Origin of the sequence: Demequina lignilytica (assembly GCF_030418375.1) — a bacterium.
GTDB lineage: Bacteria > Actinomycetota > Actinomycetes > Actinomycetales > Demequinaceae > Demequina > Demequina lignilytica.
Genome location: NZ_JAUHPZ010000001.1, coordinates 170,070 through 399,086 on the forward strand (window position 1 = coordinate 170,070; position 229,017 = coordinate 399,086).

205 protein-coding genes and 6 tRNA genes (2 of these 211 running past the window's edge) are annotated in these 229,017 nt (G+C 72.0%); 78 read left to right on the forward strand and 133 right to left on the reverse strand.

Annotated features, from left to right (window positions below; all coding sequences use genetic code 11):
• The 49 genes from QQX13_RS00775 to QQX13_RS01020 all read right to left on the reverse strand — a co-directional run.
• Positions 1-855: the 5' portion of a helix-turn-helix transcriptional regulator gene (locus tag QQX13_RS00775; protein ID WP_301152121.1), read on the reverse strand. It extends 63 nt beyond the left edge of the window; only the first 855 of its 918 coding nucleotides appear in the window; it begins with the start codon at positions 853-855; the stop codon falls past the left edge of the window.
• Entirely contained in the window at positions 848-1,825 is a 978-nt protein-coding gene (locus QQX13_RS00780; protein WP_301152123.1) for a helix-turn-helix transcriptional regulator, read from the reverse strand. Before QQX13_RS00780 ends, QQX13_RS00775 begins: the two co-directional genes overlap by 8 nt.
• A 1-nt stretch (position 1,826) precedes the next feature.
• Positions 1,827-2,669, reverse strand: coding sequence for an ATP phosphoribosyltransferase (gene hisG / locus QQX13_RS00785; RefSeq protein WP_301152125.1), 843 nt, complete (start codon positions 2,667-2,669; stop codon positions 1,827-1,829).
• A 9-nt stretch (positions 2,670-2,678) separates the two neighbouring features.
• Positions 2,679-2,942, reverse strand: a complete 264-nt coding sequence (locus tag QQX13_RS00790; RefSeq protein ID WP_301144262.1) for a phosphoribosyl-ATP diphosphatase — start codon at positions 2,940-2,942, stop codon at positions 2,679-2,681.
• 42 nt (positions 2,943-2,984) lie between these two features.
• Positions 2,985-3,449: a 6,7-dimethyl-8-ribityllumazine synthase gene (ribH, locus tag QQX13_RS00795; RefSeq protein ID WP_301152127.1), complete on the reverse strand. Its 465-nt coding sequence runs from the start codon at positions 3,447-3,449 to the stop codon at positions 2,985-2,987.
• Entirely contained in the window at positions 3,446-4,687 is a 1,242-nt protein-coding gene (gene ribA, locus QQX13_RS00800; protein WP_301144264.1) for a GTP cyclohydrolase II, read from the reverse strand. The genes ribH and ribA overlap by 4 nt, the downstream gene beginning before the upstream one ends.
• Positions 4,684-5,271, reverse strand: a complete 588-nt coding sequence (locus QQX13_RS00805; protein ID WP_301144265.1) for a riboflavin synthase — start codon at positions 5,269-5,271, stop codon at positions 4,684-4,686. Before QQX13_RS00805 ends, ribA begins: the two co-directional genes overlap by 4 nt.
• On the reverse strand, positions 5,272-6,312 hold the full coding sequence (gene ribD / locus QQX13_RS00810) for a bifunctional diaminohydroxyphosphoribosylaminopyrimidine deaminase/5-amino-6-(5-phosphoribosylamino)uracil reductase RibD (protein WP_301144507.1): 1,041 nt from the start codon (positions 6,310-6,312) through the stop codon (positions 5,272-5,274). It lies immediately after the preceding gene.
• Positions 6,302-6,970: a ribulose-phosphate 3-epimerase gene (gene rpe / locus QQX13_RS00815; protein ID WP_301144266.1), complete on the reverse strand. Its 669-nt coding sequence runs from the start codon at positions 6,968-6,970 to the stop codon at positions 6,302-6,304. Before rpe ends, ribD begins: the two co-directional genes overlap by 11 nt.
• 48 nt (positions 6,971-7,018) lie before the next feature.
• Positions 7,019-9,166 (reverse strand): PfkB family carbohydrate kinase, encoded by a 2,148-nt coding sequence (locus QQX13_RS13815; RefSeq protein ID WP_367305447.1) that lies wholly within the window; start codon positions 9,164-9,166, stop codon positions 7,019-7,021.
• A gap of 52 nt (positions 9,167-9,218) precedes the next feature.
• Positions 9,219-10,565 carry an RsmB/NOP family class I SAM-dependent RNA methyltransferase gene (locus tag QQX13_RS00830; RefSeq protein ID WP_301152129.1) on the reverse strand — a complete coding sequence of 449 codons (1,347 nt, stop codon included), beginning with the start codon at positions 10,563-10,565 and terminating at the stop codon, positions 9,219-9,221.
• Positions 10,562-11,497 (reverse strand): methionyl-tRNA formyltransferase, encoded by a 936-nt coding sequence (fmt, locus tag QQX13_RS00835; protein WP_301152131.1) that lies wholly within the window; start codon positions 11,495-11,497, stop codon positions 10,562-10,564. The genes QQX13_RS00830 and fmt overlap by 4 nt, the downstream gene beginning before the upstream one ends.
• Before the next feature lie 61 nt (positions 11,498-11,558).
• Complete coding sequence (locus tag QQX13_RS00840; RefSeq protein WP_301152133.1) at positions 11,559-13,499, reverse strand: primosomal protein N' family DNA-binding protein; 1,941 nt, start codon at positions 13,497-13,499, stop codon at positions 11,559-11,561.
• A 29-nt stretch (positions 13,500-13,528) separates the two neighbouring features.
• Positions 13,529-14,695 carry a methionine adenosyltransferase gene (metK, locus tag QQX13_RS00845; protein ID WP_301144270.1) on the reverse strand — a complete coding sequence of 389 codons (1,167 nt, stop codon included), beginning with the start codon at positions 14,693-14,695 and terminating at the stop codon, positions 13,529-13,531.
• 166 nt (positions 14,696-14,861) lie between these two features.
• Complete coding sequence (gene coaBC, locus QQX13_RS00850) at positions 14,862-16,103, reverse strand: bifunctional phosphopantothenoylcysteine decarboxylase/phosphopantothenate--cysteine ligase CoaBC (RefSeq protein WP_301152135.1); 1,242 nt, start codon at positions 16,101-16,103, stop codon at positions 14,862-14,864.
• A gap of 7 nt (positions 16,104-16,110) precedes the next feature.
• Positions 16,111-16,380 carry a DNA-directed RNA polymerase subunit omega gene (rpoZ, locus tag QQX13_RS00855; protein WP_301144272.1) on the reverse strand — a complete coding sequence of 90 codons (270 nt, stop codon included), beginning with the start codon at positions 16,378-16,380 and terminating at the stop codon, positions 16,111-16,113.
• A gap of 37 nt (positions 16,381-16,417) precedes the next feature.
• Positions 16,418-16,972 (reverse strand): guanylate kinase, encoded by a 555-nt coding sequence (gene gmk / locus QQX13_RS00860; protein ID WP_301144273.1) that lies wholly within the window; start codon positions 16,970-16,972, stop codon positions 16,418-16,420.
• Positions 16,969-17,283: an integration host factor, actinobacterial type gene (mihF, locus tag QQX13_RS00865; RefSeq protein WP_301144274.1), complete on the reverse strand. Its 315-nt coding sequence runs from the start codon at positions 17,281-17,283 to the stop codon at positions 16,969-16,971. Before mihF ends, gmk begins: the two co-directional genes overlap by 4 nt.
• A gap of 40 nt (positions 17,284-17,323) precedes the next feature.
• A complete protein-coding gene (gene pyrF, locus QQX13_RS00870) occupies positions 17,324-18,163 on the reverse strand; it encodes an orotidine-5'-phosphate decarboxylase (RefSeq protein WP_301152136.1) in 840 nt (279 codons plus the stop codon).
• A 120-nt stretch (positions 18,164-18,283) separates the two neighbouring features.
• On the reverse strand, positions 18,284-21,580 hold the full coding sequence (carB, locus tag QQX13_RS00875) for a carbamoyl-phosphate synthase large subunit (protein WP_301152137.1): 3,297 nt from the start codon (positions 21,578-21,580) through the stop codon (positions 18,284-18,286).
• 2 nt (positions 21,581-21,582) lie between these two features.
• Positions 21,583-22,698, reverse strand: coding sequence for a glutamine-hydrolyzing carbamoyl-phosphate synthase small subunit (gene carA, locus QQX13_RS00880; RefSeq protein WP_301152138.1), 1,116 nt, complete (start codon positions 22,696-22,698; stop codon positions 21,583-21,585).
• Positions 22,695-24,011: a dihydroorotase gene (locus tag QQX13_RS00885; protein WP_301152139.1), complete on the reverse strand. Its 1,317-nt coding sequence runs from the start codon at positions 24,009-24,011 to the stop codon at positions 22,695-22,697. Before QQX13_RS00885 ends, carA begins: the two co-directional genes overlap by 4 nt.
• The gene (locus QQX13_RS00890) at positions 24,008-24,967 is read right to left on the reverse strand and encodes an aspartate carbamoyltransferase catalytic subunit (protein ID WP_301152141.1); all 960 of its coding nucleotides are present in this window, start codon (positions 24,965-24,967) and stop codon (positions 24,008-24,010) included. The genes QQX13_RS00885 and QQX13_RS00890 overlap by 4 nt, the downstream gene beginning before the upstream one ends.
• 2 nt (positions 24,968-24,969) lie before the next feature.
• A complete protein-coding gene (gene pyrR, locus QQX13_RS00895) occupies positions 24,970-25,497 on the reverse strand; it encodes a bifunctional pyr operon transcriptional regulator/uracil phosphoribosyltransferase PyrR (protein WP_301144509.1) in 528 nt (175 codons plus the stop codon).
• 110 nt (positions 25,498-25,607) lie between these two features.
• Positions 25,608-27,062: an HNH endonuclease gene (locus tag QQX13_RS00900; protein WP_301152142.1), complete on the reverse strand. Its 1,455-nt coding sequence runs from the start codon at positions 27,060-27,062 to the stop codon at positions 25,608-25,610.
• Positions 27,063-27,179: 117 nt separating this feature from the next.
• Positions 27,180-27,602 carry a transcription antitermination factor NusB gene (gene nusB, locus QQX13_RS00905; protein WP_301152143.1) on the reverse strand — a complete coding sequence of 141 codons (423 nt, stop codon included), beginning with the start codon at positions 27,600-27,602 and terminating at the stop codon, positions 27,180-27,182.
• Positions 27,602-28,165 (reverse strand): elongation factor P, encoded by a 564-nt coding sequence (efp, locus tag QQX13_RS00910; protein ID WP_301152144.1) that lies wholly within the window; start codon positions 28,163-28,165, stop codon positions 27,602-27,604. Before efp ends, nusB begins: the two co-directional genes overlap by 1 nt.
• A 45-nt stretch (positions 28,166-28,210) precedes the next feature.
• On the reverse strand, positions 28,211-28,651 hold the full coding sequence (gene aroQ / locus QQX13_RS00915; RefSeq protein WP_301152145.1) for a type II 3-dehydroquinate dehydratase: 441 nt from the start codon (positions 28,649-28,651) through the stop codon (positions 28,211-28,213).
• 33 nt (positions 28,652-28,684) lie between these two features.
• Complete coding sequence (gene aroB, locus QQX13_RS00920; RefSeq protein WP_301152147.1) at positions 28,685-29,791, reverse strand: 3-dehydroquinate synthase; 1,107 nt, start codon at positions 29,789-29,791, stop codon at positions 28,685-28,687.
• 11 nt (positions 29,792-29,802) lie between these two features.
• Positions 29,803-30,330 carry a shikimate kinase gene (locus QQX13_RS00925; protein WP_301152148.1) on the reverse strand — a complete coding sequence of 176 codons (528 nt, stop codon included), beginning with the start codon at positions 30,328-30,330 and terminating at the stop codon, positions 29,803-29,805.
• Positions 30,330-31,514 (reverse strand): chorismate synthase, encoded by a 1,185-nt coding sequence (gene aroC, locus QQX13_RS00930; RefSeq protein WP_301152149.1) that lies wholly within the window; start codon positions 31,512-31,514, stop codon positions 30,330-30,332. Before aroC ends, QQX13_RS00925 begins: the two co-directional genes overlap by 1 nt.
• A gap of 102 nt (positions 31,515-31,616) precedes the next feature.
• The gene (locus QQX13_RS00935) at positions 31,617-32,465 is read right to left on the reverse strand and encodes a hypothetical protein (RefSeq protein ID WP_301152150.1); all 849 of its coding nucleotides are present in this window, start codon (positions 32,463-32,465) and stop codon (positions 31,617-31,619) included.
• Positions 32,466-32,490: 25 nt separating this feature from the next.
• Positions 32,491-33,276: a PilN domain-containing protein gene (locus QQX13_RS00940; protein WP_301152152.1), complete on the reverse strand. Its 786-nt coding sequence runs from the start codon at positions 33,274-33,276 to the stop codon at positions 32,491-32,493.
• Positions 33,273-34,331 carry a type IV pilus assembly protein PilM gene (pilM, locus tag QQX13_RS00945; RefSeq protein ID WP_301152153.1) on the reverse strand — a complete coding sequence of 353 codons (1,059 nt, stop codon included), beginning with the start codon at positions 34,329-34,331 and terminating at the stop codon, positions 33,273-33,275. Before pilM ends, QQX13_RS00940 begins: the two co-directional genes overlap by 4 nt.
• A gap of 61 nt (positions 34,332-34,392) precedes the next feature.
• Positions 34,393-35,202 (reverse strand): prepilin peptidase, encoded by an 810-nt coding sequence (locus QQX13_RS00950; RefSeq protein WP_301152154.1) that lies wholly within the window; start codon positions 35,200-35,202, stop codon positions 34,393-34,395.
• On the reverse strand, positions 35,186-37,036 hold the full coding sequence (locus QQX13_RS00955; RefSeq protein ID WP_301152156.1) for an autotransporter outer membrane beta-barrel domain-containing protein: 1,851 nt from the start codon (positions 37,034-37,036) through the stop codon (positions 35,186-35,188). Before QQX13_RS00955 ends, QQX13_RS00950 begins: the two co-directional genes overlap by 17 nt.
• Before the next feature lie 10 nt (positions 37,037-37,046).
• On the reverse strand, positions 37,047-37,652 hold the full coding sequence (locus QQX13_RS00960; RefSeq protein ID WP_301152158.1) for a PulJ/GspJ family protein: 606 nt from the start codon (positions 37,650-37,652) through the stop codon (positions 37,047-37,049).
• Positions 37,649-38,077 (reverse strand): type IV pilus modification PilV family protein, encoded by a 429-nt coding sequence (locus QQX13_RS00965; protein ID WP_367305452.1) that lies wholly within the window; start codon positions 38,075-38,077, stop codon positions 37,649-37,651. The genes QQX13_RS00960 and QQX13_RS00965 overlap by 4 nt, the downstream gene beginning before the upstream one ends.
• Positions 38,078-38,181: 104 nt before the next feature.
• A complete protein-coding gene (locus QQX13_RS00970; protein WP_301152160.1) occupies positions 38,182-38,571 on the reverse strand; it encodes a prepilin-type N-terminal cleavage/methylation domain-containing protein in 390 nt (129 codons plus the stop codon).
• Between the two features lie 99 nt (positions 38,572-38,670).
• Complete coding sequence (locus QQX13_RS00975) at positions 38,671-39,906, reverse strand: type II secretion system F family protein (RefSeq protein ID WP_301152162.1); 1,236 nt, start codon at positions 39,904-39,906, stop codon at positions 38,671-38,673.
• A 17-nt stretch (positions 39,907-39,923) separates the two neighbouring features.
• A complete protein-coding gene (locus QQX13_RS00980) occupies positions 39,924-41,624 on the reverse strand; it encodes a type IV pilus twitching motility protein PilT (RefSeq protein WP_301152164.1) in 1,701 nt (566 codons plus the stop codon).
• A gap of 111 nt (positions 41,625-41,735) precedes the next feature.
• Positions 41,736-43,400 (reverse strand): GspE/PulE family protein, encoded by a 1,665-nt coding sequence (locus QQX13_RS00985; protein ID WP_301152166.1) that lies wholly within the window; start codon positions 43,398-43,400, stop codon positions 41,736-41,738.
• Between the two features lie 69 nt (positions 43,401-43,469).
• Positions 43,470-44,315, reverse strand: a complete 846-nt coding sequence (locus QQX13_RS00990) for a shikimate dehydrogenase (RefSeq protein ID WP_301152168.1) — start codon at positions 44,313-44,315, stop codon at positions 43,470-43,472.
• 1 nt (position 44,316) lies between these two features.
• A complete protein-coding gene (gene mltG, locus QQX13_RS00995; protein ID WP_301152170.1) occupies positions 44,317-45,465 on the reverse strand; it encodes an endolytic transglycosylase MltG in 1,149 nt (382 codons plus the stop codon).
• Positions 45,458-45,925, reverse strand: a complete 468-nt coding sequence (gene ruvX, locus QQX13_RS01000; protein ID WP_301152172.1) for a Holliday junction resolvase RuvX — start codon at positions 45,923-45,925, stop codon at positions 45,458-45,460. Before ruvX ends, mltG begins: the two co-directional genes overlap by 8 nt.
• Positions 45,918-48,590, reverse strand: a complete 2,673-nt coding sequence (gene alaS / locus QQX13_RS01005; RefSeq protein WP_301152173.1) for an alanine--tRNA ligase — start codon at positions 48,588-48,590, stop codon at positions 45,918-45,920. Before alaS ends, ruvX begins: the two co-directional genes overlap by 8 nt.
• Positions 48,591-48,736: 146 nt before the next feature.
• Positions 48,737-49,363 carry a 30S ribosomal protein S4 gene (rpsD, locus tag QQX13_RS01010; RefSeq protein ID WP_062464577.1) on the reverse strand — a complete coding sequence of 209 codons (627 nt, stop codon included), beginning with the start codon at positions 49,361-49,363 and terminating at the stop codon, positions 48,737-48,739.
• A gap of 146 nt (positions 49,364-49,509) precedes the next feature.
• Positions 49,510-50,835, reverse strand: coding sequence for a replication-associated recombination protein A (locus QQX13_RS01015; RefSeq protein WP_301152174.1), 1,326 nt, complete (start codon positions 50,833-50,835; stop codon positions 49,510-49,512).
• A 42-nt stretch (positions 50,836-50,877) separates the two neighbouring features.
• Positions 50,878-52,428 carry an S-layer homology domain-containing protein gene (locus tag QQX13_RS01020; RefSeq protein WP_301152176.1) on the reverse strand — a complete coding sequence of 517 codons (1,551 nt, stop codon included), beginning with the start codon at positions 52,426-52,428 and terminating at the stop codon, positions 50,878-50,880.
• Positions 52,429-52,615: 187 nt separating this feature from the next.
• On the opposite strand from QQX13_RS01020, the gene QQX13_RS01025 reads away from it, so the two are divergent.
• Positions 52,616-54,865 (forward strand): MMPL family transporter, encoded by a 2,250-nt coding sequence (locus QQX13_RS01025; protein WP_301152177.1) that lies wholly within the window; start codon positions 52,616-52,618, stop codon positions 54,863-54,865.
• Here the strand turns inward: QQX13_RS01025 and QQX13_RS01030 are convergent.
• Positions 54,849-55,748, reverse strand: coding sequence for a LysR family transcriptional regulator (locus tag QQX13_RS01030; RefSeq protein ID WP_301152179.1), 900 nt, complete (start codon positions 55,746-55,748; stop codon positions 54,849-54,851). The two genes, QQX13_RS01025 and QQX13_RS01030, sit on opposite strands and share 17 nt — an antisense overlap.
• 72 nt (positions 55,749-55,820) lie before the next feature.
• On the opposite strand from QQX13_RS01030, the gene QQX13_RS01035 reads away from it, so the two are divergent.
• Positions 55,821-56,765: an EamA family transporter gene (locus tag QQX13_RS01035; protein ID WP_301152180.1), complete on the forward strand. Its 945-nt coding sequence runs from the start codon at positions 55,821-55,823 to the stop codon at positions 56,763-56,765.
• Positions 56,766-56,776: 11 nt separating this feature from the next.
• On the opposite strand, the gene aspS is transcribed toward QQX13_RS01035, so the two are convergent.
• A complete protein-coding gene (gene aspS, locus QQX13_RS01040) occupies positions 56,777-58,543 on the reverse strand; it encodes an aspartate--tRNA ligase (protein WP_301152182.1) in 1,767 nt (588 codons plus the stop codon).
• Positions 58,544-58,599: 56 nt separating this feature from the next.
• Positions 58,600-59,958 carry a histidine--tRNA ligase gene (hisS, locus tag QQX13_RS01045; RefSeq protein ID WP_301152183.1) on the reverse strand — a complete coding sequence of 453 codons (1,359 nt, stop codon included), beginning with the start codon at positions 59,956-59,958 and terminating at the stop codon, positions 58,600-58,602.
• A 67-nt stretch (positions 59,959-60,025) separates the two neighbouring features.
• Between hisS and QQX13_RS01050 the strand changes: the two genes are divergently transcribed.
• From QQX13_RS01050 to QQX13_RS01060, 3 genes are all read left to right on the forward strand, one after another.
• Complete coding sequence (locus tag QQX13_RS01050; protein ID WP_301152185.1) at positions 60,026-60,853, forward strand: peptidylprolyl isomerase; 828 nt, start codon at positions 60,026-60,028, stop codon at positions 60,851-60,853.
• Complete coding sequence (locus tag QQX13_RS01055; protein ID WP_301152186.1) at positions 60,850-62,406, forward strand: DUF349 domain-containing protein; 1,557 nt, start codon at positions 60,850-60,852, stop codon at positions 62,404-62,406. The genes QQX13_RS01050 and QQX13_RS01055 overlap by 4 nt, the downstream gene beginning before the upstream one ends.
• Positions 62,407-62,519: 113 nt before the next feature.
• Positions 62,520-63,098 (forward strand): hypothetical protein, encoded by a 579-nt coding sequence (locus QQX13_RS01060; protein WP_301152187.1) that lies wholly within the window; start codon positions 62,520-62,522, stop codon positions 63,096-63,098.
• Here QQX13_RS01060 and QQX13_RS01065 read toward each other — a convergent pair.
• The 24 genes from QQX13_RS01065 to QQX13_RS01180 all read right to left on the reverse strand — a co-directional run bounded on the left by QQX13_RS01065 (position 63,056) and on the right by QQX13_RS01180 (position 87,250).
• Positions 63,056-65,308, reverse strand: a complete 2,253-nt coding sequence (locus QQX13_RS01065) for a RelA/SpoT family protein (RefSeq protein WP_301144317.1) — start codon at positions 65,306-65,308, stop codon at positions 63,056-63,058. The genes QQX13_RS01060 and QQX13_RS01065 overlap by 43 nt on opposite strands.
• A 160-nt stretch (positions 65,309-65,468) precedes the next feature.
• Positions 65,469-66,557: a protein translocase subunit SecF gene (gene secF, locus QQX13_RS01070; protein ID WP_301144318.1), complete on the reverse strand. Its 1,089-nt coding sequence runs from the start codon at positions 66,555-66,557 to the stop codon at positions 65,469-65,471.
• Complete coding sequence (gene secD / locus QQX13_RS01075) at positions 66,554-68,401, reverse strand: protein translocase subunit SecD (protein WP_301152188.1); 1,848 nt, start codon at positions 68,399-68,401, stop codon at positions 66,554-66,556. The genes secF and secD overlap by 4 nt, the downstream gene beginning before the upstream one ends.
• Before the next feature lie 137 nt (positions 68,402-68,538).
• A complete protein-coding gene (gene ruvB / locus QQX13_RS01080) occupies positions 68,539-69,582 on the reverse strand; it encodes a Holliday junction branch migration DNA helicase RuvB (protein ID WP_301152189.1) in 1,044 nt (347 codons plus the stop codon).
• Positions 69,575-70,177 carry a Holliday junction branch migration protein RuvA gene (ruvA, locus tag QQX13_RS01085; protein WP_301144321.1) on the reverse strand — a complete coding sequence of 201 codons (603 nt, stop codon included), beginning with the start codon at positions 70,175-70,177 and terminating at the stop codon, positions 69,575-69,577. The genes ruvB and ruvA overlap by 8 nt, the downstream gene beginning before the upstream one ends.
• A 70-nt stretch (positions 70,178-70,247) precedes the next feature.
• On the reverse strand, positions 70,248-70,802 hold the full coding sequence (gene ruvC / locus QQX13_RS01090) for a crossover junction endodeoxyribonuclease RuvC (RefSeq protein WP_301144322.1): 555 nt from the start codon (positions 70,800-70,802) through the stop codon (positions 70,248-70,250).
• A 19-nt stretch (positions 70,803-70,821) separates the two neighbouring features.
• Positions 70,822-71,577, reverse strand: a complete 756-nt coding sequence (locus QQX13_RS01095) for a YebC/PmpR family DNA-binding transcriptional regulator (RefSeq protein WP_301144323.1) — start codon at positions 71,575-71,577, stop codon at positions 70,822-70,824.
• 202 nt (positions 71,578-71,779) lie between these two features.
• Positions 71,780-72,379: a pyridoxal 5'-phosphate synthase glutaminase subunit PdxT gene (gene pdxT / locus QQX13_RS01100; RefSeq protein ID WP_301144324.1), complete on the reverse strand. Its 600-nt coding sequence runs from the start codon at positions 72,377-72,379 to the stop codon at positions 71,780-71,782.
• The gene (locus QQX13_RS01105; RefSeq protein WP_301152190.1) at positions 72,376-72,900 is read right to left on the reverse strand and encodes an NUDIX hydrolase; all 525 of its coding nucleotides are present in this window, start codon (positions 72,898-72,900) and stop codon (positions 72,376-72,378) included. The genes pdxT and QQX13_RS01105 overlap by 4 nt, the downstream gene beginning before the upstream one ends.
• A 7-nt stretch (positions 72,901-72,907) precedes the next feature.
• On the reverse strand, positions 72,908-73,816 hold the full coding sequence (gene pdxS / locus QQX13_RS01110; RefSeq protein ID WP_301144326.1) for a pyridoxal 5'-phosphate synthase lyase subunit PdxS: 909 nt from the start codon (positions 73,814-73,816) through the stop codon (positions 72,908-72,910).
• Entirely contained in the window at positions 73,813-74,964 is a 1,152-nt protein-coding gene (locus tag QQX13_RS01115) for a glycosyltransferase family 4 protein (protein ID WP_301152191.1), read from the reverse strand. The genes pdxS and QQX13_RS01115 overlap by 4 nt, the downstream gene beginning before the upstream one ends.
• Positions 74,961-75,854, reverse strand: a complete 894-nt coding sequence (locus tag QQX13_RS01120) for a phosphatidylinositol mannoside acyltransferase (RefSeq protein WP_301152193.1) — start codon at positions 75,852-75,854, stop codon at positions 74,961-74,963. Before QQX13_RS01120 ends, QQX13_RS01115 begins: the two co-directional genes overlap by 4 nt.
• Entirely contained in the window at positions 75,851-76,510 is a 660-nt protein-coding gene (gene pgsA, locus QQX13_RS01125) for a phosphatidylinositol phosphate synthase (protein WP_301152194.1), read from the reverse strand. Before pgsA ends, QQX13_RS01120 begins: the two co-directional genes overlap by 4 nt.
• A complete protein-coding gene (locus tag QQX13_RS01130; RefSeq protein ID WP_301144510.1) occupies positions 76,511-77,035 on the reverse strand; it encodes an HIT family protein in 525 nt (174 codons plus the stop codon).
• Between the two features lie 28 nt (positions 77,036-77,063).
• Positions 77,064-79,046 carry a threonine--tRNA ligase gene (gene thrS / locus QQX13_RS01135; RefSeq protein ID WP_301152534.1) on the reverse strand — a complete coding sequence of 661 codons (1,983 nt, stop codon included), beginning with the start codon at positions 79,044-79,046 and terminating at the stop codon, positions 77,064-77,066.
• A gap of 98 nt (positions 79,047-79,144) precedes the next feature.
• Positions 79,145-80,689, reverse strand: a complete 1,545-nt coding sequence (locus tag QQX13_RS01140; protein WP_301144330.1) for a deoxyguanosinetriphosphate triphosphohydrolase family protein — start codon at positions 80,687-80,689, stop codon at positions 79,145-79,147.
• Positions 80,686-81,144 carry a CYTH domain-containing protein gene (locus QQX13_RS01145; RefSeq protein WP_301144331.1) on the reverse strand — a complete coding sequence of 153 codons (459 nt, stop codon included), beginning with the start codon at positions 81,142-81,144 and terminating at the stop codon, positions 80,686-80,688. Before QQX13_RS01145 ends, QQX13_RS01140 begins: the two co-directional genes overlap by 4 nt.
• A gap of 58 nt (positions 81,145-81,202) precedes the next feature.
• Entirely contained in the window at positions 81,203-81,712 is a 510-nt protein-coding gene (locus QQX13_RS01150) for a 2'-5' RNA ligase family protein (protein WP_301152196.1), read from the reverse strand.
• 72 nt (positions 81,713-81,784) lie between these two features.
• Positions 81,785-81,937, reverse strand: a complete 153-nt coding sequence (locus QQX13_RS01155) for a hypothetical protein (RefSeq protein ID WP_301144333.1) — start codon at positions 81,935-81,937, stop codon at positions 81,785-81,787.
• 71 nt (positions 81,938-82,008) lie between these two features.
• Positions 82,009-82,605: a thymidine kinase gene (locus tag QQX13_RS01160; protein ID WP_301144334.1), complete on the reverse strand. Its 597-nt coding sequence runs from the start codon at positions 82,603-82,605 to the stop codon at positions 82,009-82,011.
• Between the two features lie 87 nt (positions 82,606-82,692).
• A complete protein-coding gene (locus QQX13_RS01165) occupies positions 82,693-84,855 on the reverse strand; it encodes a DEAD/DEAH box helicase (RefSeq protein WP_301152198.1) in 2,163 nt (720 codons plus the stop codon).
• Positions 84,856-85,183: 328 nt separating this feature from the next.
• Positions 85,184-85,258 (reverse strand) — tRNA-Val (locus QQX13_RS01170).
• 25 nt (positions 85,259-85,283) lie between these two features.
• Positions 85,284-86,153 (reverse strand): aminotransferase class IV, encoded by an 870-nt coding sequence (locus QQX13_RS01175; protein WP_301152199.1) that lies wholly within the window; start codon positions 86,151-86,153, stop codon positions 85,284-85,286.
• The gene (locus QQX13_RS01180) at positions 86,150-87,250 is read right to left on the reverse strand and encodes a chorismate-binding protein (protein WP_301152201.1); all 1,101 of its coding nucleotides are present in this window, start codon (positions 87,248-87,250) and stop codon (positions 86,150-86,152) included. Before QQX13_RS01180 ends, QQX13_RS01175 begins: the two co-directional genes overlap by 4 nt.
• Positions 87,251-87,341: 91 nt before the next feature.
• Here QQX13_RS01180 and QQX13_RS01185 point away from each other — a divergent pair.
• The 7 genes from QQX13_RS01185 to QQX13_RS01215 all read left to right on the forward strand — a co-directional run bounded on the left by QQX13_RS01185 (position 87,342) and on the right by QQX13_RS01215 (position 90,256).
• Positions 87,342-87,414: transfer RNA gene (locus tag QQX13_RS01185), tRNA-Gly, on the forward strand.
• 33 nt (positions 87,415-87,447) lie between these two features.
• Positions 87,448-87,518: transfer RNA gene (locus tag QQX13_RS01190), tRNA-Cys, on the forward strand.
• Positions 87,519-87,523: 5 nt separating this feature from the next.
• Positions 87,524-87,598: transfer RNA gene (locus QQX13_RS01195), tRNA-Val, on the forward strand.
• A 190-nt stretch (positions 87,599-87,788) separates the two neighbouring features.
• A tRNA-Gly gene (locus tag QQX13_RS01200) sits at positions 87,789-87,861 on the forward strand.
• 37 nt (positions 87,862-87,898) lie between these two features.
• Positions 87,899-87,973 (forward strand) — tRNA-Val (locus tag QQX13_RS01205).
• 167 nt (positions 87,974-88,140) lie between these two features.
• On the forward strand, positions 88,141-88,806 hold the full coding sequence (locus QQX13_RS01210; protein ID WP_301144338.1) for a histidine phosphatase family protein: 666 nt from the start codon (positions 88,141-88,143) through the stop codon (positions 88,804-88,806).
• A gap of 64 nt (positions 88,807-88,870) precedes the next feature.
• Complete coding sequence (locus QQX13_RS01215; protein ID WP_301144339.1) at positions 88,871-90,256, forward strand: DUF2252 domain-containing protein; 1,386 nt, start codon at positions 88,871-88,873, stop codon at positions 90,254-90,256.
• 16 nt (positions 90,257-90,272) lie between these two features.
• Here the strand turns inward: QQX13_RS01215 and QQX13_RS01220 are convergent, their stop codons facing one another.
• From QQX13_RS01220 to QQX13_RS01230, 3 genes are all read right to left on the reverse strand, one after another.
• On the reverse strand, positions 90,273-91,628 hold the full coding sequence (locus tag QQX13_RS01220) for a PAS domain-containing protein (RefSeq protein WP_301144340.1): 1,356 nt from the start codon (positions 91,626-91,628) through the stop codon (positions 90,273-90,275).
• A gap of 118 nt (positions 91,629-91,746) precedes the next feature.
• The gene (gene fucO, locus QQX13_RS01225; protein ID WP_301144341.1) at positions 91,747-92,913 is read right to left on the reverse strand and encodes a lactaldehyde reductase; all 1,167 of its coding nucleotides are present in this window, start codon (positions 92,911-92,913) and stop codon (positions 91,747-91,749) included.
• 127 nt (positions 92,914-93,040) lie between these two features.
• Entirely contained in the window at positions 93,041-93,907 is an 867-nt protein-coding gene (locus tag QQX13_RS01230) for a GNAT family N-acetyltransferase (RefSeq protein ID WP_301152202.1), read from the reverse strand.
• Between the two features lie 98 nt (positions 93,908-94,005).
• Here QQX13_RS01230 and QQX13_RS01235 point away from each other — a divergent pair, with 98 nt between their 5' ends.
• Positions 94,006-94,503 (forward strand): hypothetical protein, encoded by a 498-nt coding sequence (locus QQX13_RS01235; protein ID WP_301144343.1) that lies wholly within the window; start codon positions 94,006-94,008, stop codon positions 94,501-94,503.
• Between the two features lie 6 nt (positions 94,504-94,509).
• Here the strand turns inward: QQX13_RS01235 and QQX13_RS01240 are convergent, their stop codons facing one another.
• Positions 94,510-95,106 (reverse strand): TetR/AcrR family transcriptional regulator, encoded by a 597-nt coding sequence (locus QQX13_RS01240; RefSeq protein ID WP_301152203.1) that lies wholly within the window; start codon positions 95,104-95,106, stop codon positions 94,510-94,512.
• 105 nt (positions 95,107-95,211) lie between these two features.
• On the opposite strand from QQX13_RS01240, the gene QQX13_RS01245 reads away from it, so the two are divergent.
• The 4 genes from QQX13_RS01245 (at position 95,212) to QQX13_RS01260 (ending at position 101,534) form a co-directional block, all read left to right on the forward strand.
• Positions 95,212-95,715, forward strand: coding sequence for an organic hydroperoxide resistance protein (locus QQX13_RS01245; RefSeq protein ID WP_301152205.1), 504 nt, complete (start codon positions 95,212-95,214; stop codon positions 95,713-95,715).
• Between the two features lie 75 nt (positions 95,716-95,790).
• The gene (gene treY / locus QQX13_RS01250; RefSeq protein WP_301152207.1) at positions 95,791-98,304 is read left to right on the forward strand and encodes a malto-oligosyltrehalose synthase; all 2,514 of its coding nucleotides are present in this window, start codon (positions 95,791-95,793) and stop codon (positions 98,302-98,304) included.
• A complete protein-coding gene (gene treZ / locus QQX13_RS01255) occupies positions 98,301-100,046 on the forward strand; it encodes a malto-oligosyltrehalose trehalohydrolase (RefSeq protein WP_301152208.1) in 1,746 nt (581 codons plus the stop codon). Before treY ends, treZ begins: the two co-directional genes overlap by 4 nt.
• A 111-nt stretch (positions 100,047-100,157) precedes the next feature.
• The gene (locus QQX13_RS01260) at positions 100,158-101,534 is read left to right on the forward strand and encodes a hypothetical protein (protein WP_301152210.1); all 1,377 of its coding nucleotides are present in this window, start codon (positions 100,158-100,160) and stop codon (positions 101,532-101,534) included.
• Here the strand turns inward: QQX13_RS01260 and QQX13_RS01265 are convergent.
• Positions 101,531-101,719 carry a hypothetical protein gene (locus QQX13_RS01265; protein WP_301144349.1) on the reverse strand — a complete coding sequence of 63 codons (189 nt, stop codon included), beginning with the start codon at positions 101,717-101,719 and terminating at the stop codon, positions 101,531-101,533. The genes QQX13_RS01260 and QQX13_RS01265 overlap by 4 nt on opposite strands.
• Before the next feature lie 102 nt (positions 101,720-101,821).
• Between QQX13_RS01265 and QQX13_RS01270 the strand changes: the two genes are divergently transcribed.
• Together QQX13_RS01270 and QQX13_RS01275 are read left to right on the forward strand one after the other, a co-directional pair.
• Positions 101,822-102,760: a polyphosphate kinase 2 family protein gene (locus QQX13_RS01270; RefSeq protein ID WP_301152211.1), complete on the forward strand. Its 939-nt coding sequence runs from the start codon at positions 101,822-101,824 to the stop codon at positions 102,758-102,760.
• 10 nt (positions 102,761-102,770) lie between these two features.
• Positions 102,771-103,418, forward strand: coding sequence for an IMPACT family protein (locus tag QQX13_RS01275; protein WP_301152212.1), 648 nt, complete (start codon positions 102,771-102,773; stop codon positions 103,416-103,418).
• A 4-nt stretch (positions 103,419-103,422) separates the two neighbouring features.
• On the opposite strand, the gene zapE is transcribed toward QQX13_RS01275, so the two are convergent.
• Positions 103,423-104,418, reverse strand: coding sequence for a cell division protein ZapE (zapE, locus tag QQX13_RS01280; protein WP_301144352.1), 996 nt, complete (start codon positions 104,416-104,418; stop codon positions 103,423-103,425).
• Between the two features lie 49 nt (positions 104,419-104,467).
• Here zapE and QQX13_RS01285 point away from each other — a divergent pair, with 49 nt between their 5' ends.
• Entirely contained in the window at positions 104,468-105,193 is a 726-nt protein-coding gene (locus QQX13_RS01285) for a dihydrofolate reductase family protein (protein WP_301144353.1), read from the forward strand.
• On the opposite strand, the gene gnd is transcribed toward QQX13_RS01285, so the two are convergent.
• Positions 105,194-106,630, reverse strand: a complete 1,437-nt coding sequence (gene gnd, locus QQX13_RS01290) for an NADP-dependent phosphogluconate dehydrogenase (protein WP_301152213.1) — start codon at positions 106,628-106,630, stop codon at positions 105,194-105,196.
• A gap of 106 nt (positions 106,631-106,736) precedes the next feature.
• On the opposite strand from gnd, the gene QQX13_RS01295 reads away from it, so the two are divergent.
• Both QQX13_RS01295 and QQX13_RS01300 read left to right on the forward strand, forming a co-directional pair.
• On the forward strand, positions 106,737-107,297 hold the full coding sequence (locus QQX13_RS01295) for a DUF3000 domain-containing protein (RefSeq protein WP_301144355.1): 561 nt from the start codon (positions 106,737-106,739) through the stop codon (positions 107,295-107,297).
• Entirely contained in the window at positions 107,294-108,553 is a 1,260-nt protein-coding gene (locus tag QQX13_RS01300) for an HRDC domain-containing protein (RefSeq protein WP_301144356.1), read from the forward strand. Before QQX13_RS01295 ends, QQX13_RS01300 begins: the two co-directional genes overlap by 4 nt.
• A gap of 125 nt (positions 108,554-108,678) precedes the next feature.
• On the opposite strand, the gene dxs is transcribed toward QQX13_RS01300, so the two are convergent.
• From dxs to QQX13_RS01320, 4 genes are all read right to left on the reverse strand, one after another.
• Positions 108,679-110,541, reverse strand: a complete 1,863-nt coding sequence (gene dxs, locus QQX13_RS01305) for a 1-deoxy-D-xylulose-5-phosphate synthase (RefSeq protein ID WP_301152214.1) — start codon at positions 110,539-110,541, stop codon at positions 108,679-108,681.
• A gap of 98 nt (positions 110,542-110,639) precedes the next feature.
• Positions 110,640-113,321: an aconitate hydratase AcnA gene (gene acnA, locus QQX13_RS01310; RefSeq protein ID WP_301152215.1), complete on the reverse strand. Its 2,682-nt coding sequence runs from the start codon at positions 113,319-113,321 to the stop codon at positions 110,640-110,642.
• A gap of 150 nt (positions 113,322-113,471) precedes the next feature.
• A complete protein-coding gene (locus tag QQX13_RS01315) occupies positions 113,472-114,671 on the reverse strand; it encodes a class I SAM-dependent RNA methyltransferase (RefSeq protein WP_301152216.1) in 1,200 nt (399 codons plus the stop codon).
• Entirely contained in the window at positions 114,664-116,580 is a 1,917-nt protein-coding gene (locus tag QQX13_RS01320; protein WP_301152217.1) for an APC family permease, read from the reverse strand. Before QQX13_RS01320 ends, QQX13_RS01315 begins: the two co-directional genes overlap by 8 nt.
• Positions 116,581-116,621: 41 nt before the next feature.
• Between QQX13_RS01320 and QQX13_RS01325 the strand changes: the two genes are divergently transcribed.
• On the forward strand, positions 116,622-117,287 hold the full coding sequence (locus QQX13_RS01325) for a potassium channel family protein (protein WP_301152219.1): 666 nt from the start codon (positions 116,622-116,624) through the stop codon (positions 117,285-117,287).
• Positions 117,284-117,970 carry a potassium channel family protein gene (locus QQX13_RS01330; RefSeq protein WP_301144362.1) on the forward strand — a complete coding sequence of 229 codons (687 nt, stop codon included), beginning with the start codon at positions 117,284-117,286 and terminating at the stop codon, positions 117,968-117,970. The genes QQX13_RS01325 and QQX13_RS01330 overlap by 4 nt, the downstream gene beginning before the upstream one ends.
• Here QQX13_RS01330 and QQX13_RS01335 read toward each other — a convergent pair.
• The 5 genes from QQX13_RS01335 to QQX13_RS01355 all read right to left on the reverse strand — a co-directional run bounded on the left by QQX13_RS01335 (position 117,888) and on the right by QQX13_RS01355 (position 120,538).
• Positions 117,888-118,550 (reverse strand): DUF3159 domain-containing protein, encoded by a 663-nt coding sequence (locus QQX13_RS01335; protein ID WP_301144363.1) that lies wholly within the window; start codon positions 118,548-118,550, stop codon positions 117,888-117,890. The two genes, QQX13_RS01330 and QQX13_RS01335, sit on opposite strands and share 83 nt — an antisense overlap.
• Positions 118,547-118,831: a single stranded DNA-binding domain-containing protein gene (locus QQX13_RS01340; protein ID WP_301144364.1), complete on the reverse strand. Its 285-nt coding sequence runs from the start codon at positions 118,829-118,831 to the stop codon at positions 118,547-118,549. Before QQX13_RS01340 ends, QQX13_RS01335 begins: the two co-directional genes overlap by 4 nt.
• Positions 118,828-119,271 carry a dUTP diphosphatase gene (dut, locus tag QQX13_RS01345; protein ID WP_301144365.1) on the reverse strand — a complete coding sequence of 148 codons (444 nt, stop codon included), beginning with the start codon at positions 119,269-119,271 and terminating at the stop codon, positions 118,828-118,830. Before dut ends, QQX13_RS01340 begins: the two co-directional genes overlap by 4 nt.
• Positions 119,272-119,274: 3 nt before the next feature.
• Positions 119,275-119,574 (reverse strand): DUF4193 domain-containing protein, encoded by a 300-nt coding sequence (locus QQX13_RS01350; RefSeq protein WP_301144366.1) that lies wholly within the window; start codon positions 119,572-119,574, stop codon positions 119,275-119,277.
• Between the two features lie 157 nt (positions 119,575-119,731).
• Complete coding sequence (locus QQX13_RS01355; RefSeq protein WP_301144367.1) at positions 119,732-120,538, reverse strand: inositol monophosphatase family protein; 807 nt, start codon at positions 120,536-120,538, stop codon at positions 119,732-119,734.
• 101 nt (positions 120,539-120,639) lie between these two features.
• On the opposite strand from QQX13_RS01355, the gene sepH reads away from it, so the two are divergent.
• The gene (sepH, locus tag QQX13_RS01360; protein ID WP_301152220.1) at positions 120,640-121,683 is read left to right on the forward strand and encodes a septation protein SepH; all 1,044 of its coding nucleotides are present in this window, start codon (positions 120,640-120,642) and stop codon (positions 121,681-121,683) included.
• 21 nt (positions 121,684-121,704) lie between these two features.
• Here sepH and QQX13_RS01365 read toward each other — a convergent pair whose 3' ends face one another.
• Together QQX13_RS01365 and QQX13_RS01370 are read right to left on the reverse strand one after the other, a co-directional pair.
• Positions 121,705-122,868, reverse strand: a complete 1,164-nt coding sequence (locus tag QQX13_RS01365; RefSeq protein ID WP_301152221.1) for an alkaline phosphatase family protein — start codon at positions 122,866-122,868, stop codon at positions 121,705-121,707.
• On the reverse strand, positions 122,865-123,434 hold the full coding sequence (locus QQX13_RS01370; protein ID WP_301144370.1) for a DUF5998 family protein: 570 nt from the start codon (positions 123,432-123,434) through the stop codon (positions 122,865-122,867). The genes QQX13_RS01365 and QQX13_RS01370 overlap by 4 nt, the downstream gene beginning before the upstream one ends.
• 163 nt (positions 123,435-123,597) lie before the next feature.
• On the opposite strand from QQX13_RS01370, the gene QQX13_RS01375 reads away from it, so the two are divergent.
• On the forward strand, positions 123,598-126,033 hold the full coding sequence (locus QQX13_RS01375; protein ID WP_301152223.1) for a DNA gyrase/topoisomerase IV subunit A: 2,436 nt from the start codon (positions 123,598-123,600) through the stop codon (positions 126,031-126,033).
• Between the two features lie 22 nt (positions 126,034-126,055).
• Here the strand turns inward: QQX13_RS01375 and QQX13_RS01380 are convergent, their stop codons facing one another.
• The 4 genes from QQX13_RS01380 to QQX13_RS01395 form a co-directional block, all read right to left on the reverse strand.
• Positions 126,056-126,883 carry a hypothetical protein gene (locus QQX13_RS01380; RefSeq protein ID WP_301152224.1) on the reverse strand — a complete coding sequence of 276 codons (828 nt, stop codon included), beginning with the start codon at positions 126,881-126,883 and terminating at the stop codon, positions 126,056-126,058.
• A 76-nt stretch (positions 126,884-126,959) separates the two neighbouring features.
• Positions 126,960-128,246: a threonine/serine exporter family protein gene (locus QQX13_RS01385; protein ID WP_301144373.1), complete on the reverse strand. Its 1,287-nt coding sequence runs from the start codon at positions 128,244-128,246 to the stop codon at positions 126,960-126,962.
• Between the two features lie 99 nt (positions 128,247-128,345).
• Positions 128,346-128,789 carry a hypothetical protein gene (locus QQX13_RS01390; protein ID WP_301152225.1) on the reverse strand — a complete coding sequence of 148 codons (444 nt, stop codon included), beginning with the start codon at positions 128,787-128,789 and terminating at the stop codon, positions 128,346-128,348.
• Positions 128,786-130,882 (reverse strand): DNA gyrase/topoisomerase IV subunit B, encoded by a 2,097-nt coding sequence (locus QQX13_RS01395; protein ID WP_301144375.1) that lies wholly within the window; start codon positions 130,880-130,882, stop codon positions 128,786-128,788. The genes QQX13_RS01390 and QQX13_RS01395 overlap by 4 nt, the downstream gene beginning before the upstream one ends.
• A 220-nt stretch (positions 130,883-131,102) precedes the next feature.
• Here QQX13_RS01395 and QQX13_RS01400 point away from each other — a divergent pair, with 220 nt between their 5' ends.
• Both QQX13_RS01400 and QQX13_RS01405 read left to right on the forward strand, forming a co-directional pair.
• Positions 131,103-131,456: a hypothetical protein gene (locus QQX13_RS01400; protein ID WP_301144376.1), complete on the forward strand. Its 354-nt coding sequence runs from the start codon at positions 131,103-131,105 to the stop codon at positions 131,454-131,456.
• Positions 131,457-131,579: 123 nt separating this feature from the next.
• Complete coding sequence (locus QQX13_RS01405) at positions 131,580-132,419, forward strand: TspO-related membrane protein (RefSeq protein WP_301152226.1); 840 nt, start codon at positions 131,580-131,582, stop codon at positions 132,417-132,419.
• 4 nt (positions 132,420-132,423) lie between these two features.
• On the opposite strand, the gene QQX13_RS01410 is transcribed toward QQX13_RS01405, so the two are convergent.
• Complete coding sequence (locus tag QQX13_RS01410) at positions 132,424-132,894, reverse strand: GNAT family N-acetyltransferase (protein WP_301144378.1); 471 nt, start codon at positions 132,892-132,894, stop codon at positions 132,424-132,426.
• A 1-nt stretch (position 132,895) separates the two neighbouring features.
• Positions 132,896-133,237, reverse strand: a complete 342-nt coding sequence (locus QQX13_RS01415; protein ID WP_301152227.1) for a hypothetical protein — start codon at positions 133,235-133,237, stop codon at positions 132,896-132,898.
• 78 nt (positions 133,238-133,315) lie between these two features.
• Between QQX13_RS01415 and QQX13_RS01420 the strand changes: the two genes are divergently transcribed.
• The 6 genes from QQX13_RS01420 (at position 133,316) to QQX13_RS01445 (ending at position 144,119) form a co-directional block, all read left to right on the forward strand.
• Positions 133,316-134,275, forward strand: a complete 960-nt coding sequence (locus tag QQX13_RS01420; RefSeq protein ID WP_301152228.1) for an EamA family transporter — start codon at positions 133,316-133,318, stop codon at positions 134,273-134,275.
• A 116-nt stretch (positions 134,276-134,391) separates the two neighbouring features.
• Positions 134,392-134,592 carry a hypothetical protein gene (locus QQX13_RS01425; RefSeq protein WP_301152229.1) on the forward strand — a complete coding sequence of 67 codons (201 nt, stop codon included), beginning with the start codon at positions 134,392-134,394 and terminating at the stop codon, positions 134,590-134,592.
• Between the two features lie 160 nt (positions 134,593-134,752).
• Positions 134,753-137,647 carry a helix-turn-helix transcriptional regulator gene (locus tag QQX13_RS01430; protein WP_301152231.1) on the forward strand — a complete coding sequence of 965 codons (2,895 nt, stop codon included), beginning with the start codon at positions 134,753-134,755 and terminating at the stop codon, positions 137,645-137,647.
• Positions 137,648-137,802: 155 nt separating this feature from the next.
• On the forward strand, positions 137,803-138,063 hold the full coding sequence (locus QQX13_RS01435) for a hypothetical protein (RefSeq protein WP_301144383.1): 261 nt from the start codon (positions 137,803-137,805) through the stop codon (positions 138,061-138,063).
• Between the two features lie 2 nt (positions 138,064-138,065).
• Positions 138,066-141,002 (forward strand): helix-turn-helix transcriptional regulator, encoded by a 2,937-nt coding sequence (locus tag QQX13_RS01440; RefSeq protein WP_301144384.1) that lies wholly within the window; start codon positions 138,066-138,068, stop codon positions 141,000-141,002.
• 201 nt (positions 141,003-141,203) lie between these two features.
• Positions 141,204-144,119: a helix-turn-helix transcriptional regulator gene (locus QQX13_RS01445; RefSeq protein ID WP_301144385.1), complete on the forward strand. Its 2,916-nt coding sequence runs from the start codon at positions 141,204-141,206 to the stop codon at positions 144,117-144,119.
• A 51-nt stretch (positions 144,120-144,170) separates the two neighbouring features.
• Here the strand turns inward: QQX13_RS01445 and QQX13_RS01450 are convergent, their stop codons facing one another.
• Both QQX13_RS01450 and QQX13_RS01455 read right to left on the reverse strand, forming a co-directional pair.
• Positions 144,171-145,640, reverse strand: a complete 1,470-nt coding sequence (locus QQX13_RS01450) for an RNA polymerase sigma factor (protein WP_301144386.1) — start codon at positions 145,638-145,640, stop codon at positions 144,171-144,173.
• 125 nt (positions 145,641-145,765) lie between these two features.
• Positions 145,766-146,764, reverse strand: coding sequence for a DUF4192 family protein (locus tag QQX13_RS01455; protein WP_301144387.1), 999 nt, complete (start codon positions 146,762-146,764; stop codon positions 145,766-145,768).
• Between the two features lie 108 nt (positions 146,765-146,872).
• Between QQX13_RS01455 and QQX13_RS01460 the strand changes: the two genes are divergently transcribed.
• On the forward strand, positions 146,873-147,913 hold the full coding sequence (locus tag QQX13_RS01460; protein WP_301144388.1) for a polyprenyl synthetase family protein: 1,041 nt from the start codon (positions 146,873-146,875) through the stop codon (positions 147,911-147,913).
• 12 nt (positions 147,914-147,925) lie between these two features.
• Here the strand turns inward: QQX13_RS01460 and QQX13_RS01465 are convergent, their stop codons facing one another.
• A complete protein-coding gene (locus QQX13_RS01465; protein ID WP_301144389.1) occupies positions 147,926-148,276 on the reverse strand; it encodes an Rv2175c family DNA-binding protein in 351 nt (116 codons plus the stop codon).
• Between the two features lie 117 nt (positions 148,277-148,393).
• On the opposite strand from QQX13_RS01465, the gene QQX13_RS01470 reads away from it, so the two are divergent.
• Positions 148,394-149,542: a LysM peptidoglycan-binding domain-containing protein gene (locus QQX13_RS01470; RefSeq protein ID WP_301144390.1), complete on the forward strand. Its 1,149-nt coding sequence runs from the start codon at positions 148,394-148,396 to the stop codon at positions 149,540-149,542.
• Positions 149,543-149,600: 58 nt separating this feature from the next.
• Positions 149,601-151,562, forward strand: a complete 1,962-nt coding sequence (gene pknB, locus QQX13_RS01475) for a Stk1 family PASTA domain-containing Ser/Thr kinase (protein WP_301144391.1) — start codon at positions 149,601-149,603, stop codon at positions 151,560-151,562.
• Between the two features lie 78 nt (positions 151,563-151,640).
• On the opposite strand, the gene QQX13_RS01480 is transcribed toward pknB, so the two are convergent.
• The 4 genes from QQX13_RS01480 to QQX13_RS01495 all read right to left on the reverse strand — a co-directional run bounded on the left by QQX13_RS01480 (position 151,641) and on the right by QQX13_RS01495 (position 156,008).
• A complete protein-coding gene (locus QQX13_RS01480; RefSeq protein ID WP_301144392.1) occupies positions 151,641-153,026 on the reverse strand; it encodes a class II 3-deoxy-7-phosphoheptulonate synthase in 1,386 nt (461 codons plus the stop codon).
• A gap of 4 nt (positions 153,027-153,030) precedes the next feature.
• Positions 153,031-154,230 (reverse strand): pyrophosphate--fructose-6-phosphate 1-phosphotransferase, encoded by a 1,200-nt coding sequence (locus tag QQX13_RS01485; RefSeq protein WP_301144393.1) that lies wholly within the window; start codon positions 154,228-154,230, stop codon positions 153,031-153,033.
• Positions 154,231-154,312: 82 nt separating this feature from the next.
• On the reverse strand, positions 154,313-155,041 hold the full coding sequence (locus QQX13_RS01490; RefSeq protein WP_301144394.1) for a lysophospholipid acyltransferase family protein: 729 nt from the start codon (positions 155,039-155,041) through the stop codon (positions 154,313-154,315).
• Positions 155,042-155,048: 7 nt separating this feature from the next.
• The gene (locus tag QQX13_RS01495) at positions 155,049-156,008 is read right to left on the reverse strand and encodes an ROK family glucokinase (RefSeq protein ID WP_301144395.1); all 960 of its coding nucleotides are present in this window, start codon (positions 156,006-156,008) and stop codon (positions 155,049-155,051) included.
• An 87-nt stretch (positions 156,009-156,095) separates the two neighbouring features.
• On the opposite strand from QQX13_RS01495, the gene QQX13_RS01500 reads away from it, so the two are divergent.
• The gene (locus QQX13_RS01500; protein WP_301144396.1) at positions 156,096-157,880 is read left to right on the forward strand and encodes an AMP-dependent synthetase/ligase; all 1,785 of its coding nucleotides are present in this window, start codon (positions 156,096-156,098) and stop codon (positions 157,878-157,880) included.
• Between the two features lie 33 nt (positions 157,881-157,913).
• On the opposite strand, the gene QQX13_RS01505 is transcribed toward QQX13_RS01500, so the two are convergent.
• Positions 157,914-158,114, reverse strand: coding sequence for a hypothetical protein (locus tag QQX13_RS01505; protein ID WP_301144397.1), 201 nt, complete (start codon positions 158,112-158,114; stop codon positions 157,914-157,916).
• A 97-nt stretch (positions 158,115-158,211) separates the two neighbouring features.
• Between QQX13_RS01505 and QQX13_RS01510 the strand changes: the two genes are divergently transcribed.
• Positions 158,212-159,939: a DEDD exonuclease domain-containing protein gene (locus QQX13_RS01510; RefSeq protein WP_301144398.1), complete on the forward strand. Its 1,728-nt coding sequence runs from the start codon at positions 158,212-158,214 to the stop codon at positions 159,937-159,939.
• Between the two features lie 43 nt (positions 159,940-159,982).
• On the opposite strand, the gene trpD is transcribed toward QQX13_RS01510, so the two are convergent.
• Together trpD and QQX13_RS01520 are read right to left on the reverse strand one after the other, a co-directional pair.
• Positions 159,983-161,023 carry an anthranilate phosphoribosyltransferase gene (gene trpD / locus QQX13_RS01515; RefSeq protein ID WP_301144399.1) on the reverse strand — a complete coding sequence of 347 codons (1,041 nt, stop codon included), beginning with the start codon at positions 161,021-161,023 and terminating at the stop codon, positions 159,983-159,985.
• Positions 161,024-161,032: 9 nt separating this feature from the next.
• Positions 161,033-161,461, reverse strand: coding sequence for a response regulator (locus QQX13_RS01520; RefSeq protein WP_301144400.1), 429 nt, complete (start codon positions 161,459-161,461; stop codon positions 161,033-161,035).
• 157 nt (positions 161,462-161,618) lie between these two features.
• On the opposite strand from QQX13_RS01520, the gene ctaE reads away from it, so the two are divergent.
• From ctaE to QQX13_RS01550, 6 genes are all read left to right on the forward strand, one after another.
• Positions 161,619-162,248: an aa3-type cytochrome oxidase subunit III gene (ctaE, locus tag QQX13_RS01525; protein ID WP_301144401.1), complete on the forward strand. Its 630-nt coding sequence runs from the start codon at positions 161,619-161,621 to the stop codon at positions 162,246-162,248.
• Between the two features lie 11 nt (positions 162,249-162,259).
• The gene (gene qcrC / locus QQX13_RS01530; RefSeq protein ID WP_301144402.1) at positions 162,260-163,048 is read left to right on the forward strand and encodes a cytochrome bc1 complex diheme cytochrome c subunit; all 789 of its coding nucleotides are present in this window, start codon (positions 162,260-162,262) and stop codon (positions 163,046-163,048) included.
• Complete coding sequence (gene qcrA / locus QQX13_RS01535) at positions 163,045-164,112, forward strand: cytochrome bc1 complex Rieske iron-sulfur subunit (RefSeq protein ID WP_301144403.1); 1,068 nt, start codon at positions 163,045-163,047, stop codon at positions 164,110-164,112. Before qcrC ends, qcrA begins: the two co-directional genes overlap by 4 nt.
• Positions 164,112-165,734, forward strand: a complete 1,623-nt coding sequence (gene qcrB, locus QQX13_RS01540; protein WP_301144404.1) for a cytochrome bc1 complex cytochrome b subunit — start codon at positions 164,112-164,114, stop codon at positions 165,732-165,734. The genes qcrA and qcrB overlap by 1 nt, the downstream gene beginning before the upstream one ends.
• A gap of 246 nt (positions 165,735-165,980) precedes the next feature.
• Positions 165,981-166,601 carry a superoxide dismutase gene (locus QQX13_RS01545; RefSeq protein WP_301144405.1) on the forward strand — a complete coding sequence of 207 codons (621 nt, stop codon included), beginning with the start codon at positions 165,981-165,983 and terminating at the stop codon, positions 166,599-166,601.
• A gap of 104 nt (positions 166,602-166,705) precedes the next feature.
• Positions 166,706-167,443, forward strand: coding sequence for a potassium channel family protein (locus tag QQX13_RS01550; RefSeq protein WP_301144406.1), 738 nt, complete (start codon positions 166,706-166,708; stop codon positions 167,441-167,443).
• A 73-nt stretch (positions 167,444-167,516) separates the two neighbouring features.
• Here QQX13_RS01550 and QQX13_RS01555 read toward each other — a convergent pair whose 3' ends face one another.
• From QQX13_RS01555 to ctaC, 3 genes are read right to left on the reverse strand one after another with little or no spacing between them, the layout of a single operon-like run.
• A complete protein-coding gene (locus QQX13_RS01555; protein ID WP_301144407.1) occupies positions 167,517-167,918 on the reverse strand; it encodes a cytochrome c oxidase subunit 4 in 402 nt (133 codons plus the stop codon).
• A 12-nt stretch (positions 167,919-167,930) separates the two neighbouring features.
• The gene (gene ctaD, locus QQX13_RS01560) at positions 167,931-169,646 is read right to left on the reverse strand and encodes an aa3-type cytochrome oxidase subunit I (protein ID WP_301144408.1); all 1,716 of its coding nucleotides are present in this window, start codon (positions 169,644-169,646) and stop codon (positions 167,931-167,933) included.
• On the reverse strand, positions 169,646-170,521 hold the full coding sequence (gene ctaC / locus QQX13_RS01565; protein WP_301144409.1) for an aa3-type cytochrome oxidase subunit II: 876 nt from the start codon (positions 170,519-170,521) through the stop codon (positions 169,646-169,648). The genes ctaD and ctaC overlap by 1 nt, the downstream gene beginning before the upstream one ends.
• A gap of 47 nt (positions 170,522-170,568) precedes the next feature.
• Here ctaC and QQX13_RS01570 point away from each other — a divergent pair, with 47 nt between their 5' ends.
• Positions 170,569-171,687, forward strand: coding sequence for a cysteine desulfurase family protein (locus tag QQX13_RS01570; RefSeq protein WP_301144512.1), 1,119 nt, complete (start codon positions 170,569-170,571; stop codon positions 171,685-171,687).
• On the forward strand, positions 171,680-171,955 hold the full coding sequence (locus tag QQX13_RS01575) for a sulfurtransferase TusA family protein (RefSeq protein ID WP_301144410.1): 276 nt from the start codon (positions 171,680-171,682) through the stop codon (positions 171,953-171,955). The genes QQX13_RS01570 and QQX13_RS01575 overlap by 8 nt, the downstream gene beginning before the upstream one ends.
• A 42-nt stretch (positions 171,956-171,997) precedes the next feature.
• On the opposite strand, the gene erpA is transcribed toward QQX13_RS01575, so the two are convergent.
• Complete coding sequence (erpA, locus tag QQX13_RS01580; RefSeq protein WP_301144411.1) at positions 171,998-172,351, reverse strand: iron-sulfur cluster insertion protein ErpA; 354 nt, start codon at positions 172,349-172,351, stop codon at positions 171,998-172,000.
• A 111-nt stretch (positions 172,352-172,462) separates the two neighbouring features.
• Positions 172,463-173,443 (reverse strand): glycerate kinase, encoded by a 981-nt coding sequence (locus tag QQX13_RS01585; RefSeq protein WP_301144412.1) that lies wholly within the window; start codon positions 173,441-173,443, stop codon positions 172,463-172,465.
• 40 nt (positions 173,444-173,483) lie between these two features.
• On the opposite strand from QQX13_RS01585, the gene nadA reads away from it, so the two are divergent.
• From nadA to QQX13_RS01600, 3 genes are all read left to right on the forward strand, one after another.
• Positions 173,484-174,686: a quinolinate synthase NadA gene (nadA, locus tag QQX13_RS01590; RefSeq protein ID WP_301144413.1), complete on the forward strand. Its 1,203-nt coding sequence runs from the start codon at positions 173,484-173,486 to the stop codon at positions 174,684-174,686.
• Positions 174,687-174,724: 38 nt separating this feature from the next.
• Entirely contained in the window at positions 174,725-175,306 is a 582-nt protein-coding gene (locus QQX13_RS01595) for a DUF3043 domain-containing protein (RefSeq protein ID WP_301144414.1), read from the forward strand.
• A gap of 106 nt (positions 175,307-175,412) precedes the next feature.
• Positions 175,413-176,420: an aldo/keto reductase family protein gene (locus QQX13_RS01600; protein WP_301144415.1), complete on the forward strand. Its 1,008-nt coding sequence runs from the start codon at positions 175,413-175,415 to the stop codon at positions 176,418-176,420.
• 362 nt (positions 176,421-176,782) lie between these two features.
• Here the strand turns inward: QQX13_RS01600 and QQX13_RS01605 are convergent, their stop codons facing one another.
• Complete coding sequence (locus QQX13_RS01605; protein ID WP_301152234.1) at positions 176,783-177,676, reverse strand: LysR family transcriptional regulator; 894 nt, start codon at positions 177,674-177,676, stop codon at positions 176,783-176,785.
• Positions 177,677-177,763: 87 nt separating this feature from the next.
• On the opposite strand from QQX13_RS01605, the gene QQX13_RS01610 reads away from it, so the two are divergent.
• Positions 177,764-178,876, forward strand: a complete 1,113-nt coding sequence (locus QQX13_RS01610) for a TDT family transporter (protein WP_301152236.1) — start codon at positions 177,764-177,766, stop codon at positions 178,874-178,876.
• Here the strand turns inward: QQX13_RS01610 and QQX13_RS01615 are convergent.
• Positions 178,807-179,823: a quinone-dependent dihydroorotate dehydrogenase gene (locus QQX13_RS01615; RefSeq protein ID WP_301144419.1), complete on the reverse strand. Its 1,017-nt coding sequence runs from the start codon at positions 179,821-179,823 to the stop codon at positions 178,807-178,809. The two genes, QQX13_RS01610 and QQX13_RS01615, sit on opposite strands and share 70 nt — an antisense overlap.
• 32 nt (positions 179,824-179,855) lie before the next feature.
• Here QQX13_RS01615 and QQX13_RS01620 point away from each other — a divergent pair, with 32 nt between their 5' ends.
• Positions 179,856-181,298 carry a leucyl aminopeptidase gene (locus QQX13_RS01620; protein ID WP_301144420.1) on the forward strand — a complete coding sequence of 481 codons (1,443 nt, stop codon included), beginning with the start codon at positions 179,856-179,858 and terminating at the stop codon, positions 181,296-181,298.
• Positions 181,299-181,382: 84 nt separating this feature from the next.
• Here QQX13_RS01620 and QQX13_RS01625 read toward each other — a convergent pair whose 3' ends face one another.
• Entirely contained in the window at positions 181,383-181,715 is a 333-nt protein-coding gene (locus QQX13_RS01625; RefSeq protein WP_301144421.1) for an oxidoreductase, read from the reverse strand.
• Positions 181,716-181,841: 126 nt separating this feature from the next.
• Between QQX13_RS01625 and lpdA the strand changes: the two genes are divergently transcribed.
• The 3 genes from lpdA to QQX13_RS01640 are packed head-to-tail and all read left to right on the forward strand — an operon-like array spanning position 181,842 to position 185,933.
• Complete coding sequence (gene lpdA, locus QQX13_RS01630; protein WP_436968540.1) at positions 181,842-183,227, forward strand: dihydrolipoyl dehydrogenase; 1,386 nt, start codon at positions 181,842-181,844, stop codon at positions 183,225-183,227.
• Between the two features lie 25 nt (positions 183,228-183,252).
• Complete coding sequence (gene sucB / locus QQX13_RS01635) at positions 183,253-185,028, forward strand: 2-oxoglutarate dehydrogenase, E2 component, dihydrolipoamide succinyltransferase (RefSeq protein ID WP_301152237.1); 1,776 nt, start codon at positions 183,253-183,255, stop codon at positions 185,026-185,028.
• Positions 185,029-185,045: 17 nt separating this feature from the next.
• A complete protein-coding gene (locus QQX13_RS01640; protein WP_301152238.1) occupies positions 185,046-185,933 on the forward strand; it encodes a TIGR01777 family oxidoreductase in 888 nt (295 codons plus the stop codon).
• Here the strand turns inward: QQX13_RS01640 and QQX13_RS01645 are convergent.
• Both QQX13_RS01645 and QQX13_RS01650 read right to left on the reverse strand, forming a co-directional pair.
• Positions 185,917-187,146 carry a serine/threonine-protein kinase gene (locus QQX13_RS01645; RefSeq protein ID WP_301144424.1) on the reverse strand — a complete coding sequence of 410 codons (1,230 nt, stop codon included), beginning with the start codon at positions 187,144-187,146 and terminating at the stop codon, positions 185,917-185,919. The genes QQX13_RS01640 and QQX13_RS01645 overlap by 17 nt on opposite strands.
• Before the next feature lie 67 nt (positions 187,147-187,213).
• Positions 187,214-189,400, reverse strand: coding sequence for an MMPL family transporter (locus tag QQX13_RS01650; RefSeq protein ID WP_436968541.1), 2,187 nt, complete (start codon positions 189,398-189,400; stop codon positions 187,214-187,216).
• 72 nt (positions 189,401-189,472) lie between these two features.
• On the opposite strand from QQX13_RS01650, the gene lipB reads away from it, so the two are divergent.
• From lipB to QQX13_RS01665, 3 genes are read left to right on the forward strand one after another with little or no spacing between them, the layout of a single operon-like run.
• Positions 189,473-190,165 carry a lipoyl(octanoyl) transferase LipB gene (gene lipB / locus QQX13_RS01655; RefSeq protein ID WP_301144427.1) on the forward strand — a complete coding sequence of 231 codons (693 nt, stop codon included), beginning with the start codon at positions 189,473-189,475 and terminating at the stop codon, positions 190,163-190,165.
• On the forward strand, positions 190,162-191,181 hold the full coding sequence (gene lipA, locus QQX13_RS01660) for a lipoyl synthase (RefSeq protein WP_301144428.1): 1,020 nt from the start codon (positions 190,162-190,164) through the stop codon (positions 191,179-191,181). The genes lipB and lipA overlap by 4 nt, the downstream gene beginning before the upstream one ends.
• Before the next feature lie 48 nt (positions 191,182-191,229).
• Entirely contained in the window at positions 191,230-191,931 is a 702-nt protein-coding gene (locus tag QQX13_RS01665; protein WP_301144429.1) for a DUF4191 domain-containing protein, read from the forward strand.
• An 81-nt stretch (positions 191,932-192,012) separates the two neighbouring features.
• Here QQX13_RS01665 and QQX13_RS01670 read toward each other — a convergent pair whose 3' ends face one another.
• Both QQX13_RS01670 and QQX13_RS01675 read right to left on the reverse strand, forming a co-directional pair.
• Positions 192,013-192,666, reverse strand: coding sequence for an HAD-IA family hydrolase (locus tag QQX13_RS01670; protein WP_301144430.1), 654 nt, complete (start codon positions 192,664-192,666; stop codon positions 192,013-192,015).
• The gene (locus tag QQX13_RS01675) at positions 192,663-193,091 is read right to left on the reverse strand and encodes an RDD family protein (RefSeq protein WP_301144431.1); all 429 of its coding nucleotides are present in this window, start codon (positions 193,089-193,091) and stop codon (positions 192,663-192,665) included. Before QQX13_RS01675 ends, QQX13_RS01670 begins: the two co-directional genes overlap by 4 nt.
• Positions 193,092-193,256: 165 nt before the next feature.
• Here QQX13_RS01675 and glnA point away from each other — a divergent pair, with 165 nt between their 5' ends.
• The 9 genes from glnA (at position 193,257) to QQX13_RS01720 (ending at position 204,506) form a co-directional block, all read left to right on the forward strand.
• Positions 193,257-194,690, forward strand: a complete 1,434-nt coding sequence (gene glnA, locus QQX13_RS01680) for a type I glutamate--ammonia ligase (protein ID WP_301144432.1) — start codon at positions 193,257-193,259, stop codon at positions 194,688-194,690.
• 166 nt (positions 194,691-194,856) lie between these two features.
• Positions 194,857-195,609, forward strand: a complete 753-nt coding sequence (locus QQX13_RS01685) for an FkbM family methyltransferase (RefSeq protein ID WP_301152241.1) — start codon at positions 194,857-194,859, stop codon at positions 195,607-195,609.
• Between the two features lie 88 nt (positions 195,610-195,697).
• A complete protein-coding gene (locus QQX13_RS01690) occupies positions 195,698-196,072 on the forward strand; it encodes a hypothetical protein (protein ID WP_301152243.1) in 375 nt (124 codons plus the stop codon).
• Between the two features lie 273 nt (positions 196,073-196,345).
• A complete protein-coding gene (locus QQX13_RS01695) occupies positions 196,346-197,845 on the forward strand; it encodes a sugar ABC transporter ATP-binding protein (RefSeq protein ID WP_301152245.1) in 1,500 nt (499 codons plus the stop codon).
• Positions 197,833-198,903, forward strand: coding sequence for an ABC transporter permease (locus QQX13_RS01700; protein WP_301144436.1), 1,071 nt, complete (start codon positions 197,833-197,835; stop codon positions 198,901-198,903). Before QQX13_RS01695 ends, QQX13_RS01700 begins: the two co-directional genes overlap by 13 nt.
• Before the next feature lie 54 nt (positions 198,904-198,957).
• Positions 198,958-200,184: a LacI family DNA-binding transcriptional regulator gene (locus QQX13_RS01705; RefSeq protein ID WP_301144437.1), complete on the forward strand. Its 1,227-nt coding sequence runs from the start codon at positions 198,958-198,960 to the stop codon at positions 200,182-200,184.
• Between the two features lie 46 nt (positions 200,185-200,230).
• Positions 200,231-201,256 carry an ABC transporter permease gene (locus tag QQX13_RS01710; protein WP_301152247.1) on the forward strand — a complete coding sequence of 342 codons (1,026 nt, stop codon included), beginning with the start codon at positions 200,231-200,233 and terminating at the stop codon, positions 201,254-201,256.
• 52 nt (positions 201,257-201,308) lie between these two features.
• Positions 201,309-201,956, forward strand: coding sequence for an HAD family hydrolase (locus tag QQX13_RS01715; RefSeq protein WP_301144439.1), 648 nt, complete (start codon positions 201,309-201,311; stop codon positions 201,954-201,956).
• A 36-nt stretch (positions 201,957-201,992) separates the two neighbouring features.
• Positions 201,993-204,506: a GH39 family glycosyl hydrolase gene (locus QQX13_RS01720; RefSeq protein ID WP_301144440.1), complete on the forward strand. Its 2,514-nt coding sequence runs from the start codon at positions 201,993-201,995 to the stop codon at positions 204,504-204,506.
• A gap of 65 nt (positions 204,507-204,571) precedes the next feature.
• On the opposite strand, the gene QQX13_RS01725 is transcribed toward QQX13_RS01720, so the two are convergent.
• On the reverse strand, positions 204,572-206,137 hold the full coding sequence (locus QQX13_RS01725) for an MFS transporter (protein WP_301144441.1): 1,566 nt from the start codon (positions 206,135-206,137) through the stop codon (positions 204,572-204,574).
• 255 nt (positions 206,138-206,392) lie between these two features.
• Between QQX13_RS01725 and QQX13_RS01730 the strand changes: the two genes are divergently transcribed.
• Positions 206,393-206,956 (forward strand): TetR/AcrR family transcriptional regulator, encoded by a 564-nt coding sequence (locus tag QQX13_RS01730; protein WP_301144442.1) that lies wholly within the window; start codon positions 206,393-206,395, stop codon positions 206,954-206,956.
• A 165-nt stretch (positions 206,957-207,121) separates the two neighbouring features.
• A complete protein-coding gene (locus QQX13_RS01735; RefSeq protein WP_301152248.1) occupies positions 207,122-208,051 on the forward strand; it encodes an endonuclease domain-containing protein in 930 nt (309 codons plus the stop codon).
• Between the two features lie 82 nt (positions 208,052-208,133).
• Here QQX13_RS01735 and QQX13_RS01740 read toward each other — a convergent pair whose 3' ends face one another.
• The 10 genes from QQX13_RS01740 to QQX13_RS01785 are packed head-to-tail and all read right to left on the reverse strand — an operon-like array spanning position 208,134 to position 218,734.
• A complete protein-coding gene (locus QQX13_RS01740) occupies positions 208,134-209,309 on the reverse strand; it encodes a bifunctional 2-methylcitrate synthase/citrate synthase (protein WP_301144444.1) in 1,176 nt (391 codons plus the stop codon).
• A gap of 55 nt (positions 209,310-209,364) precedes the next feature.
• Positions 209,365-210,267, reverse strand: a complete 903-nt coding sequence (gene prpB, locus QQX13_RS01745) for a methylisocitrate lyase (protein WP_301144445.1) — start codon at positions 210,265-210,267, stop codon at positions 209,365-209,367.
• Between the two features lie 11 nt (positions 210,268-210,278).
• Positions 210,279-211,805 (reverse strand): MmgE/PrpD family protein, encoded by a 1,527-nt coding sequence (locus tag QQX13_RS01750; RefSeq protein ID WP_301152535.1) that lies wholly within the window; start codon positions 211,803-211,805, stop codon positions 210,279-210,281.
• A 2-nt stretch (positions 211,806-211,807) separates the two neighbouring features.
• A complete protein-coding gene (locus QQX13_RS01755; protein ID WP_367305449.1) occupies positions 211,808-212,557 on the reverse strand; it encodes a GntR family transcriptional regulator in 750 nt (249 codons plus the stop codon).
• A 17-nt stretch (positions 212,558-212,574) separates the two neighbouring features.
• A complete protein-coding gene (locus QQX13_RS01760) occupies positions 212,575-213,870 on the reverse strand; it encodes a cytochrome b/b6 domain-containing protein (protein ID WP_301152249.1) in 1,296 nt (431 codons plus the stop codon).
• Complete coding sequence (locus QQX13_RS01765; protein WP_301152250.1) at positions 213,867-214,847, reverse strand: electron transfer flavoprotein subunit alpha/FixB family protein; 981 nt, start codon at positions 214,845-214,847, stop codon at positions 213,867-213,869. Before QQX13_RS01765 ends, QQX13_RS01760 begins: the two co-directional genes overlap by 4 nt.
• Before the next feature lie 11 nt (positions 214,848-214,858).
• Positions 214,859-215,635: an electron transfer flavoprotein subunit beta/FixA family protein gene (locus QQX13_RS01770; RefSeq protein ID WP_301152252.1), complete on the reverse strand. Its 777-nt coding sequence runs from the start codon at positions 215,633-215,635 to the stop codon at positions 214,859-214,861.
• The gene (locus tag QQX13_RS01775; protein WP_301152253.1) at positions 215,632-216,714 is read right to left on the reverse strand and encodes a phosphotransferase family protein; all 1,083 of its coding nucleotides are present in this window, start codon (positions 216,712-216,714) and stop codon (positions 215,632-215,634) included. Before QQX13_RS01775 ends, QQX13_RS01770 begins: the two co-directional genes overlap by 4 nt.
• Positions 216,711-217,934: an acyl-CoA dehydrogenase family protein gene (locus QQX13_RS01780; protein WP_301152254.1), complete on the reverse strand. Its 1,224-nt coding sequence runs from the start codon at positions 217,932-217,934 to the stop codon at positions 216,711-216,713. The genes QQX13_RS01775 and QQX13_RS01780 overlap by 4 nt, the downstream gene beginning before the upstream one ends.
• Positions 217,931-218,734 carry an SDR family oxidoreductase gene (locus QQX13_RS01785; RefSeq protein WP_301152255.1) on the reverse strand — a complete coding sequence of 268 codons (804 nt, stop codon included), beginning with the start codon at positions 218,732-218,734 and terminating at the stop codon, positions 217,931-217,933. Before QQX13_RS01785 ends, QQX13_RS01780 begins: the two co-directional genes overlap by 4 nt.
• A 146-nt stretch (positions 218,735-218,880) precedes the next feature.
• Between QQX13_RS01785 and QQX13_RS01790 the strand changes: the two genes are divergently transcribed.
• From QQX13_RS01790 to QQX13_RS01830, 9 genes are all read left to right on the forward strand, one after another.
• Positions 218,881-220,077: an acyl-CoA dehydrogenase family protein gene (locus tag QQX13_RS01790; protein ID WP_301144452.1), complete on the forward strand. Its 1,197-nt coding sequence runs from the start codon at positions 218,881-218,883 to the stop codon at positions 220,075-220,077.
• Positions 220,078-220,103: 26 nt separating this feature from the next.
• A complete protein-coding gene (locus tag QQX13_RS01795; RefSeq protein ID WP_301144453.1) occupies positions 220,104-221,312 on the forward strand; it encodes an acetyl-CoA C-acetyltransferase in 1,209 nt (402 codons plus the stop codon).
• Positions 221,313-221,338: 26 nt separating this feature from the next.
• The gene (locus QQX13_RS01800; protein WP_301152256.1) at positions 221,339-223,528 is read left to right on the forward strand and encodes a 3-hydroxyacyl-CoA dehydrogenase NAD-binding domain-containing protein; all 2,190 of its coding nucleotides are present in this window, start codon (positions 221,339-221,341) and stop codon (positions 223,526-223,528) included.
• Positions 223,529-223,537: 9 nt separating this feature from the next.
• The gene (locus QQX13_RS01805; RefSeq protein WP_301152258.1) at positions 223,538-224,524 is read left to right on the forward strand and encodes an NAD(P)H-dependent flavin oxidoreductase; all 987 of its coding nucleotides are present in this window, start codon (positions 223,538-223,540) and stop codon (positions 224,522-224,524) included.
• Between the two features lie 406 nt (positions 224,525-224,930).
• A complete protein-coding gene (locus QQX13_RS01810; protein ID WP_301152260.1) occupies positions 224,931-226,244 on the forward strand; it encodes an ABC transporter substrate-binding protein in 1,314 nt (437 codons plus the stop codon).
• Positions 226,245-226,317: 73 nt separating this feature from the next.
• Positions 226,318-227,085 carry an ABC transporter ATP-binding protein gene (locus QQX13_RS01815; RefSeq protein ID WP_301152261.1) on the forward strand — a complete coding sequence of 256 codons (768 nt, stop codon included), beginning with the start codon at positions 226,318-226,320 and terminating at the stop codon, positions 227,083-227,085.
• On the forward strand, positions 227,082-227,789 hold the full coding sequence (locus QQX13_RS01820; RefSeq protein ID WP_301152263.1) for an ABC transporter ATP-binding protein: 708 nt from the start codon (positions 227,082-227,084) through the stop codon (positions 227,787-227,789). The genes QQX13_RS01815 and QQX13_RS01820 overlap by 4 nt, the downstream gene beginning before the upstream one ends.
• A gap of 13 nt (positions 227,790-227,802) precedes the next feature.
• Positions 227,803-228,678, forward strand: coding sequence for a branched-chain amino acid ABC transporter permease (locus tag QQX13_RS01825; RefSeq protein ID WP_301152265.1), 876 nt, complete (start codon positions 227,803-227,805; stop codon positions 228,676-228,678).
• Positions 228,675-229,017, forward strand: the 5' portion of a protein-coding gene (locus QQX13_RS01830) for a branched-chain amino acid ABC transporter permease (RefSeq protein WP_301152267.1). It continues 713 nt past the right edge of the window; the window shows 343 of its 1,056 coding nt (coding positions 1-343); it begins with the start codon at positions 228,675-228,677; the stop codon falls past the right edge of the window. Before QQX13_RS01825 ends, QQX13_RS01830 begins: the two co-directional genes overlap by 4 nt.

The following is a 229,017-nucleotide window of genomic DNA, read 5'->3' on the forward strand; positions in this document are numbered from 1 at the left end:
CGGCTCGACCGAGCGCAGCTGCGGGGCCACGGCGAGCAGCCGGCCCGCGACCCACTCGGCATCGGCGGCGTCGAACGTGGCGATCACGTCGTCCTCCGCGTCCTCGACCGTGAGCCCCGGGATGTCCTCGAGGGCCCAGCGTCCCGCGCGACCCAGCCGCACCGTCGCGCGGAAGGCGGGCGTCAGCGAGAAGCCCGCGCTGTCCCCCGGCGGGGTGGACACCGCGGCGTCGAGCACCTCGACCGCCTCGATCCGGTCGAGCCGCAGCGTGCGGTAGTCGTCCGCGCGGCGGCAGAAGCACTCGAGGTAGCCCACGCCGTCGATCACGACGAGGCGGTGCGGGTCCACCTCCCTGGTGGTGCGGCGGTCGAGGGCGTCGACGTACGTCAGCTCGACGCGGCGGTAGCGGCGCAGCGCCTCCATCAGCGGCTCGGAGACGCCCGCGTCGGCGCCGTCGCCCTCCGCGAGGACGATCACCGGCTCGGCGAGCGCCTCGCGGAGCTTGTCGAGCACCGCGTCGACCACCTCGGGAGCGACGCCCGAGGCGGCGAGGGTCGACAGCGACGCGACCAGCGCGACGGCCTCCCGCGAGGACAGACGGACCTGCGCGACGCCCTGGCCGTCGAGCAGCGCGGCGACGTCCCGGTCGAACGCGTCGGCGTCGAAGTCGATCAGGTCGCCGTGCATGTAGCCGGGAAGCCCGGAGGTCCACAGCGTCGAGATGTCCTTGCGGACCTGCGCGGGCGCGACGCCGAAGTGCTCGGCGAGCTCCGCGAACGGCGTGCTGCCGTGGTGGTCGAGGTAGGTGACGATCCCGAGCAGGCGGACCAGCCGGTCGCGTGAGGTCTCAGCCACGGCCCACCTCCAGCGCGGCGGCCGCGTGCCGCTCGACGGCGAGCGCGAGGTGCCGGGGCTTGACGATCCGGGCGGCACCGCCCAGCGCGAGCACCTCGGCCCGGAGGGCGTCGTCGTGGGTGTACTCGATCTCGAGCAGGTCCCAGCCGGGCTCGACGCCGACGGCGCGGCCCCGCCGCCGCAGGGCGTGACCCGACTCGGGGCGGAGCGCCACCGTCGCGGTGTGAGACGTGTGGGCGGCCGCGAGCAGGCCGAGCGGGATCTCCTCGGGGATCGCGTAGGCACCCGGCTCGCCGACGCGTCGCACCGCGCCGCCGATGCGCTGCACGCGGAAGATCCGCGCGTCCTCGCGGTCGCGGTCGTGACCGACGACGTAGGCGACGCCGCCCCGGAAGACCACCTTCCACGGCTCGATGGTGCGCGTGCCGGTCCCGCCGGAGGCGGAGGAGTACTCGAAGCGCACGGCCTGCCGGTCGGCCACCGCCTCGATCAGCGCGGCGACGGCGTCCTGGACGCGCGTGGCCCGGCCGGCGAAGGGCAGCTCGACGCGCGGACCGTGCTCCGCCGACGAGGCGAGCTTCATCACGGCCTGACGCGCGTCGGTGCCGAGCGCGGCGTCCTGCCAGTAGTCGGCGGCGAGCCCCACCACGGCCAGCTCGGCCGCGGTCAGCTCGAGCGGGGGCATCGCAGCCTCCGCCGGGCGGATCCGGTAGCCGATCTCGTCGCCGTGCGCGGGGTCCACGACGGTCTCCAGCGGGATGCCCAGCTCCCGGAGCGCCTTCTTGTCCCGTTCGAACATCCGCTCGAACGCGGAGTCGGCCGCCGCGGCGGTCTCCTCGTCGGCGCCCGACGGCGCGGGCGCGTACCCCTCGATCGAGTCGCGGATCTGCGCCCGGGTGAGCCGGTGCCGCGTGTTGCTGAGCCCGAGGATGAGGTTGAGCAGGCGCTGCTCCGGGGCGATGGCCGTCATGTCAGACACGGACCGCCAGCAGCTCGGTGGTGAGGATCGCGCGGGCCCCCACCGCGTAGAGGCGGTCCATGATCTGGTTCATCTCGACCCGCGGCACCATGACGCGGACGGCGTGCCAGTCGGAGCCGTGCAGCGGCGTGACCGTGGGCGCCTCGAAGCCGGGCGTGACGGCGATCGCGGCGTCGAGCTGGTCGCCGGGCACGTCGTAGTCGACGAGCACGAACTTGCGCGCCGTCAGCACGCCCCGCAGCCGGCCGGTGAGGATCGCGATCTCCTCGACGGGGGCGTCCTGCGCGCGGATGAGGATCGCCTCGGAGGTGAGGATCGGGTCGCCGAAGATCTCGAGACCGGCGGCGCGGAGGGTGGTGCCGGTCGAGACGACGTCCGCGACCACGTCGGCGACGCCGAGGCGCACCGAGGACTCCACGGCGCCGTCGAGGCGGACCACCGTCGCGGTGACGCCGTGGCCGCCGAGGTGCTGCTGCACCAGGAGCGGGTAGCTGGTGGCGACGCGCTTGCCCTGGATGTCCGCGACCGAGGACGCGACGCCCGGCTGCGCGGCGAACCGGAAGGTCGAGCCGCCGAAGCCGAGCTCGAGGTGCTCGACGGCGTCGGCGCCCGAGTCGATCAGCAGGTCGCGGCCGGTGATGCCGGCGTCGACCGTCCCGGCCCCCACGTAGACGGCGACGTCGCGCGGGCGCAGGAAGAAGAACTCGACCTTGTTGCGCTCGTCGACCAGCACCAGCTCGCGGGGGTCGCGGCGCTGCTTGTAGCCGGCCTCCTTGAGCAGCTGGACGGCAGGATCGGACAGCGAGCCCTTGTTGGGCACGGCGATGCGGAGCACTTCTCTCCCCTACAGGTTCTTGTACACGTCGTCGAGCGTGAGGCCCTTGGAGACCATCATCACCTGGGCCCAGTACAGGAGCTGCGACAGCTCCTCGGCCGCCGCCTCCCGCGACTGGAACTCGCAGGCCATCCAGGACTCGGCGGCCTCCTCGACCAGCTTCTTGCCGATCGCATGGACGCCCTTGTCGAGCATGGCCACCGTGCCCGATCCCTCGGGGCGCTCCTCGGCGCGCCGCTGCAGCTCCTCGAACAGGTCCTCGAACGTCTTCACGCGCACCAGCCTATCGGCCCGGCGGGCTCCGCAGGCCGCGGGTCAGAGGCCGCGGAGCACCAGCGCCGTCGCGAGGGCGGCCTCCACGGCCTCGGCGCCCTTGTCCTCCCTCGACCCCGGCAGGCCTGCGCGGTCGAGCGCCTGCTGGTCGTCGTCGGTCGTGAGGATCCCGAACCCCACCGGCGTGGCGTGGGAGCGGGACACGTCGGTGAGCCCGCGGGTGACCGCGTCGCACACGTACTCGAAGTGCGGGGTCCCGCCCCGGACCACGACGCCGAGGCACGCGATCGCGTCCACGCCCGCGCGCGCGAGGGACTCGGCGACCACGGTCAGCTCGAAGGCACCGGGCACCCGCGTCACGCGGTAGGCCGCGCCCGCCTTCTCGGCGGCGCGGATCGCGCCCGCGACCAGGCCGTCCATGACCTCCGTGTGCCACAGGCTCGCGACGATCTCGATGGTGAGGCCGTTCGCGTCGACCTCGACCACCGGCGCTCCGGCTCCGCTCATGCGTTGTCTCCCAGCAGGTGGCCCATCCGCTCCAGCTTGGTGCGGAGGTAGTGCTCGTTCTCGGGGTGTCGGCCCACCAGGTGCGGGATGCGCTCGACGCAGTCGACGCCGGAGGCGCGCAGCCCCTCGACCTTGGCGGGGTTGTTGGTGAGCAGGCGCACCTGCTCGAGGCCCAGCTGGTGCAGGATCGCGGCGGCCGCGCCGTACTCGCGGCGGTCGACCGGCAGCCCGAGGTGCGTGTTCGCGTCGACCGTGTCGAGACCCTGATCCTGCAGCTCGTACGCCTGGATCTTGGAGACGATCCCGATGCCGCGACCCTCCTGGCCCCGCAGGTAGATCACCGCGCCGCCCTCGGCGACCACGCGCTCGATCGCGGCGTCCAGCTGCGGACCGCAGTCGCAGCGGAGCGAGCCGAACGCGTCCCCGGTCAGGCACTCGGAGTGGATGCGCACGATCGGCACGATCCCGTCCTTGGGCGCGACCGTCAGCGCCACGTGCTCGTCGCCGGTGCGGGCGTCGCGGTAGCCCCGCACGGTCACCTCGCCGTGGCGGGTGGGGAGGCGTGCCTCGCCCTGCTCGAGGACACGGTGCGGGCGCGCCTCGGTGGGCGGGGGGACGTCGCCGATCTCGCGGCGGTACTCGATGAGCTCCGCGATCGAGATGAGCACCAGGTCGTCGCGCTCGGCGATCGCGGTCGCGTCGCCCTGGCGCATCATCGTGCCGTCGTCGTTGACCATCTCGCCGATCACGCCGACGGGCTCGAGGCCCGCGAGGCGGCAGAGGTCGACGCACGCCTCGGTGTGGCCGGGACGATGCAGGACGCCGCCGGGCACGGCCCGCAGCGGCAGGATGTGGCCCGGGCGGATGAGGTCGTCGGCCGTGGCCGTCGGGTCCGCGAGCACCCGCAGCGTGTGGTGGCGGTCCACGGCGGAGATGCCCGTCCCGACGCCGGTCGCGGCGTCGACCGACACCGTGTACGCGGTGCGGCGGGGGTCCTGGCTCGACGGCACCATCAGCGGCAGGTTGAGCGAGTCCGCTCGGTCCGAGGGCATGGGCGCGCACAGGTAGCCGCTCGAGTGGCGGATGCCCCACGCGACCCAGTCCGCGGTGGTGGTGCCGGCGGCCATGATGAAGTCGGCCTCGTCCTCGCGGTCGCGCGAGTCGGACACCAGCACCGGCTTGCCCGCCTTCAGGTCCTCGAGCGCGCGCTCGACGAGCGCACGGGTCTCCGGGTTCATGCCTTCACCATCATCTTCTCCACGTACTTCGCGATCACGTCGACCTCGACGTTCGCCTGGTCGCCCACCTGGAAGGAGCCGAACGTGGTCTCCTCCAGCGTGGTCGGGATCAGGGACACGGTCGCCCTGAGCCCGTCGAGCTCCGCCACGGTCAGCGAGACGCCGTTGAGCGCGATCGAGCCCTTGCGGACCACGTAGCGCTCGAGAGCCGCGGGGATCTCGAAGGTCAGATCATCCCACTCGGGCTGGGAGTCGCGCGCCACGAGCGTCGCGACGCCGTCGACATGACCCTGCATGAGATGGCCGCCGAGCCGTCCGTTCGCGGGCATCGCCCGCTCGAGGTTCACGCGATCGCCCGCGGCGATGCCGGCGAGCGCGGTCGTCTCGAGCGTGATGCGCATGACGTCGGCGGTCCACGAGGAGCCCTCGTGCGCCGCGACGGTCAGGCACACGCCGTTGACGGCGATCGACTCGCCGTGGACCAGGTCGGTGAGGCCGGGGGCCTCGATGGTGAGCCGTGACCGGGCACCCGCGTGCTCCACTGCCACGACGGCGCCGAGCGTCTCGACGATGCCGGTGAACATCTAGATCTGTCCTCTCTGGAAGAAGGCGGTGACCAGCGTATCGACGCCGAGGGCGGTCGCGGTCACATCCTGAGCCCTCAACGCCCCGGCCATGGTCCCGATTCCCAGGTCGCCGACGGCCGCGGTGCCCGCCCCGAGCAGGGCCGGGGCGACGTACACGTGGAGCTCGTCGACCAGCCCGGCCCGCAGGAAGGCGGTCGTGACGGTGGCGCCTCCCTCGACCACCACCGTGCGCACCTCTCGCGAGGCGAGCTCCGTCAGGGCCGCGTGGGGGTCATGGGTGGCCAGCTGCACCGCGTGGGAGTCGCGCCAGACCTTGGCGCCGGGAGTGGCGCCGAGCCCCATCACGGCGCGCAGCGGCTGATGGGCGGCGGCGTCGCCCGGCGGGCGGGCCGAGAGCTCGGGGTCGTCGACCCGCACGGTGCCCGTGCCCACCAGGATCGCGTCGACCTGGGCGCGGACGCCGTGCGCGTGCGCGCGGGCCTCCTCCCCCGTGATCCAGAAGCTGGTGCCGTCCGCGGCGGCCGTCCGGCCGTCGAGGGTCTGCGCCCACTTGGCGATGACCCACGGGCGACCGTGCTCGACCGCGCCGAGCCAGCGGCGGTTGACCTGGGCGGCGGGGCCGTAGGGCACGTGCCGGGCATCGATCCCGCGGGCGAGCAGCACCGCTCCCCCGCCCTGCGCCTCCGGGTTCGGGTCCGCCACGGCGTACCGCACCGCAGCCACGCCGGCGCGCGTGAGAGCGTCGGTGCAGGGTCCGGTGCGGCCCGTGTGGGAGCAGGGCTCCAGCGTCACGTAGGCCGTCGCTCCCGCGACCTCGTGGCCCCGCGCGGCCGCGTCGGCGATCGCCGCCGGCTCGGCGTGCGGGGTGCCGGCGCCGCGATGCCAGCCCTCCCCCAGCATCGTCCCGTCCGCCCCGACCAGGACGCAACCGACGCGGGGGTTCGGGCCGTAGGCGGGCCCGTTGACGGACAGCGCGGTGGCGCGCTCGAGCCACGCGGCGTCGACGGACGTCGCGGACGGGTCGCGGTCAGCAGTGATGGCAGGCCTCCTGGCCCAGCTCCCGGAGCGCGCGGATCTCGCCGCCGCGGTCGTCGGCTCCGTAGACGGCCGAGCCCGCCACCAGGACGTCGCCGCCGGACTCGACGACCGTGGCGATCGTCTCCCTTGCCACGCCCCCGTCGGCCTGGATCCACAGGTCGGAGCCCGCGGCCTCGACCGCGGCACGGAGGGTGCGGAACTTGGGCATCATGTCCTCCATGAAGGACTGCCCGCCGAATCCGGGCTCGACGGTCATGATCAGCACCATGTCGAGCGTGTCGATGAGCGGCAGCACATCCTCGACCGGCGTGCCGGGCTTGATCGCGCACGAGGCCCGCGCGCCCAGGCTCCGCAGGTCGGCCGCGATGGTGCGCGGGTCGCGTGCCGCCTCGAGGTGGAACGTCACCGAGGTGGCCCCCACCTCCGCGTAGCGCGGGGCCCACCGGTCGGGATCCTCGATCATGAGGTGCGCGTCGATGGGCAGCGGCGAGACCTGGGCGATCCGCTCCACCACGGGCAGGCCGAGCGTCAGGTTCGGCACGAAGTGCCCGTCCATCACGTCGACGTGCAGCCAGTCGGCCTCGGCCACGGCGACGATGTCGCGCTCGAGGTTCGCGAAGTCGGCCGACAGGATGCTCGGAGCGATCTGGATGGCCATGATCCGAGCCTAGTGCGGCACGCCTGGCACCACCGACGCGGGGCGGGGTCAGGAGCCGTCGAGCTCCGTCAGGGTCGGAGGGTTGGCCCCGGCGCGGGACACGGTGATCGCCGCGGCACGCGCGGCGCGGGAGACGATGTCCTCGACGGTGGCGGAGTCCACGGCGGCCAGCTCCTGGCGTCCCTGGGGTCCGAGCAGGCGTGCCCGCGCGAGGCCGTCCAGCAGCGCCGCCATGTACGAGTCGCCCGCCCCGACGGTGTCGACCACGTCGACGTGGAGCGGCGCGATCGCGATCATGTGGCCGCGCAGGCAGGCCAGCGAGCCCTCGGCGCCGAGCGTGGCGACCACCAGCGCGGGGCCCAGGAGCGACCACGCGCGCACGGCCTCGTCGGTGTCGACGCCCGGGTACAGCCACAGCAGGTCCTCGTCGGACGCCTTCACCACGTCCGACAGCGCCACCAGGTGCTCGGTGCGCGCCACCACCTCGGCGCGGTCCCCCACCAGCGAGGGCCGCACGTTCGGGTCGTAGGAGACGGTCGCGTGCCCCCGCGCCGCCTCGACCATGGCGGTCACGGCAGCCGCCCCGGGGTCGAGGTGGGCGGCGATCGAGCCGGTGTGCAGGTGGCCGGCGTCCAGGTCGAGCCCGCCCGCCTCGAGGGTCCACGCGATGTCGAACTCGTAGGTCGCGGCGCCGTCGGGGCCGATCACGGCGGTCGCGACCGGGGTGCGCACGGACGAGGGCGCGATCACCGTCGCGACGCCGGACGCGTCGAGGTGCGCGCGGATCGGCACGGCCGCGGCGTCGTCGCCGAGCTCGGTCAGGAGGCGCACCTGCTGGCCCAGCCTCGAGAGACCGACGGCCACGTTGGCAGGGCTGCCGCCCGCGTGCGCCGCCTCGGTTCCGTCGGGCATGCGCACCACGTCGAGCACGCATTCGCCGACCGTGAGGATCGCGGTGCCCAGCGGGCCGCCGTCGCGCAGCGCGGTCGCGAAGGACGGCACCAGCGGCAGCTCGGGCAGCAGCGCCGCCTGGTAGGCGTGGTAGAGGTCCGGCTTGCCGGGCCACACGGTGCCGGCGGGGCGGTTGGCGACGTCGAGCTCGTGGTGCCAGGAGCCGCGCGCATGGTCGATCAGGTGCTCGTCGGCGTACCCCCACCACGCGGCGGCGTCGTCGGCGTAGCGGTCGTCCCCGGTCGCGAGGCCGAGGGCCTGCGCGGCGTTGACCGCCTCGGCGAGCACCCAGTGCATGCGCTCCCGCACCACGGGGGTGCCGTCCCAGCCGGTCGTGTACACGAAGCCCGCGGCACCGTCGGCGTCCCAGCCGTCCGACACGGCGCGGTCGTACAGCGCGACGGCGGCCGCGGTGAGGCCGGCCGGGGCGCGTTCGCCGAGCGTCGCATCGGCGTCGACGAGCAGCCGGGCCCATTCCAGCCCGTGGCCGACGGTGGCGCCGTAGGGCCGGAACGGGTGGGCGGGCTCGTCACGGTTGAACTCGAGCATCGGGGACCAGTCGGCGTCGAAGTGCTCGGGGATGCGCCAGTCGTTGGCGGCGGCCCAGGACGCGACGCGGGCGGCGATGCGGCCCGCTCGCTCGTGCCAGACGGCATCGCCGGTGACGTCACCCGCGGCGAGGTAGGCCTCGACGGTGTGCATGTTGGCGTTGATGCCGCGGTAGGCGTCGAGCGTGGTCCAGGCGGCGTCCCACTCCTCGACGGACAGGCCCTCGGCGTCGTCCCAGAACCGCCGCTCGGAGACGGCCAGGGCCTCCGCGAGCAGCGCCTCGGCGCCGGGCACGCCGGCCGCGGTCGCGGACGAGGCGGCGAGCACGACGAAGGCATGGCCGTACGCCTGCTTGGTCGTCACGGTGGGCGCGCCGTCGACGACGGCCGCGAACCAGCCCCCGTGGGCGTCGTCGTGCAGCGGCCCGTCGGCGAGCGCGGCGACGCCGTGGGCGGCGAGCGCGAGGAGCTCGTCGCGGTCCGGGCCGCCGGCGGCGGCGGGCTCGTCGGCCAGCGCGCCCAGGGCCGCCACGTGGGTCATGCGGCAGGTGATCCACAGCTCGACGGGATGCGACGGGTCGATCACGCCCTCCTCGTCGAGCCAGCCGAAGCCTCCGGGCGCCTGGGCGGCGGGAAGGAAGCGCAGCAGGTTCGCGCGCTGGGTGGACAGGTAGGCGGCGTCGCCGGGACGGGTCATGTCTCTCCCTCGAAAGGCCCTACGAGCGAGACTAGCGCGGACATGACAGCGTTCAGACCGCGGGCTTCTCCAGCAGCGCAAGGAACATCGAGTCCGTGCCGTGGACGTGGGTCCAGAGCTGGACGTGCGGGCCCGGACCCCAGAAGCGGGCCGGCGTGCCGGTGACGGCCGCGACGGCCTCGCGGGCGTCGAGCTGGCGCAGCGAGGAGCCGGCGACGATCTCCCGGGTCTCGGCGACCACCGGCGAGCACGTGATGTAGGCGAGCAGCCCGCCGGGCGCCAGCAGACGCTCGGCGTTCGCCAGCAGCCGCCGCTGGAGCCCGACCAGGTCCTCGAGGTCCTCCGGGTGACGTCGCCAGCGCGCCTCGGGGCGGCGCCTCAGCGCGCCCAGGCCGGTGCACGGGGCGTCGAGGACGATGCGGTCGTAGGCCTCGCTCTCGCCCCACGCGGTGCCGTCCGCGGTGTGCACGGTGACGACCTCCTCGGGCACGGCCCGGACGGAGCGGCGCACCAGGTCCGCGCGGTGCGGGTGGAGCTCGACGGCGTCGAGCGTGGCCGCCCCCTCGGCCGCGAGGGCGCCCAGCAGGGCGGACTTCCCCCCGGGGCCCGCACAGAGGTCGAGCCAGCGCTCGCCGGGCTCGACGGGCTGGGCGAGCGCGAGGGCGCCGGCCACGATCTGGCTGCCCTCGTCCTGCACCGCCGCGGTGCCGTCGGCGACGGCCGCGAGGTCCCCGGGCCGCCCGCCCGCCATGACCACGGACCACGGCGAGTACTCGCCCGCCTCGCCCCCGGCGTCGTGGGCGAGGGCGTCACGGTCGACCAGGCCCGGGCGCGCCACCAGCGTCACGCGTGCCGGCGAGTTGTCGGCCTCGAGAAGCGCGACCGTCTCGGCGGCACGGCCGTCGGCGACCAGCGCTCGCGTCAGCTCCTCGACCACCCACTCCGGGTGGGAGTGGCGCACGGCGCGCGAGGCCGGGGTGTCGCCGGGGGCGACCAGGGACAGCCAGGCGTCGGCGCCCCGCTCGGTGACGCGCCGCATCACGGCGTTGGCGAGCTTGGCGGCCCCGGCGCCCCGCTCGCGACGGACCTGGTCCACCGTCTCGTTGACCGCGGCATGCGCCGGCACGCGCATGGCGAGCGCCTGGTGGCAGCCGAGCCAGAGCGCGACACGCAGCTCGGCGTCGAGGTCCTGCGGGTCGCGCCGCGCGGCGTGGGCGATGATCGCGTCGTACAGGCCGCGCATGCGGAGCGCGCCGTACGCGAGCTCGGTGACGAACCCGGCGTCGCGGCCGTCGAGCCCCGCCCGCTCGAGCAGGGTCGGGAGCAGCAGGTTCGCGTAGGCGCCCTCCGTCGAGACCGCCATCACGCAGTCGTAGGCGACGTCCCGGGCGCGGCTCATGCCTCCCCCAGCTGGGCGCCCTCGCCCAGTCGCGCGCCCCGCCACCATGCGGCGGCGTCCATCGGCTTCTTCCCCGCGGGCGCGATCCAGCCCAGCGCGACCGGTTCCGTGCCCGTGCCGACCAGCACCTCGCCGTCCTCCTGGCGGAGCTGGCCCGGCGCCGTGCGTCCGCGCTGCGGGCGGGGCGAGACGGGGCCCAGCTTGGCGACTGTGCCGTCCGGCAGCGTGGTCCACGCCCCGGGGGCGGGCGTGCATCCCCGGATGCGGCGGTCGACCAGGTGCGCCGACAGGTCCCAGCGCACGTAGGCATCGTCGCGCGTGAGCTTGTGCGCGTAGCTGACCCCGTCGTCGTCCTGAGGCTGGGGGCGCGCGGCGCCGCTGTCGAGCGCCTCCAGGGACTGCACCATCAGGGGCGCGCCCACCTCCGCGAGCCGCTCGAGCAGCGTGCCGGCGGTGTCGGTGACGCGGATCCGCTCGGTGAGCACGCCGATGACTGGGCCCGTGTCGAGACCCTTCTCGATCACGAAGGTGCTGGCACCCGTCAGGTCGTCCCCTGCCATGATCGCGCGCTGGACCGGCGCGGCCCCGCGCCAGGCCGGCAGCACGGAGAAGTGCAGGTTCACCCACGCGAGTCGCACCGCGTCGAGCAGCGCCGGACGCAGGATCTGCCCGTAGGCGACCACGGCCGCCGCGTCGATCTCGAGGGCGCGGATCCGCTCGACCACGTCGGGAGCGGATGCCTTCTCCGGGGTCCAGACGTCGAGGCCGCGCTCGAGCGCGTGCGCCTTGACGGGCGACGGGTGCAGGGTCCTCCCCCGCCGTCCGGGGGCGTCGGGCTGGGTGAGCACGACCACCACCTCATGACCGGCGTCCTCCAGGGCCTGCAGCGTCGGGACGGCGATCTCGGGCGTGCCGGCGAAGAGGAGGCGCATGGCTCCAGTTTAGGGGCGGGACGATGCCCGGCCTCCGTCGGCGTCGGAGTCGCCGGGGCCGTCAGCGCACCTCGAGCGGCGCGTCCACACGGATGCGGAGCTCGCCCTCGCCCGACCGTGAGAGCGCCTGCTGGCGCGCCCGCAGCGCGTCGACGACGGCGCCTGCGACCCGCCGGGTCGCCAGCAGCGTGACGCCGTCCGGGGCGGGCAGCACGGTCACGTCGCGATGGCGCTCGATGCGTTCTCCCTCGACGGGGACCGACGTCGCGAGCGTGATGACGGGCGGCTCTCCCCACAGGCGGATCGCGCGGCGGTTCGGCGGCAGGCCCAGGTCGGCGCGCTCGGCGTACGCATCGACCGCGGCCTCACCCGCACCCCATCCCACCAGCGCGCTGCGCACGGCCGGCGGCAGGTCGCCCACGGCGATGACCTCGCCGCCGTCGCCGCGCGGGCGCGCGAGCGCCGCGATGCCGAGCCACCAGCGGAGCGCCTGCAGCTCCGCGCCGAGCGCGCCGCCCGCCGGCGTGTCGGCGCCGACGATCACGATGCACGCGTAGCCGCCGTCGACGGCGGGCAGGGCGGCGGGGGTCGCGACCACGAAGCCCTCGGTGACGGAGCCGTCGGGAAGGGTCCCGACCGCGCCTGCCGAGACCGCGACGGGCGTGTCGCCGGCCATCGCATGCACCTGCTCCGCGATCCGCTCGACCCCCTGGCGCAGCTGCTTGGTCGCCCGGGCGTGGCATTCGGGGCAGTGCCAGTCGGGGTGCTCGGCACCGCAGTCGCCGCAGCGCAACGGAGCGGTCGCCCCGTCCTTGCGAAGCGCTCCGCCGCACGCGGGGCACTCCGCCCACGCGTCGCATCGTGCGCAGGCGGTGGCCCGCACGTAGCCGGCGCGCGGCACGACGATCCCGACGGGACCCCTGTCCAGCGCCGCGCGGGCCCGGCGCCACACCGACCCCGGCATCCAATGCCAGCCGCTCGCGCCCTCGATGGTGCGGCGCTCGCCGTCCATGGGGTCGATCAGCGGCGTGAGCTCGCGCGCGACCCCGCGGTCGGCGACGGCGCGCACGGCCCAGCCATGCGCCACGAGCGCCATCGCGTCGACCGAGGGCGCGTAGCCCGCGATCAGCGTCCCCGCGCCCGTCTCGTCCGCGCGCATGGCGGCGAGGGTGCGGGCGTGCGGGTACGGGGCGTGCGGCTCGTCGTAGATCGGGGCGCCGTCGTCCCACAGGACCACCAGCCCCAGGGCCGGCACCGGCTGCAGGATCGCGGCGCGCGTCCCGATGACGAGCCGCGCCTCGCCGTGCATGGCGGCGAGGTAGCTCGCGTACCGGGTCTGTGCGCCGTCGTCGGCCTGCAGCACCGTGAACTGGCCTCCGGACCGGGTGCTCCAGCGGGAGAGGCCCTGTCGACGGAGCGCCCCGACGGCCGCGGCGACCGCGCGCGCGTCCGGGAGCACCACGATCGCGCTCTGGCCGTCTGCGGCGAGGCGCGTCGCGGGCGCGAGCAGCGCCTCGATCGGCAGGCCGTGCGAGCGGTCCTGGGCGGGGATCGCGTCCCACACCAGGCGAGCGCCGCGGGCGAGCTCGGCCGTCGGCAGCCCGAGCGCGGCGGCGGCGGGCTCGAGGGCGTCGGCCGCGGCGGCGAGCAGCGCATCGTCCGGCGACACGACGCCCCACTCGCGGGACTCCACGGCCGCCACCCGGGGCGGCGCCATGAGCCGGAGCACGTCCCACAGGCTGCCGCCGTACCGGCGCGCGACAGCTCCGGCGAAGGCGATCGCCTGCGGGGTGAAGCTCGCGGTTCCCGCCGACGAGTGGATCGGGGCGAGCGATCCTTCGAAGTCGCTCGAGTCCGACAGCGCGGTCACCACCCCGGAGACCAGCCGGCCCGCGAAGCGCACCCGCACGCGGGACCCCACGGCGACCTTCTCGATCAGCGTGTCGGGCACCGCGTAGTCGAAGGGCCGGTCGAGGTGCGGCAGGGCGCTGTCGACGCACACGTGCGCGACAGTGCGGGGCGGGGAGGCGGCTATACGACGCTCCGGAGCGCGTCGACGCGGTCGAGCCGCTCCCACGTGAACTCCGGCAGCTCGCGCCCGAAGTGGCCGTACGCGGCGGTGGCCCGGTAGATCGGGCGCCTCAGGTCGAGCGCCTCGATGATCGCGCCGGGACGCAGGTCGAACACCTCGCGGATCGCGGCGACGATGCGGTCCTCGGGGACCGTCGACGTGCCGAACGTCTCGACGTAGAGGCCCACGGGGTGCGCGGTGCCGATCGCGTAGGCGACCTGGACCTCGCAGCGGTCGGCGAGGCCCGCGGCGACCACGTTCTTGGCCACCCAGCGCATGGCGTACGCCGCGCTGCGGTCCACCTTCGACGGGTCCTTGCCGGAGAACGCCCCGCCACCGTGGCGTGCCATGCCGCCGTACGTGTCGACGATGATCTTGCGGCCGGTCAGACCGGCGTCGCCCTTGGGGCCGCCGATCTCGAAGCGGCCGGTCGGGTTGATGAGGGACCGATGCGCGGAGGCGTCGAGCTCGTAGCCCGCCAGCACGGGGCCGATCACGACCTCCTCGATGGCCGCTCGCAGATCGGCGGTGGCGATGCGCTCCTCGTGCTGGGTGGACAGCACCACGGTGTCGACGGACACGGCACGGTCGCCGTCGTAGCCGATGGTGACCTGCGCCTTGCCGTCGGGGCGCAGGCCGTCGACCTCGCCGCTGCGGCGCACCTGCGCGAGGCGCTGTGTCAGGGCGTGCGCGAGGTGGATCGGGACGGGCATCAGCTCGGGGGTGTCGCGGCAGGCGTAGCCGAACATCAGGCCCTGGTCGCCGGCGCCGAGCTCGTCGTTCTCCGAGTCCGTCGCGTGGCCGACGCCCATCCAGATGTCGGGCGACTGCTCGCCGATCGACACGGACACGCCGCAGGAGTCGCCGTCGAAGCCGACCCGCGAGGAGGTGTAGCCGATGTCGTTCACCACGCCGCGGATGGTCCCCGGGATGTCGACGTACGCCTCGGTGCTCACCTCGCCGGCCACGTGCACCAGTCCCGTGGTGACCATGGTCTCGACCGCGACGCGCGAGCCCGGGTCCTGGCGGAGCATCTCGTCCAGGATCGCGTCCGAGACCTGGTCGCAGATCTTGTCGGGGTGCCCCTCGGTCACCGACTCGGACGTGAACAGGCGCAGGGAGCTCATGCCGGTCAGCATAGTGGCGGGGCCCGACGCGCTCCCGTCCGCCCTTGTCTCCCCGCCCTCCGCTCACCCCCTGCCGCGCACGGACCGGACGTGCGCCACCAGATCGACACACGGGAGCCCGTCAACCGGGCATAGAAGACGAGATCCGGTGGCGGACGTCCGACCGTCAGGTGCGGACGGCGACGATCGCGTCGAGGACCGCGTGCGCGACCGCGAGCTTGGTGCCGGCGGCCGTGCCGCGCACCTCTCCCCCGGCGTCGAGCATCGTCACCTCGTTGGGGACGTCGCCGAAGCCCCGGCCGGCGCCGACCGGGTTGAACACCAGCAGGTCCGCGCCCTTGCGCCGCGCCTTGGCCTGCGCGTGCTCGAGGGCGGACGCAGCATCGTCGCCCGTCTCCGCCGCGAAGCCCACGACCGTACGGCCGGGGGCGCCCTCCTCGACAAGCGACCGCAGGATGTCCTCGGTCTCCACGAGCGTGAGCGTGAGGGAGCCCGTGCTGTCCTTCTTGATCTTGCTCGCGGACGTCTCCGCGGGCCGGAAGTCGGCGACGGCGGCGGCCATGATCACCACGTCGGCATCGGCGGCGGCGGCGCGCACCGCCTCCGCGAGCTCCGCGGACGTCTCCACGTCGACGCGGGCGACGCCCTCCGACAGCGGCAGCGTCACGTTCGCGGCGACCACCGTGACGAGCGCGCCGCGCTCGCGGGCCGCCTCGGCCAGCGCGAAGCCCTGGTGTCCCGAGGACCGGTTGCCCAGGAAGCGGACGGCGTCGAGCGGCTCGCGCGTGCCGCCGGCGGAGATGACGATGCGGACGCCGGTCAGGTCGCCCCAGCCGCCGCCGGGCTCGCGGTCGACGGGTCGCATGCGCCCGGCTCCGACGGCGCCGTCCGCGACGGCGTACAGCTCGGCGACGATCGCCTCGGGCTCGGGCAGGCGTCCGGGTCCCGAGTCGGGCCCGGTGAGGCGCCCCACCGCAGGGTCGAGCACGTGGATCCCGCGCTCGCGCAGGGTCGCGACGTTGGCCTGCGTCGAGGGCTTCTCCCACATCTCCGTGTGCATCGCCGGGGCGAGCATCACCGGGGCGCGGGTCGCGAGGAGCGCGTTGCCCAGCAGGTCCCGCGCCTCGCCGTGGGCGACCTGCGCGAGGAAGTCGGCGGTCGCCGGGGCGACCAGCACCACGTCGGCCTGCTGGCCGAGCCGCACATGCTCGACCGCGGGGACGTTGTCGAACGTCTCGGAGGTCGCGGGCAGGCCCGACAGGGCCTCCCACGTGGCGCGTCCGACGAACTCGAGCGCGGCCCGCGTGGGGACCACCCGAACCGTGTGGCCGTCCTCCTTGAGCCGCCTGAGGACGATGGCGACCTTGTAGGCCGCCACGCCCCCGGTGACGCCCAGGAGGACGCGCACGTCGGTCCTACTCGGCGGCGGAGTCGCCGAGGACGAGCAGGTCGCCCTCGCCCAGCTCGCGCAGCGCGACCGAGAGCGGCTTGTCCGTCGAGTCGGCCTCGACGAGCGGGCCGACGTTCTCGAAGTGACCCTCGCCGAGGGCCTCGTAGTACGAGTTGATCTGACGCGCACGCTTCGAGGCGTAGATCACCAGGGCGTACTTCGACTCGACCTGCGTGAGCAGCTTGTCGATCGGCGGGTTGGTGATGCCCTCGGGGTTGGCGATGGTTCCGGCCACGTTCACTCCTTATACGTACGCAAAGACTCGCAGTAGTCTACCCGCTCGCGCGCACCACGCCGAGGAGCTCGGTCGCGGCGCGCTCGACGGTGTCGTTGACGATGGTCTGGTCGAACTCGCTCTCGGCGGCCAGCTCGACCCGCGCGGTGGCGAGGCGGCGCTCGCGCTCCTCCTCGGACTCGGTGCCGCGACCGACCAGGCGGTCGACCAGCTCCTCCCACGACGGGGGCGCGAGGAACACGAAGTGGGCCTCCGGCATCGTCTCCTTGACCTGGCGCGCGCCCTGGAGGTCGATCTCCAGGAGCACGCTCTGGCCGTGCGCGAGCCGCTCGTCGACGGGACCCCGGAGGGTCCCGTAGCGGTTGACCCCGTGCACCACGGCCCACTCGAGGAACTCCCCCGCCTCCACGCGGCGGTCGAAGTCCTCCGGGGAGATGAAGTGGTAATGGACGCCGTCGATCTCGCCCGGACGCGGATCGCGCGTCGTGGCCGAGACCGAGATGTAGACGTCGGGATCGAGATCCCGCAGGGCGCGTACGACCGTCCCCTTGCCGACCGCCGTCGGGCCGGCAAGGACGACGAGTCGACTCATCGGCGCTCGCGTTCGAGCAGGGCGTCGACCTGGTGCTGCCCCAGTCCGCGGATGCGGCGGGCCAGCGAGATCCCGATCTCCTCCATCACGATCTGGGCGCGCTTGGGCCCGATCCCGGGGAGGCACTGCAGCAGGTCCTTGACGCGGATGCCGGCGAGGGCGTCGTCCGCCTTCGCCTTGCGGATGGCCTCACCGAGGCTCATCTCCCCACGCGCGAGCTCCTCCTTGAACACGCGACGCGCGGACCGGACCGCGGTGGCCTTCACGAGCGCGGCGGCGCGCTGCTCGTCGGTCAGTTCCGGAGTGGCCATGGCCTCTCCCTTCCTTGCTCGACCCGGCTGAGGGGGACCTTCAGCGCAGGATGCTGGCGGCTGCGGCGGACGCGTCCAGGACGGCCGTCCGCAACCTCTCGACGTCGGGGCCCGCGGACAGCACGCCCCTCGACTGATTGACGAGCACGCGAGCCTTCGCGTTCCCGAAGACCAGGGACAACTCCGCTGGTCCGGCCCCCTGCGCACCCACACCGGGCGACAGGAGCGGACCGTTGACCCGGTCGAGATCGATGCCCAGACGGTGCACGGCGTCGCCGACGGTGGCGCCCACCACGAGCCCGATGTCACCCATGGGCTCTGCTCCGCTGTTGATCGCGGCCGCCTCGTCGGCGACCACGGCCGCGACGGCTCTGCCGTCCGGCGCGATGGCGTGCTGGACCGATGCGCCCTCGGGGTTCGAGGTGAGGGCGAGCACGAAGACGCCCTTGCCGTGCTCGGCGGCAAGGTCGAGGGCCGGCTTCAGGGACCCGAAGCCCAGGTACGGGGAGACGGTCACGGAGTCCGCCTCGAGGGGCGCGCCGGGCGCCAGGTAGGACTCGGCGTAGCCCTGCATGGTCGAGCCGATGTCGCCGCGCTTAGCGTCGAGGACGGTGAGGAGCCCGAGCTCCCGGGACCGGCCGAGCACGTGCTCGAGCACGGCGACGCCCGCGGATCCGTGACGCTCGTAGAAGGCTGCGTTCGGCTTCACGGCCGCGCAGCCACCGGCGGCGGCGTCGAGCACGGCGTCCGAGAACGCGCGCAGGCCGTCGGCGGTGTCGGGCAGGCCCCACGCCGCCAGGAGGCCCGCGTGGGGGTCGATGCCGACGCACAGGGGACCGTGCCGGTCCATCGCTGCCGCGAGCTGGGCGCCGAACGCCATCTGGAACCTCCCTGACGCGGCCCGGGGCCGCTCATCAATCACTCTACCTGCGAATTTGAACATGCGCAGGGGACGCGCCACGCGGGTGCGAACCCGCCCGGCGCGTCCCCGGGTGCCGCATCAGCCGGCGGCGGCGTCCTGCAGGCTGAGGACGTCGAAGGGGCCGGCCTGCAGCGCCTCGATGGCGAGCACCGCCGCCGAGAGCTGCTGCGTGGTGGTGACCATCGCGATGTCGGCAGCGGTCGCCGCGGCGCGGATCTCGTAGCCGTCGGCGCGCGCGCCCTGGCCCGAGGGGGTGTTGACGATCAGGTCGACGCCGCCCTCGTGGATGAGGTCGACGATGGTCGGCTCGCCATGGGGGCCACGGCCCTCCGAGTTCTTCCGGACCACGGTCGAGGGGATGCCCATGCGCTGGAGGACCTGCGCGGTGCCGGCGGTCGCGAGGATCTCGAAGCCGAGCTGGCGCAGACGCGCCACCGGGAAGGTGATCGAGCGCTTGTCGCGGTCGGAGATCGAGATGAACGCCTTGCCGCCCGTGGGCAGCCCGCCGAAGGCGGCGGCCTGCGACTTCGCGAACGCGAGCGGGAAGGTCTCGTCGAAGCCCATCACCTCGCCGGTCGAGCGCATCTCGGGGCCGAGCACGGAGTCGACCGCGATCCCCTCGTGGGTGCGGAAGCGCTTGAAGGGCAGCACGGCCTCCTTCACGGCGACGCGCTGGGCCATGTCGACCGTGGCCGCGTCGTGCTCGGGCAGCATGCCGGAGGCGCGCAGCTCGGCGATGGTCGCGCCGGCCATGACCTCCGAGGCCGCCTTCGCGAGCGGGATCCCGGTGGCCTTGGCGACGAACGGCACGGTGCGCGACGCGCGCGGGTTCGCCTCGAGGACGTAGAGCACGTCGGACACGAGCGCGTACTGGACGTTCATGAGGCCGCGCACGCCGATGCCCTTGGCGAGAGCCTCGGTGGACACGCGGATGCGGTCGAGCTCCGCCTTCGACAGCGAGAACGGCGGCAGCACGCAGGCGGAGTCGCCGGAGTGGATGCCGGCCTCCTCGATGTGCTCCATGACGCCGCCGAGGAACATCTCCTCGCCGTCGTACAGGGCGTCGACGTCGATCTCGATCGCGTCGTCGAGGAAGCGGTCCACCAGCAGAGGCGCGTCCGTGGCGTGGTCGCCGATCGAGTCCATGCGGGTGCCGTAGTCCTCGAGCTGGGCCCGGTCGTAGACGATCTCCATGCCGCGGCCGCCGAGCACGTACGAGGGGCGCACCAGCACCGGGTAGCCGATGGACTCGGCGATCTCGACGGCCTGGTCGATGCCGTGGGCCGTGCCGTAGGCGGGGGCGGGCAGCTCGGCGGCGTCGAGCACGCGGCCGAAGGCGGCGCGGTCCTCGGCGTTGTCGATCGCCTCGGGGCTGGTGCCCAGGATGGGCACGCCCGCGTCGGCGAGGCGCTGCGCGAGGGACAGCGGGGTCTGACCGCCCAGCTGGACGAACATGCCCTTCACCGGGCCCACGGCCTTCTCCGCCTCGTAGATCGCCATGACGTCCTCGAACGTCAGCGGCTCGAAGTAGAGGCGGTTCGCGGTGTCGTAGTCGGTGGAGACGGTCTCGGGGTTGCAGTTGACCATGATGGTCTCGTAGCGGTCCTTGAGCGTCAGAGCGGCGTGGACGCACGAGTAGTCGAACTCGATGCCCTGCCCGATACGGTTCGGACCCGAGCCCAGGATGATCACGGCCTCGCGGTCGCGGGGCTGCACCTCGGTCTCGGCGTCGTACGAGCTGTAGTGGTACGGCGTGCGGGCCTCGAACTCGGCGGCGCACGTGTCCACGGTCTTGAACACGGGGGTCACGCCCAGGGCCTTGCGGATCTGGAACACCTCGTTGACCTTGAGGCCGCGGAGGTCCGCGATCTGCTGGTCGGACAGGCCGTGCGACTTGGCCTCGCGCAGCACCTTGGCGTCGAGCGCCGTCGCGGTCGCCACGCGGGTCGCGACCTCGTTCATCAACAGCATCTGGTCGAGGAACCAGGGGTCGATGCGGCAGGCGTCGAAGACGTCCTCGAGGGCGATGGTGCCGGCCTCGACGGCGCGCAGGCACTGCTGCACCTGGATGAAGCGCTTCTCCGTGGGGACCGTGATGGCCTCGATCAGCTCGGCGAGGTCGTCGCCCGCGGGCGCCGGGCCGTCCCAGTGGAAGTTCATGCCCTTCTTGTCGATCGAGCGGAGCGCCTTGCCGAGCGCCTCGGTGAAGGAGCGTCCCAGGGACATGGCCTCGCCCACCGACTTCATGGTGGTCGTGAGCACCGGGTCGGCGGCCGGGAACTTCTCGAACGCGAAGCGGGGCACCTTGACCACGATGTAGTCGAGGGTGGGCTCGAAGCTCGCCGGCGTGGAGCCGGTGATGTCGTTCGGGATCTCGTCGAGCGCGTAGCCGATCGCGAGGCGGGCCGCGATCTTGGCGATCGGGAAGCCGGTCGCCTTCGACGCCAGCGCCGAGGAGCGCGACACGCGCGGGTTCATCTCGATCACGATCAGGCGGCCCGTGTCGGGCTCGACGGCGAACTGCACGTTGCAGCCGCCGGTGTCGACGCCCACCTCGCGGATGATCGCGATGCCGACGTCGCGCATGCGCTGGTACTCGCGGTCCGTCAGGGTCAGCGCGGGAGCCACGGTGACGGAGTCTCCGGTGTGGACGCCCACGGGGTCGACGTTCTCGATCGAGCAGACCACCACGACGTTGTCGTGCTTGTCGCGCATGAGCTCGAGCTCGTACTCCTTCCAGCCGAGGATGGACTCCTCGAGGAGCACCTCGGTGGTCGGCGAGTAGTGCAGCCCGGCGCCGGCGATGCGGCGGAGGTCGGCCTCGTCGTACGCGAAGCCCGAGCCCAGGCCGCCCATCGTGAAGGAGGGACGGACCACCACGGGGTAGTTGAGCTCCTCGGCTGCGGCGAGGCACTCGTCCATGGTGTGGCAGATGACGGACTTCGCGGAGTCGGCGCCGCAGCGCTCGACCACGCCCTTGAACAGCTCGCGGTTCTCACCCAGGTTGATGGCCTCGAGGTTGGCGCCGATCAGCTCGACGTCGTACTTCTCGAGGATGCCCGCCTCCGCGACGGCGATGGCGGCGTTGAGGGCGGTCTGACCGCCGAGGGTCGGGAGGAGCGCGTCGGGGCGCTCCTTCTCGATGATCCGCTCGATGCACTCGGTGGTGATGGGCTCGACGTAGGTGGCGTCGGCGAACTCCGGGTCGGTCATGATCGTGGCCGGGTTGGAGTTGATGAGGATCACGCGGACGCCCTCGGACTTGAGGACGCGGCAGGCCTGGGTGCCGGAGTAGTCGAACTCGCAGGCCTGACCGATGACGATCGGCCCGGAGCCGATGACGAGGACGGAGTTGATGTCGTCGCGCTTGGGCATGCTCAGCGCTCACCCTTCATGAGGTCGAGGAAGCGGTCGAAGAGGTACGAGGCGTCGTGCGGACCGGCCGCGGCCTCCGGGTGGTACTGGACGGAGAATGCCGGGATGTCGAGGCATTCGAGGCCCTCGACCACGTCGTCGTTCAGGCACACGTGGCTGACCTTGACGCGGCCGTAGCCGGACGGCGACTGCGAGTCGCCCTCGAGCGGCGCGTCGACGGCGAACCCGTGGTTGTGCGCGGTGATCTCCACCTTGCCGGTGGTGCGGTCCATGACGGGCTGGTTGATGCCGCGGTGGCCGAACTGCAGCTTGTAGGTGCCGTAGCCGAGCGCGCGGCCCAGGATCTGGTTGCCGAAGCAGATGCCGAAGAACGGCACCTTGGCGTCGAGCACCTCGCGCAGGGTGGCGACGGCGCGCTCGGCGGCGGCCGGGTCGCCGGGGCCGTTCGAGAAGAAGACGCCGTCCGGGTTCATCGCCAGGATGGACGATGCGGTGGTCGCCGAGGGCACCACCGTCACCTTGATGCCGCGCTGGGCCATCTGCTCGGGGGTCATCGCCTTGATGCCCAGGTCGACCGCGACCACGTGGGCCTTGTGCTCCCCCACCGGCTCGACCACATAGGGCTCGGCGACGCTGACCTCGTCCGCGAGGTGGGCGCCCTTCATCTCGGCGGCGCCGCGCACCTTGGAGAGGAGCGCATCGTCCGACTCCAGCGCGTCTCCGGAGAAGATGCCGGCGCGCATCACGCCCGCGGTGCGGAGCACGCGGGTGAGCTGGCGGGTGTCGATGCCGGAGATCCCGACGATCCCCTGGGCGACCAGGTCCTCGTCAAGGCTGCGCTGGGCGCGCCAGTTGGAGGGGCGGCGGGCGGGGTCGCGGACCACATAGCCGGCGACCCAGTACTGGCGGGACTCGTCGTCCTCGTCGTTGACGCCGGTGTTGCCGATGTGGGGCGCCGTCATCACGACGATCTGCTTGTGGTAGCTCGGGTCGGTGAGGGTCTCCTGGTACCCCGTCATGCCGGTGTTGAAGACGATCTCCCCGAGGGTCTCGCCGGTCGCGCCGTACGCGCGACCCTCGAACGTCTGGCCGTCCTCCAGGACGAGCACTGCCCTCATGCGAAGGCTCCTTCCAGCTGCGTGTCGAGATGGGTGGGGACGCCGCGCAGGAACGTGGCCACTGCGCGGCCCGGCAGCTCGATGCCACCGTACGGGGTGTTGCGGGCACGCGACGCCAGCTGGGCGGCGTCGACGGTCCAGGCGGCGTTCGGGTCGACCAGCGTGATGTTGGCGGGCTCGCCGGCGGCGAGCGGGCGGCCGTGACGGTCGTCGACCAGGCCGATGCGGGCCGGGGTCTCGGACATGAGGCGGGCGACGTCGCGCCAGGTCGCGGCGCCGGTGTCGACCAGCACCTTCTGGATGACGCCGAGCGCGGTCTCGAGACCCAGCATGCCGAACGAAGCGGCGGCCCACTCGCAGTCCTTGTCCTCGCTCGCGTGCGGGGCGTGGTCGGTGGCGATGATGTCGATGGTGCCGTCGGCCACGGCGGCGCGGAGGGCGTCGACGTCGGCCTGGGTGCGCAGGGGCGGGTTGACCTTGAACAGCGGGTCGTAGGTGCGAGCGGACTCGTCGGTCAGCAGCAGGTGGTGCGGCGTGGCCTCGGCGGTGACGTTGATGCCGCGGGCCTTCGCCCAGCGGATGATCTCGACCGAGCCGGCGGTGCTGAGGTGCTGGACGTGGACGCGGGAGCCGACGTGCTCGGCGAGCAGCGCGTCGCGGGCGACGATCGACTCCTCGGCGACGGCGGGCCAGCCCGCCAGCCCGAGCTCGGCGCTGACGACGCCCTCGTGCATCTGGGAGCCCTCGGTCAGGCGCAGGTCCTGGGCGTGCTGCACCACGGCGCCGTCGAACGCCTTCACGTACTCGAGCGCGCGACGCATGATGACGGGGTCGTAGACGCAGACGCCGTCGTCGGAGAACAGGCGGACGCGCGCCTTCGAGTTCGCCATGGCGCCCATCTCGGACAGGTGCTCGCCCTTGAGGCCCACGGTGACGGCACCCACCGGGAACACGTCCACGAGGCCGATCTCCTGGCCCCGGCTGTAGACCTGCTCGACCACGCCGGCGGTGTCGGCGACGGGATTGGTGTTGGCCATCGCGTGGACCGCGGTCCAGCCGCCTCGAGCCGCGGCGCGCGAGCCGGTCTCGATGGTCTCGGCGTCCTCGCGGCCGGGCTCGCGCAGGTGGGTGTGAAGGTCCACCAGGCCCGGAAGGGCCACGAGGCCCTCCGCCTCGATGACCACCGCATCGTCCGGCGCCGCGACATCGGCAGCGTCCTGGGCGACCGCGGTGATGACGCCGTCCTCGATCAGGAGGGTGGCGGGGGTGTCGCCGTACAGCGACGCGTTCTTGATGACGATGGGGCGGCTCACTGCGCGCCCTCCTCTCCGGCAAGCAGCAGGTACAGGGCGGCCATGCGGACGGCGACGCCGTTCGCGACCTGCTCCACGATCACGGAGCGGGGCGAGTCCGCGGCCTCGGCCGAGATCTCGAGGCCCCGGTTCATGGGGCCGGGGTGCATGACGATGGCGTGGTCCGGCAGGCGGTTCATGCGGTCGGCGTCGAGGCCGTAGATGCGCGAGTACTCGGCGGGGCTGGGGAAGAAGGCGTCTCCCCCGCCGCTCATCCGCTCGCGCTGGACGCGCAGCATCATGAGCGCGTCGATGTCGTACGTCTCGATCGCCTGGTCGAGGGTGTGGACCACGGTGCAGGGCCAGGGCTCGATGCCGACGGGGACCAGCGTGGGCGGGGCGACCAGGACCACGCGCGCGCCCAGCGTGTTCAGCAGGTGCACGTTCGAGCGGGCGACGCGGCTGTGGAGCACGTCTCCGACGATCGCGACCGTGAGCCCGTCGAGTCCCTGGCCGGTCGGGTCGGCGACCAGGTGCCGGCGGGCGGTGAAGGCGTCGAGCAGGGCCTGGGTGGGGTGCTGGTGGGTGCCGTCGCCGGCGTTGAGGACGCTGCCGTGGAGCCAGCCGCCGTGGGCGAGCTGGTAGGCGGCGCCCGAGGCCCAGTGGCGCACCACGACGGCGTCGGCGCCCATCGCCTGCAGCGTGAGGGCGGTGTCCTTGAGGGACTCGCCCTTGGACACGGAGCTGCCCTTGGCGGAGAAGTTGATGACGTCCGCGCTGAGGCGCTTGGCGGCGGCCTCGAAGGAGATGCGGGTGCGGGTCGAGTCCTCGAAGAACAGGTTGACCACGGTCTTGCCGCGCAGCGTCGGGAGCTTGCGGACCTCGCGCTCCTGGGTGGCGGCCATCTGGGCGGCGGTGTCGAGCAGGAGGATCGCGTTCTCGCGGCTCAGGTCGGTGGTGCCGAGGAGGTGGCGCATGGTCACGCCCCCTTGGTCAGCAGGACGGCGTCCTCGCCGTCGAGCTCCTCGAGGTGCACGTTGACGCGCTCCGAGCGGGCGGTGGGGATGTTCTTGCCCACGAAGTCGGCGCGGATCGGGAGCTCGCGGTGGCCTCTGTCCACCAGGGCGGCGAGCTGGACGGCCCGCGGGCGGCCGATGTCGCGGATCGCGTCGAGCGCGGCGCGGATGGTGCGTCCGGTGTGGAAGACGTCGTCGACCAGGACCACCACCGCATCGTCGATCCCGGCGTCCGGCACCGAGGTGGTGCCGATGGTGCGGGTAGGGTTCTTGAAGAGGTCGTCCCGGTACATGGTGATGTCGAGGGCGCCGCAGGCGGTCTCGGCGTCGAAGCCGGGATCGATGTCCGCGATGCGGGCGGCGAGACGATGCGCGAGCGGAAGGCCGCGCGTGGGGATCCCCATGAGGACCACGTCGGCGGCGCCGTCGTTGCGCTCCACGATCTCGTGGGCGATGCGTGTCAGGGCGCGGGAGATGTCCGCTGCCCCCATGATGGTGCCAGTCACCTGGCGACCTCCTTCCCCGCCTCTCTGGACGGTCCTTAAAGGATGTCTGGGTTGCGGGGACAGCCTACCCGACGCGGCCTGGTCGCACGGCTCGTTCACGCCACGTCCGCCAGCGCTGCCGCGACATCCTCGTCGCTCACGGTCGAGGCATGCCTCCCGCCGGGCCGCGGTCGCCGTGCCGGGTCGACGTCGGCGGGCGGGATGAACCAGGGTCTGCCGTCGACCATCCGGATCTGCCACCCGTCTCGATGGATCCAGGTGTGGCAACCGACGCAGAGCATGATCCCGTTGTCCAGGTCCGTCCGACCACCGTTGCGCCAGTAGGTGAGATGGTGCGCGTCGCAGAAGTCGGGAGGCGCCTGACACCAGGCGCATCCGCCGTCCCTCTCGATCAGCGCCCGGCGCTGCGGCCGCGTGAACGGCCGCTCCGCGGTGCCGTGGTCGAGGATCTCGGACCGCCCGCCCAGGACCGTCGGGATCGCGCAGGCATCGGCGGCCTCTCGACGCAGGACGGCGGCAGGGATCGGGCGTGAGACCCCGTCCACGGTGCCGTGTCCCGTGGCACGTTGCAGCTCCTCGAGGGTCATGCGGATGTTGACGGTGGTCTTGATGCCGTCGTGCGGCGCGCGGCAGGACGTGGCATGGCGGCCGAGCCACCCGAGCGCGTCGGCGCGCATCTGCTCGGGGGTGCGGTCGTCGCCGCCACGGTCGTCCTGGTTCCGCTTCATGGCGCCCTTGACGTAGCCGCGCATCGACGCGAGCAGCGGCGCGGCGGTGAGCGGGTCGAGCAGCGCGTTGATCTGCACCATGCCGTCGCGATCCTCCCGCACCGTGACGAATCGGCGACGCCGAAGCTCCTCGTAGTCCCGCTCGGCTTCAGGCGGGGGCGTGAGATCCGCCTCGAGCCGGGTGATCAGGCTCCGCACGGACCGCAGCGGCAGGCCTGCGCACTTGTCGACCGTCGCCCGCTCCACCGCGGCGAGGGGCAGCTTGCCGAGCCGGGTCTGCCTCACCGCAGGGTCGACTTTCATACCCGACGCCTCGCGCGCCTCGGGGTGCCGGAGCAGCAGCGAGCGGATCAGCGCGGCCGCGTCGGGACCCACTCGACGGTCGCGAACGGCCTCCCCGAGGTGGGGGAAGGACGGGCCCGCAGTCTTCTGCTTCGACGAGAACTGCTCCTGTCCCTCGTTCTGGGCGCCCGCATCGTCCGGCTTCCCGCCGTGCTTCTCCCCCGCATCGTCCCCGTCCTGGGCGGCGAGCAGGACCTCGCCCATGTCCTCGAGGCGCTGCGCCTCCGCGACCGTGCCGCCGATCTTGGCGGCGGTCATCTGGGCGCTGGTCTGGAAGCCACGCCGACGCGCCGCACCGGAACGTGCGGCTGAACGCTTCTTCACATGGCATGCGAGGAGCGCGAGAATCACGTCGACCTCGCGTCGGTGATCGACCATGCGCTCCATGAACGCCTCGATCTCGGGATCTGTCAGTCCATCGGCTGACTCGGCCCGGGCGCGAAGCTGCGCGAGGGTCTCGGTGCCGGTGGTCTGTGCCATGAGAACAGTCAACCGGAGGGGTCTGACATCGAAACGGACAAATCGGAGACCGTCCACAGAAAGAGTGAAGGGGCCCGTGCCGATCGGCACAGGCCCCTCCTCACACAGGATGCGGCGCTAGTCGGCAGACTTGAGCGCCGGCGCCTCGCGCGCCACGGTGCCGAGCACGCCGTTGATGAAGGACGGCGAGTCGTCGGTGGACAGGTCCGCCGCGAGCTTCACGGCCTCGTCGATCGCGGTGCCGATGCCCACCTCGTCGTTGCAGAGGATCTCCCACGCGCCGATGCGCAGCAGCGCCCGGTCCACGGCGGGCATGCGCGGCAGCGTCCACTCGGGCGAGGCCTGCTGGATGATCGAGTTGAGCTCGACCCACCAGTGCACGACGCCGCGGACGATCTCCTCGGAGTACGGCGGGAGCGGGGTCTCGCGGCCCGAGTCGCGGAGGCGATCCTCGAGCACCGCGAGGACGTTCGAGCCCTTCTGGTCGGCCTCGAAGAGGATGTCGAGCGCGCGCTTGCGCGCCTTGGTGCGAGCGGCCACTAGTCGTTGACGCGCGACTGGTACTCGCCGGTCGAGGTGTTGACCTTGACCTTGGTGCCGACCTCGAGGAACAGCGGGACCTGGATCTCCTTGCCGGTCTGCAGCGTCGCGGGCTTGGTGCCGCCCGACGAGCGGTCGCCCTGGAGGCCCGGCTCGGTGTAGGTGACCTCGAGGACCACGGAGCCCGGGAGCTCGAGGAAGATCGGGTTGCCGTTGTTGGAGCCGATCACCGCGGACTCGTTCTCGAGCAGGTAGTCGGTCGCGTCGCCCATGACGGCCTCGGAGACCGGGATCTGGTCGAAGGTCTGCGGGTCCATGAAGATGTAGGACGTGCCGTCGAAGTACAGGTACTGCATGTCGCGACGGTCGACGGTCTCGAACTCGACCTTGGCGCCGGCGTTGTAGGTCTTGTCGACCACCTTGCCCGTGAGCACGTTCTTCAGCTTGGTGCGGACGAAGGCGCCGCCCTTGCCGGGCTTCACGTGCTGGAACTCGATGACGGACCAGAGGTTGCCGTCGATGTTGAGCACGGAGCCGTTCTTGATGTCGTTCGAAGTCGCCACAGGGGTGTCCTTACAGAAGTTTCTGGGATTAGTCCGCAGACGATTCTAGCCGACGCGCCGCGCGACGGCCTCGAGGGCGAGCCGGTACGAGTCGATCCCGAAGCCCGCGATGGTGCCCGACGCCACGCCCGAGATCACGCTCGTGTGGCGGAAGGTCTCGCGGGCGTGCGGGTTGGTGAGGTGCACCTCCACGAGCGCCAGCCCCGCGGAGCTCACCAGCGCACAGGCGTCGCGCAGGGCGTACGAGTAGTGCGTGAACGCCGCCGGGTTGAGGATCACGTGGGTGCCGGCATCGACGCTCTCGTGCATCCAGTGGACCAGGTCCGCCTCGTCGTCGGACTGGCGGACCTCGACGTCGAGGCCGAGGTCGGCGCCCCATTGGGTGACGAGCACGGCGAGCTCGTCGTGCGTGGTGGTGCCGTACTTCTCCGGCTCGCGCGTGCCGAGGCGGCGGAGGTTGGGACCGTTGACGACCAGGACGTTCATGCCGTCAGCGTAGCGGGACGATGCGCGGCGGCCTCAGGCCGACACGGCCGCGTAGGCCCCCTGGAGGATGGCGGGGTCCGGACCCTCGAGGCGGACGGGGTTCTGGAGCCCGTTGAGGATGACGAACCGCAGGAGGTCGCCGCGCGTCTTCTTGTCCCGGCGCATGGCCGTGAGCAGCGCGTCCCAACGGTGCCCCGGGTAGGTGGTCGGTAGCCCCAGCCCGGAGAGGATCACGCGGTGGCGGTCCACCTCCTCCTCGGTGAGCTTGCCCGCGAGGTGGGCGAGCTCGGCGACGAAGACCATGCCGACGGACACCGCCGCGCCGTGGCGCCACTGGTACCGCTCGGTGTACTCGATCGCGTGGGCGAACGTGTGGCCGTAGTTGAGGATCTCGCGGAGGTAGGACTCCTTGAGGTCCGCCGAGACCACGTCGGCCTTGACCTGGATCGCGCGCGTGATGAGCTCGACGAGGACGGCTCGCGTCGCCTCGTCCAGCCCGCCGCCGCGGCCCTCGCCCCGCAGCATCGTCAGGTTCTCCTCGACGATCGTCAGGATCCTGGGATCGCGGATGAAGCCGCACTTCACCACCTCGGCCATGCCCGCGACCAGGTCGTGCTGCGGGAGCGTGTCGAGGGCACGCACGTCGCACCACACGCTCAGCGGCTCGTGGAACGCGCCCACGAGATTCTTGCCCTCGGCCGTGTTGATGCCGGTCTTGCCGCCGACCGCCGCGTCGACCATCGCCAGCAGCGTGGTGGGGACCTGGATGACGCCCACCCCGCGCAGCCAGGTGGCAGCCACGAACCCGGCGAGGTCGGTCACCGCTCCCCCGCCGAATCCGATGACGACGTCGCTGCGGGTGAAGTCCGACTTGCCGAGCACGCCCCAGCAGAACGCCAGCACCTCCGCCGACTTGCCTTCCTCGGCATCGGGCACCTCGGCGATCACCACGGTGAGGCCCCGCGCGTCTAGCAGCGCCTTGAGGTTGTCGACGTGGCGGCGAAGCGGAGCTGCGGTGACCACGAGCACGCGCATCGCGGACTCGGGGACGGCGTTGGCGACGTCCTGCAGCAGGTTCTCGCCGACGGTGACGTCGTACGGTGCGGACGTCGCCACGTGGACGATGCGGTGGGCGGGCATGCGGGCTCCGTTCAGTGAGCCTGGCGGTCGATCGCGTCGGCGATCTCGCGCGCGACCTGGGCCGGGGTGAGCTTGTCGGTGAGGACGGTGACGGTGGCGAGGCGCTCGTAGATCGGTCGGCGGGCCTCCATGAGGTCCATCCACTGGCGTCGGGGATTGCCCACCAGCAGAGGGCGGGCGTTGTTCAGGCCGACGCGTGGGGCTGCCGCGCTGAGGGTGACGTCGAGGAAGACCACCGCTCCCCCGTGGGCCGCGTATGCCGCGAGGAGTGCCTGCGTCGCATCGTCCAGGATCGCTCCCCCGCCAAGGCTCAGGATCCCGTCGTGCTCGGCGAGCGCGGTCGCGACAGCCTCACGCTCGAGCGTGCGGAAGGCCGCCTCACCGTCGTCGACGAAGATCTCCGAGATCTCCTTGCCGGCGGTGGCCTCGACGTCCGCGTCGGTGTCGCGGCGCTCGACCTCCCACAGGCGCGCCAGGGCCTTGGCGACCGTCGACTTGCCCGAGCCGGGCGGGCCGACCAGGACCGCGCGAGGTGCCATCAGCGCAGGTGCTCCGGGATGGAGGCGACATAGGACTCGATGTTGCGGCGGACCTCCCCGACCGAGTCGCCACCGAACTTCTCAAGCAGCGAGTCCGCGAGGGTCAGCGCGACCATCGCCTGGGCGACCACGGCCGCCGGGGCGACCGCGCAGACGTCGGAGCGCTGGTGGATCGCCTTCGCGGCCTCGCCGGTCGCGGTGTCGATCGTGTCGAGAGCGCGGGGAACGGTGCTGATGGGCTTCATCGCGGCGCGGACGCGAAGCGGCTCGCCGTTGGTCATGCCGCCCTCGACACCGCCCGCACGGTTGGTGCGGCGCTGGACGCCATCCGCGCCGTACTCGATCTCGTCGTGGGCCTGCGAACCCCGGCGCGCCGCGGTGCGGAAGCCGTCGCCGACCTCGACACCCTTGATGGCCTGGATGCCCATGACCGCGGCCGCGAGGCGCGCGTCGAGACGGCGGTCCCAGTGCACGTGGCTGCCGAGTCCGACCGGCACGCCGTAGGCCACCACCTCGACCACGCCACCGAGCGTGTCGCCGGCCTTCTGGCAGTCGTCGATCTCGGCGAGCATCGCCGCAGAGGCCTCGGCGTGGAAGCACCGAATGGGGTCCTCGTCCAGCGCGGGCGTGGCGTCGGCCGGCGGCAGCGGGGCGTCCTCCGGGACGGCGATCGGGCCCACCTGGACGGTGTGCGCGACCAGGCGGATGCCGGCGGCCTGCTCGAGGAAGTTCTCGGCGACCTGGCCCAGCGCGACCCTCGCCGCGGTCTCGCGGGCGGACGCGCGCTCCAGCACGGGTCGCGCATCGTCGAAGTTGTACTTCGTCATGCCCACCAGGTCCGCGTGGCCGGGGCGGGGACGCGTGAGCGCGGCGCCGCGGGCGCCGCCGAGCTCCTCCGGGTCCACCGGGTCGGCCGACATGACGGTCTCCCACTTGGGCCACTCGGTGTTGCCGACCATGACGGCCACGGGGCCGCCCTGGCTGAGGCCGTGGCGGACGCCGCCGAGGATGGTGACCTGGTCCTGCTCGAACTTCATGCGCGCACCGCGGCCGGCGCCGAGCCGGCGGCGTGCGAGCGCGGCCTGGATCTCGGCGCTGGTGATCTCGACGCCGGACGGAAGGCCCTCGAGCGTGCCGACCAGGGCCGGGCCGTGCGATTCTCCTGCGGTGAGCCATCTGAGCATGGTCGACATTCTTCCACGGGTGGGACGGGCGTCCGGATGATGAGACGGCCGAGCCCCCGTCCCTGGTGGGACGGGGGCTCGGCTCTCGCGGGGCTCCCGGTTTCAGCCGTTCGGCTGCGTGTCGCCGCCGTCGATCTCGATGAAGCCCTCTCCGTTCGGCGACACCGTCTCGAGCTCGCCCTCGTCGACGGGGAAGACGTCGGGGTCCAGCACGAAGAGATCGCCGGTGATCGTGGTGATCACGTCACCGTCCTCGGCGTCCTCGACACCGGTCAGGGCAGACGCATCGGCCTGCCGCGCCTCCTGCTCCACCTCATAGATCTGGAAAAGCTGATCACCCGTGGCAGCCATCGCCTCGAAGAATTCGAAGGTCTCCTGCGGACTTCCCGCGACGGAAATCGTCACCGCCACCCGAGCCAGGTTGCCGTCGATCAGACTGGTGCCGGAGAACGGCGAGACCACTGGCGACCAGCCTCCCGTGTTCGCGCTCGCCACTGTCTCACCTGCGTCAGAGGTAGCGGCCGGCTGGGGCACAGCCGTGTCGCTGGTGGTCGACACGGGCCCGGTCTGAAACAGAGCCGCCACCTGGTTCGAGGTGAGCGAACTAGGCTCGACGACCCAGCCGTCCACGAGATCCGAATCCGCCATCTCGTACTCCACGATGTTGACACCGGCCTCGTCGACAGCCGCCCACATCCTCAAGCGGAACGCGTCGCGGTCGAGCCGCGAAGGCGCGTTCGCCGCGATGAGATCCGGCACGTCGGACTCCTGCGCGAGCAACGCCTCGTACTGGTCGAGCTTGTCGGACGCGAGAATGATCTGATCGGTGTTGGCCCGGACCTCATCGGCGGTCGAGGCCAACTCGGCGGCCTTCGAGATCTGGGGGCTGATCGCGATGAACCACCCGAGCGCGGCCACGACGATCACAGCCAGGACGGTCAGAGCGACCACGGGAGCGTAGCGAGAGTTCAACATGTCAGTTCTCCTCTGCTGCGGACGGGGACACTGAGGGCTCCGGGGTCGCGCTCGGCGCCTCCAACGAGGTGCCTTCCTGGGACTCCTGCGACTCGACGACCGTCACAGCGTCGACGCCGGAGAACCCCTCCTGCGGCACCAGACGCAGGGTGAGCCACTTCGCGGTGATCGAACCGGTACCTGAGACCTCCCAGTAGTCGACGGCGTCGTCGGTTGCGAACGACTCGGCGACGCCCCTCACGTTCGCGATGCCAGGGAGCTCTTCGAGCCTTCGGAGAAGGGCTGATGCGGAATTCTGCGATTCCGCGCGGGCAACGAACTCGAAGGTTCCGACGGAGGCACCATAGATGTCGTCGCGTGGACCGCTGCCGAGAGAATCCGCCGTAGGGCCGTGGTAGTAGATCGAATCGAAGCTGGCGGTGTCCGACCGCGTGGACTGGATCTGTGCCGTGAGCTGGGCGTAGTCGATCTCGCCGAAGCCGATCTGCGCCAGCGTGTACTCCTCGCGCTCGCGCTGGAGCGCGTCCGTGTACACCTGCGCCTTGCCGTCACGCTCGGCGATCGCCACCTCCTGGTCGTTGGACGCGTTATCGAGGTCGAGCTGGGCAACGCCGCGCGCTGCGAGTGCCAGCAGGAATGCGACCACGACGGCCCCAACCGCGATGAGGACCACGAAGATCGCGGTGGTGCGCACCGCCCTCATCTTCTTGCGCTCGGCGATGTCCGCCGGAATCAGATTGACCCCGGCAAGCGTCGGCGCTCCGTATTTCTGGGCTGCGGGGTTCACTTCGCGCTCCTCATCGCCAGTCCGACCACGGTTGCGAGTTCGAACTCACGCCCCTGGATGGCTCTCAGATCCGCCTTCTTCCCAAGCCTCAGCCCGGCGAGCGGCTCGGCGATTACCACCGGGAGACGGGTGGCGCTGGCGAGCGCCTGCCCGAGTCCGCGCATGTGCGCGCCGCCGCCGGAGAGAACGATGCGTTCGGCGCCTCCGCCCGGGTTGGAGCTGGCGAAGTAGACCATCGTGTTGCGGACCGCCTCGACGAGCGAGCTCATGACATGCGCCGACGCCTCCGCGATCGCTCGCCTGTCCGGCCCGACGCTCATGTCCATGCCAACCTCGCGCTTCAGTGCCTCGGCATCGAGCGCCGAACCCTTGACGATGTTCGCCACGCCCTTGGTCGCGTCGTTGCCGCCCTGCGGCAGGGCCCGGATCAATCGGGGCATCCCCGCCTGAGAGATCACCACGGTGGTGGTGTCGGCACCGATATCGACGAACGCGACGTTCGTCTGCATGAGCGGTCCTCGGCAGCCCGAGCGCCAGAGCCCGAAGGCACTGTGATCGACGGCGGTGACGTGCGCTCCACCCTTCTCAACGATGGACAGCGCGTCTCGCACCACCTCTCGCGGAGAGGCGACGAGAAGCCCTCGAAGCGTCATGCCTGCCGAAGCCTCGATCTCCATCGTCGGGTAGAAATCGAGGATCGCCTCATCCGCCGGCATGGGCAGCTGGTCCTGCACATGGAAAGCGAGCGACTGCCGCACCTTGTCCATCGGCTGCGCCGGGATGTCGACCTCTCGCACGACGATGCTCGAGAGTCCGATGCCAACCGTGACGTTCTTGGTCGAGGTCTTCACCGAGGAGAGCGCGCCTTGGATGATCTGCGACAGGGCGGTCGGCTCCTGCGCCACGCCGTCACGAATGATCCCGGCGGGCACCGGCGCCTCGGCATACGCGTGGAGGGTCGCTCCGTCGCGTCCGTCGGGGCCCGAGCCGAGCTCGACCTCCGCCACGCGTACGGTCGACGCTCCCACGTCGATCGCTACTGTTCTGGTGCCCACGAGTGATCCCTCCTCATCCTTGCGTTCGAACTATCGGCATCCGAGGCGCTCTGCTCAAGCCTCACAAACCGACCATTTCCAGGTACCACCCGCTCACCGCGGGTCCGATCAAGATCCCCGTGACCGCTCCTGCGAACATCCACGGGCCGAACGGGATCGCGACGCCGCGTCCGCGCCTGGCACGCGCCATCGCCACCACCCCGGCGATCGCGCCCCACAGGAAGGCGGCGAAGCCCCCGACGACGAGCGCGGGCCACCCGATCAGTCCGAGCAGCGCTCCGAGCGAGGGCGCGAGCTTCACGTCGCCGAAGCCCATGCCCCGCGGATAGACGATGAATGCGATCAGGTAGAGCCCGCCGAGGGCTGCCGCGCCGATCAGGGCCCGCAGCGCGCCGGACCAGTCCCCGGTACCGATCGACACCGTCAGGATCCCTACACCGACCGAGATCCCGAACGCCAACGTCAACGGATCGGGCAGGCGACGCTGCTCGAGATCGATCACCGTGAGGACGATGCCGAAGTACACGAGCGCAAGCAGGAGCGGCAGCGTCCAGTCGAGTCCGTTCCACCACGCCGTCGCGGCGAACGCGAGCCCGGTTCCAAGTTCCACCAACGGATAGCGCCAAGAGATCGGCTCACTGCAGTCAGCGCAGCGGCCTCGGAGCACCAGCCATCCGAGGACGGGAACGTTGTGACGAGCCTTGATACGCGAACCGCACGAGGGGCAGGCACTGGGCGGCGACACGATCGAAAGACCCTGTGGGATGCGATGGATCAGCACGTTGGCGAACGAACCGAGCAGCAGTCCGAGCACGAACGCACCGACAACCCCCAGCGCTGTCATCGCGACGCCGTCACCCACGCTCGTCATAGCGAGCGACGATGGTGAGATTTGCGGGCAAGGTCAGGTCAGGAACCTCCTCGACCACGGACGGCACATCGATACGAGCCATCTGCAGCTTGAACGCACCAGAGCCGGGGAAAGCGGATCCCGCGTAGATCTGCCCCTCCCACGGGTCGGACGCGCTGTTCACCGACGTCTTGTAGTCGAAGTCGCACGGCGTGTAGGCGAACACCTTCACGTCGTGCATCTTGAACGCTCCGACACGGATGTCGTACAGCTCCGAGCTCGCCGGGCACGCCGGCTGATCCGTCGCGGTCGACCAGTTCTTGCCATCCTGGGCGGGAGTGATCATGTAAAGCGTAGGATCCGCTCCTCCGGTACCGCTCGTGATGTTGGAGGCGTTCTGGTTGGTGAAGCCGGTCCACGAGATCAGCGCGATGCTGGTCGAGAGCGTGACGTCCTTGGTGATGATCTCGACGGGGGCACTGCACCCGTCGAACACCAGGACCCGGCCCGCCCCGACGGAAAGCCCGCCGTTGATCAGCGGATCGATCTGATCCGCTGTGCACACGCCCGAGTAGCGCTCGACCGTGAAGCCTGCGGCCGACCACAACGCGAGATCCTCGTCAGTCATGGTGACCTTGGGAAGGTCCTCACGCGCGGGCGCGACGATCGTGCCCGGATACCCGGGGTCCTGGTCGCCGAAGTCGAAGGCGGGCTCGGCGGGGTCAGGCCACGCCCCCGTGGGCGAGAGCTCGGTAGTCGTTCCCGCCACCTTCTTGATGCCGGTGATGGTGAGCGCTGCGGTCGCGTCACGCCCGATCTCGGTCTTGTTGTTGTTGTCTCCGGTGATCGCACCAAGCGCCGCGATCGCGTCGGTCCCGACGCCGGCCTGCTTGAGGTCGATGTTCAGATTCGCGTAGATGCTGCCGCCGACATCAACCTGGTCGAGCCACACCGACCCGCCGGAGGTGTACGCGTTGCCCGTGATCGCCTTCGATCCCGACAGGAGCACGTCACCATTGGTCAGCAGGCTCCCGGTTACTTCGGAGTTGTTGCCCGAGAGCGAGATTGCGTATCCGGCGGGCGCGAGGACGTTGCTCGCCGCCCAGACGTCACCATCGACCTTGGCGCCGTTGCCGATGGTCACCTTGCCCGAGGCCCACATCGTGTTGCTGATCACACAACCGGACCCGAGGGAGACGTTGCCCTGAGCTGCGTACACCGTACCGCCCGCGACCGTGTTCGACGAGCACGTCACGCTGCCGTTCGAGTACACGTGCGCGTCGGGCTCAGTGGCGCCGTCGCTCGCCTGCAGCACCGTGTTCGACACGAGGTTCACGGAGGAGTTGGAGAAGATCGCCTTATCGAGCGCGACCTGCGGAGGAACCGGAATCAGTTCGGCGACCGCGGTGCGCTCAAGCGGCCCATCCTCGGCGAGCAGCCCAGGAACGGTCGCAGTGGCGTAGAGCGTCACCCGCTCGGTGGCGTCGCTCGTCGACGGGCACGTTCCCGCGCTCAACTCGCCCGAACCCGAGACTGTGTACTGCTGCACGATCGTCACCGCGTAGCCGTTGATCGTCATGGTGGACGGGATCTCGACCGCGCAGGCACTCGCCAGTTCATCGTGGGCCTTGGACGCCAGGATGCTGACGGCCCAGTCAATCGCAGCGTCGGCGCTCTGGAACGCGGTCATCTCCGCGCGGCTCTTCGCCGTCGTGTTGGCGTTGGCAACGGCCACCGTCGCAACAACGGCGACGATCACGGTACCGACGAGCATGAGCCCGAGCGTCATGGCAAGCGCGACGCCTTCATCGCGGTCTCGTGCTGCCCGGCGGGCAGCGGCAAGCAACCTGATCATGATTCCCGTCCTAATAGCAATCGAGGATCTCGCTGGACTGTGGCCGCAGAGCGATGCTCTTCTGGAAGTTCCACGAAGGCCAGTCGTCGGACGTCTCCACGACCAGGTCCATCTCCACCGAGTCACCACGCCCGAGGGCGCCGGTACCAGGGCCGAAAACTTGAGAGCCACCATTCTGGTCGACGTTGGAGACGAGGACCGGCCAGTCGGCTGCGACCGCTGCGGCCGACGCGTCGTCGGGGGCAGCCAGCGCCGCCTTCGTCTCGGCGCCGGACGTCGACGTTGTGCGGTGCACGTCTCCGGTCGAAGCGTTGAAATAGAAGCCCACGCAACGTTCGGCGTCACTTCCTGCCGAGGTGACCACCCTCGACTGAAGGACCAACAGGTCACCGCCGTGCGCAACAATCGCCCACGATGACGATCGGACGTCGGTCTCCATTGCCTTGAAGGCGAGCTGCGCGCTGTCACCCGCTTCGGCCGTGTCCCGGACGTGACCCTGGTGGTTGATCAGTTGGATGAAGTAGGCGACGGCGATGGCCATCACCACGGCCAGGATGAGGATGTACGCCAGGAGCTCCACCAGGGTGAAGCCATCGTCTCTCTTCTTGGGGATCATGATGGCGACGCCTTGACGTAGATGTTGGTGGTCGTCTCCGCGAGCGGCGAGACAAGTCCGGGCGTGGTCGTCGTCGCCGTCACGGTCACCGCGACGATCGAGTCGACCGTGGTGTCGCAGGTCCCGGTCATGGTGCCCGCGACCGTGATCATGACCCCCCGACCGTCGTCGACCGCGGGACCGACGGCGGCGACCGACGCGAGCATGTCGGCGCAGCGGCTCGTATCCGTGCCGATTGAGATTTCCCGCGCCTGCTCGAGGCGCTGCTGGACCAACTCCGAGGCGGTCGCGTAGGTCGCGTTGCGCGCCGTGGACGCCAGCCCCTGAACAACGATCGAAAGCATCGCCACCATGACGAGCGCGAGCACGATCATGGCGACCATGACCTCTGTCAGGCCGAAGCCCTCATCTCGCTGCTGCTCCATCACGGTGTCAATCCCTCCAACGACGGTTCGGTATGGCGTGGACAGCCCTCACCCACTGTGTCGGCGGAGCATGGCCGCCCCGCCGACACAGCGTCGAGGATGAATTACGCGCAGGTGCCGGCTGCGACGTTTCCGGCCTCGTCGATGAAGTAGCCCTTGACGTTGCCCTGCGGGTTGGTCGCGTCGATGCAGAACTCCTCCGCGCCGAGGTTGACCGTCGCGCTGATCCACTCAGTGCCGGGCGACTTCGGGAAACCAGCCGTGTCGACGGCGCCGTCGAGAGTCGGGTCCTCGACCATCATGCTGGCGAGCTCGATCTGAGCGTTCTTGAGGTCGGACTGCGTGGCCGAGTCCTTGGCCTTCGCCTGCTGGTTCAGGTACAGCGGGATCGCAACGGCGGCGAGGATGCCGATGATGATGATGACGACGAGGAGCTCGACGAGGGTGAAGCCCTGGTCCTTCTCCTCCATTGCCTTGCGGATGCGAGCGAGCATGGTGCTCTCCTTTGAATTTGCTATCTCTATGGGGTGATGCGAGCTGAGCCCCCAGGTCCAGCTCACCAACCGTCCGGTGACCCGAACGGAAGTCTGTAGTTATCCGATGAGGTCGAAGACCTTGAAGATGGGCATGTACAACGCGATGACCATGCCGCCGATCAACGAGCCGAGCACCGCGATCATCAGCGGCTCGATCAGCGACGTGAGCTGCTCCGTGGTCGCCTCGACCTCCTGGTCGTAGAAGTCCGCGATCTTGTCGAGCATCGTGTCGAGCGCGCCGGTGTCCTCGCCGACGGAGATCATCTGGACGACCATCGGCGGGAACACCTTGTGCGCCGCGAGCGGTCCCGCGAGGCTGTCTCCGCGGCGGACCGAGTTCTGCACGTCCTTGGTGGCCCGCTCGATCACCACGTTGCCCGAGGCCTGACCGACGATGTCGAGCGCCTGGAGGATCGGCACACCCGAGCGCACCATGGCCCCCAGGTTGCGGGTGAAGCGCGCCACTGCGATCTTCTGAATCAGCTTGCCGAAGATCGGCAGCTTCAGGTAGACCGGCTCGACCTTCTCGCGCACCTCGTAGCGGTGCTTGTTCTTCCCCCACCACACCGCGAAGAGCACGATCGCGATCACAAGCGGGATCGCCGCGATCTTCAGGACGTCCGACAGCGTGACCAGCACCTGCGTGGCGAAGGGGAGCTCGCCTCCGAGATCCTCGAACATGGTGGCGAACACCGGCACGATGAACAGCAACATGGCGGCCACGCCAAGGATCGCGATGCAGAAGACCACCACCGGATAGGTCATCGCCGACTTGATCTTGTTGCGGAGCGCAACCTCCTTCTCGAAGTTCTCCGCGATGCTGACGAGCACGCTGTCGAGGAATCCGCCGACCTCTCCCGCCTTCACCATGTTGATCATGATCGGCGGGAAGACGCCTGGGTGGCGGCCCAGCGCCATCGAGAACGACTTACCTGTCTCGACATCGGTGCGCACCTCAGCGAGCACCTTCTGGAGCGCCTTGTTCTCGGTCTGGTCTGTGAGGATCTGCATCGACCTCAGCAGCGACAGTCCCGCGTTGATCATGGTCGCGAGCTGACGCGACATGATGGCGATGTCCTTGAGGCCGATCTTCTCGCCGAGACCCGGGATCGTGATGTCGGCGTTGAGCCCCTTGCCGCCGGCCTCGTCGACGGACAGCACGGTGTAGCCCCGCTCGCGAAGGCGGGAGGCGACAGCCGCCGAGGACGGCGCCTCCATCGAGTCCTTGCGGATCTTGCCCGCAGCGTCGCGAGCCTCGTACTCGTACTTCTTGACCGCAGTAGCCGTTGCCATCCCTCAGCCCTCCCCCGCTACCGTCCGTGCCGACCGCAGAGCCTGTTGAACTCCTCCTGCGAGTGCGCCATCTCCGATGCCGCCTCGTAGTCCACCCGGCCCGATTTGACCAGCTCCGCCAGGTGGTAGTCCATCGTCTGCATGCCCATCGACGCGCCGCCCTGGAGGGACGTGTAGATCTGGTGGGTCTTGCCCTCACGGATGAGGTTCCGGATGCCCGGCGTCGCGACCATGATCTCCACGGCCACGGCACGGCCGGGGCCGTCCGCGCGCTTGAGCAGGGTCTGACACATGACGCCCTGGATCGCGGCGGCGAGCTGCGTGCGCACCTGGCCCTGCTGCTCCGGCGGGAACACGTCGATGATGCGGTCCATGGTGGCCGGCGCCGACTGCGTGTGCAGCGTCGCGAACACCAGGTGGCCGGTCTCCGCGGCGGTCAGAGCCACCGAGATGGTCTCCAGGTCGCGCATCTCACCGATGAGGATGATGTCGGGGTCCTGGCGGAGCACGTGCTTGAGCGCCTTGTTGAAGGAGCGCGTGTCCGCGCCGACCTCGCGCTGGTTGACGATCGACCGCTTGTGGCGGTGGAGGAACTCGATCGGGTCCTCAACCGTCATGATGTGCGCGCTGCGCGAGCGGTTCGCCAGGTCCACCAGCGACGCGAGCGTCGTCGACTTTCCGGAACCGGTCGGGCCGGTGACGAGCACCAGCCCGCGCGGCAGCTGCGAGAACGACCCGACGACCTCGGGAATGCCGAGCGCCTCGAGCGGCTTGATCTCGTACGGGATCACACGGAAGGCGGCGCCGAGCGCGTCGCGCTGCTTGTACAGGTTCACGCGGAAGCGGGCCTCGCCCACCACCGAGTACGAGAAGTCGAGCTCGAGCTCCTCCTCGAAGCGCTCGCGCTGCGCCTGCGTGAGGATGCCGTACAGCGACCGCTGCAGGCTCTCGGGCGTCAGCCGCTCGAAGCCCTCGAGGGGCGTGAGCGCGCCGTCGAGACGGACCATCGGGGGCACACCGGCCGTGACGTGGAGGTCCGACGCGCCGACGGCCATCATGCCGCGCAGCGCGGCGTTGACGTCGAGGTCGCTCTCCTGGCGCTCGTTGCTCATCCCGACGCGGGCGCCGATCTGGGTCGAGCGCGGCTTCACCTGGATGGGCGCGGGGCGCGCCTCCTTCTTCTCCTCGACCGGCTCGGGAGCGGGCGCGAACGCGCGCTGCGCTGCCGGGAGCTCGGCGGCGGCCGCCGCGGCGAACGCCTGCGCCGGGTCCACGGCGGGCGCGGGCCGCGCCTCGACCTCGGCCGCGGCCTGGTTCGACGCCTCGAACGCAGCGAAGGACGATGCGGCGGGAGCCTCCTGCGCCGACGCCGGGATGCCCTGCGCACGGACGGACGGCTGGTGCGTGGGCGCCGGCATCTGCGGAGCCGCGGCCAGCGGACGCTGCTCCTCGAGGAACGAGGAGCGGGCGGGTGCCTGACCGGTCTGGTGAAGCGCGGGGCCACCGGCAGCCGGGGGCTGCGGCGCCGGCTGCGCCGGAGCGGCGGGAGGCTGATACGCGGGCGGCGCGGCGGCCGCAGGAGCCGCCGGAGCGGCCTCGGGCGAGGTTGCAGGAGCACCCTGCTCAGCGGCGTCCGCCGGCTGCTCAGGCGCCGCGGGCTGCGCCGGCGGCGGCGTCGGCCGCCACGGCTGCTCCCCAGGCGTGAACTGCATGCTCATGCGTCCTCCCTCAGCGCGACGCACTTTCCTTGCGTCTGCGGTAACACTATCGACAGGATTGTCCAGTTCTTAATAACTGTGATGAATTCCACTGAATGCGGTCTATTTCGCTTACTTGACCACTCTCAGCAGCTCTTCCAGGGATGTCACCCCGTCCACCACCTTCGCCCATCCGTCCTGGATGAGCGTCTCCATCCCTCGCTCCGCGGCGTTGCGGGCGATATCCGCGGAGCTGGCACGCGCCACCGCGAGACGCTCGATATCTTCGTCGATCGCCATGACCTCATGCAGCGCGACACGCCCGCGATAGCCCGTGTTCGAGCATCGCGAGCAGCCCTGCGGGCGCATCAGCGTCGGCACCTTCTCCCCCGGCGTCCACCCCACCGACGCCGGGATCTCGTTCTCGTGGATCTCGTACTCCGTGGCGCAGTGCTCGCACAGCCGACGCGCGAGTCGCTGGGCGACCACGCAGTCGATCGCGGAGCCCACCAGGAACGGCTCGATGCCCATCTCGATGAGTCGCGTCAGCGCCGAGGGCGCGTCGTTGGTGTGCAGCGTCGACAGCACCAGGTGACCGGTGAGCGCCGCCTCGATCGCGATCTGCGCCGTCTCGTGATCGCGGATCTCACCGACGAGCACCACGTCCGGGTCGGAGCGCAGGATCGACCGAAGCGCCGACGCGAACGTCAGCCCCGCCTTGGGGTTGACCTGCACCTGGTTGATGCCAGGGATGCGGTACTCGACCGGGTCCTCGACGGTGATGACGTTGACCTCGGGCCGCGAGATCTGGTTCAGCGTCGCGTACAGGGTGGTGGACTTTCCGGAACCCGTCGGGCCGGTCACCAGGATCATGCCGTAGGGCTTGTTGAAGCTCTGCGCGTAGATCTCCTGGTTGCCCTCGCGGATGCCCAGGTCCTCGAGGTCCAGCCGTGCGGTGGAGTTGTCGAGGATACGCATGACCACCTTCTCGCCCCACACGGTGGGGAGGGTGGCGACACGGAGGTCGATCTTGCGGCCCTGGTGGTTGACGGACAGGCGGCCGTCCTGCGGCTTGCGGCGCTCCGCGATGTCGATGTCCGACATGATCTTGAGGCGGGAGATGACGCCGCCGGAGATCGCCTTGGGCGCCCGCTGCATCTCGTGCAGCACGCCGTCGATGCGGTAGCGCACGCGCAGGTCGGTCTCGGTGGGCTCGATATGGATGTCCGACGCCCGGTCCTGCACGGCCTGCGTGATGAGCAGGTTGACGAAGCGCACGATGGGCGCGTCGTCCTCCATCGCGGTCCCCGACAGGTCCTCCTCGTCGAGGTTGACCTCGCCCTCGATGGACTCCTGCAGGTCCTCGAGCTCGGTGTCCGCGCGGCAGTAGCGGTCGATCGCCGTGATGACGTCGTCGTGCGCCGCGACCACCGGCACCACCTGCATGCGGGTGATGGTGCGCACGTCGTCGACCGCGACCACGTTGCCGGGGTTCGACATCGCGACGCGGATGACGGTCCCGTCGACGGCCAGCGGCAGGATGGTGTGGCGGCGGCACACGGCCGCGGGCACCAGCGACACCGCCGCGCGGTCCACGGGGTAGTCGGCGAGCTCGACGAACTCCATGCCCACCTGAGACGCGAGGGCGCGCACGAGCTGCCCCTCGGAGATGTAGCCCATCTCCACCAGGGTGCGCCCCAGCGACTGCCCACGGGTCTGCTGCTCGTCGATCGCCTCGCCGAGCTGCTCCTCGCTGAGCGCGCCATCCTCGAGCAGGATGGTTCCAAGCTGCTTCACAATCGTCCCCTCAGACTCCCGATGTCGTTCGCAAACTAACATCGGCACCCTCAGGGTCGGGCATGAATGTCAGATATGCAACACCCGCGTCATCGCGTCGTCCATCGCGGCCAGCGGCGCCTCCCGGCCGGTCATGAGCCGGATCTGCTCCCCGGCCTGGTGCAGCAGCATCCTCTCGCCGCCGATCCTGACCCCGCCCAGCGCCGCCCAGCGAGCCCCCAGCGGCGTCACCAACGGCTCGTACACGGCATCGAGCAGCGCGGCGCCCTCGCTCACGGAGACCAGGGTCGATGCGATCTCCGCGCCCGCCGCGGCCGGCACCGTCGAGACCGCGACGTCCACGTGCGCGGCGAGCGCCGGCACCTCCTCGAACGTCACGAACCGCGGCGCCACGCCCATGCGCGTGGCCGCGCGCAGCAGCCCGCCGGCACGCCCGCGCGACCGCACGGCCACGTACGGCGCGGTCACGCCGAGGGAGCCCAGCGCCGCCATCGCGGAGGTCGCCGTGGCGCCGCCACCGAGGATCAGACCGGACGATGCGGCGGTCACCCCGGCCTCGCGGAACGCGGCCTGGATCCCCCAGACGTCCGTGTTGGCACCCACCAGGTGCCGTGCGCCGCCCACGTTCTGGAGGAGCACCGTGTTGCAGCCGCCGACCAGCTTCGCCATGGGCTCGACGAAGTCCATCAACGGGACGGCCTCGACCTTGAGAGGCATCGTCAGCGACAACCCCGCCCACGAGCCGTCCAGTCCCTCGATGAACGCGCCGAGCCCGCCGGAGTCGACGTCGTAGGCGTCGTACTCCCAGTCGATCCCGAGCGCGGCGTAGGCGGCGCGATGAAGGGTCGGCGACAACGAGTGGCCGATGGGGTGGCCCAGCACCCCGGCGCGCCTGGGCGCCGCCGATCCGGTCACGTCAGCCGTCGGAGCTCTCGGTGGTGGTCTGGTTCTCCCGGACCCACGCGCGCAGCTCCTCGACGTTCTTGAGGTGGTCGGCGTACTCGGTCGCGTACTTGGTCTCGCCGGTCTCGAGGTTCACGGTCACGAAGAACAGGTACTCGGTGTCCGCCGGCTGCACGGCCGCCTTGATCGAGGCCTCGCCCGGACCCGCGATCGGCCCCGGCGGGAGCCCCGTGTTCGCGTAGGTGTTGTACTCGGAGTCGATCGCACGCTCCTCGTCGGACGTGAACACGCCCTCCGACGGCGACAGGTACTTGACGGTCGAGTCGAGCTCGAGCTTCATGTCGATCGCGAGGCGGTTGTAGATCACGCTGGCGATCAGCGGGCGGTCGTCGGCGAGCTTCGCCTCGCGCTCGATCAGCGAGGCCACCGTGAGGATGTCCTCGCGGTCGTCGGCGTCGACGCCGTACTTGTCCAGGACCTTGATGGTCTGGAGCACCATCTTCTGCAGCACCTCGGTGGGCGTCACGCCCGGGTCGAACTCGTACTTCGCGGGGAACAGCCAGCCCTCGAGGTTGCCGTCCGCCTCGGCGGGCAGGCCGAGCGCCGAGGTGTCGGCCATCGCGGCCTCGACCTCCTCCTGCGTAGCGCCCGTGAGGTTGACGATCGCCTGCGCGTAGTAGTCGAGCGTCTTGCCCTCGGGCACGGTGATGGTGCGCACGTCACGGTTGGACGGGTCGAGCAGCGCCTGGAGCGCATACTCCGCCTTCATCTCCTTGTGCATGAAGTAGTAGCCGGGCTTGATCGAGGACGAGTCGGGGTTGTTGTTCCACTCGACGATGAAGGCCTGGGTGGACGCGATGACGCCGGCGTCGTACAGCACGGTCGCCATGTCGGAGCCGGTCGCGCCCTGCTCGATGACCACCTGCACGGTGCCCTGACCGGGGCCCTCGAAGTCGGCCGCGGCGGCGCTCTCGCTGCCTTCGAAGGACCCCATGAAGTTGTACGCCACGGACGCGCCGATGCCGAACAGCACCAGCGCGACGGCCGTCACGATCAGCGTCATGCGGCGGCGCGCGGCCCGGCGCTTCTGGCGCTGCAGGCGCCGCAGGTCCAGCGACGTGGTGGTGGTCGCCTCTACCTCGGCGTCGAAAAGGTCAGTCATCATTCCCCTTGCGCGGCACCTCGATGGTCACCGCATCGAGATTACCGTTCTTGTCAACGTCCATTGCGTTCTCCAGGATCACGACGGCCGCGGCCTGGTCGATCACCGTGCGCTGCCGGCGCGCGTCGCGGCCGGCGCTCCGCATCGCCTGGGAGGCGGTCGCGGTCGAGAAGCGCTCGTCGATCAAACGGACCGAGCCGTCCACGAGTTCCACGAGCGCCTCCGCGAATCCCCGGGCGTCCGCCGCGCTCGCCCCCTCCTGGCCCGACAGCTTCCGCGGGAGCCCCACGAAGATCGCGGTCGCCGACCGCTCCGCGGCGATGGCCGCCACCCGCGCGACATCGCCCTTGCCCCGCTGGACGGTGTCGACCGGGAACGCCATCAGCCGGTCGGGGTCGGACGCCGCGACGCCGATCCGCACGGTCCCGACGTCGACGCTCAGCGCCACTCCCCTACGCACGTGCCCCCACGGCCGCCGCGACGGCCTCGAGCGCGGCCGGGATCTTCGAGGCGTCCTGGCCGCCGCCCTGCGCGAGGTCCGGCTTGCCGCCGCCACCGCCGCCCAGGATCGACGATGCGGTCTTCACCAGGTCGCCCGCCTTCAGCCCCACCTCGCGCGCCGCGGCGTTGGTCGCGACCACGATCTGGGGACGGCCGTCCACGTCGACCGCGATCGCGACGACGGTGGGCGAACCCTCGCCCAGCCGGGCGCGGACGTCGGTGACCAGGTTGCGCAGGTCGTCGCCACCCGTGGCGTTCGTCGACTGATGCGTGACCACGCGGACGCCGGACACGTCGACGGCCTTCTCCACAAGGCCGGCCGCGACCTGCTGCATCGCCGCCTGGCGGTAGCCGGTGAGCTGCTTCTCCGCCTCGGAGAGCCGCTCGAGCAGCTTCTCGACCCGCCCCTTGAGCTCGCCGGGCTGCACCTTGAGCGTGGTGGTGAGCTCGGACACCAGCGCGCGCTCGGCCGCGAGCTTCTGGAACGCCTCGATGCCCACGAACGCCTCGATGCGGCGCGAGCCGGAGCCCACCGAGGACTCGCCGCTGACGGCGACCATCCCCACCTGGCTCGAGTGCTCGACGTGGGTGCCTCCGCAGAGCTCGCGCGACCAGGGGCCACCGATCTGGATCACGCGGACCGTCTCGTCGTAGGTCTCGCCGAAGAGCGCGACCGCGCCCCACTCCTTCGCCTCGGGCAGCGTCATGTACTGCGCGGACACGCCCAGGTCGGCGCGGATGGCGCGGTTGGTGACCTCCTCGATCTCCGAGCGCGTCTCGGGCGACAGCGCCGAGGGCCACGAGAAGTCGAGGCGCAGGTAGCCGGGCTTGTTGTACGAGCCGGACTGCAGCGCGTCGGGGCCGAGCACCTCACGCAGCGAGGCGTGCAGGAGGTGCGTGCCGGAGTGCGCCTGGCGGGCACCCAGGCGCCACTCGGGGTCGACCTCCGCCGAGACCTGGTCGCCCTGCGCGACCTCGCCCTCGACCACGTTGACCGTGTGCACGATCAGGCCCTTGACGGGCTTCTGGACGTCGATCACCTCGAGGGTGCCGTGCGCCGAGCGGATCACGCCCGAGTCGGCCTCCTGGCCGCCGGACTCCGCGTAGAACGGGGTCTGCGGCAGGATCACCTCGACCGTCTCGCCCTGCTGCGCGACGGGCACGCTCACGCCGTCCTTGATGATCGCGGTGATCTCGGTGGCGGTGTTCAGCTCCTCGTAGGCGCGGAACTCCGTGAGCCCCGAGGCCTCCTTGATGCCGTTGTAGACGCCCACGTCCGCGTGGCCGCCCTTCTTGGCCTTCGCATCGGCGCGGGCGCGCTCCTTCTGCTCCTTCATGAGCTCGCGGAACTTCGCCTCGTCGACCTGGATGCCCTGCTCAGACGCCATCTCGAGGGTGATGTCGATCGGGAAGCCGTAGGTGTCGTGCAGCTCGAACGCGTCGGCTCCCGACAGCGCCTTGGCGCCGTCGGCCTTCGCCTTGGTGACCGCGGTGTCGAAGATGGTGGTGCCGTTGGTGAGGGTGCGCCGGAACGCGTCCTCCTCGGAGTACGCGACCGCCTCGATGCGGGAGCGGTTGGCCTCCAGCTCGGGATAGGTCGCGCTCATCGCGGTGAGCGAGGCCGGCAGCAGCTCGGGCATGGTGCGCTCGTCGACGCCGAGCAGCTTCATCGCGCGCACGGAGCGGCGGATCAGGCGACGCAGGACGTAGCCGCGGCCCTCGTTGCCGGGCGTCACGCCGTCGCCGATCAGCATCAGCGCGGAGCGCACGTGGTCCGCGACCACGCGCATGCGGACGTCGTCGCCGCCATCCGCGCCGTAGGTCTTGCCCGACAGCTCCTGCGCCTTCGCGATGACCGGGAACACCTCGTCGGTCTCGTACATGTTCGCGACGCCCTGCTTGAGGTACGCGATGCGCTCGAGGCCGGCGCCGGTGTCGATCGCCTTCTGGTCGAGCTCGCGGATCAGCGGGTAGTCCTTGCCCGACCCCTCCCCGCGCAGGTACTGGTCGAACACCAGGTTCCAGATCTCGAGGTAGCGGTCGCCGCCCGGGTCGACCGTGCCGCCCACCGCCTCCGGACCGAACTCGGGGCCGCGGTCGTAGTGCCACTCGGCGCAGGGGCCGGCGGGGCCCGGCTGGCCGGTGTCCCAGAAGTTCTCCTCGCGCGTCAGGCGCACGATCCGCGACTTGTCCACTCCCACGCTCTGGAGGTGCGAGATCGCCTCGTGGTCCTCGTTCCAGACCGTGACCCAGAAGCGCTCCGGGTCGAAGCCCAGGTTGCCCTCGGACTCCGGACCGGTGAGGAACTCCCAGGCGTAGTTGATCGCGCCTTCCTTGAAGTAGTCGCCGAAGGAGAAGTTGCCGAGCATCTGGAAGAACGAGCCGTGGCGGGTGGTCTTGCCGACCTCCTCGATGTCCTTGGTCCGGATGCACTTCTGCACGGAGGCGATGCGCGGGTGCGGCGAGACGTCGGTGCCGATGATGTACGGGATGAACGGCACCATGCCGGCGACCGTGAACAGCAGCGAGGGATCCGGCGACACGAGGGAGGCGCTGGGCTGGATGTGGTGGTCCTGCTTGGCGAAGTAGTCGACCCAGCGCGTGGCGATCTCTGAGGTCTGCATCGTGTCCTCGGTCCTCGTATCTCTCGGTGGAGCGGGCGGCGACGCCCGTGGTGAATCCTACGCAAAGGACCGCGGCATCCCAGCCTCGTGAGGCGGGACGCCGCGGCCCTCGGCGGTGCGAGGCGGTTCAGTGCCTCGCGGTGCGATCAGCGCGCGTAGTACTCGACGACCAGCTGCACGTCGCAGGTCACGGGGACCTCGGCGCGCTTCGGGCGGCGGACCAGCGTGGCGGTGAGCTTCTCAAGCGTGACGTTGAGGTACTCGGGCACCTGGGGCAGCACGTCGCGGTGAGCACCGGCGGCGGCGGCCATGTAGGGCTCCATGGTGACGGCCTTGGGCTTGACCTGGATGGTCTGGCCGGGCTTCACGCGGAACGAGGGGCGGTCGACGATCTTGCCGTCCACGAGGATGTGGCGGTGCAGGACCGACTGACGGGCCTGGAGGATGGTGCGGGCGAAGCCGGCACGCAGCACCAGGGCGTCGAGGCGCATCTCGAGAAGCTCGACGAAGGCCTCACCGGTCAGACCGGACTCCTTCTTCGCCTCGGCGTAGGTCGAGGTCATCTGCTTCTCGCGGAGGCCGTACTGCGCGCGAAGACGCTGCTTCTCGCGCAGACGCACGGCGTAGTCGCTCTCCTTGCGGCGGGCGGTACGGCCGTGCTCACCCGGCGGGTAGGGGCGCTTCTCGAAGTGCTTGACGGCCTTCGGGGTCAGCGCGATCCCGAGGCTGCGCGACAGGCGGACCTGGCGACGTGCCTTCTGAACAGAGGTCATGATTTCCTTCACTGCCCAGGCGCGCGCGGATGCGCACCTGGAAATGATTGTGTGTGCTGAGTTCGCGGCGACAGCAGCCAACCGTCCGCGAGGGCGAGAAAAGATTACCAGAGCACGGGCCCGGGCGCCACGGACGACGCGCGGTCTCAGGACTCCCGGCCGAGCATCCCGCGGATCATGCGCAGCCGCTCGCTGAGCGTGCGCTCGTAGCCGTGCTCCGTGGGCTCGTAGTAGCGGGCGCCCTCGAGCGTCTCCGGCAGGTACTCCTGCGCCGCCACGCCGTGGGGGGCGTCATGCGCGTACTGGTAGCCCTTCCCGTGCCCGAGGTCCTTGGCCCCGGCGTAGTGCGCATCGCGCAGGTGCCCCGGGACCACGCCGGCGCGGCCCGCGCGCACGTCCGCGATCGCCTTGTCGATCGCGACGTACGCGCGGTTCGACTTGGGGGCGCTCGCGAGGTAGGCGGTCGCCTCCGCGAGGACGATCCGCCCCTCCGGCATCCCGATGAAGCTCACCGCGTCGGCGGCGGCCTGGGCGATCACCAGCCCCTGCGGGTCCGCGAGCCCGATGTCCTCGGCCGCGAGGATCACGAGCCGGCGCGCGATGAAGCGCGGGTCCTCCCCCGCCACCACCATCCGGGCCAGGTAGTGCAGCGCCGCGTCGACGTCGGAGCCGCGGACCGACTTGATGAACGCGCTGATGACGTCGTAGTGCTGGTCGCCGGACTTGTCGTACGCCACCAGCGCCGCGTCCATGGTCGCCTCGGTCAGCGCGGCCGTCACGGTGCCGCCGTCCGCCGCCTGCGCGACGGACTCGAGCAGCGTCAGCGCCTTCCGCGCGTCCGCGCCCGCGACGCGCACGATGTGATCGCGCGCCTCCTCCTCGAGGTCCACCGAGCCGCCCAGACCCCGCGCATCGTCCACCGCCCGCGCCAGCAGCGCGGCGATGTCCTCGCCCCCGAGAGGCTGCAGCGTGAGCAGCAGCGACCGCGACAGCAGCGGCCCCACCACGGAGAAGGACGGGTTCTCGGTGGTCGCGCCGATCAGCGTCACCCAGCGGTTCTCGACGGCGGGCAGCAGCGCGTCCTGCTGGCTCTTGGTGAAGCGGTGGATCTCGTCGACGAACAGCACGGTCTCGCGCTCGCCGGTCGCGATCCGGCGCTTCGAGTCGTCCACCACGGCCCGCACGTCCTTGACGCCGGCGGTGACGGCGGACAGCTCGACGAACCGCCTGTTGCCCGCCACCAGGTACGCGAGCGTGGTCTTGCCCGTTCCCGGCGGGCCCCACAGGATCACCGAGGTCGCCGGCGCATCGTCGCCGATCAGCCGGCGCAGCGGGGACCCGTCGGCGAGCAGGTGCGACTGGCCCACGACCTCGTCGAGGCTGCGGGGCCGCATGCGCACCGCGAGCGGGGCGTTGCCCAAGGTCTCGGGCACGCCCGACGCGCCGGTGCGCGCCGAGTCGAACAGATCCATGCGGACCAGCGTAGGCGGTGCCGGTGACAGCGCGTGCGCGGCTCAGAAACCGTGGACGCGCGCGTACTCGTCGGGGTCGAAGACGCCGTACATGTCGACGATCTGCCGGGTGCGCACGTACACGCCGCGCGTCCGGTCACCCGTGCCGTCGAGCGTGTTGCCCTCCACCAGGACCACGGTGGTGCTGTTCACCACGTGGTCGACCATGCCCGTGTGGGTCGGGCCGTTGTACGGCGCCCAGTCGACCAGCACGATGTCGCCCGGCTGCAGGTCGGAGGCCTTCACATCCGTGTCGACCACGCCCGACGCCATCGCCTCCTTCGCCCAGTCGGAGAACAGGAGCTCGAAGGGCACGCCCTGCGGGAAGCCGATCTGGTCCATGACCCACATCTGGTACACCATGCACCACGGGTTGTCGCCACCGGCCCAGTCGTTGAACTTGTTGTTGTTCCAGTCCGGCGACCGGTACCCGACCTGCGACCACGCCTTGGCGAGAGCCTTCGACGCGTTGTACTTCGGCGCCAGGTTCAGCTTGGAGGCCTTCACCCAGCCGACCGTGTCGCGGAAGCGCACCTGCCACCACTCGCCGTTGCGGCGGACGTTGAGGAACTGCCCGCGCTCGCCCTGCGAGATGCGCAGGAGCACGGAGCCGGACGTGGACGGCGAGTCCCGCACCACGATCTCCGCCGACTTGAGGCCGATCCGCTGCGTGGTCGAGCCCGGCTTGGTGCGCGTGAGGTTCGTGGTCTGGATCCACCCGACGGTGCCGCCGATCTCGACGCGCTGCCAGCCGTACTCGCGCGCCCCGTCGAACATGCCCGTGGCGTTCTTGTACGCCATCGCCTTGACGCCGGCGGAGCTCGACGGCTTGGACCTGACGTATACCGTGCTCGCCGTCACGTACACGCGAGCCCTCTCCTCGAACACCGGCTCATGGGCGAGCACCGGCTCCGCGCCGTGCTCGAGGCGGTAGAGGAACGCCGCCATCGCGTCGCGCGCGATGCTCAGCTTCGGCTTGAACACCCGGCCGCGCCAGTTCAGCCATCCCTCCGAGATGCCCTGGGTCGCGAGCCACTCGATCGCGACGGCGTGCTCCGAGGTGCCCGAGTCCGCGAACGCCGTCGCGGCGTCGGTCTCCTCGCCGTCCGCGAACCGGAACAGGAAGGCCGCCATCGCGTCGCGGCTCACCGATCGGAGGGGCCGGAAGGTCCCATCGGACCAGCCCGTGGAGATGCCCTCGGCCGCGAGCCACTCGATCTCCTTGTAGAACTCGGACGTCTGCGGGGTCACGTCGCTGAAGGACGGCGTGCGGGGCGCGGAGAAGCTCGGCGAGCCGGCGTAGCGGTACAGGAAGGCCGCCATCGCGTCGCGGGTGATGGTCGCGCCCGGGCGGTACTCGTTCCCAGATCCCGTCGACCAGCCGTTCGAGATGCCGGCATCCGCCATCCAGCGGATCTCCGTCGCGAACGGGTGGTCGTCGCTGACGTCCACGAAGCCCGTGGCCGCGCTCGCGGAGGGCGTCGCGACCCCGACCAGCATGAGCCCGATCAGCGCACCCGCCAGGGTCCGCGCTCGGGTGAAGGGGGTCCGCACGTTCGCCTCCGTCCCTCCGGGCGTCGAGGGGGCGAGCCCGGGTCGCTGCGTGCGCCGCCGAACCCTGCCTGGTTCCGCGGCTCCCTGCGACCCTAACGGAGAGCACAGACGGACCCCAGCATCCGAACGGTGAGAAATGTCACGTTTCGCCCTGTCCGTGCCGCGCGCCGCGCCCTAGCCTGTGACCATGAGCCCCCTGGTCCGGCTGGCGCGGGTCATCGCGCGCGCCCCTCGCACCGTGGTCGTCCTCGCCGTGCTCGGAACGCTCGGGTTGTACGCCCTCGCCACGGTCGGCGTCACCGGCGAGGGCCTGTTCCAGCGGGTGACCACGGGTCCGCCGCTCGTCACCGGCTCGGACTCCTGGGAGGTCTACGAGGCGCGCATCCGCACGCAGGACCCGGAGACGGGGCCGCGCCTCGCGATCTACGTCACCGGCGTCGACGTGGACGATGCGGTGGTCGCCCAGGAGACGGCCGAGGCCGTGGACGAGATCGCGACGCTCCCCCGCGTCGCGACCGTCGCGAGCCCGTTCGGGCTCGGTGCGGGCCCCGCCTTCGTCCCCGATCCCGATGCCGCGCAGGTGGATCCGGTTGCGCAGATGGCGGCGTTGATCGACGCCGACCGCACCGGGTACCTGATCGACGTCACCTTCGAGAGCTTCGGCGACGACGACCCGCTGGAGACGCACCTGGAGATCGCCGACCTGGTCGCCGGGCACGTCGACGCGATGACCCCCGCCCACCCGGACGCGGTGTCGCGCGCGTTCTCCAACCCCCTGGTGTTCGACGACTTCACGGAGCAGCTCGAGCAGGACCTCATCACCGGGGAGATCGTCGCGCTGCCCGCCGCGCTGATCGTCATGGTGTTCGTCTTCGGCGGCTTCCTCGCCGCCGCGACGCCGCTCACGGGCGCCATCGCCTCGATCGCGGGAGGGCTCGCGGTCCTCTACGGCTTCTCCTACCTGCTCGACCTGGACCAGAGCGCCGTCAACGTGGTCACCGTCCTCGGCATCGGCCTGTCGATCGACTACGGGCTGCTGCTGGTCTCCCGCTTCCGGGAGGAGCTGCACCGCGCGGGCACCGACCCGCGGGAGGCGCGCGCCGAGGCGCTGGAGCGCACGCTCGCGACGGCCGGACGCACGGTGCTGTTCTCCGGGCTCATCGTGGCCGTGTCCGTGGGCGGCATGATCTTCTTCAGCCCCGAGATGATGCGCGGCTTCGGCGGCGCCGCGATCGGCGTGGTGACCACCGCGATGATCGCGGCCCTCACGATCGTCCCGGCGGTGCTGTACCTGCTGGCGCCCCGCATCGTCGGGGCGGGCCTCCTCGCGCGCGTCCCCGGCCTGCGCCGGGTCATCCGCACCACGTCGAACGTCGACCGCGAGCACGGCGCCTTCTCGCGTCTGGCCGGGTGGGTCCAGCGCCGGCCGTGGCTCGTGGTGGCCGCCACCACGGCGCTCCTGCTCGTGCTCGCCTCCCCCGTGCTCCAGCTCAACCTGCGCAGCTCGGACATCGAGGCCCTGCCGGTCGGCAACGAGCGCCGGGACTACATCGACGCCTTCACCGTCGGCTTCCCTGACCTCGCGGAGCCGGCGGTGACGCTGCACTCGCTCGCGAGCCCGGGCGAGCTCGCGCCGTACCTCGACGCGGTCGCCGAGGTCGAGGGGGTCACCGCCGTCCTCGAGCCCGAGGTCGCCGGGGGCGAGACGTTCGTCGGCGTCCGCCTCGCAGCCGCCGACTCGTCAGGCTCCGAGGCCACCGCGGTCGTCCGCGACATCCGGCAGGTCCCCACGGACGTCGAGGTCCACGTGGGCGGGGTCGCCGCGACGCAGCTCGACTTCACCGACGCGATCCGCGAGGGCGCGCTGATCGCCGGCACCGTCGTGGTCATCGCGACGTTCGTGCTGCTGTTCCTCATGACGGGGTCCCTGCTGGTCCCGCTCAAGACCCTCCTCATCAACTCGCTGTCGCTGCTCGCGACGCTCGGCGTGGTGACGTGGATCTTCGGCGAGGGCCACCTCGAGGCCACGCTCGGGTTCACGTCGACCGGCGGCGTCGAGACCTACGTCGCGGTGATCATCGTCGCCTTCGGCTTCGGCCTCGCCATGGATTACGAGGTGTTTCTGCTGTCACGCGTCAAGGAGTACGTCGACGCCGGCGAGTCGAACGATGCGGCGGTCAGGAAGGGTCTCCAGCGCTCGGGGCGCATCATCACCTCCGCCGCCACCGTGATCGTGCTCGTGTTCCTCGGCTTCGCCCTGGGCGACCTGCTGATGATCAAGGAGGTGGGCGTGGGCCTCGCGTTCGCCGTGCTGCTCGACGCGACCGTGGTGCGCATGCTGCTGGTGCCCGCGACCATGACGCTCCTGGGCGACTGGAACTGGTGGGCGCCCGCGCCGCTCCGCCGCCTCCACCGTCGACTCAACCTCCAGCATTGAGGCCCGCGCCGACATCGGCGAGCAGGTCCAGCACGGCCCGCACCGCCTGGCGCTCGACCCGGTCGGCGCGACCGATCGCGACGATGCTGCGCACCGCCCGCACCCCGCGCAGCGGCACCAGGCGGTAGTCGCCTCGCGGGGTGGAGAACCGGGGCAGCAGGGCGACCCCGACGCCGCGCGAGACGAGCGACTCGACCAGGCGGTTGTCGCGGATCTCGATGACGCGGTCGAGCGTCGCGCCCGTCGCGGCCTCGACCGACTCCAGGATGGTCGCGAACGGGAACCCCCGGGGCACGGCGATCCACCGCTCGCCGGCCACGTCCGCCGGCTCGAGCGCCGTTCGAGCGGCGAGCGGATGACCGGTCGCGACCGCCACGTCGATGGGCTCGCGCGCGATCACACGGGAGACGAGCCCCTCGGCGCCGAGCGGCACGTCGGCGGCGAGGCTGTGGGCGATCACCAGGTCGTGATCGAGGGTGCGCCCGGCGTAGTCCGCCTCCGCCAGGTCGAAGTCCTCGAGCTCGATCGTGATCCGGCCCCCCGCGAGCCGCTCGAGCACCGCGGGGAGCAGCGCCGCGCCCGCCGATGGGAGCGTCCCGATCCGCACGGTCCCTGCCGGCTGGCCCCGGCCGGCATCCACCGCGGCCTGGACCCGGGCGAGCGCAGCGAGCACATCGTCCGCGCCGGCGGCGAGGATCTCCCCCGCCCAGGTGAGCCGCAGGCCGCGGGAGGCCGGCTCGACCAGGGCGACGCCGAGCTCGCGCTCCGCGGTGCGGAGCTGCTGCGACAGCGCCGACGGCGTCCGGTAGGTCGCCGCGGCGACGGCACCGAGCGTGCCCCTCTCCTTGAGGTCGCGCAGGAGCTCGAGATGACGGACTTCCATGAAGGCATCCTAAACTTGCACTGCAGCTCTGTGCGCTTGTCCTTCACTCGCCACGCCGACCATGCTGACACCATGCCCGCCCGCCACGTCCTCCTCGCGATCGTCGTCGCCATCCTCTGGGGACTCAACTTCCTCGCGATCCACGCGTCCCTCGCGCAGTTCCCCCCGCTGTTCCTGGTCGCGCTCCGCTTCGCGCTGATCGCCGTGCCCACGCTCATCCTGGTGCCGCGACCCCAGGTGCGGTGGCGCTGGCTGATCGGCTACGGCCTGGGGTTCGGCACGCTCCAGTTCCTGTTCCTCTACCTCGGGATGGCCGCCGGGTTCCCGACGGGGCTGTCCTCGCTGGTGCTGCAGGCGTCGGCGCCCTTCACCGTGCTGCTCGGCGCCCTCCTGCTCAAGGAGCGGCTCGGCGCCAGGCGCCTCGTCGGGGTCGGGGTCGCCACGGCCGGGTTGGCCGTGGTGGGCCTGTCCTACGGCGCATCCGCCCCGCTGGGACCGTTCCTGCTCGTCGTCCTGGGCGCGCTGGGCTGGGCGCTCGGCAACCTCGCGAGCCGCCAGGCCCGTGCCGAGAGGCCGCTGCACCTGGTGCTGTGGATGAGCATCGTCCCGCCCCTGCCCATGTTCACGCTCTCGCTCGTGGTCGAGGGCCCCGCTCGCATCGGCGCCTCGCTGACGACCTCGCTCAGCGCCGCGGCCGTCCCCGCGTGGATCGGGCTCGGCTACACGGTGCTCCTCGGCACGCTGCTCGGCTCCGGGATCTGGGTCTGGCTCATGGCACGTCATCCCGCGGGCGCCGTCGCGCCCTTCTCGATGCTCGTGCCGGTGGTCGGGATCTCGACCGCCTGGCTCGCGCTCGGTGAGGCGCCCGCGCCTCTCGAGCTCGCCGGCGGCGCCCTCGTGATCGGGGGCGTGCTGTGGAGCGCCCGCGGGCCTCGCGCCGCGCGTCCCCCCGCGACCGTGCCCTCGCACGACGAAGCGCGGGACCCCCGGAGGGATCCCGCGCTCGTGGACGGCTGAGAGGCCTCGGCCTACGCCTCGGCCGGCTCCTCCTCGGGCACGAAGTCGACGCCCGCCTCGGCACGCTGCTCCGGCGTGATCGGCGCCGGAGCGGCGGTGAGCGGGTCGTATCCGCCGCCCGACTTCGGGAAGGCGATGACGTCGCGGATCGAGTCGGCCTTGGCCAGCAGCGCGGTGACGCGGTCCCAGCCGAGCGCGATGCCGCCGTGCGGCGGCGCGCCGAACTGGAAGGCGTCGAGGAGGAAGCCGAACTTCTCCTGCGCCTCCTCCTCGCCGATCCCCATCACGCGGAACACGCGCTCCTGCACGTCCTGGCGGTGGATACGGATCGAGCCGCCGCCGATCTCGTTGCCGTTGCAGACGATGTCGTAGGCGTAGGCGAGCGCCGGACCCGGGTCGGTGTCGAAGGTGTCCATGAACTCGGGCTTGGGGCTGGTGAACGCGTGGTGCACCGCGGTCCAGGCGGAGTGGCCGAGCGCGACGTCGTCGTCGTCCACGTCGACGGGCTTGAACAGCGGCGCGTCGACCACCCAGCAGAACTCGAAGCGGTCCTCGTCGATCAGGCCGACCCGCTTCGCGATCTCGTTCCGCGCGGCGCCGAGCAGCGCGCGCGACGCGCCGGTCCGGCCGGCCGCGAAGAAGATGCAGTCTCCGGGGTTGGCGCCCACGGCCTCCGCGAGCCCCGCGAGCTCGGACTCGGACAGGTTCTTCGCGACGGGGCCGCCGAGCGTGCCGTCCTCCTGCACCAGCACGTACGCGAGACCCTTGGCGCCGCGCTGCTTGGCCCACTCCTGCCACGCGTCGAGCGTCTTGCGGGGCTGCGAGGCGCCGCCGGGCATGACCACCGCGCCCACGTACTCCGCCTGGAACACCCGGAACGGCGTCTTCGCGAAGTACTCGGTCAGCTCGGTGAGCTCGAGGCCGAAGCGCAGGTCGGGCTTGTCGGAGCCGAACCGCGCCATCGCCTCCGCGAAGGTCAGGCGCGGGATCGGCAGCGGGACCTCGTAGCCGATGAGCGCCCACAGCTCCTTGACGAGCTCCTCGCCCAGCGCGATCACGTCGTCCTGGTCCACGAAGCTCATCTCGATGTCGAGCTGGGTGAACTCGGGCTGACGGTCCGCACGGAAGTCCTCGTCGCGGTAGCAGCGGGCGATCTGGTAGTACCGCTCCATGCCGGCGACCATCAGCAGCTGCTTGAACAGCTGCGGCGACTGCGGCAGCGCGTACCAGGAGCCGGGCGACAGGCGAGCGGGCACCAGGAAGTCGCGGGCGCCCTCCGGGGTGGAGCGCGTCAGCGTGGGCGTCTCGATCTCGAGGAAGTCGTGGCGCTCGAGCACGCGGCGGGCGGCCTTGTTGACCTCGGACCTCAGCACGATGTTGGAGCGCGGCGCCGGGCGACGCAGGTCGAGGTAGCGGTGCTTGAGGCGCGCCTCCTCTCCCACGGTGACGTGCTCGTCGATCGGGAACGGCGTCGGGGCCGACTCGTTGAGGATGGTGACGTCGCTGACCGCGACCTCGATCTCACCCGACGGCATGTTCGGGTTGGAGGAGCCCTCGGGCCGCAGACGGACCTCGCCGGTCACCTGGATGACGTACTCGGTGCGCAGCGCGTGCGCGACCTCCTCGCGGATCACGATCTGCGCGAGCCCCGAGGCGTCGCGCAGGTCGATGAAGGCGACACCGCCGTGATCGCGGCGGCGGCCCACCCAACCGGCGAGGGTGACGGTGGCGCCGGCGTCGGCGGCGCGCAGGTTTCCAGCGAGATGCGTGCGGAGCAAGGGCTTGCCTTTCTATCGCGCGAGGAGCGCGGGGGTTGTGAAGAGCGGGTACCAGTCTAGCCGCGGACGATGCGCGGCTTCAGGTCCTCGGTCGGGGGCGTCCAGGCGTCGGCGTCGGCGGGCACCTGATCGCCTGAGCGGATGTCCTTGACCTCGCCGTCACCGCCGTCGTCGGGCGCCGGCGGGAACCACACGAACGGGATCCCACGACGGTCGGCGTACTGGATCTGCTTGCCGAACTTCGCGGCGTTGGGCGACACCTCGGTCGGGATGCCTCGCGTGCGCAGGCGGTCGGCGAGCGCGGACGAGGCCGCACGGTGCTCCTCGTCGGTGACGGCCACCAGCACGGCCGACGGCACGGAACGGGTCGCGGTCGCGAGGTTCGCGCCGAGCATCCGGCTCACCAGCCGGCTGACGCCGATCGACATGCCGACTCCGGGGAACCCTCCACCGGCCACCAGGGAGTCGTAGCGACCGCCCGAGCAGATCGATCCCAGGTCCTCGTGGCCCTCGAGCACGGTCTCGTACACCGCGCCCGTGTAGTAGTCGAGCCCGCGCGCGATGCGCAGATCGGCGAGCGCGGTGTCGGGGACGGCGGCGTTCACGGCGTCGACCAGCGCCGCGAGCGACCGGGCGCCCCGATCGAAGTGCTCGCGGGCCTCGTCCGCGTCGTCCACGATCGGCGCGTGGTCCCACAGCGCCTCGACCAGGTCGACGAACGACCCGTCCGGCGTCTGGATCGCCGCGAGCTCGAGGATCGCACCGACGGCCTCGGGGCTCACGCCCTTGCCGTGCAGCTCCTCGCGCACGCCGTCCGCGCCGATCTTGTCGAGCTTGTCGACCGACCGCAGCGCGCCGGCGACGTCGAGGATCCCGACGCCGCGGTAGAAGCCCTCGACCAGGGCACGGTTGTTGAGGTGCATCCGGGCCGGGGGCAGCGGCAGCTCGCGCAGCGCGCGCGCCATCACGATCGCGACCTCCGCCTCGAGGTGCTCAGGGAGGCGGTCCCGCCCCACGACGTCGATGTCGGCCTGGTAGAACTCCCGGAAGCGCCCCTCCTGCGGCCGCTCGCCTCGCCAGACCTTCTGGATCTGGAAGCGGCGGAACGGGAACTGGAGGCGCCCCTGGTTCTCCTCGACGTAGCGAGCGAACGGCACGGTGAGGTCGAAGTGCAGGCCCAGCTTGGCCTCGCGCCCGGCCTGCTCGTCGGCGTTGAGGCGCCCGATCGCGTAGATCTCCTTGGATGCCTCGGAGTCGCCCGCGAGCCGCTCGACCGGCTCGACGGCGCGGGTCTCGATCTCGCCGAAGCCGTGGAGGGCGAACACCTCCCGCAGCGTGGCCAGCACATGGGCCTCGACCAGCCGCTCCTGCGGGGTCCATTCGGGGAATCCGGACAGTGGTTGCACGCGAGCCATGCCGCCCATTGTCCCGTATCCGTGACCGTAGACTTGCGCGGGCAGTCGCGATCCAGGAGCAGAGACGATGACCACCAAGAAGCAGGCACGCGCGCAGGCCGCCAAGAAGCAGCAGCACTACGAGGCCCGCCGCGCCGCCAAGGAGGCGCGCAAGCAGCGGGTGATCCGGATCACCGCGATCCTGGTGATCGCCGGGCTGGTGCTGGGAGGCGGCCTGGCCGTGATCCTGGTGGCCCTTCAGGCCAACTCCAGCGGCGCCTCGACCGCGGCCGCCTCCGAGCCGTCCGCCACCGCGACCTCCGGCACCTCCACCGACGACGCCGTCGACGTCGCCGACGGCGAGGAGATGACCGGCTGGGCCGTCTCGCCCGAGCCGCCCGACCCCGCGACCGCGGAGAGCGCGACCTGGACCGCCACGGTCTCGACCAACCAGGGTGACCTCGTCGTCGAGCTCGACGGCGCCGCGGCGCCCCAGGCCGTCGCATCGTTCCTCGCCCTCGCGGGAGACGGCTACTTCGACGGGACCGACTGCCACCGGCTGACGACCGCCGGGATCTACGTCCTCCAGTGCGGCGACCCCACCGGCACCGGCACGGGCGGCCCCGCCTACCGCTTCGGCCCCGTCGAGAACGCGCCGGCGGACGACGTCTACCCCGCCGGGACGCTGGCCATGGCCCGCGTCGGCGGCGACGGCGAGTCGATGGGCAGCCAGTTCTTCCTGGTCTACGAGGACTCGACCATCCCCGCGGACGCGGCCGGCGGCTACACCGTGTTCGGTCACGTGGTTGACGGACTGGATATTGTTGACCGTGTTGCCGCCGCAGGCACCATCACCGGGGACACCGACGGTCGCCCGGCCCTGTCCGTCATCGTGAACGAGGTATCCGTCTCATGACCGCTTCCGACGCCGAGAAGGCGCCGACCACCGAGGTTCCCGCGGGCGCGCCCGCGGAGGCCGAGACCCCCACCGCCGAGGAGACCGCCGTCGAGGCGGTCGAGGCCGCGACCGAGGAGACGGAGGCCGCCTCGGACGAGGCGGCGGCGCCGGCTCCGGAGGCTGCCGAGGAGCCCGCCGCGGCGGCCCCGGTTGCCGCCGCCGCGCCCAAGCCGCGCGCCCCCAAGCCCGGCGCACCGAAGCCCGGCTCGTTCAAGGCGCCCTCACCCGTCGTCGTCGCGAAGCAGGCCACGCACCACGTGGTCGCGGTGCCCGTCGTCGCGGATGTCAGCGAGGAGCGCATGGAGGAGGCTCTCGCGCACGGCCTGGTCGAGGACGGCGTCGCCTACGTGATCGTCGACGACGAGCGCGTCGAGGTGGGTCCCGCAGCGGATGACGATGCGCTGCACGCCTACGCGGTCGCGTACTTCGAGCTCGAGGCGTCCGTCGAGCGGTTCCACGCCCGACTCGCGACCGCCGAGCTCGGCCCCAAGGACATCGACGAGACCCTCGCGCACCTCGACGCCGCCGTGTCGACGCCCGCCGTGGTCGGCGATCTCGACCCCGTCAAGGCGCGGCTCGAGGAGATCCGCTCCGAGGCCGTGACGGTCCGCGACCGGATCCTGGAGGAGCGGCGCGTCGCCCGCGAGGAGGCGCTCGCCGCACGCGAGCAGATCGTCGCGACCGCCGAGGCGCTCGCCGCGAAGCCCGAGGGCCAGGTCCACTGGAAGAACGACACGGCGGAGCTGCGCGCCCTGCTCGACGCGTGGAAGGAGGCGCAGCGCGCCGGCGCCCGCATCCCCAAGGACGTCGAGCGTGAGCTCTGGAAGCGCTTCACCCACGCCCGCTCGGCCTTCGAGAAGGCTCGCAAGCACCACTTCGCCGAGCTCGACCGTGCCAACACCGACGTCGCCTCGCGCAAGGAGGCCCTGGTCGCCAAGGCCGAGGAGCTCGCGCAGACCACCGACTGGGACCGCGGCGCCCGTGGCTTCCGCGACCTGATGGGCGAGTGGCGCACCGCCGGGCGTGGCCGACGCAGCGTCGACGACGCGCTGTGGAAGAGGTTCCAGGCCGCCCAGGACTCGTTCTTCGAGGCCCGGCGCTCGGCGTCCGACGCCGAGGACGAGGCCCTGTCGGGCAACGTGGAGGGCAAGGAGGCCGCGGTCGTCGAGGCCGAGGCGCTCCTGCCGATCAAGGACCTGCAGGCCGTCAAGCAGGCGCTCCGCCCGCTCCAGGACCGCTTCGAGGCCGCCGGCCGCGTGCCGCGCGCGGACGCCGCCCGCCTGGCCAAGCGGATGGGTGCGGTCGAGAAGGCCGTCCGCGACGCCGAGGAGGCCGAGTGGGACCGCCGCAACCCGGAGAAGGAGGCCCGCAGCTCCGGCATGGCCACCCAGCTCCAGGCGTCGATCGCCTCCCTCGAGGAGGAGATCGCCGTGGCCAAGAAGGCGAAGAAGGACACCAAGAAGCTCGAGGACACGCTCGCCGCGCAGAAGTCGTGGCTCGACGTGCTCTGACCCGCAGCCGATCCCGCAGGGCCGCGTCCGCATGGGCGGGGCCCTGCGGCGTCTCGGGGCTGCTGTCCACAGGCCCACGCCCGCGGCCGCGGCGTGCCCGCATCATGGCAGGCATGCTGATCGTGACCCCCGCCCTGGTCGGGCGCCCCGCCCACGCACGCATGCTCCGCGACGGCACCATGCGTCCCTTCGCCCCCGGGGCCGCGCTGCCCGCGGACGTGCCCGACTCCCCCGGGCTGCGCGCACACCACGCGTCCTCGCGCGTGCCCGCCCACACCGTGCTCACGGGGACGGCGGCGCTCTGGGTCCACGGCATCGTCCCGACCGCCCCTCCCGAGTGGCACGTGGCGGGGCCCCGCGGCCTGCACCGCATCGTCGACCCGCTGCTCGTGTTCCACTCGGGGGCCACGGCGCGGCTGGGTGAGCCCCACGAGGGGTGCCGCGTGGCGCCCCCGGAACGTGCGTGCCTCGACGCCCTCCGCTGGGAGGACCTGGGCGACGCCATCGCCGTGACGATGCGCGCGCTCGACGTGGGCGCGGTGTCGGTCGCGGGGCTGCGCGCGTCGCTCGGGCTCGACGGACCCCAGGGGTCGGGCTTCGCCCGCGTGCGCGCGTCGCTCGCCGCGATCATCCGCGCGCGCGACGCGGATCAGGCGGGACGCTTGGTGTTCGTGACGCGCCGCGCGTCGTAGACGCCGTCGATGCGGCGCACCGCGTTGAGGATCGCGCCCAGGTGCGACGGGTCCGCCATCTCGAACTGGAAGCTCGACATCGCGACCCGGTCGCGCGTGGTCGACACGTTGGCGGACAGGATGTTGACGTGATGGTCGGACAGCACGTGCGTGACGTCCGACAGGAGGCGGTTGCGGTCGAGCGCCTCGACCTCGATCTGCACCAGGAAGGTCCCGGAGTTCTCTCCGGTCCACTCGACGTCGATGAACCGCTCCTGCTGGCCGCGGAGCTGCTTGAGGTTGTCGCAGTCGGCGCGGTGCACCGAGACCCCCGCGCCGCGGGTGATGAAGCCCTGGATCGGGTCGCCGGGCACGGGAGTGCAGCAGCGGGCGAGCTTGACCACCACGTCGGTGAGGCCGTGGACGGACACGCCCACGTCGCCGCGGCGGGCGCGTGGCGGCACTCCCGGGCGGGCCATCTCCGTGATGTCCTCGTCCGCGCCCTCCTGGCCGCCGACCGCCTCGACCATCCGGCGCACCACGTCGGAGGCCTGCTCCTTGTGCTCGCCGATCGCCGCGTAGAGGCCGTCGACGTCCTCGTAGTGCATCTCCTTGGCGAGCGCGAGCAGCGTCGGGCGGCTCATCAGGCGCTGCATCGGCAGCTGCTGGCGGCGGATCGCGCGCGCCAGCATGTCGCGGCCGGCCTCGATGGACTCCTCGCGCCGCTCGCGCGTGAACCACTGGCGGATCTTGTTCTTCGCGCGCGTGGACTGCACGAAGTCGAGCCAGTCGCGCTTCGGGTGCGCGTTCTCGTCCGAGGTGGTGAGCACCTCGACCGTGTCGCCGTTCTCGAGCCGCGAGTCGAGCGGCACCAGCCGGCCGTTGACCTTGGCGCCGATGGTCTTGTGCCCGACCTCGGTGTGGACCGAGTAGGCGAAGTCGATCGGGGTCGCGCCCTGCGGCAGCGACAGCAGCTTGCCGCGCGGGGTGAACACGTAGACCTCGGCGCGCGAGATCTCCCCGCGCAGGCTGTCGAGGAACTCGGTCGGGTCCGCGGTCTCCTGCTGCCAGTCCGCGATCTGCCGGAGCCAGCCCATGTCGCCCTGGCCGCCGGTCGACTCGCCGCCGGTCTTGGTGTTCTCCTTGTACCGCCAGTGCGCCGCGAGGCCGTACTCCGCACGGCGGTGCATGTCGTACGTGCGGATCTGCAGCTCGACGGGCTTGCCGGTCGGTCCGATCACGGTGGTGTGAAGGGACTGGTACAGGTTGAACTTGGGCATCGCGATGTAGTCCTTGAACCGGCCCGGCACGGGCTGGTACCTGGCGTGCATCGCGCCCAGGACGGCGTAGCAGTCGCGAACCGTCTCGACCAGGATCCGGATCCCGACCAGGTCGTAGATGTCGTTGAGGTCGCGGCCTCGGACGATCATCTTCTGGTACACGCTGTAGTAGTGCTTGGGACGGCCGGTGACCTCGCCCTTGATGCGCATGGCGCGCAGGTCCTTCTCGATCTCCGCCCGCACCTGCGCGAGGTACTTCTCCCGCTCGGGCGCCCGCTCCGTCACCACCTGGACGATCTCCTGGTAGATCTTCGGGTACAGCGTCTGGAAGCTGAGGTCCTCGAGCTCCCACTTGATCGCGTTCAGCCCCATGCGGTGCGCGAGCGGCGCATAGATCTCGATGGTCTCCTGGGCCTTCTTGCGGGCCGACTCGGCCGAGACGTACTTCCAGGTGCGGGCGTTGTGGAGCCGGTCGCAGAGCTTCAGCAGCAGGACGCGGATGTCCTTCGCCATGGCGACGACCATCTTGCGCACGGTCTCCGCCTGCGCGGCGTCGCCGTAGGTGACCTTGTCGAGCTTGGTGACGCCGTCGACGATCATGGCGACCTCGTCGCCGAACTCGGCGCGCATCCGCTCGAGCGGGTACTCGGTGTCCTCGACCACGTCGTGCAGCAACGCGGCGGCGATCACGGAGTCCGGCATCCCCAGGTCCGCGATGATCTGCGCGACCGCGATCGGATGGGTGATGTACGGCTCGCCGCTCTTGCGCTTCTGGCCGCGGTGCTCCTTCTCCGCGACCTTGTACGCCTGCTCGATCAGCGTGGTGCGCCCGCGCGGGTACATGCGGCGGTACGTGTCGAGCACACCGTCGATCGCGCTGGTCTCCCTGGTGCCCCGGCGCAGGAAGCCGAGGGGCCCGAGGGTCCCGGTCGGGGGCCGGGTATCGGTCACGCGCACCTCCGAGACTCGTAGACGGTCAGTCTATCCAGGTGCGAGGGCACCCCGGAACGGCGCTATGGTCCCGGTTCGGGTCGCCGCCGGCCGGGACGCGGAACGGCCCGGCGGGTCGTCCCACCGGGCCGTCCGAGCGGCGGTCCCCCGCCGGCGCCTGCTACGCCTTGCGGTTCTTGCGGCGCGGCTGAGCGGACGAACCCTGATGCGCGCCCTTGTCGACGGCCCCGACACGCACCGAGCCGTCCGCCGCGATGGTGACGTCCGAGGAGCCGGACTCGCGCATGGCGAGCACCTTCTGGGTGTGCTCCTTGATCTTCGTCTCCGAGTCGCGCAGGGCGACCTCGGCCGGCGTCGCCACGAAGATCGACGAGTACGTGCCGACCGCCATGCCGACGAACAGCGCGAGCGCGATGTCCTGCAGCGTGCCCGCACCGAGCACGAAGGCGCCGATGAACAGGATCGCGCTGACGGGCAGAAGCGCCACGACCGAGGTGTTGATCGAGCGCACCAGCGTCTGGTTGAGCGCCAGGTTGGCGAGCTCGTCGTACGTGTACCGGTGCTGCGAGGTGAGGTTCGCGGTGTTCTCGCGGACCTTGTCGAACACCACGACCGTGTCGTAGAGCGAGTAGCCGAGGATGGTCAGGAAGCCGATCACGGACGCGGGCGTGACCTCGAAGCCGACGAGCGCGTACACGCCGACCGTGATGATGAGGTCGTGCGCCAGCGCGATCAGCGCCGCGGCCGCCATCCGCCACGCGCGGAAGTACAGCGACATCACCACGGTGACGAGGATCAGGAAGATGACGAGGCCCTGGACGGCCTTCTTGCCGACCTCGGCTCCCCACGTCGGGCCGATCTGCGTGAAGCTGACCGCCTCGGCGTCGACCTCGTACGCGTCCGCGAGCTCGGTGGTGAGCTCCCGGGCCGTCTCGGACTCGACCACGCCGATCTGGACGCGCACGTCGTTCTCGCCGAGGACGGTGATCCGCGCGGTGCCCTCGACGCCGGCGGCGTCGACCACCTCCTGCGCGATCGCGGTGTCCGGGTTCGGGGCGTCGGTGACGCGGAACTCGGTGCCGCCCGAGAAGTCGATGCCCGGGTTGAGCCCCTTGATCAGCAGCAGCGCGATCGAGGCGGCGATCAGCACCGCGGAGACCGCGAACCAGCGCTTGCGCTGCGGGACGATCGGGTAGACCTTCTCACCGGAGTGGAGGCTGTTGCCCCACTGGGCCAGGTTGAGCTTCATCGGTTCTCCTCCCCCTCGGTCGAGGCGGGGGTCGTCTCCTGCGCGTCGGCCTCCTTGGCCGCGGCGCGCTCGGCGGCCTTGCGCTCGGCGAGCGTGGGCTTGCTGCCCAGCACGACCTTGCCGCGGCCCTTGTACACCGTGTCACGGCCCAGCTGCCGCGGGTCGAGGCCCGACCACTGGTGACCGCCGCCGAAGAACGACGTCTTGGCGAGCAGCATCAGGATCGGGTGCGTGAACATGAACACGACGAGGATGTCGACGAGCGTCGTCAGTCCCAGCGTGAACGCGAAGCCGCGCACGCCGCCGACGGCGAGCACGTAGAGCACCACGGCCGCGAGGATGTTGATGGCGTCCGAGGCCAGGATGGTGCGACGGGCCCGACGCCAGCCGTGGTCGATCGCCGCCTGGAGCGAGCGTCCCTCGCGCAGCTCGTCGCGGACGCGCTCGAAGTAGACGATGAACGAGTCCGCGGTGACACCGATCGCAACGATCAGACCGGCGACACCGGCGAGCGACAGGCGGTACCCGATGGTCCACGACAGCAGCGCGATCAACGCGTAGGTGATGGTGCCCGCGATCGCGAGCGAGCCGACCGTCACCAGGCCGAGCGCGCGGTACTGGATGAGCGAGTAGATCACCACGAGCACCAGGCCGATCGCGCCGGCGATGAGGCCCTTCTCGAGCTGGTCGGCACCGAGCGTCGCGGAGATCTGCTCCTCCGACTGCACGGTCAGCGTGAGCGGCAGCGCACCGAACTTCAGCTGGTTCGCGAGCTGCTGCGCCGACTCCTGCGTGAAGGAGCCCGTGATGGAGGCCTGGCCGCCGGTGATGGTGGTCGACACGGACGGCGCGGAGATCACGACGCCGTCGAGCACCATCGCGAACTGGTTGCGCGGGGACTCCAGGTCCTTGATGCGCCCGGTGATGTCGGCGAAGATCGAGCCGCCGTCGTCGGTCAGCTCGAGGCGGACCTCGTAGCGGCCGGTGAGCGTGCCCTGCGAGCTCAGCTCGGGTCCGGAGGTCGCGGTGGCGACGTCGGTGCCGGACATCTCCTGCGGGCCCAGGATGTACTTCGCGACGCCGGTCTGGTCGCAGACCACGGCGGCGGCGTCGGGATCCTGGGGCGCGACGCCCGAGAGGTTCTCCTCCGCGGTGCAGTCCAGCGCGTCGTACTCGGCCTGGACCTCGTCCGTCACCCACGAGAGGTCGGACGCCGAGACGGTGTCGGAGGTGGTCGCGTCGTCGGTCGCGGTCGCCTCCGGCGACGCGCTGGCGGAGGACGATGCGGCGGCCTCGGCGGTCGCGGACGCCGTCGGCTCCGCGGTGGCCTCGGCGTCGGACGATGCCGCTGCATCGTCCGTGGCGGAGGCGGACGGCTCGGGCGTCGCGGACGCGTCGGCCGACGCGCTGGCGGACGGCTCGGGCGTGGCGCTCGCCTCGGTCACCGGCAGCGGGCTGCCCACCACGAGCACAGGGCGGAACTCGAGCTGGGCGCTCTGGCGCACCAGGTCGACGGTCGCGGCATCGGGGTTGCCCGGCAGGGCCACCACGATGTTGTTGCCCTGCGTCGAGATCTCGGCCTCGGCCACGCCGGACGCGTCGATGCGTCGGCGGATGATCTCGACCGCCTGCTCGAGGTCCGCCTGGTCGATCTCCTGGTCCGAGCCCTCGGCGAGGGTCGGCGTCAGGATGATCTGGCGTCCTCCGGCCAGGTCCAGCGCCAGGGAGGGCGTCCACGACGCTCCACCCGTCAGGACGCCGACCGCCAGGAGGCCGTAGAGCCCCACGACGATGGCGCCCAGCCACACGAGCGCACGACGCGCCCCATTCTTCACACGTGCCACAGGTTTCCTCACGGTCTCGGCTCGTCATGAGCCCCGGGCGATTCTAGGCGGGTGGGGTCCCAGGCGTCGAATTGCGGCACGCGCGTGCGCGACATATCGAGGTCATCCCACGTGAGAGGCGGAGCGCGCGGACCCGCTCAGTCGAACAGCCGGCCGCCGGAGTCGCCGGCGACGGCCTCCGCCGGGGGCGTGAGGCCCAGGTGGTGCCACGCGTCGGCCGTCGCGATACGTCCGCGCGGGGTGCGGCTCATCAGCCCCTCGCGCACCAGGAACGGCTCGGCGACCGTCTCGACCGTCTCCGTCTCCTCGCCCACGGTGACGGCGAGGGTGGACAGGCCGACCGGGCCGCCGGCGAACCGCAGGCACAGCGCCTTCAGCACCGCCCGGTCGAGGCGGTCCAGGCCGCGCTCGTCCACCTCGTACACGTCGAGCGCGGCCTGCGCGGCCTCCATGTCGCCGCGTCCCGAGCCGTGCACCTCCGCCCAGTCGCGCACGCGGCGCAGCAGGCGGTTCGCGATGCGCGGGGTGCCCCGGGAGCGGGACGCGATCTCATGGGCGGCGTCGTGGGCGATCGACAGGCCGAGCTTCGAGGCGGAGCGCACCACGATCGCGCGCAGCTCGTCGTCCTCGTAGAAGTCGAGGTGCCCGGTGAATCCGAAACGGTCGCGCAGGGGCGCGGGAAGGAGGCCCGCGCGCGTGGTCGCCCCGACCACCGTGAACGGCGGCAGGCTCAGCGGGATCGAGGTGGCGCCGGGACCCTTGCCCACCACCACGTCCACCCGGAAGTCCTCCATCGCGAGGTAGAGCATCTCCTCGGCGGGCCGTGCGAGGCGGTGGATCTCGTCCAGGAACAGCACGTCGCCCTCGTCGAGCGAGGACAGGATGGCGGCGAGGTCGCCCGCGTGCTGGATCGCGGGGCCGGAGGTGACGCGCAGCGTGGTCCCGAGCTCGGCGGCGATGATCATCGCCAGCGTGGTCTTGCCCAGCCCGGGCGGGCCGGACAGGAGGACGTGGTCGGGCGGCGTGCCGCGGCCGACGGCGGCGCTCAGGACGAGCCCGAGCTGCTCCCGCACCACCCGCTGGCCGACGAACTCCTCGAGCGTCTCCGGCCGGAGCGCGGCCTCCTTGGACCGCTCGATCGCGTCCGCGTCCGCGTCGACCACCCGCGCCTCGTCATCCACGCGTGCCTCCCAGGTGCTTGAGGGCGGCCCGCAGGGTGGACCCCGCCTCCGCCGCCGCGACCTCGTCGGGCGCCACCGCGTCCACCGCGGCCTGCGCCTGCCTGGCCGCGTAGCCCAGCCCGACCAGCGCCTCGACCACCTCGCCGCGCGCGTCGGCCGCCGTCGCGGGCGCCCCCGCGGACGCGCCCGCCTCGGGCAGCACCAGCTTGCCGCCCAGCTCCAGCAGCAGGCGCGAGGCGACCTTGGGGCCGATCCCGGGCACCTTGGTCAGCGCCTTCTGATCGCCCGCGGCCACGGCCGACGCCAGCGCCTCGGGCGAGTGGACGGCGAGCATCGCGAGGGCGAGCTTCGCGCCGACCCCCTGCACCGACTGCAGCTGCTCGAACGTGTCCCGCTCCCCTGCGCTGAGGAACCCGAACAGGGTCATCGAGTCCTCGCGGACCACCATGTGCGTGTGGACCGTGACGTCGCGCCCCGCGTGGAGCTCGCCCAGCGAGGCGGGGGTCGCGAGGATGCGGTAGCCGACGCCGGCGACGTCCAGGATGACGGCGGACGCGCCCACGTGGGCGACGGTCCCGGTCAGCTGCGCGATCACCCGCACCCCCCCTCCCCGGCTCACGCCGATTCGAACACCTGTGCGAACACGATATCCGACGCGGCGGGGATCAGGAACGCCGACGCGCCGCCTTCTCCGCCTCCGCCCAGCGGCGCTGCGCATCGGTGGTCGCGCCCGAGCCCACGGGTGCCGCCGCCCCGCGCCACGCGTGGGCGATGCCGATCGCGAGGGCGTCGGCCGCGTCGGCCGGTCGCGGCGCCTCCGCGAGGCCGAGCAGCCGCTGCACCATGAAGGTGACCTGCTCCTTGCCGGCGCGGCCGTCGCCCGTGACGGCCGCCTTGACCTCGGACGGGGTGTACAGCGACAGCGGGATGCCCCGGCGCTCGGCGGCGAGCATGATCACGCCCGACACCTGCGCGGTGCCCATGATGGTCGAGACGTTCGAGCGGGCGAAGATGCGCTCCATCGCGAGGGCCTCGGGACGGTGCTCGTCGAGCACCGCCTCGAGGACCGCCGAGATCTGGGCGAGCCGCGCCGGGGTCTCGAGCGTCGACGGCGAGGTCGCGACACGGACGTCGACCAGGGTGACGCGCCGGGCCGAGGCCGACTCGATCACGCCGAGCCCGCACCGGGTGAGGCCGGGGTCGACCCCCAGGATGCGCATCGTCCCCCGCCGGCGACCGTCAGGCCTGCGCGGCCTCGAGCACCTCGTCGGACGCGTCGAAGTTCGCCCACACGTTCTGGACGTCGTCGCTGTCCTCGAGCGCGTCGATCAGGCGGAGCATCTTCTTGGCGCCGTCGACGTCCATCTCGATCTTCATCGAGGGCAGGAACGTCGCCTCCGCGCTCTCGTAGTCGATGCCGGCCTCCTGCAGCGCGGAGCGGACAGCCACGAAGTCGGTCGCCTCCGAGATGATCTCGAACACGTCGCCCAGGTCGTTGATCTCCTCGGCGCCGGCGTCGAGCGTGGCCTCCATGAGGGCGTCCTCGTCGGTGCCGCCCTCCTTCGAGACGATCACCTGGCCCTTGCGGGAGAACAGGTAGGACACCGAGCCCGGGTCCGCGAGCGAGCCGCCGTTGCGGGTCAGGCCGATGCGCACCTCGCCCGCCGCGCGGTTGCGGTTGTCGGTGAGGCACTCGATGAGCACCGCCACACCGCCGGGGCCGTAGCCCTCGTACATGATCGTCTCGTAGTCGGCCCCGCCGGCCTCGAGGCCCGAGCCGCGCTTGACGGCGCGGTCGATGTTGTCGTTCGGGACCGAGGACTTCTTCGCCTTCTGGATCGCGTCGAACAGGGTCGGGTTGCCCGCGGGGTCTCCTCCGCCGGTGCGCGCCGCGACCTCGATGTTCTTGATCAGCTTCGCGAACAGCTTGCCGCGCTTGGCGTCGATGACGGCCTTCTTGTGCTTGGTCGTCGCCCACTTGGAATGCCCGGACACGTGTGCTCCTCGTCGACAGTGGTCTGGAATCCCGTCCAGTGTAGTGCGTGCCCACCGCCCGGACAGTCCGCACGGAGCTCGCGGCGACACGCCGTCTCGGTGACCCCCGTCGGCGCCGACGCGCCGCACCACCGGGACCGGTTCCGTGCGGAGTGTCCGGGGAGGGCGGTCAGGCCGCCCGGCGAGGCGACGATGCGACGGTTCAGACCAGGTCGAGCAGCAGGCGGTGCACGCGGTCGTCGTGCACGGCACCGGGCTCGGCGATCTCCGGGTGGAAGCTCGTGGCGATCGCGTTGCCGTGGCGCACCGCGACCGGGTGCGCCGCGCCGTCGGGGCCCGTCGCCGTCGCAAGGATCTCCACGGACGGGTCGCAGGACTCGACCCACGGGGCGCGGATGAACGTGGCATGCATCGTGGAGCCGTCGGGGATCCAGGCGAGCTCCACCTCGGACGAGTCGACCTGACGGCCGAAGGCGTTGCGGCGGACAGTCATGGGGATCGCGGCCAGGGAGCGCTGCCCGTCGATCGCGCCGACGATGTCCGTGGCCAGCATGATCATGCCGGCGCACGACCCCATCACCGGCATCCCCGCGTGGATGCGGTCCCGCAGCGGCTCGAACAGCTCGAAGGCCCGCAGCAGCTTGTCGATCGTGGTCGACTCGCCGCCCGGGATGATCAGCGCGTCGACCGCCTCGAGCTCCGCCAGGCGGCGCACGCGCGACGGCGTCGCACCGATCCTCTCGACCGCCGCCGCATGCTCGCGCACGTCGCCCTGCAGGGCCAGCACGCCGATGGTGCTCACTCGTCCACCTCTCCCAGGTCCCGGGTCTCCCCGTCCCACTCCATGAACCACGCCCACGGCTCCCGCAGCGCGATCGGGAACACCTCGATGGGGGCGTCCCTCACGTCCGCCTCCGACATCCACGCGAGCTCGTCGATGGTCTCCTGCTCGATCGCCGTCCATTCGGCCGCCGTGCGGGAGCGCCGCTCGGCGTCCGCGACCCGGCCGACGTAGATCTCCTCCGACTGCGTATAGGGCCTCGACGCGAAGTCGAACAGCGCCACGCGCCGCCACACCGGCCCGACCAGCTCGTCCTCCTCGAGGACGTAGCCCGTCTCCTCGGCGAGCTCACGCACCGCCGCGGCGCGCATCGTCTCCCCCGGCTCCAGCCCGCCGCCGGGCGTGAACCAGAAGGTCCGGCCCACGTCGTGCGGGTCGTGGCCGCGCACCATCAGCATCTCGGGTCCCGCGGCGCCGGGTCGCAGCAGCAGGACGCGGGCGCCCAGGCGGTGGATCCGCCCGTCGCCCGCGTCCGCCGCCAACGGAGGCTTACCAGCCGCGCTCGGCGAGGCGGTGCGGCTCGGGGATCTCGTCCACGTTGATGCCGACCATGGCCTCGCCGAGGCCGCGCGACACGTCCGCGATGACCGACGGGTCGTCGTAGAACGTGGTGGCCTTGACGATCGCCTTGGCGCGGGTCGCGGGGTCGCCGGACTTGAAGATGCCGGAGCCGACGAACACGCCCTCGGCGCCCAGCTGCATCATCATCGCGGCGTCGGCCGGGGTGGCGATGCCGCCCGCGGTGAACAGCACCACGGGGAGCTTGCCGGTCTCGGCGATCTCCTGGACCAGCGGGAGCGGGGCCTGGAGCTCCTTGGCGGCCACGTAGAGCTCGTCCTTGGGCATCGCGGTCAGCGCCTTGATCTCGGCGCGGATCCTGCGCATGTGCGTGGTCGCGTTCGAGACGTCGCCGGTGCCCGCCTCGCCCTTCGAGCGGATCATCGCGGCACCCTCGGAGATGCGACGCAGGGCCTCGCCCAGGTTGGTGGCGCCGCACACGAACGGCACGGTGTAGTTCCACTTGTCGATGTGGTGGGTGTAGTCCGCGGGGGTGAGCACCTCGGACTCGTCGATGTAGTCGACACCGAGGCTCTGCAGCACCTGCGCCTCGACGAAGTGCCCGATGCGGGCCTTGGCCATCACGGGGATCGAGACGGTGTCGATGATGCCCTGGATCATGTCCGGGTCGCTCATGCGCGACACGCCGCCCTGGGCGCGGATGTCGGCAGGCACGCGCTCGAGGGCCATGACGGCGACGGCGCCGGCGTCCTCAGCGATCTTCGCCTGCTCCGGGGTGACCACGTCCATGATGACGCCGCCCTTGAGCATCTCGGCCATGCCGCGCTTGACAAGGTCGGTGCCTACCTGGGGCTTCGTGGAGTCGACGGGGGTGCTCATGGGGTTGTCACGTCCTTCGTGGGGTGGGGGTGGAACTCGGCATCCATCCTAATGGCGTCACGGTACGTCTCCTCGACGCGCGGGGCGACGTTCGACCAGTCGAAGTTGGCCGCGCATTCGCGGCCCAGGGCGGCCAGGGCCGCGCGCTCGTCGGGGTGATCGAGCAGGTGGACGACGCGGGAGGCCAGGTCGGCGGGGTCGCCCACGGCATGGTGCAGGGCGGCGTGGCCGTCGGCGGTGGTCGAGACGTCCTGGAAGGCGACCAGGTCGCTCGCGACCACGGCCGCCCCGGCGGCCATCGCCTCGACCAGCACGATCCCGAAGCTCTCGCCGCCGAGGTTGGGCGCGCAGTAGATGTCGACGGACGCCATGAAGCGGGCCTTGGCGGGCTCGTCGAGCTCGCCGATCACCTCGGCGCCCGCCCGCGCGGCCTTCGCCGCGACGCGGTCGGAGAACCTGCCGGCGACCAAGAACCGCGCGTGCGGATGACGCTCCCGCACCATCGGGATCGCGGCGAGGTAGTCCTCGAGGCCCTTGCGCGGCTCGTCGAGGCGCCCGAGGATGCCGATCGTCGGCGCCTCGACCGTGCCCTGCCAGTGCGGCTGGGGGACGGCGGATGTGTAGTGCGACGTGTCGACGCCGTTGGGGATGATGTGGGTCGCCTCCACCCGGAGGTGGTCACGGATGGTCTTGGCGGCCGAGGGCGACACCGCGATGCGCGCGTCGAGCTCCTCGTAGCCGGGCTTGATCCACGGCTTCGCGATCCGCATCGCCGCGGACTCGGACTGCGAGCTGTGGAACGTCGCGACGGTGGGCCCGATCCGCGCCCACATGGCGATGAGCGAGAGCGACGGCGCGCCCGGCTCGTGCAGATGCACCACGTCGAAGTGGCCGAGCTTCAGCCACTCGCGCACGCGCGACGCGGCGACCAGTCCGAACGTGAGCCGTGCGGTCGAGCCGTTGTACGCGATCGGCACCGAGCGCCCGGCGGACGAGACGTAGGGCGGCACGGGCGTGTCCTTCGCGGCGGGAGCCAGGACCGACACCTCGTGGCCGCGGGCGATGAGCGCCTCCGCCAGGTCGAGCACGTGGAGCTGCACGCCGCCCGGGCGGTCCAGCGAGTACGGGCACACGATCCCGATCCTCATGCGCCCTCCGTCCAGCCGAAGCGCTGCAGCATGTGCCAGTCCTCGGGGTGCTCCTGGATCCGGGCGCCCACGAAGTCCACCCACCCCCGGGTGAGTTGCCCCACCGCATCGTCCTTGGGCGCGTCCGCCGGGAGCAGCGGCTCACCGAACGTCATCACGACGCCCCACCGCGACCGCGCGCGCCAGGCCGCACGGCCGCGCAGCCGCTCGTAATGGACCATCATGGGCAGCAGCGTGGAGCGGGTCGCGATCGCCAGCGCCGCCGGGCCCGGCGCGACCCTCGCCGACTGCCCGGCGAAGTCGACCTCGAGCCCCGAGCCCGACAGGTCGCGGTCCGCCAGGAGGCACAGCACTCCCCCGTCGGTGCGGCCGATCCGTACCAGCTCGCGAAAGGTCGAGCCACCCTCGTGCCCGAGGATGCGCATCCCGACGTTCTCGCGCAGCGCGACGAACGCGTCGAAGACCTCGCGGGGCTTCAGCACCTCGGCGACAGTGACGACCGGCCCGATGTTCCGGCACGCGTACGCCCCCACGAGATCCCAGTTGCCCGAGTGGGACAGGGCGACCACGACCCTCCCGTCGCGCGCCATCGCCTCGTGGATGGGAGCCGCGTTCACCATGCGCACGCGGGCGTCGATCACGTCGCCCGACAGGCGGCCGAGCGTGAAGGTCTCCGCGTAGTAGCGGGCGGTCGAGCGCATGCCCCGGCGGCTCAGGCGCCGCAGCTCGTCGCCCTCCAGGCCCGTGACGCGGCGCAGGTTGTCCTCGAGCCGCACCGTCGGCTTCGCGCGGCGGGACCACTGGAGCATGGTCCCCGCCCACGCCAGCCCGTGGATCACGGGCGCGGGGATGTACCGGGACGCCTTGAAGGCGAGCAGGAATCCGTTCATTCGTGCGGATAGGGCTGCGGCTGGCCGTCGAGCCGGGCGTTCCACTCGGGGTGCGCGCGCGCCTGGCGGACGACCGCCCAGATGCGCTGCCCGACGGTGATCGCCGCCAGGATGGTCAGCAGCCACAGCGCTCCGGTCAGCACCCACAGCGGGAACAGCCCGAGGCCGTAGAACCCGGTCGCGACCAGGGAGATCACGAGCCGGTCCGAGCGCTCGGCGATGCCGAAGTTGGCGGCGACGCCCATGCCCTCGGCCTTCGCCCTCGCGTACGGGACCAGTGAGCCGATCGCGAGGCACAGGAGGGCGCCGAGCGCGGTGGCCCGGTCGATGTCGATGAAGACCCACGCGAGCGTGCCGAAGATCGCGGCGTCCGCGACCCGGTCGAGGGTCGAGTCCAGGAACGCGCCCAGGCGCGAGCTCTTGCCGCCGAGCCGCGCCATGGTGCCGTCGAGCATGTCCGTCACCACGAAGACGGTGATGAAGAGCACGCCCCAGAAGAACCAGATGCCGCCGTGCGGGAAGAACAGCACGGCGCCGAGCACGACGCCGACGGTGCCGAGCACGGTCATCACGTTGGGGTGGACGCCTCGCGCGAGCAGGAACCGCGCGGGCGCCTGCCACAGGGCGGCCATGTAGGGCCGGAGCCTGCCGAACATTCAGTCGTCCTCTCTGAACGCGTCGGAGACGCGCCTCCAGGTGTCGTCGAGCAGCTCGGGCAGCGCCTTGGTGCGCCCGATGATGGGCAGGAAGTTCGCGTCCCCGACCCAGCGGGGCACCACGTGCTGGTGCAGGTGCTCGGAGATGCCCGCACCCCCGGTGACACCCTGGTTCATGCCGATGTTGAAGCCCTTGGTGCCGCTCACCCGCGTCAGCACCCGCATCGCGCGCTGCGTGAGCACGCCCATCTCGTCGCGCTCGGCGTCCGTGGCCTCCGTGTACCAGCCGATGTGGCGGTACGGGCAGATCATCAGGTGGCCGGGGTTGTACGGGAACAGGTTGAGGACCACGTAGCAGTGCTCGCCGCGGTGGACCACCAGGTGCGCGCGGTCGTCGTCCGCGACCTTCTTGCACAGCGGGCAGTCATGCTCGCCCTCAAGCGGCTCGCGCGAGGACGAGTGCTGGATGTACGCCATCCGGTGCGGCGTCCACAGGCGCTCGAAGCCGTCGGGCTCGCCGCCCATCGTCTCCGAGTCCACGAGCTCCGGCACGTCAGACCTGCGCCCGCGTCTCGATCGCGGCGACGACGCGGTCGATCGCCTCGTCGACCGGCACCTGGTTGTCCTGGCTGCCGTCGCGGAAGCGGAATGACACGGCCCCCGCGTCCGCATCGTCCCCTCCGGCGATCAGCACGAACGGGATCTTCTCCTTGGACGCGGTGCGGATCTTCTTGGGGAACCGCTCGTCCGACGTGTCGACCTCCACCCGGACGCCCTTCGCCCGGAGACGGGCGGCGATGTCCTGGAGGTAGCCGTCGAAGGCCTCGGCGACCGGGATCGCGCGCACCTGGACCGGCGCCAGCCACACGGGGAACTGGCCGGCGTAATGCTCGGTGAGGATCGCGAAGAAGCGCTCGATCGAGCCGAACAGGGCGCGGTGGATCATCACGGGGCGCTGACGCGAGTTGTCGGGCGCGGTGTACTCGAGCTCGAAGCGCTCGGGCAGGTTGAAGTCGAGCTGGATGGTCGACATCTGCCAGGTGCGGCCGATCGCGTCGCGCGCCTGGACCGAGATCTTGGGGCCGTAGAACGCGGCGCCGCCCGGGTCGGGCACCAGCTCGAGACCGGACTCGAGGCCCACCTCGCGCAGGGTCGCGGTGGCCTCCTCCCAGATCTCGTCCGAGCCCACGGACTTCTCGGGGTTCCGCGTCGACAGCTCGAGGTAGAAGTCCTCGAGGCCGTAGTCCTTGAGCAGGCCGAGCACGAAGTTCAGCGTGGTGGTGAGCTCGTCCTTCATCTGCTCGCGGGTGCAGTAGATGTGGGCGTCGTCCTGGGTGAAGCCGCGGGCGCGGGTGAGGCCGTGCACCACGCCGGACTTCTCGTTGCGGTAGACGGTGCCGAACTCGAACAGCCGCAACGGAAGCTCGCGGTACGAGCGGCCGCGCGACCGGAAGATCAGGTTGTGCATCGGGCAGTTCATGGGCTTGAGGTAGTAGTCCTGGCCCTGCTTGGTGACGTTGCCCGCGACGTCGCGCTCCTCGTCCATATGCATGGGCGGGTACATCCCGTCCGCGTACCAGTCGAGGTGGCCGGAGGTCTGGAACAGCTGCGCCTTGGTGGCGTGAGGGGTGTAGACGAACTCGTAGCCCTCCTCCACGTGGCGGCGACGCGAGTACGCCTCCATCTCCATGCGGACCACGCCGCCCTTGGGGTGGAAGACCGCGAGGCCGGAGCCGATCTCGTCGGGGAAGGAGAACAGGTCCATCTCGACGCCGAGGCGGCGGTGGTCGCGACGCTCGGCCTCGGCCAGCCGCTCCTTGTACGCGGTCAGCTCCTCCTTCGACGGCCACGCGGTGCCGTAGACGCGCTGGAGCTGGGGGTTCTTCTCCGACCCCTTCCAGTACGCCGCCGCCGAGCGCATGAGCGACCAGCCGTTCTGAAGCACCCGGGTGGACGGCACGTGCGGGCCGCGACACAGGTCCTTCCACGCGACCTCGCCGCCACGCCGGACGTTGTCGTAGATGGTGATGTCGCCCTCGCCGATCTCGACGGAGGCGCCCTCGGCACCCTCGGTGTCGTGGGTCAGCAGCTCGCACTTGAAGGGCTCGTGCGCGAGCTCGGCGAGGGCCTGCTCGCGGGTCACCTCGCGCCGGACGAAGGACTGGCCCTCCTTGACGATGCGCTGCATCGCCTTCTCGAGCGCCTTGAGGTCCTCGGGGGTGAACGGCTGCGCGACGTCGAAGTCGTAGTAGAAGCCGTTCTCGATGGGCGGCCCCACGCCGAGCTTCGCGTCGGGGTTCACCTGCTGCACCGCCTGCGCGAGCACGTGAGCGGTCGAGTGGCGCAGCACCATCAGCCCGTCCGGCTCGGACACAGTGACCGCCTCGACGGCCGCGGCGGCAGGGACCTCGCGCGCGAGGTCCCACAGCGCGCCGTCGACGCGCATCACGACCACGTCGCGGCGGTCGGCGAACAGGTCGGTGCCCGTCGTGCCCGGCTCGAGCTCTCGCTCGACGCCGTCGATGGTCACGGTCATGCTGGGCACAGCGGCACTCCTCGGTCGGGTGGGGTTCTACGGGGACGATGCTACCGAGCCGCGGGCACGGCGGTCGCCCCCGCGCCGGGCTGCGGCCGTCAGAGCCCCTGTCCCCCGTCCCACAGCCGCTCGGAGGCGCCGGAGATGAGGTTGGCGACCGACATCGCCTGGGCGTCGGTCAGGGAGGCGACGTAGTCGACGATCCCGCGGCCCGTCGCGTAGCGGCGCAGCGCCTGGGCGTCCGTCGTGGGCAGCAGCTCCGGTGCGCGGTCGCGCACCCGCAGGTAGTCCTCCGCGGCGATCTCCACCAGATCGAGCAGGCGCCGAGGCGCGCGCCGGACCTCGTCGTCGTCGTCCAGCCACGCCGCGAAGCTGGTCACCAGGCGCTCGATGACGCTCGCCTGGCCGCGCTGGTAGACCGCGAGATCGGGGCGGTGGAGCACGAACCGCTCCTGGAGGAACTTCAGGACGGTCACGTCGTGCCACGCCGCGGCGTCCAGGTGGACGTGACCCGAGCGGATGTCCGGGTCCGGGGTCACCACCACCGAGTGCTGGAGCCTCGCGATCCAGCCCGCCATGAACACCGCGAGCCCCCGGTCCGCCGCGAGCGAGCCGTCGTACGGCACCGACAGCAGGCCGTCCACCACCTCGTCGGCCACGCGCGCGACGGACTCGCCGAACGCATCGTCGCCCGCGATCCAGGGATCCTTCTGCTCGACGCGGCGCCGCAGCAGCTCGAGCCCGTGGCCGGGTGTGCGGCGCGCCCGCAGCAGGGTCTCGCCGGGTACCTGCGCGAGCGCCGCACGGTCGCGGATCCAGGTCCGGAACTCGGCGGACACGGCAGCCTGGTTGAGCAGGTCGGCGCGGTAGAAGTCGTCGAGGTCGTGCAACGAGTAGGCGATGTCGTCGGCGATGTCCATCACCGAGCACTCGACCGTCTGCTGCAGCGGCGCGATCGCGGGGAACGCATCGCGGGCCTGCGCGAAGTCGAGGCCGTCGAGCGTGTAGGCGGAGAACTTGTACGCGCCCTCCCCCGGCCGCGCGGGCGCCAGACCGCGAGGCGTGGCGGGCCCGCCGTCCCAGCCGTCGCCCTCCGCCCGCATCCACGGGTACTTCAGCACCGCGGCGCGCACGGCCGCGGTGAGGTTCAGGCCGGAGCCCGCGCGGTCGTACTCGTCGAGGCGGGTGAGGATCCGGAACGTCTGGGCGTTGCCCTCGAAGCCCTCGTCGAGACCGAAGCGCTCGCGGGCGAGCCGGTCGAGCGTCTGCTCCCCGAGGTGCCCGAACGGCGGGTGACCCAGGTCGTGGGCGCTCGCGGCCGCCTGCACGACCACAGGATCGCAGCCCCCGAGCGCGCGCACGAGCGCGCCCCGCTCGCCCCAGTCGCCGTTGAGCGCGACGGCGATCGCGCGCGCCACCGCGGTCACCTTGACGGAGTGGGTCAGCCGGTTGTGCACCGCCAGCCCGGCTCCCGACTGCGAGATCACCTGGGTGACGGCGGACAGGCGCGAGAAGTACGGGGAGAACCGGATCCGCTCGAGGTCGACCCGGAACTCCGGCCGGTACTCCACCGCCTGGAACTCGTCGAGCTCCTCGGCGATCGAGCGTGCGACGCGCGGGTCGGGGCCGACGGCCTCCGTCATCGGGGCATCCCTCGGGTCGACAGCGACGAGTTGAGGTACTCGGGCCGGCCCGTCACGTCCTCGCCGATCCACGGCGGGAGGTCGAAGTCGTCGTCCTCCGCGTCGAGCTCGAGCTCCGCGAGCACCAGGCCCTCGAGCGCGCCGTGGAACTCGTCCACCTCCCACGTGCGGCCCGCGTGCGCGACGTGCCAGCGGGTCTTGTCGAGCACGGTGCCCACGGCCTGGTCGAGCAGCTCCCGCGCATCGTCCGCGGGGATGACGTACTCGAACTCCGCGCGGGACATGCCGGTGCCGAACTTGAGCGTGAGCCAGGCGCGGTCGCCCCCGATCCGCACGCGGACGGTGCGGTCCTCGGCTGCGGCGACATAGCCCTGAGCCATCCGCACGGGATCGGTCGCGACCAGGCGCCATCCCTCGTCCGCCACCAGGTGCTTGACCTCGATCTCGACGCCCACGGGCACCTCCCTTCCCTGCCCGGCACGCTAGCAGGCAGGAGACGATGCGCGGGCGGGATCAGCCGCCCCACGGGAGCGACGCGAGGGTCCGGTAGCGAGGGGCCCCGCCGGGCCGGCTCTCGATCACGTCGACCGATTCGGGGACCCACGCGACCGTCCGCACCGGGACGTGCGGCGGCGGGGACACGGGGCGCGGCCTCACCCGCGCGACGGTGACGTGCCCCTCGAACCGTGCGGACGGAGCCCGCAGCGCGCGTGACACGGTGGCGGCCGCCGCCTCGGCCCCCGCCACCGGGACCACCACCGCGGACGCGCCCAGCAGCCCGACGCGGTCGCCCAGCGTCAGGGTCGGCGCGGCGGTCGCGTCCGCGGCGCGCTCGACCGCGTCGACCACGTCGTCGCCGTCGGTGCGGTCGCCCAGGAACCTCAGGGTCACGTGCCTCGCGCCGGCGGGCACCCATGCGAGCCTCACCCGCTCGGAGCGCGCCCACGCGCGGAGCTCCCGCTCCGCGCCGTCCAGCGCGTCGTCCACGGAAGGCGGCACCGGAACCGCCACGAACAGGCGCATCCCTTCACCGTAGGACCCCGGGGACGACGAAGGCGCCGCCCCGCGGGCGGCGCCTCGGTCGTGCTCGGGACGCTAGTTGTTGTCCTTGCCCCACTGCTCGACCTTGCCGATCGTGCGATCGGCGCCGTCGGGCGTGTGCTCCTGGACCTTGTCGGCCGCCTTCTCGATCTGGTCGTCCGAGGGCAGTGCGTCCGTGGCCTTCTTCTTCAGCTCGTCCATGTCCATGGGGATCTCCTTTCCGGACCGGCTTTGCCCTCTCGACAACCCGATCCGCCCCCGCGGACATTCCCCGCCGCTCAGGCTCCGTCGTGCCGGACGGGCCCGACCTTCTGGATGTAGCAGCGGCCGCACAGCGACTCGTACTCCGCCTGCTGGCCGTCGATCGCGACCTGCGCGCCGTGGCTGACGAACTCGCCGTCGATGCGGCGCCCGTTGAAGACCGCCTTCGAGCCGCAGCGGCAGATGGTCTTGAGCTCCTCGATCGCGTGGGCGATCTCCAGCAGCCGCAGCGAGCCCGGGAACGAGCGGGTCATGAAGTCGCCGCGCAGGCCGTAGCAGAGCACGGGAATGCCGCGCATGACGGCGATCTCGTACGCCTCGTCCACCTGGGCGGGCGTGAGGAACTGCGCCTCGTCCACGAAGACCGCATCGATCTGGTCGAGCGGCTGGTGCGCCGAGAGCTTGGCGAGGAACGACTCCTCGGCCCCCAGCAGCACGTCCACGCGCCGCTCGACGCCGATGCGGGACTGCACCGACTCGCCCGCCTTGGTGTCGATGCCGGGCTTGACGATCACCGGGTGCTGGTCGCGCTCCTCGTAGTTGTACGCCGCCGTGAGCAGCAGCGCCGACTTCGACGAGTTCATCGCCCCGTACCGGAAGTAGAGCTTGGCCACCGGCCGTCCCCCTCGTTGTCGCCTTGACGTTCGACGCCGAGCGTACCGGCCCGTCGCGCCGCATCCCGACGCGCGGGGCGGGTCGCCTCAGCCGGCGTCCTCGGTCTCCAGCGCATCGACCAGGAGCGCGACCAGCGCCTCGAGCTGCACGTCGGTCGAGGACCCCTCGTCCGCCACCTCGGCACCGTCGAGCGCGCGGGCCGCGAGGCCCGACTTGGCATCGATCAGCTCGGCGATCTTCGAGTCGATGGTCTGCGCCGCGATGATGCGCCACGCCGTGACGGGCTCCGACTGGCCGATGCGGTGGATCCGGTCGATCGCCTGCGTCTGCTCCGCGTCCGTCCAGGAGAGCTCGGCGAGCACCAGGTTGGACGCCACCTGCAGGTTGAGCCCGACGCCCGCCGCGAGCAGCGAGCACACGACGATCTGCACCTCCGGGTCGTCGGTGAAGGCCGTCACGTTGCGCTCGCGGACCTTCGCCGTCTGGTCGCCCCGGATCGACGAGTAGCGGATGCCCCGCTCGCCGAAGATCCGCTCCGCCTCGTCCATCACGTCGACGTGCTTGGCGAAGAAGACCACCTTGCCCACGTTGCGCGCGAGCTGCGCAGCGTAGTCGGCGGCCAGCCCGGCCTTCGCCTGACCGATCCTCCGCACCATGGTGAAGACGTTGTCGCCACCGGTCTTCTCGGTCGCGTCCTTGAGCTCCGCCGCGGCGACCCGCCGGGCGAGCTCGAGGTCGATGCCCTCGCCTGGGGCCGCCTCGCCCCGCGCGGCCGAGGCCGCCCGGTAGTGGGCGACCATGCGACGGGCCAGCGTCTCCTCGGCCGCGCGGATCGACCGGCCGAGGGGTCCGTCGAGCTCGACCGGGAGGTCCGCGACACGACGAGCCGGGATGTCCGCCGCCACGTCCGCCTTGCGCCGGCGCACGATGCCCATGTCGATCACCGCGCCGCGCGCGGCGGCGAAGAAGCCCCGGTCCACCGGGGTGAGCCCGGTCTCCTCCAGCGCCGTCATCAGCGGACCGAGCGGCTTCTCGTCGTCGATCCAGCCGAGCATCTCCCAGATCGCCAGGAAGTCCTCGATGTCGTTGATGAGCGGCGTGCCGGTGAGCGCCATCAGCAGCGGGCGGGCGGTGCGCTCCCGGATCCGCTCCGACAGCGCGAGCACGTGCTGGGAGCGCTGGGACGTCTTGTTCTTGATGAAGTGCGCCTCGTCGACCACCATGCCGCGGAATCCGAGGTTGCCGAGCCAGCCGACGTGGCGGTCGAGGATGTCGTAGTTGACGATCACGACGTCGGCGAACGCGTCGACCTCCTCGCCGTCGCCGTGCACCACCGTCGCGCGACGCCGCGGGGTCCACAGGGCGACCTCGTGCGCCCAGTTCGCCTTGACCACGTTCGGCACCACCACGAGCAGCGGGAACGCTCCGGCCCCCTCAGCGGCGAGCAGGGCCTGGGCGGTCTTGCCCAGGCCTGGCTCGTCGGCGAGCAGGAACGTCCGGTGTCCCTGCGCCGCGGCGCCGACCACCTGCGCCTGATGCGGCATGAGCTCGCGACCCGCGGGCACCGGCACGCGCCGGGCGGCGGGAGCGTCCGCGCCGGGCAGCGGCATGCACGCGGGCACGCCCGCGACGTCCTGCTCGAAGGAGCGCAGCAGGGGCTCGAGGAGCTCCCACCCGGCGAGCCGTCGGGCCCGGGGGGCGCGCCGCTCGGCGGCGGCCTCGAAGTCCGGCGCCAGGAAGGGGTTGACCATCTGCCGCTGGATGGCCGACTGCGGCACCACGCGGCGCTCGGCGGCGGGGTCCGTCTGCTTCTGGACCTCCGGCTCCGGCTCGTCAGGCACCTCGCGCCCGGCGGCCTTCAGCACGGTGGCCTTGTACTGGCGGGCCGAGTCGGACACCCGGGCGTCGTCCGCGAGCAGGGCGAGCAGGGCGGTGTCCCGCGCCGCGATCCTCGCGAGCAGCGTGGCCACGCCGTCGAGCCGCTTGAGCTCCTGCTCGCGCTTCGCGGCGGCGAGCTCGGGATCGGCCTTCACTCGGGCCCGCTCCTCGCGCACCAGCAGCGCGACCACCTGGAACTTGGTGCGGACCGCGGGCCGGGTCGGAGGCGTGCGGACGGCGCCGTCGACCTCGCGGGCGATGCCCGCGAGCACGCCGATGAGGCCCTTGTCCGCGGGCCGCGACGTGCGGCGCCGCTGCGCCCCGCCACCGGTCCGGGTGCGCCCCGCGCCGCCTCGGCCTGATCCTGCCATCCCTGCGTCCTCACTCCTCCTGTGCCGCCGCGGCGATGCGACGCCCGCATCGTCCCCTCACGGGGATGCGGAGACGTGCCGCGAACGGTGCCTTCCTCGCCACGTGCGCCGGACCCCGTCCGGCATCGTGCTCCCCACGGCTCGCGCGCGGCGCGCTCCCGTGCAGCGGAGCGGCCCGCGGCGCCCGCGCGAACCTCCGCGGGCGGCTGCCGTGGCCCCGCGTCATCCGCGGGACACCTGAAGCCTACCGCCGCCCGACCCCGGGGCGCCGCATCACGGCGCCGCCGGGAACGGGAAGAGGCCGCCCGGAACCCGGACGGCCTCTGCGTGGTGGGCGATACTGGGATCGAACCAGTGACCTCTTCCGTGTGAAGGAAGCGCGCTACCCCTGCGCCAATCGCCCCGCGGTGCGGAGACAACTATAGCGGCTATTTGGACCGTCGCGGTGCAGGATCCGCGTCGTGCTCCGCACGCACCGCGAACACCGCGGCGAGCCGCGTGAGCATCGCGCCGGGCCGCAGGTCGGTGCCGTCCAGGCTCGCGAGCGGCTGCACGCGCCGCGTCGACGAGGTCACCGCAAGGTGCGCCTCGCCCTCCAACGCGCGGTCCAGCACGTCCATGCCGAGCTCGCCCACCGCGGCCACGCGGATCGGGATCCCAGCATCCGCGCCCCATTCGAGCGCGAGTCCGCGCGTGATGCCGGCGAGGCAGCCCGCCGCCAGCGGCGGGGTGAGGATCTCGTGGTCGCGCTCGACCAGCACGTTGCTGGCCGTGCCCTCGCAGAGGTGGCCGTGGGTGTTCGCCATGAGGGCCTCGTCCGCGCCCCGCGAGCGCGCGAACTCCATCATCACCACGTTCTCGGCGTAGGAGGTGCTCTTCACCCCCGCGAGCGGCGAGCGCTCGTTGCGGCGCCATAGCACGCGGACCGCCCGGCACTCGGTCAGCGCCGGCGCGTCGGTCGCCGTGATCACGATGCTCTGCGGGCCGGCACCGCGGGCCGAGCTCATCGGGCCGCTTCCCGACGTCACGGTGATCCGGACCCGCGAGAGGCCGTCCGCCTCCGCGAGCACGGCGCCCACGCCCTCGCGCACCAGCTCGACATCGACAGGCTCCAGGCCGATGCGCGTCGCCGAGTACGTCAGCCGCCTCAGGTGGCGCGACAGCGCGAACGCGCGCCCGTCCACCACCTCGAGGGTCTCGAAGACCCCGTCTCCCACCGTCAGCCCATGGTCACCGGCGGCGATCAGCGCCTCGTCCGGTTCCCGCAGGCGTCCCCCAGCCCACACCACGAGTGTCATGGCGTCATTGTGGCGGTCGATGCCAGGGCGATCAACCGACGCGCCTTGAGCTCGGTCTCCTCCCACTCCGCCACCGGGTCGGATCCCCACGTGATCCCCGCGCCGGTGCCGAAGGTGAGGCGTCCCCCCTGGTCAGGCGTCCACACGAAGGTCCGGATGCCCACCGCGAGCTCCGCGCGGCGCCGATCCGCGTCGATCCAGCCGATGCCGCCGCAGTACGGGCCGCGCGCGGTCGGCTCCTCGCGCGCGATGATCCGCAGCGCGGAGGACTTGGGAGCGCCGGAGACCGAGCCGGGCGGGAACGTGCCGGCGAGCAGCGCCGGCCACAGCGCCGGCGTCCAGTCGAACGCGTCGGCGAGCTCGGCCTCGACGGTGGACTGCAGGTGGACCAGCCCGGGCAGGTCGTGCAGGCCCAGCAGCTCGGGGACCCCGACCGAGCCCGGCGCAGCCACATGCGACAGGTCGTTGCGGATCAGGTCCGTGATCATGATGTTCTCGGCCTCGTCCTTGGGCAGCATCGGCTCGCCTGGAGCGGCCGTGCCCTTGATCGGGCTCGAGGCGACCCTCCGGCCGTCCACGGCCAGGTACAGCTCCGGGGATGCGGAGACCACCCACGCGCCCGGCCAGGCGTCGGTGGCGGGGATGACGATCCGGGAGGCGAAGCGAGCCGGGTTCCCCGTGGCCAGACGATGCGCGAGCGCGACCGCGTCCGGGCCCGGCTGAGGTGCCGGCAGCGGGGCGCCCAGCATGCGGCACAGGTTGACCTGGTAGACCTCGCCGTCGCGGATGTCGGAGCGGATCGCCTCCACCCCCGCCGCGTACGCCCCCGCGTCGAGGGTGGTCTCCCAGCTCTCCGCGGGCGGCCCTTCCCAGACCCGTCCGGGTGCGGGCTCGGGCACCGGGTCGTCCTGCCTCTCGACGCGCGCCATCCGCCACGCGTCGAGCCGGCCCTCGAACGTCGCGACCACGACCCAGAAGCCGCCGGCGGCGATGCGTGCGCCGTCCCGCGCAGGGTCGGCGTGCTCGACCGGCTCCCAGGCGCGGACGCCGCGGAACGCCGCGCTGCCCGCCCGATCCGGGTCGTCCTCCCACCTCACGGCACCACCGTAGCCGCGGCCGGTCGCCGATTTGGACTTCCCCCGGATCTGGGCTAACCTCTATCTCTCGTCGGGGTCATGCCCCGACAGCGCGGACGTGGCTCAGTTGGTAGAGCATCACCTTGCCAAGGTGAGGGTCGCGGGTTCGAGTCCCGTCGTCCGCTCGAAGGTTCGAGACCAACCTCGTGTTGGTACACGGTGGGTTGGCCGAGAGGCGAGGCAGCGGCCTGCAAAGCCGTATACACGGGTTCGAATCCCGTACCCACCTCGCATGGGCGATTGGCGCAGCGGTAGCGCGCTTCCCTGACACGGAAGAGGTCACTGGTTCGATCCCAGTATCGCCCACCACGCGAGACAGGCCCCCGGAGAGATCCGGGGGCCTTCTGCATTCCCCCGCCGGGACACCGAGGTCCGCGAACCAGCGCCCGGCGCGCCCCGCGGGACCGCCGGTTCCGGTCGGGCCGCGGCGCGTCGCGGTCACCACGGACGCCCGGGATCCGGTAGAGTCTTGCCCGGCCCGAACACCGGTTCGGTCCACGCGGACGTGGCTCAGTTGGTAGAGCATCACCTTGCCAAGGTGAGGGTCGCGGGTTCGAGTCCCGTCGTCCGCTCGAAGGATCGCCCTCCGGGGCGATTTCTTGTATACGAGGGCGATTGGCGCAGCGGTAGCGCGCTTCCCTGACACGGAAGAGGTCACTGGTTCGATCCCAGTATCGCCCACCACGCGAGAGGGGCCCCCGGAGAGATCCGGGGGCCTTCGTGCTGGAAGCCCTGACGTCCGCCCGACGTTCACCTCTCAGCGACGCCGGCCCCGATCCCCCGCTGCCGGCATCGCGAGCACACCGCATCGACGCGCGCCGCCGGTGCGGCGCGCCACCGAGGAGACGCGCATGACCCTCACCCTTCACCTGGTCCGCCACGGACGCACCGTGTACAACACCGAGCACCTCCTTCAGGGCTGGTGCGACTCGCCGCTCACGCCCGAGGGTCTCGACGGGGTCCGTGCCACGGCCGAGGCGCTCGCCGAGGTGCCGTTCGTCGCCGCGTACGCGAGCCCTCTCGGGCGCACCGTCGCGACGGCCCAGGAGATCCTCGCGCATCACGACGGCCTCGACCTCACCCTGCTCGACGGGCTGAAGGAGTTCTCCTTCGGCGACCACGAGAAGGCGCCGGAGGAGGAGTTCTGGTCCGAGCACAGTCCGGACGCGGTCTTCGGCGCGGTGTTCGACGGCACGTTCCCGGGCTTCCCCGGCGGCGAGTCCGGCGCTGCCTTCATGGAGCGCACCCGGCAGGCGTTCGCGCGGATCACCGCGGACAACCCCGACGGCGACGTGCTCGTCGTCAGCCACGGCGTGACGCTGCTCACCCACCTCGCGCGCGTGTCCATGGCCGCAGGCCAGGGCCCGCTCACGACGCCGCTCCCCAACGCCTCGGTCTCGGAGATCACCGTCTCCGGCGGGCGCGCACGGGTCCGCCGCGTCGCCTCCGACCCTGCCGGCCACGGCATCCCCGGCGGCGTCCGCCCCGGCTTCGCCTTCCCTCCTCAGGCGGCCTGACGCGTCGAGCACGGCAGACGCGGTCCGCGCGCGCCACGGTCGGAGCACGCCGCATGATGGGGCTATGACCACCCGGCCGGATCTCGCCATGACCCTGGACGCCCAGCTCAGCGCTGGCCGTGCGCTGCGTCGATCGGTCGCCCGCCGCCAGCACGCGCTGCTGGAGATGCCCGACCGCGACCCCGTCGCGATCCTCGAGGCCCAGCACCGGGGGCGCGTCCCGGAGCTGGTGCCCGTGCGGGTCGCCCGGATGCTCGAGTCGCCGTTCGCCTTCTACCGCGGCAGCGCCGCCCACATGGCCCATGACCTGCGGGACGCCCCGCGCACGGGCATCGTGGTGGTCGCGTGCGGCGACGCCCACCTGGGCAACTTCGGCTTCTACGCCTCCCCCGAGCGCGAGCTGGTGTTCGACCTCAACGACTTCGACGAGGCCAACGTGGGGCCGTGGGAGTGGGACCTCAAGCGGCTGGCGACGAGCGCCGTGCTCGCCGGGCGCGAGGTCGGGATCGACGAGCGGACCTGTCGAGAGGCCGCGACCGCGGCCGCCCACGCCTATCGCGACACCCTGAACCGCCTCTACGCACACACCGCGCTCGAGCGCTTCTACTTCCGGGTCGAGGCGGACGCACTCCTCGACCGCATCGACGCGGGACCCGACCGGAAGGAGCTCCGGAGGGCGCAGCGCAAGGCCCGTCGACGCTCGTCCGAGCAGGTGCTGACCTCCGTCGCGACCGTCGGGAGCGGCCTCGACACGCGCATCGTCGATCAGCCGCCGGTCCTCCGCCACCTCGGGGTGGCCAGCCCAGAGCAGATGACCGGCATCCTGCGGACCTACCGCGAGTCGGCCGCGTCCGACGTCGCGGTCCTGCTCGAGCAGTACACGCTCGTCGATGCCGCCTTCCGGGTGGTGGGCGTCGGCTCGGTCGGCCTGCGCGCGCACATCGCGCTGCTGATCGGCCCGTCGGGAGAGCCCCTCATGCTCCAGCCGAAGGAGGCCGTCCCCTCCGTGCTCGTCACGTACGGCGGCATGGCGTTCGGGGACACCCGTCGCCGCGCCGTGGCCCGGCCCTCGCGAGGGGTCGAGGGGTGGCGGGTGGTGACCGGTCAGCGCGTCATGCAGGCCGTGTCCGACCGGTTCCTCGGATGGCTCGAGTTCGAGGGCCGCGACTTCTACGTCCGCCAGTTCCGCGACATGAAGGGCGCCGTCGATCTGGACAGGCTCACGCCGTCGCTCCTGGTCGAGTACACGCGGCTCTGCGCCGCGGTCCTCGCCCGCGCGCACGCGCAGAGCCCGGACGGCGCACGGATCCTCGGCTACCTCGGCCGGAGCGACCGGTTCGACGATGCGGTCGCCCGGTGGGCACGTGACTACGCCGACCAGGCGGAACGGGACCACGCGGCGCTGGCGGCGGCGGTCCGGTCGGGCCGGCTGGCCGCCGTGGCCACGTGATCCGGACGAGCGCGGGTCAGAGCGCCCGCACGCCCTCCCCGACCGCCGCCGCGTGCGCGAGCAGGCGGTCGGTGGGCGCCGGCACCGCCTGCTCCCGGCACGCGGCGGCCAAGGCGGTGAGGCCCTGCATCTGCCCGAGCACCCCGCGCAGCGCATCGTCCACCGGGCCGAGCACGCCGGCGAGACGCCCCGAGACGCCGGAGCGGACCACCAGGTTGCGCCAGTTCGCCATCATGCGCTGGAACTCGAGCAGGCGGCCGTGCGCGGCGTCGATCGCGTCGGCGATGCGCCGCAGGCCCTCGGCGGAGCCGGTGCGCAGCTGATCGCTCGCCACCACGGAGTCGGCGACCGTCCGGGCAAGATCGGCGATCGAGGTCACCGGATCGCCGTACGCCTCGCCGGAGAGCGCCTCGCCGGCGAAGATCAGCGCCATGTCGGTGTGGAGGACGGACAGCGCGAGCGAGGCGCGCAGGTCAAGGAGCAGCGCGCGCTGGTCGTCGAGCGCCGCACCCAGCGGGGTCAGGTCCTCGCCGACGCCGCGGGCCAGCGTCGCGACGGCCCGTGCGGTCGAGACCAGGACCGGCGCGGCGTCGGCGACGCTCGCCGCCGCCTCCGCAGCCGCGTCCGTCGAGCCCTGGAGCAGCGCGAGCGTCCGTTGCAGGTCGTCGCGCGCCGCCGTCAGCTCGGAGGCGAGCCCGACCGTCACGTCGTACCGGCCGCGCAGCGCCTCGAGCTCGTGGTCGACGCCCACCAGCCCGCTCACCACGGAGGACCACGGGGTGCCCGGCTCGGTCGTGGGCGCCGCGGGCGGCGCGACCGCACGTCGCGCGTCCACCTCGGCGGGGAGCGCGGCGCGCAGGACGTCGTCGTAGGAGTCGAACCCGAGCGCACGCAGCCGCGCGGCGAGGTCCGCCGCACCACGCGCGGCCGCGTCCGCCCGCGACGCGCCCTCGGCGCGCCAGCGCGCCTCGAGCTCTCGCGTCTCCCGGTACGCCGCGTCGACCGGCTCGAACAGATCGGGGCGCATCACCGCGGATCGCACCGAGATGAAGCCGTCGCGGAGCGGCGTCACCGTCGAGAAGGTGAGGTACTCGGCGCCGTCGCGCGCGAGATTCCGCACGTAGGCGACCATCGGGCGCCCCGCGAGGATCCGCTCCCACATGATGTGGAACGCGGCGCCCGGCATCGAGGGGTGTCTGATGATGTTGTGCGGCGCGCCCAGGAGCTCGCCCTCCCCGAAGCGCGACAGCCTCACGAAGGTCGAGTTGACGCTGGTGATGACGCCCCGTCGGTCGGTCGTGGAGAAGAACACCTGGCCCGCGGGGTACGCGCGCACCTCACCGGTCGGCTCGGCTCCCACGGGTCGTGCCATCGTCTCCTCCTCGGGTCGGGTGATGACCCCACGGTAGGAACCGGAGGGCGAGCGGCCTGGGCGCCACGCCGCACGAGCGCCCGGGGCACGTGCCCCGGGCGCTCGGCGCGGCCGCGGATCAGCCGACCGTCACCCCCAGCAGCGAGCGGTACAGGGTCTCGAACTGCGCGACCGTGGTCTCGCGGGGGTTGCCGCCCGCGCACACGTCGTCGAAGGCGGCCTGCGCGAGCGCGGGGACGTCGTCCGCGCTCGCGCCGATCTCGTCGATCGTGAGCGGGTTGCCCAGGTCGCGGGTGAGCTGCGCCACGGCGTCGACGGCGGCCTCGCGCGCGTCGTCCAGCGGCATCGCGTACGCGTTCTCGACACCGAAGGCGGCGGCGATGTCGCGGTACTTCTCCCCCGTCTCGGGCGCGTTGAAGCGCATGACGGGCGCGAGCAGGATGCCGTTGGCGACGCCGTGCGGCGCCGAGTAGAACGCGCCGAGCGGGTGCGCCATCGCGTGCACGATGCCGAGGCCCACGTTCGAGTAGCCCATGCCCGCGACGTACTGGGCGAGCGCCATCCGCTCCATCGCCTCCGCGTCGCCGTCGGCGGCCGCACGCAGCGACGATGCGATCACCTGGATGGCCTTGAGGTGGAACAGGTCGGACAGCTCCCAGGCGCCCTTGGTGGTGTAGCCCTCGATCGCGTGCGTGAGGGCGTCGAGCCCGGTCGCGACCTTGAGCGACCGCGGCGCGGTGGCCATCATCTCGGCGTCGACCACCGCGAGGATCGGGATGTCGTGCGGGTCGACGCACACGAACTTGCGGTTGTTCTCCACATCGGTGATGACGTAGTTGATCGTGGTCTCGGACGCGGTGCCGGCCGTGGTCGGGATCGCGATGATCGGGATCGACGGGTGCGTCGTGGGCGCGACGCCCTCGAGCGAGCGCACGTCCGCGAACTCCGGGTTGGCCACGATGATGCCGATCGCCTTGCACGTGTCCTGCGGCGAGCCGCCGCCCACCGCGATCAGCACGTCGGCGCCCGAGGCCTGGAACGCGGCGACACCGGCCTGCACGTTCTCGATGGGCGGGTTCGGGAGCACGTTGTCGTACACCTCGTACGGGAAGCCGGCCGCGTCGAGCAGCGCGGTGACCTTGCCCGTCACGCCGGTCTCGATGAGCACCTTGTCCGAGACCAGGAACGCCTTGGTGAAGCCTCGCGCGGCCAGCTCGCCCGGGACCACCTCGATGGCGCCGGCGCCGAAGTACGCGGTCTGGTTCCAGATCATCCGATGTGCCACAGTGCACCTCTCCTTCCGGGGCCCGCAGGCCCGCACGGTACGAGGGCGGTCGCCCCCTTGCATGAATCGTTTCAAGCGAGGGGGCGCGAGACGTGGGACGGAGGTCCCAGCGGACGATGCGGGCGCGTCAGTGGGAGGGGCGCCACACCCAGTTGCGGCGCCGGTAGAGCTCGACGAAGCCGGCGCGACGCATGGTGCGCAGCGACTCCCCGCCTTCCGGATCGTCCTCGGCGGGCGCCTCGGCGGTGATCCACGTGCAGCCCATGTCCGTCGCCGCCTCGATCCGCACCCTGAGCAGCGCGGCCTGGGCGCCCCGGCGCCGCGAGTCGGGAAGAGTCGAGGAGCCGGCCATGTGCGCCACGTCGCCCCCGATGAACACGTTCGCGGCGGCGACCAGCCGGTCTCCGTCGAAGGCCCCGTAGGCGTAGAAGTCGCGGCCCACGATCGAGGCGAGCATCGCCACCAGGTCCTCCTGGGTGGGCATGCCGAAGCCCCGGATCAGGACCTCCGCCCACGCCGGCGCATCGCGGGCGTCGATCCCGGAGACGCGCAGCTCGGTCGGCGCCTCCGCCACCGGGGTCGAGCGGTGGCGGATCAGCTTGACCAGGGTCCGGCCCGCCCTCAGGTGGTGACGCGCCGCGATCTGGTCCCAATCCCCCGGCAGGAGCACGTCCGGGATCTGGATCGCCGCCGCGGGCACCTCCGCGCCCCGGAAGAAGTCGACGAGCCGCCCGACCAGCGCATCGTCCACGGGCTCGGTGAGCCCGTGCGCGAGGGCCCGGCTCCAGTAGCCGCCCGTGGGGTCGTGCTGCATCGCCAGCGCGATCCCGGAGCCGAACGTGGCGGCCTGGATGCCCATCGCGCGTCGCACGCCCCGCGGCGACAGCGCGACGGTGGACCACAGGGCGCGCGCCTCGGACAGCTCGGCGATGCTCATCGCCGTCTCGGGATCGAGACCCAGGGCCTCGGGACCACGCGGGGTGGCGGCATCCATCGGAACCTCCTCAGACGTCATTCAGGCTACGCCCGCACCGCCGACGCGGCCAGGGCGGACGGCGTTACGGTGGAGGTGAGCGACTCGAGGAGGTTCTCATGTCCCGCGAGCAGACGCTGCTGCAGGCGGCGATCGACACCACCGGCGACGCGACCATCGAGGACGTGGCCGAGTTCATGCCGCAGGAGGTCGCGGACGATGCGGTGATGAGCGGATGGGAGGACCGCCGTGCGCGCCACGTGACGAGTCCGCACACCCCGGCGGCGCGCGCGCTCGGCGAGGACCTGGCACATGACCGCACCGAGCTGCCACCTCACGTGTGCCTAGCGGTCAGCCCGACGGAGGTCCACGTGCTGGGCATCCCGCACGGCTTCTGGTCGGCGCACCCCCGCGAGGCGTACCTCATGGGGACGTTCGCGCGGCAGGACCTGGAGGTGACGGTGAAGGGGCGGCTTACAGACCGCCTGGTCACGGTCGACGACCGCGCGTCGGGCGCGCACCTGACGCTCGTGGCCGACCGCATCTCCGCCTATCACCCGCGCACGCTCCTCGAGCTGCTGCGCATGGGACCCGACGACCAGTCCTCCCCGGGCTGAGCGGGCTCAGCCGGCCTCACGGACGCCGGCCGCGGCGAGCAGGGCGTCGAGCGAGCCGGCGAGCTCGCGGGCGACCAGGTCCGGGTCGCTCGACAGGTACCCGGCGACGAGCGCTCCGTCGCGCAGCATCATGATCTGCTCCGCGAGACGGTCCGGATCCGCCGCGCCGCGGGCGCGGACCCAGCCGGCGATCGCCCCCGTCATGAGGCTGCGGAAGTCCGTCACCACCTGGCGGACGGGGTGCGTCGGGTCCGGGTACTCCGCCGCCGCGTTGATGAACGGGCAACCGCGGAAGCGAGGGCGGCACATCTCCTCGGTGAGGGCCGCCGCGACCTCCGCGGTGGAGCCCGGCCCTCCCGCGTCCGCGGCGTGGTCCAGCAGCGCGCGGACCCGCGCCAGCTCTCCCTCGAGGTACGCGACGACCAGCGCATCCTTGGACGGGAAGTGCCGGTAGAAGGTCACCTTCGAGTAACCGGCGGCCTCCAGGACGCGATCCGCGCTCACGGCGCGGATGCCGTGCTCGGCGAACAGCGCGGCGGCGACGTCGACGATCGCGTCGCTCACCCCGGCTCCCCGTCGCGGTCGCGACTCCGTCAGCTCCATCGATCCTCCTCGGTCCTCGGGAACAATCCTGCCCCGGCTTGCGTTCTCGCCAAAGTAGACGTACTAGTAACTCTACAACCTGCAGCCGAACTCGAGGGAGCACCCATGACCGAGCAGACCCGGACCGCCGAGGCCGACGTCGACATCACCCCGGGCGAGGGCGCCGGCCCCGACGCCGCACCCAAGCACCCCAAGGCCTTCTACACGGCCGAGGCGACCGCCACCGGTGACGGGCGCAACGGCAGGGTCGCCACCAGCGACGGCCTGCTCGACCTCGACCTCGTGATCCCCAACCCCATCACGAAGCCCAAGAAGACCAACCCCGAGCAGCTCTTCGCGTCCGGCTTCGCCGCGTGCTACAACTCCGCGTTCCAGGGCGCGGCGAAGCTGATGAAGGTGCGCCTCACGGAGTCGACCGTGACGGCCCGCGTGGGCATCGGCCCGGTCGCCCTCAACCGCTTCGGCCTCGGGGTCCGCCTTCACGTCACCGCCACGGGCATCGACCAGGAGACCGCCGAGCGGGTCGCCGAGAGGGCCGAGCAGATGTGCCCCTACTCGAACGCGACCCGCGGGAACATCCCCGTCGAGATCGAGGTCACAGCCAAGTAAGGCGCAGGCAAAAGGAATGCCAGAGCCCTCGGGTGCGTCTGCCATGATGGACACACCCGAGGGAGGCCTTCATCCATGCCTGAGACCGCTCATGAACGTGCGCATCGCACCGGGCACCGCACCGGCGCACCGGTGCCGACAGCGACCTATCGCCTGCAGCTGAGCGCGGACTTCACCTTCGCCGACGCGGCGGCGCGGCTCGACTACTTCGAGGCGCTCGGCGTGAGCCACCTCTACCTCTCCCCCGTGCTCACGGCCGCCCCCGGCTCGACGCACTACTACGACGTGGTCGACCACTCCCGGATCGACGATGCGCTCGGCGGGCTGGACGGTCTGCGTGACCTCTCGTGGCGGGCCGGCGAGCGCGGCATCGGTCTGGTGGCGGACGTGGTCCCCAACCACATGGCGGTGCCCACGCCCGCCTATCACAACCGCGCGCTGTGGTCCGTGCTCGAGCACGGCACCGACTCCGACTACGCGCACTGGTTCGACGTCGACTGGACGTCCGGCGAGCCGGTGCTCATGCCCGTGCTGGGCCAGCGCATCGGCACGGTGCTCTCGAACGGCGAGCTCACGGTCGACCGCATGGTCGTGCCGGGACACGAGGACCGGGGCGAGGTGCCGGTGCTGCGGTACTACGAGCACGTGTTCCCCGTGCGCGAGGGCACCGAGAACCTCCCCCTCGCCTCACTGGTCGAGGAGCAGCACTACCGGCTCGCCTACTGGCGGGTCGCCAACGAGGAGCTGAACTACCGGCGCTTCTTCGACGTCGGCTCCCTGGTGGCCGTGCGCGTCGAGGACCCCGACGTCTTCGATGCGACGCACCGGCTGATCGTCGACCTCATCAAGGACGGCACCATCCACGGGCTGAGGATCGACCACCCCGACGGCCTCGCCGATCCCGAGGGCTACATCGCGCGGCTGGCGGACGCCACCGACGGCGCCTGGATCGTGGTCGAGAAGATCCTCGAGGACGAGGAGCGCCTGCCCACCACGTGGAAGGCGGCCGGCACCACCGGCTACGACGCCTCGTGGCGCGTCGGAGCGCTGCTCCGCGACCCCTCGGGCTCGTCGCCGCTCGCGGGCACCCTGCATCGGGTGGCCGGCGACGCCATGGGCGAGCTCCCCGGGATGATCGACGCCGCCAAGCGCGAGATCGTCAAGGACTCGCTGTCGAGCGAGGTCCACCGCCTCGCGACCATCGCGCACCACATCTGCACCACCGACGTGCGGTTGCGCGACCACACGTGGCGCGCGCTCTACGACTGCCTGCGCACCCTCCTGGTCACCTTCGACCGCTACCGGGCGTACGTGGTCGCGGGCGAGCCGCCCAAGCCGACCTCGCTCGAGGTGATCGACCATGCCGCCGAGCGGGCCCGTCCCATGCTCGACCCGGAGCGGCACGAGACCCTCGACGTGGTGGTCGACCTGCTCAAGGGCGCCGAGGTCGGCTCCGCGGGCCGCACCAACGACGCTCGCCGGAGCGAGCTCATCACCCGGTTCCAGCAGGCGTGCGGCGCCGTGATGGCGAAGGGCGTCGAGGACACCGCCTACTACCGCTGGACCCACCTGCTGCCGCTGTGCGAGGTCGGCTCGCCCGCGGGGCGCTTCGCGATGCCGCCGGCCGCGTTCCATGCGTGGGCGCACGAGCAGCAGCAGACCTACCCCCACGCGATGACCTGCCTGTCCACCCACGACACCAAGCGTTCGGAGGACGTGCGCGCGCGGCTCGGGGTGCTGTCGGAGGTGGCCGACGACTGGGACGCGCTGGTCGCCCGCCTCCAGGCCGCCACCGCCGAGATGCGCCCCGTGGAGCTCGACGGCCGCATGGAGAACCTGTGGTGGCAGACCCTGGTCGGCACCGCCGACGAGCACGGGCTGATGGAATGGGAGCGCCTCGAGGGCTACCTCACCAAGGCCATGCGCGAGGCGAAGACCCACACCACCTGGACCTCCATCCACGAGCAGTACGAGCTGCAGGTGCTCTGGTTCGCCCAGGCCACCCACGCCGATCCCGCGGTACGCGACGAGGTGCTCGCCTGGAACCGCGCGACCGCGGAGGGCGTCCGCACGGCGGTGCTCTCCCAGAAGCTCATCCAGCTCACCATCCCCGGGATCCCCGACGTGTACCAGGGAACGGAGCTGCTGGCGCCCAGCCTCGTCGACCCCGACAACCGTCGCGCCGTCGACTTCGACGCGCGTGCCGAGACCCTCGCGCGCATGGCGGGACGGGCCAAGCCGCGCACGCTCGACGAGGAGAAGATGCGGGTGACCCACGAGGCGCTGAGGCTGCGGCGCCTCCACCCCGGCGCCTTCATCGGCCCGTCGGCGGGCTACCACCCGCTCGCCTCGTCGTCCGGGCACGCGGTCGTGTTCGCCCGGACCGACTGCGACGAGCCCGTCGTGGTGACCGTCGCCACCCGGGTCGCGCTCGAGCTCGAGCGCCTCGGCGGATGGGCCGAGCACACGGTCCAGCTGCCCGACGGCGAGTGGCACGACACGATCGGTCGTCGCACCTTCGCGGGCGGCCCGGTGCCGATCGCCGACCTCCTCCGGTCGCACCCCGTGGCCCTCCTGGAGCGCGCATGACGGCGCCGATCCGGGTGTGGGCACCGCACGCATCGTCCGTCGAGTGCCGGCTCGGCGCGGGGGACGATGCGACGCTCGCCTCGATGTCCCGCGGCGACGACGGCTGGTGGACGGGGCCGGCCGTGCCCGCGGGAACCGACTACGCCTTCGTCGTCGACGGAAGCGGCCCCTTCCCCGACCCGCGGTCGCCATGGCAGCCGGCGGGCGTGCACGGGCCCTCGCGGACCTTCGACGCGCGATCGTATGCGTGGAACGACGCCGGCTGGCGCGGTCGTGAGGCTCTCGGCGCGGTCCAGTACGAGCTTCACATCGGCACCTTCACCCCGCGCGGGACCCTCGACGCGATCGACGAGCGCCAGCTGGCGGACCTCGCCCGCCGCGGCGTCGAGATGATCGAGCTGATGCCCGTCGCCGCCTTCCCCGGCGAGCGCGGCTGGGGCTACGACGGCGTCTCGCTCTACGCGGTGCACGCACCGTACGGCGGACCCGCGGCGCTGCAGCGGCTCGTCGATCGTGCGCATGCGCACGGGCTCGCCGTCTGCCTCGACGTCGTCTACAACCACCTCGGTCCCGACGGCAACTACCTGGCGCAGTTCGGCCCCTACTTCACGGACGCCCACGAGACGCCGTGGGGCTGGGCGGTGAACCTGGATCAGCCCGAGGCCGCGGGCATGCGCGCGTTCATCGTGGACAACGCACTGCGGTGGTTCGAGGACTTCCACGTCGACGCGCTGCGTCTCGACGCCGTCCACGCGCTGGTGGACGACTCTGATCGCCACATCCTCGCGGAGCTGTCGGACCGCACCGCGGAGCTGTCCGCGCGGCTGGGCCGCCCCCTCTCCCTCATCGCGGAGTCCGACCTCAACGACGTGCGCATGGTCACCCCGACCGCCGACGGCGGCCTGGGGATGGACGCCCAGTGGGCGGACGACGTCCACCACGCGCTCCACGCCTACCTGACGGGCGAGACCCACGGGTACTACTGCGACTTCGGGTCGATCGAGGCGCTCGACAAGGTCTACCGCGAGGTGTTCGTCCACGACGGCTCCTACTCGACGTTCCGAGGAGAGGACTGGGGCGCGCCCGTGCCGCCCGACCTCGACCGGCGCCGCTTCGTGGTCTTCGCCTCCAACCACGACCAGGTGGGCAACCGCGCGATCGGCGACCGTCCGGCGTCCCGGCTCACCGCGGGCGGCCAGGCGGCCTCGCTCGCGCTCGTGCTGCTGTCGCCCTTCACACCCATGCTCTTCATGGGCGAGGAGCACGGCGAGACCAGGCCGTTCATGTTCTTCACGGACCACGACGAGCCGCTCGGCTCGGCCGTCTCCGAGGGTCGGATGAGCGAGTTCGCGGGCCACGGCTGGGAGCAGCTCTACGGCGGTCACGTCGACGTCCCCGACCCGCAGGACCGCCGGACCTTCCTGCGGTCGAAGCTGGGCGCGGGCGTCGCGGCGACCACCGGCACCAACGAGCGCATCGTCGCCTGGCTCGCGGACATCATGGAGGTGCGGACGCGCACGCTCGACCCCGCCGCCTGGGAGCGCCACCCCGCCGGGGCGTCGGAGCAGCAGCCCCGTCAGCTCACCATGCACGGCCCCGTCGCGGTCCACGCGAACCTCTCGGGCTCCCCGATGGCGGTGCCGGCCGGCGAGGTGCTCGCCACCTTCGGCAACGTCGCCTCCGGGCCGGAAGGGATCTCGCTCGCTCCCGACGCGGTCGCCCTGGTGGCCCGCGCGGGCTGACACGGGACCGGAGGGGCACGATGCGCGCGGCCCCGCCGTACCCCTAGGCTCGTCCGTGCGGGCGGGTCGCGCCCGCGCATGCGCCGCCACGAGGCACCAGGGGGATCCATCATGGCCGGACCGACCAAGGCACAGATCGAGGCTCGCCTGCGCGAGCTCGAGCAGGAGAACGCGCAGCTGCGCGGAGCGCTCGAGACGGCCGCAGCGCCCTCCCCGGAGCCCGCTCCCGCGGAGCCGGTCCCCTCACCGCCCGCCCCGCGCATGCGCGGTCGCGCGTTCCTCGGCATCCTCCTGATCGTCCTCGGCACGGTGATCGCACCCCTCGCCATGGTCGCCGGATTCGCCTCCCGCCAGGTCAGCGACACCGACACGTTCGTCGCGACGCTCGCGCCGCTGTCCGCGGATCCCGCCGTGCAGGCCCTCATCGTGTCCGAGGCGTCCGCGGCGATCGATCAGGCGCTCGACACCGACGCGCTGGTCGCCGAGCTGCTCGACGGCGTCATCGACGCCGACTCCACGCCGCGGCTCGCCCAGGCCTCCGAGCTGCTCGGTCCCCTGCTCGCCGACCAGGCCAGGGTCGCGATCCGCAGCGCGCTGACCACCGTGGTCGAGTCCGACGCGTTCTCCACCGTGTGGGAGCAGGCGCTCCGGCTCACGCACGCGCAGCTGGTGGCCGTCATGGAGGCCGACGCGGACGGCGCCGTCGCGATCGACGACTCGGGCACGGTCGCCATCCAGCTCGCGCCGATCATCGCCGAGCTCAAGCCCGCGCTGGTCGACGCCGGATTCACGCTCGCGGACTCGATCCCCGAGGTGACCGCGACCATCACGGTCGCCGAGGTCCCGGCGATCGCGAAGGCACGCCTCGGCTACTCCGTCCTCACGACGGTCGGCGACGTGCTGCCGTGGATCGCGATCGTGCTCCTGATCGTCGGCGTCGTGGTCCACCCGCGCCGCCCGCGCGCCGTGATCGTCGCCGGCACGCTCCTGCTCGTGGTCGGCGCCATCATCGGCGGCGCCATCGCGATCGGCGGCTCCGTGGCAGCGGCGCTCATCGCGACCCAGGTCCCCACCGCCGCGACCGCGGCGATCTACGGCGCGCTGACCGGGGAGATAACCGCGGTCATGCTCGCCTGGGTGGTGCTCGGAGTGATCGCCATCGCCGCGGGGCTGCTCGCCGGGCGCTCGGCCGGCGCCGCCGCGGCGCGACGCTCCGGCGCCGACCTGCTCGAGCGCGGGGCGTCGCGGCTCGATGCGCGGGGGTGGCGCCCGGAGGGCGTGCCCGCCGTGCTGCGCCGCCACAGCTGGCTGCTGTGGCCCTGGCTGGGGGCGATCCTGGTGCTGCTGCTCGTGACGATGCGGCCCCTGAGCCCGTGGGACGTGGTGCTGGGCTCGCTGATCCTCGCCGCGGCAGCGGCGCTGTTCGGCGTGCTGCGCGGGGGCACGCCCGAAGCCGGCGAGGTCCCGCAGGACGTCCCGGCGGTCTAGGCGTTGAGGAGCTCGAACAGGTCGTAGATCAGGAACGCCGGCCAGACGAGCGCCTGGAGCAGCGCCCCGACGTGCTCCCAGAAGCCCTCGGCCTGCTGCCAGAACCACACCGCCGAGCCGATCATCGCGAGGAAGTACGTGCCTCCCCATCCCGCGTTCGCGCCCGCGTTGCCACCGCTGCTCATCGCACACCCCCTCGGGACGCGTTCCCGAGCGCCCTTCCTCCTGTCTACCAGGCCGGGCCCGGTCTAGGGTGGTGAGCGAGACCACCGATGAGGGAGGCACCCATGGCGCTGCGGATCGCGAGGCACGGGCGCGGGTGGCAGGTCCGCCCGTCGGACATCCTGCGCGTGGGACCCGGATTCGATCTGGGCGGCTTCGACACCTCGGCAACACCCGGGTTCGACGGGGGCAAGGCGGCCGGCGAGGCGGCGATCGCGACCCTGGGCGGGCGGCTGTCGGAGCTGCAGGAGAAGCTCTACGCGGAGAGCCGTGCCGGCGGCTCACGCGCCGTCCTGCTGGTGCTCCAGGGCATGGACACGTCGGGCAAGGGCGGTATCTCGCGCCACGTGCTCGGCATGGTCGACCCGCAGGGCGTCCAGGTGCGGTCGTTCGGCGTCCCCACGCCCGAGGAGCGTCGCCACCACTACCTCTGGCGCATCCGGCGGGCCCTGCCGCGCGCCGGCCGGATCGGGGTCTTCGACCGCTCGCACTACGAGGACGTGCTGGTGGTGCGCGTCGACGGCCTGGTCGACGGCGACCCCTGGCTCGAGCGGTACCGCGAGATCGAACGCTTCGAGAGGCAGACCGAGGAGGCGGGCATCACGGTCGTGAAGTGCGCGCTCATGATCTCCCCCGACGAGCAGCTCGCGCGGCTCGCCGAGCGCCTCGAGCGTCCGGAGAAGTTCTGGAAGTACAACCCCTCCGACCTCGACGCGCGAGAGCGGTGGGACGACTACATGCACGCCTACCAGGACGTGTTCGACCACACCTCGACGCCGAGCGCCCCGTGGCACGTGATCCCCGCCGACCGCAAGTGGTACGCCCGGCTCGCGGTCACCCAGCTGCTGGTCGACACGCTGACCGACATGAACCCGTCCTGGCCGCCGCCCGGCTTCGACGTGAGCGCCGAGCGGGCACGCCTGGGCGCGCTGCTGACGGAGCGGGCCGACGCCGACCGTGAGCCGCCGGCGTCCCGTCGCAAGGGCCGCCGCAAGGGTCGCTAGGGTGTCCCGGGTGACCCCCGACCTCCCCGCCACGATCGCCGCTCCCGTCGAGCACGAGCTGGTGATCAAGAGGTCCGTGTTCCTCACCCATCTCGCGCCCGTCGCGTCCATGGAGGAGGCCGAGGCCGTGATCTCAGGGATCCGCAGGCAGCGGTGGGACGCGCGGCATCACTGCACCGCGATGGTGCTGGGCGTCCACGCGGACCGTCAGCGCAGCTCGGACGACGGGGAGCCGTCGGGCACCGCGGGGGTGCCGATGCTGGAGGTGCTGCGCCACCGCGACGTGACCGACGTGGTCGCGGTGGTGAGCCGCTGGTTCGGAGGCACGCTCCTGGGCGCCGGCGGCCTGGTGCGCGCGTACACGGCATCGGTCGCGCAGACGCTGGATGGGGCGACGCTGCTGAGCCGCCGGGTGCTCACCCGCGTCGCCGTGGACGTCCCGCACGCCGAGGCCGGCCGGATCCTGTCCTTCGCCCACGGCTGGGCCCCCGCACACGGAGGCGCGGTGGGCGAGCCGGAGTACGGCGCGGCGGCGCGCATCGTCCTGATGGTGCCGCCCCGGCATCTCGACGCCTTCGACGCCGACCTCGCCGCGCTCACGGCCGGCGCGGCCCTCGCCGTCCGCGGCGACAGCATCGTCGCCGACGTCCCCGCCTGACCGCTCAGACGACCCGGTCGCCGAGCGCGGCGTGCGCCATCGACTCGAGCCGCGACAGGGCGCGCAGGTACTTCTTGCGGTAGCCGCCGCGCAGCATCTCCGGCGGGAAGATCGCCGTGAGCGGCTCCCCCGACGCCGCGATCGCCACGTCGCGGTCGTAGAGGCGGTCGACCAGGGCGACCACCCGCAGCGCCTGGTTCTGGTCGTCGAGCGGAGCGACGCCGTCGACCGCCAGGGCGGTCACGCCGTCGACGTACGCGCCGTACCGGCTCGGGTGGACCTGAGCGATGTCGGCGACCAGAGCGGGCCATCCGACGCGCGCGCCGCCCGCGGTGCCGGCGAGCGAGCCGAGAAGCTCCTCCGACGCGGGCGGCGGGAACTCCAGGTCCCCCCGGTGGCGGTAGTCCGGACCGTCGATCCGGATCACCTCGAACACCCGGGACACGGCCTGGATCTCCCGCTGGAAGTCCTCCGCCGCGAACCGGCCCTCCCCCAGGGCGTCGGGCAGCGTGTTCGACGTCGCCGCGATGCACGTACCCGCGTCGGTGAGCTCCCGCATGAGCCTCGCCATGATGAGCGTGTCACCGGGGTCGTCGAGCTCGAACTCGTCGATCGCGACCACCGCGAAGCGCGACAGGGCGTCGCGCGCGGCCGCGAAGCCGAGCGCCCCGACCAGGTTCGTGTACTCCACGAAGGTGCCGAACGCCGCGCGTCCCCGGAGCGCGTGCGCGACAGCGGCGAGCAGGTGGGTCTTGCCCACGCCGAAGCCGCCGTCCAGGTAGATCCCGGTGCCGGGTCCCCTGCGCCCGAGGCGCACGCGCCTGAGATGCGGCGCGGCGAACCGCGCGACCGCGGCGAGCGCCTGTGCTTGACTGGGATGCGCAGGGTCCGGAAGGTACGTGTCGAGCGTCGCCCCGTCGAAGTGCGGGGGCGGCACCAGGGCGGCCACCAGGTCGGACGGGTCGACGAGCGGCCTCCGGCCCAGCACTGTGACGGTCACGGCGCCCAGCCTACGGGGCGCCGGAGCGGGCGAGGTCCAAGGAGGGGCCATGGCGGAGGGGGCGCTCACGCTGTCCGGCGGCACGCCGGAGCGCATCGATCCGGACGACGCGGAGGCGCGGCTGAGCGCGCTCGCTGCGCAGCGGCCGAGCACCGTCCGCCTCGCGATGGTGGTGAGCGCGGACGGCCGTGCCACCGGGCCCGACGGCGGCGCGCGCAGCCTCGCGACACCGGCCGGCTCCCGGGTCGCCGCCGTCCTCCGGGCCGCGTGCGACGTGGTGCTCGTGGGAGGCCAGGCGGCGCGCAGGGAGCGCTACGCGGACATCGCGCTCCCGGAGGCTCTCGCCGCGGGTCGCGCCCGCCAGGGGCTGCGCGCGCTCCCGGCGGTCGCCGTCGTCACGCATGGCGGGATCCTGCCGCCGGGCCTCACCCCGGAGCACACCTGGGTCCTCACGCACGCAGGCTCCCCCGCGGTCACCCGGCTCGGCCCGGACTGGGCCGGCCGGATCATCGTGACGGGCCCCGACGACGTGTCGCCGCGCACCGCCATGAGCGAGCTCGCCGCGCGCGGGATGACGCGCGTCCTGTGCGAGGGCGGGCCGACCCTCGCCGGCCGCCTCCTTCAGCGAGGCGTGGTCGACGAGGCCTGGATGACCGCATCGTCCGTCCCCGGCGGAGCCCAGGGCAGGCCCGCGCCCACGCCGCCGCAGGGCTTCACGCCCGCCCTCGAGCTCGTGGGCGACGGCGCGACCGTCACCCGCTGGCTGAGGCGCTGACTACGCCTCCACCTCGGACCGGTCGCCCGACCACAGCGTGTGGAAGGTGCCGTCGACGTCGACGCGCTTGTAGGTGTGCGCGCCGAAGAAGTCGCGCTGCCCCTGGATGAGGGCCGCGGGGAGGCGCTCGGCGCGCAGCGAGTCGTAGTACGCGAGGGAGGACGCGAAGGCCGGCGCGGGGACGCCGGTGAGCGCGGACTGGGCCACCACGCGGCGCCAGGCGCCCACGCCCTCCGCGATCTCGTCGGCGAAGTAGGGGTCGACCAGCAGCGTCGGGAGATCGGCGTCGCGCTCGAAGGCCTGCGTGATGCGGTCGAGGAAGCGCGCGCGGATGATGCAGCCCGCGCGCCAGATCTTGGCCATGTCGCCCAGGGTGATGTCCCAGCCGAACTCCTCGGAGGCGGCCCGGATCTGGTCGAAGCCCTGCGCGTACGCGACCACCTTCGAGGCGTACAGCGCGAGCCGCACGTCCTCGATGAAGCCCTCGCGGTTGTTGATGTGGAAGTCGCCGGTCGACGCGGTGAGCACGCCGCGGGCGGCCTCGCGCTGCTTGACCTGCGACGAGATCGCACGAGCGAACGTCGCCTCCGCGATGCCCGTCACGGGGACTCCCAGGTCCAGTGCCGACTTCACGGTCCAGCGGCCGGTGCCCTTCTGGCCCGCCTCGTCCTTGATGACATCGACCAGCGCCTTGCCGGTGCGCGCGTCGGTCTGGCGGAGCACCTCGGCGGTGATCTCGATGAGGAAGCTCTCGAGGTCGCCCTGGTTCCACTCGGCGAAGATCTCCGCGATCTCCGCCGGGTTCAGGTCGAGGCCCGTGCGGAGCAGGTCGTACGCCTCGCCGATCAGCTGCATGTCGGCGTACTCGATGCCGTTGTGCACCATCTTGACGAAGTGGCCGGCGCCGTCGGGACCGATGTGGACGCAGCAGGGCGTGCCATCCTCCGCCTTCGCGGCGATCTTCTCGAGGATCGGGCCGAGGGTCACGTAGGACTCCGCGGGGCCGCCGGGCATGATCGACGGGCCGAGGAGCGCTCCCTCCTCGCCGCCGGAGACGCCGGAGCCCACGAAGTGCAGGCCCTTGGCCGCGAGGTCCTTCTCACGGCGCATGGTGTCCGTGTAGAGCGCGTTGCCGGCGTCGACGATGATGTCGCCCGGCTCGAGCAGGGTCGTGAGCTGGTCGATGACGGCGTCGGTGGGGCCGCCCGCCTGGACCATGACGACGACCATGCGCGGCACCTGAAGCGACGCGACGAAGTCCTCGAGGCTCTCCGAGCCGATGAAGTCGCCCTCGTCGCCGTGCTCCGCGATCAGCGACCGCATCTTCTCCGCCGAGCGGTTGTGCACCGCCACCGTGAAGCCGTTGCGGGCGAAGTTGCGCGCGAGGTTGCGGCCCATCACCGCAAGTCCGGTCACGCCGATCTGAGCAAGCGCCATCGTTCATCCTTGGTCGGGGGTTTCAGGAGAGACGCTGTCCAGCCTAGACGGTCGTGCGGCGCGTGGCGTACGCGCTGGCACGCGGGCTCGGGAATAGGCTCCCCGTATGGCAGAGGACCTCGACGCCGCCCCCGCGGACTTCCGCGCGGCGCTGCTGTCCCTGCGCGGGGCGCCCACGCACCGCGACGTGCGGCTCGCCGAGGTGCCCGCGCCCGGCCGCATCGCACCCTACGCGGCTGCGGTGTCGGGCGAGCTGGACGTCCACGGCCTCGAGGCATCGGGGCGCTTCGTCGTCCTGCACGACCCCGACGGCCAGCCTGCCTGGGAGGGGACGATGCGCATCATCGCCCTCGTCAAGGCGGTCGTCGAGCCCGAGGTGGGTCGCGACGAGCTGTGGGGCGAGGTCGCCTGGTCGTGGCTCAGCGACGCGCTCGCGGGGGTCCCGCACCGCGCCAGGGGCGGTACCGTGACCAAGGTGACCTCGACCTCGTTCGGCGAGCTGGCCGAGCGTCCCGACGAGGTCACCGTCGAGCTGCGGGCGTCGTGGACGCCCACCACCACCGATCTCGCGCCGCACATCGCGGCGTGGACCGATCTGATGGCAGCCTGCGCAGGCATCCCGCCGACGCCCGAGGGCGTGCGCCCGCTGCCGGGAAGGACCGCGTGACCGAGTCCGCCGCATCGTCCGTCGACCAGGCGACCGACCCCATCCCGCTCACCGAGCCGGAGGGGGGCGTCCCCGACATCGTCGACACGCCCGAGGCGTTCGCCGAGGTGTGCGCCGCGTTCGCGAGCGGTGCCGGCGCCGTCGCCGCCGACGCCGAGCGCGCCTCCGGTTTCCGCTACGGCCAGGCCACGTACCTGGCGCAGTTCAAGCGCGCCGGCGCGGGCATCGCGCTCATCGACACCGCCGCGATCACCGATCTGTCCCCGCTGGGCGAGGCGATCGGCTCCGCGACGTGGGTCTTCCACGCCGCCAGCCAGGACCTGCCCGGCATGCGCGAGCTCGGCCTGGAGCCGGCACGCGTGTTCGACACGGAGCTCGCGGCCCGCCTGCTCGGATGGCCGCGGGTGGGCCTCGCCGCCGTGGTCGAACGCGAGCTGGGGTTCGCGCTCGCGAAGGAGCACTCGGCACAGGACTGGTCGACGCGTCCACTCCCCCACGACTGGCTCGTGTACGCCGCGCTCGACGTCGAGGTGCTGCTCGACCTGCACACCAGGCTCGCCACCCACCTCGCGGCGGCGGACAAGCTCGTGTGGGCGCAGCAGGAGTTCGAGGCGGTCCGGCTGGCTCCCCCGCCCGCGCCGCGCGAGGACCCGTGGCGGCGCACCTCCGGCAGCCACCAGGTCAGGGATGCGCGGTCCCTCGCGATCGTCAGGTCGCTGTGGGAGGCCCGCGACGCCGAGGCGCGCCGACGGGACACCTCCCCGGGCCGGGTCCTGCGCGACCAGGCCATCGTGGCCGCCGCACAGGCGAAGCCGGGCTCGCTGGACGACCTGCTCAAGGTGAGGGAGTTCCAGTCCAAGGGCACGCGGCGCCGTGCGGCGCAGTGGTACACGGCCGTCGAGGCGGCCATGGCGCTGCCCGAGGATCAGCTCCCCGCGCGACGCGCGCCTCAGGGAGACGGCCCGCCGCAGCAGCGCGTGTGGAAGGACAAGCGGCCCGAGGCGTTCGCGCGGCTCGGTGCCTCGCGCGCGAGGATCGCCGCGCTGGTCGACCGGCTCGACATCCCGGCCGAGAACCTCCTGCAGCCCGACGCGCTCCGGCGAGCCTGCTGGGAGTACCGCGGCGGCGGCGAGCCGTGGATCAGGGAGTTCCTCGCGGGCCGCGGCGCGCGCCCGTGGCAGATCGATCTCACCGCGCCCGAGCTCGCGGAGGCGTTCGAGAACCCGACCGCAGGTACGGACGCCGCCGGGGACTGAGCGCGGCCCGGCTCCACCCCGGCTCCACCCCGGCTCCACCCCGGCTCCACCCCCGAGATGGGCGCTCGGTGCACGGAACCGCTCGGTCTCGTGCACGGATCGTCCACGCGGGACGATGCGGGGGGTCAGTCGCGGGTGATGAGCCCCAGCGCGTGCGCGGCGAGGTCCGACGCGTCGAGGCCCAGGTCGTCGACGATCTGCGCGCGGGTGGCGTGCTGGAGGAACTCGCGCGGCACGCCGTGGTGGCTCCACTGCGCCGGCGTCCCGGCGAGACGCGCGTAGGCCGCCCATTCCTCGCCGAGGCCCGCGTCCGTGAGGCCGTCCTCGACCGTCACGACCAGCTCCGCCCCGCCGATCGCCTCCAGCAGGCCCCCGGGCACCGGGTGCGCCCAGGTGGCGGTGAGAGCGATCGCAGAGATGCCCTCCGCGGCGATCTTCCCGACGGTCTCGACCGCGGTCGCGGCCATGGATCCCAGCCCGACGACCACGACCCGGGGATCCTCGCCGTGCTCCGCGAGCACGTCGATGTCCCCGACGCTGCGCAGGGCCGGGAGAGGCTCGGGAACGGCGCCCTTCGGGTACCGCACCACGGTCGGCGCGTCGTCGACGTCGAGCGCGTCCCTGAAGGCCTGGCGCAGGGTCGGCTCATCGCGCGGGGCTGCCAGCCGCAGCCCCGGCACGTGCCGGAGCAGCGCCATGTCCCACATGCCGTTGTGGCTGGGACCGTCGTCACCGGTGATGCCGGCGCGATCGAGCATGAACGTCACGCCCGCCTTGTGCAGCGCGACGTCCATGAGCACCTGGTCGAACGCCCGGTTGAGGAAGGTCGCGTAGACCGCCACCACGGGGTGCAGGCCGGCGTACGCGAGACCCGCGGCCGAGGTGACGGCGTGCTGCTCGGCGATGCCGACGTCGATCACGCGATCCGGTTGCGCGTCCGCGAACGGCTGGAGCCCCACGGGGGCGAGCATGGCCGCGGTCAGCGCCACGACGTCGGGCCGGTCCTCCCCCGCCGACAGCATCTCGTCCGCGAACACCGAGGTCCAACCGAAGCGCGACGCCTCGATCGGCAGCCCGGTCTCCGGGTGGATCCTGCCCACCGCGTGGAAGCGGTCCGCATCGTCCTGCTCCGCCGGACTGTACCCGCGGCCCTTCTCCGTGAGCACGTGGACCAGCACCGGCCCGCCGAGCTCCCGCGCCTGCTCGAGCGCACGCTCGACGTGACGCTGGTCGTGGCCGTCGATCGGACCGATGTACTTGATCCCGAGATCCGCGAACATGCCCTGGTCGGTGAGCAGGCCCTTGAGCGCCCGCTTCCCGTGCATGACGGAGAGGTAGGCGAAGTTCCTGAAACGGCCGCGGTTCGCGAACGTGCGCTTGCCCCAGCCGAGGAACTGCTCGTACCGACGATCGGTGCGGATCCCGTCGAGCTTGCGCGCCAGCCCGCCGATGGTCGGCGCGTACGAGCGCCCGTTGTCGTTGACGATCACCACCACCCGGTCGTGGGAGGCGCCCAGCGAGTTGAGGGCCTCCCACGCCATGCCGCCAGTCAGCGCGCCGTCGCCGATGACGGCGACCGTGGTGCGGCCGTCCTCACCTCGGAGCGTGTGCCCGCGGGCGATCCCGGCGGCCCAGGACAGCGCCGTCGAGGCGTGGGAGTTCTCGACGATGTCGTGGACGCTCTCGTCCCGTGCCGGGTAGCCCGCCAGCCCGCCGCGCCTGCGGAGGTTCGAGAAGTCGCGCCGGCCCGTGAGCAGCTTGTGCACGTACGACTGATGCCCGGTGTCGAACACGATCGAGTCATGGGGCGAGTCGAACACGCGGTGGATGCCGATGGTGAGCTCGACCACGCCCAGGTTGGGGCCCAGGTGGCCGCCGGTGCGGGACACGTTGTCGACCAGGAAGTCGCGGATCTCCGCGGCGAGCTCGTCGAGCTCCGCGTCTGTCAGATCCTTGAGGTCGCGCGGCGACCCGATGCGCTCCAGCACGCATGACTCCTTACTGTCGGAACTCTCACTGTACGGCCTGGACGGATGCGGCCCCGCCCGGCTCAACGCCGGACGGGGCCGTCATGCTTCCCGGGGCGTCAGCTCACCAGCGACCGCAGCACGTACTGGAGGATGCCGCCGTTGCGGAAGTAGTCCGCCTCGCCGGGCGTGTCGATGCGCACCACGGCGTCGAACGCGATCACGGAGCCGTCCGCCTTGGTCGCGGTCACCGGCAGCGTGCGCGGGTGCTCGCCCGCCGAGAACGCGGCGATGCCCGTGATGTCGAACGTCTCCGTGCCGTCGAGGCCGAGCGACGCGGCGCTCTCACCCGCGGGGAACTGCAACGGGATCACGCCCATGCCGATGAGGTTCGAGCGGTGGATGCGCTCGAAGCTCTCGGTGATGACGGCGCGCACGCCGAGCAGGCTGGTGCCCTTGGCCGCCCAGTCGCGCGACGAGCCGGAGCCGTACTCCTTGCCCGCCAGCACCACCAGCGGGATGCCCGCCTCCTGGTACGCGACCGACGCGTCGTAGATCGTGGTCTGCTCGCCCGTCAGCAGGTTCCTGGTGAAGCCGCCCTCGACCACCGAGCCGTCCTCGCCCGCCAGCAGCAGGTTCTTCAGCCGGATGTTCGCGAAGGTGCCGCGGATCATGACCTCGTGGTTGCCGCGGCGCGAGCCGTAGCTGTTGAAGTCCTTGCGGTCCACGCCGTGCGATGCGAGGTAGAGGCCCGCGGGGCTGTCCGCCTTGATGGATCCGGCGGGCGAGATGTGGTCGGTCGTCACCGAGTCCCCCAGCAGCGCGAGCACGCGCGCGCCCGCGATGTCCTGGACCGGCTCCGGCTCCATCCCCATCCCGTCGAAGTACGGCGCCTTCCGCACGTAGGTCGAGGCGTCGTCCCACTCGAAGGTGCTGCCCTCCGGGGTGGGCAGCCCGCGCCAGCGCTCGTCGCCCGCGAACACGTCCGCGTAGTCCTTCTCGAACATCTCCTGGGTGATCGCCGACTGCACGATCGCCTCGACCTCGCTCGGGTCGGGCCAGATGTCCTTGAGGAACACGTCGTTGCCCGCGGAGTCCTGGCCCAGCGGCTCGGTCTCGAAGTCGTGGTCCATGGTGCCGGCGAGCGCGTACGCGATGACCAGCGGCGGCGACGCGAGGTAGTTCATCTTCACGTCCGGGTTGATCCGGCCCTCGAAGTTGCGGTTGCCCGACAGCACCGAGACCACCGTGAGGTCGTGCTCGTTCACGGCGCCGGAGACCGGCTCCGGCAGCGGGCCCGAGTTGCCGATGCAGGTGGTGCAGCCGTAGCCCACCAGGTGGAAGCCGAGCGCCTCGAGGTCGGGCCACAGGCCGGCCTTCTCGTAGTAGTCCGTCACCACCTGCGAGCCGGGCGCCATCGACGTCTTGACCCACGGCTTCGAGCTCAGGCCCTTCGCGTTGGCGTTGCGCGCCAGCAGCGCGGCCGCCAGCATCACCGACGGGTTGGACGTGTTCGTGCAGGAGGTGATCGAGGCGATCACGACGTCGCCGTCCTTGAGCGGCACGGACTCGCCCGCCTCGTTCACGTAGGTCGCGGCCTTCGCGTCGCCCGTGCGGACGGTCTCGATGGCCTTCTCGAACTGCGGCTTCGACTCCGACAGCGCGACTCGGTCCTGCGGACGCTTGGGACCCGCGATCGACGGCACCACGGTGGACAGGTCGAGCTCGAGGTACTCGGAGAACACGGGCTCGCGCGCGGGGTCGTGCCAGAGGCCCTGCTCCTTGCAGTACGCCTCGACGAGGGCGACCTGGTCCGGGGTGCGGCCCGTGAGCCGCAGGTAGTCGATGGTGACGGAGTCGATCGGGAAGATCGCGGCGGTCGAGCCGAACTCGGGGCTCATGTTGCCGATGGTCGCGCGATTGGCGAGCGGCACGGCGCCGACGCCCTCACCGTAGAACTCCACGAACTTGCCCACCACGCCGTGCGCGCGCAGCATCTCCGTGATCGTGAGCACCACGTCGGTCGCGGTCGCGCCCGCGGGGATCGCGCCGGTCAGCTTGAAGCCCACCACCTTGGGGATGAGCATCGAGACGGGCTGGCCCAGCATGGCCGCCTCGGCCTCGATGCCGCCGACGCCCCAGCCGAGCACGCCCAGGCCGTTGATCATCGTGGTGTGGGAGTCGGTGCCGACGCAGGAGTCCGGGTACGCCTGGGTCAGGCCGTCCACGTCCTTGGTCATGACGCCTCGCGCCAGGTACTCGAGGTTGACCTGGTGGACGATCCCCGTGCCCGGCGGCACCACCTTGAAGTTGTCGAACGCGGTCTGTCCCCAGCGCAGGAACTGGTAGCGCTCGCGGTTGCGCTGGTACTCGAGCGCGGTGTTCATGTCGAGCGCGTCGCGGCGGCCGAAGATGTCGATGACCACCGAGTGGTCGATGACCAGCTCGGCGGGAGCCAGCGGGTTGATCGCGCTGGGGTCGCCCCCGAGCTCCGCGACCGCCTCGCGCATGGTCGCCAGGTCGACCACGCAGGGCACGCCGGTGAAGTCCTGCATGACCACCCGCGCGGGCGTGAACTGGATCTCGGTGTCGGGCTCGGCGGTCGGGTCCCACGCGGCGAGGGCGTGGACGTGGTCGGCGGTGATGTTCGCGCCGTCCTCCGTGCGCAGCAGCGCCTCGGCCAGGATCTTCAGCGAGTACGGCAGGCGCTCCAACCCTGGAACCGCGCCGAGACGGAAGATCTCGTACTCCTTCGTGCCTACCGTCAGCGTCGACTTGGATCCAAGGGTGTTCACGCTCATGCGATCTCCTCCGCGGTCTCGGGGACTCCCGTCTTCGGGCCTCCGGCCATCCTATCTGCACCCGCGGCGCCGGAACCGTCGCGGTCGGCGGAACATCCGCGGTATTTCTGATCTGCGGATGGCGCGGCCTGCGAGGGACGATGCTCGGGGTCAGGACCGTTCGAACGTCGCCACGGTCTCCACGTGGTGCGTCATGGGGAAGAGGTCGAACGCCTGCGCCTCCACCAGCCGGAACCCGTGCCCGGCGAGCAGCGCGACGTCGCGCGCGAGCGCGACGGGGTCGCAGGCCACGTACACGAGCCTCCGCGCCGCCGTGGCGTCCACCGCGGCGAGGGTGCGGGCCCCCGCCCCGGAGCGCGGTGGATCCAGGACCACCGCGTCGGCGGTGGGACGCTGGGTCTCGAGGAAGCGCCGGGTGTCCGCGTGGACGATCCCGGCCGACGGCAGCGCGTGCGCGTTCCGACGGGCGTCGCGGGAGGCGCCTGCGTCGGCCTCGACGGACGTCACGCTGCGTCCCTGCGAGGCGAGCGGGACGGTGAACAGCCCCGCCCCCGCGTACAGATCGAGGACCACGTCGGCCTCGCCGACGCGGCTCAGCACCTGCTCGACCAGCACGTGCGGCGCCTCGACGTGCACCTGCCAGAAGCCGGCGGCATCGACCTGGTAGCCCCACCGGCCCTGGGGAGTCTCGACGGACTCCCGCACGCGCCGGGGCGCGTTCGGCCGGGTGTCGGCGCGTCCGCCGCGCCACGGACGACCGTCGACCAGCAGCCTCGCCTCGCCCCCGCCGGGCGCGACCGCGGCGACGCGCGATCCCGCGGGGAACCTCCCGTCCAGGAGGGCGCGCTCGACCGCCTCGACGGCGATGGGCAGCGCACCGAGCGGGCGCATGCCGTCCCCCCGGTGCAGATGCATGGAGGCGCGCCCGTCCGGCCCCGCGGTCGCCGTCGCGCGGGTGCGCCACCGCAGTCCGCCGCGAGCGTCGTCGCCGGGTGCCGGGGCGACCTCGCCCGGGAACTCCAGGCGGGCGAAGCGCTCGAACGACTCGCGGAGCACGTCGAGCTTCCAGCGCCGCTGCGCGGGCAGCGCCACGTGAGCGAGCTCCCCTCCCCCGATGCCGCCCGGGCCCGCCTCGGGCCAGACCGACGGCACCCGGTCGGGCGACGCCTCGAGCACCTCGACGGCGTCCGCGCGCCACATCCGCGCATCGTCCCCGCCCTCGGTGACCCGGGCCATCACCACCTCGCCGGGGAGGGCGTGGCGCACGAACACGACGCGGCCCTCATGGCGGGCGACGCAATGGCCGCCGTGTGCGACCTTGCCGACGTCCAGCCGGACGAGCTCAGCCATCCTGGCCCGCCTCCCGCAGCTCGACGCGGGGCAGCTCACGCGTGAGCGCCTCGGACTCGACGGTGCCGAGCGCGGACTCGAGGTGCCACGGCACGGCGGCGACGACCACGCGCGGGATGGTCAGCAGCCGCTCCCGCAGCCGCATCGAGGCGCGGTTGTGGAGGAACCGTTCCCACCAGCGGCCCACGATGTACTCGGGCACGTACACGACCACCATGTCGCGCGGCGAGACGCGGTGGATCGAGCGGACATGATCGAGGACGGGCGTGACCAGGTCGCGGTAGGGCGAGTCGAGGATCACCAGCGGGACCCCGAGGTCGAGCTCGCCCCAGCGCCGCTGGAGCTCGACGGTCGCGTTGCGGTCGATCTGGACGCCCACCGCCTCGAGGCTCGAGTGGCGGGCGGCCTTGGCGTAGGCGATGGCTCGCAGCGCGGGCCGGTGGAGCTGCGCGACCAGGACGATGCCGTGGGTCGCGCTCGGGCGCGCCGAGGCCGGGTCGTCGGTCTCGATCGCGAGCTGCTCGCGAACGTGGGCGTAGTGCTGCCGGATCCCGCGCATCAGGAACACCAGCAGGAGCACCAGGAGCAGGGCGAGCCAGGCGCCCGCCGAGAAGTTGAAGACCGCGACCACGATCCACACGCCGGCGCCCACCGTCGCGGCGGCGGCGTGCAGCACCCGCGTCCCCTGCATGCGCAGCCGGCCGCGTCCCCGCAGCTCGAGCGCGATCCGCCGCCGCTGGAACCGCACCATGGCCACCTGGCTCAGCACGATCGCGGCGAAGGCGCCGATCAGGTACATGTGCACCAGCTGCTCGAGGCGGGCGCCCGTCCCGATCACCAGCAGCGCGGACGCGCTCGACACCCAGATGACTCCACCGCGGAACACGAGCCGGTCGCTCTGCTGCGACAGCTGCCGGGGCAGGTACGCGTCGCGCGCGAGCAGCGACGTGAGGCCGGAGAAGCGGCGGAACACCGCGGACGCAGCCGCGTACAGGATCGCGATGGTGGGCACGGCGACCGCCCACAGCGCGGCCGGATGGTCGAACATGCGCTCCGCGGCCTGCAGGAGCACGGGCCCCTGCTGCCAGCCGGACACCCGGTACTTCCACACGAGGAGCGAGGCGGCGAGGAAGGCGGCCGCGCCTGCGAGCACCGCGAGGATCAGCGTGCGCCCCGCGCGCTTCGCCCGCGGCTCCGCGTGATACGGCGCGGAGGAGGCGAGGTGCTCGATCCCCGTGAGCATGACCGCGCCCGAGGCGATCGCCCCGGCGAAGGAGAACGCGGCGGACCAGGTCGCGTCCGCCTTCACGGTGGCGGTGCCGGCGAGGTCGCCCTGGAGCGCCCCCACGAGAGCGAGCGCGCCGATCACGAGCAGGAACCCGAACCAGACCGCGAGCATGACCCGGGCACGCTCGCGGATGCCGCGCAGGTTCGCGAGCGTCATGATCACGATCGCGGCGAGCGCGATGCCCGTGTGGTAGCCCTCGAGGACGGGCAGCACGAACTCGGCGAACTGGGCGATCGCCGCGACTGACACGGCGACGGTGAAGATGTAGTCGACCAGCAGGGCCGCGCCGGTGACCATCCCCGCCGTGGGCCCGAGCTGGTCCTGGACGGTGCCGTAGTCGCCGCGCTCGTCGGGATGCTTGCGCACGTTCGACCGGTAGGCGAACCCGAGCAGGATCATGATCGCGCACACGCCCGCGGCCATCCACGGGAGCGCCGTCCCCTGGCCGCCCTTGCGCAGCGCGTCGAGCACCGCGTCCGGCGCGTACGCCACGGTCGACAGCAGGCTCGCGCCGAAGACCGGCAGGGCGAGGCGCGTCCTCAGCGCCATCCGCTGCTCCCGGCCGGTCGCGATGGGACGGCCGAAGACCAGCATCTTCAGGCTCTCGAGAAACCTCCGCACGTCGCACCATCCTAGGCTCAACGGGTATACGGTGGGTTGCCGTGCACATCGTGATCATGGGCTGCGGCCGCACGGGCGCCACGCTCGCGACGGAGTTCGAGGCTCGTGGCCACACCGTCGCGGTCATCGACCAGTCCGGCGACGCCTTCCGGCGGCTGCCGTCGACGTTCAAGGGTCAGCGCATCACGGGCATCGGCTTCGACCGCGACACGCTGGTCTCCGCGGGCGTCGAGGACGCCTACGGGTTCGCGGCCGTCTCGGACGGCGACAACTCCAACATCCTCGCCGCGCGCGTGGTCAGGGAGACGTACGGCGTCGACAACGTGGTCGCCCGCATCGCCGACTCGGGCCGCGCGGAGGTGTACCGCAGGCTCGGCATCCCGACGGTCGCTCCGGTGCCGTGGACCGCCGAGCAGATCGTGTCCCGCCTGCTGCCCGGCGGCACCGAGGACCTGTACGCGGACCCGTCCGCCGGCGTGTCGCTGCGACGCCTGCAGCTGCACGAGGGCTGGGTGGGACGCCCGTACACCGAGGTGCAGGAGCGCGCCCATGCGCGCCTGGCCTACCTGCTGCGGTTCGGCGAGGCGATGCTGCCGGGCGCGGGGACGGTGGTGCAGGAGGGCGACGAGGCGTACTTCGTGCTCGCGCCGCGCGACGGGATCGACCCGGTCCGGGTCACCGGCCAGGCGCCGGAGGTGAAGCGATGAAGGTGCTGATCGCAGGCGCGGGGTCGGTGGGCCGCTCGATCGCCCGCGACCTTCTCGAGCACGGTCACGAGGTGCTCCTGGTCGACAGCAGCCCCGCGGCGATGCGCGTCGCCCAGGTCGCCGAGGCCGAGTGGATGCTCGCCGACGTGTGCGAGATGTCCGCGCTCCGCGACGCCGGCGTCGAGCAGATGGACGTGGTCGTCGCGGCGACCGGGGACGACAAGGCGAACCTCGTGGTGTCCTTCCTCGCGAAGACCGAGTTCGGCGTCCCGCGGACGGTCGCCCGGGTGAACAACCCTCGCAACGAGTGGATGTACGACGCCCAATGGGGCGTCGACGTCGCGGTCTCGACGCCGCGCATCATGACGGCGATGGTCGAGGAGGCCGTCGCTGTCGGCGACCTCGTGCGCGTGTTCACCTTCCGGCAGTCCGGAGCCTCGATGGTCGAGGTGACGCTCCCGGTCGGGTCGCCCGTGGTCGGGGTGCCGCTGCGCGACATCCAGTGGCCCGTCGACATCGTGCTCTCGTGCATCGTGCGGGGCGACCGCACCATCGCGCCCGAGCCGGACGACACGCTCGAGGCTCACGACGAGCTGATGTTCATCGTGTCGTCGGAGGCGGATCCTGAGTCGCTGGAGCAGGTCCTGCGTCGCGGGCCAGCAGCCACACGCCCCACAGCGTGAGGGCGAACAGCGGGACGCCCATCGCGAGCTTCACGGTGCCCAGCACCGCGGTCTGATCGGCCAGCAGCAGGGGCACCTGCACCGCGAGACGCAGGGCGAACATCGCGGCGAGCACCGCCGAGGCGAGCTGGAAGCGGCGTCGCTCCGCGGGGTTGGCGCGCCAGCGCGTCCCCTCGCCGCGCAGCAGGCCCATGACGATGCCGACGACCGGCCAGCCGACGGCCATGCTCAGCAGGATGCCGGCGAGGTAGGCGGCGTTCAGCCACAGCCCCGGCACGAAGTACCCGGACGCGTCGCCCGAGCGCCAGGCCCAGATCGCGCCGATGGCGACGCCGATGGCGCCCGACAGGGCCTGGGTCGGAGGGGTCCGCTGGATCACCCGCGCGACGACGAGCACGGCCATCACTGCCACCGCCGCGATCACGGGCACCCGGAATCCCCCCACGATCACGTAGGCGGCCACGAAGGCGATGCCGGGGGCGGACGACTCGATGAAGCCGCGCCATCCGCCGATGGCCTCATGCATGGAGAAGCTGTCGCCTCCGAGGAGGCGGCCCGCCGCGGAGTCGTCGGCCTTCACGCGGACGCGGCCAGCTCGTAGCGGGGGTTGTACAGGCGTGGGAGCGACTCGGTCGCGCACACGCAGCCCTCGACCTCGAGCGTGATGCCCGGGGTGATGCCCGGGACCTCGCGGCGCCCCATGAAGACCGCCTCGAGGCGCCCGGTGCGGTCCTCGAGCCGGACCGTGAAGGCCGGCGGGGCGTCGGAGGGCTCGACCTGCACCGCCACCACGCGGCCGACCACGCGCGCGACGGCGCGGGGCTCGACGGTCCCGATGTCCTGGACGTCGCGCTGGGTCACGAGGCCCCCGTGGAGCCGAAGCCGCCCTCGCCCCGGTGCGACCCGGGCAGGTCGGCGACGGGGACGAAGTCGGCCGCCTCGACGCGCTGGATGACCAGCTGGGCGATCCGGTCGCCCTTGGCGAGCGTGACGCTCGCGGCCGGATCGGTGTTCAGCAGCGTCACGGCGATCTCTCCGCGGTATCCCGCGTCGACCGTGCCTGGAGCGTTGACCACCGTCACGCCGTGCCGCGCCGCGAGGCCCGAGCGCGGGTGCACGAACGCCGCGTAGCCCTGCGGCAGGGCGATCCGCAGGCCGGTCGGAACGGTGCGCCGCTCCCCCGGGGCCAGCGTGACGTCCTCGCGTGTCGTGATGTCCGCGCCGGCGTCTCCCGGATGGGAGTACCGCGGCAGCGGGACCTCGGGGTCCGTGACGGCGACCAGCACCTCGACGTCAGCCATGGATCAGGCCGCGCACTCCGAGCAGATCGGCTGGTCGCCCTTGAAGGTGGCGAGCTGGCTGCGGTGATGCACCAGGAAGCACGACATGCAGGTGAACTCGTCCTGCTGAGGGGGCAGCACCCGGACTGAGAGCTCCTCGCCCGAGAGGTCAGCGCCCGGCAGCTCGAAGCCCTCGGCCGCCTCGGCCTCGTCCTCGTCGACCACGCCGGACGTCTTGTCGGCGCGCCGAGCCTTCAGCTCCTCGATCGAGTCCGCCGAGATCTCGTCGTCGGTCTTGCGCGGGGCGTCGTAATCCGTTGCCATGCGGGCTGCTTCCTTCCAGGGTGCCTGTGGCTGTCCAATGCCGGGTGGGGCACTTTTGTTCCCCATAGGCGGGAGCATTGTGCCCCATCGCGCGGCAGAATGCGACTCGTGCGCGCTGAACGCGCTCTCCCGGCCGGACCGACCCCCGCCGCGGACGTCAGATGGTGCGCGCGCCGGCCGCGATCAGCGCGTCGTGCAGCGCGTCCCAGGCGCCTGGCGCGGCCGCCACCAGGAGGCTGTCGTCGGGGGCGGCGCCGTCGAGTCCCGCCACGCGCAGGCCCGCCTCCGCGGCGATCAGCGCGCCGGCCGCGAAGTCCCACGGGTGCAGCCCGTGCTCGTAGTACGCGTCGACCAGACCCGCGGCGACGTGGCACAGGTCGATCGAGGCCGAGCCGAGCCGCCTGATGTCGCGGATCTGCGGCAGCAGCTGCGCGACCAGCCGCCCCTGCGCCGCGCGCTTGTCGGCCGTGTACTGGAAGCCGGTCGCGACCAGCGACGCGCCCAGCGCCGGGGTCCCCTCACGGCGGAGCCTGCGACCGTCGCGCCACGCGCCCTCGCCCCGGGCGGCGGACCACACGCTGCCGCCCGCGTCCGCCACCGCGCCCGCCTCGAGCGTCCACGCGCGAGGCTCGGGGGGACCGCTGACAGCGGCGACCGAGACCGACCAGTGCGGGATCCCGTAGAGGTAGTTGACGGTGCCGTCGATCGGGTCGACCACCCAGGTGATGCCGGAGCGGCTCGCCACGTCGTCGCCCTCCTCCCCCAGCACGCCGTCATCGGGGCGGAGCTCGGCGAGGCGCTGACGCAGCAGCCGCTCGGCGGCGATGTCCATCTGCGTGACGATGTCGACGTCGGACGACTTGGTGTGCTGGACCTCGGCCTCGCGGCGTCCGGCGGCGACCAGCCGCTGCGCCTCCAGCGCGAGGGTGCGGGCGACGTCCATCAGCTCGAGCGGCGTGGTCATGCCTTCATCGTAGGCAGGGCCTCGGCGGGCCTCGGACCCGGTTGCGCGCGCTCGGGGTGTCGCACCCAGCGGGGCGGGCGGGCGCGTGGCACCCTGTGGGCATGACCAGCCTCTCACTCGTCGGCCCGTCGGAGGACGGCCTCCACCTGGTGGTGGAGACCGAGTCGGGCGACCGATTCGAGCTGCCGCTGACCGACGAGCTGCGCCACGCCGTCCGCTACACGCGTCCGGCGGCATCCTCCCGGCCGCCGGCCGAGCAGGTGGACGAGGCTCCGACGCTGAGCCCGAGGGAGATCCAGCAGCGCATCCGCGGCGGCCTCACCGCCGCCGAGCTGTGCGAGCTCACCGGCATCGCGATGGCCTCCGTCGAGAAGTACGAGGGACCCGTGGTGGCGGAGCGGCGCTACATCGCGGATCTCGCGCAGGAGACGCGGATCGGCCGCGATCCGTCCGCTCCCCAGCTCGGCGAGCTGGTGACCGACCGCCTCGCCGCCCGTGGCGTCGACCCGGAGTCCGTGGTCTGGGATGCCTGGCGGGAGGTCGACGAGCCGTGGCGGGTCGCCGCCGACTACCGCGTGTCCGGACGATCGGTGCGAGCCCAGTGGGTGTTCGACCACGCCGCGAGGACGGTCACGGCGGAGGACGAGGAGGCGCGCTGGCTCTCGGAGACCGAGCTGCTCGACGTGCCGATCCCGCGCCGCCACCTCTCGGCGGTCCGCGAGGCCGCGGAGACCGCGGCGCCTCTGCAGGAGAGCCGCCCGCCCGCGCCCACGACCGACGCCGTCCCGGTGGTCGAGCTCGCGCCGGCGACGCCGCCCGCCTCGCCCGTCGACAACCCCACCGAGCTGCTGCTCGAGGACCTCGATCTCCGCCGCGGCACCCGTGAGACGGTGGACGACCCCGATACCGACGAGGACGACGAGGTGTTCGAGGGCTTCGGCCCCGCGCGAGCGCGTCAGGCGGAGACCGGCTTCCGCCACCCCGCCGGGAAGGCACGCGAGCAGGCCGCCGAGACCGCCGCACCCGCACCTGCGCCCGCCAAGCCCGCGGAGCCGTCCGAGCGCCGCACGGCCGCGAAGCGTGGACGCGCCTCCGTGCCCAGCTGGGACGAGATCGTGTTCGGCGCGAAGAACGACCAGGGCTGACCAGGAGACGCAGCCCCGGCCTCAGCCGTGGGCGACCAGCAGGGGGACCCGCAGCTCGTCCTCGGTGAGCGAGCCGTGGACACCGATGAGTCCGAGCGCCTGCGCGCTCTGGGTGCGCGAGTCCACCACGGTGGCGCGTCCCGCCATGGCGACCACCACGTCGCCGATCCTGGGCTCGACATGGGGCGCCACGGCGCCGAAGAGCCCCGCCCCGACCGCCTGGTCCCGCGTCATCGGCACGCCGTGACCGTCCAGCACGTCGGACCATCGGGCCGCCACCGCATCGGCCGCGCCCGCGTCCTCGAGGTGCAGGTGGAGGGCGCGCGGCTCCCCCGCCACCAGGCGGATGCCGCGGGCGAGCGCGGGCTCGTTCCCGAGGTCCCACCGCGGGGCTCCCGTGACGTCCACCATGCCGTGATCCGCCGTCACGACCATCGCGGCGCGCCTCGGCAGCCGCGCGCGCAGGCGCCGCAGCTCCTGGTCCGCCTCCTCGAGGGCCGCGACCCAGGGATCCGACTGCCAGCCGTGCTGGTGACCGGCGGCGTCGATCTCGCCCCAGTAGAGGTAGGTCAGGCCCGGGCGCCGGGCGCGCGCGATCGCCTCGTCCACGCGTTGCGCGAGCGGATCGGCGCCCACGAACTCGCCTCCCGACAACGCGGCGCGCGTGAGGCCGGAGCCCGCGAACCTGCGCTTGCCGAGCGTGGTCACCGTGATGTCCGCGTCCGCTGCGAGCCGCAGCAGGGACGGCTCGCGCTGCCACGTCTCCGGGTCCCCCGCGCCGTCCCACGAGACCAGGTTCGCGGCGGCCCCGGTGGCGGGGTTATGAGCCGTGTAGCCGGTCATGCCGGTGGCGCCGGCGGCGCGTCCGGTCCCGAACATCGCGAGCGACGTCGCCGTGGTGGTGGGGAACCCGGCGGAGATGACGCCCGACTCCGTTGTCCTCAGGAAGGGGGCGTGTCCGCGGCGCGCGTCGAGCTGATGATGGCCCAGTCCGTCGAGCAGCACGACCACGACGTGGTCTGCGTGCGGGACGCCCAGGCGCGCCCGGTCGGCCTCGGCGTCGCGTCCGGGGACGATGCCGGGCGCACCGAGCGCCGCCAGCGCGGCGGGGAGCACGGCGCCGAGCTCCCGTCCACCCAGGTCGGGGAGCGACAGGCCCGCCGCGGCGAGCCTGTCGAGCGTCACAAGCGCGCCCCGATCGCCCCCTGCAGCACCGAGGAGAAGTCCTGGAGCGCGCGCACCGTGTCCTCGCCGTCGGCGATCACGCTGACGCGCACGAGGATGTCGTCCGACGTCAGGGTCCCGGTGTAGCCGTGGTCGGCCTCGCAGCTCTGGTCGCCGCAGGTGGCGGGCTCGAGGTCGAGCCGGGAGTGGACGGAGCCGCCGACCGCGAGCACGAGCTCGTTCGGGAGGTCGCCCTCGGTGAACGCCTCGGGGTCGTGGATCACGTGGGTCATCGCCGTGTTCCGGATCGCGGTCAGCGCGGTGGTCTCGACCGTGGCGGAGGCCTCGCGTCCGCTCTCCTGGCCCCCGAGACCGGCACCGTCGTCCATGTGGAGACGCAGCAGCCGGGTCTCGGTGATGACCAGCGCGGTCATGTGACGCCGGACCTCGCGGTCGTCGAACGTGGTCTCGGCGTGCACGAAGTGCCCGCGCACGTTCTCGGCGCCGATCGCGGAGCGCAGCACGGTGGTGGCGAGGGCCGGGTAGTAGCCGGCCGTCCGGACGGCCTGGTCGAGCGTGTGAGCCATGGCGGCTATTGTCTCACCTTCGTGGGCTGTCGCCCGGCTGTCCCCCGCGGGGCGGTCGGACCGGGCCCCGCGTGGCGAGCGGCGGGTGTCCGACCGCCGCGAGACAATACGGGCTGAGCATCGCCGCGGGACACCGCGGCGCCGGAGAGAGAAGAGGCGTCAGATGACCCACGCGGCCGACGCGCAGATCGTCGACATCGACGTGAGCGCGGAGATGGAGGCCTCGTTCCTCGAGTACGCCTACTCGGTCATCTACTCCCGGGCGCTGCCCGACGCCCGCGACGGCCTCAAGCCCGTGCAGCGCCGCATCGTCTACATGATGCAGGACATGGGCCTGCGACCCGAGCGCGGCTACGTGAAGTCGGCGCGCGTCGTCGGCGAGGTGATGGGAAAGCTGCATCCGCACGGCGACTCAGCGATCTACGACGCGCTGGTGCGCATGGCGCAGTCCTTCTCCCTGCGGCTCCCGCTGGTCGACGGCCACGGCAACTTCGGCTCGCTCGACGACGGCCCGGCGGCGTCCCGATACACGGAGTGCCGGCTCGCACCCGCCGCGCTCGCGATGACGGCGGACCTGGGCGAGGACGTCGTCGACTTCGTCCCCAACTACGACAACAAGCTCACGCAGCCGGCCGTGCTGCCCGCGGCGATCCCGAACCTGCTGGTCAACGGCGCCGCCGGCATCGCCGTCGGCATGGCGACCAACATGGCGCCGCACAACCTGATCGAGGTGGTGGCCGCGGCCCGCCACCTGCTCGACAACCCGCGCGCCGAGCTCGACGAGCTCATGCGGTTCGTACCCGGGCCCGACCTGCCGACCGGCGGCAAGATCGTGGGCCTCGAGGGGGTGCGCGAGGCGTACGAGTCGGGGCGCGGTCGCTTCATCACCCGCGCCACCACGCGGATCGAGAAGGTCACGGCGCGCCGTCAGGGCATCGTCGTGACCGAGCTCCCCTACCTGGTGGGCCCCGAGAAGGTCATCGAGAAGATCAAGGACGGCGTCTCGTCCAAGAAGCTCGAGGGCATCTCCGCCGTCACGGACCTCACGGATCGCCATCACGGGCTGCGGCTGGTCATCGAGGTCAAGAACGGCTTCAACCCCGAGGCCGTCCTCGAGAAGCTCTACCGGTACACGCCGCTCGAGGAGTCGTTCTCGATCAACAACGTGGCGCTCGTCGACGGCGAGCCCCGGACCCTCGGGCTCAAGGAGCTCCTGTCGGTGTGGGTCGGGCATCGCGTCGAGGTGGTGCGACGTCGCTCGCGCCACCGCCTCGCCGCCCGTCGCGACCGGCTCCACCTGGTCGACGGCCTGCTCATCGCGATCCTCGACATCGACGAGGTCATCCAGATCATCCGGGCGGCGGACGATGCGGCGGTCGCCAAGGAGCGGCTGCGCACCGCCTTCGACCTGTCGGAGATCCAGGCCGAGTACATCCTCGAGCTGCGCCTGCGCCGCCTCACCAAGTTCTCGCGCCTCGAGCTCGAGAACGAGAAGTCGCAGCTGCTCGCCGAGATCGCCGAGCTCGAGGAAATCCTCGGCTCCGAGTCCGTGCTCCGGTCCGTGGTGGGCCGCGAGATGGACGCCGCGGCCGCCGAGCACGGCACCCCGCGTCGCACCATCCTGCTCGCCGACGGCGGCGCCCTCGCACCCGCGGCGGCGACCGGCGCGAGCCGCGCCAAGGCGCCCGCGATGGCGATGGAGATCGAGGACTCGCCGTGCTACGCCCTGCTGTCGACCACCGGGCTGATCGCCCGTACGTCGGCCGACGAGCCCCCCGCGCGCGACGGCCGGCGCTCCCCGCACGACGCGCTGCGATCGACCGTGCACGCCACGGCACGCGCGGATGTCGGCGTCGTCACGACGACGGGTCGCATCGTCCGGCTGTCGCTGCTCGACGTCCCCGCGCTCGCCCCGACCAGCGAGCCGCCGTCGCTCGGGGGCGGCACCCCGATCGGCGAGCTCGTCGTGCTGGAGCGCGGCGAGGAGGCGCTCGCCCTGGTCCCTCTCGACGGGACCGCCCCGCTCGCGCTCGGCACGGCCCGCGGCATCGTCAAGCGTGTCAAGGCGGACGACGTCCCGACGAAGGACGCCTGGGAGGCGATCGCGCTCGCCGACGGTGACGTCGTGATCGGGGCCGGCGCCGCGGCCGACGGCGACGAGCTGCTCTTCATCGCGTCGGACGCGAGCCTGCTGCACTTCGACGCGGCGAACGTCAGGCCGCAAGGCCGCGCGGGCGGCGGCATGGCGGGCATCAAGCTGGCCGCCGGCGCCTCGGCCGTGTTCTTCGGCACGATCGCCGCGGGCACCGAGGCCGCCGTGGTGACGATCGCGGGACCGTCCGACGCGCTCCCCGGCACGGCGGCGGGCTCCGCCAAGTGGACGCCGCTGGCGGAGTTCCCCGGGAAGGGGCGGGCCACCGGCGGGGTCCGGTCGCACCGCTTCCTCAAGGGTGAGGACGCGCTGCTGCTCGCGTGGGCGGGCGCGGCCCCGCCGCGCGCGTGCTCCGGCGCGGGCCAGCCTCTCGACCTGCCCGGCGAGCCCGGCCGACGCGACGGGTCGGGCGTCGGCATGCCGGCGCCCGTGGGCGGCGTCGGCTGACCGCGTCGGCGATCGCTGGACCCTAGACGGTCGGCTCTACGACCACCGCGTCGCGCTCGCGCGGCTGGCGCAGCCGGACGGTGTCGCCCACGAGGAGGACGTCGCCGCGGAAGAAGCGCAGCAGCCACAGCACGGCGTCGACGTTGGCATCGTGCTGGAGCCGCGCCGGCGCGCCCGGCTCGGCGCGCGTGGAGCGGCGCCCGATCACGTCGAGCACGGAGTGGACCGCCAGGGTGTACTGGCCCCGCAGCACCGTCTCGAGGGGGCGCGCGACCTTGCGGTACCGCACCTTCACCCCGTAGCCGCCCGCCTCGACGTCCGCCTTGTGGCCGACCTCCGCGGTGCGACGCACGTACAGGCCCTTGGTGGGCAGGATGCGCGCCACGTCGACACCGCGCCGCATCGCGATCTCGAGGGCGAACGCGAGCCCGTACCCCGAGGCCTCGCCCGTGTTGGAGAACACGGCCACGTCGCCGGGCACCTCGCGGGGACGCATGATGAGCACCGCGACGGTGGGATGACCGCGCTCCCCCGCGTCGATGGCACCGTTGACCGCCTGGTGCAGGAAGCGGCGACGCTGGATCGGCTCGGCCACCGCGAGCAGCACGCATCCGGCCTCCGCCTCGGCGACGATCGCCTCCCGGACCCCGCCGCCCTTGAGGAGCCCGCCGTCGAGGACCTCGATGTCGGGGCGGAGTGCGCGGAACCTGTCCGTGGCGTCGAACAGCGCGTCCGTCGAGAACAGCACCAGCGACGCGGCGGCCATCGCGAGCCTGTCGACCGCGCGGTCGCTCAGGCGATGGCCGTCGAGCACGGCGATGCGCCGGGTCCTCTCGATCACCCTGTCCATCTCAGCCCCTCACCGGGGCGTGACCCCCGCATCGTGCTCCCCCAGGTCCTCGCGCGCCGTCGGCGCGCCCTCATCGTCAGTGACCCTCGAACGACCAATGACGGTCCGTCAGCAGCTTGCCGATCACCAGGCCCACCATGATCGACAGGACCACCAGCAGCACCTCCAGGATGGCGCCGATCGTGTCGGAGTAGCGACCCTCGTTGAGGCTCACCACCGACTGGAACGCCAGCACCCCGGGGATCATGACGAGCACCGCCGGCACCTGCAGCGTGATGATCGGCGAACGGGCGAGATCCGCGGCGAGGGCCGCGAGCACGCCCACGATCACGCAGGCGATCACCGTCGCCATCTGGATCATCATGCCGTCCTCGATCATCGCCTTGCGGATGGTGTTCGCGACCATGCCGATCGCCGCGGCGAACAAGGCCATGCGCCATGGCGAGTTGAACATCAGCGCGAAGCCCAGCACGCCGATCAGGCTGGCGAGTGCGGTGACGACCACGTGCGTGGCCGCGGTCATCTCCATGGGCTCGCGCACGGAGGTGTCGAGCCCGCCCAGCAGGGTGAGCGCCCACACGCTGAGCGCCGCGCCGAGCGTCATCATCGATCCGAAGACGATGCGGGAGATCCCCGCGGAGAAGTCGAGCTTGGCGAGGTCGAGCGCCCCCGTGATCAGCGGGAACCCGGGGAGCAGGAACAGGACGCACGCGATGTAGCCCGAGGCGTGCACGTCGGTCGCGGCGCCGAAGAGCGCGTAGACGGCGACCGAGCCCAGGTACGCGCCGCACGCGATCGCCGCCGCGAGCATGGTGGTGCCGAAGGGGTTGAAGCCGCGGTGGTGGAAGGCGCGACGCACGAACTGGCCGAGCGACGCGGCGATGAGCACCGCGATCACCTCGAGGGGGCGGGCGTTGTTGAGCACGGCGAAGCCGGCGCACGCGCCGCCCGCGTAGATCGCGTTCATGACCGGGTGGTGCCGGGCGGGCGCCTTCTCGATCCGGTCGAGCGCCGCGGAGACCTCCGCGACCGAGGTGCGCTCGGGGACGTCGCGCCGGAACCGGTCGAGCATCGCGATGCGGTCCGCGTTGACCCCGAGGCTGCGGATCTCGGTGACCTCGGTGCGGAAGATGGGTCCGCGGTGCGTGGTCGCCGTGATCTCGGTGAGCGTGACGTGCGCCGCGTGGTGGTCCACGCCCAGCGCGTGCGCCACCGCCTGCATCGCCTGCTTGACGCGGTAGCTCGCAGTGCCCGCGGCGAGCATCATGCGCCCGACCCGCAGGATCGCGCCCGACTGCCGGATCAGGCCGACGGGCTCGAGGGCGTCCTCGTGGTCGCCCGCCTGGATGTAGGCCTCCGCCATGCGTCCCGCCTCGTGTCGTGTGCCTGCCGACGCGCGCGGCGCCGCCCTGATGGCCCGGGGACTCCCATCATGCCAACAACGGGCGCCCCCAGGGTCCGACTATCGCGGCGAGCCGACGCGCTTGTGCCAGTCGCGGATGCGTCGCAGCCGCTCGTGGTGGAGGGCCGCGTCACCGCGGTCGAGCCCCAGGACCAGCGCACCGCCGATCACGACCGTGATCACGGCCGCGACAGTCGTGGTGCCCGCGAGGATCAACGACACCAGCACTGCGGCGGTGAGGGTGACCCCGATGACGGCGAGCCCGTGCCCTCGTCCTGAGCGCTCGCGGATCCAGAGCTCGTCGATGAAGTCGGGCTCGCGTCCGGACACGTCGAGCTCGTGCTCGAGCCACTCGCAGCGCCGCGGAAGCCCGCCCCAGCGCACGTCACGGAAGACCGTGCGGGACGGCGCGTCGTTGACGCGCTTGCTGCGGTGGTAGCCGAACGGGTGCACGGAGCACGTGCGGGACTCGTGCGTCCCCTCGGGCCAGACCCCGCCGCTCATGCGTCGATCCTCGAGTGGTCGAGGCTCGCGGCGCCCGCGATGATGAAGTCGCGGCGTGGCCCCACGTCGTTGCCCATGAGCAGCTCGAACACGCGCTCCGCGGCCGCCGCGTCGGCGCTCGTGACGCGGCGGAGCGTGCGGCGCTCCGGGTCCATGGTGGTCTCGGCCAGCTGATCGGCGTCCATCTCTCCCAGTCCCTTGTAGCGCTGGATGTCCTCCTTGTAGCGGCGACCGGCGCGCTTGAGGTCGCGGAGCGTCTCCTGAAGCTCCTTCTCCGAGTACGTGTAGATGTACTCCTTCTCCCGTCGCGCGGAGCCCGAGACCTCGACCCGGTGCAGCGGCGGCACCGCGGCGAACACCCGGCCGGCGTCGACGAGCGGCCTCATGTAGCGGAAGAAGAGCGTCAGGAGCAGCGTGCGGATGTGCGCGCCGTCGACGTCGGCGTCGGTCATGAGGATGATCTTGCCGTAGCGGGCCTGCTCGAGGTCGAACGTGCGTCCGGACCCCGCCCCGACCACCTGGATGATCGAGGCGCACTCGGCGTTGTGCAGCATGTCCGTGACCGAGGCCTTCTGCACGTTGAGGATCTTGCCGCGGATCGGCAGCAGGGCCTGAAAGTCGGAGCGACGCGCGAGCTTGGCGGTGCCCAGCGCGGAGTCGCCCTCGACGATGAAGAGCTCGGACTGCTCAACGTCGTTGCTCCGGCAGTCCGCGAGCTTCGACGGCAGGGATGACGTCTCGAGCGCGTTCTTGCGCCGCGAGATCTCCTTCTGCTTGCGCGCGGCGACGCGCGCCCGCATCTCCGCGACCACCTTCTCGAGCACGGTGTTGGCCTGGAGCTTCGCGTCCCGCTTGGTCGACGTGAGGATCGCGGTCAGCTCCTGCTCGATCACCTTGGCGACGATCCCGCGCACGGGGCCCGTGCCGAGCACCTCCTTGGTCTGGCCCTCGAACTGCGGCTCCGGGATCCTGACCGTCACCACGGCGGTCAGTCCGGCCATGATGTCGTCCTTCTCGATGCGCTCCGCGCCGTCCTTGCCGGTCAGCTTGAGCCGCCGCGCGTTCGCCTGGATCTGGGCGCGCAGCACCTTCACGATCCCCTGCTCGAAGCCGGCGAGGTGGGTGCCGCCCTTGGGCGTCGCGATGATGTTCACGAACGACCGCGTGTCCGTCTCGTACCCGGTGCCCCAGCGGAGCGCGACGTCGACCTGGCACTCGCGCTCGACCTCTTCGGACACCAGGTGCCCGTTGGGCTTCAGGACCGGGACGGTCTCGCTGTACGTCCCGGAGCCGGTGAGCTCAAGGGTGTCGGTGATCGCCGTGTCCGTCGCGATGAACTCGACGAAGTCCTTCGCGCCGCCCTCGTATCGGAACGACTCCTCGTGCGGGGTGAGCGGGTCGCGCTCGTCGCGGATCACGAGCTCGAGCCCCGGGACCAGGAACGCGGTCTGGCGGGCGCGCACCAGCAGGTCGTCGTAGCTGAAGGACGCGCCCTTGTTGAAGATCTGCCGATCCGCCCAGTAGCGGATGCGCGTGCCCGTGCGCGCCTTGGCGACCTTGCCGACCACGGCGAGCTCGGAGCCCGTGACGAAGGGCTCGAAGGTGCTCTCGGGCGCGGGGCCGGCGGCCGGATCCTTGAAGTAGCCGGGCTCTCCCCGTCGGAAGGCCATGTGATGGGTCTTGCCGCCACGGTCGACCCACACGTCGAGCCGCTCGCTGAGCGCGTTGACGACCGACGCGCCGACGCCGTGGAGGCCGCCGGACGCCGCGTAAGACCCGCCGCCGAACTTGCCTCCCGCGTGGAGCTTGGTCATGACGACCTCGACACCGGTGAGCCCCGTCTTGGGCTCGACGTCCACGGGGATCCCGCGGCCGGAGTCCCGGACCTCGACAGAGTCGTCGCCGTGCAGCACGATCTCGATGCGGTCGCCGAAGCCGCCGAGCGCCTCGTCGACCGAGTTGTCGATGATCTCCCACAGGCAGTGCATGAGGCCACGGGAGTCCGTGGTGCCGATGTACATGCCCGGGCGCTTGCGCACCGCCTCGAGCCCCTCGAGGACGGACAGATGCCGCGCTGAATAGTCGTTCGCCACGCCGAAAGTTTAGTCGCGGGCGCCGACATCCGGGCCCAGCCTCGCCGACGCGGGTCGCCGGGCGGCGCCACCCCGCACGCGCCGTCGATCTCTCGACAGGCCACCTGCCGGCGCTCCGGCCTTGCACATCCTCGCGACCGGGTGTAGGAATAGTCCTGAAACAGTAAAGGTCCCGTAAAGCGCGAGGTGTCCACACCCTCGCAGACCAAGAGGAGCCAACATGACCGCCATCGCCACGGCAAGCACCGGACTCTCCGCCCCCGTGAACGACACGCGCGAGCTGCACCGCCTCGCGACCTCGCCGCTGCGGGCGGAGCGGCTCCTCGCCGCCGCCCATCCGGCGGCCGAGGCGGCGACGCTGGTCTCGCTGGCCCTCGACATCGCGGACTCCGTCCGTGGCGCCGTCGCCGCGAATCCCGCGGCCCCGGGCACCGTCCTGATCGACCTCGCGTACGACACGCACGCCGACGTGCGGCTCGCGGTCGCCGCGAACCCGTCGGCTCCCGCACAGGCGCTGGAGGCGCTCGCCGACGACCCGGTGCCCTTCGTGCGCCTCGCCGCCGCCGCCAGCTGATCTCCCTCCTCCACCGGGCCCCGGGCCGCCGCACCTCCCCCTCGATGCGGCGGCCGGGGGCCCGTCCCGTCCACCGGGAAGAAGCACCGGTGCGGTCACGTTCATCCCGATGAGGAGGCCCCGATGACGCAGTCCACCACCGCCGAGCTCGACATCGAACGGAGCGCGCCCGCGCTCGCCCCGCGACTGGTGGTCGCCGCGGGCGCCCTGGTCGCCATCGTGGGAGCGGCGTGGGGCGCAGGCGCCTTCGGCGGCACTCCCATCGAGGAGGCCGCGGACGGCGCCCTCGCGGCGGACGCCACCCTGCTCGCGCCCGCGACCCCCGCGTTCGGGATCTGGTCCCCGATCTATCTGGGCCTGGCGGTGTTCGCCGTCGTCCAGGCGCTCCCCGCGACCGCCGCCCTCCCCCGGGTGCGCGCGGTCGCGTGGCACCTGCTCGCGGCGATGCTCCTGAACGCCGCGTGGATCGCGGTCGTCCAAGCCGGCCTCCTGTGGGCGTCTGTCGGCGTGCTCGTCGCGATCGTCGCGACGCTGTCGTGGGCGGCGGTGCGCCTCACCCGCCCTGCGCCGCGCGGGTGGATCGACGCCGTGGCCGTCGACGTGCCCACGGGCCTCTACCTCGGGTGGGCGTCCGTGGCGACGGTCGCGAACCTGACCACCGCCGGCGCCGTCCAGCTCGGCGCGGCGCCCGAGGACGGCACCTACCTCGCGACCGCCGTGGTCGCCGCGGTCGCCCTGCTCGTGATCGCGATGGTGCGCGACCTCGCGACCGCGCCGGTCCTCGCCTGGGCGGTCGCCGGCGCGGCGGCCTGGGGCCTGGCGTGGATCGGCGACGGCCGTCTCCGGGGCGAGCCCGCCGACGCCATCGTCGGGTGGGCCGCGCTCGGCGCCGCGGGCATCGTCCTGCTGGCCGTGGCCATCGCCACGGCCGTCGCGGCGTTCCGGGCGCGCCGCCGAGCCTGACGCGTCAGAGTCGGGGACGGAGCCGCTGCGCCGTCATCGCGACGTTGTCGTGCTTGATGAAGAAGCCGAGATCCTGGTAGAGGTGCAGTCCCGCGGGGCTCGCGTGGAGCTCCACCACCTCGATGCCCATCGCATCGGTCAGGTCCAGCAGCGCCTCCATCACCGCACGCGCGTAGCCGCGGCGCTGATGCTGAGGCGCGGTGGAGACCCACTGGATGTAGCCCATCCGTTCCGCCTGGGCGCCGGGGCGCGCGAGGCGCGGCGCGACGTTCACGAGGCCGCAGGCCGCGAGGCCGCCCTCCTCCGCATCGATCACCACGCCGAACAGGTCCGTGCCCAGGCGCGCCCTCACGGTCCGTGCCGACTCCGCCGCCCACGAGGGCGTGGGCCGCGCGCCGACGGCCTTGTACATGAGTGCGCCGAGGTGGACGATCTCGGCGGAGTCGTCCGGGCGCGCCTGACGGACCTGGGCCACCTCAGCGCCAGGCGACGGCGACGACGATGTTGAGCAGCGTCAGCGCGCCGACGATCCAGTAGGCCGCGCCCGGCTCCGCGCGCTTGCGGGTCGCCTCCGCCACTCCAGCGACGGCCAGCGCGATGACCAGCTTGAACGCGATCTTGACGTGGTCGGGCTCGTGGTCGGACGCGTAGGCGACGCCGACGAGGGCGAGGCCCGTCACGATCTGCGCGCGGGCGCCCCACACCATCGCGGTGGTGATGCGCTTGGTGCGCGCGCGGAGCTGATCGAGGAAGGGACCGAGGATCGCCGCGAGGCCGACGAAGTGAACGATCAGCAGGACGATGCGCAGGACGGTCACGGGGGCTCCTCACGATGGCGGGCTGGCAGGGCACGATGCTAGCGCGGACGGGGCGCCCTCGACCCCTAGGCTTGCGCCGTGCCCGCACGACTGCGCTCCCCCGGCCTCGGTGCCGCCTACGCGCTCACCGCGGCAGCGCTGTTCGGCATCAACGGCTCCATCTCGAAGGTCGTGATGGCGGCCGGGATCACTCCGCCCCAGCTGACCTTCATGCGGGTGCTCGCCACCACCGTGATCGCGGGCGGCGTGCTGCTGGTCACCGATCGCGCCCAGTTCCGCGTCACGCGCGGCGAGCTGGCCCGGCTCGCGCTGCTCGGCGTGGCGGGCCTCGCCATGATCCAGTGGATGTACTCGGTCGCGATCGCGCGGCTCCCGGTCGGGGTCGCGCTGCTCTTCGAGTACACCGCCGTCGTGATGGTCGCGGTGGTCGCCTTCGCGGTGTTCAGGGAGCGGGTGCACCGCCGCCTGTGGCTCGCGATCGTCGGCGTGCTCGCCGGTCTCGCGGTGGTGGCGCAGGTGTGGGACTCCCACCTCGACGCGCTCGGCGTCGCCGCCGGGCTCGGGGCCGCGGTCTGCTACGCCTTCTACTTCCTCGCCGGCGAGCGCGGCGTGACGCGCCGGCCTCCCATGGCGATCGCGTTCTGGGCGTCGCTGTTCGCCACGGCGTTCTGGGCCCTGCTCTCGGGGTGGTGGCGCGTCGAGCCCGCGCTGCTCACCGGTTCCGTCTCTCTCGACGGCGCCCTCTCCGCGGTGGTCGTGCCGATGTGGGTGCCGCTGCTGTGGATCGCGGTGCTGGGCGGGTTCGCGCCCTTCACGCTGATCCTCACCTCGCTGCGCCACATCAGCGCGACCGCGTCGGGGATCATCGCCAGCTCCGAGGTGCTGTTCGCCTTCCTGGTGGCCTGGCTGTGGCTGGGCGAGACCCTCGCCCCGGTGCCGCTCGCGGGCGCCGCCGTGGTGCTGATCGCGATCGTGGTGGCGCAGACCGCCCGCACGGAGCGGACACCCACGCCGGAGGTGCCGCCCGAGGTCCCCTAGGACCCGGTCGCCCCCGAAGATAGGGCACCTGCCCGATGTGCGACGGGTGCCTTAGGGCGGAGCGTAGGTGGCGTCGATGAAGCGGCGCACGACCGCTTCCGACAGGGGGAGCCATCATGAACGACCTGACCGCCAACGGCCTGTACATCACCACCCGCGCCGCCTCGCTCGACTCCGCCGCGGAGGTGCGGCGTCGCCAGCTCGAGCGCCTCGAGGACGCGCCTCGACCCAGCCGCCGTCGACCCCTCCGTGAGTGGTTCTCCCACCCCGTCCGTGCCGTGCTGCCACACCACGGCGGGCGTGCCGCCGCCGCGTAGCGGCCTTCCCGTCGGCGCGGTTCGGTGCGACGATGGACCGGTGGCGCGCACCGCGCCCGGTCCTCCGCCGCGCCGACGGGAGGCACCGGTCGCGAGCCCTTCCCGGAGGCCACCGCCTCCGCGGGGTGGGCGCGGGCCGCGCATGGGGAGGGGAGGACCCGTGAGCACCGTTCCGACAGCGCCGCGGATGGTGGGCCGAGACCGCGAGCTCGGCGCGCTCCTCGACGCCGTCGCGTCGGGCCGCGCCGGAGAGCCGTCCACGGTGCTCGTCCGCGGCGAGGCGGGCATCGGCAAGACCCGCCTGGTCACGGACCTGGTGGACCGTGCCCGGGAGATGCCGGGCACCGTGGTCGCCTCGGGCAGCTGCGTCGACCTGGGACCCATCGGTGCGCCGTTCACCTCGGTGCGGCGTCTCCTCCACGAGCTGGTCGAGGCGCTCGGGCTCGAGGCGGTGGCCGCGGCGGCAGGGAGCCCGCGCGTGCGGGCGACGCTCGCCCGGCTGATCCCGGAGCTCGACGAGGGCGAGGAGCCGCCGCCCGCCAGCGGGGCCGACTACGTGGCCGAGGCGATCGAGCGCGTGCTCGAGAACCTGTCGGTCGACCAGCACCTGCTCCTGGTCCTCGAGGATCTGCACTGGGCGGACGACGCGACCCGGGCCCTCCTGCGGACGCTGGCCGGCACCCTCCGGGCGAGCAGGCTCACGCTGGTGCTCACCTACCGGCCGGAGGACGTCGGTCGGGGGCATCCGCTGCGCGAGGTGCTCGCGGACCTCGAGCGGCGCCGGGGCGTGAGCCTGATCGATCTGCACCGGCTCACCCGCGAGCAGGTCGCGTCGCAGCTTCGCGAGCTGCAGGGGACGGAGCCGGGCGCCGCGGTGGTGGCGTCGGTGCTCCGACGGTCCGAGGGCGTGCCGTTCTTCGTCGAGGAGCTCGCCGGCGGCGACGGCGACGATGCCGCGGGAACCCTCCGCGACATCGTCCTCGCCCGGTACGACCGCCTTCCCGGTGCCGCACGGGCCGTCGCCCGGCTCATGAGCGTCGCGGGCGAGCGGATCGATGACGCGCTCCTGCGCGAGGCGTGGGACGGCGAGGAGGCGCAGCGGCTCGAGGGACTGCGGCAATGCCTCGACGCCGGTGCCCTGACAGCCGACGAGGCGGGCTTCGCCTTCCACCATGCGCTGCTGCGCGAGGCGGTCTATCAGGACCTGCTGCCGAGCGAGCGCACCGAGGCGCACCGCCGGCTCGCACGGATCGAGCAGGACCGGGTCGACGCGGGCGACACCGCGCGTGCCGCCGCGGCCTCCCACCACTGGCTGGCCGCGCAGGACGTCGACCGCGCCTTCGCCGCGATCGTCACCGCGCTCGACGAGGCGCGCGCCGCCTACGCGGTGGTGTCAGCGGCCCGGCTCGGCGAGCAGCTCCTCGACCTGTGGGACCGGGTCGACTCCCCTGCGGCGCGGCTGGGCATGAGCGCGCTGGAGCTGCGCTGCCAGGTGGCCGAGGACCTGTACGACGCGGGCGAGAGCGTCTCCGCGATGCGCGCTGTCGACGAGGCGCTCGCCGTCGCGCCCGCGACGGGAGCCGCGATCGAGCGCGCGCGACTCCACGCGACCGCGATGGCGCTCACGGCGGAGCATGTCGGGCGCTCCGGCGTGCCGGCTCACCTCGAGGAGATCGAGCGCCTGCTCGGCGACCGGACCGACGCCGCCGCGCTGCCGTTGCGCGTCGGGGCCCTGGCGGCTCGAGCGGTTCGGTCGGACTCCCCTCGGGGCGCGGTGCTCGCGGACGACTGCGTCGCCCTCGCCCGCACCGCCGGCAGCCCCGAGACGCTGTCGATGGCCCTGTGCAAGCGCGCGGTGGTCAATCGCAAGCGGAGCAGGTACGAGGATGCGATCGCCGACCTCCGCGCCGCGCTCACGATGGACGCGGGAGCGGTGCTGTGGGGACGGTGCGCGACCGCCAACCTGGTGGACGTCCTCAACCAGATGGGGCGGTACGACGAGGCGGTGGCAGCCGGTCTGGCGACGCTCGATGAGGCGATCGAGGCCGGGCTCGAGCGACGCATCGGCGCCCCGATCCTCGCCAACGTGGCCGAGGCGCTGGTGAACGCGGGACGGACGGACGAGGCGATGCCGCACCTGCGCCGCGCGCGCGCCCTGCTCGCGGGGGACTCGCCACGCTGGGGGGACTTCCTGGTCGAGATCGAGGCGACCGCGCTGCTCTGGGACGGGCGCATCGACGAGGCCTCGGAGGTGATCGAGGGGCCGGACGTCCCGCCCGCGGTCGAGGACGATGCCGAGGCGGCCTTCAACCGGGCGGCGATCCTGGTCGAGGCGGAGACCGCGCGTGCGATGGAGAGCCCGCCCGTCGCCGCCCGCGCGCACGCCACGAGCGCGCTCGGTCGCGCGTCCGCGCTGTCCACGGAGGAGGCGCGCGCCGAGCCCGACGCCGCGGCACGGCTCCTGGTCGCGGCGAGCCGCGCGATCGCCGTGGCGCGCGCCGCGCGGCTGGATCCCGACGACAGCCTCGTCGCGAGCGTCCACGAGGTCGCGGCGGCGCTCCCCCGCCATCCGGCGATGGCGGCCTGGGCCCGGACCGCCGACGCGCTCGTGGCCGAGGCACCGGCCGAGACCTGGGGCGACATCGCCCGAGCGGCCGACGGCAACGCGCCGGTCCGGCTCGTCCTCGAGGCGCGGCTGTGGGAGGCGCTCGCGCTGCGACGCGAGGGCCGCCGCGCGGATGCTCGGGAGGCGTTCGACGCGCTGGCGCGTCATCCCGATGCCGGGCGCGCTCCTCTGGTCCTGCGATGGGCGGAACGGGAGACCGCCGGCACGGCGCTGCAGACCGCGGGCCCCTCGCTGACCGCGCGCGAGGGCGAGGTCCTCGCCCTGCTGGCGGCCGGCCTGACGAATCCCGAGATCGGCGACCGGCTCGTGATCTCGCGCAAGACCGTCAGCGTCCACGTCTCCGCGATCCTCGCGAAGCTCGGCGCGGCCAACCGTACCGAGGCCGCCGCGTACTACGCCGGCCTGGACCGGACGCCCGCCTCGGCCTGAATGCGGGCCGACGCACGCGCTCGCCCCGGACGCGGCTGAGGTGCCCCGTCGCCGAAGATAGGGCATCCACCCCATGCCCGACGTGCGCCTTAGGGAGCACCGTGAGCGGTGTCACCGCAGCGGCACCCGGCCGGTCGGGACAACGGGGAGTCATCATGCACCAGCTCATCGCCAACGACCTCTACCTCGAGCGCCGCGCCGCCGGCGTCGCTGCCGCCGCGGAGCTCCGGCGGTCGCGGCTCGAGGGCCTCGACGGCGACGGGCCCGCACGTCGCCGTCGGTTCCTCAGCGACTGGTTCGGGCGGCCCGCACGGCCCGCCGCGGCCCCCGGCCGCTGGGGCTCCCTCGGTCGCGTGGGGTCGCGCCTCGCGCCACGTGCGGCCTGGAGCGTTTCGGACGGGGATGTCACGATATGACCATGAACGCGATCGCGCCCGCCGGCCGGATGGTGGGGCGCCGTCAGCAGGCGGACACCATCCGCGCCGCCGTGCGCGACGGCGCCGAGGGCCGGCCGCGCGTGCTCGTGGTGCGCGGCGAGGCGGGCATCGGCAAGTCCCGGCTGATCACGGAGATGCTCGCCGAGGCGGCCGCGGACGAGGCCGGCGTGCCGCGCGCGATCGCCGTGGGCCACTGCGTCGACATGGGGCCGATCGCGGCACCGTTCACGCCGTTCCGGCACGCGTTGCGCGCGCTGATGGACGCGGTGGGAGTCGACGCGTTCCGGGCCGCCGCCGGCGGCACCGCCACGCTCGTGCCGATCGGCTCGCTGCTGCCCGAGCTCGCGCCGGACGAGCCCGAGCGCTCGCGGGCCACCGCCGAGGTCGCGGAGGCGATCGAGGTGCTGGTCGAGAACCTCACCGCAGACGTCCACGCGATCGTGGTGCTGGAGGACCTCCACTGGGCGGACCCCGCGTCCCTCGCGCTCGTGGCCACCTTGGCGGCGACGCTGCGCGCGACGCACCTCACGCTGGTCCTGACGTACCGCTCGGACGACGTGGGCCGAGGCCACCCGCTGCGCGCGGTCCTCGCCGAGCTCGAACGCAACCGGGCGGTCGCGACCGTCGACGTCGCACCGTTGTCCGCCGAGGAGATCGAGGACCAGGCGCACCAGATCATGGGGCGGCCTCCCACCGCTCGCGAGCTCGCCGAGCTGGTGGCGCGCACGGATGGGGTGCCGTTCTTCGTCGAGGAGCTGCTGGACCTCCCTCCGGGGCCGCTGCCCGACTCGCTGCGCGACGTGGTGCTCGCGCGCTACGACCGCCTGGCGACGGGAGCGCGCTCGGTGGCGAAGCTGGCGGCCGTGGCGGGGATGCGGGTCGACGACGAGACCCTCGGACTCGTCTGGCAGGGCGACCCGGAAGGGCTGGTCGACGGTCTGCAGGCGTGCGTCGCCGCCCATCTGCTCGTGGTCGACGGCGCCGGCTACACGTTCCGTCACGCACTCGTGCACGAGGCCGTCTACCAGGGGCTGCTGCCCTCGGAGCGGGCTCGTCACCACGCCGCGATCGCGGAGGCCCTCGAGGCACGCGCCGCGCGCGGCGAGCGCGAGCTCGCGGCCGGCATCGCCGCGCACTGGTTCGGCGCGCGGGACGCAGCACGGGCCTTCGACGCGACGGTGGCCGCCCTCGCCGAGGCACGCGACACCCATGCGTTCGAGACGTGCGCCCAGCTGGGCGAGCGGGTGCTCGAACTGTGGCGCGCCGTGGAGGATCCGGCGGGCCGGGCCGGCCGCAGCCGTGCGGCGCTCGCCGCGGACATCGCGCGCGACTACTTCGCCGCCGGCCGCAAGCGCGACGCACTGACGGTCGTCGACGACGCGCTGGACGCCTGCACCGAGGCGACGGCGTTCGAGCGCGCCGCGCTGCACCAGGTCGCCACGCGGGTGTCGTGCGAGGCGGACGGCTGCGGGTGCGGGGTCGACCACCTCGCGCAGCTGGAGAAGATCGTCAAGGACTCGGCCGACCCGGAGCTCGCTCCGCTGCGCGCGAACGCGCTCGCGATGCGCGCGGTCCACCGCGAGCGCGCCGAGGACGGCCTCGGCCTGTCCGACGAGGCGCTCGCGATCGCGGAGGCGGTGGGCGACCGTCACACGCTGGGGCCGGTCCTGCGCCTGCGGGGCATCGTCCTCCAGACGCTCGGCAGGAACGACGAGGTGATGGCGACCCTCGCGCGCGCGACCGAGGTCGACGGCCCCGACTCCGAGACGGGACTCATCGCGAGGAACAACCGCGTGGACCAGCTGATGGTCATGGGCCGGTACGCCGAGGCCGTCGACGCGGGGCTGCGCGCCATCGAGCAGGCGATCGCCGCCGGCCGCGAGCGCTCCTGCGGCGGCTACATCCACGCGAACGTCGCGGAGGCGCTCGCGGCCCGCGGACGCGTCGACGAGGCCTTCACGCACGCGCACCGCGCGAGCGTGCTGTGGCGGGGCGAGTCGGGGCGCTGGCTGTCGATCGCACAGCGCGCCGAGGCCGGGGCGCTCCTGTGGGACGGCGACACCGAGCGCTTCCTCGCGATCGCCGCCGAGCTGCGGCCGGTGGTGCAGGCGATCGAGGACGACGTCGAGGAGACCGCGAACTGGGCGCGGCTGGGCATCGACGCCGCCGTGTCCCACGCGCTCACCACCGGCGGCGTCGAGCGGCGGCGCGCCGTGACGCAGGCGCTCGAGACCGCGCGAGTGCTCGCGAACCCGGATCTGCCCGAGCACGCCGTCGTGGTGCGGGACCTCCTGGTGTCCGGTGGCCGCGTCCTGGCGCTCGCCGCGGAATGGGGCATCGAGGCCGACCCTGCTCTCGAGGCGGGCCTGCGCGCCACGGTCGACAGGTTCCCCGCGGACCGCTGGACGCGGCCGATGCACGCGACGATGCGCGCGTACCTCGCCGATCTCGCGGGTGACGGCGACCGGCTCTCGCGGTGGACCGCGGTGCGGGACGCGACGGCGGTGGAGGGCGGGCGGGTCGCGCTCGCGCTCACCGCGCGCTACGAGCACGCACGAGCCTTGCTGGACGCGGGCGCACGCGCGGAGGCGATCGCCTCGCTCACCGCGCTCGTCGACGACGCCGAGGAGCAGCACACCCGGCTCGTCGCCGGATGGGCGCGCTCCACGCTGGCGCGGCTCGGCGCGGGCGGACACGGATCCGACGACGATGCCGGCGTCGGGCTCACCCCGCGCGAGCGGGAGGTCCTCGAGCTCATCGCCGAGGGCCTCACCAACGTGCAGATCGGCCAGCGCCTGTTCATCTCGCCCAAGACGGCGAGCGTGCACGTCTCGTCGATCCTCGCCAAGCTCGGTGCGGCGAATCGCGCGGAGGCGGCGGCCTGGTTCGCCGCGGAGGGGACCCGGTCACGAGCGTGAGCGCCCGGCCTCCCCTCGCGCGCAGGGGTCGATCACCGTTGAGGCGCCCGCTCCGCGCGCGAGGGCGAGGTGCTCGCCCTGCTGGCGGCCGGCCTGGACCGGACGCCCGCCTCGGCCTGAACCTCGGCCGGCAAGCCATCTAGCAGGACTGATCGCCAGCGACCCCTCGACTGCAACGCTCGAGTGCGGCACCATGGGGAGATGGCCGTCGCCCCGTTGGCCGCCAGAATGGTGGGCCGCGACACCGAGCTGGCCGCGCTCCTGGACCTGTGCGCCGCCGGGCGCGCAGGCGAGCCTCGAACCGCTCTCATCCGTGGCGAGGCCGGGATCGGCAAGACGCGGCTCCTGCGGGAGTGCCTCGAGCGCGCGGCTCGCGGCTACGAAGTCGAGCCGGTCGTCGCGACGAGCCATTGCATCGACCTCGGGCCCGTCGGCGCTCCACTCACGCCCATCCGCAGGCTGCTGCGGGACTGCTGCGCGCGGGTCGGGGCTGACGCGATCGAGGCGGCATCGGGGACGCCTGCGATCATCGCGGCCCTCGCGACGCTGGTGCCGGAGCTCGCCAGCGGGCCGTCGGCGCCGCTGACAGGAGGCGCCGACTACATCCCCGAGGCGATCGAGACCCTGGTCGAGGGCCTGTCACGTGACCGACACCTGATCCTCGCCGTCGAGGACATCCATTGGGCGGATGCGGCCACCCTGGCGGTGCTGCGCGTGCTGGCGACCACCCCGCGTGCGACGCATCTGACGCTGCTGCTGACCTACCGTACCGACGACGTCGACCGCGGCCCGGACATGGCCGCATGGCTTGCCGAGATGCAGCGCGCCAGGACGGTCACCACGATCGATATCAGCCGTCTCCGTGCCGAGCAGGTGGCGGCGCACGCCGGCCAGATCCTCGACCGGGAGCCGACCTCGACCGAGGTCGCCACCCTCATGGAGCGCAGCGAGGGCGTCCCGTTCTTCGTCGAGGAGCTGCTCGGCCTTCCGGAGCACGCGCTGCCCTCGTCGTTGCGCGAGGTGGTGCTCGCCCGTGTGGGGCGGCTCGAGGACCCCGGTCGCGCGGTGGTCCGCGTGGCGGCGGTCGCCGGCGCACGGCTCGAGCACGACGATCTCGCCTCAGCGTGGCCGGGCGAGGTGCCGGAGCTGACCGCGGGGCTTCACGCGGCGATCGCCGCCGGCATCCTCGGCGCCGAGGGCGACGGCTACGTCTTCCGCCACGCGCTGATCCGGGAGGCGGTGTACGAGCAGCTCCTGCCCCACGAGCGCAAGGACCTGCATCGCGCGTATGCGTCGGACCTCCAGAGGCGTCTGGACGGCGGCGATGCGGGCGCCGCAGCGCCCGCGGCCGCGCACTGGCGTGCCGCCGACGATCCCGACGCGGCGTTCGCGGCGACCGTCGCCGCGGTCGCCCATGCGCGGGCGACGCTCGCCGTCGACATCGCCGCACGGCTGGGCGAGCAGCTGGTCGGTCTGTGGGGCCGGGTGCCGCGTGCCGCGGAGGTCGCGGGGGCGGATCTCGCGCACGTCCGGCGGGCGATCGCACAGGACTACCTCGATGCGCACGAGGTGCGCGCGTGCCTGCGCGTGATCGACGACGCGCTCGCGGCGGCGCCCGTCTCCGATGCCGAGACGCGGGTGCCCCTGATCCTCATGGAGATCCGGGTCGCCCGGGAGACGGAGCGCCGTCTCGACAGGGCCGCACGGCTCGACGAGCTCGACTCCCTCATCAGCGGTCGCAACGACGCCGAGGCCGAGCTCTGGCGCGCCCAGTCGGTGACCTGGCGCGCGTCATGCTCGCGCGGAGCCGAGAGCGACGCGCTCCACGACCGAGCCGTCGCCCTCGCCTCGGCGACCGGCGACGCGCGCGTGCTCGCCTTCGCGAAGCTCATGCGCGCGAAGAACTGCTGGTCGACGGGTCACCTCGAGAGGGCTCACGCGGACCTGGCCGAGGTGCTGGAGCTGTGCCCAGAGCCCGATGACACCCGGCTGCTGGCCGTCAACAACATCGTCTGCAACCACCTGCAGGCGGGACGGTTCGGTGCAGCCGTCGATCTCGGACTCGCGACCGTGGCTCTGGTGACGGAGGCCGGTCGCGAGCGGGCCGGGGCGCACATCCTCTCGAACACGGCCGAGGGGATCATCGCCTCGGGCCGTCTCGAGGAGGGCATCGCGGCGGCGCGCCGCTCCGTCAGCCTCTCCCGCGGCGACTCCGTGCAGATCGTCCTCAACGCGAAGCAGATCGAGGGGCTCGGCCTGGCGTGGGACGGGCGCCTCGAGGAGTACGACCGCCTGATCGCGCTCGAGACGTCGGTCGCGCAGGACACGCAGCTGGACCTGCAGTGGATCGGGGTGTGGCACCAGCTCCGCGTCGACGCGGCCGTGGTCCGGGCGATGGCGTCTGCGCCCGCGGCCCGCGCCGCCCTCCTCAGCCAAGCGATGTCGCTGGTCGATCCGCTCGGCACCGCCGAGGCCGAGCACGCGCCGGGCGATCTGGACGTGCTGGTGGTCTCCGCGGCGGCGCTGATGGGCGCTGCCGCGCGCGTGGGCGTCGAGGTGCCCGCGGACCGTGTGGCGACCATCCGGAGCATCGCCACGCAGCTGGGCCGCCATCCGTGGTTCCGGTCGTCGTTGGTCCTCACGGAAGCCCACCTCGGCGACGCGACGCGATCCCCGGATCGCGTCGAGAGGTGGCGGCTCGCGGTCGCCGAATGCGCGCGAGGCCGGGTGCCGCGCCGCCACGTGCACCACTCGCGCTACCTGCTGGCGGACGCATTGCTCGACCACGGCTCACGGGACGAGGCGGTGGACCTGCTGAGCGCCGTCGCGGCGGAGGCGCCCCCCGACGGCGTCGGGGCCGTCGGGGCGTGGGCGACGGAGCTGCTGACGCGCCTGGGCCGATCCGGGCCGGACCTCCAGGTCGACGGACCGCTCACGGAACGTGAGACCCAGGTGCTCGACCTGGTCGCGGAGGGCCTCTCCAACGGGGAGATCGGCGAGCGGCTGTTCATCTCGCGGAAGACCGTCAGCGTCCACGTCTCGTCGATCCTCGCCAAGCTCGGCGTCGCCAACCGCACCGAGGCCGCCGCCTATCACCACGCCTCCGGACGCGGCTGAGGCGCCCTCCCCGGAGCGGGCGAGGGCGCCTCAGCGCGTCGTGAGCGGGTGTCAGTCGAGGTAGTCGCGCAGCACCTGGGAGCGCGACGGGTGACGCAGCTTCGACATGGTCTTCGACTCGATCTGGCGGATGCGCTCGCGCGTCACGCCGAACACGCGACCGATCTCGTCGAGGGTCTTCGGCTGGCCGTCGGTGAGGCCGAAGCGCATGCCGACCACGCCTGCCTCGCGCTCGCTCAGCGTGTCCATGACCTTGGACAGCTCCTCCTGGAGCAGCGTGAAGCCCACGGCGTCCGCGGGCACGACCGCCTCGGAGTCCTCGATGAGGTCGCCGAACTCGCTGTCGCCGTCCTCGCCGAGCGGCGTGTGCAGGGAGATGGGCTCGCGGCCGTACTTCTGGACCTCGACCACCTTCTCGGGCGTCATGTCGAGCTCCTTGGCGAGCTCCTCCGGGGTCGGCTCGCGGCCCAGGTCCTGCAGCATCTGGCGCTGCACACGGGCGAGCTTGTTGATGACCTCGACCATGTGCACCGGGATGCGGATGGTGCGGGCCTGATCGGCCATGGCGCGCGTGATCGCCTGGCGGATCCACCAGGTCGCGTAGGTCGAGAACTTGTAGCCCTTGGTGTAGTCGAACTTCTCGACCGCACGGATCAGACCGAGGTTGCCCTCCTGGATCAGGTCCAGGAACAGCATGCCGCGGCCCGTGTAGCGCTTGGCGAGCGACACGACCAGACGGAGGTTCGCCTCGAGCAGGTGGTTCTTGGCGTGACGACCGTCGTTCGCGATCCACTCGAGCTCGCGCCGCAGCTTGGGCGCCAGCTTCTCGCCGGAGCCCAGCTTCTCCTCAGCGAACAGGCCCGCCTCGATGCGCTTGGCGAGGTCGACCTCCTGCTCGGCGTTCAGCAGCGCGACCTTGCCGATCTGCTTGAGGTAGTCCTTCACCGGGTCGGCCGTCGCGCCGGCCGTCATCACCTGCTGGACCGGTGCGTCGTCGTCACCCGTGCCGAGCACGAAGCCGCGCGACTCGTCCTCGCCGCCCTCCTTGCCCGCGGGAGCCTCGGAGTCCTCGGTCACCTCGTCGTCGCTCGGCCCGCCGTCGGACGGGTCGGTCTCGTCCTCGGCCGGCTCGGCGTCGGCCTCGGAACCCTTGGCCTTCGCGGAGGCCCTGCCCCGGCCCTTGGCGGGGGTCGTCGCCCCGGCGGCAGGCTTCTTGGCGGCGGCGCGCTTGGCGGCAGGCTTCTTCGGAGCCGCAGTCTCGGCGTCGGCGCCCTCGGGGGCCTCCGGCTCGGCGGCCTTGGCTGCGCTCGCCTTGCGCGCCGCTGCCTTGGGCGCGGTCGTCGTGGTGGCGGTGGTCTTGGAAGCGGCGGCGGTAGTCGTGGCCTTCTCCTTCATCATGGTGCTGTCGGCGTGCGGCAGCGCGTCGGTCGAACTGCGGGGGGCGTCCGTCTGGTCCTGGCGTTCGCCACGAGGGCGGCTATGGTCGCCGGAGACGGACCGGCTCGACTGCTTCGGCGACACGACTACCCTCTCGACCTGTCACGGAGTGGATGGTGAGGCTGCGCTGTTCGCCTCGCGCAAATCCATTAGATTGTAACGCCCGATCGACCCGCGGTGTTCCTCGACACGTCGGCGGATCGCTCCCGTCAGCGCTCCCCCGAGGTCTCCACGAGGGCGCGGACCAGGCCCGCGAGGCGGTAGCCGGGCTGGAGCTCGAGCGCGACCTCCGACCAGGCGACGGCGCCGTCGCGATCGGACGTCCACCATGCCAGGACCGCGAGCATCGCGGCGGCCGGAGCGGCGCGCTCGCCCGCGAGGTGGTCCAGGATCCCCGCGAGGAGCTCGCGTGCACGCGCCGACCGGACGGGGTCCGGGGCGCTGCGCGGGGTCAGGCCGGCGCCGAGCACCGCCGCGACCGCCTCACCGTCACGGCCGTCGCGCGCCTCCGCCACCGCCGCGTCCGCGCCGGGCACCAGGGCGATCAGCGCGGCGTCGCGCACCCGCACGTCCGCGAGACCTGCGGCGATCCGGCCCAGCAGAGCCGCGTTCCAGCCGTCGGACCCGAGCGCGACGAGCCAGGTCTCGACCGAGCGGACGCGCCACCCCGCGGGTCCGAGCGCCGACGCGCGCGCCTCCCACCGCCGCGCGGCGCGGACGCTCTTGCGCCGCTCCTCCGCGGGCGCCGACCGCAGGTCCCGGGCCCACGCCCGCCTCCACCGCCCGTCGAGGCCGGGGTCCGGTCGGGCGGCGGGCACGGCGCGTCCACCCGGAGGACAGCAGCGGGGATCGGTGCAGTCGGGGCAGAAGTAGCGACCCGCCGTGACCCGCCAGCTGCCGACCTCTCCGACGGTGTCCGCAAGCGCGTCGGCGACCCGGTCCAGCGCGTCGCAGCGGCGGTCGGCCGGCTCGTCGGTGAACCCGAGGACCAGCGCGCGAGCCGCGCCGTCACGCGCCGCCTGCGCGGCGACCTGCAGGGCGAGGTCGGGGCCGTCGTCGGCGAGCAGGTCGCGACGATCGACCCTGAGCGCCGCGAGCACGGCGCCGGCATCGCCGAGCAGCACCGTCACGACGCTGTCGGCGGGCTCGAATCCGAGCATGCGAGGGACGAGCGCGACCAGCTCGCCGGGTCCGGTGATCACTGTCATGCCGCCAGGCTCGTGCCCGTGGCGGGAGGACTCGCCGCGAGGCGGGGGCGCAGAGGAGTCAGGCGTCGTCGTCCCGACCTGGGGACATCCGCCCGTACGCTGATCGCCATGGACGATCCCCGCGCAGCGATCGACGTACGTGTCCACCGCATCCTCGGCTGGCTCCGCGACGTCGCCGGCCCGACCGGAGTCGCCGCGGACGAGATCCATGCGCGCCTGGTCCAGGCCTCGGAGGGCGGCAAGGCGTTCCGGGGCCGCCTCGTGATCGCGGCGGCGGAGGCGTGCGGCGGCGCGTCCGAGGCCGACGTGGTCGGCGTCGCCGCGGCGCTCGAGCTCTTCCAGACCGCCGCGCTCATCCACGACGACGTCCTCGACGGCTCCGACATGAGGCGGGGCCGCCCCGCCACGCACCGTGCCTTCGAGGCCTCGCATCGGGCGCGCGGCGGCCTCGGCGAGCCCGCGGCGTACGGCACGGCGGGTGCGATCCTCGCGGGCGACATCGCGCTGGTCGCGGCGCTCCATGCGGCGGCCGAGGTCTCCTACGCCGCCGACCCGCGGATCGAGCCGTTGTTCGCGGAGATGGCCGTGCTGGTCACGGCAGGCCAGCACCTCGACATGCACGAGGCGACGGTGCCGCTCGACGCCGAGCGGCTACCCGAGGCCGTGCAGACGGTGATGCGGTCGAAGACCGCCTCCTACACGGCGGAGATGCCGCTCGCGCTCGGCGCCGCGCTGGCCGGGGCGGACGATGCGGTGGTCGCGGCGGTGCGAGACGCCGGCGTCCCCCTGGGCATCGCGTTCCAGCTCCGTGACGACGTCCTCGGTGTGCTGGGCGCCAGCGACGTGACGGGCAAGCCGGTCGGCGACGACCTCCGTGAGGGCAAGCGCACGCTCCTCATCGCGCATGTGCTGGCGCACGGGACGGCAGCCCAGCGCGCCGACGTTCTCGCGGTCCTGGGTGACCCCCAGGCGGGCGCGCCCGACATCGACGCCGCGATCGCGGCCCTTCGCGCATCCGGCGCCGTGCACGCGGTCGAGCAGGCGATCGCAGCCGCCGCGGGGCACGCCCGCGCCGCGCTACACGCCGCCCTGCCGGATCCGACGCCGGTGCTCGCGCTGGTCGATGCCGCGATCGACCGCGCGTCCTGACCTCGGCCGCTCCTAGAGGAGCGACTGGGCGATGCGCCGCACGTGGGCGCGTCGTCCCTCGCGCAGCGCCGCCAACGGGGTCATGCCGAGCTCGGCCTCCTCGTGCAGCAGCCAGTCGGCGCTCTCCGCATCGTCGAATCCCGCGTCCCGCAGGAGGGTGAGCGTGCCGCGCAGGGTCGCCAGGACCTCGGGACCATCCTCTCCGTCCACGATCACCCCCGCCGGGAGCTGCATCACCTGACGTTCGCCGCGACGGACCGCCAGGACGTGGCCCTCGCGGATCAGCTCGCGCACCTGCGACGGCGTGATGCCGAGCACCTCGGCGAAGTCGGGGACGGTGAGCCAGTCGGTGTCATCGGTCATGGCGTCCAGCGTACCGACGTGGGCTCTGACGGGTTGCGGGATGGGCCGACCTGGCATAACGTCACTTCTGCACCATCTGTCACATCAGTCACATCCGTCACAGATCTGGAGGTGCGTATGCGTGCAACGCAGCGCCGACCCTCCGGCCGGGCCGCCACGTCCGCGGCCGTCGGAGCGCTCGTGATCGCCCTGCTCGCCGCCGCCCCCGCCGCCGCGGACGAACGTCACCGCGTCGAGCCGGGCGACACCGTCTGGTCCCTCGCGCAGCGCTACGGGTCGTCGGTGTCCGCGATCGTGCGCGCGAACGGTCTCGACGGGCGCGCGACGATCGTGGTCGGCCGATCCCTGACGATCCCGACCGGCACCGGAGCCGCCTCGAGCCAGGCCCAGTCCTCCGCGACCCGCGTCGCGACGCACGTGGTGGTGGCCGGGGACACCGTGTGGAGCCTCGCGCACCGGCACGGCATCGGCGTCGACGCCATCATCGCGGCGAACGACCTCGGCTCGCGCGCCCTCATCCGCGTCGGGCAGACGCTCGTGCTGCCCGGGGTCGCGGCATCCTCCACGGCGCCCGAGGCGACCGCGTCCCCCGGGCCGTCCTCGGCATCGTCCACCGCGCGCACCGTGACGGTCGCCCCCGGGGACACGCTGTCCGCGATCGCCGCGCGGAACTCGACGACCGTCGCGGCGCTCGCCCGTGCCAACGGCCTCACGAACGTCAACCTGATCCGCATCGGGCAGCGCCTCACCCTGCCGGACACCACAGGCACGCCCACCGGGCTGGTCGGCGACACCTTCCTGGGCCGCACGTACCCGACGGAGGTGGTCGCCTCCGCCAACCGGCACAAGGCCGCGCTGCTCGCCCGCGACGTCCCCTCGCGCGCGGCCATGCAGCGCCTGGTCGTGGCCACCGCGAACGCGTACGGCGTCGACCCCGCACTCGCCCAGGCCGTCGCCTACCAGGAGTCGGGCTTCAACATGCGCGCCGTCTCCCCCGCCGACGCGGTGGGCGTCATGCAGGTGATCCCCGCATCGGGCGAGTGGGCGTCCACCATGGCCGGCCGCCGGCTCGACCTGCTCGACCCGGAGGACAACGTCCTGGCCGGCGTCCTCATCCTGCGCTCCCACACCAGGAGCTTCGCGGACCGGGCGAAGGTGATCGGCGCCTACTACCAGGGCGCTGCCGCTGTGCGGAAGCACGGGCTGTACCCCGGCACGGTCGACTACGTCCGATCCGTCACCGCCCTGATGACCCGGTTCGGGTGACCGCCGCGCCGCCGCGGCACCTGCCGGGAGCGGCGCCGGGACGCCTAGAATGGCGCACGTGTCCGACACCCTGACCGATCCGCTCCTCGGCCGCGTCATCGACGGCCGGTACGAGGTGCGCGAGCGCGTCGCGGCGGGCGGGATGGCGACGGTGTACCTGGCGTTCGATCGCCACCTCGAGCGCGAGATCGCCCTCAAGGTCATGCACCCGCATCTGGAGGTCGACCCGCGCTCCCGGGAGTTCGTCGCGCGCTTCCGACGCGAGGCCAAGGCGGCGGCACGGCTCACCCACCCGGGCGTGGTCCGCGTCTACGACCAGGGCACCGACCAGGAGCTGTCCTACCTGACCATGGAGTTCGTCGAGGGCGAGAACCTGCGGGAGCGGATGGCGCACGAGGGTCCGCTCGCGCTCGGCGACGCCCTCACCACGGCCGAGCACGTGCTCGACGCCCTCGCGGCCGCTCACCGCCAGGGGCTGGTGCACCAGGACGTGAAGCCCGAGAACGTCCTCATCGACACCGACGGTCGGCCCCGCGTGGCCGACTTCGGCCTCGCACGCGCGGTCACCGAGGTGACCTCGAGCACCACGGGGACCATCCTCGGCACCGTCGCGTACCTGGGCCCCGAGCTCATCTCGAACGGGATCTCGGATGCGCGTACCGACGTCTACGCCGTCGGCGTGCTGCTCTACGAGATGATCACCGGACGCCAGCCGTACACCGGCGACACCGCCATCGACGTCGCCACCCAGCACGTCCACCACGACATGCCGGCGCCGTCGGAGTCCGTGCCGTGGCTGCCGCCGGAGATCGACGACCTGGTCGCGAGCCTCACCTCCCGCGACCCCGCGCACCGTCCCGCGGACGCGGCCGAGGCGCTCGAGCGCCTGCGCGCGACCCGCGAGCTGCTCGACGACCCCACCCTGGATCGCCGCGCCGACCCGCCGTCGGGCCAGATCCCCGCGGTGGGCGACGACGACGCGACCACGGTGCTCGAGGCCGCCCCCGTGGGCGCGACCGTCGCGCTCCCGATCGGCCTGGGCCACCCGTTCCCCGCGGTGGGCGCCGAGGTGGTGCCCGACCTGCCCGACGACGACCCTGAGGCGGAGGAGCCGCGCCGCGCCGACCGGCGCGCGGGCTGGTGGATCGCCGCGATCCTGGTGGCCGTGCTCGTCATCGGCGGCGGTTCGCTGTGGTGGTACAACTCGATCGGTCCGGGCGCCTACACGACCGTGCCGCCGGTCGCGAACGAGACCGAGGACAACGCCCGCACGTTCCTCGAGAGCGCCGGGCTCGAGGCCGAGGTCGAGTACGTCTACGACGACGACGTGCTCGACGGCTTCGTGATCGGCACGGACCCGAGCGCGCAGCAGCGCGTCCTCGGTGGCAGCACGGTCACGGTGTTCGTCTCGCAGGGCCCGGAGATGTTCACCGTGCCGTCCGTGGTCGGCTCGTCAGAGGACGACGCCCGAGCGGCGCTCGCGGAGATCGGCTTCACGATCGGCGAGGTCACGTCGACGTCGTCCGACACGGTGCCGTCCGGCGAGGTCATGTCGGTCTCGCCGGCCGAGGGCGAGACGGTCCGCCACGACGAGCCGGTCGACATGGTCGTCTCGTCCGGGCCCGCACCGATCACCGTCCCGGACGTGAGCGGCATGAAGCAGGACGACGCTGTCGCTCTCCTCGAGGACGACTACGCGCTGCGCGTCACCGTCGAGACCGGACGCACCGAGGACGTGAAGACCGGCGAGGTCTACGCCCAGAGCCTGGACGCCGGCTCCGAGGCGCGTCGCACGGACGCGATCACCATCACGGTGTCCGAGGGCAAGCCTCTGATCGAGGTGGGAGACTACGTCGGGCTCGCGGTGGACGAGGCCGAGGCGGCCGCGAAGGACGACGGGCTCAAGGTCAGCCTCTACCCCGTGTGGCCGTGGAGCTCGAAGACCTCCGTCGTGGACCAGTCGATCTTCCCCGGCACCGCGGTCGAGAAGAACTCGACCATCACCCTCCGCTACAACTGACCCCCGCATCGTCCACGATGCGCAGAAGGCCCGTCCCCCGAGGGACGGGCCTTCTGCCCTGCCGGGACGATGCCCGGCTCAGCCGAGCTCGACGCTCTCGTCCTGCGGCAGGGTCGCGTGGTGGCGCGTGAGCAGCTCGGAGACCAGGAAGGCCATCTCGAGCGACTGCTGATGGTTGAGACGGGGGTCGACCTTGGTCTCGTAGCGCCGCGCGAGGCCCTCGTCGTCGATCTTCTCGGTGCCCCCCATGACCTCGGTGACGTCGTCGCCGGTGAGCTCCACGTGGAGGCCTCCCGGCACGGTCCCGAGCGCGGTGTGGACCTCGAAGAAGCCCGTGACCTCGTCGAGGATCGTGTCGAAGTCACGGGTCTTGTAGCCGGACTCCGAGGTGAAGGTGTTGCCGTGCATCGGGTCGGTCAGCCACGTCACCGCGACGCCGGCGTCCCGCACGCCCTCGACGATCCCCGGAAGCGCGTCCCTCACCTTGTCCGCGCCCATGCGGGCGACGAAGGTCAGGCGCCCCGCGATGTTCGCGGGGTTCAGGCGCTCGGCGAGCGCGACCGCATCGTCGGCCGTGGCGGTCGGACCCAGCTTGACCGCCAGCGGGTTGTGCACCTTCGAGAGGAACTCGACGTGCGCGCCGTCGAGCTGGCGCGTGCGCTCGCCGATCCACAGCAGGTGCGCGGAGCAGTCGTAGGCGAGCCCCGACCGCGAGTCGATGCGGGTGAGCGCCCGCTCGTAGTCGAGCAGCAACGCCTCGTGGCTCGAGAACAGGTCGACGGTCTTGAGCGCGTCGAAGTCGCCGCCCGCGGCCGCCATGAAGCGCACGGCCCGGTCGATCTCCGCCGCCGTCCGCTCGTACTGCGCGTACGCCGGGTTGGCCGCGAACCCCTTGTTCCACTGGTGCACGCGCCGCAGGTCGGCGAAGCCGCCCTGCGTGAACGCGCGGATCAGGTTCAGGGTCGACGCGGACACGTGGTACGCGTCCAGCAGGCGGTTCGGGTCGGGGATCCGCTCCTCGGCCGTGAAGCCGGACGAGTTCACGATGTCCCCGCGGTACGCGGGCAGCGTCACGCCGTCACGGGTCTCCGTGTCCGAGGAGCGCGGCTTCGCGTACTGGCCCGCCATGCGGCCGATCTTCACCACGGGCGTCGAGGCGCCATAGGTGAGGATCACGGCCATCTGCAGGATGGTCTTGATCTTGTTGCGGATACGGTCGGCCGTCGCCTCGGCGAAGATCTCGGCGCAGTCCCCTCCCTGGAGGACGAACGCCTCGCCGCGGGACGCGGCGGCCAGCTGCTCACGCAGCCGGTCCGCCTCGCCCGCGAACACCAGAGGGGGGACCTGCTTGAGACGGTCGGTGGCGTGCAGCAGCGCCGTGGCGTCGGGCCACGTCGGCTGCTGCCTCGCCTCGCAAGCGAGGTACGAGTCGATGCCAGCCGCCGTCAGGGCAGCCTCGGTCATATGTCTACGCCTGTCCGATCGCCTCGAGGGTCTCGACGTACCACGGGGTGGAGGTGTCGAAGGGCTTGTGGCCGGCGATGCGCGGGAACGCGATGGCCTTGAGCCGGTCGCCGTCCTCCTCGTCGTGGCCGATCACGCCGGGCTCGCCGCGCAGCGCGCACTCGACGGCGTAGTCCGTCATCGACTTGATCAGGCGCAGGTCCTGCGGGTTCGCCGCGGCCGCACGCGAGTAGTAGCCGGACTTCTGCACCATGACCTTCTCCGCGCCGAGGCGCTCGGCGAACTGCTTCGCGAACCACTGGCCGGGGTTGATCGTGTCGAGCTTGACGTGGCCGAACGGGTCGCGCTCGACGACCCCGCCCGACTCTTCGATCTCCTTGATGATCTCGGGGACGCCGGCACCCTCGGAGAGGAAGATGTTGACGTTGCCGACCTCGTCCATGACGGTGCGGAGGCGGTCGGCCTCGGCGTCGAGGTCGATCGGCGACTCGGGCACGTAGACGGCGTGGATGTCCCAGCGCTCCTTGGTGAGCCCGATGCCGGGCAGGAAGGTGCGCGTGGCGAGGTCGTCACGGTAGGACTTCGCGGCGGCGGCCGTCAGCCAGCCGCAGGCGCGGCCCATGACCTCGTGGATGATGAGCATGCGCGGGCCCGAGCGGTGCTCGCCGATGATGTTGCGGCCGAACTGCGCGGCCTCCTCGGCGGCGGTCCAGGCACCGAGCGACTGGCGGATCGGGACCACGTCGTTGTCGATGGTCTTCGGCAGGCCCACGACCGTCAGGCCGTAGTCGTGCTCGGCCAGGTAGGCGGCGAGGTCCGCGGCGGTGGTGTTCGTGTCGTCGCCACCGATGGTGTGGAGCACGTCGACGCCGTCGGCCTTGAGCTGCTCAGCTGCCACCTCGAGGGGGTTCTGACCCTCCTCGACCAGACCGCGCTTGACGCAGTCGGCGGCGTTGGTGAGCTTGACGCGCGAGTTGCCGATCGGCGAGCCGCCGAACTCGTGGAGCAGTCCCGCGTGCTTGCGGACCTCGTCGTCGATCACGGTCTTCTTGCCGAGCAGCAGGCCCCAGTAGCCGTGCTCATAGGCGATGATCTCGACCTCGGGGGCGATCTCGGTGTAGCGCTCGATCAGGCCTCCGACGGCGGAGGACAGGCAGGGGGCGAAGCCTCCCGCGGTGAGCAGGGCGACACGGCGAACCGACATGACGGACCTTTCGTCGTTGAGCTTGCGGATTTCGTGGTCATTCTAGGCGTGCGGGCAGGGGCCCCGCGCCGGGACGGGAGACCTAGCGGTCGGCGTCTCCCTCGGCCGGCTCCTCGCGGGCGGCCTTGGCCATCTCGCGCTTGACGAGCGCGGCGTCGCGATCGACGTACGTCTGGCCCGACAGCGCGGCGATCGCGTGCATGATCTCGTCGGTGGCCTCGCGCAGCACGGTGCGGTCGTCCTGCCGACCCGCGTGCTTCTCGAGGGAGATCGGCTCGCCGATCCGCACCCCGATCGGGTGGCGGGACGGCAGCCGCTGCCCGATCGGCTGGGCGATGTGGGTGTCGATCATCGCCACCGGGAGCACCGGGGCGCCCGACTCGATCGCAAGGCGCGCGACGCCGGTCTTGCCGCGGTACAGGTTCGCGTCGGGGCTCCGGGTGCCCTCGGGGTAGATCCCGAGCAGATCCCCGCCCTGCAGGACCTGGAGCCCCGTGCGCAGCGCCGCCTCCGACGCGCGGCCGCCACCGCGATGTACCGGGATGGTGCCCACTCCCTCCATGAAGGTGCGGGTCGCCCAGCCCTTCACGCCCTTGCCGGTGAAGTACTCGGCCTTGCCGAGGAACACCACCTTGCGCTTGATCACCAGCGGCAGGAACACGGAGTCGGAGAACGACAGGTGGTTCGACGCCAGGATGGCGCCGCCCTCCGCCGGGATGTTCTCGGCGCCCTCGACCCAGGGCCGGTAGTAGCCCTTGGCGGCCGGCCCGATCAGGACGTTCTTGAACAACCAGTAGTTCGTGTCGCTCATGCTGCTCCTAGGCCTGCGCGGCGAGGCGCGCCAGGTCGGCGGCGCCGACGATCCCGGCATCGTTGCCCATCTGCGCCGCGACGATCGGGACGATGGGTCGGTGGCCGCGGGCGGGGAGGTTCTCCTCGTAGGCCTCGCGCGCGGGGCCCAGCAGGAGATCGCCTGCCGCGATCACCCCTCCGCCGATGACGAACAGCTCCGGGTCGAGGGCCGCAGCGAGCGAGGCCGATCCCTCTCCGATCCACCGGCCGAGCTCGGCAAGCAGCTCGATGCCGAGCTCGTCGCCCGCGATCGCCGCCTCGGTGACCATCGGTCCGGTGACGGCGGCGGCGTCTCCCCCGGCGAGCTCGAGCAGGGCGGCGGCGCGCACCTCGCGCTCGACCGCCGCGCGGCGCGCCTCGCGCGTGAGCGCGGAGCCGGACGCGTACTGCTCCCAGCATCCTCGGAGCCCGCAGCCGCAGGGGTGCCCGCCGGGCACCACGCGCAGGTGCCCCAGCTCGGCCGCGAAGCCGAACGCGCCACGCACCAGCGTGCCGTCCACGACCAGCGCGGCGCCCAGCCCCGTGCCGATGGTCAGCAGCGCCATGTTCCTGGCCTCGCGGGCGGCGCCGAAGGCGAACTCGGCCCATCCGGCGGCGTTCGCATCGTTCTCCACGACGACCGCGATGTCATCGCGTCCGATGAGCGAGGAGACTCGCTCAGCGAGCGGGTAGTCGCGCCACGCGATGTTCGGCGCGAACAGCACGTGCTCCTGGTCCGAGGAGACGAAGCCGGCGGCCGCGAGGCCGACGGCGTGGAACTCGTGGTCCGCGGCCAGCTCGCCGACCGCCTCGGCGATCGCCTGGTCGATGCTCGCGGGATCCTGCGGCTTGGTCTTGCGCTTGGTCTTCGCCACGATGCGCCCGTGCTCGTCGACGACACCGACCGCGATCTTGGTGCCGCCGATGTCTACGCCGATTGCATGCATGTTCTATGGCCTTCCGATGCTTCGCTGGGACTCCGTCAAGGCTAGCCTGTGAGAGGTCCCGCCCACTGCCACCGGAGTCACACGTTCATGAACCAGCCCGCGCGCGCTGATTACGCCCCGAACATCGTCGCCCTCATCACCGACCGCTGGCGCGAGCGCGCCGATCAGGTGGTCATGCGTCACGCCGACGCGGACGACCGCTGGATCGACGTCACGGGCGGCGAGGCGCTCGCCACGGTCGCCGCGATCGCCAAGGGTCTGATCGCGCGGGGGGTCGAGCCGGGCGCCAGCGTCGGCATCATGTCTCGCACCCGGATCGAGTGGAGCCTGCTCGACGTCGCGATCTGGACCGTCGGCGCCCTGCCGGTGCCGATCTACGACACCTCGTCGGCCTCTCAGATCGACTGGATCACCTCCGATGCCGAGATCGCCCTCCTGTTCGTCGAGACCGCCGAGCACGCCGCGCTCGCGCGCCAGGTCGCGGAGGACGCGGAGAGCCCGCTCAGCGACGTCATGGTGATCGACGACGGCTGCCTCGATGACCTGCGCGCCGCGGGCGCCGGGATCCCCGACTCGCTGGTCGCCGAGCGGTCCGCCCTCGCGACCCTCGACTCCCCCGCGACGATCATCTACACCTCGGGCACCACGGGACGCCCGAAGGGCGTCACGCTCACGCACTTCAACTTCGTCCGCCACACCTATGGCATCCAGGACGAGCTCGACGACGTGCTGCTCTTCGACGGCGCCAGCACGGTGCTGTTCCTCACGCTCGCGCACTCGCTCGCGCGGCTCGTCGAGGTCGCGCTCCTCGCCTCCGGCACCGTGATCGGCTACTGCCCCGACGCGCGCAAGCTCGTCCCGTACTTCGCGTCGTTCCAGCCCACGCTGATCCTCGCGGTGCCGCGCGTGTTCGAGAAGGTCTACAACTCCGCCGAGCAGAAGGCGGCCGAGGGCGGCAAGGTGAAGATCTTCCGCTGGGCCGCCAAGCAGTCGATCGACTACTCGCGGGCGCTGTCGACGCCCGGCGGGCCGTCGTTCCCGCTCAAGGCGCGCCACGCGGTGGCCGACCGGCTGGTGCTGTCCAAGATCCGCGCCGTGCTCGGCGGGCGCGCCATCCACGCCATCTCCGGGTCGGCGCCGCTCGGCGAGCGGCTCGGCCACTTCTACAACGGGCTCGGCCTGCAGGTGCTCGAGGGCTACGGCCTGACCGAGGTCACCGCCGCGTCGCACGTGAACCGCACGAGGCTCTCGAAGATCGGCTCGGTGGGCTCGCCCCTGCCCGGGTTCGAGGTCCGCATCGCCGACGACGGCGAGATCCTCATGCGTGGCGACATGCTGTTCGCCGGCTACCACCGCAACCCCGAGGCGACCGCGGCCGCCATGCAGGACGGCTGGTTCCACACCGGGGACATCGGGCACCAGGACGACGAGGGCTACCTCTACATCACGGGGCGCAAGAAGGAGATCATCGTCACCGCGGGCGGGAAGAACGTCGCGCCCGCGGTGCTCGAGGACCGGCTCCGGAGCTACGCGCTGGTCAGCCAGTGCGTCGTGGTCGGCGACGCGAAGCCCTACATCGGGGCGCTCGTCACCCTCGATGCCGAGGCGCTCCCCGCGTGGCTCAAGGGCCACGGGCTGCCGGAGATGACCGTCGCGGAGGCGGCGCAGGATCCAACGGTGCGCGAGCACCTGGAGAAGGCCGTGGAGCGCGCCAACGGCGCGGTGTCCCGGGCGGAGTCGATCCGCCGGTGGGAGATCCTCCTCGACGACTTCACGGTCGACAACGGCTACCTCACGCCGTCGCTCAAGATGAAGCGCTCCCTGGTGCTCCGGGACTTCGCCGACCAGATCGAGGCGCTGTACCGAGGCTGACGCGTCGCGCGCGCTGCCCTCACCCGAGGCTGGTCAGCCCGCCCGTGGCGGCCTGACCAGCCTCAGCGGCGGGACGAGCCCGCCCTCGGCCAGCGCCGCCACCGCGCTCGCCTCGTCGTCGTCGAACTCGACCCTGGCCCGGTCGGACGGTCGCACCTCGATCGTGAGGAACGACACCACGCAGTCCCCGCAGGACTTCCCGCGCATCTCGCACGAATCGCAATCGATCATCATGCGGCCAGTGTGCGCAACGGGTCTGACATCGCTCCGTCATGCCTGGCAGAGCGGTGATGGCACCGTCGTGTCGGACCGCTGACGTACCGTCGGCGCCATGACCACCCCTCCGTCGACCCTCGAGCAGCTGCTGCACCGGCAGCCGACGCTCGCGGACGTCGGCGAGCCGCTGTCGCAGACCACCTTCGTGGTGGTCGACCTCGAGACCACGGGCACGTCCCCGCAGACATCGCGGATCACCGAGATCGGCGCGGTGAAGACGCGGGGCGGAGAGCTGGTCGGCGAGTTCCAGACCCTGGTCGATCCCGGCCTGCCCATCCCGCCGATGATCGTGGCGCTGACGGGCATCACCGACGCGATGGTGGTGGCCGCGCCGCGCATCGAGCACGTGCTCCCGTCCTTCCTGGAGTTCCTCGGCGACGGGGTGCTGGTCGCGCACAACGCGCCGTTCGACGTCGGCTTCCTCAAGGCGGCGTGCCGCGCCCACGGCTACGCGTGGCCGGGCAGCCAGGTGGTCGACACCGTCACCCTGGCGCGCCGTGCCACCACCAAGGAGGAGGCCCCCAACAAGAAGCTGTCGACGCTCGCGCGCGTGTTCGGCACCGCGGTGGAGCCCAACCACCGCGCGCTCGAGGACGCCCGGGCGACGTCGGAGATCCTCCACCGCATGCTCGAGCGCGTGGCCGCGTTCGGCATCACCCATCGTGAGGACCTGGTCGCGCTGCGCAACCCCATGCCGGAGAAGCTGCGCCGCAAGGCGACAATGGCCGAGACGGTGCCGGCCAAGCCCGGCGTGTACACGTTCCGGGGGCCGCGCGGCGAGCGCCTCTACGTCGGCACGTCGAAGAACCTGCGGGCACGGGTCAAGTCGTACTTCACCACGGGAGAGCAGCGGCGCCAGATCCGCGAGATGCTCGAGCTCGCGGTCACCGTCGACACCATCGTGTGCGCGACGGAGCTCGAGGCCAACGTGAGGGAGGTGCGCCTCATCGCGGAGCACCGCCCGCGCTACAACCGGCGTTCCGCCCGGCCCGAGCGCACCGCATGGGTCCGGCTCACCGACGAGCGCTACCCGCGGCTGAGCGTCTCCCGGTCGATCGAGCCTCCCCCCGGCGCGCTCGGGCCGATGCGATCGGCCTCCGACGCGCGCGTCGCGGTGGAGGCGCTGCAGAGCGCGCTCGGTGTGCGGACCTGCACCACGCGGCTCCCCATCACGCCCCGCGGCGGGGCGCGAGCGTGCCTGCTCAAGGACCTCGGGGCCTGCGCCGCCCCCTGCGTGCGCGGGCCGTCCTCGGGCTACGACGTGACGGCCGCCGCCGCCAAGGACGCCCTCGAACGCGATCCCGCCCCGGTCGTGTCGGCGCTCGAGCAGCTCATCGTGGAGCGTGCCGACGCGCTCGAGTACGAGCGCGCGGCAGAGCTGCGCGACGGGATCAGCGCCGTCGTGGACGGCGCGATGCGTGCCGAGCGGCTCGCGGCGATCGCCCGCTGCGGCATCGTCGCCGCGCGCCCGCACGGCGACGGCTGGGACGTCGCCGCCTTCCGCCGGGGCGCGTTCGCGGCGAGCGCGTACGCGGCCTCGCGCGCCGACGTCTGGCCCGCAGTCGAGCGCCTCCGGGGCCTCACGGGCGACCTGGGGCTGGACGAGCCCGTGCTGGTCGAGGAGCGCGAGATCGTCGCCCGCTGGTTGGAGTCCTCGGGCACACGGCTGCTCGTGGTCGAGGGCGAGTGGGCGAGCCCGTGGACAGGCGCGGGCCGCCACGCGCGGTGGGTCGACGCGCGTCGGGCCGACCGCGCGGCGCGCGGCGACCTGCGCACCACCTGAGCCTCGCTCACCCGCCCGACGGCACGCGTGCGCCCGAGGGGGATCAGGACTGCGTGGCCGCGACCCAGCGATCGAGCGCCTCGCGCGCGGCTCCCGAGTCGATCGAGCGCTCGGCGTGGCCGAGCCCCGCCGAGAAGCGCTCGACCAGGGTGCCCGAGGCCGTGCCCGGGAGCGTCGCATCCGCCACCAGGCCGGCGGCCGCGTTAAGCGCCACCGTGTCGCGGACCGGGCCCGTCTCGCCCTCGAGCACGCGTCGGACCACCGCGGCGTTCTGCTCGGCGTCGCCGCCCCGCAGCTCGTCCAGGGTGATCGGCGCAAGACCGAGGTCGCCCACCGGATCGAGGCGCTGCTCCGAGATCTCGCCGCCACGGACCTCCCAGAGGGTGGCCGGTCCCGTCGGCGCGAGCTCGTCGAGCCCGTCGTCGCCGTGGAACACGAGCGCCTCGCGGCCCTGCGACGCGACCACGCCCGCGAGCACCGGGGACACCCGCATGCTCGAGGATCCGATCGCGGTCGCCTGAGGCTGCGCGGGGTTGGTCAGGGGGCCGAGGATGTTGAAGGTGGTCGGGATGCCGAGCTCCTTGCGGATCGGCATGGCGAACCGCATGGACGGGTGGAACACCTGCGCGAAGCAGAAGGTGATGCCCACCTCCGTCGCGAGCTCCTTGACGCGCTCGACGGGAAGGTCGAGCCGCACACCCAGCGCCCCGAGCACGTCAGCGCTGCCCGACTTCGACGTCGCGGCGCGGTTGCCGTGCTTGACCACCGTCGGTCCAGCGCCGGCGATCACGATCGACGCCATGGTCGAGATGTTGACGGTGTGGGCGCCGTCGCCCCCGGTGCCGACGATGTCCACGGTCCGGCCGGGCACCTCGAAGCGCAGCGCGTGGTCCAGCATCGCCTGCGCGAGGCCCGCGACCTCGGTGGCCGTCTCCCGCTTGACGCGCAGCGCCGCGAGGAACGCGCCCATGGCCACGGGCGAGGCGGAGTCGGTCAGCACGGACTCCATCACCGCGGCGGTCTCCTCCGCGGTCAGGTCCTCGTGCTCGACCAGGCGCGCGAGCAGGTCCTGCAACGTCGCCACGAGAGCCCCTCAGGCGTCCGCGTCGGCGGGGGCGAAGAAGCCGTCGACGGCGTCGCGCACCGCGAACGGGTCGAGCGGGTGCGACACGGCGGCGTCCGCCTCCGACCAGGTGGCCAGCCAGGCGTCGCCGGGACGGCCGACGAGCAGGAGGATCGGCGGGCACTCGTACAGCTCGTGCTTCATCTGCCGTGCGATGCCCATGCCCCCGACCTTCGCGGCCTCCCCATCGAGCACGACCAGGTCGAAGCGCTCGTTGTCGAGGCGGTCGATCACCGCGGCGTGCGTGGCGGTCTCCACCCACTCGATCTCGCGCCCGTGCGTGGACGGACCGACGGCGAAGCGCACCTTCTCCCGCACGTTGCGGTCGTCGCTGTACAGCAGGATGCGCGCCTTGCGGGTCGCCGGGGCGCCGGACTCGTGCTTGACCACGTCGCTCATGTCGCCCATTCTGGCATGGCCGCGGGACCGCGCCACCCGTCTCGCAGGGGCGCGTCCGCCCCGGTTCGCGCGGCTTGAGCGGATTGCCGGGAACCGGCCCCGCGCCATGCGCGTTGAATGGTGTGAACTGCGTGCTCCGTGCGCTTTAATGGGACCTATGTCCCACGCCACGACTGCGCCGTCGCCCATCCACGCGACGCGTCCGAACCAGGTCGCCGTCGGCACCATCGTGTGGCTGAGCTCCGAGCTGATGTTCTTCGCGGGCCTGTTCGCGATGTACTTCACGCTCCGGGCTCAGGTCCCCGAGGTCTGGGCCGACAAGACCGAGCTGCTCAACATCCCCTTCGCCGCGGTGAACACGACCGTCCTCGTGCTCTCGTCGTTCACCGCGCAGGCGGGAGTCTTCGCGGCCGAGCGCTATCAGCGCCGCCGCACGGGCTCCCTGCTCAAGCTCAAGGGCTGGGGCATGCACGAGTGGTTCGTGCTGACCTACATCATGGGCGCGATCTTCATCGGCGGCCAGGTGTACGAGTACGCGATGCTGATCTCGGAGGGCCTCACCATCTCGTCGAGCCCCTACGGCTCGGTGTTCTACCTCACCACAGGCTTCCACGGCCTGCACGTCATCGGCGGTCTGATCGCGATGCTGTTCGTGCTGGGCCGGTCGTTCGCCGCCAAGAAGTTCGGCACGCACGAGGCCACCACGACCATCGTGGTCTCGTACTACTGGCACTTCGTCGACGTCGTGTGGATCGCGCTCTTCGCCGTGATCTACCTGATCCGTTAGGGGCTCAAGAGATGCATTCGCTCGCCAGGCGGCGGTACCACCGCGCGGCCCCCGTCATCCTCGTCGCCCTGCTGCTCGCGCTCGTCACCGGCGTGGCCTGGGCCATCTCCCAGGCGACCTCCGCGGACGCCGCCGTCACCACCACGGCCGACGACGTGACCGAGGGTCAGAAGCTGTTCGCCGCGAACTGCGCGTCCTGCCACGGGCTCGACGCCACCGGCACCGAGGGCGTGGCGCCCTCGCTGGTCGGCGTCGGCGCCGCCGCGGTCGACTTCCAGGTCGGCACCGGACGCATGCCGATGCAGGCGTCCGGCCCGCAGGCCATCGCCAAGCGCACGCAGTTCTCGCAGGACGAGATCAACCAGCTCGCGGCCTTCGTCGCCTCGCTGGGCGCCGGCCCCGCGATCCCGACCGCCGAGCAGGTCGACCCCGCGCTCGGAGACGCCGCGAACGGCATGCAGCTGTTCCGCACCAACTGTGCGATGTGCCACGGCTCCGTCGGAGGCGGCGGCGCGCTGACGCAGGGCAAGTACGCGCCGAACCTGTGGGAGACCACCCCCACCCACGTCTACGAGGCGATGCTCACCGGCCCGCAGTCGATGCCGGTGTTCAACGACGCCAACATCACCTCCGAGGGCAAGCGCGACATCATCGCCTACCTCGAGGCGCAGGACGCCGGCTCCCCCGGCGGCTTCCGCCTGGGCACCATCGGCCCCGTCGCCGAGGGCCTGTGGGGGTGGCTGATCGCCCTCGGACTCATCATCGCCAGCACCGTGTGGATCGGAGCCCGTTCTTCATGAGCACCGTAGACAAGCCCGCTGAGGATCACGGCGCGCCCGAGGCCTTCGAGGACCCGGGTCTGCCGTACCACCGTCCGCGCCGCGCGGACGTCGACGAGAAGGCAGAGAAGCGCGCCGAGCGCCAGGTGGCCGCGCTCTTCGGGATCTCGATCGTCGGCACGGTCGTCGCCATCGGCGCGTACTTCGCCATCGACATGTCGGAGGAGATCGACTCGATCCGCTTCGCGAACATGGCGATCGGCATCGGCATCTTCCTCGCCATGATCGGCATCGGCCTCGGTGCCATCCACTGGGCCAAGACCCTCATGCGCGACCACGAGATGGTCGAGGAGCGCCACGAGCTGCGGTCCTCCGACGAGTCCCGCGAGGGCGCGATCCAGAACCTCAAGGACGGTGCCGCGGACTCCGGGATCAGCGGCATCAAGCGCCGCGGCCTCCTGGTCGGCACCGGCGTCGCGGCGCTTCTCGCCGCTCCCCTGGCGATCCTGGTGCCGCAGCTGGGCAACATGGGCGCGGACTGGAACACCAAGAAGTTCGCGCACACCATGTGGCGCAAGGGCATGCGGCTCACCCGCGACCCCGACGGCACCCCGATCAAGGCCGCGGACGTCACCATCGGCTCCGCCTTCCACGTGATCCCCGAGGGTCTCAACGACCTCGAGCACGGGCTCATCGAGGAGAAGGCCAAGGCCGTCGTGCTCCTGCTCCGCCTCGACCCGCGCGACCTCAAGGTCCAGGAGGGCCGCGAGGACTGGTCGTTCGACGGGATCGTCGCGTACTCCAAGATCTGCACGCACGTCGGCTGCCCCGTGGCGCTGTACGAGCAGCAGACCCACCACCTGCTGTGCCCCTGCCATCAGTCGACCTTCGACGTGGCCGACGGCGCCAAGGTGGTCTTCGGGCCCGCGAAGCGGCCGCTTCCGCAGCTTCCGATCGCGGTCGACGACGAGGGCTACATCATCGCTCAGAGCGACTTCCACGAGCCGATCGGGCCGTCGTACTGGACGCGCCTCAAGAACACGTCCGACGGCCTGTCCGACTCGACCGAGGAGAGCAGCCACTGATGGGCACCCGACTCAACCGCGCCGCCGCGGGCACCGCGAACTACGTCGACGAGCGCACCTCGATCGGCGGCTTCGTCAAGTTCTTCGCGCGCAAGCTCTTCCCCGACCACTGGTCGTTCATGCTGGGCGAGATCGCGCTGTACTCGTTCATCATCCTGCTGCTGTCCGGCGTGTTCCTGACCGCCTTCTTCGTCCCCTCGATGACGATCGTCACCTACGACGGCCCGCTCGAGACGATGCAGGGCGTGGAGATGTCGGAGGCGTTCGCCTCGACGCTGCACATGTCGTTCGAGGTCCCCGGCGGCCTCCTCATGCGCCAGATCCATCACTGGGCCGCGCTGCTGTTCACCGCCGCGATCGTCACCCACATGGCGCGCGTGTTCTTCACCGGCGCGTTCCGCAAGCCGCGCGAGCTCAACTGGCTCGTGGGCTTCACCCTGATGATCCTGTCGCTCGCGGCCGGCTTCTCGGGCTACTCGCTCCCCGACGACGTGCTCTCCGGCAACGGCCTGCGCATCATCGAAGGCGTGACGCGCTCGATCCCGATCCTGGGCGAGTACATCTCCTTCTGGATCTTCGGTGGCGAGTTCCCCGGCGAGATCCTGATCCCCCGCCTCTTCACCATGCACATCCTGCTGGTGCCGGGCCTGATCCTCGCGCTGATCGCACTGCACCTGTTCCTGGTGTTCCTGCACAAGCACACGCAGTACCCGGGCGGTGGCCGCACCCACAAGAACGTCGTGGGCCTGCCCCTGTTCCCCGTGTACACCGCGAAGGCCGGAGGCTTCTTCTTCGTGGTCTTCGGCGTGGTGGCGCTCGTGGCGGCGCTGTTCACCATCAACCCGGTGTGGAACTACGGCCCCTACGACCCGTCCCCGGTCTCCGCAGGCACGCAGCCCGACTGGTACATCCTGTTCATCGACGGCGCGCTCCGCCTGATGCCGGGCTGGCTGTTCGACGTCATCCCCATGGAGTGGGAGTTCTGGGGCTACACGCTCAGCTGGAACCTGCTGATCCCCGCCGTCATCCTGCCCGGCCTGTTCTTCGGCTTCCTCGCGCTGTACCCGTGGATCGAGGCCTGGGCCACGGGCGACCGCGGCGAGAAGCACGTGCTCGACCGGCCGCGCAACGCGCCGGTGCGCACGGGCCTCGGCGTGGCGCTGATCACGTTCTACGTGATCCTCGTGATGGAGGGGTCGAACGACATCATCGCGAACCTCTTCCACCTGTCGCTCAACGACCTGACCTACTTCTTCCGGATCGGCATCTTCGTGATCCCGGTGCTCGCCTTCTGGATCACCCGGCGCATCGCGTTCGGGCTCCAGCGCAAGGACCGCGAGCTGGTGCTCCACGGAAACGAGACCGGTCGGATCGTCCGCCACGAGCACGGCGAGTACATCGAGGTCCACGAGCCGCTCGACGAGCAGGAGCGCTGGCTCCGCGTGGGCTACGAGGACATCGCGCCGCTGGAGATCGAGCCCGAGTTCAACGACCGGGGCGTGCGCCGCAAGGGCTACCGCTGGGATCGCTTCAAGCAGCGGCTGTCGCGCTTCTACTTCGAGCAGCGCATCTCCCCCGTCACGCCGGAGGAGCTCGAGGAGGCGCAGCACGCGCACCACTGACACGCATCGTCACCCGCAGGGGCGTCCCGGAGCATCCGGGACGCCCCTGCGGCGTTCCCGGCACCGTTGCCCGCCGATGCCGCGTTCCGAGCGAATCCCCAGCATCGTCCCGGAATGCCCGCGCCGACACGGGAGTTGTCACAGGAGAACCATCCTCGCCCCGTCGCCCTGCCATGAGTAGGCTCGGGACGTTCCCGGAAAACCGGCCGTGACGCGTGTGCGCCGCGGCCCGACCTTGGAGGAGATATGGCCGACTACACGCTGCCGGACCTCTCGTACGACTACGGCGCCCTCGACCCGCACATCGCGGGTCAGATCATGGAGCTGCACCACAGCAAGCACCACGCCGCGTACGTCGCCGGCGCGAACACCGCTCTGGAGAAGATGGCGGAGGCGCGCGACACCGACAACTTCGGCGCGATCGCCGGCCTCGAGAAGGCGCTCGCCTTCAACCTCGGCGGTCACACCAACCACTCGATCTTCTGGACCAACATGTCCCCGGAGGGTGGCGACAAGCCCACCGGCGAGCTGTCCGCGGCGCTCGACGAGCACTTCGGCTCGTTCGAGAAGTTCCAGGCGCACTTCACGAACAACGCGATGACCATCATGGGGTCGGGCTGGTCGATCCTCGCCTGGGACACCATCGGCAAGAAGCTCGTGATCGTGCAGCTCTACGACCAGCAGGGCAACGTGCCGGTCGGTCTGATCCCCCTGCTCATGCTCGACATGTGGGAGCACGCCTTCTACCTCCAGTACAAGAACGTCAAGGCGGACTACGTCAAGGCGTGGTGGAACGTCGTGGACTGGGCCAACGTCCAGCAGCGCTTCATCACCGCGACCGCGACTCAGGGCCTCATCGTCATGTGACGGACGTCCTCGTACCCGACAGGGGCCGCCTTCCATCCGGGAGGCGGCCCCTGTCGCGTCTCCTGGGTCCCCATCTCCCCCGGCCTGCCCGCTAGGTTGGGAGCATGCCGGGAGAGGCCCTGAGAGCCCGCGGGCGCGCCACGAGCGCCGCGGATCGACGCTCCGCGCTCTGGCTGCTCGTGGGGAGCCTCGCGGTGCTCCAGTTCGCGTACCCCGCGACCCTCGACGGACGGCTGTGGACCCTCCTCTACCTGTCCGTCTACATCGGGCTCGTCGTCGTCGCCGTGCGCATCGGCGCCGCCGACCCGCGACGCTTCTGGCCCCTCGTGGCGGCCGCCGCCGCCCTGGTCGCCGGCGCGACCTGGTTCGCGGTGCAGCAGGACGACCTCGCCGCGACGCGCGCGATGCTCGCGGGTTCGTTCCTGCTCCAGCTCGCGCTCATGGTGGCGCTCCTCGACGCGCTGGTCCATCCTCCCGCGCACGCGACGGTCACCGACCTCATCCTGGTGGCCGTGGCGATCTATCTGCTGTTCGGCGGCGTGTGCGGCCTCCTCTCCGCCCAGCTCGAGCTCGCCGCCCCGGGGAGCTTCGTCGACCAGACGGCGTCGGGAGAGCCGCTGGCCTGGCAGGGCCTCATCTACGGCAGCTACGTGACGCTGACCACGCTCGGCTTCGGCGACATCGTGCCGCTGGCCCCGTGGGCACGTGCCCTATGGTCGTTCGAGGCCGTGGTCGGGACCCTCTACCTCGCGATCGTCATCGCGCGCCTGGTGGGCCTCGGCGGGAGCCATACGTGGCTCCGCGGCAGGGACACCCGAGCGCCCGGTCCTGACGAGCCCTGAGCCGCGCCACGGGGAACGAGGACGGCCCGGTCCCCGCGCGGGGACCGGGCCGTGAACCGTTCGCGGCTGACGCTCAGTGGGCGTGCTGACCGCGCGAGAACTCGAAGACCCAGCCCCACAGGCCGATGGTGCCGAGCACAGCCGCCGGGACCATGATCCACCAGTCGACGGCCAGCGCCACGAAGGACAGCGCGGCGCCGGCGGCCAGCACCAGCGGCCACCAGCTCCACGGCGCGAACACGCCCTGCTCCCCCGCGTGGTCGGCGATCTCGCCGTCCTCCGCGTCCTCGGGTCGCTTGCCGTGGCGACGCTCGAGCATCTTGAAGTAGAAGCCGACCATGCCGAACATGCCGGCGGTCAGGTAGATCGCGAGGAACCCGACCCACTCGCTCCAGTGGGTGAAGATGCCGTACGCCGTGCCAGCCAGGATGAAGAAGGCCGTCGGGATGTTGAAGACATTCGCCTCGATGCGCATGCGGCTCTCCTCCTAGCCGACCGGGGCGTGGTCGGTGTTGTCGCGCTCGGCCTGATAGTGGTCGATCGCCGCCGCACCCGGGTGATGCAGGTCGAACGCCGGACGCTCCGAGCGGATGCGCGGGATGGACGTGAAGTTGTGGCGCGGCGGCGGGCAGGACGTCGCCCACTCGAGCGAGTTGCCGAAGCCCCACGGGTCGTCCACCGTCACCTTGGGCGCCCGCTTCGAGGTGATGTACACGTTCCACAGGAACGGCAGCGTCGAGAGCGCAAGCACCACGGCGCCGATGGTCGACAGCTGGTTCATCCAGGTGAAGCCGTCCTCGGGCAGGTAGTCGACGTAGCGTCGCGGCATGCCCATCGCGCCCAGCCAGTGCTGGACCAGGAAGGTGGTGTGGAAGCCGAAGAACAGCAGCCAGAAGTGCACCTTGCCCAGGCGCTCGTTGAGCATCTTGCCCGTGAACTTGGGCCACCAGAAGTAGAAGCCCGCGAACATCGCGAACACGACCGTGCCGAACACCACGTAGTGGAAGTGCGCGACCACGAAGTAGGAGTCGGACAGCGGGAAGTCGAGCACCGGCGAGCTCAGGATGATGCCGGTGAGGCCGCCGAAGAGGAAGGTGACCAGGAAGCCGATCGACCACAGCATCGGTGTGTCGAAGGTGAGCTTCCCTCGCCACATGGTGCCGATCCAGTTGAAGAACTTCACTCCGGTCGGCACCGCGATGAGCATGGTCATGAAGCCGAAGAACGGCAGCAGGACCGCGCCGGTGACGTACATGTGGTGCGCCCACACCGTGACCGACAGCGCCGCGATCGCGATGGTGGCGTACACCAGGCCGTGGTAGCCGAACAGCGGCTTGCGGCTGAACACCGGGAAGATCTCCGAGACGATGCCGAAGAACGGCAGCGCGATGATGTACACCTCGGGGTGGCCGAAGAACCAGAAGAGGTGCTGCCAGAGGATGGCGCCGCCGTTGTCAGGGTTGAACACCTGGGAGTGGAGCACGCGGTCCGAGCCGAGCGCGAAGAGCGCCGAGGCCAGCGGCGGGAACGCCAGCAGCACCAGCATCGACGTCACCAGGATGTTCCAGGTGAAGATCGGCATCCGGAACATGGTCATGCCCGGCGCGCGCATCGTCACGATCGTGGTGATGAAGTTCACCGCACCGAGGATGGTGCCGAAGCCACCGAGCGCGAGTCCGAAGACCCACAGGTCGCCGCCGACGCCCGGCGAGTAGACCGAGTTCGACAGCGGCGCGTACGCGAACCAGCCGAAGGATGCGGCGCCCTGCGGGGTGAAGAACCCCGCCATGGCGATCACGCCGCCGAACGCGTACAGCCAGTACGCGAGCATGTTGAGGCGCGGGAACGCCACATCGGGCGCGCCGATCTGGAGCGGCATGATGAAGTTCGCGAAGCCCGCGAACAGCGGGGTGGCGAACAGCAGCAGCATGATCGTGCCGTGCATGGTGAACAGCTGGTTGTACTGCTCGGCGGACTGGACCACCTGCATGCCCGGCTCGAACAGCTCCGCGCGGATCAGCAGCGCGAGCAGGCCGCCGACCACGAAGAAGAAGAACGACGTGATCAGGTACATGTACCCGATGGTCTTGTGGTCCGTGGTGGTCAACCACTTGATGACGATCGAGCCGCGCTTGGTGGGCGCGACCGGGACGGACACCTGGCGGGCGGCGTCGCCGCCGGCCTCGTACGAAACCGTGGCCATCAGGAATCAGCCTCCTCGTGCTCCTCGGTGAGCTGGACGACCTGATCGCGCGAGTACTCCTCGACGCCGATCTGCCCGGTGTAGCCCTCGTTGCGCAGCTCCTCCATGTGAGCGTCGTACTCGTCGCGGGAGACGACAGCCACGTTGAACAGCATCGACGCGTGGTACTCGCCGCACAGCTCGGCGCACTTGCCCTGGTACATCCCCTCCTGGGTGGGGATGATCTGGAACGTGTTGGTCCGGCCCGGGATGACGTCCTCCTTGTAGAGGAACGCGGGCACCCAGAACGAGTGGATGACGTCGCGCGAGTCGAGCGTGAACTCGACGCGCTCGCCCACGGGGAGGTACAGCGTCGGGAGCGTCTCCTCGACGCCCTCCTCGCCCGTCAGGCTCGCCTGGACACCGGGGTCGTACACGTCGTCGTCGACGTAGTTGAAGTCCCAGCTCCACTGCTTGCCGACCACGTTGATGTGGATGTCCGGGGTCTCGGACGTGTCCTTGATCGCGGAGATGTCCTCGACCGTGTACTTGAACAGCACGCCGATCATCAGCAGCGGGACGATGGTGTACATCAGCTCGAGCGGAACGTTCGCCCTGGTCTGCAGCGGGAGCTTGGTGTCTCCCTTGCGCTTGCGGTACACGATGACCGCCCAGAGGATCAGGCCCCAGGTGATGACGCCGACGGTGAGCGCGGCGATCCAGGAGCCGTTCCAGAGCGTGATGATCCGCCCGGTCTGGTTGGTGATCTCAGGGGTGCTGGGAAGGGCGCCGTTCTCAATCCCGGTGGAGCAGCCGGCGACCAGGGACGTCAGTCCCAGGGCGAGGGCTCCTGCCAGGGCTTTTCCGAGCGCGCGGGGACGCGAAATCGAGGACACACGGGCAGTGTAGCGCGCGATACGGTGAGGGCATGCAGGCCGCCCGCATGTTCCTCGACGCCAGTGGTTCCTCCCCTATGACGAATCGGGCGCTGGAAGCGTTCCAGGCGGGCCTCGCCGACGGCTGGGCGGACCCGACGCGGCTCCACTCGGAGTCGCGGCGCGCGCGCCAGCTTCTCGACGGTTCCCGCGAGGCGATCGCGGACGCCCTCGATGCGCGTCCCGAGCAGGTGCACCTCACCGCCTCCCCGCACCTGGGGCTCGAGCGCGTCATCGCCGGGGTGTTCGCGGCCCGGCGAGGCCGCGGCCGGATCGTCGCCTCCGCCGTGGAGCGCGACGCCACGCTCCACGCCGCCGACTACGTCAGCGGCGGGCGCCTCGCGACCGTTCCGGTCGATCGCGACGGGCACGTCGACATCGAGGCGCTCGGCGCCGAGCTGGCCGACCCGGACGTCGCGCTCGCCGCGGTCCAGCACGGCAATCACGAGATCGGGACGCTGCAGCGGCTCGACCGTGTGCACGCCGCGACGTCCGCGGCAGCCGTGCCTCTCATCGTGGACGCCACCGCGAGCATCGGCCACGTCCCCGCCCCCGAGCGATGGGACGCGTTGGTCGCGAACCCGGCGGACTGGGGCGGCCCCCAGGGCATCGGCGTGGTCGCGCTACGCCCCTCGACCCGGTGGCTGCCCGTGTGGCCCGAGGGCGACGACTGGGCGCCCGGCGGCGTCAGCGTCCCGGCCGCCCTGGCGGCGGCCGTGGCGCTGCAGGAGCGGCTCGAGCAGCTGGACGCCGTGGGCGCGCGGCTCGGGGCGCTGATCGACCACGTCCGCGCGCGGGCGACCGACTGGCCCGGCGTCGACGTCGTCGGCGATCCCGCGGAGCGGCTCCCGCACGTGGTGACGTTCTCCTGTCTGTACGTCGACGGGGAGGCGCTCCTGACGCGCCTCGACCGCGAGGGCATCGCGGTCGGCTCCGGCTCCGCCTGCACGACCAGCACGCTCGAGCCGTCGCGCGTGCTCGCCTCGATCGGTGCGCTCAGCCATGGGAACGTCCGGCTCGGTCTGCACCCGGGCGTCGGCGAGGCGGACATCGAGCGCTTCCTGGCGCTGATGCCGCGCATCCTCGGCGACCTGCGCGACGAGGCCGGGGCACCGGACCTTGGCTGAGGATCGCGCCTCCGGCGGGGACGATGCGTCGCCGTCCGGCGCGGCCGACGTCACCATCGACGCGACGGGGCTGCTGTGCCCGCTGCCGATCATCGAGCTGGGCCGGGCGGCGCGCGGGAGGGCGCCCGGCACCACGATCACGGTGGTCTGCACCGACGTGGCGGCGCGTCTCGACGTCCCCGCATGGGCCCGGATGACGGGCCACGAGTTCGTCGGGGAGACGAAGACGGACGGCGGGGCCGTGGCCCTCACCGTCCGTCTCCTCTAGGTGTTCTGATTCAGTTCGCGCGATCGGGTCGCCCCGCGCGGCTCAGCTGAACGAGTCTCCGCATGCGCACGAGCTCGACGCGTTCGGGTTGTCGATCGTGAAGCCCTGCTTCTCGATCGTGTCCGCGAAGTCGATCGTGGCGCCGTCCAGGTACGGGACGGACATCTTGTCCACGACCACTCCGACGCCGTCGAAGTCGCGGATCGCGTCCCCGTCGAGGGTGCGCTCGTCGAAGTACAGCTGATAGATGAGGCCGGAGCAGCCTCCCGGCTGCACCGCGAGGCGCAGGCGGAGGTCGTCACGACCCTCCTGCTCCAGCAGGCTCTTCACCTTGGCCGCTGCGGCATCGGTGATCACGACGCCGTGGGACTTGGTCTCGGTCGCAGTCTCGGTCACTGGCGCCTCCTCTCTCTCGGTTACGGGACCAGCGTACGCCGCGGCGCGGACATTCCCCACCCCCGGCGCGCGATTCGTTGATGGATCATCCACCGGCGAACAGGAACCGGCTCAGCGCCGCGGGGTCCATGTCTGGGCGACCCGGCGGATCTGGTCGGCCAGCCCCGCCTCCCCCGGCAGCCCCTCGTGCGCTCCCGCGATCCCCGCCGCCATCAGGTCGCGCCGGCCCAGCGCCAGGTGCGCGGTGACGGCGACGGCCGGCACCCCCGTGGCGCCGGCGACCCGGGCCGCGGAGGCCGCCACGCCGTGGTCGAGCCCGCGGGCGTCGAGGCGTCCCGTCACGCACGCGACCACGTCCGCGTCGGCGGCGGCACGGTCGAGACCGGCGAGCTCCGCGACGGCGGGCGCCGCCGGCACGATCCGCGCGCCGAGCGCCGCGAGCGCGTAGGCCAGTCCGCCCGCGGCGCCGCTGCCCGGCTGATCGGACAGGCGACCCGGCCCCAGCAGGGTGCGCCGGGCGGCGACCGGGTCGGCCTCGCGGGCGATCGCGGACCAGCGCTCCTCCTGTGCCTGCGCCGCGAGGGCGAGCGCGGCATCGTGCTCCCGTCCGTCGCGCACCGAGGCGCTCATGCCCGTGAAGCCGAGCAGCGGCCGGTCGGAGCCCGCGAGCGCCATGATGGCGAGCCCGCTCAGGCCCGCGCGCGCCGCCTCGAGCCCACCGCCCCACAGGTCTGTCGCATCCCCCGCCGGGGGCTCGTCGCCCACCGGCACCACGACGGTGCCGCTCTCCCCCGCCGCTGCCAGCCCGAGCAGCGCCGCCGCCAGCGCGGCGGGCTCCCAACGCGCCCCCGTCACGGGCGCGAGCACGAGCGCGTCCCCCCGTCGACGGGCCGTCGCCCCGCCGACGGTCAGCGCCTCTCCGTCGAGGGCATCGGCCGTGCGAGGCCCGCCGTCAGGCACGGGCACGGCGGCCACGTCGACGTGCGGCGCCGCCGCTCCCCAGGCCTCCGCCGCCGCCGAGGCGACCGCCGCGGGCGGGAGATCGGGAGCGTCGGGGCGGGGCCAGCTCTGGGCGGCGATCACGGCACGCATGGCCACCAGTGTGCCGTGTCCGTCATGCGACAATGTGCGAATGACCCAGACCTTCCATGAGCCCTCGCCGTCCGCGTTGATGCTCCTGGGCGAGCGTCGCGATCCGCTGTCGGAGCGCGGCGTCGACTGCCCGGGCGACCTGCCGGCGGCCTCGGACCCCGACCTGGTCGAGCGCGCGCGTGCCGCCAAGGAGGCGCTGGGCGACCGCGTCTTCATCCTCGGCCACCACTACCAGCGCGACGAGGTCATCCAGTTCGCCGACGTCACCGGCGACTCCTTCAAGCTGGCGCGCGACGCGGCCGCCCGCCCGGAGGCCGAGTTCATCGTGTTCTGCGGCGTCCACTTCATGGCGGAGTCCGCGGACATCCTCACCGGCGACGACCAGGCCGTGGTCCTGCCCGACATGGCCGCCGGCTGCTCGATGGCCGACATGGCGAACATCAACCAGGTGGACGATGCGTGGGCCCAGCTGGAGGAGGCCGGCGTCGCCTCCCGCACGGTCCCCGTCACCTACATGAACTCGACCGCGGCCATCAAGGCGTTCTGCGGCGCCCACGGCGGCGTGGTCTGCACCTCGTCGAACGCCGAGGTCGCGCTGCGCTGGGCCTTCGACCAGGTGGGCGGCGTCGACGGCGACGGCAAGGTCCTGTTCCTGCCCGACCAGCACCTGGGCCGCAACACCGCGGTGCTGCAGCTCGGCATGGAGCTGGACGACTGCATCGTCTGGGACCCCCGCAAGCCGCTCGGCGGCAACACCCCCGAGGCCGTCGAGGCGGCCCGCATGATCCTGTGGAAGGGCCACTGCTCGGTGCACGGCCGCTTCCGCCGCGCCCACGTCGACCGCTTCCGCGCGGAGGTGCCGGGCATCAACGTGCTCGTCCACCCCGAGTGCGCTCACGAGGTGGTCACAGCCGCCGACTTCGTGGGCTCGACCGAGTACATCATCAAGACGCTCGACGCGGCCGAGCCCGGCTCGAGCTGGGTCATCGGCACCGAGCTGAACCTGGTCCGGCGCCTCGCGAACGCGCACCCCGACAAGGAGATCCACTTCCTCGAGGACACGGTGTGCTTCTGCTCCACCATGAACCGCATCGACCTGCCCCACCTCGTGTGGGCGCTCGAGTCGCTGGCCGCGGGAGAGGTCCCCAACCGCATCGTCGTCGATGCGGAGACCCAGCGCCTCGCCAAGGTGGCGCTCGACCAGATGCTCGCGCTCCCCGCCCTCAACCCCGCCAAGGACTGACCCGAAGGACTGCCAGGGGCGGCCGCCCCGACATGATCATGAGCGACCAGAACACCAACGAGACCCCCGCGACCGAGATCCCCGGCATCGAGGTGCCGGGCGACAGGAAGGGGCGCCCCACCCCCAAGCGCAAGGACCAGGAGGCCGCGCGCCGCCGCCCGATCGTCCCCGACGGCAAGCAGGCGAAGAAGGAGCAGCGCGAGAAGATGCGCGCGCAGCGCGAGAAGGAGTACCAGGCGATGCGCGAGGGCGACGAGCGGCATATGCCGCTCGAGCACCGCGGCCCCGAGCGCCGGTTCCTTCGCGACTACGTCGACGCGCGCACCACCCTCGGCGAGTTCCTGCTGCCCGTCTCGATCGTCTTCGTGGTCGCGTCCCTGCTGGTCCCGTCGCAGACCTGGGCGGGCCTGGGCCTGATCGTCTTCTTCTACCTGCTGGTGATCATCGTCGCCGTCGACACGTTCCTGATGACGCGCCGGCTCAAGAAGCGCTTCGTGGAGAAGTTCGGCTGGAAGAAGCTGCCGCGCGGCTGGACCTTCTACGTGATCGCCCGCCAGCTCAACATCCGCCGCTTCCGTGCGCCGAAGCCCGCCGTTAACCGGGGCGAGTTCCCGAGCTGACGCGACCCGCGCATCGTCCGAAGGCGCCCCGGCCCCGTGCCGCGGGCGCCTTCGCCGTTCCCGGCCGGGTTCGGCTCCGGTCGCGTCCCTCGCCTAGGGTCGGACCATGGTCAACTACAGATACCTGGGCCGTTCCGGCCTCAAGATCACCGAGCTCACCTACGGCAACTGGATCACCCACGCCTCGCAGGTCGAGAACGACCAGGCGAAGGCGTGCGTGCGCGCGGCGCTCGACGTGGGCATCAGCTCGTTCGACACCGCCGACGTCTACGCCAACACCGCGGCGGAGACCGTGCTGGGCGAGGCGCTGAAGGGCGAGCGCCGCGAGAGCCTCGAGATCTTCACCAAGGTGTTCTGGCCCACCGGGCCGGGCGGGGCGAACGACATGGGGCTGTCGCGCAAGCACATCATGGAGTCGATCGACGGGTCGCTGCGCCGCCTGCAGACCGACTACGTGGACCTGTATCAGGCGCACCGCTACGACCACGACACGCCGCTCGAGGAGACGATGAGCGCGTTCGCAGACATCGTGCACGCGGGCAAGGCGCACTACATCGGCGTGAGCGAGTGGACCGCGGATCAGATCCGCGCGGGCGCGGCGCTCGCCAAGGAGCTGCGCATCCCGTTCGTGAGCTCGCAGCCGCAGTACTCGATGCTGTGGCGCGTGATCGAGGACGAGGTGGTGCCCGCCTCGAAGGAGGTCGGCGTCGGGCAGATCGTGTGGTCCCCCGTCGCGCAGGGCATCCTCACCGGCAAGTACGCCCCGGGGCAGCCGCCGCCCGCGGGCTCCCGCGCCACCGACGAGAAGTCCGGCGCGCGCTTCATCGAGCGCTTCATGCGCGACGACATCCTCACGCGCGTACAGAACCTGCGGCCCGTCGCGGACGAGCTCGGCCTCACGCTCGCGCAGCTCGCGATCGCCTGGGTGCTGCAGAACGACAACGTCTCGGCGGCGATCATCGGCGCGTCGCGGCCCGAGCAGATCGTGGACAACGCGAAGGCGTCCGGCGTGGAGATCCCCGCGGAGCTCATGACGCGGATCGACGACGTGCTCGGCGACGTGGTCGAGCGCGACCCCGGCCGCACCGCGGAGGCCGGTCCGGCCTCGCGCTGAGCGCGGACATGCGAGGACCCCGGAGCCTGATGGCTCCGGGGTCCTCGTTGCATCAAAGGAGAAAACAATGCATGCACGGCTGGCAGGTCCGTACATGCATGACAACGTGCTGGTCCCGCTCAGTGTTCCCGGGGGCTGGTTCCTGGTCGTCGGCATCGCCCCGGTGCCGCCCGCCTCCCGCTCCCACCGCCCGCCGCCCGTCCCACCGCCCGCTCCCATCCCGCGAGATGGACGCTGGGTGCCCGAAACCGCGCCGTTCCGCGCACCGATCCGCCATTTCGGGGCCGGTGGCGGGGCTGGCCGGTGGCGGGGCTGGCCGGTGGCGGGGCTGGCCGGTGTCCGGTCGATGCTCCCGCTCGCGGTCAGCCCGCAGCGGCGATCTCCAGGATCCGGGCGGCGGCCGGGGCCAGTCGCCTCCGGGGATCCCACACCGCGGCGAGGGGGCGCACCAGCGCCGGCCCGTCGACGCGGACCCGGACCAGGCGTCCGGCGGCGACGTCGTCGCGCACCGCGCGCTCGCTCAGCGCCGCCACGCCCCCACCGGCGAGCACCGTGGCGCGGATCGCCGCGGTGGTCGACAGCTCGGCCGCGGGAGCGGCGACGGAACCCGGACCCAGCATCGCGGCGAGCGCGCTCTCGAGGGTGAGCCGCGTGCCGGAGCCGGGCTCGCGGCTCAGGAGCGGCGTGCGCGCCACCTCCGCGGCGGAGACGGAGGTCCGGCGCGCCCACGGATGCCCGGGCGCGACCACCACGACCACCTCGTCACGCGCGACCACGAGCGCGGCGAGACCGTCGGGCGGATCGGGGGTCTCGACGAAGCCGAGGTCGTCCAGCCCTGCGCGGACGCGTTCCTCGACGACCGCGCTGTTGATGGCGGTCAGCTCCACCTGCGCCGCGTCGGGATCGCGGCCGTAGGCCACGAGCCATCCGGGAAGCAGGTGCTCGGCCACCGTCAGTGACGCCGCGATCCGCACGTGTGCGGTGGCATCGGCCCGCAGCGCGGCGACCGACGACTCGAGCCCGTCCGCCTGCGCAAGCACGGCCGCCGCCCATCCCGCGATCAGCGCACCGTGGTCGGTGAGCCCGGTGCCTCGCGCGGAGCGGGCGAAGAGCGCGAGCCCCCACCGGCGCTCGAGCGCCCGCATGCGCTGCGACACCGCCTGCTGACTCACGCCCAGCGCCTGCGCCGCGCCGGTGAGGCTGCCGTGCTGCTCCACGGCGACCAGCATCCGCAGCTCCTCGAGCGAGGTCCGCATGCCCACTCCTCTTTCTACAAGCGTAGGTTGTGGATCACCGGCATTCTGCCACTACCGGACCTCATGACGGCTTGGAACGCTGGACGCATGACACGCCGCACCGTCCGCCCCGTCCCGCCGAACTGGTTCGCGGTGGTGATGGGCACCTCGATCGTCGCGACCTCCGCCCACTCGCTTCCCTGGCAGCTGCCCGGGCTGGGCGCTCTCGCCTGGACCGCCTGGGCCGCGGCGGGGCTCGCGCTCGCAGTTGCGGTCATCGCGACCGTGCGCCACGTGCTCTCCGACCGGGGCGCCGTGCGCGCGTATCTTCTCGACGGCACGGTCGCCCCGTTCTACGGCGCGCTCTCGATGGGCCTGCTCGCGTACGGCGCCGCCACCCTGCTGGTCGCCGGTCCCACGCTCGGGGCGTCGGCGATCGCGATCGACTCCGTGCTGTGGACGGTCGGCACCATGGTCGGGCTCGCCACCGCTGTCGGGGTGCCCGTGCTGCACTTCACCCGGCATGAGACGGCGGCGGACTCGGCGTCAGGCGCATGGCTGATGCCGGTGGTGCCCCCGATGGTCTCGGCCGCGACCGGCGCGCTGCTGCTCCCATCGCTCGACGGCGCGGCCGCTCAGACCCTCGCGCTCGCGTGCTACGCGATGGTGGGAGCTGCAGGCCTCGCCTCGCTCGCCCTCGTGCCGCAGATCTGGTCGCGCCTGGCACACCACAAGCTCGGCGCCGCGGCCGCTGTGCCCACCCTCTGGATCGTGCTCGGCCCGCTCGGTCAGTCCGTCACCGCGATCGGGCTGCTGGCCGACCACGCGGGCCCGGCGCTCGGAGTCGAACCGGAGGTGCTGAGGGTCGGCGCCGTGCTCGTCGGCGTGCCCGTGCTCGGGTTCGCTCTGCTCTGGCTCGCCATCGCCGGGGTGCTGACGGCGCGCACGGCACGCACCGGGCTGCCGTTCTCGTTGGCATGGTGGGCGTTCACGTTCCCCGTGGGCACCTGCGTCACCGGGGCCTCGTCGCTCGCCGCACACACGGATTCGTCGGCGCTGGCCGCGATCGCCGTCGCCCTCTTCGCTCTCCTGCTGGGCGGATGGATCGTCGCCGCTCGCGGGACCGTGCGGGACCTGGTGGCGCGGCGGGCTCAGCCCGCGGTGAGCGCGCGGTTGAGCCGCGCGACCCAGCCGGGACCGCGGTACACGAACGCCGTGTAGACCTGCACGAGCGTCGCGCCTGCGGCGAGCATGCGCCGCGCATCCTCCTCCGAGCTGATCCCGCCCACGCCGATCAGGCACATCTCGTCGCCCACCCGGGCGCGCAGCCGCCCGATGATCTCGACGGCGCGCGGCAGCAGCGGCGGGCCGGACAGGCCGCCGGGGCCGCGGTCGTGGGCGATGGTGGTGTTGGCCGCAACGATCCCGTCGAGCCCGAGCTCGAGCGCCAGGTCCGCGACCGCATCGACGTCCTCGTCCGCGAGATCCGGCGCGATCTTCACCAGCAGCGGGACGTGACGGTCCGTGACGGCGTCGTCCGCGGCCGCGCGGGTCGCCGCCAGGATGGGTCGCAGCGTCTCGACCGACTGGAGGTCGCGCAGCCCGGGCGTGTTCGGCGAGCTGACGTTCACCACCAGGTAGTCGGCGTGGCGGGCGAGCAGCGCGGCGGACGTGGCGTAGTCCTCGGGCGCCTGCTCCGCGGGCGTGACCTTGTTCTTGCCGAGGTTCACCCCGAGGACGATGCGCCGCCCGCGCCGGGTGGCACGGAGCCTCGCGAGACGCTCCGCCATCTCCTCGGCTCCCCCGTTGTTGAAGCCCATCCGGTTCCGCAGGCCCTGGATGTCCTTCTCCCGCCACGACCGCGGACGCTCGTTCCCTGGCTGCCCCAGCGGGGTCACCGTGCCGACCTCGACGAAGCCGAAGCCGGCCGCCGCGAGCCCCTCGACCGCCTCGGCGTCCTTATCCATGCCCGCGGCCAGCCCGACGGGCGCCGGGAACGTCAGCCCGAGCGCCTGGACCGCGCCGGTGGGAACGGGACGGGGCACGAGGCCCAGCGCACGGCCCATCCGGAACGCCGGAGCGCCCATCCTGAAGGCCGCGATCCCGAACCGATGGGCGCGCTCGGCGTCGATGTGGCTGAGAAGGTGCCGGTAGAAGGATTGGTACACGAGTCCCAAAGTACCCGGGCTAGGCTCGTCGCATGACGTCACTCACCACCGCTCAGGAATCCGTCGCGTCGATCGACGCCGATGCGCTCATCGTGGGATGGGCCGCCGACGGCTCGGTCGCCGCCCACCCGCTGCTCTCGGACGAGGCTCGCGAGGCGATCGCCGCGGGCGCCGCCGCGCTCGACGCCTCGTCGAAGGCGGGCAAGGTCACGGTGCTGCCGGGCGTCGGCGTGGCCGCGCGCCGCGTCGTCGTGGTCGGCGTCGGCGACGCCACGACCGAGGACCTGCGCACCGCCGCGGGCGAGGCCTCGCGCGCGGTCGGCAAGAAGCCGGCGGCCGTGGTGGTCGCGCTGCCCGTGGAGTCGGACGAGGCGGCGGTCGCCGTCGCCCAGGGCGCGCTGCTCGGCGCCTACGCCTTCACCGACTACAAGTCGGACGAGGACGCCGCCACCGACACCGCGTGGACCGTGGCGGGTGCCTCGGACGCCGCGATCGCCCGCGCCCAGATCCTGATCGCGGCCGCCGCCGGCATCCGCGACCTGGTCAACACGCCCCCGCTGGACCTCTTCCCCGGCTCCTTCGCCGAGATCGCCCAGCAGCTGGGCGCCGCCGCAGGCGTCGAGGTCAAGGTGTGGGAGGCGCAGGATCTCGCGAACGAGGGCTTCGGCGGGATCCTGGGCGTCGGCATGGGATCGTCGCGCCTGCCCCGCCTGGTGCGCGTGGGCTACGCGCCCGAGGGTGCGACCCAGACCGTCGCGCTCGTCGGCAAGGGCATCACCTTCGACACCGGCGGCATCTCGCTGAAGCCGTCGAAGTCCATGGAGACCATGAAGTCGGACATGACGGGCGCCGCCACGGTGCTGCACGCCGTCATCGCCGCCGCCCGCGCCGAGCTGCCCGTCGCCGTGACCGCGTGGCTGTGCCTCGCCGAGAACATGCCCTCGGCCACCGCGCAGCGCCCGTCCGACGTGATCCGCATCTACGGCGGGAAGACCGTCGAGGTGCTCAACACCGACGCCGAGGGACGCCTGGTGATGGCCGACGGCCTGGTCAAGGCGTGCGAGGAGGACCCCGACGTGGTGCTCGACGTCGCGACGCTGACCGGCGCGCAGGGTGCCGCGCTCGGCACCCGCACCTCGGGCGTCATGGGCACCGAGGCGATCCGCGACGAGGTGGTGGCCGCCGCAGGCGAGGCGGACGAGCTCATGTGGCCGATGCCGCTCCCCGAGCACCTCCGGGCCGGGATCGACTCGAAGGTCGCGGACCTGCAGAACATGGGCGACCCGCAGGGCGGCGGCATGCTCACCGCCGGGATCTTCCTGCGCGAGTTCGTGGGCGACACCCCGTGGGGCCACCTCGACATCGCCCGTCCCGCCTACAACGAGGGCAAGCCGTGGGCCGAGAACGTCGCCGGCGCGACCGGCCACTCCCTGCGCACGCTGTTCCGCTTCCTGGAGAACCGCGCGCAGGCGTGACCTCCCGCTGACGCGAGACGGCCCGGCACCCCCGCGGGGGTGCCGGGCCGTCGTCGTCAGGAGGCGCCGGGACGATGCGCGGGCTCAGCCCAGCGACTTGCGGTGCTTCTCGTTCCACTCGCGCATGCGCGACGGGTAGCCGGACAGGTTGACGTCGAACGCGGGGATCGCGAACTGCTTCGCGAGCTTGCGCGCCGTCGCCTCGTCGGGCACCCGTCGCCGGGTCCACTCGCCCGACCCCGCCACGATCACCATGGTCGTCTGCGTGACGCGCGTCGGAGGCTCGATGTACGCCTCGCACTCGCCATGGCCGGCGACGAACTCGCGGAAGTGCTGGATGGTCTCCGCCTTCGCGTCCTTCGCCGCGGGCGCGGCCGGAGCGGACTTCGAGCGTGACCTGCGTGAGAACAGACCCATGCGCTCCAGCGTAGCCTCACCCGCCTGGTTCCCGGACGGCGCGCCACGGCCGGGCCCTTGGTCCTCCCACGTTCCCCGTTGGTGGCAAGATGGGCCGTACAGTCATCCCTACAAGGAGATTTCATAGTGTCCGAGTCCACCCCACGCTCGTTTGATGTCCTGATCCTCGGTGGCGGTTCCGGCGGTTACGCCGCGGCGCTGCGGGCCTCCCAGCTCGGCCTCACGGTCGGCCTGGTCGAGGAGTCGAAGGTGGGGGGTACGTGCCTCCACAACGGATGCATCCCGACCAAGGCGCTGCTGCACGCCGCGGAGCTCGCCGACAACGCGCGCGAGGGCCACAAGTACGGCGTCAACTCCTCGCTCGAGGGCATCGACATGCCGCAGGTCAACGCCTACAAGCAGGGCGTGATCGACCGCCTCTACCGCGGCCTCACCGGACTGGTGAAGTCGCGCAAGGTCACCGTCATCGAGGGCCACGGCACGCTGGTCGGCACCGACACGGTCGAGGTGAACGGCGAGCGGTACACGGGCGCGAACATCGTCCTCGCCTCCGGCTCCTACGCCCGCTCGCTGCCCGGCCTCGAGATCGGCGGCCGCGTCATCACGTCGGACCAGGCGCTCCAGATGGAGTGGGTGCCCCAGACCGCGATCGTCCTCGGCGGCGGCGTCATCGGCGTCGAGTTCGCCTCCGTGTGGACGTCGTTCGGCTCGAAGGTGACGATCGTCGAGGCGCTCCCCCACCTCGCCCCCAACGAGGACGAGTCGCTGTCCAAGGGGCTCGAGCGCGCGTTCCGCAAGCGTGGCATCGACTTCAAGGTCGGGGTCCGGTTCCAGGGCGTCGAGCAGTCGGACCAGGGCGTCAAGGTCACGCTCGAGGACGGCACGGTGCTCGAGGCCGACATCCTGCTCGTCGCGGTCGGCCGCGGCCCGCGCACCGCGGACCTGGGCTACGAGGCGCAGGGGGTCCCGATGGACCGAGGCTTCGTGCTCACCAACGAGCGCCTCCACACCGGCGTCGGCAACATCTACGCGGTCGGCGACATCGTCCCCGGCCTCCAGCTCGCGCATCGCGGCTTCCAGCAGGGCATCTTCGTCGCCGAGGAGATCGCAGGCCTCGCGCCCCAGGCGATCGTCGAGTCGAACATCCCCCGCGTCACCTACTGCGAGCCGGAGCTCGGCTCGGTGGGCCTGACGGAGAAGCAGGCCGTCGAGAAGTACGGCGCCGACAAGGTGAAGTCGCTGGAGTACAACCTGGGAGGCAACGGCAAGAGCCAGATCCTGGGCACCACGGGCTTCATCAAGCTGGTCCGCGTGGTCGACGGACCGGTGGTCGGCATCCACATGCTCGGCGCACGCGTCGGCGAGCAGATCGGCGAGGCTCAGCTGATCGTCAGCTGGGACGCCCACCCCGAGGACGTGGCACCCCTGATCCACGCCCACCCCACCCAGAACGAGGCCCTGGGCGAGGCGCACCTCGCCCTCGCCGGCAAGCCGCTCCACGCGCACGACTGAATCCGAACGAGGGAGTTCCACACCCATGGCAAACGACGTCACCCTTCCCGCGCTCGGCGAGTCCGTCACCGAGGGCACCGTCACCCGCTGGCTGAAGTCCGTCGGCGACACCGTCGCCGTCGACGAGCCGCTGCTCGAGGTCTCGACCGACAAGGTCGACACCGAGATCCCGTCGCCCGTCGCGGGCGTGCTGCTCGAGATCCTGGTCCAGGAGGACGAGGACGCCGAGGTGGGCTCGGTGCTCGCGCGCATCGGCGCCGAGGGCGAGGCGCCCGCGGAGGCCGCCCCGGCCGAGCCCGCGGCTCCGGCGCCCGCACCCGCGGCGGAGGCTCCCGCCCCGGCTCCTGCCCCCGCTGCTGAGGCCGCGCCCGCACCCGAGCCCGCAGCCGAGGCAGCGCCCGCGCCGGCCGGTGGCGGGCGTGAGGTCACGCTGCCCGCCCTCGGCGAGTCCGTCACCGAGGGCACCGTCACCCGCTGGCTGAAGTCCGTCGGTGACACCGTGGAGGCCGACGAGCCGTTGCTCGAGGTCTCGACCGACAAGGTCGACACCGAGATCCCGGCGCCCTTCGGCGGCGTGCTGACGGAGATCCTGGTGGACGAGGACGAGGAGGCCGAGGTCGGAGCCGTGCTGGCACGCATCGGCGAGCCCGGCTCCGCCCCTGCGCCCGCGGCCGCGCCCGAGCCCGCTGCGGCTCCGGCTCCGGCTCCGGCTCCGGCTCCGGCTCCGGCTCCGGCTCCCGCTCCTGCTCCCGCCCCGGCCGCTCCGCCGGCTCCCGCGGCAGCGCCGGCGGCGCCCCCTGCGCCCCCTGCCCCCGCTCCTGCAGCCCCGGCGGCTCCCGCCGCGCCCGCACCGGCCGCGGCGTCGACCGGCTCCGGCTACGTCACGCCGATCGTCCGCAAGCTCGCGGCAGAGAAGGGGGTCGACCTCGGCTCGCTCGCCGGCACCGGCGTCGGCGGCCGCATCCGCAAGGAGGACGTGCTCGCCGCGGCCGAGGCGGCTGCCCCGGCCGCACCCGCGGCGGCACCCGCCGCGGAGACCGCGCCGGCCCCCGCATCGTCCGCCAACGAGGTGACGGTGTCCGAGCTGCGCGGCCAGACGGTCAAGATGACCCGCATCCGCAAGATCACGGCCGACAAGATGATGGAGTCGCTGCACGGCATGGCGCAGCTCACCTCCGTGGTCGAGGTCGACTGCACCAAGATCTTCGCGCTGCGTGCCAAGAACAAGGCCGCGTTCTCCGAGAAGCACGGGGTGAATCTCACGTTCCTGCCGTTCTTCACCCGTGCCGTCGCCATCGCGCTCACCGAGCACGCCTTCCTCAACGCCTCCGTCGTCGACGGCAGCATCGCGTACCACCCCACGGTGAACCTGTCCCTCGCGGTCGACACCGAGAAGGGCCTGATGCTCCCCACGCTGAAGGATGCCGACTCGAAGACCATCGCGGATCACGCCAAGGGGATCGTCGACCTGGCCGGCAAGGCCCGCAGCGGCGGCCTCAGCTCGGACGAGATCTCGGGCGGCACGTTCTCGGTGACCAACACCGGCTCGGGCGGCACGCTGTTCGACACCCCGATCGTCCCCGCCCCCCAGGTGGGCATCCTCGCGACCTGCGCGATCGTGAAGAAGCCCGTCGTGGTCAAGGGCCCGGACGGCGAGGACGTCATCTCGGTCCGCCCGATGTGCTATCTCCCGCTCAGCTACGACCACCGGATCGTCGACGGTGCGGACGCGGCCCGCTTCCTGCAGACCGTGAAGCGGATCATCGAGGCCGGAGAGTTCGAGTCCGAGCTCGGCCTGTAGATACGAGACACCAGAAGATGCGCGTCGTCATCGCGGGCTCCTCGGGGCTCATCGGAACGGCGCTCACGCACTCGCTTCACGAGGGCGGCCACGACGTGGTCGCCCTCGTGCGGCGTCCGGCGCGCGACGATCACGAGTCGCAGTGGGATCCCCGCGCCGGCACCGTCGACGCCGACCTGCTGCTCTCCGCCGACGCGGTGGTCAACCTCGCGGGCGCCTCGATCGGCGACAAGCGCCTCACCGACGCGTACGCGGCGGTGGTGCGCTCCTCGCGCGTGGAGTCGACCGCGACGCTCGCGTCCGCGCTCACCCGCGGCTTCGAGGGCGTGCTGATCCAGGGCTCCGCGATGGGCTACTACGGCGACCGGGGCGACGAGGTCCTGAGCGAGCGCTCCGGGCCCGGGTCGACGCTGCTTGCGAGCATCGTCCAGGACTGGGAGGCGGCGGCCCAGCCGGTCCGCGACGCGGGGATCCGCACGGTGACCGTGCGGACAGGGCTGGTGCTCGCCCCGCACGGGGGGTTCGCGGAGCGGCTGCTTCCGCTGGTGACCCGCGGTCTGCTGAGGTCGCTGGGGCCCGGCGACGCGTGGCACTCGTGGATCACGCTCGAGGACCACATCCGCGCCCTGCGCTTCCTCATCGACAGCGAGCATGCGGGCGCGGTCAACGCGATCGCGCCGGCGGCGGCCCGTGACGCGGCGTTGATCCGCGCCCTCAGCGAGGCGGCGGGCAGGCGCCCCGGATTCAGCGTCCCCGCGTTCGTGCTCGAGGCCGCCATCGGACCCGCCGTCGAGGATCTGCTGTCCTCTCAGCACGCCCAGCCCGGCGTGCTGACCAGGCTCGGCTTCGAGTGGCACCACCCCACGATCGAGGACGCCGCGCGCTGGGTCATGGCGCGGCGCTGACGTCGCTCACGCGCCACCGCTCCCCCGACCACACGAGCTCGAGCACCGCGGTCTCGACCGCCGCCTCGATCTCGCGCCTCTCACCCTCCGCGGTGACCCACGTGTGCGCACCGATACGCGTGGTCACCTCGACCGTCGCCGCCTCACCGTCGACCATCACCGTCGAGGCCTCGATCTCCGGGTCGCCGAGCCCCTCCACCGCGGCACCGTCGGCCAGCAGCGCGGCCTGATGCTCGAGCTGCGCCCACGCGGCCGACCCCGGGACCGCCAGCCCGGCCAGCGCATCGCCATCGCCCGACTCGAGCGCGGCGAAACGTGCCCGCGTCAGCTCGCGGGCGGCGTCGGTGGGCTCCACCCCGACCGGCGGCTGCGCCGCGGCCTCCACCAGGACCGTCGTGGCGCCCGCCGCGCCCTCCGGCACCGACGGCGGGAGGGCGCTCCACAGGAAGCCAGCCGTGAGCGCGAGGACCACCGTCCCCGCGACGAGCGGGACGCGTCGCCGCAGCCGCCATGCCCACGCGCGGGGATCACGCGCGGTCGCCGCAGTCGAGGCGGCGGACCGGAGCGACGGCGCGACGTCGACTGCCTCGGGCCGCCACCGGGCGGTCTCGGCGCAGCTCGTCAAACCGGCAGCGATCGACTCGGCGGGTGGGCGCGCGGCCGGATCCTCGGCCAGCAGGGGTGCCGTCCAGGCATCCGCCTGGACGGCGATCGTGGGAGCCGCCATGTGGCGGCCCAGCCTCCCGAGCGCGTAGACGTCTCCGGCAGGGCTGGGTCCGCCCGCCGCCTCGGGCGCGGCGAAGCCGGGCGTCCCGTGCTCGCGACCGAGCGCGGGTCCGATGAGGTCGATCAGCAGCGGACGCTCGGCCACGAGCACGTTGCCCGGAGAGACGTCGCCGTGAGCCAGGCCGTGGCGGTGCAGCGCGGCGAGGGCGTCGGCGAGGCCCGACATCAGCCACACCCACTGCTCGAGCGACGTGATGCCCGCGTGCGGGCCGGTTCCGCGCGCGGTGCCCAGGTCGGGCGCGGACACCCGCGGGGTGCAGACCTGCACGGTGGACCCGTCGCGCCGCACGTCGAGGGGCGGCACCAGGCCGGGGTGGTCCACCGCCGCCAACGCCGCCATCCGTGCGCGGGCGGCGCGCTCGACGGCGTCGCCCTCCCCCACGTCGCGCACGACGCGACGCAGGGAGAGCGGTCGAGGGCTGGTCACCCCCTCACGGTGCCACCGGCCGCACGCGGGGCGGGTGTTCTCCACAGGGGCGAACGCCCGCCCGGCGTCAGTCCCCGATGCGGCGGGCCGGCCACCACGCGCGCCGGCCGATGTCGCCGATGAGCCCGGGCACCAGGAGCGAGCGCACCACGAACGTGTCGATGAGCACGCCCGCGGCCACGATGAACGCGATCTGCGCAAGGAAGATCAGCGGGATCACCCCGAGCGCGGCGAAGGTCGCGGCCAGCACGATGCCCGCGGAGGTGATGACGCCTCCCGTCACCGCAAGGGCCCTGCGGATCCCCTGACGCGCACCGTGCTCCAACGACTCCTCGCGCGCCCTCGACATGAGGAAGATCGAGTAGTCGACGCCGAGCGCGACCAGGAACACGAAGCCCAGCAGCGGCACCGACGGGTCCGTGCCGGGGAACCCGAGCACGTGGTTGAACACGATCGCGGACAGGCCCATGGTCGCGGCGAAGCTCAGCACGTTCGCGAGGATGATCAGCACGGGCGCCAGGATCGAGCGCAGCAGCAGCATGAGCACGACCAGGATCACCACGAGGATCGTGGGCAGGATGATCACCAGGTCCCGCTCACTGGTGAGCCGGGTGTCGAGCGACTCCGCGGCCTGGCCGCCGACCAGCGCGTCCGCGTCGACGGCGTGCGCCGCCTCGCGGACGTCGGCGACGATCTCGAGGGCCTCCGCCGACGACGCGGACACCTGGGTGACCGCGTTCACCTCGACACGGCCGTCGATGACGATCGGGTCCTCAGGGACGGCGCCCGCGGGGGCGCCCGCCGCCACGGCCGGGGTGAGCAGGTACGCCGCGCTGACGCCGTCGACGGCGGCGACGGCGGACAGCACGTCCTCCGCCGAGTCCTCCGGGGTGATCACCCGGATCGGCGACGTCGCGCCGGCGTCGAAGTGCTGCTCGAGGAACTCGAAGCCCGAGACCGACTCGGTCTCCGCGGTGAAGATGTCGCGCTCGCCCAGCCCGCCGGACTTGAAGGTCGGCACGAACGCGGCGAGCACCACCAGACCCAGCGCGGCGGACGCCCACACGACGCGCGGGCGGGCGTCGACGAACCGCGACACGCGGCCCCAGACCCCGGCGCGCGCCTCGACGGCCTCGATGGTCTCCTCCGCCTCGTGGTTGTCATCGCCGCGGTAGCGCGGCATCGCCGGCCAGAACACGCCCCTCGCATGCTTGCCTCCAATCAGCAGCAGCGCAGGCAGCAGCGTGAGCGCGGCGAGGAACGATGCGGCGATGCCGATCGCGCCCGCCGGACCGAGCGCGGCGTTCGACTTGAGGTCGCTCAGCAGCAGCACGAGCAGGCCCAGGACCACCGTGCCGGCCGAGGCCGCGATGGGCTCGAGCGAGCGCCTCCAGGCGCGGCCCAGGGCGGCGTACGGCGAGCGCACGCGCAGCAGCTCCTCGCGGTAGCGCGCCACCAGCAGCAGCGCGTAGTCGGTGGTGGCGCCCACCACCAGGATGAACATGATGCCCTGGCTCTGGCCGTTGAGCGTGATCACGTCGGCCGACGCCATCGCGTAGACCGCGATGATGGCGCCCGTGAGCGCGAGCATCGACGTCGCGAGCACCAGGAACGGCAGCACGGGGCTCCGGTAGACGATGAGCAGGATGATGAGGACCACGCCGAGCGCGACCAGGAGCAGGATGCCGTCGATCCCGCCGAAGGCCTCCACCAGGTCGGCCACCAGCCCCGCCGGACCGGTGACGTAGCCGGTGAGGCCTGTGTCGGCCTCCTCCCAGGCCGCGCGCAGGGTGTCCACGTACAGCTGTCCGATGGTCTCCTCGCCCGACGCCTCGTCGAACACCTCGGCGTCGACCGCGAGCGAGGCGAGGATGGCCTCGCCGTCCTCCGACGGCACCGCGGTCGGACCCTGGCCCTGCGGGCCGGTCAGGGTGACGTCGCCGACGGTGCGACCGTCGGGGTCGCCCTCGAGCGGGACCGCCAGGGCGGAGTCGAGGAAGGCCTGGACGGTCGCGAGGTCCTCGGGACCGCCCTCGACCACCAGGAGCGCGGGGACGGACTCCGTGGGTGCGAACTCCGCGTGCGCGGCCGCCGCCTCCGTCGACTCGGCGCTCGAGGGCAGGAACGCGGCGGAGTCGTTCTCCTGCACCTCCGACAGCACTCCGAAGGTCTGTCCGCCGGCTCCGCCGATGGCGAGCCAGGCGACGATGGTCAGGACGACGGCGATGGGACGGAGCCAGGGACGCTTCAGCACGTTCATAGTGAACGGCTCAACCGCGCGCGCGGAGGGATATTCCCGCGCGCGCAGAGAAGTTACCCTTCTGTGATGCGGATCGTCCCCCTCGACCTCGGCACGCGCCTGATCCCGTACCAGGAGGCGTGGGATCTTCAGCGCCGGATCCATGCCCAGGTGGTGGCCGGCGAGGAGCCGGACACCGTGCTGCTCGTGGAGCACGAGCCCGTCTACACCGCGGGCAAGCGGACCGCCGCGTGGGACAGGCCCGTCGACGGCACCCCGGTCGTCGACGTGGACCGCGGCGGTCGCATCACGTTCCACGGCCCAGGCCAGCTGGTCGGCTATCCGATCGTGCGCCTCGCGGAGCCCGTGGACGTGGTGCGCTACGTGCGGACGCTCGAGCAGGCGGTCATGGACACCTGCGCACACTTCGGGATCGAGACGATGCGCGTCGAGGACCGCTCGGGCGTGTGGCTCCCGGCGGCGGACGGCCGCCGCGAGCGGAAGATCTGCGCGATCGGCGTGCGCGTCGCCAAGGGCGTCACCATGCACGGCTTCGCGCTCAACTGCACCACCGACCTGGCCTGGTACGACCGCATCGTCCCGTGCGGCATCTCCGACGCCGACGTGACCTCCCTGAGCGCCGAGCTGGGCCGCGAGGTGACGCTGGACGAGGCGCGCGAGCCGCTGCTCGGATTCCTCGAAGCCGCCCTCGCCGACGTAAGGTGGGCGCAGGCGAGCACCCCCGCCGACTCCCCGCTCCCCACGAAGGAGACCGTGTGACCATCGCACCCGAGGGCCGCAAGATGCTGCGCGTCGAGGCCCGGAACGCCGCCGTTCCGATCGAGCGCAAGCCCGAGTGGATCCGCACCAAGGCGACCATGGGCCCCGAGTACAAGGACCTCAAGGGTCTGGTGAAGTCCGGCGGCCTGCACACCGTGTGCGAGGAGGCGGGCTGCCCCAACATCTTCGAGTGCTGGGAGGATCGCGAGGCGACCTTCCTCATCGGCGGGGACCAGTGCACGCGGCGCTGCGACTTCTGCCAGATCGACACCGGCAAGCCCGCGGACTTCGACGCGGACGAGCCGCGCCGCGTCGCCGAGTCCGTCCAGCAGATGGGCCTCAAGTACTCCACCGTCACCGGCGTCGCGCGCGACGACCTGGCCGATGGCGGCGCCTGGCTCTACGCCGAGACGGTGCGGCAGATCCACGCGCTCAACCCCGGCGTGGGCGTCGAGCTGCTGATCCCCGACTTCAACGCCGAGCCCGACCAGCTGGCCGAGGTCTTCTCCTCGCGCCCCGAGGTGCTCGCGCACAACCTCGAGACCGTGCCGCGGGTGTTCAAGCGCATCCGCCCGGGCTTCCGCTACGAGCGCTCCCTGTCCGTGCTGACGGCGGCGCAGGAGGACGGCCTGGTCACCAAGTCGAACCTCATCCTCGGCATGGGCGAGACGTTCGACGAGGCCGTCGAGGCGCTGCGTGACCTCCACGCCGCCGGGTGCGACCTCATCACCATCACCCAGTACCTGCGCCCGAGCCCCCGCCACCACCCCGTGGACCGCTGGGTCAAGCCGCAGGAGTTCGTCGACCTGTCCGACATCGCGACCGAGATCGGCTTCCTGGGCGTCATGTCCGGCCCGCTGGTGCGCTCGTCGTACCGTGCCGGCCGGCTGTGGGGCCAGGCGATGCGGCGCAAGGGTCGGGAGATCCCGGCGCCGCTCGCGCACCTCGGCGAGGAGACGGAGTCCCGCCAGGAGGCCTCCGCGCTGCTGCGGGCGAATCCGACGCTCGCCGGCTGACCCGGAGGGTCCGGCTCCCGCACGTCACGCACTAGACTGTCCCGCATCATGGCTAAGGACACCTCGCCTCAGAAGAAGCAGCGCTGGTACTCGCTGGTCGCCCAGGCCTACAAGGTCACGGCGCCGCACGACAAGTGGCTGCTGCCCGGCATCATCGGCATCATCGTGGGCGGCATCGCCGTCTTCGTGGTGATCGGTCTGATCATCGGCGGCACCGCCGCGATCATCTACACCTCGATCTTCGGCGTGCTCACCGCGCTGCTGGGCGCGATGTACTTCCTCACGCGCCGCTTCGAGAGCAACGCCTACGCCCGCATGGCGGGCCAGCCCGGCGCGGCCCTCGCGGTCGCTCAGGCCATCCGCTCCGGCTGGGAGTTCCAGGACGAGCCGGTCAACATGGATCCCCGCAGCCAGGCGATCGTGTTCCAGGGCGTCGGCAAGGGCGGGATCGTGCTGCTGGCCGAGGGCGGCAACGCCGCGCGCAAGACGGTGCAGACCACGACCAAGCGCATCGAGAAGCTGGTCCCCGGCGTCCCCGTCACCTCCTACTACGTGGGCTCGGGCGAGGGCGAGGTGTCGCTCGCGAAGCTGCAGCGCACCATCCGCAAGACCCCGAAGGCGCTCAACAAGAACGCGCAGGCGACCGTGAAGGCGCGCCTCAAGGCGATCGGTGGCAGCAAGCCCCCGCTGCCGAAGGGCATCGACCCGGTCCGCGCGCGCCCGGACCGCAAGGGCATGCGCGGCCGCTGAGCCCGACGACGACCCGCCCGTGAGCCCCCGAGGGGGAGCTCACGGGCGGTTTCCTCGTCGTGGGCGACTTCTGCGGGGCGCTCAGCGTGGCGCGCCGAGCGTGACGCGCACCCCGAGCGGCCCCGCCCCGAAGGAGACCTCGCGCATGTCGGCGACGCGCGGCAGACCCTCCGTGGCGGGCGTCGACAGCCCTCCGACGACCACCACCGTCGCCCCGGCCTCGAGCGCGGACCGCACCCCCGCATCGGCGTCCTCGAACACGACGCACTCCCCCGCGGTGGTGCCGAGCAGCCCGGCGCCCCTGCGGTAGGGCTCCGGGTCGGGCTTGCCGCGCTCGACGTCCTCGGCCGCGACCATGCGGGTCACCTCGGGGAAGCCGAGCCGTTCCATGCGTCGCAGGGCTGCCGTCCGGACGGCGGAGGTCACGACGGCCCACCGCGCCGGAGGGATCGCCCGCACCGCCGCGACGGCGCCCGGCACCTCGACCTCGGCGTCGAAGCGCTCGTTCTCCCAGGCGCTGATGCGCGCGAACCAGGGCTCGATGTCCGCGTCGTCCCCCAGGAACCGCCGCAGCGTGGCCCGGGCCGGGACGCCGTGGACGTGCGCGAGCACCACCGCCGGGTCGAGGCCCACCTCGCGCGCGAAGTCGCCCCACACCTGGTCCACCATGCCGGTGGAGTCCACGAGCGTGCCGTCCATGTCGAGCAGGACGCCGGCGACGTCGAGCACCGTCATGCGGCGGCTCCCGTACGGACGATGCGGGTGCCGGCCAGGCGGTCGTGCAGCCCTCGCCCGTCCGGTCCCCACACGACGGCGGGGATGACGAGCGCGAGGAGCGCCGTGCGGATGAGCGCCTTGACGGGGCCCACGAACGACGCACCGTCCTCCCGGATCACCCGGAGCCCCATGACGCGATGCCCGATGGTGGTGCCCAGGGTCGCGACCAGCAGCAGATGCTGCGCCGCCCAGACGCCGAGAGTCGCGAACGGCGCTCCGGCGAGCAGCACCCGCTCGGGCAGCGTGGCGACGCCGGGATCGAGGGCCGGGTCGGCGAAGAACGCGCTCGATACGAGCAGGCTGAGGATCCAGTCGATGCCGATGCCGAGCAGCCGTCTCATGGTGGGCGCGACGGGGGTCGCGGCCGTCTCGTCGGGAGTCACGGCGTCAGCCTAGCCGCGGTCGCCGCGGGGCCGATCCGTGCGGGCGATGGCCGGTTTCGGGGCCACATGTAACAGTTCTGAAACATCGCCTGTATCCGGAGGCAACAGTACGGCCCTAGGGTGGTCATGCCAGAGAAGGCCTTCCACCTCATCTAGGAGTACCGGATGTTCAAAGACGCCAATGAGGCGATCGAGTATGTGAAGAACGAGGGTGTCGAGTTCGTCGACATCCGCTTCTGCGACCTCCCCGGTCAGATGCAGCACTTCAACATCCCCGCGTCGCAGTTCACCGAGGACGTGTTCACCGAGGGCGCGATGTTCGACGGTTCGTCGATCCGCGGCTTCCAGGCGATCAACGAGTCCGACATGAAGCTGCTGCCGGATGTCGCCACCGCGTTCATCGACCCGTTCCGCAAGGCCAAGACCCTGGTCATCAACTTCTCGATCGTGGACCCGTTCACGAACGAGCCCTACTCGCGCGACCCCCGCAACATCGCGGCGAAGGCCGTCGAGTACCTGAACTCCACCGGCATCGGCGACACCGCGTTCTTCGCGCCCGAGGCCGAGTTCTTCATCTTCGACTCGGTGCGGTTCGACACGAACCAGCACGAGGGCTACTACCACATCGACTCGTCCGAGGCCTGGTGGAACACCGGCACCGAGTACGAGGAGGACGGCACCCCGAACCGCGGCTACAAGACGCGCTACAAGGGCGGCTACTTCCCCGTCTCCCCCGGCGACCAGTTCGCGGACCTCCGCGACGAGATGTGCAAGGTCCTCGAGGAGGTCGGCCTGCACCTCGAGCGCGCGCACCACGAGGTGGGCACCGCCGGTCAGCAGGAGATCAACTACCGGTTCAACACCCTGCTCCACGCCGGTGACGACATCCAGAAGTTCAAGTACGTCATCAAGAACGTGGCCTGGAAGCACGGCAAGACCGTCACCTTCATGCCGAAGCCGCTGTTCGGCGACAACGGCTCGGGCATGCACGTGCACCAGTCGATCTGGAAGAACGGCGAGCCGCTGTTCTACGACGAGGCCGGCTACGGTGGCCTGTCGGACATCGCCCGCTGGTACATCGGCGGCATCCTGAAGCACGCGCCCTCGCTGCTCGCCTTCACCAACCCGACCGTGAACTCGTACCACCGCCTCGTGCCGGGCTACGAGGCCCCGGTCAACCTGGTGTACTCGGCTCGCAACCGCTCCGCCGCGGTCCGCATCCCGATCACCGGCTCGAACCCGAAGGCCAAGCGCATCGAGTTCCGCGCGCCCGACCCGTCGTCGAACCCCTACCTCGCGTTCGCGGCGCTCCTGATGGCCGGCATCGACGGCATCAAGAACCGCATCGAGCCGCCGGCCCCGGTCGACAAGGACCTCTACGAGCTTCCCCCGGAGGAGCACGCCCTCATCCCGCAGGTGCCGGACTCGCTCCCGAAGGTGCTCGACTCGCTCGAGGCCGACCACGCGTTCCTCACCGAGGGCGGCGTGTTCACCGAGGACCTCATCGAGATGTGGATCGACCTCAAGCGCACGCAGGAGATCGACCCGCTGCGCTTCCGTCCGCACCCGCACGAGTTCGAGCTCTACTACGACTGCTGAGCAGCCCGCGTAGCGTTCACCCGAAGGCCCGTCCCGCATCCGCGGGGCGGGCCTTCGGCGTCGCAGGCCGGCCGCGGCACCCGTCCGAGCGCTTGCACCGTGCACGCCGGTCGGGAATCCTTGGGTCAGTTGCCTGCCACCGGAGGGGGACGCGGGGAGCATGAGCGTGACGGCGAGGAGCACGGCGCGCGGGGACCGTCCGGCGCCCCGCACCCTGCTCGGCGTGCTCGCGCGCAGCGCCTGGTTCCTCGAGGACGAGGTGAGCGCGATCGCCGAGCTCGTGCCGCCCGGCGGCGTCTGCGTCGACGTCGGCGCCGGGTACGGCCTGTACACCGCCGCGATGATCACCGCCGTCGGCACGGGCGGCACCGTGCATGCGGTCGAGCCTCAGCCGTCCTCGCGTCGCGTGCTCGACGCCGTGGTGCGGCTCTACCGCGCCGACGACCGCGTGGTGCGCCACGCGTGCGCCATCGGCTCGGCTCCGGGCCGCTCGGAGCTGAGCGTGCCGGTGCGCCGCGGCCGCGCGGTCTCCGGCCGGGCCTTCGTGACCAGGCACGCCACCGGCGCGGGACCCAATGCCGCGGACTTCGGCGGCGAGCGCCGCTATCCCGTCGAGGTGTCGACCCTGGACGACCTGGCCGCCCTCCACGGGCTCACCCGGCTCGACATGATCAAGGCCGATGTCGAGGGCGGGGAGCTCCACGTGCTGACCGGAGGAGCGCGCACCATCGCCCGGCACCGGCCGATCGTCCAGCTCGAGATCGAGGAGCGTCACCTCGACAAGTACGGGATCTCCGTGGCGCAGGTGACGGGCTTCCTCCTCGACCAGGGCTACACGATGCACGGGTGGACGCGGCGGGGGTGGCGCCCGGCGGCGCGCGTCACGGACGAGCGCCGCAACTACCTGTTCACTCCCTGATCGCGCGGCCGGGAGCGCCCGGCCATCCCGGGACAGCGCGGCGCGACTCGCCTACGATGACAGGAGCCGCCCGCTTCGGAGGTGAGGCATGAACGCCCGGTCCGCGCTGCTGTCCCTGCCCGTCGCGATCGCGCTCGCGCTCACCGGGTGCAGCCAGATCCAGGAGTTCCGCGGCCAGATCGACGACATCCGCTGGTGCTCCGACGTGGTGCGGCTGGCGGCCGCTGTCGACAGCGCGAACGCCGAGGCCGCGCGCAACCTGGTCGATGCGCTCGACCGCTCCGGTCCCGAGGACCTGGCCGACGACGTCGGCGTGGTCCGGTCGGTGGTCGAGGACATCGAGGCGGGCATCGCGGAGGCGACGGCGCTCACCGAGGACGAGGTCACGTCCGCCGTCGGCCGTCTGGTGGACCAGGTCGAGGAGCGCTGCGAGGGCGAGCTGCAGGACTTCGGCTCCGAGTAGCTCCCGCGCGCGGCGCGCACGCGCCTCCGGGACGTTGGACCCGAAGAATCCGAAGGAAACGCGCCCGCGACCCGTCTGGCTCATTCTCTTCATCTGGGCGCTCCGCTTGCGGCGCACATCGATATGCAGGCGGACGCGCGCGGCGCCTCCCTGCTCCGGTAGCCCCCGCAACGCATCCCCGGAAATGCCGTACGGATGCTCGTTGAAGCGCGTCGAAACCTCTACGTAACTTTGCCTCGAAAGTTCAACGGCGAAACAGAGAGGCAGCGCAGAGTGACGAACGACGTCGTACTCACGGTGACCGGCATGTCGAAGAGCTTCGGCGTGGTCCGCGCGCTGAAGAACGTCGACTTCGAGCTCCGCGACGGTGAGATCCACGGCCTGATCGGCGAGAACGGCTCGGGTAAGTCGACGCTCACCTCGATCGTCGCGGGCAGCCAGCCGGCCGACACCGGGACCATGATCTTCCGCGGCGGGCCGTGGTCCCCCGCGACGGTCAACGAGTCGCTCGCGAACGGCATCGGCATGGTCGTGCAGGAGAGCGGCACCGTGCCGGGCATCACCATCGCCGAGAACCTGTTCCTGGGCGAGACGGGCCAGTTCTCCACCCTGGGCCTCGTCAACCGCCGCGAGATGAACGCGCGCGCTACCGCGGCGCTCGAGGCGATCGGCGTCACCGACGTCAACCCCGCCACCCCCGCGGGCGCCTGCGACTTCCAGACCCGCAAGCTCGTCGAGCTCGCGCGCGTGATGATGTACGACCCCGCGGTGGTCGTGATCGACGAGACCACCACCGCGCTCGGCCAGGACGGTCGTGACCTGCTCTACAAGGCGATGGACGACCACAAGACCCGCGGCGCCGTCATCTTCATCTCGCACGACCTCGACGAGATCATGTCCGTCTGCGACCGCCTCACCGTGCTGCGCGACGGCGACATCATCTGCACCTTCGACAAGGACGAGTTCGACGAGGGCGCGATCCGCGCCGCGATGATCGGCCGCTCGATGGAGGGTCATTACTACCGCGAGGACAACAAGGCCACGGCGAACGACGAGGTGATGCTGTCGGCGACCGGGCTGAACCTCGGCGACAAGCTCCGCGATGTCACCATCGACGTCCGCAGCGGCGAGATCGTCGGCGTCGGCGGGCTGAGCCACTGCGGCATGCACGAGCTGGGCAAGGCGCTCTTCGGCGCAGTGGTGCTCGACTCGGGCGCGGTCGAGTCACGCGGCGTGAGGATCTCGAACGAGCGCCGCGCCGTCCGCAACGCGCTCGGCTACGTCTCGAAGGACCGCGACACCGAGTCGCTCAGCCTGAGCGCCTCGATCCGCGACAACATCGCCAGCGCCGGGCTCCGGCTGATCGGCAAGGGACGCGCGGGGCTCATCACCTCCGGCGCCGAGAACGCCTACGTGAAGACCCCCATGGACCAGCTGGAGATCAAGGCGCCCGGCGCCGGCACCATCGTCTCCACGCTCTCCGGCGGCAACAAGCAGAAGGTCGTGTTCGGCAAGTGGATCGCGTGCGGCACCGAGGTCCTGATCCTCGACTGCCCGACCCGCGGCGTCGACGTCGGCGTCAAGCAGGCGATGTACCGCCTGATGACCCAGCTGAAGGACGAGGGCAAGGCGATCGTCCTCATCTCCGAGGAGATGACCGAGCTCATGGGCATGAGCGACCGCCTGCTGATCATGAAGGACGGTCGCGTGGTGCGCGAGTTCGAGCGCAGCGCCGACCTCAACGAGATGGAGATCATCGAATGCATGATCTGAACGGCACCACCGTGGCCCAGGACGATGCGGTGGCGGGCACGCCCGCCACGCCCACCAAGGCCGCCATCGCCAAGGAGGACGCCGCCGCGGCCGCCAAGGCTCGACGCGGCAAGCTCTTCGCCGACCTCGCGCCGCTGATCGGTCTCGCGGTCCTCGCGGTCGCGTTCGTGCTGGCGGGCACGTCGGCGGGCACCAACATGGGCTACGCGGTCGAGACCCTGGTCAACCAGTCCGTGATCGTCATCATCATCGCGACCGGCGCCATCTTCATCTTCGCGATGGGCTCCTTCGACATCAGCCTCGGCGCCTCGACGCTGGTCGCCGCCATGGTCGCGGGCCTGGTGCACAACGCGACCGGGAACCTCTGGCTGATGCTTGGGGCCAGCGTCCTCGCGGCCGTCACCGCCTCCCTCATCAGCGCGACGCTCGCCGCCGTGTTCAACCTGCCGGTCTTCGTGACGACCGTCGCCATGCTGTCGGTGCTGGGTGCCGTCGCCGCCGCGCTCGTCCAGACCACGGGAGGCGCCCAGATCCGGATCGACCGGTCGTTCGCCCGCGAGTACGACACGCTCACGGTGAAGATCATCGTCGCCGTCGCGTTCCTCGCGCTCTGCGTGTTCCTGTTCAACTACACACGCCTGGGCCGCGTGGAGAAGCTCATGGGCGGCAACCCGGTCACCGCGAGGCTCACCGGCGTCTCGATGAAGCTGACCGCCATCGCGGCGTTCGCGATCGCCGGCCTCGGCGTGGGCCTCGGCGCGTTCCTGACCGCGCTCCGCACGCCCACCCTCACGGTGACCAGCGCCTCCGACATCGGGATGAACATCCTGGTCGCGATGGTCTTCGGCGGCATGGTGATCTCCGGCGGGCCCCGCAGCCGGATCTACGCCGCGATCATCGGCGGCATCTCCATGGCGCTGCTCAACCAGACCATGTCGATCATGCTCCAGGGCATGGCCGGCGGCGCCGGGATCGCCCAGATGGTCCGCGCCGTCCTGTTCCTCGCCGTCGTCTGGCTCGCGGCCTCGGGCTTCCGCACCAAGGTCCTGCCCCGCTGACCACCCTCCCCTGCTCCACCAGATCGCAGTACCCCACCCAATGAAGGGAACATCATGAAGATCACTCGCAAGATGGCGTTCGGCACCGCTGCTGGTGTCGCCGCCGCGCTGTCGCTGGCCGCCTGCTCGAGCAGCGCGGGCACCACCGACGGCTCGAGCGCGGGCGCGACGGACGCCGCCGCGGCCGACCCGGTGAAGATGTGCGTGCTCGTCGCCGACGTGACGTCGTCGGAGGCGCTGAGCTTCCGCGACTACTACACCGACTACATCGCCGGGAACTTCCCGGTGGAGTTCGTGTACTCCGACGAGCTGGCGGACGCCGAGGCGGAGAAGACCGCGATGGAGGGCTTCATCGCGAACAACTGCGAGGCCGTCATCTCCTTCGCGTCGGCGGACCGCCCGACGCAGCTCGACATGGCCGAGGACGCGGGCATCTACTACGCCGTCGCGACCGGCGCCCTGTCCGAGGAGGAGTACGAGACCTTCAAGGACTACGAGTACTACGTCGGCGCCATCGGCCCCGACGCGATGACCGAGTACCAGGCCGGCTACGACATGGTGAAGCACTTCACCGCCGAGGGCGACACCGAGTTCGGCATCTTCGGCGGCGGCGTGCCCTACTACCTCGAGATGCACATCTACCGCGCCGCCGGCATGCTCGCCGCGCTCGCGGAGGACCCGACCACCTCGTACGGCGGCGCCACGGAGATGGGCGACATCCTGGGCAAGATCTACCAGGACGGCACCATCAAGATCGCGGACTTCGAGTCGGACGTCTACACCCTCTCGGGCTACCTCGAGACCTGGGACTTCGACGCCGCGTGGCAGGCCAGCATGGCCGACATGATCGCCGCGGGCCCCGACGCGATCCTCGCGGTCGGCACCGGCAACGCGATCCTGGGCGCCGCCGTGGACGGCACCGGCATCCAGATCGGTGACATCGACGCCTACACCGAGGACAACCTCGTGGCGATGGAGAACGGCACCCTCGGCTTCCTCGCGGGCAAGTTCACCTCGATCAACGGCCCGATCTTCGCGGCGACCCTCTCCGCGGTCCAGGGCGAGCCCTACCGCACCGCCGAGGGCTCGGCCTTCGCGCTGAGCCAGGGCTACTGGGAGGCCACCACGGCCGAGGAGTTCCAGGAGATCGTCGACGCCGACAACGTCGACGCCCCCGTCTACGACGTCGACGCCCTGTCGCCGTTCGTGGCCTCCGGCGCGAGCTACGACGAGTTCGCCGACTTCGTGAGCAAGTACACGTTCGCCGACCTGGTCGGCTGACACACCCCTAGGAAAGGACAGGGAGGCACCAGAGATGGGCAGCTTCATGCGACGGGCAACGGGAACCCTGATCATCCCGGTCGGAGTGTTCGCGGTCGTCTGGGCGCTGGCCGCCATCGACGGTGCCTCCCTGTTCAGCTCCAGCGACAGCCTGATGATCCTGGCGCGCACCACCGCGGTGACGATGCTGACGACCATGGCTCTCGCGATCAACCTCAACAGCGGGCGCTTCGACTTCTCGCTGGGTGCCATGGCGCTCGCGTCGAGCACCATCGGCGCCACCATCGCGATCAACGTCGGCGGCGGCTTCCCCGCGATGGCGGCCGTGACGCTGGCGGCCGGCGCGCTCCTGGGCGCCTTCTCCGGCCTCCTCTACGTGACGCTCCGCATCTCCCCGCTGGTGAGCTCCCTGGGCGTGACGCTGCTCTTCGAGGGCCTGGCGTTCACCATCACCGGCGGCGGCAACATCAGCTTCACGCAGTACCCCGAGCTCGTCGCCTTCGGCAAGAACCTCACCGCGCTCGTGATCGTGATCGTGCTCGCGCTGGTCGGCGTCTACACCGTCTTCGACCGCTCGCGGTTCGGCTCGGACTACCGTGCCCTCATCACCGGTCAGCACGCCGCCGTGTCGGCCGGCGTGAAGGAGAAGGGCAACGCGATCGCCACCTACGCGGTGTCGGGCGGCCTGATGGGCGTGGTGGGCCTGATCCAGGCGTCGGGCAAGGGCCTCATCGAGGCCGGCAGCATCAATTTCTCGACCATCGGCATCATGTTCACCGCGTTCCTTCCGATGTTCGTCGGCGGCTACATCGGCCGCTACTCCAACGACAAGCTCGGCTACCTGCTCGGCGCGCTGAGCATGTCGGTGATCGGGCTCGGCTACTCGGCGCTGCGGCTCACGTCCGCACAGCAGTCGCTCATCACGGCGTTCCTGCTGGTGGCCTTCCTCATCTTCCTGAGCAACGAGGAGCGGGCGAAGCACTGGTGGCGTCGGGCCCGGCTCGGCAACCGGCCGCCGTCGGGACCCGCCGCGCCCCCGCGCGAGACCGCCGGCGTCGGGGCCTCGGCGTGACGGCCGCGACGGCCACGGGCCCGCGTCCACGGCGGCGATCCGCCGACCGGTCGTGACCGGGACCCGGGGCATCGTCTTCGCCCTCGACGGCGTGCTGGTCGACACCGACGAGACGAGCTTCCGGGCGTGGGCGACCGTCGCCTCCCGCCTGGGCATCGCGTTCGGCCGCGACGACCACGCCCGGCTGCGGGGCCTGTCCCGCTCCGAGACGCTCGACGCGATCCTCGCGCTCGGCGACGCCGAGGTGTCGCGGACCGAGAAGGAGCTTCTCGCGGACGAGCGCACGGCCATCCACCGCGAGCTCGTGCGCGGGCTGTCCCCGCGCGACATCGACCCCGCGGTGCCCACGCTGCTCGCGGACCTTCGCGCCCGCGGGCTGCGGCTCGCCGTCGCGTCCGCGAGCCGCAGCTCCCGCATGATCCTCGAGCGCACGGGGCTCCGGGACCGGTTCGACGCCGTGTCGGACGGCGCGAACATGTCGCGCCGGGAGCCCGATCCGGAGGGCCTCCTCCGCGCCGCCGACCTTCTCGCGCTGCCCGCGTACCAGTGCGCGGCGGTCGTGAGCACCCGCGAGGGCGCCGGCACGGCGCACGCCGGCGGCTTCGGAGAGGTGCTCGGCCTGGGGGACGCCGCAGCACACCCCGATGTCACCCGGGCCCTCGCGAGCGTGGCGGGCATCGCCGCCCTCGTGAGCGTCTGATCAGCCCTCGCCACCGGGACGCGAGACAATACCGCCGTGTACTCCGAGAGCGAGCTGGTCGTCCTGCCGCGCGCGCTGCCCGCGCGCGTGATGTTCGTCGAGTCCGACGGCATGGTCCCGCCGAGCCGTCGTGACGAGTCCCAACTGATCTTCGTGGTCCACGGCCGCCCGACGGTGGTCGACGACGAGGACGAGGTCACCCTCGAGCCCGACGACGTCTATCTCGCGAACGCGCGGCGGCTCGTCGCCCTCGAGTCCGACGACCCCTTCCAGGTGATCGTCCTCCGACTCGACGTGCGGCGCCTCGACGAGTCGCTCGACGAGGTCGAGTTCCGCGTCAACTCGGCGGCGGCCTCCCACCGCCGCGCGTTCCGTCCGCTGCTCCACCTGCTCGCCCTGGTCGTCAAGGCCAACGCGACCGAGGACGAGCAGAACCGCTTCAAGACCCTCGCGCTGCTCTACGCGCTGCTCGACGAGCTGACCCGAGGCTTCATCGCCGACCCCGCCGGCGGCACGACCGCGTCCGACAAGCATCGCAGCCGCATGCGCCGGCTCCTCCGCTACATCGACGAGCACTACGCGGAGGCGCTGACCCTCAACCAGGTCGCGGCGCACGAGCACCTGTCCGCGCCCTACCTCTCCGCGTTCTTCAAGGAGAACGTCGGGATGACGTTCTCCGCGTACTACAACGCGCTGCGGCTCGACCGGGCGGTCGACGACCTGGTGACCACCGACGAGAGCGTCGAGACGGTGGCCCGCCGCAACGGCTTCAGGGATCCCCGCGCCTTCGTCAAGGTGTTCAAAGAACGCTTCGGGGTGCTGCCGAGCCAGTACCGCCGCGACGAGCTGCAGAAGAAGGAAGGCCGCGACGGCCCGTCACGCCGATCGACCACGGCGCGACCCGCGCCGGACTCCCCGCTGGCCCTGCTCGCGAAGTACCTGCCCGAGGAGAGCGACGGTCACGTCACGGCCGCCTTCGACGCGGATCCGCTCGCGAAGGTGGTCGCGGTGGACGCGATCGACGTGACCGCGGACGGGCGCGCGCTCCACCACGCGTACCGCAAGGTGACGACCGTCGGCCGCGCCAAGGAGCTGCTGTACCAGGAGGTCCGCGACATGCTCGCCGAGTGGCAGGCGGACGTGGGCTTCGAGTACATCAAGTTCCACGGCTTGTTCGCGGACGACATGCACGTGTACCGCGAGGACAGGGACGGCCGGCCGGTCTACAGCTTCGTCCTGCTCGACAAGGTCCTCGACTTCCTGCTGTCGATCGGGCTCCGGCCGTTCGTCGAACTCTCCTTCACGCCGCAGGAGATGGCCTCGATCGCGGACCGGACGGTCTTCTCCGCGCCGTTCAACGTCAGCCCGCCGGCGAGCCTCGAGGGCTGGACCGCGCTGGTCGAGGCGTTCGTGAGGCACGCGATCGACCGCTACGGGCACGCCGAGGTGTCCCGCTGGCTCTTCAGCCCCTGGAACGAGCCCGACACCGGGTCCACGCTCTTCGGCTTCGACGACGACGCGCTGTTCTACGACTTCTACGACGCGACGTACGACGCGGTGAAGCGGTCCGGCACCGACCTGGCGTTCGGCAGCCCCGCGATGCTCGTGAGCTACGCCCAGGACAAGGACTGGCTGCTCGCCTTCCTCGACCACGCCGAGGCCGCCGGGCGCGCCCCGGACTTCCTCACGGTGCACTTCTACGACAACGACTTCTCGCGCGCCCGGCTCGACGAGCACTCCCCCGGAGAGCCGGCCGGGCTGCGCCTCAACAAGGACCAGGACACGTTCCACAAGACCGTCCGCCAGCTCCGCATGCTGCTCCAGGAGCGGGGGATGGCCACCCCCGTGTACATGACCGAGTGGAACCTCACGGTGTCCCACCGCGACCTCCTGAACGACACGACGTTCAAGAGCTGCTACCTCGCGAAGAACCTGCTCGAGAACTACGACGACCTGGACTCGTTCGGCTACTGGATGCTCACGGACCTGGTCGAGGAGCTGCAGCCGTCCGACGACATGTTCCACGGCGGCCTGGGGCTCTACACCTACAACGGGGTCAAGAAGCCCCACTACTACGTGCTCGCCGCCCTGCGTCGCGCCGGCGACCGCCTGCTCGCCTCAGGCGAGGGCCACTTCGTGACGGCCAGCGATCACGCCGTGCAGATCTACCTGTACAACTACGAGCACTTCAGCCACCTGTTCGCCTCGGGCGAGCGCTACGACATGACCTACCTCGAGCGCTACGCCCCGTTCTCCGAGGTCGGGCGCATGGACGTCTCGCTGGAGCTCACCGGGCTCGCGCCGGGCACGTACCGCCAGCGCGAGGAGGTCATCAACGCCGACCACGGCTCGGCCTTCGACACCTGGCTGCGGATGGGCGCGCCGTCGATCGATCCCCCGGAGGTCGACTACATCCGGCAGGTCTCCGTCCCGCAGATGATCGTGAACGACGTGGAGGCGGGCGTCGACGGCACGCTCACGGTCTCCGCCGTGCTGGAGCCGCTCGAGGTCCGGGTGATCGAGCTCGTGCCGCGCCGTCGCGCATCCTGACGAGGGACGGCGCGGCGCCCCCGGGTCTCTCTCGAGAGCCGAGGGCGCCGGGACGGGACGATGCGTCAGCCGCGCGATCCCCCCGGGTGCGGCTCGCCGTCGGCGAAGGCGGGCGCGGCGGCGAGATCGCCGCCCGAGATCGCCTCGCCGGAGCTCGCGATCGCGGCCTCCCGCTCGGCCGCCTCGGACGCGACGTGGGCGTCGCCGCCCGCTGCCGGGCGCATCGTCACCAGCAGGCCCGCCGCGAGCGAGGCCAGCAGGACGGCTCCGACGGACACCCACATGGCGGTGGTGAAGCCGTGCACGGCCGCCTGCGCCATCTCGGCAGGGGCGGACGCGCCGGTGTCGACGATCCAGTTCGCGGTCGCCGTCGCGGCGATCGTGTTGAGCAGCGCGATGCCGACGGAGCCGCCCACCTGCTGGGTGGTGTTGAGGGTCGCCGAGACCACGCCCGCATCGGTCCCGCGCACTCCCCCGGTGACGGTCGCCATCGACGGCATGAACGTCATGCCCATGCCGAGGCCGAGCACCACCAGACCGGGCAGCACGTGCAACCAGTACGACGAGCCGACCTCGATCTGCGTGAGGAACGCGAGGGCGCCCGCGCCGAGCAGCGTGCCCGGGACCATGAGGCGGCGAGGCCCGACCCGCGGGAGCAGGCGGGCGGAGATGCCGACCGCGCCCGTCATCATGCCCAGCACCATGGGGAGGAACGCGACGCCGGTCCTCAGCGGCGAGTAGCCCTGCACGCCCTGGAGGTAGTAGGTGAGGAACAGGAACACGCCGAACATGCCGATCTGCGTCAGGCCGACGGCGAGCAGCGCGCCCACCCGGTTACGCTCGCGCAGCAGGTGCAGCGGCAGCAGCGCGTGCGGGGTACGGCGCTCGACCAGGACGAACGCGACCATCAGGATCGCGCCGAGCCCCAGCATCCCGAGGACGAGGCCGGAGGACCATCCGTGCTGCTCCGCCTCGCTGAGGGCGAAGACGATCGCGAGCAGGCCGCTCGAGGCCAGCACCGCGCCCGGGATGTCGAGCCGGGTGCGGATGCCCGGCGTGCGGCGGTCGTGGAGGAACAGCGCGGTGCCGATGACCGCGACCACCGCGATCGGGACGTTGACCATGAGCGTCCAGCGCCAGTCGACGTACTGCGTCAGCGCGCCGCCCAGGATGAGACCGATCGCGGCGCCGCCGCCGGCGATGGCGCCGTAGACGCCGAGCGCGCGAGCGCGCTCCTTCGGCTCGGTGAAGGTGATGTTCAACATCGACAGCGCCGCGGGGGCGAGGAGCGCGGCGAACACTCCCTGGAGGGCGCGGGCGACCAGCAGCATCGTGAGCGACTGCGAGAAGCCGCCGAACGCCGAGGCGAGGGCGAAGCCGCTCAGGCCGATGATCATCGTGTTCTTGCGGCCGAACACGTCGCCGAGGCGACCGCCGAGCAGCAGCAGCCCGCCGAACGCGAGCGTGTAGGCGGTGATGACCCACTGGCGGTCGGCATCCGAGATGCCCAGGTCCGCCTGTGCGGTGGGCAGCGCGATGTTGACGATCGTCATGTCGAGCACGACCATCAGCTGCGCGAGGCCGATCGCGGCGAGCCCCCACCAGCGGCGGGGATCGGGGGTGGTGTCCATGGGGAGCCTTTCGTGTGCAGGGGCCGCGACGGCAGGGACGTTCGTCGAGCGCGACCATGCGGGGAGCCCGTGAGGGCGGTGCCGGCGAGGCGCCGGCGACGGTCCGGGCGGCGGCGGGACGATGCCCGGGGAACTTCCTAGCCGACCGGTAAGTTCTCTCGGTGATAGTATTCACACAACTAACCGGTCGTCAAGTCAATTCCCGGGACGTGTCGGACCGCCGCATCGTCCCCCGCGAGAGGTAGGAAGGAAGCCATGACCGACACCGCCACGCGCCGCCGGGGCGACACCCGTGCGCGCATCCAGGACGTCGCGCTCGAGCGCTTCACCTCGCAGGGCTACGACCAGACCTCGCTGCGCGAGATCGCCGAGGACCTGGGCGTCACCAAGGCCGCGCTCTACTACCACTTCAAGTCCAAGGAGGAGATCCTCGACTCCTTGATCGCGCAGGTCCTCGACGAGGTCGACGCGCTGGTGACGTGGATGAACGACGGCCCGGCGACGCGCGAGCGGCGCCTGGAGATGATCGCGCGGCTGGTCGACGTCACCCGCGGCACCCCCGGCGAGGTGATGCGGTGCGTGCAGCAGAACGAGGTCGCGCTGCAGAACCTCGCCTCCACCACCGGGCTGGTCCACCAGCTCAAGCAGAAGCTGTGGGACTCGTCGCTGCCGGCGGACGCCCCGCTCGAGGACCGGCTGCGGATGCGCATGGCAGTGATGACCGTGCTGATCGCCAACAAGCTCGAGAGCGACCTCGGAGGCACGGTCGAGGAGCGCGGTCAGGCGGCGCTCAGGGTCGCAGCGGACCTGGTGCCGTAGCGCCGCGGAGCCGACACCCTCCGATCTCCCTCGCCCGGCCGGACATGGCTGCCTGATCTCCCCCTGTCTCGGGCACCGATGTCCGGCGCCGAGCCGGAACGGCCTTCTCTCCCCCTCGAGGAGACGATCGGTGTCACGTGTCGCCAGGTGCGCGAGCCTCGACCCATGGCCCGCGCAGCACGCTCCGACGGCCGCCTGACCGCTCTGATGACGCGGCTCGACGGCCCGCGAGACCCGGTCCTCCCGCGCAGGCAGGTGCTCGACGCGATCGGACGGGCCGGACTGGAGCACGCCGTCGCCGACGGAACGCTGACCAGGGTGCTGCCCGGCTGGTATTGCCTCGCCGCGCACGCGGATGACCATCGGGTGCGGTGCGCAGCCGTCGTGCGCTGGTCGCGGGGCGCTTTGGTGATCACCGGCCGCTCCGCACTCCACCTGCTCGACAGCCGGTTCCCCGCACCTCACCGGGTCGAGGCTCGCAGTGCGCGGCACGGCCACGTCCGCACGCCGGCCTGGCTGCGCGTCACCTACGGAGAACCGGTTCGGTGGCGGATCACGGTCGGGGGCGTCACGTGCCTGGTGAGCGACGACGCGGTGCTCGACGCATGGTGCATCGCGGCGCCGCCCGACCGGGAGACCGTGTTCTACACCGCCCTCTGGCTTCGGGCGGTGTCGCCCCGTCAGCTACGTCGGGCGGCCGACCGGCGCGCGAGGGTCGCCGATCGCCGCTCGCTGGTCCGGCTGCTGGACGAGTTCGACGACGGGGCGACGTCGCCCACGGAGGTCCTGGCGCGACGGCGGGTGTTCGTCGGTCACGAGTTCGCCGAGCTCGAGGCGCAGGTCTCGATCCGTGCCGCGGGACGGACCCGCATCGCGGACCTCCTGCATCGGCGTGCGCGCCTGGTGATCGAGCTCGACGGCTCGGCGTATCACGATGGTCCTGAGCAGGTGGCGCGGGACCGGGCCCGCGATGCGGAGCTGCTGGCGGCGGGTTACGCGACCGTGCGGTTCGGCTTCCGCGAGCTCATGAGGGACCCCGACCGATGCCGGACGCTCCTGCGCGCGGCCATCAGTTCGCGCCTGGGCCGGACATGAGTGCGGCGATACGGCAACGATCGCGCACTCATGTCCGGCGCGAGTGGAGAGCAGGTGGGCAGTCGGGCAGGTGCGCGCCTCGCTACCCCGCGAGCTCCTCCTGACGCGTCGCGGCGGCGATCGCACGCTCGTCCGCCACGTAGCCCTCGATGTGCCGCTCCGCCGGGCCGTTGTACGCGCTCAGCGGCCGGATCAGGGCGTTCGAGGCCAGCTGCTCCTGGATGTGCGCGGTCCAGCCCGCGACGCGGGACGCCACGAAGATCGGCGTGAAGATCGCAGTGTCGAACCCGATCAGGTGATACGCCGGCCCCGAGGGGTAGTCGAGGTTCGGGTAGATCCCCTTGCGCGCGACGAACTCCGCCTCCAGCCGGTCGTACAGGTCGGCGATGTCCGGCCGTCCGTAGTGCGCGATGAGCGTGTCGAGCGCCGCGTGCATGGTCGGCACGCGCGAGTCCCCGCGCTTGTAGACCCGGTGGCCGAATCCCATGATCTTGCGCTTCGCGCCCAGCGCCTCGTCGAGCCACCCGGTCACGCGTGAGGCGTCGCCGATCTCCTCGAACGTGCGCATCACCGCCTCGTTCGCGCCGCCGTGCAGCGGGCCCTTGAGCGCGCCGATCGCCGCGACCACCGCGCTGTAGTAGTCCGACAGCGTCGAGGTCACCACGCGCGCGGTGAAGGTGGAGGCGTTGAACGAGTGCTCCGCGTAGAGCGTCATCGACACGTCGAAGGCCTCGCGCGCCACCGGGTGCGGCTCCTCACCGAAGGTCATCCACAGGAAGTTCGCCGCGTAGCCGAGGTCGTCACGCGGCGCGATCGCGCCCAGCCCTCGCTCGCAGCGCTGGATGTACGCGACGATCCCGGGCAGCTGGGCGAACAGCGCGAGGGCCTTGTCGAGGATCGCGTGGGGCTCGCTGTCCCAGGCGGTGGGGTCGCTCGCGCCCAGCATGCTCACCGCGGTGCGCACGATGTCCATGGGATGAGCGGTCCCCACCAGCTGGTCGATCACCCGCGCGATGGCCGGATCGAGCGTCCGGTGCGAGCGCTCGATGCGCTGGAACTGCGCGAGCTGCTCGGCCGTCGGCAGCTCCCCGTACCAGAGCAGGTAGACCACCTCCTCGAACGAACGCATGGCCGCGAGCTCCTGGACCGGGTACCCGCGGTACAGCAGCGAGTTGGTGTCGACGTTGACCTTCGACACGGCCGTGTGGTCCACGGTGACGCCGGCGAGGCCCTTCTTGATCTCGGGGGTGTCGCTCATGATCACTCCTTTGTGATGTGGGGACGGGCACCGTGCGGTGCGAGGAGGGGTCGATTCAGTCCTTGGTGACGGTGAAGGTGAACACGTTCGAGTCGAAGCGGCCGTAGGACTCGTAGTCGAGCAGGTCGTACAGGTCCGCGCGGTGCTGCATCTGCCCGAGCAGCCCGGTGAGGTGGCCCGCGGACTGGAGCTCGTCGAGCCCGCGCACCGCGGATCCCATCGCGAGCCGCAGCAGCGAGACGGGCCAGATGACGATGCTCACGCCGACGTCCCGGAGGCTGTCCACGGAGAACAGCTCGGACTTCCCGAACTCGGTCATGTTCGCGAGGATCGGCACGTCCACCGCCGCGCGCATGGCCTCGAACTCGGCGAGGGTGGCCATCGCCTCGGGGAAGATCGCGTCCGCGCCCGCGTCGACCAGGGCCCTGGCCCGGTCCGTGGCCGCGTCGAGGCCCTCGACGCCACGCACGTCGGTGCGCGCCATGATGAGCAGGTTCGGGTCGCGGCGACCGTCGACCGCGGCGCGGATGCGGCGTACGGCGAGGTCGAGCCCCACCACCTCCTTGCCGTCGAGGTGGCCGCAGCGCTTGGGGTTGACCTGGTCCTCGATGTGCAGGCCCGCGACGCCGGCATCCTCCATCTCCTGGACGCTCCTGGCGACGTTCATGGGCTCCCCGAAGCCGGTGTCGGCGTCGACGAGCGCCGGCAGGTCGGTGACCCTGGCGATCTGGCGCGACCGCCCCGCGACCTCGGTGAGCGTCGTGAGGCCGATGTCCGGCAGCCCCAGGTCGGCGGAGAGCACCGCACCGGAGATGTAGACGCCCTCGAAGCCGCGCTGCTCGATGAGCCGCGCCGACAGCGGGTTGAAGGCCCCGGGGAAGCGCAGGAGCTCGCCGGAGGCCAGCCGGGCTCGGAACGCGGCCCGCTTGTCGGCCGCCGAGGTGGTCGCGTAGAGCATCGTCCCCTCCCCTACAGCAGCCCGGACGGCGCGGGCGCGGCCGCGCGCACCTGGTCGGACACGGTGAACGTCAGCCCGCCGAGCTCGTCGGAGCCGAGCTCCGGCAGCCGCTGCGCGACGTCCAGGAACCGCTCGATCTCGGCGGGCGGGACGATGCCGTCGGCGAGCGTGCGGAACTTGCCGACGTAGTCGTCGCGCGCGAACGGCTTGGCGCCCAGCGGGTGGGCGTCGGCGACCGCGATCGACTCCTCGTGCACCGAGCCGTCGGTGAAGGTCACCCGGATCGTGCCGCCGAAGGCCTTCTCCGCCGGGTCGTTCGAGTGGTAGCGGCGCGTCCACTCGGGGTCCTCGGTGGTGGTGATCCGCTGCCACAGCGCGACCGTGTCGGGCCGCGCGGCCCGCGCCGGCAGGTACGAGGTCTCGTGATCGAACGCGCCGTCCTGCAGGGCGACGGTGAAGATGTACGGCAGGGAGTGGTCGAGCGTCTCCCGCGACGCGGTCGGCGAGTACTTCTCGGGGTCGCCCGAGCCGGACCCGATCACGTAGTGCGTGTGGTGCGAGGTGGCGAGCACGATGCTGGCGACCCGCTCCGGATCGCCGATCTCGGGGCGCTCCCGGTGCAGGCGCCGCGCGAGGTCGATCCACGCCTGCGACTGGTACTCCGCCGAGTGCTGCTTCGTGTACGTGTCGAGGATCGCCCGCTTGGTCTCCCCCGCCTCGGGCAGCGGGACCTCGTAGCGGGCGTCGAAGCCGCCGAGCATCCAGGCGATCACCCCGTCCTCGCCCTCGTAGATGGGCGTCGGAGACGTCTGCCCCCGCATCGCGCGGTCGACCGCCTCCACGGCGAGCTTGCCCGCCAGGGCCGGGGCGTGCGCCTTCCACGACGAGATCTCGCCCTTGCGGGACTGCCGGGTCGCGGTGGTGGTGTGCAGGGCCTGACCCACCGCCTGGAAGATGGTCTCGGCGTCGAGGCCGAGCATGGCGCCCATGCCCGCGGCGGCGCTGGGCCCCAGGTGCGCGACGTGGTCGATCTTGTGCCGGTGCAGGCTGATGCCCTTGACCAGGTCGACCTGGATCTCGTATCCGGCGACGATCCCGCGGAGCAGGTCGGCCCCGGTGAGCCCGCGCGCGGCGGCGTGCTGCGCCACCGCCACGATCGGCGGGATGTTGTCGCCGGGGTGCGAGTACTCCTCCGCGAGGAAGGTGTCGTGGTAGTCGAGCTCCCGCACGGCCACGCCGTTCGCCCACGCCGCCCACTCCGCGCTCACACGGGTGGCGCCGGGCTCGCCGAACACCGTCGCACCCGCGCCTCCGGCGGACGGACGATGCGCGAGGGCCTGCGCGCGGGCCGCCGCGGGCGCCTCGCGCGAGTAGGACGCGGCCGCCACCGCGGCGTTGTCGATCACGCGGTTGATCACCATCTCGGCGACGTCGTCGGCGATCGGCACGGGGTCGGCGGCGACCTGTGCGATCGACCAGGCGAGCTGGCACTCGCGGGGCAGCGCCTCGGCGGACGTGTGGGCTCGGACGGCGTGCATCTTCACTGGTGACGCTCCTCAGCGGTCGGGGGCAGGGTGGGATCCTGGCGCATGGTCGCGAGGATGTTCGCGAGGCTGCGGTGCAGGTGGAGCTCGGTCGCGTACGCGGCCATGGTCTCGGAGCCCTCGATGATCGCGTCGAGGATCATGAGGTGCTCCTGGGTGGCGCTGCGGAGCCGGGCCGAGTCGTCGCTCGACAGGCGCCGGATCCTGGCGACGTGCACGCGCACGCCGCGCAGCGCGGACAGCAGGTAGGGGTTGGCGGCGGCCCCGTCGATGGCGGCGTCCATGCGCGCGGTCTGCGCGTAGAAGTCGTCGCGGGACGCCTCGGTGGCGAGCCGCTCCCCCGCCTCCCGGACCTCCTCGCGCAGCACCTCGAAGACCCCGCGGTCGCGGCGGAGCGCGGCGAGCCTGGCCGCCTTCACCTCGAGCGCCTCGCGGATCTCGAACAGCTCGCGCACGTCGTCGAGCGTCAGGCCGGCGACCTCGAGGCCGCGCGCGCCGCGGGCCGCGACCAGTCCGTCGCCCTGCAGGCGGGACAGCGCCTCGCGCAGGGGCGTGCGGGAGACCCCGAGCCGCGCCGACTGCTCGATCTCTGCGAGGGGCGCGCCGGGCGCGAGGGTGCCATCGAGGATCTCGTCCCGCAGCGCTCGGTAGACGCGGTCGCTGGTCCTCAGCGCTCCCGGCGGATCTTCTGTATACAACAACGGCTCCATGGTCGCGAAACTAGCACTCTCGGAGGTCTTGTGCATACATTCGATCGTGGCGGTCATCGTCCGCTCACCGTCCCGAAGCGCCGCGCGACGGGCGCGATCAGCAGCGGCCGGACTGCGAGCACGGCTCCGACCACGACCGCCAGGGCCGCGGTCGCCACGATCGCGCCCGTCCAGCCCTCGCCCTGGGTGCCGGCGAACATGTGATTGAGGTTGCGGCGCGCCCCGGTCGCGAGCACCAGCGCGACGTGGCTCACCACGAACAGCACGAAGTAGAGCATCACCGGGAAGTGGATCCGCCGCGCCACCGTCACGGGGTACAGCCGGTCGAGGCGGCCGCCCGCGCGCCAGAAGATGCTCATGCGCACCCCGGTCGCGATCGCGAGCGGCGCCGCGATGAAGACGGTGACGACGTAGCTGAGCTGCTGCAGCGAGTTGTAGTACGCCCAGCCGTCCTCGACGGGCCAGTCCAGGGACAGGTACTGCAGCGCGGTCGACACGGCGTTCGGCACGACCTCCCACGACAGCGGCACGATCCGCATCCACTGCCCCGTCGCGAACAGCAGCACCACGTAGGTGACGCCGTTGACCACCCACAGCACGTCGAGCGCCTGGTGGGTCCACGCGAGCAGGCTGATCCGCGTCCGCGGGTCGGAGCGGCGCGCCCAGTAGGCCTCCGGCCGCGCCTGGCGTCGCACCTCGAGCCCGGTGCGCACGATCATCGCCAGCAGGAACACGTTGAAGAAGTGAGTCCACGACAGCCACGTCGGGATGCCGACCGGCGCGCCCTCGGGCGGCGGCACCGCCCCCGGGTAGCGGGCGACGAACGCCTGGACGCCGTCGAGGCCCACGATCAGGCGGGCGCCGAGCACCGCGGCGATCCCGAGAACGGCGATCACGGCCACCATCCCGAGGGAGCGGCGCGCGCGGGGCGAGAGCCCACCGGGATCGCTCTCCGTGGTCGGGGATGCGTCGGCGGTCCCGGGCGCCTCGTCCGCGGCGACCGCCGCGGGCTCCGGCGCCGGCTCCTGGGGAGCCGGAGCGTGATCCTCGACGGCCGGCGCCCACCCGGCGGGCGGCCACGGCTCCCCGCCGGGCACTCGGGGAAGCCCCCGCCGCAGCGCGACGTCTCCACGCGGACGCCCGGCGCCCGGCGCGGGGTCGCCCGGGACGGACGATGCGGTGGCGACGGCGGTCGTCGAGGTCGCCGCGGGCGCCCCGGCGGTGAGCGTCACGGCGGCGGGCGCGGCTCCCGTCAGGGCCCCCGCATCGTCCCCCGTCGCGGCGGGCGCGGGCGGCCACGGCTCCCCGCCGGGTACGCGCGGCAAACCGCGACGGAGGGTGGCCGTCATGCGCCCTTCCTCGACTCGAGGGCGCTGATCAGCTGCGGGACCACGGTGAAGACGTCGCCCACCACCCCGAAGTCGGCGATCGCGAACAGCGGCGCGTCGGCGTCCTTGTTGACCACCACGATGGTCTTCGCCGTCTGCATCCCCGCCCGGTGCTGGATCGCCCCCGAGATGCCGAGCGCCACGTAGAGCTGCGGCGACACCGAGACCCCGGTCTGCCCCACCTGATGCGCTGCGGGGATGTAGCCCGCGTCGACCGCGGCACGGGAGGCGCCGACGGCGGCGCCGAGCGTGTCCGCGAGCTGCTCGACCAGCGCGAACTGCTCGGCGGACCCGAGCCCGCGACCGCCGGAGACCACCTTCGCGGCGCCGCGCAGGTCCGGGCGGGAGGATGTCGCCTCGACGGGCTCGACCTCGACGACGGTCGCGGCGGGCAGGCCGGACGGCGCCACCTCCAGCGCCTCCACCACCGGCAGCTCGACCGGCACGCCCCGCGCGTCGACCGCTCCCTGGCGGACCGTGATGACGGGCGCCCCGAACGTCGCGGCGGAGTCGACAAGGTAGGCGCCACCGTAGGCGCTGTGGTGGGCGACGATCCCCTCGGCGTCGCGGGACACGCCCACCGCGTCGACCGCCAGGGCCGCACCCTTCCGAACGGCGAGCCGGGCCGCGGCCTCACGCGCCTCGACGGAGTGCGACACCAGGATCGCCGCGGGCATCGATGCCTCCACGGCCGCCGCGAGCGCGTCGACGACGGGCACCGTCACCGCGTCCTCGGCCGCATCGGCGACCAGCACCCGGGTCGCGCCGAGCGCACCTGCCGCCGCCGCGACCTCGCGTGCCCCGTCGCCGACGACGAGGGCGACGGGGAGGCCGACCTCCGCCGCGGCGCCCAGCAGCCCGGCCGCGGACGGGGCGAGGGCGCCGGACGGCAGCCGGTCGAGCAGCACCAGCACGGGCGCGTCGCTGTGGTCGGTCATGTCCCTCCCCCTCACACCAGCCGGCTCGAGACCAGGAACGCGGCGAGCTGCTCGCCCGCGTCACCCGAGTCGGTGATCTTGATGCCGGCCTCGCGGGCCGGTCGCTGACGCGCGGCGATCATGATCGACCGCGCCACGTCGGGAGCCTCGGCGTCGACCCCGAGGTCGTCCAGGGAGAGGGTCTCGACGGTCTTCTTCTTGGCGGCCATGATCCCCTTGAAGCTCGCGAGCCTCGCGTCGGGCAGCGCCTCGGTGATCGAGACGATCGCGGGCAGGGGCGCGGTGACGCGCACGGTGGCGGCGTCGGAGGCGCGCGTGCCGGTCACCGCGTCCTCACCGATCTCGATCGCGGCGAGCGCGGTCGCGCACGGCACGGCGAGGTGCTCGGCCATGGCCGCGGGCACCGCACCTCCGCCGCCGTCGGTCGAGGCGTTGCCCGCGACGATCAGGTCGAAGCCGATGCGTCGTGCCGCGGCGGCGAGCACCTCGGCGGTCAGCATCAGGTCCGCGCCGAGCAGTCGCTCGTCGACCACCTGCACCGCCGACGAGGCTCCCATCGCGAGCGCCTTGCGCAGGGCGCTCTGCGCGGGCTCGGCGGCCATCGCGAGGACCACCACCTCGGTGTCCGGATGCGCATCGGCGTGCGCGAGCGCGACCTCGAGCGCGCGCTCGTTGATCTCGTCGATCACGGCGTCCTCCGGGGCCCGCTCCGCGAGCCCCGTCTCCAGCGACAGCGTCCGGTCCCGGTACGTGTCGGGCACCACCTTCATCAGCACGACGATCCTCACCGCTCTCCCTCCTCCAGCCTGTCGAGCGCCTCCGCGGCGGCGCGGGCGAGCGCGGGCACACCCTCCGCCAGCGTGGGCGCGAACGTGTCCCCGGGTCGCTCGCCGTCCAGCCAGCGCGTGTGCATGGCCTCGCAGAAGATCGCCGACTTCCATAGCGCCAGCGCCTCGTACCAGGGCAGCATCGACACGTCCGCGCCGGTCGCCTCGGCGTACCGGGCGACGAGCGCGGCCCGCGTCGGGAAGCCCGGGAGCGCGGTCACCGGGGTCAGGTCCATGGGGGTGGTCGCCCTGCCGGCCTCCGTGTAGGTCGCCACCAGGTAGCCGAGGTCGGCGAGCGGGTCGCCCAGCGCCGCCATCTCCCAGTCCAGCACCGCGGCGATCAGGCCCGGTGCCGCGAACATCAGGTTGCCGAGGCGGAAGTCGCCGTGGACGATGCTCGCGCCGGGCTCGGACGGCACGGCGGCAGCGAGGCGCTCGGCGACCTGGTCGACGAGCGGCACCTCGCGCCGGGTGTTGAGGGGCCAGATCTGGGAGAACCGTCGGAGCTGGCGCTCGAGGTAGCCCGCGGGACGGCCCAGCGCGGCGACGTCGCCCTCGAGGGGGACCTGGTGCAGGCGGGCGAGGGTGTCCACGGCCTCGTTCACCGTCGCCGCGCGGTCGCGGGGATCGGCGTAGCCGCGCGGCAGCGCGTCGGTGAGCACGTGCCCCTCGACGAGCTCCATGAGGTAGAACGGCACCCCGATGACGTCCGGGTCCTCGCACACCGCCACCACGCGCGGAGCGGGCACGCCGGCGGCGCCGACCGTCGCGACGACGCGCGCCTCGCGCACCATGTCATGCGCCGAGGGCGGGAACGGCGGCCGCGGGCCGCGGCGCAGCACCAGCCGGTCGCGTCCCCTCCGCAGCTCGTAGGTGATGTTCGCCTGGCCGTCGCCGATCCGGTGCCACGCGAGGGTGCCGCGCGCCATCCCGACGGAGTCGAGGTACGCGTCCAGCGGCTCGATGACCAGCAGCGGCGGGCTCGCGAGGGCGGCGGCGTCGGCGGCGTCCGCCACGACGTCCCGCGTCTCGACGCTCATCGCGCCCCCTCCGGGGTGTCGAGCACCCGCTCGCCCGCCTCGACCTCGCGCCGCCGCCGCGCCACGGCGCGGCGGGCGATCGCCCACCGGTGCGTCTCCGACGAGCCGTCGTACACACGGAACGGGCGCACCTCGTTGAGGAACGCCAGGAGGGGCAGCTCGAGCGTCACGCCGTCGCCCCCGCACAGCTGCACCGCGCGGTCGATCACGCGGCCGACGGCCTCCGAGACGTGCACCTTGGCGATGGACGATGCGGTGGCGCCCGCGCGCGGGTCCTCCGCCAGCAGGCGGGCGGCCCGGTCGATCAGCGCGTCGCAGGTGGCGAGGTCGATCTCGGAGTCGGCGAGCATCGCCTGGGCGATCCCGAGCTCCGCCAGGGGTGCGCCGAACACCTCGCGCGTCCGCACGCGGTCGAGTGCGGTGTCCTGCGCGCGTCGGGCGAGACCGAGCCACCGCATGCAGTGGGTGAGCCTGGCCGGGCCGAGCCGGACCTGCGCGTACGCGAAGCCCTCGCCCGCCTTGCCGAGCACCGCATCGTCGCCCACGCGCACGTCGGCGAAGGTCACGTGCGGGTGGCCGCCCGTGATCGCCGTCTCCATGGTGCGGATGGGGTGGCCGACCGTCACGCCGGGCGTGTCCATCGGGACCACGAGCATGGTCGCGGCCCCGTCGCCGAGCTCGGGCGTGCGCGCCATGACGATCGCGTAGGCGGCCTCGTCCGCGCCGGAGATGAACCGCTTCTCCCCGTCGAGGACCCAGCCGCCGTCGACGCGGCGCGCGACCGTCGCGAGCGCGGCGGGATCCGATCCGGCGCCGGGGTGGGGCTCGGTCATGGCGAAGCACGACCGTGCCTCGCCCGCGGCGACCGGGGCGAGGAACGCCTGCTGCTGCGCCGGCGAGGCGACGCGCTCCAGCAGGTACATGTTGCCCTCGTCGGGGGCCATGCAGTTGAGGACCGCCGGGCCGATCGGCGAGTAGCCCGCCTCCTGGAAGACAGGCGACCACTCGGGGAGGGTCAGGCCCAGGCCGCCCAGCGCGGTCGGCACCTGAGGCGCGAAGACGCCCGCCGCGCGCGCCTCCTCCTGGAGAGCGCGCCTGCGCTCCGGCCCCAGCTCCATGCCGGCGGGCGGCTCGGACGGCACCACCACGTCGCGGATGAAGCGCCGGGTGCGCACGGCGAGCTCGCCCACGGTGGCCCGCGTGGCCTCCGCGGCGGTCATGCGACCCCTCCCGCCGCCAGCAGTCCCCCGTCGAGGTCGAGCACCTGGCCCGAGATCCAGCCCGCCTCGGGCGAGCAGAGGAAGGCCGCAGCGGCCGCGACGTCCTCCGGGACGCCGAGCCGGCCCATCGGGTACTGCGCGGCGACCTCGGCCTCCCGACCCTCGTACAGCGCGCGCGCGAACTGCGTGCGCACCACGGCAGGCGCGAGGGCGTTGACCCGGACGCGGGGCCCGAGCTCCGCCGCGAGCGTGCGGGTGAGGTGGGAGACGGCCGCCTTGCTCACGCCGTACCAGCCGATGCCGGGAGACGGCACCGTGCCCGTCACGGAGGAGAGGTTGAGGATCGCGGCGCTGTCGTGCGCGCCCAGCCCGGCGGCGCACGCCTCCTGCACCCAGCCGAGCGTGCCGAGGAGGTTGACGTCGAGCACCTTGCGCGCCGCCTCGTGGTCGAGGCCCAGCAGCGGCCCGTACACCGGGTTGATGCCGGCGTTGTTCACGAGCACGTCCAGGCGCCCGAACGCGGCGACCGCGGCCGCGATCGCGTCGCGGCGGTGGTGGGGATCCTGAGCGCGGCCGGCGACCGTCCGCACCCTCTCCTCGGGCAGCTCGGCGGCGGCCGCGGCCAGCTCGTCCTCCTTGCGCGCGGTGATCACCACCGACGCCCCCTCGGCCGCGAGACGCGCCGCGATCGCGCGGCCGATCCCGCGGCTCGCTCCCGTCACGACCGCGACCTTCCCCGCGAAGCGGTCCGCGACCACGAGGCCCGGGGCCTCGAGCACTCGACCATCCACATCCTGCATGCCACGCTCCTTTGCGCGATTGCTTAATCCAGATTAAACAGCAAGCGACGGGGCGCGCAAGCGACACGCGGAATCCGGCCCCCTGGCCATCGTCGTTTCTAATGTGCTATAAAAACCGTGAGGTTGAGATCAAGGAGGATCCACTCATGACCGCTGTCACCGGCACGTCCCCCAAGGCCGCGAGCGCGAGCGTCGTCGGCCCCCGTCGCGTCTACGACGAGGAGCACGAGCAGTTCCGCGAGATGGTGCGGGACTTCGTCGAGCTGCACGCGCGCCCCCACGCCGATCGGTGGGAGCAGGAGGGACGAGTCGACCGCGACCTGTTCGTGCGTGCCGCGGAGGCCGGGATCCTGGGGTTCGGCATCCCCGAGGAGTACGGCGGCGGCGGCTCCGACGACTTCCGCTTCAACGCGGTCATGGGCGAGGAGCTCGCCCGCCACCCCGTCACCTCGGGGATGGCCGGGGTGGCGCTGTCGAACGACATCGTCATCCCCTACTTCACGGACCTCACGAACGACGAGCAGAAGGCGCGCTGGCTGCCGGACATCGCCGCCGGGCGCAGCATCGTCGCCGTCGCCATGACGGAGCCGGGAACCGGCTCGGACCTCGCGGGCATCCGCACCAGCGCCGTCCGAGACGGCGACCACTACGTGGTGACCGGCTCGAAGATCTTCATCTCGAACGGCCAGAACGCCGACCTGATCGTGACGGCGGTGCGCACCGGGCCGGACCCGCACCGCGGCATGAGCCTCCTGGTGATCCCGGCGGACTCCCCCGGCTTCTCCCGGGGCCGCCGCCTCGAGAAGATCGGCCTGCACGCGCAGGACACCAGCGAGATCTTCTTCCAGGACGTCCGCGTCCCCGTGGCAAACCTCCTCGGCGAGGAGGGCACCGGGTTCTTCGGGCTGGTGCGCAACCTCCCGCAGGAGCGCTTCTCGATCGCCGCGGCGGCGGTGGCGTCGAGCGAGGGGGTCCTCGAGCGCACGCTCGCCTACGTCAAGGAGCGCCACGCGTTCGGCCGGCCGATCGGCTCCTTCCAGAACACCCGCTTCGAGCTCGCGGACATGGTCACCGCCGTGCGCGCGTCCCGTGCCTACGTCGACGACTGCATGGTCCGGCTCACCGAGGGCACCCTGAGCGCGGAGGAGGCCGCGGGGGCGAAGTTCCTCGCGACCGAGCAGTACGTGAACGTCGTCAACCGCTGCCTGCAGCTGCATGGCGGCTACGGCTACATGCGCGAGTACCGGATCGCCAAGGACTACGAGGACGCGCGCATCACCACCATCTACGGCGGCACCACCGAGATCATGAAGGAGATCGTCGGGCGGGGCCTGGGACTGTGACCGGACAGGGACTGGGAGAGGAAGACATGCCTGACGCATTCATCTACGACGCCGTGCGCACCCCGCGCGGACGCAACCGGGGCGGCTCGCTCCACGGCACCAAGCCCGTCGACCTGGTGGTCGGCCTGATCCACGCGCTCGAGGAGCGCAACCCGACGCTCGACACGAACCTGATCGACGACATCGTCCTGGGTGTGGTCTCCCCGGTGGGCGAGCAGGGCGGCGACATCGCCCGCACAGCGGCGCTGGTCGCCGGCCTGCCCGAGACCGTCGCCGGCGTCCAGCTCAACCGCTTCTGCGCCTCGGGCCTCGAGGCCGTCAACACCGCGGCGCAGAAGGTCGCGAGCGGCTTCGAGTCGCTGGTGCTCGCCGGCGGGGTCGAGTCGATGTCGCGCGTCCCGATCGGCTCCGACGGCGGCGCGTACGTCCAGGACCCGACCACCAACTACGACCTCTACTTCGTCCCCCAGGGCGTGAGCGCGGACCTGATCGCGACCGTCGAGGGCTTCACCCGCGAGGATGTCGACGCCTTCGCGGTGGAGTCCCAGCGGCGCGCCGACGTGGCGTGGAGCGAGGGCCGCTTCGCGCGCTCGGTGGTGCCGGTGAAGGACATGAACGGCGTCACGCTGCTCGACCACGACGAGCACCGTCGCCCCGGCGGCACCGTCGAGTCGCTCGGCGCCCTCACGCCCGCGTTCGCCGCGATGGGCGCCGAGGCCGGCTACGACGCCGTCGCGATGCAGAAGTACCACGCCGTGGAGCGGATCGACCACGTCCACACGGCCGCGAACTCGTCCGGGATCGTCGACGGAGCGGCGCTCATGGTGATCGGCTCCGCCGAGGTCGGCGAGCGCCTCGGGCTCACGCCGCGCGCCCGCATCGTCGCCGCGGCGGTGTCGGGATCCGAGCCCACCATCATGCTCACAGGCCCCGCGCCGGCCACCCGCAAGGCGCTCGCGAAGGCGGGCCTCGAGGTGGACGACATCGACCTGTTCGAGCTCAACGAGGCGTTCGCCTCGGTGGTCATGCGGTGGGAGCGGGAGATGGGCATCCCGCACGAGAAGGTCAACGTCAACGGCGGCGCGATCGCCATGGGCCACCCGCTGGGGGCCACCGGGGCGATGATCCTGGGCACGCTGCTCGACGAGCTCGAGCGTCGCGACCTCACGCGTGGCCTCGCCACGCTCTGCGTGGGCGCCGGCATGGGCGTCGCGACCATCATCGAGCGGGTCTGAGCGAGCGGGAACGGGAGGGACAGCGCATGAGCGTCATCGAGGAGCGGACCGACGTGGTCCACGTGTACGACTGGCAGCAGGACGCCGACGGGGTCGTCACCATCACCATGGACGATCCCGACAGCGGGGCCAACACCATGAACGCGCACTTCGTGGCCGCCCTCGAGGCGACCGTGGAGCGCCTGCAGGCGGAGCGTGAGCAGATCACCGGCGTGATCCTCGCCTCCGCGAAGAAGAGCTGGTTCGCGGGCGGCGACCTCAAGCTGCTGCGGGCGGCCGACCCGTCCAATGCCGCCGAGGAGACGGCCCACATCGAGCACGTCAAGGCGCTGCTGCGCCGCATGGAGAAGCTGGGCCGTCCCGTCGTCGCGGCCCTCACCGGCACCGCGCTCGGCGGCGGGCTCGAGGTCGCGCTGGCGACGCATCACCGCATCGCGGCGTCGGACGCGACGGGCGCGCGCTTCGGCCTGCCCGAGGTGTCGCTCGGGCTGCTCCCGGGCGGCGGCGGCGTCACCCGCACGGTCCGGATGCTGGGCCTGCAGAAGGCGCTCGCGGACGTGATCCTGCCCGCCACCAAGTTCACCGCCGAGGGCGCGCTCGCGGCCGGGCTGGTCGACGAGGTGGCGCCGACCGCCGAGATCGTGAACCGCGCCAAGGCGTGGATCGCCGCGAACCCGGAGCCCGTCAAGCCGTGGGACGTCAAGGGCTTCCGCCTGCCCGGCGGGGCCCCGCTGTCCCCCGGCAACGCCGGGATGCTGGGCGCGATGCCGGCGCTGCTGCGCAAGCAGACCAAGGGCGCCCCCCTGCCCGCGCCGCGGGCCGCGATGGCCGCGGCCGTCGAGGGCGCGTACGTCGACTTCGACACCGCGTCCACCATCGAGAGCCGCTACCTGGTCCAGCTCACCCACTCGCAGGTCGCGAAGAACATGATCAAGGCGTTCTTCTTCGACCTGCAGAGCATCAGCTCGGGCGCGAGCCGTCCCATCGGCTACCCCACCTACCAGGCCAAGCGCCTGGGCGTGGTGGGCGCGGGCATGATGGGCGCCGCCATCGCCTACGTCGCCGCCAAGGTGGGCATCGAGGTGGTGCTCAAGGACGTCTCGAAGGAGTCCGCGGAGAAGGGCAAGGACTACGCGCGGATGCTCGAGCAGAAGGCCCTCACGCGGGGCCAGACCACGCCCGAGCTCAGCGAGGAGCTGCTCGCCCGCATCACCACCACAGGCGACCCGGCGGACTTCGCGGGCGTCGACTTCGTCATCGAGGCGGTGTTCGAGTCCGTGCCGGTCAAGCAGGCCGTGTTCCAGGAGATCCAGGACGTGGTGCTCCCGGATGCGGTGCTGGGGTCCAACACCTCCACGCTGCCCATCACCCTCCTCGCCGAAGGCGTGGACCGCACCGACGACTTCATCGGCATCCACTTCTTCTCCCCCGTGGACAAGATGCCCCTGGTCGAGATCGTGCGCGGCGAGCGCACCTCGGACGAGGTGCTGGCGAAGGTCTTCGACTTCGTCCTCCAGATCCGCAAGACGCCGATCGTCGTGAACGATGCGCGCGGCTTCTTCACGTCGCGCGTGATCGGCAGGTTCATCGACGAGGCGGTGGCCGCCGTGGGCGAGGGCGTCGAGCCGGCGTCCATCGAGCAGGCGGCGCTGCAGGCCGGCTACCCCGCCGGCCCGCTGCAGCTGGTCGACGAGCTCTCGATCGCCCTCACGCAGAAGATCCGCGACGAGACCCGCGCGGCCCAGGAGGCCGAGGGCATCCCGTGGGTGGCCCACCCCGCCGAATCGATCGCCGACTGGATGGTCGACGAGGCGGGACGCCCGGGCCGCAAGGCCGGCCAGGGCTTCTACGACTACGACGAGAGCGGCCGACGCGCGGGGATCTGGCCCGGCGTGCGGGAGCGCTACGCCTCCGGGAGCGTCGAGGTGCCGCTCAAGGACCTGCAGGAGCGGATGCTGTTCGCCGAGGCCATCGACACCATCGACTGCCTCGACAACAACGTGCTCACCTCCGTCGCCGACGCGAACATCGGCTCGATCTACGGCATCGGCTTCCCCGCCTGGACCGGCGGGGTGCTGCAGTACGTCAACCAGTACGAGGGCGGCCTCGACGGCTTCGTCGCGCGGGCGAACGAGCTGGCCGACCGCTACGGCGAGCGCTTCCGCCCGCCGGCCTCGCTGATCGCCCGCGCGGCCACCGGCGAGATCTACGAGTAGGAGCGGACCATGCTGACCACGAGGTTCACGGAGGCGCTGGGGATCGAGCACCCGATCGTCCAGGGCGGCATGATGTGGGTGGGACGGGCCGAGCTCGCGGCCGCGGTGTCGGAGGCCGGCGGCCTCGGGATGATCACGGCGCTGACCCAGCCCACGCCGGCCGACCTGGTCAAGGAGATCGCGCGGGCGCGCACCCTGACCGACAAGCCGTTCGGCGTGAACCTCACGATCCTCCCGTCGATCAACCCGCCGCCGTACGACGAGTACCGGCGCGCGATCGTGGACTCCGGGGTCACGATCGTGGAGACCGCGGGATCCAACCCGGAGCCGCACATGGAGCTGTTCCGCGAGCACGGAGTGCGGGTGATCCACAAGTGCACCAGCGTCCGGCATGCCCTCAAGGCCGAGGCCGTGGGCGTGACGGCCGTCTCCATCGACGGCTTCGAGTGCGCGGGCCACCCGGGCGAGGACGACGTGCCCGGGCTGATCCTCATCCCGGCGGCGGCGGACCAGCTCACGATCCCGTTCATCGCCTCCGGTGGATTCGCGGACGGGCGCGGCCTTGCCGCCGCCCTGGCGCTGGGCGCGGACGGCATCAACATGGGCTCACGGTTCATGTGCACCGTCGAGTCTCCGATCGCGGAGGCGGTCAAGCAGCGGATCGTCGCGGCCTCCGAGCTCGACACCAACCTGATCTTCCGGACGCTGCGCAACACCGCCCGCGTGGCCAAGAACGCGATCAGCGACGAGGTGGTGCAGATCCTGAACGCCGGCGGGCAGTTCGAGGACGTGCGGCCGTTGGTCGCGGGCGCCCGCGGGAGGAAGGTCTTCGAGGAGGGGGACCTCGACGCGGGGATCTGGACGGTCGGCCAGGTGCAGGGCCTCATCCACGACATCCCGCCCGCGGGCGAGGTCGTGAGGCGGATCGTCGCCCAGGCGGAGGAGATCCTTCGGCGCCGGCTGACGCTGTTCGGGAACCCCGCCCCGGTGGGCTGACCCAAGCGGACGCACCGAGGGTCCCGGCGGCGAGAGCCACCGGGGCCCTCGGTGCGTGTGGACGCCGCTTTCACGTGATCGCATATTCACTTCTGTCATCGCGGGACACCGGCTCGCGCGAGGCATCGGGCGAGCGAGTCCGTGCCATCTCGCGAACGATGTCACGGAACGATTACGGATCCCCTGCCGACGACGCGTGGGCCTTGCGCCCGCCCTCTCCTCCGCTTAGCATGTGAGTCACCATTTACTTATCTGCTCAATGGAGAGTAGGAGACCGGCGATGGCGCCTGACGTCCGCGTACGCGACGGCCGCGGGTCCGACCACGCTCACCGCGCCCCGTGCGGCGCATCCCCCGCCTCGACGCGCGAACGTCGCGTCGGGCATCCGCGCATCTGAGGAGGAACCATGTCCATCGCCCACCGCACGGGTCGCCGCCGCGCCCTGCCTCTCACGGTCGCGGGTCTCGCGGTCTCCACCCTGGCCCTGGCCGGTTGCTCGGGCCGCGATGCCGCGGGCGCCGACCCCGAGGCGTCCGCCACCGCCGGCACGGGCGCGACCACGGAGGCGATGGCCGAGTCGTGCAGCCCCGGCTTCACCGACACGGAGATCAGGATCGGCAACTCGGTCCCCCTGTCCGGACCCGCGGCCGCGTACGGGGCGATCGGCCAGACCCTCAAGCTCTACTTCGACGACATCAACGCCGCGGGCGGCCTCGAGCTGGCCGACGGCACCACCCGACAGGTGAACGTGACGGTCGTCGACGACGCCTACGACCCGGCCAAGGCGGCCACGAACGTCCGCCAGCTCGTCGAGCAGGACGAGGTCTTCGCGCTCGCCGGCGTGCTGGGCACGGGGGCCGCGATCTCGGTCGCTCCGTACATCTCCGAGACCGGCGTGCCGAACCTGTTCGTCGGCACCGGTTCCGATGCGATCATGAGCCTCCACGCGGACGGCACCCAGTGGACCACCGGCTTCATGCCCCAGTACGGCTTCGAGGTCTCGGCGCTCGCGCAGTACCTGATCGAGAACCACCCCGGCGAGACGGCGGCCATCCTCTACCAGAACGACGACTTCGGCGAGAGCATCAAGGCAGGCTTCGAGGCCGCGTTCGAGGGCAGCGGCATCGAGATCGTGGCGGCCGAGCCCTACGAGGTCGCGAGCGCGACCGTCGACAGCCAGGTGACCACGCTCGCCGCGTCCGACGCCGACATCTTCCTCAACTGGGCGGTCGGCGCCTTCGCGACGCAGTCGCTCAAGAAGAAGCTCGAGCTCGGCTGGGACGCCACCACCGTGATCAACGCTCCCGCGGCGGATGCGACGTTCTTCCTCAAGCCCGCGGGCGAGGGTGCCGCGGACGGCGTGGTCTCGGTCGCCTACACGAAGGACATCACCGATCCGTCGCTCGCAGGCGACGCCGGCTTCGACGCCTGGGCGGCCTTCGCCGCGGCTCACCCCGACGAGGTCAACGCGATGTTCGCGCCCGCCGCCGCGGGCTACCAGACCGCCCAGCTCCTCGAGGCGGCGCTGGCGCAGATGGAGGGCTGCACCCGCGAGGCGCTGCTCGATGCCGCGACCTCGTTCGACGGGCTCGAGCTCGATCTGGCACCCGTGACGGTGAGCACGTCCCCCGAGTACCCCTACGTCTTCAGCGAGGTGAAGATCCAGGTCTTCAACGGGACCACGTGGGACGTCGCCGAGGGCACCTACACCGTCGGCTGAGCCCGCCTCCCCCGGGGCCACGTGCCCCGGCCCCGGGGGAGCGACGACCCCGCACCCAGGAAGGAGGACCCGCATGGACGCGTTGCTCGCGGTGAGCGAGGTGCGCCTCTCGTTCGGGGGCCTGCAGGCGCTCGACGGTCCCAGCCTGCACCTGCGCGACGGCGAGGTCGTCGGGCTGATCGGACCCAACGGCGCCGGCAAGACCAGCCTGTTCAACTGCATCGGCGGGCTCTACCGCCCGCAGTCGGGCAGCATCCGCATCGCCGGCCGGGAGGTCGCAGGCCTGCCGCGGCACCGGATCGCGGCGCTCGGCGTCGGCCGCACCTTCCAGAACATCGGCCTGCTCGCAAGCCAGACCGTGCTGGCGAACGTGCTCGCCGGCGCCCACCACGTCGCCACCGGCGGCTGGTGGGCCACCGCGCTCGCCCTGCCCTCGGTGGCCCGGTCCGAGCGCGAGCACCGCGAGCGCGCGATGGCCCTGCTCGCCGAGCTCGACCTCGCCGACGTGGCCGGACGGATGGTCGGAACCCTGCCCTTCGGCACGCTGAAGCGGGTCGAGCTCGCCCGAGCGCTCATGGGCGAGCCCCGCCTCCTGCTGGTCGACGAGCCCGCGAACGGCCTGGTGCACGGCGAGGTGCTCGAGCTCGGCGCGACGCTGCGCCGCCTCGCGACCGAGCGCGGCGCAGCGATCCTGCTGGTCGAGCATCATATGGGCCTCGTGACGTCCGTGTGCGACCGCGTCGTCGTGCTCGACTTCGGCCGTGTGATCGCCGAGGGCGAGCCGCACGAGGTCGCTCGGGACCCGCGGGTGGTCGCCGCCTACCTCGGGACCGCTGCATGAGCCTCCTGACGGCGGAGATCGCGAGCGCGGGCTACGGCCGCGCCACGGTCCTGCACGACGTCGACCTCGAGGTCCCCACCGAGGGGCGCCTGGCGGTCCTCGGCGCCAACGGCGCGGGCAAGACCACCGTGCTCCGGACGCTCTCGGGCCTCACTCGGGTCGAGGGGTCGATCAGGCTCGACGGCCGCGAGCTCGTGGGGCTCAGCCCGTACCGCATCGCCGCCGCCGGCATCGCTCACGTCCCGCAGGGGCGCGGGACGTTCGGCGACCTCACCGTGCGCGAGAACCTGCTGGTCGGCGGCGTGACCCGACCCAGCCGCGCCGCCCGCGCCGAGGCAGACCGCTGGATGGAGAGGTTCCCGCGGCTCGGGGAGCGCGCCACGCGGCCGGCCTCGGGGCTCAGCGGCGGCGAGCAGCAGCTGCTCGCGATCGCGCGGGCCCTCATGTCGGCCCCCCGCCTGCTGCTGCTCGACGAGCCGTCGCTCGGGCTCGCCCCCAAGATCACCGCCGAGCTGTTCGCCACGCTCGACGCGCTCTGTCGCGAGACCGGCACCGCCATGCTGCTGGTCGAGCAGAACGCGCAGGCGGCCCTCGGGATCGCCGAGCAGGCCGTCGTGATCGAGAGCGGCCAGATCACCCTGCGCGGCCCCGCGGCCGAGCTGAGGGACGACGACGAGGTGCGACGCGCCTACCTGGGCGTGTGAGAGAGGAACGCGGATGCTCCTGCAGCAGCTGGCCGACGGCATCGCGACCGGTGCGATCTACAGCGCGCTCGCGCTCGCGATCGTGCTCGTCTTCCGGGCGTCGCGGACGCTCAACTTCGCCCAGGGCGAGTTCGCCCTGCTGGGCGCCTACGTGTCCTGGCAGCTCGTCGTCTGGGGGCTGCCGGTCTGGGCGGCGCTGCCGGTCTCCATGGCCCTGCTCGCGGCGCTCTCGGCCGCGAGCGAGAGGGCGCTGATCCGGCCCCTCGCGCGCCGCCACCAGGCCCTCCCGCTGATCATCGTCACGCTGGGCCTGATGATCGCGATCAACGCGCTGATCGGGTGGGCGTGGACCTATCAGACCAAGGAGGTGCCCGCGCTGTTCGGCGGGGGCGCCGTCGACCTGGGCGGTGTCGCGGTGTCGCGGCAGGACATCGGGATCGTCCTCACCGTGCTGGTCGTCGCCGTGGTGCTCGGCGTCCTCTTCGAGTTCACCCGCTGGGGTCTGCGGATGCGGGCAGCGGTGTCGGCGCCCGAGTCCGCGGAGCTGTCGGGGATCTCGACCGGCCGGACCATGACCATGGGGTGGGCGATCGCCGGCGCGGTCGGGGCCCTCGCCGGCACGCTCATCGCGCCCGAGCTGTTCCTGCACCCGGGCATGATGGCGCCCGTCCTGATCTACGCCTTCGCGGCCGCGACGCTCGGTGGCCTGGACTCCCCCGTCGGCGCGCTGATCGGCGGCCTCACCGTCGGGGTGGTGGAGAACCTCGCCGGCAGCTACCTCCCGCACGGCTCCGACTTCAAGCAGGTGGTCGCGCTCGTGATCATCGTGGTGGTGCTGCTGGTGAGACCCCAAGGGATCCTCGGGCGGCGGGAGGTGGTCCGGGTATGACCGCGACGTCGACACGGCGCAGGACCGGCAGCCCGCGGCCGTCGCGCGGCTCCGCCGTCGAGTGGCTGCGGCGCCCACGTCCCCCGCTCGCTCCCCCGCGCTGGCTCACCATCGTCGGGACCGCCGTCGGCGCCGCGGCGCTCGTGGCGGTGCCGCTGGTCAACCCGAGCTACATCAACCTCACCGTGACGCTCGTGATGATCTGGACGCTCGTCGGCCTCGGGCTCAACCTGCTCGTCGGATTCGGCGGCCAGGTCTCCCTCGGCCACTCGGCCTTCTTCGCGATCGGCGCGTACGCCGTCGCGGTGGGCGGCGAGGCGGGCGTCCCGCATCCGGCGA

Excerpts from the sequence above, each read along its gene's own strand:
- QQX13_RS00780 (WP_301152123.1), bottom strand. The coding sequence starts at position 1,825 with ATGACGGCCATCGCCCCGGAGCAGCGCCTGCTCAACCTCATCCTCGGG.
- ribH (WP_301152127.1), bottom strand. The coding sequence starts at position 3,449 with ATGAGCGGAGCCGGAGCGCCGGTGGTCGAGGTCGACGCGAACGGCCTC.
- ribA (WP_301144264.1), bottom strand. The coding sequence starts at position 4,687 with ATGAACCCGGAGACCCGTGCGCTCGTCGAGCGCGCGCTCGAGGACCTG.
- QQX13_RS00805 (WP_301144265.1), bottom strand. The coding sequence starts at position 5,271 with ATGTTCACCGGCATCGTCGAGACGCTCGGCGCCGTCGTGGCAGTGGAG.
- rpe (WP_301144266.1), bottom strand. The coding sequence starts at position 6,970 with ATGGCCATCCAGATCGCTCCGAGCATCCTGTCGGCCGACTTCGCGAAC.
- QQX13_RS13815 (WP_367305447.1), bottom strand. The coding sequence starts at position 9,166 with ATGACCCGTCCCGGCGACGCCGCCTACCTGTCCACCCAGCGCGCGAAC.
- QQX13_RS00830 (WP_301152129.1), bottom strand. The coding sequence starts at position 10,565 with ATGAGCCGCGCCCGGGACGTCGCCTACGACTGCGTGATGGCGGTCTCG.
- fmt (WP_301152131.1), bottom strand. The coding sequence starts at position 11,497 with ATGCGCCTCCTCTTCGCCGGCACGCCCGAGATCGCCGTCCCGACGCTG.
- metK (WP_301144270.1), bottom strand. The coding sequence starts at position 14,695 with ATGAGCTCCCTGCGCCTGTTCACGTCCGAGTCGGTGACCGAGGGGCAC.
- gmk (WP_301144273.1), bottom strand. The coding sequence starts at position 16,972 with ATGAGTCGACTCGTCGTCCTTGCCGGCCCGACGGCGGTCGGCAAGGGG.
- mihF (WP_301144274.1), bottom strand. The coding sequence starts at position 17,283 with ATGGCCACTCCGGAACTGACCGACGAGCAGCGCGCCGCCGCGCTCGTG.
- pyrF (WP_301152136.1), bottom strand. The coding sequence starts at position 18,163 with ATGGCGTTCGGCGCCCAGCTCGCGGCAGCGATGGACCGGCACGGTCCC.
- carB (WP_301152137.1), bottom strand. The coding sequence starts at position 21,580 with ATGCCCAAGCGCGACGACATCAACTCCGTCCTCGTCATCGGCTCCGGG.
- carA (WP_301152138.1), bottom strand. The coding sequence starts at position 22,698 with ATGAGGGCAGTGCTCGTCCTGGAGGACGGCCAGACGTTCGAGGGTCGC.
- QQX13_RS00890 (WP_301152141.1), bottom strand. The coding sequence starts at position 24,967 with ATGCGCCACCTCCTCGGCACCACCGACCTGAGCCGCGAGAACGCGATC.
- pyrR (WP_301144509.1), bottom strand. The coding sequence starts at position 25,497 with ATGGGGGCAGCGGACATCTCCCGCGCCCTGACACGCATCGCCCACGAG.
- QQX13_RS00900 (WP_301152142.1), bottom strand. The coding sequence starts at position 27,062 with ATGGCACAGACCACCGGCACCGAGACCCTCGCGCAGCTTCGCGCCCGG.
- aroQ (WP_301152145.1), bottom strand. The coding sequence starts at position 28,651 with ATGAACGTCCTGGTCGTCAACGGTCCCAACCTCCGCCGCCTCGGCACG.
- aroB (WP_301152147.1), bottom strand. The coding sequence starts at position 29,791 with ATGCCCGCCCACCGCATCGTCCACGTGGCGACGTCCGCACCGTACGAC.
- QQX13_RS00925 (WP_301152148.1), bottom strand. The coding sequence starts at position 30,330 with ATGGCACCTCGCGCGGTCCTGGTCGGCCCGCCCGGCTCGGGCAAGTCG.
- aroC (WP_301152149.1), bottom strand. The coding sequence starts at position 31,514 with ATGCTCAGATGGCTCACCGCAGGAGAATCGCACGGCCCGGCCCTGGTC.
- QQX13_RS00950 (WP_301152154.1), bottom strand. The coding sequence starts at position 35,202 with ATGACGAGCGTGGGTGACGGCGTCGCGATGACAGCGCTGGGGGTTGTC.
- QQX13_RS00955 (WP_301152156.1), bottom strand. The coding sequence starts at position 37,036 with ATGATCAGGTTGCTTGCCGCTGCCCGCCGGGCAGCACGAGACCGCGAT.
- QQX13_RS00960 (WP_301152158.1), bottom strand. The coding sequence starts at position 37,652 with ATGATCCCCAAGAAGAGAGACGATGGCTTCACCCTGGTGGAGCTCCTG.
- QQX13_RS00965 (WP_367305452.1), bottom strand. The coding sequence starts at position 38,077 with ATGGAGCAGCAGCGAGATGAGGGCTTCGGCCTGACAGAGGTCATGGTC.
- QQX13_RS00970 (WP_301152160.1), bottom strand. The coding sequence starts at position 38,571 with ATGCTCGCTCGCATCCGCAAGGCAATGGAGGAGAAGGACCAGGGCTTC.
- QQX13_RS00975 (WP_301152162.1), bottom strand. The coding sequence starts at position 39,906 with ATGGCAACGGCTACTGCGGTCAAGAAGTACGAGTACGAGGCTCGCGAC.
- QQX13_RS00980 (WP_301152164.1), bottom strand. The coding sequence starts at position 41,624 with ATGAGCATGCAGTTCACGCCTGGGGAGCAGCCGTGGCGGCCGACGCCG.
- mltG (WP_301152170.1), bottom strand. The coding sequence starts at position 45,465 with ATGACTGACCTTTTCGACGCCGAGGTAGAGGCGACCACCACCACGTCG.
- alaS (WP_301152173.1), bottom strand. The coding sequence starts at position 48,590 with ATGCAGACCTCAGAGATCGCCACGCGCTGGGTCGACTACTTCGCCAAG.
- rpsD (WP_062464577.1), bottom strand. The coding sequence starts at position 49,363 with ATGACCTCTGTTCAGAAGGCACGTCGCCAGGTCCGCCTGTCGCGCAGC.
- QQX13_RS01015 (WP_301152174.1), bottom strand. The coding sequence starts at position 50,835 with ATGGATCTGTTCGACTCGGCGCGCACCGGCGCGTCGGGCGTGCCCGAG.
- QQX13_RS01025 (WP_301152177.1), top strand. The coding sequence starts at position 52,616 with ATGAGCCCCCTGGTCCGGCTGGCGCGGGTCATCGCGCGCGCCCCTCGC.
- QQX13_RS01030 (WP_301152179.1), bottom strand. The coding sequence starts at position 55,748 with ATGGAAGTCCGTCATCTCGAGCTCCTGCGCGACCTCAAGGAGAGGGGC.
- QQX13_RS01035 (WP_301152180.1), top strand. The coding sequence starts at position 55,821 with ATGCCCGCCCGCCACGTCCTCCTCGCGATCGTCGTCGCCATCCTCTGG.
- hisS (WP_301152183.1), bottom strand. The coding sequence starts at position 59,958 with ATGGCTCGCGTGCAACCACTGTCCGGATTCCCCGAATGGACCCCGCAG.
- QQX13_RS01050 (WP_301152185.1), top strand. The coding sequence starts at position 60,026 with ATGACCACCAAGAAGCAGGCACGCGCGCAGGCCGCCAAGAAGCAGCAG.
- QQX13_RS01055 (WP_301152186.1), top strand. The coding sequence starts at position 60,850 with ATGACCGCTTCCGACGCCGAGAAGGCGCCGACCACCGAGGTTCCCGCG.
- QQX13_RS01060 (WP_301152187.1), top strand. The coding sequence starts at position 62,520 with ATGCTGATCGTGACCCCCGCCCTGGTCGGGCGCCCCGCCCACGCACGC.
- secF (WP_301144318.1), bottom strand. The coding sequence starts at position 66,557 with ATGAAGCTCAACCTGGCCCAGTGGGGCAACAGCCTCCACTCCGGTGAG.
- ruvC (WP_301144322.1), bottom strand. The coding sequence starts at position 70,802 with ATGCGCATCCTGGGGGTCGACCCCGGCCTCACCCGGTGCGGGCTCGGC.
- pdxS (WP_301144326.1), bottom strand. The coding sequence starts at position 73,816 with ATGAGCACCCCCGTCGACTCCACGAAGCCCCAGGTAGGCACCGACCTT.
- QQX13_RS01115 (WP_301152191.1), bottom strand. The coding sequence starts at position 74,964 with ATGAGGATCGGGATCGTGTGCCCGTACTCGCTGGACCGCCCGGGCGGC.
- QQX13_RS01120 (WP_301152193.1), bottom strand. The coding sequence starts at position 75,854 with ATGAACGGATTCCTGCTCGCCTTCAAGGCGTCCCGGTACATCCCCGCG.
- pgsA (WP_301152194.1), bottom strand. The coding sequence starts at position 76,510 with ATGTTCGGCAGGCTCCGGCCCTACATGGCCGCCCTGTGGCAGGCGCCC.
- QQX13_RS01130 (WP_301144510.1), bottom strand. The coding sequence starts at position 77,035 with ATGGGCGGCGAGCCCGACGGCTTCGAGCGCCTGTGGACGCCGCACCGG.
- thrS (WP_301152534.1), bottom strand. The coding sequence starts at position 79,046 with ATGACCGTGACCATCGACGGCGTCGAGCGAGAGCTCGAGCCGGGCACG.
- QQX13_RS01140 (WP_301144330.1), bottom strand. The coding sequence starts at position 80,689 with ATGACGGAGGCCGTCGGCCCCGACCCGCGCGTCGCACGCTCGATCGCC.
- QQX13_RS01150 (WP_301152196.1), bottom strand. The coding sequence starts at position 81,712 with ATGCGCCTGTTCGTGGCGGTTCCGGTGCCGCCTTCCGTGGACGACGCG.
- QQX13_RS01155 (WP_301144333.1), bottom strand. The coding sequence starts at position 81,937 with ATGGACATGGACGAGCTGAAGAAGAAGGCCACGGACGCACTGCCCTCG.
- QQX13_RS01165 (WP_301152198.1), bottom strand. The coding sequence starts at position 84,855 with ATGGCAGGATCAGGCCGAGGCGGCGCGGGGCGCACCCGGACCGGTGGC.
- QQX13_RS01175 (WP_301152199.1), bottom strand. The coding sequence starts at position 86,153 with ATGACACTCGTGGTGTGGGCTGGGGGACGCCTGCGGGAACCGGACGAG.
- QQX13_RS01210 (WP_301144338.1), top strand. The coding sequence starts at position 88,141 with ATGACCCTCACCCTTCACCTGGTCCGCCACGGACGCACCGTGTACAAC.
- QQX13_RS01215 (WP_301144339.1), top strand. The coding sequence starts at position 88,871 with ATGACCACCCGGCCGGATCTCGCCATGACCCTGGACGCCCAGCTCAGC.
- QQX13_RS01220 (WP_301144340.1), bottom strand. The coding sequence starts at position 91,628 with ATGGCACGACCCGTGGGAGCCGAGCCGACCGGTGAGGTGCGCGCGTAC.
- QQX13_RS01230 (WP_301152202.1), bottom strand. The coding sequence starts at position 93,907 with ATGGATGCCGCCACCCCGCGTGGTCCCGAGGCCCTGGGTCTCGATCCC.
- QQX13_RS01235 (WP_301144343.1), top strand. The coding sequence starts at position 94,006 with ATGTCCCGCGAGCAGACGCTGCTGCAGGCGGCGATCGACACCACCGGC.
- QQX13_RS01240 (WP_301152203.1), bottom strand. The coding sequence starts at position 95,106 with ATGGAGCTGACGGAGTCGCGACCGCGACGGGGAGCCGGGGTGAGCGAC.
- QQX13_RS01245 (WP_301152205.1), top strand. The coding sequence starts at position 95,212 with ATGACCGAGCAGACCCGGACCGCCGAGGCCGACGTCGACATCACCCCG.
- treY (WP_301152207.1), top strand. The coding sequence starts at position 95,791 with ATGCCTGAGACCGCTCATGAACGTGCGCATCGCACCGGGCACCGCACC.
- treZ (WP_301152208.1), top strand. The coding sequence starts at position 98,301 with ATGACGGCGCCGATCCGGGTGTGGGCACCGCACGCATCGTCCGTCGAG.
- QQX13_RS01260 (WP_301152210.1), top strand. The coding sequence starts at position 100,158 with ATGGCCGGACCGACCAAGGCACAGATCGAGGCTCGCCTGCGCGAGCTC.
- QQX13_RS01265 (WP_301144349.1), bottom strand. The coding sequence starts at position 101,719 with ATGAGCAGCGGTGGCAACGCGGGCGCGAACGCGGGATGGGGAGGCACG.
- QQX13_RS01270 (WP_301152211.1), top strand. The coding sequence starts at position 101,822 with ATGGCGCTGCGGATCGCGAGGCACGGGCGCGGGTGGCAGGTCCGCCCG.
- QQX13_RS01285 (WP_301144353.1), top strand. The coding sequence starts at position 104,468 with ATGGCGGAGGGGGCGCTCACGCTGTCCGGCGGCACGCCGGAGCGCATC.
- gnd (WP_301152213.1), bottom strand. The coding sequence starts at position 106,630 with ATGGCGCTTGCTCAGATCGGCGTGACCGGACTTGCGGTGATGGGCCGC.
- QQX13_RS01295 (WP_301144355.1), top strand. The coding sequence starts at position 106,737 with ATGGCAGAGGACCTCGACGCCGCCCCCGCGGACTTCCGCGCGGCGCTG.
- acnA (WP_301152215.1), bottom strand. The coding sequence starts at position 113,321 with ATGAGCGTGAACACCCTTGGATCCAAGTCGACGCTGACGGTAGGCACG.
- QQX13_RS01315 (WP_301152216.1), bottom strand. The coding sequence starts at position 114,671 with ATGGCTGAGCTCGTCCGGCTGGACGTCGGCAAGGTCGCACACGGCGGC.
- QQX13_RS01330 (WP_301144362.1), top strand. The coding sequence starts at position 117,284 with ATGAAGGTGCTGATCGCAGGCGCGGGGTCGGTGGGCCGCTCGATCGCC.
- dut (WP_301144365.1), bottom strand. The coding sequence starts at position 119,271 with ATGGCTGACGTCGAGGTGCTGGTCGCCGTCACGGACCCCGAGGTCCCG.
- QQX13_RS01350 (WP_301144366.1), bottom strand. The coding sequence starts at position 119,574 with ATGGCAACGGATTACGACGCCCCGCGCAAGACCGACGACGAGATCTCG.
- QQX13_RS01355 (WP_301144367.1), bottom strand. The coding sequence starts at position 120,538 with ATGACCACGCCGCTCGAGCTGATGGACGTCGCCCGCACCCTCGCGCTG.
- sepH (WP_301152220.1), top strand. The coding sequence starts at position 120,640 with ATGACCAGCCTCTCACTCGTCGGCCCGTCGGAGGACGGCCTCCACCTG.
- QQX13_RS01370 (WP_301144370.1), bottom strand. The coding sequence starts at position 123,434 with ATGGCTCACACGCTCGACCAGGCCGTCCGGACGGCCGGCTACTACCCG.
- QQX13_RS01375 (WP_301152223.1), top strand. The coding sequence starts at position 123,598 with ATGACCCACGCGGCCGACGCGCAGATCGTCGACATCGACGTGAGCGCG.
- QQX13_RS01380 (WP_301152224.1), bottom strand. The coding sequence starts at position 126,883 with ATGGACAGGGTGATCGAGAGGACCCGGCGCATCGCCGTGCTCGACGGC.
- QQX13_RS01385 (WP_301144373.1), bottom strand. The coding sequence starts at position 128,246 with ATGGCGGAGGCCTACATCCAGGCGGGCGACCACGAGGACGCCCTCGAG.
- QQX13_RS01390 (WP_301152225.1), bottom strand. The coding sequence starts at position 128,789 with ATGAGCGGCGGGGTCTGGCCCGAGGGGACGCACGAGTCCCGCACGTGC.
- QQX13_RS01400 (WP_301144376.1), top strand. The coding sequence starts at position 131,103 with ATGACCGCCATCGCCACGGCAAGCACCGGACTCTCCGCCCCCGTGAAC.
- QQX13_RS01405 (WP_301152226.1), top strand. The coding sequence starts at position 131,580 with ATGACGCAGTCCACCACCGCCGAGCTCGACATCGAACGGAGCGCGCCC.
- QQX13_RS01425 (WP_301152229.1), top strand. The coding sequence starts at position 134,392 with ATGAACGACCTGACCGCCAACGGCCTGTACATCACCACCCGCGCCGCC.
- QQX13_RS01435 (WP_301144383.1), top strand. The coding sequence starts at position 137,803 with ATGCACCAGCTCATCGCCAACGACCTCTACCTCGAGCGCCGCGCCGCC.
- QQX13_RS01440 (WP_301144384.1), top strand. The coding sequence starts at position 138,066 with ATGAACGCGATCGCGCCCGCCGGCCGGATGGTGGGGCGCCGTCAGCAG.
- QQX13_RS01445 (WP_301144385.1), top strand. The coding sequence starts at position 141,204 with ATGGCCGTCGCCCCGTTGGCCGCCAGAATGGTGGGCCGCGACACCGAG.
- QQX13_RS01455 (WP_301144387.1), bottom strand. The coding sequence starts at position 146,764 with ATGACAGTGATCACCGGACCCGGCGAGCTGGTCGCGCTCGTCCCTCGC.
- QQX13_RS01460 (WP_301144388.1), top strand. The coding sequence starts at position 146,873 with ATGGACGATCCCCGCGCAGCGATCGACGTACGTGTCCACCGCATCCTC.
- QQX13_RS01465 (WP_301144389.1), bottom strand. The coding sequence starts at position 148,276 with ATGACCGATGACACCGACTGGCTCACCGTCCCCGACTTCGCCGAGGTG.
- QQX13_RS01470 (WP_301144390.1), top strand. The coding sequence starts at position 148,394 with ATGCGTGCAACGCAGCGCCGACCCTCCGGCCGGGCCGCCACGTCCGCG.
- QQX13_RS01480 (WP_301144392.1), bottom strand. The coding sequence starts at position 153,026 with ATGACCGAGGCTGCCCTGACGGCGGCTGGCATCGACTCGTACCTCGCT.
- QQX13_RS01485 (WP_301144393.1), bottom strand. The coding sequence starts at position 154,230 with ATGTCGGTTCGCCGTGTCGCCCTGCTCACCGCGGGAGGCTTCGCCCCC.
- QQX13_RS01490 (WP_301144394.1), bottom strand. The coding sequence starts at position 155,041 with ATGAGCGACACGAACTACTGGTTGTTCAAGAACGTCCTGATCGGGCCG.
- QQX13_RS01495 (WP_301144395.1), bottom strand. The coding sequence starts at position 156,008 with ATGCATGCAATCGGCGTAGACATCGGCGGCACCAAGATCGCGGTCGGT.
- QQX13_RS01500 (WP_301144396.1), top strand. The coding sequence starts at position 156,096 with ATGAACCAGCCCGCGCGCGCTGATTACGCCCCGAACATCGTCGCCCTC.
- QQX13_RS01505 (WP_301144397.1), bottom strand. The coding sequence starts at position 158,114 with ATGATGATCGATTGCGATTCGTGCGAGATGCGCGGGAAGTCCTGCGGG.
- QQX13_RS01510 (WP_301144398.1), top strand. The coding sequence starts at position 158,212 with ATGACCACCCCTCCGTCGACCCTCGAGCAGCTGCTGCACCGGCAGCCG.
- QQX13_RS01520 (WP_301144400.1), bottom strand. The coding sequence starts at position 161,461 with ATGAGCGACGTGGTCAAGCACGAGTCCGGCGCCCCGGCGACCCGCAAG.
- ctaE (WP_301144401.1), top strand. The coding sequence starts at position 161,619 with ATGTCCCACGCCACGACTGCGCCGTCGCCCATCCACGCGACGCGTCCG.
- qcrC (WP_301144402.1), top strand. The coding sequence starts at position 162,260 with ATGCATTCGCTCGCCAGGCGGCGGTACCACCGCGCGGCCCCCGTCATC.
- qcrA (WP_301144403.1), top strand. The coding sequence starts at position 163,045 with ATGAGCACCGTAGACAAGCCCGCTGAGGATCACGGCGCGCCCGAGGCC.
- qcrB (WP_301144404.1), top strand. The coding sequence starts at position 164,112 with ATGGGCACCCGACTCAACCGCGCCGCCGCGGGCACCGCGAACTACGTC.
- QQX13_RS01545 (WP_301144405.1), top strand. The coding sequence starts at position 165,981 with ATGGCCGACTACACGCTGCCGGACCTCTCGTACGACTACGGCGCCCTC.
- QQX13_RS01550 (WP_301144406.1), top strand. The coding sequence starts at position 166,706 with ATGCCGGGAGAGGCCCTGAGAGCCCGCGGGCGCGCCACGAGCGCCGCG.
- QQX13_RS01555 (WP_301144407.1), bottom strand. The coding sequence starts at position 167,918 with ATGCGCATCGAGGCGAATGTCTTCAACATCCCGACGGCCTTCTTCATC.
- ctaD (WP_301144408.1), bottom strand. The coding sequence starts at position 169,646 with ATGGCCACGGTTTCGTACGAGGCCGGCGGCGACGCCGCCCGCCAGGTG.
- QQX13_RS01570 (WP_301144512.1), top strand. The coding sequence starts at position 170,569 with ATGTTCCTCGACGCCAGTGGTTCCTCCCCTATGACGAATCGGGCGCTG.
- QQX13_RS01585 (WP_301144412.1), bottom strand. The coding sequence starts at position 173,443 with ATGCGTGCCGTGATCGCCGCCCAGAGCTGGCCCCGCCCCGACGCTCCC.
- nadA (WP_301144413.1), top strand. The coding sequence starts at position 173,484 with ATGACCCAGACCTTCCATGAGCCCTCGCCGTCCGCGTTGATGCTCCTG.
- QQX13_RS01595 (WP_301144414.1), top strand. The coding sequence starts at position 174,725 with ATGAGCGACCAGAACACCAACGAGACCCCCGCGACCGAGATCCCCGGC.
- QQX13_RS01600 (WP_301144415.1), top strand. The coding sequence starts at position 175,413 with ATGGTCAACTACAGATACCTGGGCCGTTCCGGCCTCAAGATCACCGAG.
- QQX13_RS01605 (WP_301152234.1), bottom strand. The coding sequence starts at position 177,676 with ATGCGGACCTCGCTCGAGGAGCTGCGGATGCTGGTCGCCGTGGAGCAG.
- QQX13_RS01610 (WP_301152236.1), top strand. The coding sequence starts at position 177,764 with ATGACACGCCGCACCGTCCGCCCCGTCCCGCCGAACTGGTTCGCGGTG.
- QQX13_RS01620 (WP_301144420.1), top strand. The coding sequence starts at position 179,856 with ATGACGTCACTCACCACCGCTCAGGAATCCGTCGCGTCGATCGACGCC.
- QQX13_RS01625 (WP_301144421.1), bottom strand. The coding sequence starts at position 181,715 with ATGGGTCTGTTCTCACGCAGGTCACGCTCGAAGTCCGCTCCGGCCGCG.
- sucB (WP_301152237.1), top strand. The coding sequence starts at position 183,253 with ATGGCAAACGACGTCACCCTTCCCGCGCTCGGCGAGTCCGTCACCGAG.
- QQX13_RS01640 (WP_301152238.1), top strand. The coding sequence starts at position 185,046 with ATGCGCGTCGTCATCGCGGGCTCCTCGGGGCTCATCGGAACGGCGCTC.
- lipB (WP_301144427.1), top strand. The coding sequence starts at position 189,473 with ATGCGGATCGTCCCCCTCGACCTCGGCACGCGCCTGATCCCGTACCAG.
- QQX13_RS01665 (WP_301144429.1), top strand. The coding sequence starts at position 191,230 with ATGGCTAAGGACACCTCGCCTCAGAAGAAGCAGCGCTGGTACTCGCTG.
- QQX13_RS01670 (WP_301144430.1), bottom strand. The coding sequence starts at position 192,666 with ATGACGGTGCTCGACGTCGCCGGCGTCCTGCTCGACATGGACGGCACG.
- glnA (WP_301144432.1), top strand. The coding sequence starts at position 193,257 with ATGTTCAAAGACGCCAATGAGGCGATCGAGTATGTGAAGAACGAGGGT.
- QQX13_RS01690 (WP_301152243.1), top strand. The coding sequence starts at position 195,698 with ATGAACGCCCGGTCCGCGCTGCTGTCCCTGCCCGTCGCGATCGCGCTC.
- QQX13_RS01700 (WP_301144436.1), top strand. The coding sequence starts at position 197,833 with ATGCATGATCTGAACGGCACCACCGTGGCCCAGGACGATGCGGTGGCG.
- QQX13_RS01705 (WP_301144437.1), top strand. The coding sequence starts at position 198,958 with ATGAAGATCACTCGCAAGATGGCGTTCGGCACCGCTGCTGGTGTCGCC.
- QQX13_RS01710 (WP_301152247.1), top strand. The coding sequence starts at position 200,231 with ATGCGACGGGCAACGGGAACCCTGATCATCCCGGTCGGAGTGTTCGCG.
- QQX13_RS01725 (WP_301144441.1), bottom strand. The coding sequence starts at position 206,137 with ATGGACACCACCCCCGATCCCCGCCGCTGGTGGGGGCTCGCCGCGATC.
- QQX13_RS01730 (WP_301144442.1), top strand. The coding sequence starts at position 206,393 with ATGACCGACACCGCCACGCGCCGCCGGGGCGACACCCGTGCGCGCATC.
- QQX13_RS01735 (WP_301152248.1), top strand. The coding sequence starts at position 207,122 with ATGGCCCGCGCAGCACGCTCCGACGGCCGCCTGACCGCTCTGATGACG.
- QQX13_RS01740 (WP_301144444.1), bottom strand. The coding sequence starts at position 209,309 with ATGAGCGACACCCCCGAGATCAAGAAGGGCCTCGCCGGCGTCACCGTG.
- prpB (WP_301144445.1), bottom strand. The coding sequence starts at position 210,267 with ATGCTCTACGCGACCACCTCGGCGGCCGACAAGCGGGCCGCGTTCCGA.
- QQX13_RS01750 (WP_301152535.1), bottom strand. The coding sequence starts at position 211,805 with ATGCACGCCGTCCGAGCCCACACGTCCGCCGAGGCGCTGCCCCGCGAG.
- QQX13_RS01755 (WP_367305449.1), bottom strand. The coding sequence starts at position 212,557 with ATGCACAAGACCTCCGAGAGTGCTAGTTTCGCGACCATGGAGCCGTTG.
- QQX13_RS01760 (WP_301152249.1), bottom strand. The coding sequence starts at position 213,870 with ATGACGGCCACCCTCCGTCGCGGTTTGCCGCGCGTACCCGGCGGGGAG.
- QQX13_RS01765 (WP_301152250.1), bottom strand. The coding sequence starts at position 214,847 with ATGACCGACCACAGCGACGCGCCCGTGCTGGTGCTGCTCGACCGGCTG.
- QQX13_RS01775 (WP_301152253.1), bottom strand. The coding sequence starts at position 216,714 with ATGAGCGTCGAGACGCGGGACGTCGTGGCGGACGCCGCCGACGCCGCC.
- QQX13_RS01780 (WP_301152254.1), bottom strand. The coding sequence starts at position 217,934 with ATGACCGCCGCGGAGGCCACGCGGGCCACCGTGGGCGAGCTCGCCGTG.
- QQX13_RS01785 (WP_301152255.1), bottom strand. The coding sequence starts at position 218,734 with ATGCAGGATGTGGATGGTCGAGTGCTCGAGGCCCCGGGCCTCGTGGTC.
- QQX13_RS01790 (WP_301144452.1), top strand. The coding sequence starts at position 218,881 with ATGACCGCTGTCACCGGCACGTCCCCCAAGGCCGCGAGCGCGAGCGTC.
- QQX13_RS01795 (WP_301144453.1), top strand. The coding sequence starts at position 220,104 with ATGCCTGACGCATTCATCTACGACGCCGTGCGCACCCCGCGCGGACGC.
- QQX13_RS01800 (WP_301152256.1), top strand. The coding sequence starts at position 221,339 with ATGAGCGTCATCGAGGAGCGGACCGACGTGGTCCACGTGTACGACTGG.
- QQX13_RS01805 (WP_301152258.1), top strand. The coding sequence starts at position 223,538 with ATGCTGACCACGAGGTTCACGGAGGCGCTGGGGATCGAGCACCCGATC.
- QQX13_RS01810 (WP_301152260.1), top strand. The coding sequence starts at position 224,931 with ATGTCCATCGCCCACCGCACGGGTCGCCGCCGCGCCCTGCCTCTCACG.
- QQX13_RS01815 (WP_301152261.1), top strand. The coding sequence starts at position 226,318 with ATGGACGCGTTGCTCGCGGTGAGCGAGGTGCGCCTCTCGTTCGGGGGC.
- QQX13_RS01820 (WP_301152263.1), top strand. The coding sequence starts at position 227,082 with ATGAGCCTCCTGACGGCGGAGATCGCGAGCGCGGGCTACGGCCGCGCC.
- QQX13_RS01825 (WP_301152265.1), top strand. The coding sequence starts at position 227,803 with ATGCTCCTGCAGCAGCTGGCCGACGGCATCGCGACCGGTGCGATCTAC.